This window comes from Paenibacillus nuruki (assembly GCF_963311185.1).
Classification (GTDB): Bacteria; Bacillota; Bacilli; order Paenibacillales; family Paenibacillaceae; genus Saccharibacillus; species Saccharibacillus nuruki.
This window is the reverse complement of record NZ_OY725677.1, coordinates 3271074-3501759: the sequence shown is the minus strand read 5'-3', so window position 1 is coordinate 3501759 and position 230686 is coordinate 3271074. Positions and strand designations below refer to the sequence as shown.

At 39.2% G+C, this 230686-nt stretch carries 193 protein-coding genes, 1 pseudogene and 4 riboswitches (1 of these 198 running past the window's edge); of the genes and pseudogenes, 135 read left to right on the top strand and 59 right to left on the bottom strand.

Annotated elements, in window-relative coordinates:
- The first annotated feature begins 139 nt into the window (after positions 1-139).
- Complete coding sequence (locus tag RCP16_RS15520; protein ID WP_308640744.1) at positions 140-1240, top strand: glycerol dehydrogenase; 1101 nt, start codon at positions 140-142, stop codon at positions 1238-1240.
- A gap of 114 nt (positions 1241-1354) precedes the next feature.
- On the opposite strand, the gene RCP16_RS15515 is transcribed toward RCP16_RS15520, so the two are convergent.
- Positions 1355-2623, bottom strand: coding sequence for an MFS transporter (locus RCP16_RS15515; protein ID WP_371748108.1), 1269 nt, complete (start codon positions 2621-2623; stop codon positions 1355-1357).
- A 164-nt stretch (positions 2624-2787) separates the two neighbouring features.
- Between RCP16_RS15515 and RCP16_RS15510 the strand changes: the two genes are divergently transcribed.
- Positions 2788-3240 (top strand): Lrp/AsnC family transcriptional regulator, encoded by a 453-nt coding sequence (locus tag RCP16_RS15510; protein ID WP_069327505.1) that lies wholly within the window; start codon positions 2788-2790, stop codon positions 3238-3240.
- A gap of 84 nt (positions 3241-3324) precedes the next feature.
- Here the strand turns inward: RCP16_RS15510 and RCP16_RS15505 are convergent, their stop codons facing one another.
- The 3 genes from RCP16_RS15505 to RCP16_RS15495 form a co-directional block, all read right to left on the bottom strand.
- Positions 3325-4338: an ester cyclase gene (locus RCP16_RS15505; RefSeq protein ID WP_308640743.1), complete on the bottom strand. Its 1014-nt coding sequence runs from the start codon at positions 4336-4338 to the stop codon at positions 3325-3327.
- Between the two features lie 227 nt (positions 4339-4565).
- Positions 4566-5579: a hypothetical protein gene (locus RCP16_RS15500; RefSeq protein WP_308640742.1), complete on the bottom strand. Its 1014-nt coding sequence runs from the start codon at positions 5577-5579 to the stop codon at positions 4566-4568.
- A 168-nt stretch (positions 5580-5747) separates the two neighbouring features.
- Positions 5748-6470, bottom strand: a complete 723-nt coding sequence (locus tag RCP16_RS15495) for an MBL fold metallo-hydrolase (RefSeq protein WP_308640741.1) — start codon at positions 6468-6470, stop codon at positions 5748-5750.
- 168 nt (positions 6471-6638) lie between these two features.
- On the opposite strand from RCP16_RS15495, the gene RCP16_RS15490 reads away from it, so the two are divergent.
- From RCP16_RS15490 to RCP16_RS15480, 3 genes are read left to right on the top strand one after another with little or no spacing between them, the layout of a single operon-like run.
- A complete protein-coding gene (locus tag RCP16_RS15490) occupies positions 6639-8582 on the top strand; it encodes an ABC transporter substrate-binding protein (RefSeq protein ID WP_308640740.1) in 1944 nt (647 codons plus the stop codon).
- Complete coding sequence (locus RCP16_RS15485) at positions 8579-9574, top strand: FecCD family ABC transporter permease (RefSeq protein ID WP_308640739.1); 996 nt, start codon at positions 8579-8581, stop codon at positions 9572-9574. The genes RCP16_RS15490 and RCP16_RS15485 overlap by 4 nt, the downstream gene beginning before the upstream one ends.
- Entirely contained in the window at positions 9571-10590 is a 1020-nt protein-coding gene (locus RCP16_RS15480) for a FecCD family ABC transporter permease (protein WP_308640738.1), read from the top strand. Before RCP16_RS15485 ends, RCP16_RS15480 begins: the two co-directional genes overlap by 4 nt.
- A 72-nt stretch (positions 10591-10662) precedes the next feature.
- Here RCP16_RS15480 and RCP16_RS15475 read toward each other — a convergent pair whose 3' ends face one another.
- The 3 genes from RCP16_RS15475 to RCP16_RS15465 all read right to left on the bottom strand — a co-directional run bounded on the left by RCP16_RS15475 (position 10663) and on the right by RCP16_RS15465 (position 13035).
- Positions 10663-11400: an MBL fold metallo-hydrolase gene (locus RCP16_RS15475; RefSeq protein WP_308640737.1), complete on the bottom strand. Its 738-nt coding sequence runs from the start codon at positions 11398-11400 to the stop codon at positions 10663-10665.
- Between the two features lie 233 nt (positions 11401-11633).
- Positions 11634-12200 carry a TetR/AcrR family transcriptional regulator gene (locus RCP16_RS15470; RefSeq protein WP_308640736.1) on the bottom strand — a complete coding sequence of 189 codons (567 nt, stop codon included), beginning with the start codon at positions 12198-12200 and terminating at the stop codon, positions 11634-11636.
- 166 nt (positions 12201-12366) lie between these two features.
- Positions 12367-13035 carry a DUF1129 family protein gene (locus RCP16_RS15465; RefSeq protein ID WP_069327496.1) on the bottom strand — a complete coding sequence of 223 codons (669 nt, stop codon included), beginning with the start codon at positions 13033-13035 and terminating at the stop codon, positions 12367-12369.
- Between the two features lie 148 nt (positions 13036-13183).
- Here RCP16_RS15465 and RCP16_RS15460 point away from each other — a divergent pair, with 148 nt between their 5' ends.
- The 4 genes from RCP16_RS15460 (at position 13184) to thiE (ending at position 16861) form a co-directional block, all read left to right on the top strand.
- Positions 13184-14014, top strand: a complete 831-nt coding sequence (locus tag RCP16_RS15460) for an alpha/beta hydrolase (RefSeq protein WP_308640735.1) — start codon at positions 13184-13186, stop codon at positions 14012-14014.
- A gap of 185 nt (positions 14015-14199) precedes the next feature.
- Positions 14200-14302, top strand: a riboswitch (TPP riboswitch).
- 170 nt (positions 14303-14472) lie between these two features.
- Entirely contained in the window at positions 14473-15291 is an 819-nt protein-coding gene (gene thiM / locus RCP16_RS15455; protein WP_308640734.1) for a hydroxyethylthiazole kinase, read from the top strand.
- 84 nt (positions 15292-15375) lie between these two features.
- Positions 15376-16191 carry a bifunctional hydroxymethylpyrimidine kinase/phosphomethylpyrimidine kinase gene (gene thiD / locus RCP16_RS15450; protein WP_308640733.1) on the top strand — a complete coding sequence of 272 codons (816 nt, stop codon included), beginning with the start codon at positions 15376-15378 and terminating at the stop codon, positions 16189-16191.
- Complete coding sequence (gene thiE, locus RCP16_RS15445; RefSeq protein WP_308640732.1) at positions 16184-16861, top strand: thiamine phosphate synthase; 678 nt, start codon at positions 16184-16186, stop codon at positions 16859-16861. Before thiD ends, thiE begins: the two co-directional genes overlap by 8 nt.
- 229 nt (positions 16862-17090) lie before the next feature.
- Here the strand turns inward: thiE and RCP16_RS15440 are convergent, their stop codons facing one another.
- The gene (locus RCP16_RS15440) at positions 17091-17618 is read right to left on the bottom strand and encodes a DoxX family protein (RefSeq protein WP_069327542.1); all 528 of its coding nucleotides are present in this window, start codon (positions 17616-17618) and stop codon (positions 17091-17093) included.
- Positions 17619-18050: 432 nt separating this feature from the next.
- Between RCP16_RS15440 and RCP16_RS15435 the strand changes: the two genes are divergently transcribed.
- From RCP16_RS15435 to RCP16_RS15375, 13 genes and pseudogenes are all read left to right on the top strand, one after another.
- Positions 18051-19289 carry a DUF3048 domain-containing protein gene (locus RCP16_RS15435; RefSeq protein WP_308640731.1) on the top strand — a complete coding sequence of 413 codons (1239 nt, stop codon included), beginning with the start codon at positions 18051-18053 and terminating at the stop codon, positions 19287-19289.
- Between the two features lie 193 nt (positions 19290-19482).
- On the top strand, positions 19483-20097 hold the full coding sequence (locus RCP16_RS15430; protein ID WP_069327490.1) for a DUF47 domain-containing protein: 615 nt from the start codon (positions 19483-19485) through the stop codon (positions 20095-20097).
- 154 nt (positions 20098-20251) lie between these two features.
- Positions 20252-21253: an inorganic phosphate transporter gene (locus RCP16_RS15425; protein WP_069327541.1), complete on the top strand. Its 1002-nt coding sequence runs from the start codon at positions 20252-20254 to the stop codon at positions 21251-21253.
- A 147-nt stretch (positions 21254-21400) separates the two neighbouring features.
- Positions 21401-22366, top strand: a complete 966-nt coding sequence (corA, locus tag RCP16_RS15420) for a magnesium/cobalt transporter CorA (protein ID WP_308640730.1) — start codon at positions 21401-21403, stop codon at positions 22364-22366.
- A 118-nt stretch (positions 22367-22484) separates the two neighbouring features.
- Positions 22485-22775: a YerC/YecD family TrpR-related protein gene (locus RCP16_RS15415; protein WP_069327488.1), complete on the top strand. Its 291-nt coding sequence runs from the start codon at positions 22485-22487 to the stop codon at positions 22773-22775.
- A gap of 5 nt (positions 22776-22780) precedes the next feature.
- Positions 22781-23548: a sirohydrochlorin chelatase gene (locus RCP16_RS15410; protein WP_069327487.1), complete on the top strand. Its 768-nt coding sequence runs from the start codon at positions 22781-22783 to the stop codon at positions 23546-23548.
- 23 nt (positions 23549-23571) lie between these two features.
- The gene (locus RCP16_RS15405; protein ID WP_069327486.1) at positions 23572-24465 is read left to right on the top strand and encodes a diacylglycerol kinase; all 894 of its coding nucleotides are present in this window, start codon (positions 23572-23574) and stop codon (positions 24463-24465) included.
- Between the two features lie 349 nt (positions 24466-24814).
- Positions 24815-26338, top strand: a complete 1524-nt coding sequence (rlmD, locus tag RCP16_RS15400; protein WP_308640729.1) for a 23S rRNA (uracil(1939)-C(5))-methyltransferase RlmD — start codon at positions 24815-24817, stop codon at positions 26336-26338.
- 221 nt (positions 26339-26559) lie between these two features.
- Positions 26560-28107 carry a type I restriction-modification system subunit M gene (locus tag RCP16_RS15395; RefSeq protein ID WP_308640728.1) on the top strand — a complete coding sequence of 516 codons (1548 nt, stop codon included), beginning with the start codon at positions 26560-26562 and terminating at the stop codon, positions 28105-28107.
- A 14-nt stretch (positions 28108-28121) separates the two neighbouring features.
- A complete protein-coding gene (locus tag RCP16_RS15390; protein WP_308640727.1) occupies positions 28122-29339 on the top strand; it encodes a restriction endonuclease subunit S in 1218 nt (405 codons plus the stop codon).
- A gap of 1 nt (position 29340) precedes the next feature.
- Positions 29341-30537, top strand: coding sequence for an AAA family ATPase (locus tag RCP16_RS15385; RefSeq protein WP_308640726.1), 1197 nt, complete (start codon positions 29341-29343; stop codon positions 30535-30537).
- A gap of 35 nt (positions 30538-30572) precedes the next feature.
- Positions 30573-32002 (top strand): annotated as a pseudogene (locus RCP16_RS15380) (HsdR family type I site-specific deoxyribonuclease); the annotation flags it as partial.
- A gap of 165 nt (positions 32003-32167) precedes the next feature.
- Complete coding sequence (locus tag RCP16_RS15375) at positions 32168-33670, top strand: type I restriction endonuclease subunit R, EcoR124 family (protein ID WP_371748233.1); 1503 nt, start codon at positions 32168-32170, stop codon at positions 33668-33670.
- A gap of 178 nt (positions 33671-33848) precedes the next feature.
- Here the strand turns inward: RCP16_RS15375 and RCP16_RS15370 are convergent, their stop codons facing one another.
- Together RCP16_RS15370 and RCP16_RS15365 are read right to left on the bottom strand one after the other, a co-directional pair.
- The gene (locus RCP16_RS15370) at positions 33849-34115 is read right to left on the bottom strand and encodes a hypothetical protein (RefSeq protein WP_308640724.1); all 267 of its coding nucleotides are present in this window, start codon (positions 34113-34115) and stop codon (positions 33849-33851) included.
- Positions 34115-34759, bottom strand: a complete 645-nt coding sequence (locus tag RCP16_RS15365; RefSeq protein WP_308640723.1) for a hypothetical protein — start codon at positions 34757-34759, stop codon at positions 34115-34117. The genes RCP16_RS15370 and RCP16_RS15365 overlap by 1 nt, the downstream gene beginning before the upstream one ends.
- A gap of 810 nt (positions 34760-35569) precedes the next feature.
- Here RCP16_RS15365 and RCP16_RS15360 point away from each other — a divergent pair.
- Together RCP16_RS15360 and RCP16_RS15355 are read left to right on the top strand one after the other, a co-directional pair.
- Positions 35570-36562, top strand: a complete 993-nt coding sequence (locus RCP16_RS15360) for a tRNA dihydrouridine synthase (protein WP_308640722.1) — start codon at positions 35570-35572, stop codon at positions 36560-36562.
- Positions 36563-36721: 159 nt separating this feature from the next.
- Positions 36722-37282, top strand: a complete 561-nt coding sequence (locus tag RCP16_RS15355; RefSeq protein WP_069327465.1) for an SF0329 family protein — start codon at positions 36722-36724, stop codon at positions 37280-37282.
- A gap of 166 nt (positions 37283-37448) precedes the next feature.
- Here RCP16_RS15355 and RCP16_RS15350 read toward each other — a convergent pair whose 3' ends face one another.
- Entirely contained in the window at positions 37449-38372 is a 924-nt protein-coding gene (locus RCP16_RS15350) for a GNAT family N-acetyltransferase (RefSeq protein WP_308640721.1), read from the bottom strand.
- Positions 38373-38671: 299 nt separating this feature from the next.
- Here RCP16_RS15350 and RCP16_RS15345 point away from each other — a divergent pair, with 299 nt between their 5' ends.
- On the top strand, positions 38672-39652 hold the full coding sequence (locus RCP16_RS15345; protein ID WP_308640720.1) for a YiiG family protein: 981 nt from the start codon (positions 38672-38674) through the stop codon (positions 39650-39652).
- Positions 39653-39775: 123 nt separating this feature from the next.
- Here RCP16_RS15345 and RCP16_RS15340 read toward each other — a convergent pair whose 3' ends face one another.
- Together RCP16_RS15340 and RCP16_RS15335 are read right to left on the bottom strand one after the other, a co-directional pair.
- Positions 39776-40291: a pyridoxamine 5'-phosphate oxidase family protein gene (locus RCP16_RS15340; RefSeq protein ID WP_308640719.1), complete on the bottom strand. Its 516-nt coding sequence runs from the start codon at positions 40289-40291 to the stop codon at positions 39776-39778.
- A 440-nt stretch (positions 40292-40731) separates the two neighbouring features.
- A complete protein-coding gene (locus RCP16_RS15335; RefSeq protein WP_308640718.1) occupies positions 40732-41892 on the bottom strand; it encodes a leucine-rich repeat domain-containing protein in 1161 nt (386 codons plus the stop codon).
- A 336-nt stretch (positions 41893-42228) separates the two neighbouring features.
- On the opposite strand from RCP16_RS15335, the gene RCP16_RS15330 reads away from it, so the two are divergent.
- The 9 genes from RCP16_RS15330 (at position 42229) to RCP16_RS15290 (ending at position 51379) form a co-directional block, all read left to right on the top strand.
- On the top strand, positions 42229-43809 hold the full coding sequence (locus RCP16_RS15330) for a glycosyltransferase family 39 protein (protein ID WP_308640717.1): 1581 nt from the start codon (positions 42229-42231) through the stop codon (positions 43807-43809).
- Position 43810: 1 nt separating this feature from the next.
- The gene (locus RCP16_RS15325; RefSeq protein ID WP_308640716.1) at positions 43811-44395 is read left to right on the top strand and encodes a hypothetical protein; all 585 of its coding nucleotides are present in this window, start codon (positions 43811-43813) and stop codon (positions 44393-44395) included.
- A 181-nt stretch (positions 44396-44576) separates the two neighbouring features.
- The gene (locus tag RCP16_RS15320) at positions 44577-45443 is read left to right on the top strand and encodes an aminoglycoside phosphotransferase family protein (protein ID WP_308640715.1); all 867 of its coding nucleotides are present in this window, start codon (positions 44577-44579) and stop codon (positions 45441-45443) included.
- Positions 45444-45958: 515 nt separating this feature from the next.
- Positions 45959-46705 (top strand): tRNA pseudouridine(38-40) synthase TruA, encoded by a 747-nt coding sequence (gene truA, locus RCP16_RS15315; RefSeq protein WP_069326845.1) that lies wholly within the window; start codon positions 45959-45961, stop codon positions 46703-46705.
- A 316-nt stretch (positions 46706-47021) separates the two neighbouring features.
- On the top strand, positions 47022-48392 hold the full coding sequence (locus RCP16_RS15310; protein WP_069326844.1) for an amino acid permease: 1371 nt from the start codon (positions 47022-47024) through the stop codon (positions 48390-48392).
- Between the two features lie 193 nt (positions 48393-48585).
- Positions 48586-49482: an SDR family oxidoreductase gene (locus tag RCP16_RS15305; RefSeq protein ID WP_069326843.1), complete on the top strand. Its 897-nt coding sequence runs from the start codon at positions 48586-48588 to the stop codon at positions 49480-49482.
- 139 nt (positions 49483-49621) lie between these two features.
- Positions 49622-50281 carry a M48 family metallopeptidase gene (locus RCP16_RS15300; RefSeq protein WP_308640714.1) on the top strand — a complete coding sequence of 220 codons (660 nt, stop codon included), beginning with the start codon at positions 49622-49624 and terminating at the stop codon, positions 50279-50281.
- A 58-nt stretch (positions 50282-50339) separates the two neighbouring features.
- Complete coding sequence (locus RCP16_RS15295; RefSeq protein ID WP_308640713.1) at positions 50340-50888, top strand: GNAT family N-acetyltransferase; 549 nt, start codon at positions 50340-50342, stop codon at positions 50886-50888.
- Positions 50889-51025: 137 nt separating this feature from the next.
- On the top strand, positions 51026-51379 hold the full coding sequence (locus RCP16_RS15290) for a hypothetical protein (protein WP_308640712.1): 354 nt from the start codon (positions 51026-51028) through the stop codon (positions 51377-51379).
- A 61-nt stretch (positions 51380-51440) separates the two neighbouring features.
- Here the strand turns inward: RCP16_RS15290 and RCP16_RS15285 are convergent, their stop codons facing one another.
- The gene (locus RCP16_RS15285) at positions 51441-53162 is read right to left on the bottom strand and encodes a cellulase family glycosylhydrolase (RefSeq protein ID WP_308640711.1); all 1722 of its coding nucleotides are present in this window, start codon (positions 53160-53162) and stop codon (positions 51441-51443) included.
- Positions 53163-53624: 462 nt separating this feature from the next.
- Here RCP16_RS15285 and RCP16_RS15280 point away from each other — a divergent pair, with 462 nt between their 5' ends.
- The 6 genes from RCP16_RS15280 to RCP16_RS15255 all read left to right on the top strand — a co-directional run bounded on the left by RCP16_RS15280 (position 53625) and on the right by RCP16_RS15255 (position 59427).
- The gene (locus tag RCP16_RS15280) at positions 53625-54242 is read left to right on the top strand and encodes a TetR/AcrR family transcriptional regulator (protein WP_069326838.1); all 618 of its coding nucleotides are present in this window, start codon (positions 53625-53627) and stop codon (positions 54240-54242) included.
- Between the two features lie 160 nt (positions 54243-54402).
- The gene (locus RCP16_RS15275) at positions 54403-55056 is read left to right on the top strand and encodes an HlyD family secretion protein (RefSeq protein WP_069326837.1); all 654 of its coding nucleotides are present in this window, start codon (positions 54403-54405) and stop codon (positions 55054-55056) included.
- Between the two features lie 12 nt (positions 55057-55068).
- Positions 55069-56586, top strand: coding sequence for a DHA2 family efflux MFS transporter permease subunit (locus tag RCP16_RS15270; RefSeq protein ID WP_308640710.1), 1518 nt, complete (start codon positions 55069-55071; stop codon positions 56584-56586).
- 69 nt (positions 56587-56655) lie between these two features.
- Positions 56656-58170, top strand: a complete 1515-nt coding sequence (locus RCP16_RS15265; RefSeq protein ID WP_273593232.1) for an efflux RND transporter periplasmic adaptor subunit — start codon at positions 56656-56658, stop codon at positions 58168-58170.
- A 173-nt stretch (positions 58171-58343) separates the two neighbouring features.
- Positions 58344-58874 carry a GrpB family protein gene (locus tag RCP16_RS15260; protein WP_137221376.1) on the top strand — a complete coding sequence of 177 codons (531 nt, stop codon included), beginning with the start codon at positions 58344-58346 and terminating at the stop codon, positions 58872-58874.
- 19 nt (positions 58875-58893) lie between these two features.
- On the top strand, positions 58894-59427 hold the full coding sequence (locus RCP16_RS15255) for a hypothetical protein (protein WP_308640709.1): 534 nt from the start codon (positions 58894-58896) through the stop codon (positions 59425-59427).
- Between the two features lie 92 nt (positions 59428-59519).
- Here the strand turns inward: RCP16_RS15255 and RCP16_RS15250 are convergent, their stop codons facing one another.
- Both RCP16_RS15250 and RCP16_RS15245 read right to left on the bottom strand, forming a co-directional pair.
- Complete coding sequence (locus RCP16_RS15250) at positions 59520-60710, bottom strand: MFS transporter (RefSeq protein ID WP_069326832.1); 1191 nt, start codon at positions 60708-60710, stop codon at positions 59520-59522.
- A 156-nt stretch (positions 60711-60866) separates the two neighbouring features.
- Positions 60867-61469 (bottom strand): TetR/AcrR family transcriptional regulator, encoded by a 603-nt coding sequence (locus tag RCP16_RS15245; RefSeq protein ID WP_308640708.1) that lies wholly within the window; start codon positions 61467-61469, stop codon positions 60867-60869.
- Between the two features lie 297 nt (positions 61470-61766).
- Between RCP16_RS15245 and RCP16_RS15240 the strand changes: the two genes are divergently transcribed.
- Together RCP16_RS15240 and RCP16_RS15235 are read left to right on the top strand one after the other, a co-directional pair.
- Positions 61767-64001: an S-layer homology domain-containing protein gene (locus tag RCP16_RS15240; RefSeq protein ID WP_308640707.1), complete on the top strand. Its 2235-nt coding sequence runs from the start codon at positions 61767-61769 to the stop codon at positions 63999-64001.
- 270 nt (positions 64002-64271) lie between these two features.
- Positions 64272-67262 (top strand): S-layer homology domain-containing protein, encoded by a 2991-nt coding sequence (locus RCP16_RS15235; protein WP_308640706.1) that lies wholly within the window; start codon positions 64272-64274, stop codon positions 67260-67262.
- Positions 67263-67345: 83 nt separating this feature from the next.
- On the opposite strand, the gene RCP16_RS15230 is transcribed toward RCP16_RS15235, so the two are convergent.
- Positions 67346-67801 (bottom strand): MerR family transcriptional regulator, encoded by a 456-nt coding sequence (locus tag RCP16_RS15230; RefSeq protein WP_308640705.1) that lies wholly within the window; start codon positions 67799-67801, stop codon positions 67346-67348.
- A gap of 165 nt (positions 67802-67966) precedes the next feature.
- On the opposite strand from RCP16_RS15230, the gene RCP16_RS15225 reads away from it, so the two are divergent.
- Both RCP16_RS15225 and RCP16_RS15220 read left to right on the top strand, forming a co-directional pair.
- Positions 67967-68821, top strand: a complete 855-nt coding sequence (locus RCP16_RS15225) for an SDR family NAD(P)-dependent oxidoreductase (RefSeq protein ID WP_308640704.1) — start codon at positions 67967-67969, stop codon at positions 68819-68821.
- Positions 68822-68929: 108 nt separating this feature from the next.
- Complete coding sequence (locus RCP16_RS15220) at positions 68930-69805, top strand: aminoglycoside 6-adenylyltransferase (protein WP_308640703.1); 876 nt, start codon at positions 68930-68932, stop codon at positions 69803-69805.
- A gap of 101 nt (positions 69806-69906) precedes the next feature.
- Here RCP16_RS15220 and RCP16_RS15215 read toward each other — a convergent pair whose 3' ends face one another.
- The 4 genes from RCP16_RS15215 to RCP16_RS15200 all read right to left on the bottom strand — a co-directional run bounded on the left by RCP16_RS15215 (position 69907) and on the right by RCP16_RS15200 (position 74347).
- Positions 69907-70626, bottom strand: coding sequence for an HAD family hydrolase (locus RCP16_RS15215; protein WP_308640702.1), 720 nt, complete (start codon positions 70624-70626; stop codon positions 69907-69909).
- Positions 70627-70656: 30 nt separating this feature from the next.
- Positions 70657-71694, bottom strand: a complete 1038-nt coding sequence (locus RCP16_RS15210; protein ID WP_069326825.1) for a zinc-dependent alcohol dehydrogenase — start codon at positions 71692-71694, stop codon at positions 70657-70659.
- A gap of 92 nt (positions 71695-71786) precedes the next feature.
- Entirely contained in the window at positions 71787-73025 is a 1239-nt protein-coding gene (locus tag RCP16_RS15205) for an aspartate aminotransferase family protein (RefSeq protein WP_069326824.1), read from the bottom strand.
- 122 nt (positions 73026-73147) lie between these two features.
- Positions 73148-74347 carry an MFS transporter gene (locus RCP16_RS15200; RefSeq protein ID WP_069326882.1) on the bottom strand — a complete coding sequence of 400 codons (1200 nt, stop codon included), beginning with the start codon at positions 74345-74347 and terminating at the stop codon, positions 73148-73150.
- Positions 74348-74474: 127 nt separating this feature from the next.
- On the opposite strand from RCP16_RS15200, the gene RCP16_RS15195 reads away from it, so the two are divergent.
- The 3 genes from RCP16_RS15195 to RCP16_RS15185 all read left to right on the top strand — a co-directional run bounded on the left by RCP16_RS15195 (position 74475) and on the right by RCP16_RS15185 (position 77495).
- Complete coding sequence (locus RCP16_RS15195; protein WP_069326823.1) at positions 74475-75116, top strand: DUF1349 domain-containing protein; 642 nt, start codon at positions 74475-74477, stop codon at positions 75114-75116.
- Positions 75117-76013: 897 nt separating this feature from the next.
- Positions 76014-77057: a Delta(5) desaturase DesA gene (gene desA / locus RCP16_RS15190; RefSeq protein WP_069326822.1), complete on the top strand. Its 1044-nt coding sequence runs from the start codon at positions 76014-76016 to the stop codon at positions 77055-77057.
- Between the two features lie 57 nt (positions 77058-77114).
- The gene (locus RCP16_RS15185) at positions 77115-77495 is read left to right on the top strand and encodes a response regulator (protein ID WP_069326821.1); all 381 of its coding nucleotides are present in this window, start codon (positions 77115-77117) and stop codon (positions 77493-77495) included.
- 78 nt (positions 77496-77573) lie between these two features.
- Here the strand turns inward: RCP16_RS15185 and RCP16_RS15180 are convergent, their stop codons facing one another.
- Positions 77574-78605, bottom strand: a complete 1032-nt coding sequence (locus RCP16_RS15180; RefSeq protein WP_308640701.1) for a BtrH N-terminal domain-containing protein — start codon at positions 78603-78605, stop codon at positions 77574-77576.
- Between the two features lie 203 nt (positions 78606-78808).
- Between RCP16_RS15180 and htpG the strand changes: the two genes are divergently transcribed.
- The 4 genes from htpG to RCP16_RS15160 all read left to right on the top strand — a co-directional run bounded on the left by htpG (position 78809) and on the right by RCP16_RS15160 (position 83943).
- Positions 78809-80707 (top strand): molecular chaperone HtpG, encoded by a 1899-nt coding sequence (htpG, locus tag RCP16_RS15175; protein WP_069326819.1) that lies wholly within the window; start codon positions 78809-78811, stop codon positions 80705-80707.
- A 359-nt stretch (positions 80708-81066) separates the two neighbouring features.
- Positions 81067-82767 (top strand): methyl-accepting chemotaxis protein, encoded by a 1701-nt coding sequence (locus RCP16_RS15170; RefSeq protein WP_069326818.1) that lies wholly within the window; start codon positions 81067-81069, stop codon positions 82765-82767.
- 184 nt (positions 82768-82951) lie between these two features.
- A complete protein-coding gene (locus RCP16_RS15165) occupies positions 82952-83569 on the top strand; it encodes a DUF6707 family protein (protein ID WP_308640700.1) in 618 nt (205 codons plus the stop codon).
- 86 nt (positions 83570-83655) lie between these two features.
- Positions 83656-83943 (top strand): hypothetical protein, encoded by a 288-nt coding sequence (locus RCP16_RS15160; RefSeq protein ID WP_308640699.1) that lies wholly within the window; start codon positions 83656-83658, stop codon positions 83941-83943.
- Between the two features lie 89 nt (positions 83944-84032).
- Here RCP16_RS15160 and RCP16_RS15155 read toward each other — a convergent pair whose 3' ends face one another.
- A complete protein-coding gene (locus tag RCP16_RS15155; RefSeq protein ID WP_308640698.1) occupies positions 84033-86282 on the bottom strand; it encodes a hypothetical protein in 2250 nt (749 codons plus the stop codon).
- A 190-nt stretch (positions 86283-86472) separates the two neighbouring features.
- Between RCP16_RS15155 and RCP16_RS15150 the strand changes: the two genes are divergently transcribed.
- The 4 genes from RCP16_RS15150 (at position 86473) to RCP16_RS15135 (ending at position 88558) form a co-directional block, all read left to right on the top strand.
- Positions 86473-86649: a DUF3934 family protein gene (locus tag RCP16_RS15150; RefSeq protein WP_069326814.1), complete on the top strand. Its 177-nt coding sequence runs from the start codon at positions 86473-86475 to the stop codon at positions 86647-86649.
- A 93-nt stretch (positions 86650-86742) separates the two neighbouring features.
- Entirely contained in the window at positions 86743-87198 is a 456-nt protein-coding gene (locus RCP16_RS15145; RefSeq protein WP_069326813.1) for a HEAT repeat domain-containing protein, read from the top strand.
- A 59-nt stretch (positions 87199-87257) separates the two neighbouring features.
- On the top strand, positions 87258-87524 hold the full coding sequence (locus RCP16_RS15140; RefSeq protein ID WP_069326812.1) for a NifU N-terminal domain-containing protein: 267 nt from the start codon (positions 87258-87260) through the stop codon (positions 87522-87524).
- 197 nt (positions 87525-87721) lie between these two features.
- The gene (locus RCP16_RS15135) at positions 87722-88558 is read left to right on the top strand and encodes a DUF4261 domain-containing protein (RefSeq protein ID WP_308640697.1); all 837 of its coding nucleotides are present in this window, start codon (positions 87722-87724) and stop codon (positions 88556-88558) included.
- Positions 88559-88718: 160 nt separating this feature from the next.
- Here RCP16_RS15135 and RCP16_RS15130 read toward each other — a convergent pair whose 3' ends face one another.
- Positions 88719-89636: a helix-turn-helix domain-containing protein gene (locus tag RCP16_RS15130; RefSeq protein ID WP_308640696.1), complete on the bottom strand. Its 918-nt coding sequence runs from the start codon at positions 89634-89636 to the stop codon at positions 88719-88721.
- Positions 89637-89764: 128 nt separating this feature from the next.
- Between RCP16_RS15130 and RCP16_RS15125 the strand changes: the two genes are divergently transcribed.
- The 3 genes from RCP16_RS15125 to RCP16_RS15115 all read left to right on the top strand — a co-directional run bounded on the left by RCP16_RS15125 (position 89765) and on the right by RCP16_RS15115 (position 93018).
- Positions 89765-90601 (top strand): sugar phosphate isomerase/epimerase family protein, encoded by an 837-nt coding sequence (locus tag RCP16_RS15125; RefSeq protein ID WP_308640695.1) that lies wholly within the window; start codon positions 89765-89767, stop codon positions 90599-90601.
- A 14-nt stretch (positions 90602-90615) separates the two neighbouring features.
- Positions 90616-91647, top strand: coding sequence for a Gfo/Idh/MocA family protein (locus tag RCP16_RS15120; RefSeq protein ID WP_308640694.1), 1032 nt, complete (start codon positions 90616-90618; stop codon positions 91645-91647).
- A 186-nt stretch (positions 91648-91833) separates the two neighbouring features.
- On the top strand, positions 91834-93018 hold the full coding sequence (locus tag RCP16_RS15115; protein ID WP_139129221.1) for an MFS transporter: 1185 nt from the start codon (positions 91834-91836) through the stop codon (positions 93016-93018).
- 74 nt (positions 93019-93092) lie between these two features.
- Here RCP16_RS15115 and RCP16_RS15110 read toward each other — a convergent pair whose 3' ends face one another.
- Positions 93093-93674, bottom strand: a complete 582-nt coding sequence (locus RCP16_RS15110) for an LOG family protein (RefSeq protein ID WP_069326808.1) — start codon at positions 93672-93674, stop codon at positions 93093-93095.
- Between the two features lie 152 nt (positions 93675-93826).
- A complete protein-coding gene (locus RCP16_RS15105) occupies positions 93827-95038 on the bottom strand; it encodes a stalk domain-containing protein (RefSeq protein WP_371748232.1) in 1212 nt (403 codons plus the stop codon).
- Positions 95039-95495: 457 nt separating this feature from the next.
- Between RCP16_RS15105 and RCP16_RS15100 the strand changes: the two genes are divergently transcribed.
- From RCP16_RS15100 to RCP16_RS15065, 8 genes are all read left to right on the top strand, one after another.
- Complete coding sequence (locus RCP16_RS15100; protein WP_308640693.1) at positions 95496-96266, top strand: SDR family NAD(P)-dependent oxidoreductase; 771 nt, start codon at positions 95496-95498, stop codon at positions 96264-96266.
- Between the two features lie 211 nt (positions 96267-96477).
- On the top strand, positions 96478-97152 hold the full coding sequence (locus tag RCP16_RS15095) for a Na-translocating system protein MpsC family protein (protein WP_308640692.1): 675 nt from the start codon (positions 96478-96480) through the stop codon (positions 97150-97152).
- Positions 97153-97272: 120 nt separating this feature from the next.
- Positions 97273-97680: a response regulator gene (locus tag RCP16_RS15090; RefSeq protein ID WP_308640691.1), complete on the top strand. Its 408-nt coding sequence runs from the start codon at positions 97273-97275 to the stop codon at positions 97678-97680.
- 147 nt (positions 97681-97827) lie between these two features.
- Positions 97828-98508 (top strand): Na-translocating system protein MpsC family protein, encoded by a 681-nt coding sequence (locus RCP16_RS15085; protein ID WP_069326804.1) that lies wholly within the window; start codon positions 97828-97830, stop codon positions 98506-98508.
- A gap of 176 nt (positions 98509-98684) precedes the next feature.
- Positions 98685-99362, top strand: coding sequence for a Na-translocating system protein MpsC family protein (locus RCP16_RS15080; RefSeq protein WP_069326803.1), 678 nt, complete (start codon positions 98685-98687; stop codon positions 99360-99362).
- 125 nt (positions 99363-99487) lie between these two features.
- On the top strand, positions 99488-99880 hold the full coding sequence (locus tag RCP16_RS15075) for a response regulator (protein ID WP_069326802.1): 393 nt from the start codon (positions 99488-99490) through the stop codon (positions 99878-99880).
- A gap of 84 nt (positions 99881-99964) precedes the next feature.
- The gene (locus RCP16_RS15070; protein WP_069326801.1) at positions 99965-100606 is read left to right on the top strand and encodes a deoxynucleoside kinase; all 642 of its coding nucleotides are present in this window, start codon (positions 99965-99967) and stop codon (positions 100604-100606) included.
- Positions 100584-101258 carry a deoxynucleoside kinase gene (locus RCP16_RS15065; protein ID WP_069326800.1) on the top strand — a complete coding sequence of 225 codons (675 nt, stop codon included), beginning with the start codon at positions 100584-100586 and terminating at the stop codon, positions 101256-101258. Before RCP16_RS15070 ends, RCP16_RS15065 begins: the two co-directional genes overlap by 23 nt.
- A gap of 112 nt (positions 101259-101370) precedes the next feature.
- Here RCP16_RS15065 and RCP16_RS15060 read toward each other — a convergent pair whose 3' ends face one another.
- Entirely contained in the window at positions 101371-101793 is a 423-nt protein-coding gene (locus RCP16_RS15060) for a VOC family protein (protein ID WP_308640690.1), read from the bottom strand.
- 93 nt (positions 101794-101886) lie between these two features.
- Positions 101887-102570, bottom strand: coding sequence for a DUF8580 domain-containing lipoprotein (locus tag RCP16_RS15055; protein ID WP_308640689.1), 684 nt, complete (start codon positions 102568-102570; stop codon positions 101887-101889).
- 311 nt (positions 102571-102881) lie between these two features.
- Between RCP16_RS15055 and RCP16_RS15050 the strand changes: the two genes are divergently transcribed.
- The 4 genes from RCP16_RS15050 (at position 102882) to RCP16_RS15035 (ending at position 107250) form a co-directional block, all read left to right on the top strand.
- On the top strand, positions 102882-104006 hold the full coding sequence (locus RCP16_RS15050; protein WP_308640688.1) for an FAD-dependent monooxygenase: 1125 nt from the start codon (positions 102882-102884) through the stop codon (positions 104004-104006).
- Positions 104007-104281: 275 nt separating this feature from the next.
- Positions 104282-104818: a type IV pilus modification PilV family protein gene (locus RCP16_RS15045; RefSeq protein WP_308640687.1), complete on the top strand. Its 537-nt coding sequence runs from the start codon at positions 104282-104284 to the stop codon at positions 104816-104818.
- On the top strand, positions 104802-105380 hold the full coding sequence (locus RCP16_RS15040; protein WP_069326795.1) for a PulJ/GspJ family protein: 579 nt from the start codon (positions 104802-104804) through the stop codon (positions 105378-105380). The genes RCP16_RS15045 and RCP16_RS15040 overlap by 17 nt, the downstream gene beginning before the upstream one ends.
- Positions 105381-105429: 49 nt before the next feature.
- Positions 105430-107250, top strand: coding sequence for a hypothetical protein (locus RCP16_RS15035; RefSeq protein ID WP_308640686.1), 1821 nt, complete (start codon positions 105430-105432; stop codon positions 107248-107250).
- A gap of 134 nt (positions 107251-107384) precedes the next feature.
- Here RCP16_RS15035 and RCP16_RS15030 read toward each other — a convergent pair whose 3' ends face one another.
- Positions 107385-112001, bottom strand: a complete 4617-nt coding sequence (locus tag RCP16_RS15030) for a DUF5057 domain-containing protein (RefSeq protein WP_308640685.1) — start codon at positions 111999-112001, stop codon at positions 107385-107387.
- A gap of 212 nt (positions 112002-112213) precedes the next feature.
- Here RCP16_RS15030 and RCP16_RS15025 point away from each other — a divergent pair, with 212 nt between their 5' ends.
- The 7 genes from RCP16_RS15025 (at position 112214) to RCP16_RS14995 (ending at position 121898) form a co-directional block, all read left to right on the top strand.
- Positions 112214-113878, top strand: coding sequence for a GspE/PulE family protein (locus RCP16_RS15025; protein WP_069326792.1), 1665 nt, complete (start codon positions 112214-112216; stop codon positions 113876-113878).
- Between the two features lie 65 nt (positions 113879-113943).
- Complete coding sequence (locus RCP16_RS15020; protein ID WP_137221335.1) at positions 113944-114993, top strand: type IV pilus twitching motility protein PilT; 1050 nt, start codon at positions 113944-113946, stop codon at positions 114991-114993.
- On the top strand, positions 114993-116198 hold the full coding sequence (locus RCP16_RS15015; protein WP_069326790.1) for a type II secretion system F family protein: 1206 nt from the start codon (positions 114993-114995) through the stop codon (positions 116196-116198). Before RCP16_RS15020 ends, RCP16_RS15015 begins: the two co-directional genes overlap by 1 nt.
- Positions 116199-116248: 50 nt before the next feature.
- A complete protein-coding gene (locus RCP16_RS15010; RefSeq protein WP_069326789.1) occupies positions 116249-116707 on the top strand; it encodes a prepilin-type N-terminal cleavage/methylation domain-containing protein in 459 nt (152 codons plus the stop codon).
- Between the two features lie 89 nt (positions 116708-116796).
- A complete protein-coding gene (locus RCP16_RS15005; protein WP_308640684.1) occupies positions 116797-117588 on the top strand; it encodes a prepilin peptidase in 792 nt (263 codons plus the stop codon).
- Between the two features lie 16 nt (positions 117589-117604).
- Positions 117605-119749, top strand: a complete 2145-nt coding sequence (pilM, locus tag RCP16_RS15000) for a pilus assembly protein PilM (protein ID WP_308640683.1) — start codon at positions 117605-117607, stop codon at positions 119747-119749.
- Positions 119750-120284: 535 nt separating this feature from the next.
- Positions 120285-121898, top strand: a complete 1614-nt coding sequence (locus tag RCP16_RS14995; RefSeq protein WP_308640682.1) for a gamma-glutamyltransferase family protein — start codon at positions 120285-120287, stop codon at positions 121896-121898.
- Between the two features lie 176 nt (positions 121899-122074).
- Here the strand turns inward: RCP16_RS14995 and RCP16_RS14990 are convergent, their stop codons facing one another.
- A complete protein-coding gene (locus RCP16_RS14990) occupies positions 122075-122722 on the bottom strand; it encodes a TVP38/TMEM64 family protein (protein ID WP_273593264.1) in 648 nt (215 codons plus the stop codon).
- A 108-nt stretch (positions 122723-122830) separates the two neighbouring features.
- A complete protein-coding gene (locus RCP16_RS14985; protein WP_069326783.1) occupies positions 122831-123445 on the bottom strand; it encodes a TVP38/TMEM64 family protein in 615 nt (204 codons plus the stop codon).
- Positions 123446-123673: 228 nt separating this feature from the next.
- On the opposite strand from RCP16_RS14985, the gene RCP16_RS14980 reads away from it, so the two are divergent.
- The 12 genes from RCP16_RS14980 (at position 123674) to RCP16_RS14925 (ending at position 137045) form a co-directional block, all read left to right on the top strand.
- Positions 123674-124651: a potassium channel family protein gene (locus RCP16_RS14980; protein ID WP_308640681.1), complete on the top strand. Its 978-nt coding sequence runs from the start codon at positions 123674-123676 to the stop codon at positions 124649-124651.
- 116 nt (positions 124652-124767) lie between these two features.
- A complete protein-coding gene (aroD, locus tag RCP16_RS14975) occupies positions 124768-125547 on the top strand; it encodes a type I 3-dehydroquinate dehydratase (protein WP_308640680.1) in 780 nt (259 codons plus the stop codon).
- 238 nt (positions 125548-125785) lie between these two features.
- Positions 125786-126556, top strand: coding sequence for an SMI1/KNR4 family protein (locus RCP16_RS14970; RefSeq protein ID WP_308640679.1), 771 nt, complete (start codon positions 125786-125788; stop codon positions 126554-126556).
- Positions 126557-126681: 125 nt separating this feature from the next.
- On the top strand, positions 126682-128136 hold the full coding sequence (locus RCP16_RS14965) for an SWIM zinc finger family protein (protein WP_308640678.1): 1455 nt from the start codon (positions 126682-126684) through the stop codon (positions 128134-128136).
- A 53-nt stretch (positions 128137-128189) separates the two neighbouring features.
- Complete coding sequence (locus RCP16_RS14960; protein ID WP_308640677.1) at positions 128190-130091, top strand: HEAT repeat domain-containing protein; 1902 nt, start codon at positions 128190-128192, stop codon at positions 130089-130091.
- On the top strand, positions 130091-131191 hold the full coding sequence (locus RCP16_RS14955; RefSeq protein WP_175425134.1) for an AAA family ATPase: 1101 nt from the start codon (positions 130091-130093) through the stop codon (positions 131189-131191). Before RCP16_RS14960 ends, RCP16_RS14955 begins: the two co-directional genes overlap by 1 nt.
- Positions 131188-133548, top strand: a complete 2361-nt coding sequence (locus tag RCP16_RS14950; RefSeq protein ID WP_308640676.1) for a DUF5682 family protein — start codon at positions 131188-131190, stop codon at positions 133546-133548. The genes RCP16_RS14955 and RCP16_RS14950 overlap by 4 nt, the downstream gene beginning before the upstream one ends.
- Complete coding sequence (locus tag RCP16_RS14945; RefSeq protein ID WP_083243392.1) at positions 133548-134774, top strand: VWA domain-containing protein; 1227 nt, start codon at positions 133548-133550, stop codon at positions 134772-134774. The genes RCP16_RS14950 and RCP16_RS14945 overlap by 1 nt, the downstream gene beginning before the upstream one ends.
- A 62-nt stretch (positions 134775-134836) precedes the next feature.
- Positions 134837-135412, top strand: coding sequence for a histidine phosphatase family protein (locus RCP16_RS14940; protein WP_308640675.1), 576 nt, complete (start codon positions 134837-134839; stop codon positions 135410-135412).
- Positions 135413-135467: 55 nt separating this feature from the next.
- Complete coding sequence (locus RCP16_RS14935) at positions 135468-135683, top strand: hypothetical protein (protein WP_069326775.1); 216 nt, start codon at positions 135468-135470, stop codon at positions 135681-135683.
- Positions 135684-135911: 228 nt separating this feature from the next.
- Positions 135912-136544 carry an SLOG family protein gene (locus RCP16_RS14930; protein WP_069326774.1) on the top strand — a complete coding sequence of 211 codons (633 nt, stop codon included), beginning with the start codon at positions 135912-135914 and terminating at the stop codon, positions 136542-136544.
- A gap of 39 nt (positions 136545-136583) precedes the next feature.
- Positions 136584-137045, top strand: coding sequence for a 2-thiouracil desulfurase family protein (locus RCP16_RS14925; protein WP_308640674.1), 462 nt, complete (start codon positions 136584-136586; stop codon positions 137043-137045).
- 466 nt (positions 137046-137511) lie between these two features.
- Here RCP16_RS14925 and RCP16_RS14920 read toward each other — a convergent pair whose 3' ends face one another.
- Complete coding sequence (locus tag RCP16_RS14920; protein WP_308640673.1) at positions 137512-138546, bottom strand: cupin domain-containing protein; 1035 nt, start codon at positions 138544-138546, stop codon at positions 137512-137514.
- Positions 138547-138882: 336 nt separating this feature from the next.
- Here RCP16_RS14920 and nirB point away from each other — a divergent pair, with 336 nt between their 5' ends.
- The 6 genes from nirB to RCP16_RS14890 all read left to right on the top strand — a co-directional run bounded on the left by nirB (position 138883) and on the right by RCP16_RS14890 (position 146174).
- On the top strand, positions 138883-141303 hold the full coding sequence (gene nirB, locus RCP16_RS14915) for a nitrite reductase large subunit NirB (RefSeq protein ID WP_308640672.1): 2421 nt from the start codon (positions 138883-138885) through the stop codon (positions 141301-141303).
- Between the two features lie 15 nt (positions 141304-141318).
- A complete protein-coding gene (nirD, locus tag RCP16_RS14910) occupies positions 141319-141639 on the top strand; it encodes a nitrite reductase small subunit NirD (protein ID WP_137221303.1) in 321 nt (106 codons plus the stop codon).
- A gap of 228 nt (positions 141640-141867) precedes the next feature.
- Positions 141868-143550 carry an alpha-keto acid decarboxylase family protein gene (locus RCP16_RS14905; RefSeq protein WP_308640671.1) on the top strand — a complete coding sequence of 561 codons (1683 nt, stop codon included), beginning with the start codon at positions 141868-141870 and terminating at the stop codon, positions 143548-143550.
- Between the two features lie 279 nt (positions 143551-143829).
- On the top strand, positions 143830-144585 hold the full coding sequence (locus tag RCP16_RS14900) for a methionine ABC transporter ATP-binding protein (protein ID WP_308640670.1): 756 nt from the start codon (positions 143830-143832) through the stop codon (positions 144583-144585).
- Positions 144585-145265, top strand: coding sequence for a methionine ABC transporter permease (locus tag RCP16_RS14895; protein ID WP_069326767.1), 681 nt, complete (start codon positions 144585-144587; stop codon positions 145263-145265). Before RCP16_RS14900 ends, RCP16_RS14895 begins: the two co-directional genes overlap by 1 nt.
- Positions 145266-145310: 45 nt before the next feature.
- Positions 145311-146174 carry a MetQ/NlpA family ABC transporter substrate-binding protein gene (locus RCP16_RS14890; RefSeq protein ID WP_308640669.1) on the top strand — a complete coding sequence of 288 codons (864 nt, stop codon included), beginning with the start codon at positions 145311-145313 and terminating at the stop codon, positions 146172-146174.
- A 46-nt stretch (positions 146175-146220) separates the two neighbouring features.
- On the opposite strand, the gene RCP16_RS14885 is transcribed toward RCP16_RS14890, so the two are convergent.
- The gene (locus RCP16_RS14885; RefSeq protein WP_069326765.1) at positions 146221-147150 is read right to left on the bottom strand and encodes a DMT family transporter; all 930 of its coding nucleotides are present in this window, start codon (positions 147148-147150) and stop codon (positions 146221-146223) included.
- A 163-nt stretch (positions 147151-147313) separates the two neighbouring features.
- On the opposite strand from RCP16_RS14885, the gene RCP16_RS14880 reads away from it, so the two are divergent.
- The 5 genes from RCP16_RS14880 (at position 147314) to RCP16_RS14860 (ending at position 153774) form a co-directional block, all read left to right on the top strand.
- A complete protein-coding gene (locus RCP16_RS14880; protein WP_308640668.1) occupies positions 147314-148180 on the top strand; it encodes a LysR family transcriptional regulator in 867 nt (288 codons plus the stop codon).
- Positions 148181-148317: 137 nt separating this feature from the next.
- Positions 148318-149724 (top strand): NAD-dependent malic enzyme, encoded by a 1407-nt coding sequence (locus tag RCP16_RS14875; RefSeq protein WP_069326763.1) that lies wholly within the window; start codon positions 148318-148320, stop codon positions 149722-149724.
- Between the two features lie 155 nt (positions 149725-149879).
- Entirely contained in the window at positions 149880-150770 is an 891-nt protein-coding gene (locus RCP16_RS14870) for an AraC family transcriptional regulator (RefSeq protein ID WP_308642494.1), read from the top strand.
- A gap of 169 nt (positions 150771-150939) precedes the next feature.
- Entirely contained in the window at positions 150940-152448 is a 1509-nt protein-coding gene (locus RCP16_RS14865) for an alpha-glucosidase/alpha-galactosidase (protein WP_308640667.1), read from the top strand.
- Between the two features lie 327 nt (positions 152449-152775).
- Positions 152776-153774: a Gfo/Idh/MocA family protein gene (locus tag RCP16_RS14860; protein WP_308640666.1), complete on the top strand. Its 999-nt coding sequence runs from the start codon at positions 152776-152778 to the stop codon at positions 153772-153774.
- Between the two features lie 139 nt (positions 153775-153913).
- On the opposite strand, the gene RCP16_RS14855 is transcribed toward RCP16_RS14860, so the two are convergent.
- Complete coding sequence (locus RCP16_RS14855; RefSeq protein ID WP_273593280.1) at positions 153914-154840, bottom strand: dipeptidase; 927 nt, start codon at positions 154838-154840, stop codon at positions 153914-153916.
- Between the two features lie 161 nt (positions 154841-155001).
- Here RCP16_RS14855 and RCP16_RS14850 point away from each other — a divergent pair, with 161 nt between their 5' ends.
- Positions 155002-155649 carry a hypothetical protein gene (locus RCP16_RS14850; protein WP_308640665.1) on the top strand — a complete coding sequence of 216 codons (648 nt, stop codon included), beginning with the start codon at positions 155002-155004 and terminating at the stop codon, positions 155647-155649.
- Positions 155650-155886: 237 nt separating this feature from the next.
- Here the strand turns inward: RCP16_RS14850 and RCP16_RS14845 are convergent, their stop codons facing one another.
- Positions 155887-157068, bottom strand: coding sequence for an MFS transporter (locus RCP16_RS14845; RefSeq protein ID WP_069326759.1), 1182 nt, complete (start codon positions 157066-157068; stop codon positions 155887-155889).
- Positions 157069-157210: 142 nt separating this feature from the next.
- Between RCP16_RS14845 and RCP16_RS14840 the strand changes: the two genes are divergently transcribed.
- Positions 157211-158104, top strand: coding sequence for a LysR family transcriptional regulator (locus RCP16_RS14840; RefSeq protein WP_308640664.1), 894 nt, complete (start codon positions 157211-157213; stop codon positions 158102-158104).
- Positions 158105-158150: 46 nt separating this feature from the next.
- Here RCP16_RS14840 and RCP16_RS14835 read toward each other — a convergent pair whose 3' ends face one another.
- A complete protein-coding gene (locus RCP16_RS14835; RefSeq protein WP_193555934.1) occupies positions 158151-159152 on the bottom strand; it encodes a cation diffusion facilitator family transporter in 1002 nt (333 codons plus the stop codon).
- A gap of 283 nt (positions 159153-159435) precedes the next feature.
- On the opposite strand from RCP16_RS14835, the gene RCP16_RS14830 reads away from it, so the two are divergent.
- Entirely contained in the window at positions 159436-159876 is a 441-nt protein-coding gene (locus RCP16_RS14830; protein WP_308640663.1) for a hypothetical protein, read from the top strand.
- Positions 159877-159941: 65 nt separating this feature from the next.
- Here RCP16_RS14830 and RCP16_RS14825 read toward each other — a convergent pair whose 3' ends face one another.
- Complete coding sequence (locus RCP16_RS14825; RefSeq protein WP_308640662.1) at positions 159942-162497, bottom strand: diguanylate cyclase domain-containing protein; 2556 nt, start codon at positions 162495-162497, stop codon at positions 159942-159944.
- Positions 162498-162538: 41 nt separating this feature from the next.
- Positions 162539-163141 carry a biliverdin-producing heme oxygenase gene (locus RCP16_RS14820; protein ID WP_308640661.1) on the bottom strand — a complete coding sequence of 201 codons (603 nt, stop codon included), beginning with the start codon at positions 163139-163141 and terminating at the stop codon, positions 162539-162541.
- 951 nt (positions 163142-164092) lie between these two features.
- Here RCP16_RS14820 and RCP16_RS14815 point away from each other — a divergent pair.
- Entirely contained in the window at positions 164093-164374 is a 282-nt protein-coding gene (locus RCP16_RS14815; RefSeq protein WP_308640660.1) for a hypothetical protein, read from the top strand.
- A gap of 83 nt (positions 164375-164457) precedes the next feature.
- On the opposite strand, the gene RCP16_RS14810 is transcribed toward RCP16_RS14815, so the two are convergent.
- Entirely contained in the window at positions 164458-165114 is a 657-nt protein-coding gene (locus RCP16_RS14810) for a GNAT family N-acetyltransferase (protein WP_308640659.1), read from the bottom strand.
- 233 nt (positions 165115-165347) lie between these two features.
- Here RCP16_RS14810 and RCP16_RS14805 point away from each other — a divergent pair, with 233 nt between their 5' ends.
- The 4 genes from RCP16_RS14805 (at position 165348) to RCP16_RS14790 (ending at position 173390) form a co-directional block, all read left to right on the top strand.
- Entirely contained in the window at positions 165348-167606 is a 2259-nt protein-coding gene (locus RCP16_RS14805) for an MrcB family domain-containing protein (RefSeq protein WP_308640658.1), read from the top strand.
- Entirely contained in the window at positions 167572-170025 is a 2454-nt protein-coding gene (locus tag RCP16_RS14800) for a DUF2357 domain-containing protein (protein WP_308640657.1), read from the top strand. The genes RCP16_RS14805 and RCP16_RS14800 overlap by 35 nt, the downstream gene beginning before the upstream one ends.
- Before the next feature lie 239 nt (positions 170026-170264).
- A complete protein-coding gene (locus RCP16_RS14795) occupies positions 170265-171548 on the top strand; it encodes an MFS transporter (RefSeq protein ID WP_308640656.1) in 1284 nt (427 codons plus the stop codon).
- 297 nt (positions 171549-171845) lie between these two features.
- Positions 171846-173390: a cellulase family glycosylhydrolase gene (locus RCP16_RS14790; RefSeq protein ID WP_308640655.1), complete on the top strand. Its 1545-nt coding sequence runs from the start codon at positions 171846-171848 to the stop codon at positions 173388-173390.
- Positions 173391-173480: 90 nt separating this feature from the next.
- Here the strand turns inward: RCP16_RS14790 and RCP16_RS14785 are convergent, their stop codons facing one another.
- The 5 genes from RCP16_RS14785 to RCP16_RS14765 form a co-directional block, all read right to left on the bottom strand.
- Positions 173481-173894, bottom strand: coding sequence for a toxin-antitoxin system TumE family protein (locus tag RCP16_RS14785; RefSeq protein WP_273593299.1), 414 nt, complete (start codon positions 173892-173894; stop codon positions 173481-173483).
- Positions 173891-174571 carry a helix-turn-helix domain-containing protein gene (locus tag RCP16_RS14780; RefSeq protein ID WP_308640654.1) on the bottom strand — a complete coding sequence of 227 codons (681 nt, stop codon included), beginning with the start codon at positions 174569-174571 and terminating at the stop codon, positions 173891-173893. The genes RCP16_RS14785 and RCP16_RS14780 overlap by 4 nt, the downstream gene beginning before the upstream one ends.
- 146 nt (positions 174572-174717) lie before the next feature.
- The gene (locus tag RCP16_RS14775) at positions 174718-175803 is read right to left on the bottom strand and encodes a hypothetical protein (protein WP_308640653.1); all 1086 of its coding nucleotides are present in this window, start codon (positions 175801-175803) and stop codon (positions 174718-174720) included.
- Between the two features lie 114 nt (positions 175804-175917).
- Positions 175918-176703 carry a Cof-type HAD-IIB family hydrolase gene (locus RCP16_RS14770; protein WP_069326745.1) on the bottom strand — a complete coding sequence of 262 codons (786 nt, stop codon included), beginning with the start codon at positions 176701-176703 and terminating at the stop codon, positions 175918-175920.
- A gap of 203 nt (positions 176704-176906) precedes the next feature.
- Entirely contained in the window at positions 176907-178229 is a 1323-nt protein-coding gene (locus RCP16_RS14765; RefSeq protein ID WP_308640652.1) for a nucleobase:cation symporter-2 family protein, read from the bottom strand.
- Positions 178230-178713: 484 nt separating this feature from the next.
- On the opposite strand from RCP16_RS14765, the gene RCP16_RS14760 reads away from it, so the two are divergent.
- From RCP16_RS14760 to RCP16_RS14750, 3 genes are all read left to right on the top strand, one after another.
- Entirely contained in the window at positions 178714-181173 is a 2460-nt protein-coding gene (locus RCP16_RS14760; protein ID WP_308640651.1) for a rhamnogalacturonan lyase, read from the top strand.
- A 186-nt stretch (positions 181174-181359) separates the two neighbouring features.
- Positions 181360-183081 carry a helix-turn-helix domain-containing protein gene (locus tag RCP16_RS14755; protein WP_308640650.1) on the top strand — a complete coding sequence of 574 codons (1722 nt, stop codon included), beginning with the start codon at positions 181360-181362 and terminating at the stop codon, positions 183079-183081.
- A 167-nt stretch (positions 183082-183248) separates the two neighbouring features.
- The gene (locus RCP16_RS14750; RefSeq protein ID WP_308640649.1) at positions 183249-184547 is read left to right on the top strand and encodes a galactokinase; all 1299 of its coding nucleotides are present in this window, start codon (positions 183249-183251) and stop codon (positions 184545-184547) included.
- Between the two features lie 124 nt (positions 184548-184671).
- Here the strand turns inward: RCP16_RS14750 and RCP16_RS14745 are convergent, their stop codons facing one another.
- The gene (locus tag RCP16_RS14745; protein WP_137221235.1) at positions 184672-186048 is read right to left on the bottom strand and encodes a glycoside hydrolase family 64 protein; all 1377 of its coding nucleotides are present in this window, start codon (positions 186046-186048) and stop codon (positions 184672-184674) included.
- 649 nt (positions 186049-186697) lie between these two features.
- Here RCP16_RS14745 and nrdI point away from each other — a divergent pair.
- The 13 genes from nrdI to RCP16_RS14680 all read left to right on the top strand — a co-directional run bounded on the left by nrdI (position 186698) and on the right by RCP16_RS14680 (position 203558).
- Entirely contained in the window at positions 186698-187066 is a 369-nt protein-coding gene (gene nrdI / locus RCP16_RS14740) for a class Ib ribonucleoside-diphosphate reductase assembly flavoprotein NrdI (RefSeq protein WP_069326739.1), read from the top strand.
- On the top strand, positions 187053-189137 hold the full coding sequence (nrdE, locus tag RCP16_RS14735; protein ID WP_069326738.1) for a class 1b ribonucleoside-diphosphate reductase subunit alpha: 2085 nt from the start codon (positions 187053-187055) through the stop codon (positions 189135-189137). The genes nrdI and nrdE overlap by 14 nt, the downstream gene beginning before the upstream one ends.
- Before the next feature lie 114 nt (positions 189138-189251).
- Positions 189252-190220: a class 1b ribonucleoside-diphosphate reductase subunit beta gene (gene nrdF, locus RCP16_RS14730; protein WP_069326737.1), complete on the top strand. Its 969-nt coding sequence runs from the start codon at positions 189252-189254 to the stop codon at positions 190218-190220.
- A gap of 528 nt (positions 190221-190748) precedes the next feature.
- The gene (locus RCP16_RS14725) at positions 190749-191075 is read left to right on the top strand and encodes a thioredoxin family protein (protein WP_137221231.1); all 327 of its coding nucleotides are present in this window, start codon (positions 190749-190751) and stop codon (positions 191073-191075) included.
- 41 nt (positions 191076-191116) lie between these two features.
- Positions 191117-191596: a hypothetical protein gene (locus tag RCP16_RS14720; RefSeq protein WP_308640648.1), complete on the top strand. Its 480-nt coding sequence runs from the start codon at positions 191117-191119 to the stop codon at positions 191594-191596.
- Positions 191597-191796: 200 nt separating this feature from the next.
- Positions 191797-192186 (top strand): GntR family transcriptional regulator, encoded by a 390-nt coding sequence (locus RCP16_RS14715; RefSeq protein WP_308640647.1) that lies wholly within the window; start codon positions 191797-191799, stop codon positions 192184-192186.
- A complete protein-coding gene (locus RCP16_RS14710; protein WP_308640646.1) occupies positions 192179-193084 on the top strand; it encodes an ABC transporter ATP-binding protein in 906 nt (301 codons plus the stop codon). The genes RCP16_RS14715 and RCP16_RS14710 overlap by 8 nt, the downstream gene beginning before the upstream one ends.
- On the top strand, positions 193059-195092 hold the full coding sequence (locus tag RCP16_RS14705) for a hypothetical protein (protein WP_308640645.1): 2034 nt from the start codon (positions 193059-193061) through the stop codon (positions 195090-195092). Before RCP16_RS14710 ends, RCP16_RS14705 begins: the two co-directional genes overlap by 26 nt.
- Positions 195093-195282: 190 nt before the next feature.
- A complete protein-coding gene (locus tag RCP16_RS14700) occupies positions 195283-196005 on the top strand; it encodes a polyphosphate polymerase domain-containing protein (protein ID WP_308640644.1) in 723 nt (240 codons plus the stop codon).
- A 3-nt stretch (positions 196006-196008) separates the two neighbouring features.
- Positions 196009-196740 (top strand): DUF4956 domain-containing protein, encoded by a 732-nt coding sequence (locus RCP16_RS14695; protein WP_137221223.1) that lies wholly within the window; start codon positions 196009-196011, stop codon positions 196738-196740.
- Between the two features lie 126 nt (positions 196741-196866).
- Positions 196867-198630, top strand: a complete 1764-nt coding sequence (locus tag RCP16_RS14690; RefSeq protein WP_308642493.1) for a CotH kinase family protein — start codon at positions 196867-196869, stop codon at positions 198628-198630.
- A 223-nt stretch (positions 198631-198853) separates the two neighbouring features.
- Complete coding sequence (locus tag RCP16_RS14685; RefSeq protein WP_308640643.1) at positions 198854-201553, top strand: rhamnogalacturonan lyase family protein; 2700 nt, start codon at positions 198854-198856, stop codon at positions 201551-201553.
- 253 nt (positions 201554-201806) lie between these two features.
- Positions 201807-203558, top strand: a complete 1752-nt coding sequence (locus RCP16_RS14680; protein ID WP_308640642.1) for a methyl-accepting chemotaxis protein — start codon at positions 201807-201809, stop codon at positions 203556-203558.
- 206 nt (positions 203559-203764) lie between these two features.
- Here RCP16_RS14680 and RCP16_RS14675 read toward each other — a convergent pair whose 3' ends face one another.
- The 3 genes from RCP16_RS14675 to RCP16_RS14665 form a co-directional block, all read right to left on the bottom strand.
- Positions 203765-203929 carry a DUF1540 domain-containing protein gene (locus tag RCP16_RS14675; RefSeq protein WP_083243389.1) on the bottom strand — a complete coding sequence of 55 codons (165 nt, stop codon included), beginning with the start codon at positions 203927-203929 and terminating at the stop codon, positions 203765-203767.
- 280 nt (positions 203930-204209) lie between these two features.
- Entirely contained in the window at positions 204210-205046 is an 837-nt protein-coding gene (locus RCP16_RS14670) for a 1,4-dihydroxy-6-naphtoate synthase (RefSeq protein WP_308640641.1), read from the bottom strand.
- Between the two features lies 1 nt (position 205047).
- Complete coding sequence (locus RCP16_RS14665; RefSeq protein ID WP_069326726.1) at positions 205048-205728, bottom strand: futalosine hydrolase; 681 nt, start codon at positions 205726-205728, stop codon at positions 205048-205050.
- 343 nt (positions 205729-206071) lie between these two features.
- Between RCP16_RS14665 and fdhF the strand changes: the two genes are divergently transcribed.
- Together fdhF and RCP16_RS14655 are read left to right on the top strand one after the other, a co-directional pair.
- Positions 206072-209068, top strand: a complete 2997-nt coding sequence (fdhF, locus tag RCP16_RS14660) for a formate dehydrogenase subunit alpha (RefSeq protein WP_371748105.1) — start codon at positions 206072-206074, stop codon at positions 209066-209068.
- Positions 209052-209618 carry a helical membrane plugin domain-containing protein gene (locus RCP16_RS14655; protein ID WP_308640640.1) on the top strand — a complete coding sequence of 189 codons (567 nt, stop codon included), beginning with the start codon at positions 209052-209054 and terminating at the stop codon, positions 209616-209618. The genes fdhF and RCP16_RS14655 overlap by 17 nt, the downstream gene beginning before the upstream one ends.
- 154 nt (positions 209619-209772) lie before the next feature.
- On the opposite strand, the gene RCP16_RS14650 is transcribed toward RCP16_RS14655, so the two are convergent.
- Together RCP16_RS14650 and RCP16_RS14645 are read right to left on the bottom strand one after the other, a co-directional pair.
- Complete coding sequence (locus RCP16_RS14650; protein ID WP_308640639.1) at positions 209773-210585, bottom strand: transglutaminase-like domain-containing protein; 813 nt, start codon at positions 210583-210585, stop codon at positions 209773-209775.
- Between the two features lie 13 nt (positions 210586-210598).
- Positions 210599-210676: riboswitch (cyclic di-GMP riboswitch) on the bottom strand.
- Positions 210677-210744: 68 nt separating this feature from the next.
- A riboswitch (cyclic di-GMP riboswitch) is annotated at positions 210745-210828 on the bottom strand.
- A gap of 90 nt (positions 210829-210918) precedes the next feature.
- The gene (locus tag RCP16_RS14645) at positions 210919-211563 is read right to left on the bottom strand and encodes a sortase (protein ID WP_083243388.1); all 645 of its coding nucleotides are present in this window, start codon (positions 211561-211563) and stop codon (positions 210919-210921) included.
- A 62-nt stretch (positions 211564-211625) separates the two neighbouring features.
- Positions 211626-211721: riboswitch (cyclic di-GMP riboswitch) on the bottom strand.
- 188 nt (positions 211722-211909) lie between these two features.
- Here RCP16_RS14645 and RCP16_RS14640 point away from each other — a divergent pair.
- Positions 211910-212530, top strand: a complete 621-nt coding sequence (locus RCP16_RS14640) for a LysE/ArgO family amino acid transporter (protein WP_069326721.1) — start codon at positions 211910-211912, stop codon at positions 212528-212530.
- 125 nt (positions 212531-212655) lie between these two features.
- Here RCP16_RS14640 and RCP16_RS14635 read toward each other — a convergent pair whose 3' ends face one another.
- From RCP16_RS14635 to RCP16_RS14620, 4 genes are read right to left on the bottom strand one after another with little or no spacing between them, the layout of a single operon-like run.
- Positions 212656-213684 carry a glycoside hydrolase family 43 protein gene (locus tag RCP16_RS14635; RefSeq protein ID WP_308640638.1) on the bottom strand — a complete coding sequence of 343 codons (1029 nt, stop codon included), beginning with the start codon at positions 213682-213684 and terminating at the stop codon, positions 212656-212658.
- A gap of 51 nt (positions 213685-213735) precedes the next feature.
- Positions 213736-214599 (bottom strand): carbohydrate ABC transporter permease, encoded by an 864-nt coding sequence (locus tag RCP16_RS14630; protein ID WP_083243387.1) that lies wholly within the window; start codon positions 214597-214599, stop codon positions 213736-213738.
- Complete coding sequence (locus RCP16_RS14625; RefSeq protein ID WP_069326719.1) at positions 214596-215453, bottom strand: carbohydrate ABC transporter permease; 858 nt, start codon at positions 215451-215453, stop codon at positions 214596-214598. The genes RCP16_RS14630 and RCP16_RS14625 overlap by 4 nt, the downstream gene beginning before the upstream one ends.
- 39 nt (positions 215454-215492) lie before the next feature.
- Positions 215493-216791 carry an ABC transporter substrate-binding protein gene (locus RCP16_RS14620; protein WP_308640637.1) on the bottom strand — a complete coding sequence of 433 codons (1299 nt, stop codon included), beginning with the start codon at positions 216789-216791 and terminating at the stop codon, positions 215493-215495.
- Between the two features lie 223 nt (positions 216792-217014).
- Between RCP16_RS14620 and RCP16_RS14615 the strand changes: the two genes are divergently transcribed.
- Positions 217015-218121, top strand: a complete 1107-nt coding sequence (locus tag RCP16_RS14615) for a GntR family transcriptional regulator (RefSeq protein ID WP_069326717.1) — start codon at positions 217015-217017, stop codon at positions 218119-218121.
- Positions 218122-218203: 82 nt separating this feature from the next.
- Here RCP16_RS14615 and RCP16_RS14610 read toward each other — a convergent pair whose 3' ends face one another.
- The 3 genes from RCP16_RS14610 to RCP16_RS14600 are packed head-to-tail and all read right to left on the bottom strand — an operon-like array spanning position 218204 to position 220996.
- A complete protein-coding gene (locus RCP16_RS14610; RefSeq protein WP_308640636.1) occupies positions 218204-219076 on the bottom strand; it encodes a sugar phosphate isomerase/epimerase family protein in 873 nt (290 codons plus the stop codon).
- A 4-nt stretch (positions 219077-219080) separates the two neighbouring features.
- Positions 219081-219938: a sugar phosphate isomerase/epimerase family protein gene (locus RCP16_RS14605; protein ID WP_308640635.1), complete on the bottom strand. Its 858-nt coding sequence runs from the start codon at positions 219936-219938 to the stop codon at positions 219081-219083.
- On the bottom strand, positions 219935-220996 hold the full coding sequence (locus RCP16_RS14600) for a Gfo/Idh/MocA family protein (RefSeq protein ID WP_308640634.1): 1062 nt from the start codon (positions 220994-220996) through the stop codon (positions 219935-219937). Before RCP16_RS14600 ends, RCP16_RS14605 begins: the two co-directional genes overlap by 4 nt.
- Positions 220997-221198: 202 nt before the next feature.
- Here RCP16_RS14600 and RCP16_RS14595 point away from each other — a divergent pair, with 202 nt between their 5' ends.
- On the top strand, positions 221199-222080 hold the full coding sequence (locus RCP16_RS14595) for an AraC family transcriptional regulator (protein ID WP_137221204.1): 882 nt from the start codon (positions 221199-221201) through the stop codon (positions 222078-222080).
- Positions 222081-222097: 17 nt separating this feature from the next.
- Here the strand turns inward: RCP16_RS14595 and RCP16_RS14590 are convergent, their stop codons facing one another.
- Together RCP16_RS14590 and RCP16_RS14585 are read right to left on the bottom strand one after the other, a co-directional pair.
- Positions 222098-222298 (bottom strand): hypothetical protein, encoded by a 201-nt coding sequence (locus tag RCP16_RS14590; protein ID WP_069326712.1) that lies wholly within the window; start codon positions 222296-222298, stop codon positions 222098-222100.
- A 1-nt stretch (position 222299) separates the two neighbouring features.
- Entirely contained in the window at positions 222300-222779 is a 480-nt protein-coding gene (locus RCP16_RS14585; RefSeq protein WP_069326711.1) for a hypothetical protein, read from the bottom strand.
- Between the two features lie 145 nt (positions 222780-222924).
- Here RCP16_RS14585 and RCP16_RS14580 point away from each other — a divergent pair, with 145 nt between their 5' ends.
- The 6 genes from RCP16_RS14580 to RCP16_RS14555 all read left to right on the top strand — a co-directional run.
- Entirely contained in the window at positions 222925-224145 is a 1221-nt protein-coding gene (locus tag RCP16_RS14580; protein ID WP_308640633.1) for an acyl-CoA dehydrogenase family protein, read from the top strand.
- 77 nt (positions 224146-224222) lie between these two features.
- Positions 224223-224468, top strand: a complete 246-nt coding sequence (locus RCP16_RS14575; RefSeq protein WP_137221199.1) for a hypothetical protein — start codon at positions 224223-224225, stop codon at positions 224466-224468.
- A gap of 467 nt (positions 224469-224935) precedes the next feature.
- Positions 224936-226396, top strand: coding sequence for a 3' terminal RNA ribose 2'-O-methyltransferase Hen1 (locus tag RCP16_RS14570; protein ID WP_308640632.1), 1461 nt, complete (start codon positions 224936-224938; stop codon positions 226394-226396).
- Positions 226393-229032 carry a polynucleotide kinase-phosphatase gene (locus tag RCP16_RS14565; RefSeq protein ID WP_308640631.1) on the top strand — a complete coding sequence of 880 codons (2640 nt, stop codon included), beginning with the start codon at positions 226393-226395 and terminating at the stop codon, positions 229030-229032. Before RCP16_RS14570 ends, RCP16_RS14565 begins: the two co-directional genes overlap by 4 nt.
- 69 nt (positions 229033-229101) lie before the next feature.
- On the top strand, positions 229102-230331 hold the full coding sequence (locus RCP16_RS14560) for an RtcB family protein (RefSeq protein WP_308640630.1): 1230 nt from the start codon (positions 229102-229104) through the stop codon (positions 230329-230331).
- 326 nt (positions 230332-230657) lie between these two features.
- Positions 230658-230686, top strand: partial view of an MFS transporter gene (locus RCP16_RS14555; protein ID WP_308640629.1) — the 5' end (the start) only. It continues 1282 nt past the right edge of the window; 29 of the gene's 1311 nt are visible here — the first part of the coding sequence; the start codon lies at positions 230658-230660; its stop codon lies beyond the right edge, outside the window.

Here is a 230686-nt window from a genome sequence, read left to right as displayed (position 1 = left end):
TATAGTTGTCTGTAGTGATAAGTATCACATGGCAAAATATCACGTCAAAGGCTTATTGTTGAATCTATCAAGCAAGGTCTCTCTGTCGGTCAGGAATATAGAATCGTAGACTGTAATTATTCCAAAGGATGTGTTCATTATGGCAGATTTCGTCAGATCCGTAACTTCACCTAGAAAATTTATTACAGGTCAGCACTTATTATCCAAACTCAATGATTATACTCGTGGTTATGGTGATCATGCTTATGTCATTTGTGATGAATTTATATTAGAACGTGCGCAAACAGAAGCAGCACCTACATTTACAGCTGCTAATCATAAAGTACATTTTGAGAAATTCGAATATGAATGTACCAAAGAAGAAGTGATGCGTCACCGTGAATTAGTACAGCAATCCGGTGCGAACGTTATTATAGGTATTGGTGGCGGTAAAACGTTAGATACAGCGAAAGCGACTGCTTATTATGAGCAACTTCCTGTAGTCATTTTCCCAACGATTGCGTCTACAGATGCGCCTTGTACCGCACTTGCTGTGATTTATAAAAAAGATGGTTCTTTCGATGAGTACTTATTCTTACCGAATAATCCAGATACCGTGCTTGCAGATATGGGTATTCTTGCAGGTGCACCTGTTCGTTTCTTCGCTGCGGGTGTGGGCGATGCGTTAGCGACTTATTTTGAAGCTCGTGCTTGTTATGCTTCTAATGGAGATAATCTTGCTCTGATGAAACCAACAGCAACCGGACTTGGATTGGCTAAATTATGTTATGAAATGTTGCTTTATAATGCAGTGAGCGCAACCAAAGCCGTCCAACAAAAAGTTGTCACAAAAGCAGTCGAAAATACCATCGAAGCAACGATCTACTTGAGTGGAGTAGGTGCTGAATCTGGTGGACTTGCCGCGGCACATGCGATTCATAACGGGATGACTGCTGTTCCTTCGATCCACCGCGCTCAACATGGTGAGAAAGTCACATTCGGATTGTTAGCTCAATTGGTATTGGAAAACTCTCCGAAAGAAGAGTTCGAAACCGTAGTTAATTTGATCAAAGCAGTCGGTCTACCATTAACACTTGAAGATCTAGGTATGACTGAATTTGTAGAAGCAGAATGGCGCCAAGTGGCTGAATCTGCATGTGCACCGGACGATACAATGGGTCATATGCCTTTCCCAGTAACCGCAGACGATGTCTACAATGCGATTGTAGCTGCTAATGCAATCGCTCAAACGTACAAATAAAGAGTACTTTTAACAATACATGCAACACGTATATCTAAATAAAAAGAAGCCTTACCTTAATACACAGGTAAAGGCTTCTTTTTTGATACGAATAAATAAGTGACTATCATTAGATTAAGTATCATGAACTGAAGAATTTGATACAAAGCTGTAACGACTAGCAGTCCATGAAATGACGAAAGCCACGAGAGCCAGTAGCATTAATACCCAAGGAAGGGCTAGACTTCCTACCGATAAAAGTAGAAGTCCACCGAGTGCTGCACCACCGCTTATCGCAAGATTCCAAGAGGTGACAAGCATAGATTGTGCAACATCGGCTTGTTCACCAGTAGTTTCAGCTAAAGCCGTCTGTAACAAGGTTGCCGCTCCTCCAAAAGTAACACCCCATAATACGACACCCACCATAATAAGGATAGCGGAATGACTGCCTATGCCCAAGATAAAAGCAGCTAAGGTGAAAATAGCAATACTTATAAGCACTAATTTACGTAACCAACGATCAATTAAAGCTCCCGTAATCCAGATTCCAATAATAGAAGTGCCACCAAATACAAACAAAACAACATCTGTACGTTGAGCTAGACTGGTAAAACTTAAATAAGGAGCGATATAGGTATACAATATATTATGTGCCAATACCCAGATAAACACGACACTTAAAATAGGACGCACGCCCGGAAGGCAAAAAATAGTAGCTAACGAATAACGCTGAGAAGTCGTTTGCCCTTTTACATTAGGTAATTTCCAGTAAATCCAAAAGATCAATAGAAAAGAAAGTAGAGACATCATGCCAAATACCCATCGCCAACCTACAAAATTACCTAGAAATGTACCCAGCGGAACACCCAGAGCAAGCGCAATAGGCGTGCCTGACATTGCGATCGCCATCGCCCGTCCTTTTAACCGATCCGAGACGAGCCGTCTTGCATAACCTGCAACCATTCCCCATAGAATCCCTGCGGCAACACCTGCACCAAATCGGGCAATCACGGTGATCAAATAACTAGAAGATACCGCTGTAATTGTATTGAAAAGCAGAAATGCTACAATACAGACAAGTAGCAATGATCGCCTAGGCCAGTTACGCGTCAACGCAGTCAGCGGAATAGCTGCCAATAGTGAGCCTAGAGCATACCATGTAACTAATTGTCCGGCAGAAGCTTCTGAAATCCCTAAGCCGAAGCTAATCTGAGGTAACAAACCCGCAGGAAGTGTTTCGGTAAGAATACCAATAAAGCAGGTCATCGCTAGAGCAAGCAAGCCTGCCCATGGCAACCGATCTAACGGTACAGGCTGTTCTAAAGCATCAGTAGATTTGGTGGTAGAGTGAACCAAAGATTTTATTATTGTTGTATCTTTTGAAATGTTTTGCTTTTGCTCCATTATCGTTCCCCCCTTTAATGTAAACCTTGCTACTTCATAGGTATATATTTAGTATAATGAATAAGAAAATGTGGTTACATATCAAAAACAAGTTATTTAATTGTAGTTACTAATGAATTACAAGTAATTGATATCTAAAAATTTAATTGTATAGGAGACCGTATATGGATCACACAGATCAGCAGATTCTTGCTATTTTGGAACAGGATGCAAGAGTATCGATGACTCAATTAGGCAAATATGTAGGATTAACTCAACCCGCAGTGACGGAAAGAGTCAAACGTTTAGAAGAAAAAGGGGTTATTAAAGAATTTCGAGCGATTATTTCTCCTGAGAAAATTGGAAAAAGTGCAACAGCATATATCTTATTCAAAACAGAAAAATGTACACCTTTTTTAGAGTTTTGCCGTTCTGCTCCAGAAGTGATTGAATGCTATCGTATTAGTGGTGAATACAATTACATGCTCAAAGTAGTCAGTGATTCGACTGCATCTATCGAAGAATTTGGTAATCAATGCGATTTATGGGGACATTATATGATTTTGCTAGTGATGTCTGCTCCGATTGAGTTCAGTGGATTGATTTCTTCTCTACAAACAGAAAATCTTTTAGTATAAATAGGTAGTGTATGTATGAATATAATAAAGTAACAGAAATAACCCCTCTTCTAGTATGCAGAAGAGGGGTGTTTATTGTTGTTTTTAAAACATACCATTTTCATTTACTGTTTTGGCAGGGACATCTTGTGAAAGCATCCACATTTCAGCAATCTCATTGTTTTCAACACGGAAGATTTGGACAACAGATTGACCTGCATCGTCAGCATTCTTTTTCATCTGACTTTGGATCAATACCATATCGCCTTCTGCAACCATATTGACGACTGTTGCTGTGCTATCTGGATTGGCACGGAATTGAGAAAGGTAGTTGTTCACCAATGGCTCAATGCCATCTTTCATTTTCACATTATGCTGCACCAAAGATTCACTCACAACACCTGAAGCTGCATCTGTATTATGCTCTACAAAAAAGCTATTAAAGAAGTTACTTACAAATTGAGCATTCGAAGCAACGACCGCTTTATCTGTTGCAGCTACATCTGCGGTTGTGGATGCACTTGGTAATAAGTTTTGGATCATACTAGAAGCGCCTGTTACCGATTGAACGGTGTTCCAGTGCTCTACAATCTTACCATCGGTTACACGGAAAATATCAACAGCTGCTTGACCAGGATCATCCGGATTAGCCATCGGATAATTCATCACAGCCACTAGATCATTTTGACCGATCATACCTTTGACATTTACTTTGTAGTCAGGATTAGCTTTGATAAATGAAGCGATATATGTTTTGAACGCTTCTTTACCTGTAGCGATCATCGGATCATGTTCTTTGTAATCATCTGCAAGATACATATCTATTTTATCGGCTTGATGTCCATTGAGTACATCTTGATACATACTAGCCACAACTTTTTTGTTAGCTACGATTTTGGCATTTTGAGCAGAAGCCGATTCTGTGCTAGCCGGATCCGTTGAAGTAGCACCTTCTGTTGGTGTAGTCGCTTCAGGGTTCGTTGCTGCCGGATTGCCTGTACCTGTATTTTCAGTAGTAGGTGTAGTGGCTGGTTGTTCTGTCGTACTGGAATTGCTTGTACATGCTGCCAGAGCAGACATTAACAAAATGCTGGTTAGGATCAAACTGATTTTTTTCATCATAAAACTCCTTTGTTATAAATAGTGAAAAAACGTCTGCGAAGCAAACTTCACTTTTGGATTGGGCTTGAAGTGTATCCTTTTTCTATTACCCATAGTTCACTATCATATCCCTAAAATGACAAAATCGACAACTTTCACGAATGATCAAGTACAGTCAAAAACCGTCTCCCTATACTAGCAAAGACGGTCATATGGAATATTAAGTTGCACATTCTAGGCAAGTTTTACGATTCGAGCGGAGCCACTTGTTGCCGATAAGCTTCTAATTTAGCAGTCATTTTATCATTCGATTGTGCTGCCAAATCCATTAATCCATGTAGATCGCTAAGAAGAGTACTAGATGGATAATCTTCTGCGGTATCTTCATCATTAAGCACAGCTAGGTACTGTTTTTTAGCGTCAGGATCGATCTTTTTACTAAGACTGTCGAACAGTTGAGTATTATCTGCACCATAAAATACGCTATACACAGCATACTGATAATTTTGCTTCATATCAGCTATACGATGAGATGTTGGATATTTCATTATAAATTGCTCCAAATCCAAAGTACGTTCTAATAGATCATCCCAACCGATCACAATCCCTGCATCTATCATTGCCGGCTGATCGGATTCTTCCGCCATAATATCAATATAGGCATCTATATCTTTGGTGACATAATCGTCATACGCATCGTACTGATCGTAATCAATAATCGGCATATAATAGCCTTCGATATTGACAATGCGATAACCACTTTTTTGGGTGTTAGACAATAACTTTTTGAGCGCAGGTTCTTGAGCGCGCTTGATCATATCGTCCATATCTTCATCACCATACACTTCAGCTGATGTATACATGTTCATTAGTTTTTTTTGAATCGATTCTGTATATTTATTGGTCCATGCATCCATATATTTGTTCTGTGCATTTTCTAATGCTAGAACCAGCGAAGTACCTGTTTGCGGAGATACTTTTTTGATATTCGTTTTGAGATAAGCTGTTGCTTGAGGAAGCTTTTCACTGCTGGTTAACATTTTTTTGAAACGGGTAACTATAGTTGCAGATGGGGATGTTGTTGTGGACGCCGATGCTAAGACTATATTGTTGCTTGTGCTTGTTACAGGAATAGTACTACTGTCAGATGCAGAAGTTATCGTAGTTAGTGTAGGCGCACTTTGCTGACTACATCCGATTGTTTGCAATACTAGCAGACCAGTCACCGTACACAGACCGACTTGTTTGAATAATCTCATAAGTTATCATTCCCCCTCTATTGAAATCACGCTATATAAAGCCTTATTCCTATCCCTACCCTTGCGAATCTGCACTGAATCTAAAGTAAAAACAATGTCATTTCCAGTGTGTGTTCTCTACATCATTAGTCAGATGGTCTGAAAGCATCGTTATGTACAATAAACGTATCAATTGGACAACGTAAAGCTATATTTCACAGTCATGGCTTCGATTGCCGCACGCATAGGAGCTTCAGGTTGACGAAGGAAAGAACCATGACCGACTGCAAGCAGGGACGGCTGGTAATGTAGTAATTTGCGAGCACTTGCCCATGCAGTGTGTTTATCCCATGTAGCGAATGCAGGAAAAGGAAATGCCCATCGCATATGACCAGCCACAGCCAGTCCACCTTTGATCTGAAAAGCATCGCCTACGATTAAATGACGATTCCGTGTATCCAAATAAGCCATTGATCCTGGCGTATGACCTGGCACAGCAATAGACAGTAATGAGCCAATCTGATCACCGTTATCGACTAACACATCAGGAGAAGTGGTGATTCGCTTAGGAATAGAACCACGAATCGGACGTTGTGCTTCATGAGAATCAAGTGTCCTATCCCCAATGATGATACGAGCATCCCGTCTGGGGATATAGACTTTGGCTTCAGGATAATACTGTTTTAATCGATCTAATGCACCCATATGATCGGTATGAATATGGGTAAGCACGATGCGAGTGAGGGGCTTTTCCAGACTATGGATCGTCTGTACAATCCCTTTATAACTGCTAGAAAGACCGGTATCTATTAATGTTAATGTTTCATTTTCTTCTACAAGATAACAGTTCACCGGAAAAAGATGAGCGAACCATGTCATTTGATGTAATGTGCTCTCGCGTTGTACACGCATGTGTGTAATCACCTCTAATCTTCATTTTACCATTGATGGATCAGTGATAGGGGGAAGTTATAATAATATGTAAAAAAATGAAAACGATTGTAATTGAGAATGAATATCATTAAAATAGAAAGGAGATCATTTACTTCAATACAGTACGTTTGTTAAAAGGGGTTAGCGATGAATATAGATCAATATATAAAACTGTGGAATCAAGCTTCGATCCACGTGTTGGATGTTCAGCATCACTTCATTCCATACGAACAGTATGTGTCACCTTATCCTTTACCTGAAAATGGATTTCTATATACAGTGCGTGGACATGCGCTTATTCATGTCGATCATACCGCTTATCCTACAGAGCGATTTCATATGATACATAGCGGTAAAGGAAGTATTCTTCAGATTGAAGTCTTGGATGAATTATTAGAATACTATCTGGTGCTATACCGACCACAATTGTTGCTTTCCAATTCTAATGTCTATGCGTTAACAGATCATCATTATGTATTAGACACTTCCTATGCACTCAAACCACATCATCCCGTGATCGTACACGATAAAATCAAACAATTACAGCAAGCATGGATGCATATCCATCCATTACAAGAATTTCAAGTGCGATCATCCTTTATGCAAATGGTGTACGACATATTGGAACAATTGCAGACAGATCAAGCTCAGAACACAACAACAGACCTTGTGACTCAAGCGATTCGTTATATTCATGAGCATTACGAACTTCCGCTAACGATCGATTCACTTGCAGCTACATTAGAATGCAGTCCACGTCATCTAGCTCGATTGTTTCGTAACAGTGATATTGGTCAGAGTCCGTCTGATTATCTGATTCGTTTTCGTATACAAAAAGCCAGTGAACTGCTTATTCATACAGAGTTAACGTTGCAAGATATTGCGATGAATGTAGGTTATCAAGATGGGTATTATTTCAGCCGTATGTTCAAAAAGTATAAAGGAGTATCGCCTATTCGTTATCGTCAGGAATGTCGTCAACAGCTATGGAGTCCCAATATGACATCCACGATGTCCGATTTCTCTATTGTTGGCTCAGATGTACACCGCTATAGTGATAATGATTCTCAAAATCATACTTTAAGCGGAGGTACTTTTATGATGCATAATCCAATCAGACGTTCAGCAGTGTTAATGCTGCTTCTTAGCTTCACATTATTGTTAGGGGCTTGTTCTACACCTACATCTTCAACGACTCAGGTAAGTGAAGGCAATTCAAATAAGCAAAGTGCAAGTGGAGACAATGCTACTCAAGGATCTACACGTACGATCACTCATGATCTAGGCAGTACTGAAGTGCCTGCTGAGCCAAAGCGTATTATTGTGTTAGAGCAAGGATTCACTCAGACGGTTACTGAATTGGATGTCAAACCTGTCGGTGTAGCTGATGATGATAAGCCTGAACGTTTTCCACAAGATACACTGGCTTATATAGAAGGATATACATCCGTTGGTGCACGTTCAGAACCCAATCTAGAAGTGATGCGTACACTCAAGCCAGATTTGATTATTGCGGATACGAGTCGTCATAGCAATGTATATGAAGAATTATCAGCTATTGCGCCTACGATTGTTTTCAAAAATGATACTGCTAATTATGAAGATATTATGGCTTCTACACGAGCGATCGGTGAAGCGTTAGGCAAGTCGGAAGAAACAACAGCTATGCTGGAGAACCATCAACAACAATTGGCAAAGCTAAAGCAATCGATTAACAGTAATCAATCCGTGCTGATTATTGCGGCTGATGAAGAAGCAAGCCAATCGTTTCAAGTACGCACAGATCAAGCATTCCATTCATCATTCCTGCAAGCGGTAGGGCTAAATTACGCATTAAGTGATACAGAAGAAGTCAGTCAACTGATGACGACAGAGCAATTGTTAGCGATAGATCCAGATCAACTGCTGATCTTAATTAATGAAGACGATCCATCTGTATTAGCAGGGCAAAAAGATAATCTACTCTGGAATCAACTAAAAGCTGTACAAACAGGCAAAGCTCATGAAGTTGAATTGGCTAAATGGTCGAGACAACGCAGTATTCCGGCACTTACTCATATCATGAGTGAAGCGACTACTTACTTTCAATGATTCCAAAATGGATCTTAGCCGTAACTAGCCTAGCGGTCTTGCTGATTCTATTCATCAGCTCGCTTATGATAGGTTCGTCTTGGATATCGTTAGCCACTGTCATCGATTATCTTCTGCACTATTCTACTACAGTGAAAGAACATATTATTTTGCATATTTTGCGGATGCCGCGAGCGATAGCGATGATGCTGATTGGCGCTAATCTCAGTATTGCAGGCTGTATTATGCAAGCTTTGACCCGTAATCCGTTAGCTTCTCCAAGTATATTTGGAATCAATGCAGGCGCTTCTTTTATGATCGTACTCTGTACTATTATTTTGCCAACAGTAAATGGATTGGTTCTTGCCGGAGCAGGCTTTGCCGGTGGTCTTATCACAGTATTGATTGTGCTGATAATGAGTCTAGCGATTCGTGGGGGCAAAGTAGAAGTACGTATGGCATTAATCGGTGTAGTGATTCAAGCGCTGCTATCCTCTTTTACACAGGGATTATTGATCTTTAATGAAGAATCGGCTAGTAAAATCATATTCTGGCTCGCTGGATCAGCAGCAGGAGTCAAATGGGATGAAATTCAATTACTGCTTCTATTTAGCATCATCGGATTCGTTATGGCTGTCAGTCTTAGTCGATCCTTATCCTTAATAAACTTAGGTGAAGATATTGCACGTGGACTCGGTCAGAAAATCTGGACAGTGCGCATTGTAGGCAGTGTGATCGTTATTGTGCTAGCAGGGATATCCGTTTCTATTGTTGGGCCGATTGGTTTTGTAGGGTTAATCGTACCGCATATGACACGCTATCTGGTAGGAACCGATTACCGTCTTGTGATTCCTTTTGCCGGAGTATTTGGAGCGATATTGTTAACACTAGCAGATATCGGTTCACGCTTTGTGAATTTTCCAGCAGAGACACCTGTAGGGATTATAACAGCTCTTATCGGTGCACCTTATTTTGTCTATTTAGCTAGACGGCAGAGCAGGAGTTCATCATGAATAACCTTATCGGTCAAAAGCGTAATCTAATCATCATCTTGATTCTTAGCGTACTAACCTGCTTATTGATGATGATCAGTATTCAAGTTGGAGCAGTACGTATCAGCTGGTTAGAGATCGGCAAAGCATTTATTCAGCGTGGAGATGCTGATCTTACCTATATTATTCTTCATTATCGATTGCCTCGAATTATACTGGCGATATTAGTAGGAAGTGGGCTTGCGGTGTCGGGTCTGGTGGCGCAACAAATCTTGCGTAATCCGTTGGCGGCACCGGATACATTAGGGATTTCCGCAGGAGCTGCACTAGGAGCAGTCTCTACAGTACTACTTTTACCTGTAGAGATGCAGAGTACATGGCTTACATCGTTGACTGCTTTTGTCGGCGGAGCGATCGGAGCCTCTTGTGTATATGGGTTATCGTACCGCAATGGAGTCGATCCCATTCGACTGGCATTAGTCGGCATAGCGGTAAGCGCTTGTGGAAGCACATTAGTCCAGTTACTTATCATCCAATCATCTACGAATACCAATACCGTTCTGCTCTGGTTAAATGGTTCGCTCTGGGGACGTCATTGGGAGCAGGTTATACAATTAGCACCGATTATTATCATTGTTGTGCCTATCATCTGGCTTTTAGCCAAATCGTTAGATATTTTTGGACTGAGCGAAGAATCTTCTAAAGGGCTAGGATTACGTATCGAGTGGATGCGGGCGATTTTGCTTCTGATGACTGTTATATTAGCCAGCGGTTCAGTAGCTGTTGTGGGAATGGTCGGTTTTGTAGGTCTGGTAAGTCCGCATATTGCTCGGCGCTTAGTATCTGGCGGGCATCGGTATTCTGTTCCTGTAGCAGCATTGGTAGGGGCTATCATGATGTTACTGGCAGATGTGATTGGACGGATACTGGCTCCACCTTTAGAATTTCCAGTAGGATTGGTAACGTCTGTGATTGGAGCACCTTATTTTCTATTTCTATTATGGCGTGAATATAAAAGTAAAAACCGTGCAGGTTAATGCTTGATCTGCATGGTTTTTTGCTGTCTATTTATAGGTGGAGAGATAGTAGCAGGAAGATATAGATGTTGATTATAGAGACTGTTTGATCGATAAAGAAGACTTTTTCAATTGTGATTCTGCTTGTTGAATAGCGGTATGCATAGCTCCATAAGGATGATCGATCATATGACCGTGTCCTACAGCAAGTAGACTGGGTTGTAAAGCTAACAATCGCTTAGCGCTTTGTAAAGAAAGCTCTTTGCTCCATGTAGCTAATGCAGGGAACGGGAAGAACAATCGTACAGAACCAGCGACAGCAACACCGCCTCTTGTCTGAAAAGAATCTCCAGCGATAAGCGACCGATCTCTAGTATCAAGCAGCGTTATAGAGCCAGGTGTGTGACCGGGAGTAGCAATCACTTGCAAAGAGCCGATCAGATCACCTTCATGAAGCAAAACAGAAGGACGAGTTTGTAGTTTTTTGGGAACACTGCCTTTAATTTTGGTCTGCGGTTCATGCGAGTCTAACGTCATATCACCGATCATCAATCGTGCATCTCGCTCCGAAACGTATACAGGAACATCTGGATAACGTTGATGTAATGTATCTAATGACCCTACATGATCATCATGAATATGGGTCAAAATAATAGCACCTAATGGCTTACCAATCTGAGCAATCGCTTGTTGAATCCCTTTGTAACTATTAGGTAATCCTGCATCAATTAACGTCAGACTGGACTCTTCTTCGACTATATAACAATTTACCGGAAAAACACCGGGTAAAAAAATAAGTTGATGTAATTTATTTTTACTAACTATTTTCATATCAATCACCTCTTAATTACACTATAAACTAATAGTATTAGTTTAAGCAATAACTATATTCATAATTTTAAATAAATATATATCTTCTTTAACTTAAAAGTTGTTTTTTTCTACTCATGAGTACACGATAATTTAGACATAACCATAAAAAAATACACCATTCTAAAGATAGATTGGTGTACACAAAGGTACCGAATCTCAATAGAAATGGTGTATGGATAGATTTATGATTGTTATTGCGAAGTATGCAAACCTTGTAAAAAGGTATCAATAATCAGTTCAAAGCTTTGATTCACATCTACCTTCAGACCAAATCCACCTGTTCTTTCTAAAGAACTGAATCCATGAAGAACACTACGTAGTCCACGTATCGCATGAATAAGAGCATCGTCATTTAGATCAAACCCTGCGAGCACTTGAGTAAATAACTCTAATACTTGATTCTTCATCGTATCCAATTCTTCATCATCCGTATCAGAAATATAAAGCGTCGCTTCATATAGTCCGGGATGAGCACGGGTAAATTCAAGATAAGCACGCGACATCTCACGAATCGCTTTATCTTCCGATCTGCCTACAGTAGCGTGCATCAGTACATTTTTGAGCTGATCCAATCCAGTTAATGCCATTTCACGACGTAATCCCGGTAGTCCATTCACATGATTATAAAGAGAAGGCGAACGAATACCTAGCTTTTTAGCTAGTATGGTTAGTGTCACTTCATCTAGCCCGTGTTCATCTGCTAAGACTGTGGCTGCTTTTACAATAGATTGGAGATTAAGACCGGCACGAGGTGGCAATGTATAAACCTCCTTCAACTATAACTATACCTATTCGTCATTAATGAATAGGATTCGTTTATCAGCTATACATATTCATCAATTCTTCGTTATTGTAATTTATAATGATGGAATTAGCAAAATAGAACATTAATCTACTCATCTTATCTACTAGAGATCAGCGATGTTATTTGCGCATAAAAATAAATTTCTGTCCAACTACTCCAATCACAAATAACAGTAAACTCACCCACGGTACAATCGTAATCACAGGCATCACTTGACGTAAAAAGATACCTACACCAAAAATCAAAATCAAAATTACCAAGTACGTCAAAATAGCACGAGCATTGATTTGCATACCCGGTTTGGTAGTGTCACTTTTTTCAACAGGTTGATCGGTAAATCGAGTTAGCATTTCGACTAAAGCAATCGAACCGACAGCGACAATAATCAGTGTGGCTACATTAATCTGCCCGACAATTCCTGAATCGCTAATACTGATTCGAAATAGACCCATGAGTGCTTGAATAAGAAAAACCCATGTGAGCGCTATCCAAGGAATCATCAAGTAATACATCGGCTTGCTCAATTGACGCTTTTCGGGTAAATTACGAATTAACATATTGCCATATTCCATCGAATCTTTAGCAAATAACTGTTTGGCGGTTTTTCCTTTTTTCTGTGCATCTAATAAATGATGACCCATTTCTAAAAGTAATTCTTCACCAGCTTCACGATCAATACGTGCATCCCGTACATGGACAATCACATCATCATAGTAATCTAAATTTTCGGGTTTTAACTGATCTCGTACAACATTAATATCTTTAACCATCTGGCGTATTGTGCTCATTATTTATTCCTCCATTCTCATTGTTCGAATCTATTATTTTGCCATACTTTCCTTGCGTTGACAATGATCTAGCGTTAATGATAATATGATTTCAAGATTAAAGCTCATTAAACTGATCGGAATTGTTTATTTAAAAGGAGGAATCATCATGGAACGTAATATCGTCATTCGACATCACGACTTGGATCTGACAGCTAGTATTCATTATCCAGAACAGGAACCGCAATTAGTCGGACGGGGCAAAAGCCGTACACCGCTGATTGTGATCTGCCATGGTTTTGTAGGCAGCCGCATTGGAGTGGATCGCCTATTTGTTAGTACAGCCCGTGAATTGGCGGCTGACGGTTATATGGTGGTTCGTTTTGATTATGCAGGTTGCGGTGAAAGCAGCGGCGAATATGGCAATGAAGGCTTAGAATCAATGGTTGCTCAGACTCGTACTGTACTTGATTATGCGATGACTTGCAGTGATATTGATCCGACACGGGTCACTTTAATTGGTCATAGCTTGGGCGGAGCTGTAGCGATTCTGACATCGGTACGCGATCAACGTGTCAAAAGTCTGGTGCTCTGGTCAGCAGTAGGGCATCCATTTAACGATATCGTCAAATTAACAGGACGTGACAAATACGATCAAGCAGTGATCGAAGGCAAAGCCGACCATCTAGGGTATTCATTTACGCCAATATACTTTGATTCACTTGGCAATTATCAACCGTTTCAAGAAGCCAAGCAGTTTAATGGCGATGTGCTCGTTATTCATGGAACAGGCGACGATGTGATCCCTGTCGATTATGCCTTTCTATATCAGAAAGTATTCTGGACACGTTCAGAAGGACGCTGTGATAAAGAAATCATTTTTCAAGCAGATCATACGTATTCTAACGGCACACACCGACGTGAATTGCTGGACAAAACCCGTCAATGGCTTACAGGACGTGAAGTGGCTCAGACCGATTGGCAACACTGGATGATATAAGCGTTTGGCAATATAAACACTTATATCGTAAGATATTTTGCTATCGCAAAAATCATGTTCGATTGGACTAGAAGAAGTAGCGCTTATACTGCCAAGCGCTTGTATAGTAAGATATTAACCAATTTCTCACTCTTTACCAGATCATTCACCAGTGGTATGGTAAGAAAGAACAATTGAATAGTTACTGATTTCACTAGGGGAGCCTGTTGGCTGAGACGAAAATGGATTTTCGGACCCTTGGAACCTGATCTGGATTATACTAGCGGAGGGAAGTGGAGGCTGAATTTTCACTCAAGTTATGTCTACCTGAATGAATGTTTGACCCATTTGTCTCTTTAGAGATGGATGGGTCTTTATTGCGTTCAGCTCTTATAAGATAAAGCCTAACCTTTTCTACATATAATCCAAATAGAATAGGGTAATCGCAAAATATCTATTTATTACAGGAGGCTAATTAAATGAGCTTTTTAGCAAAAGTACAAGCACAAAATCCACTTGTTCATAATATTACGAATATGGTCGTGACTAATTTTACAGCCAATGGATTGCTGGCTTTGGGCGCTTCTCCTTTTATGGCATATGCCCATGAAGAAGTAAAAGATGTGGCTGCAATGGCAAGTGCTGTGGTGCTCAATATCGGTACGCTTGATCCTTATACAGTCGAAGCTATTCTCCAAGCAGGACGCTCAGCCAATCAAGCAGGTGTACCTGTTGTATTTGATCCGGTAGGCGCAGGAGCAACACCTTATCGTACTCAGTCGGCGATACAGATTACTGAGCATGTCCAGATTGATGTGTTACGTGGCAATATAGCTGAAGTCGCTAATGTCATCGGCGAACAATGGCATATCAAAGGCGTAGATGCAGGAGCAGGCGAAGGAAATATGGTCGAGATTGCTGAACAAGCGGCTCGCCAATTGAAATGTATCGTAGCAATCACAGGCGAAAAAGATGTGGTCACTGATGGCAATACCACCTATACCATTGCAAATAGTCACAGCATCTTAACACGGGTCACAGGCGGGGGTTGCCTGCTCAGTGCTGTTGTGGGTGCATTTATCGCAGTGGCTGATCCTACAGAGTCACAAGAACGCTTAAACGCTGTAGTTGAAGCACTAGCGTTTTACGGCATCGCAGCAGAGATTGCTTACCAACAGACGGCAGGACAAGGTACAGGTAGCTTTCAGATCGAATTTATCAATCAACTCTCTCTAGTCACACCCGATATCGTATCCACCCATTCAAAAATCGCAAAAGTCCAGCGCTTGGCAAGATAAGCGCGACATCTTCTAATCCAATAAAACGTGATTTTTGTGTAACAAAATATCTTCTAATCAAATCTATCCAAAGGAGTGAAAAAAATGAATGTATATCAAGCTTTAACGATTGCTGGTTCAGATAGTGGAGGAGGCGCAGGGATTCAAGCCGATCTCAAAACATTTCAAGAACTCGGAGTCTATGGTATGTCTGTTCTTACTGCTGTTACGGCTCAAAATACAAAAGGGGTACAAGGAGTCTATCCGGTAGAAATTGAAGGTATTATTCAGCAATTGGATTCAATCGGTACAGATCTACAACCGCATGCTGTCAAAACAGGGATGTTATTTAGCGCTGAGATTATTCGTCATGTCGCTCAAAAAGTAAAACAGTACCATTGGCAACATCTAGTGATTGATCCAGTGATGGTAGCCAAAGGCGGATCTGTGCTTTTGCAACAAGAAGCATTACAAGCGCTCGTCTCGGATCTGATCCCGTTAGCAGAGATCATCACTCCCAATTTACCAGAAGCAGAGCTACTCACAGGGATATCGATCACCAACATGCAACAGCGTGAACAAGCCGCCACACAGTTAATTGATATGGGTGCAACGTATGTAGTGATTAAAGGTGGACATGATGCATCGACTTCAACCGTTGTGGATTTGTTGTATGATGGACAACATTTTGAATATTTTGAAAGCAAGCGTATTGATACAATGCATACGCATGGGACAGGCTGTACTTTTTCAGCGGCATTGACGGCAACATTAGCTCAAGGTAAATCGATCCATGAAGCTGTAGATACCGCCAAGCAATTTATTCAAGCCGCGATTGAAGATGGACTGGGAATTGGTTCCGATCATGGGCCTACTAATCATTTTGCGTATCAACAAAGGAGCCGGGTCTATAATGTCTAAGCCAGATCAACACCAATTGCGCCAGTATTTACGCCTTTATCTAGTGATGGGTAGTGTCAATTGTACACAACCACCAGAAGAAGTATTAACATCTGCCATCGCAGGAGGGATTACTCTTTTTCAATTTCGTGAAAAAGGGGTCGGGGCACTCACAGGGCAAGCGTACTACCAACTGGCTGAATCTCTTCAACAGATCTGTAGAGAGCATAAGATTCCGTTTATAGTGAATGATGATATTGAATTAGCGATTGCATTGGATGCCGATGGAATTCATGTAGGGCAAGAAGATATACCTGCCGATCAGATTCGTGCACGTCTTGGGCAAAATAAGATGATTGGCGTATCTGCTCATTCGGTCGATGAAGCTAGACAAGCTATTCAAGATGGAGCTGATTACTTAGGCATAGGACCGATCTATCCGACCACTTCCAAAGCTGATGCCGAAGCCGTACAAGGAACACGTACGATTACAGCTCTTAAGAACCATCAGATACATATTCCATTAGTGGGTATTGGTGGTATTCATGCAGATAATGCAGAGCCGATCTTGACCGCTGGAGCCGATGGAATAGCAGTAATATCTGCGATTGCAGGACAAGACAACGTCGAGCAAGCTACGGAGCGATTGAATACACTCACCAAGCACTTTATTGCCAATCAAAAGCAGTAATAGACGGCTTGAAGTTGATTCGAATAGAAATTATTCAAAATAAAATACAAAAAAGTCATTCTGTATACCGTAGCTTAAAGTACGGTGTAGCGAATGACTTTTCAAGTGGATTTCTATTTTTTTATCTATTGTACAGTAGGTTTTTCTGTTCTCCTTGTGATGATCTGTATGTTACTGCGAATAACATCGATCATTCTATAGAAGCCAATTGATTTGATTATTTATATCGTTAAGCGATTTTATGCTGATTAGGCAAGGTGTCTTGTTGTTTGTTACGACGGTTGAAGAAGCGAGTGCGTAAGTAAGGAACGATCCAGCGATCTAGACCAATTTTACCAGCATTTGCACCAGCAACGATAATGAAAATTTCAGCAAGTAACAAGTAAGGGTTGGTGCTTACAGTGCCCGAGAACAAGAATGCGAAGTTCATTACCATTCCCATTAGTGCTGCAAGTGTAGTACATGCACCTAAGATTAATCCAAGTCCGACAAGGAATTCACCGATAGGAACAAGAACATTGAATAGTGCTACATTTGGTAAAGCGAAATGTTGTAAAAATGCGCCCCAGCCTGCTTGTACACTTGGATGTTCTCCGCCTGTATTAGCGATAGCACCTGTTAAGAATCCAGTAGCATCGAATCCGCCACCACTTAATTTTTCCCATCCACCAGCGATCCATTTAAAACCGATATATACCCGTAGTATAGTTAATAACCACATTGCCACACTGTTTTCTCTTAGCCATCTGTTCATGATTGCCACTCCCCTGAATAATGTTTTATTTTTGTAAGTCTGTGCTAACTTGTTGAGTTGGTGATGATCATCTCTTCCATGTCTTTATTTTAAATCACAACTAAATTTTAAAATGTGATAAAAATCACAATCTTAGATAAATTTTTAATATTTTATTATTGAACTGTTAAAATATGGTATATATAAATGAAGTAGATGTTTGGATGATGGTATTCGTTAATTACCTCATATGTATTCTATATAGAAGAAGCTTATGTTTTAATAAGAAGTAGACCGTGTTTTACATCTTCTGCTTGTACATAAACAGCCAGCTGATTTTTAATTCATTTGAAGTTCATATGTGTGTTCTATAGTAGGAATGTATCCTACTGTGCAGATGACAACGATCTGCTACATTGCATAATGATGCTAATCACTGAGGGGGATACTATTGTAATGAATCAATCTGGATTATGGAAAGTAAGCAAATGGACGATTCCACTTGTACTCACTGCTAGTCTGATCGGTTGCGGGTCTGCTGAAGTGGCTACACCTGCACCACAGCAACAACCTGAACCTGCCAAAGTAACTGAACCGATCGCACCAGAAAAGCCAGCAGAAGTGGCCTATACCGCTCCACTTACCGGATTACCTGTAAAGCAACCTTCTCTAGCTAGACCGATTGCGGTCATGATTAACAATGCACCTGCGGCACGTCCACAATCAGGATTAGCACAAGCAGATATGGTCTATGAAGTGCTAGCCGAAGGAGGAATCACTCGTCTGATCGCTGTATATCAGAGTTATCATGGGGATGTGACGATCGGCCCTGTGCGGAGTATTCGTCCGTATTTGATCGGCATCGGGGAAAGTGTAGGCGCATTGCTTGTTCATGCCGGAGGTAGCCCGGAAGCGTACAGTATATTGCAACAAGGAAAGAAAGAGCATTTAGATGAAATCACCAATGCAAGTGCTCCATTCTGGCGAGATTCCAGTCGTAAAGCGCCTCATAATTTATATACAAATGAAGAGAAGTTACGTAAAGGTGCACTCCAAAAAAATTACAAACAAGAGATCACGATTCCAACCTATCCTTTTCTACCTTCTACAACTGCTAAATCTTCAACAAGTACAACAGCCGATTCACTAAATACAGATCATTCTTCACTTCCAACCGATACTAATTCACTCAAAGCAGATACCGTTTCTGCCGATAATAAAGATAGTATTAGTGCTAATGACTCAAGCTCAACATCCTCTGCCACGACAGCAACCAAAGCGTCATTGATCGAACTTCAATTTTTGCTAGAAAGTTATAAAGTCGGGTATAAATATAATTCCACCACCGGACTTTACACACGTAGTATGAATAATGAACCGCATATTGATCTAAATAGTGGAAAGCCTTTAACTGCTTCGAATGTTATGGTGTTGGGCGGAGATTACAAAGTATTAGACGATATTGGCAGATTAAGCTTAAATCTTAATGCCGGTGGAGAAGCGATGTTATTTCAACAAGGTCAGCAGATCAAAGGTCAATGGAGCAAGAAAAGTGGAGATGTGATTCGCTTTAGCAGTAATGGTCAAGAAGTGCCTTTTGTACCCGGTGTGACGTATTACAATATTGTTCCTAACAGCCCATCATTCGAAAATCATTTGACAATAGATGGTAAAAAGTTGAACGAAAATGGATGAAAAAGGTAAAAAATGCTGTGATGATCGAATTAAAGTCGATTTTTGTATGATTTTTGTATGATAAATGTAAACAGAATCTTTACAAACCTATGTACAGATTGATAAGATAACAAAGGTTGTTATGAAATCATTTTGTTTTCATAATTCTAATTTACGACATTTTTCGGCAAAATTTCGAAAAGGGGTTATAGAAATGCGTGTTAAGAAAAAGGATATCTTTTTTCAAACGCTGGAGAACATGGCAGATGCAATTGTGCAAGCTGCAGATTACTTTGCGGAACAAGTACCTAACTTGAAGGATATTCCAGAGTTTACGAAGCAAATGAAGATTTACGAGAATCAATGTGATGATTACACGCACACCATTATTACCGAACTGAACAAAACATTTATCACACCCATTGAGCGTGATGATATTATGGATTTGACGACAACGATGGATGATGTATTAGACGGTCTAGAAGCATGTGCTTCTCGTTTTGATATGTATCATATGACTGAGCCAGATAATTATATTGTTCAATTTGCTGAAATTTTGCGTGAATCTGCTTATGAAATTCAAAAAGCTATTCATTTGTTGTCTCATAAAAAGCTGTTGGCTATTCGTGAACATACGATTCGTCTGAACGATCTGGAAAACCAGGGTGATGATGTATTACGTAACTGTATCAAAGATTTGTTTGCCACAGTGAAAGACCCGATTGAACTAATTAAGAAAAAAGAAATATATGAGCGTTTGGAAACAACGACTGATGCTTGCGAAGATGTAGCGAATAGACTCGAATCTATTATTATGCGCAATTCCTAAGATTGCTTACAAGATAAGCATATGATCCATTTTGCTGAGTATAGATGGATGTAATATGCAGAGATGCAATAATCTGTAACAGATAACTAAGGAGGTAGGATTGCGCAGATTCTCTTGATTGGAGTGCAAGAGATCCATCTGGGCGATGAATGATATGGTAGAAACCTCAATATGGATACTGGCTATCGTCGTGTTTTTGGCTTTGGCGTTCGATTTTATCAATGGATTCCATGATACAGCAAATGCTATTGCTACATCGGTTTCTACTCGAGCGTTACCGCCACGTACAGCGATTCTGATGGCGGCAGTAATGAACTTTCTGGGAGCGATCACGTTCACAGGCGTAGCCAAAACGATCGGCGGTAGTGTTGCTGATCCGGCGACTTTGGATAACGGTATAGAAATCGTTATTGCAACACTAATAGCTGCAATTATCTGGAACTTAGCAACATGGTGGTTCGGTATTCCTTCTTCTTCTTCACATGCTTTGATCGGTGCCCTAGCAGGAGCTGTATTTGTTGGAGCAGGTTCAAGTTCTGTGAACTGGAGTGGGTTTATCAAAATTGTTGAAGGATTGATCTTGTCACCGTTGATTGCTTTTGCAATCGGTTATATCGTAATGACGATTCTGAAATGGATTTTTGCTAAACGTAGCCCGCATAGCGTCAATAAAGGGTTCCGCACAATGCAAATTTTGACAGCAGCGATTCAATCATTTACACATGGTACGAATGATGCGCAAAAAGCGATGGGTATTATTACATTTGCTCTAGTCGCAGCTGGTGTTCAGGATAATCTAGATGTACCGCTTTGGGTTAAAATCTCAGCAGCAACAGCGATGGCACTGGGAACATCTGTGGGTGGTTGGAAAATCATCAAAACAATGGGAACCAAAATTTTCAAAATCGAGCCTATTAACGGTTTTGCAGCTGATATCTCAGCCGCATCGGTTATTTTTACAGCAACACTGACTCATTTGCCTGTAAGTACAACGCATGCGATTACATCAGCTATTCTAGGTGTAGGTTCTGCCAAGCGCTTCCGTGAAGTGAAGTGGGGACTTGCTGGACGGATCGTGATTGCATGGATCGTTACGATTCCAATTGCAGCGATCTTATCTGGACTTATTTTCAAAGTACTATTCGATTTGTTCTAAAATAAAATCGGATCATTATAGATCACTACCGCCGTTTCTTGCGAACGGCGGTTTTTTGTGCGATTCTAAGTGGAACAGAGATGCTTATGAAAATAACGACAGACGCTAATCCGTCTATATTTGATATAAAGGAAGTGAACTCGCTTCATGATTCGCATTCTTGGCGTGACGCAAGAACATGAGATTATTCAGGATATTCAATTAGAAGAGATAGAGTCGGGTAACTACTTATGGTATTGGGTCGATTTCAATCAGCCAACCGCTGAAGAATCCAAGAAGTTAAGTACCTTTTTTCATTTTCATCCATTAGCAGTAGAAGATTGTCTGCATGTGCTTCAACGCCCGAAGATCGATTATTATGGCGAGGTGCAGTTTCTAGTTCTTCATGCGATGCATCCAGAGACGTTATTGGTCGAAGAAGTCGATTTATTTGTCAGCGATAAATTTTTGGTTTCCTTTCATCATGGGGAACTGCGAGAGATTGAGACGGCATGGCAACGTATTATTAGCTATGGTCAACAGGGAGCACGTCCCACTTGGGCAAATGGGCCAATAGCCGCTGCTTATATCATTACTGACAAAATTGTAGATGAATATTTCCCTTGTGTGTACGAGATTGAAGATGAATTGAATGAACTTGAAAATACAGGGCCAGATGAACCGGTAGATGATCTGTTAGCGCAAGTATTTGTACTGCGTTCTCGTCTACTGAAACTACGGAGAACGATTATTCCAATGCGTGACTTGATGTACCGGGTTATTAACTCACAACATATTCAGAAGGTCGATCAGCATCATTCATACTTTGGCGATATCTATGATCATTTACTGAAGTTGTCGGATATGATCGAGTCGAATCGTGAAATGACTTCAGATCTGCGGGATAGTTATATTTCGCTTAATTCCAATCGAATGAATACGATTATGAAAACATTGACGGTGATCACAACTATTTTTATGCCGTTGACGCTGATCGCAGGTATCTATGGCATGAATTTTGAAAATATGCCAGAACTGAAATGGAAGTATGGCTATTTTGGCGTGCTATTGCTGATGTTTGCTTTGGGAGCAGGGATGATGACTGCTTTTACAAGACGTGGATGGTTTAAATAATTGTTCTGCTCAAACAAAATCTGGTACTCTGTAATGCTGTACATCGTTAATGCTTGAAAAAATACCCAGTAATATATACAATGTAGGTACAGTAACCGTAGTAGGGGATGATCACATCGTGCAACTTAAAAAACTTGATGATAAAAGTGTTGATCAATTATTCGAAGCGATTTTGACACTAAAAAATTTAGAAGAATGTTACGTCTTTTTTGACGATCTATGCACTGTGAATGAGATTCAGTCTTTATCACAGCGTCTTGAAGTGGCTCGTATGTTAGGCAAAGGTTCAACCTATAACCAGATCGAAGCAGAAACGGGTGCAAGTACAGCTACCATTTCCCGTGTAAAACGTTGCCTGAATTATGGTAATGATGGTTATAAAATGACATTGGAACGTCTAGGGAGGTAATCTCTATGAAGCCCGGTGTATTAATAATTAGTCATGGCTCGCCGGAACCATCTTGGATGGAGCAGATCGATGAAGCAGTATCTCATATCCATCTGCCAAGCGATCTACCTGTCAATGCAGTCTTCCTGGACAATGTTCCGGGAAGATTTATTCAGGATGGAATCAATGAACTGGAAGCGCAAGGAGTTACAGATCTATTAGTCGTTCCGCTATTTGTGTCCTCTGGTAGTACACATATGGACGAAATCGCTTATGCTTTGGGTGTCAAAGAAACGCCTGATCGCGAGACCGATCTGGAACCTTTTACGATTCAAGCGAAAGTTCACTTTGGTTATCCAGCCGATGATGATGAAGATATCGCTCGTATGGTCTGGGATCAAGTGAAAGATTTATCGGTTGCCCCTGAGAATGAAGTGGTGTTGGTTGTGGGTCACGGCAGTATTCATGACGGATTCAGACAACGCTGGGAGAAAGGGATATCTTCTCTAGCTCAGCGAGTAGGACAGGTGAGTGAAGTGGCACATACCGATTATGCATTGCTCAATCCAGATAGTCTGCGTGCCAAAACAGAAGAATGGACAGCACGCGGCTACAAAGTGCTGATTGCTCCTCTATTTCTAAGTAAAGGGATATTCCTGAATCAAGTGATTCCCGGGCGTGTAGAAGGGTTAAGCTATGAATATGCAGGTACAGCATTATTGCCACATCCACTGTTATCTCATTGGATGGAGCGTCAGATTCAGTCACTGTTGAACCAACTGATGACAACATAATTCATATTAGGTGGCATGATGGAATGAAAAAAGCGAGACTGATATATAATCCTTCTTCAGGTCGGGAGGAAATGAAGCGCCGATTGCCGGATATTTTGGATCGGTTAGACAAAGGTGGAATCGAAGCCAGTTGTCATGCGACAACAGGTGAAGGCGATGCGACTTTGTCTGCTTCCAAAGCGATCGAAGATGGATATGATCTGATTATTGCTGCTGGTGGCGATGGCACGATTTACGAAGTGATTAATGGCATGGCAGAATATGATAACCCACCGCCATTGGGCGTATTTCCATTGGGAACAACCAACGATCTGTCACGTGCATTAGGCGTGCCCAAGAATTGGGAAGACTATTGTGACTTAGTAATTCGTCAAAATGCAAGACCAATTGATGTAGGTCGCTTTAACGATCGGTATTTTATCAATATAGCAGGTGGAGGATCACTCACTGAGCTGACATACGAAGTACCCAGTCGACTCAAAACGATGATCGGACAGATGGCGTATTATATGAAAGGCATCGAAAAAGTCGTCAACTTAACGCCTACCGAGCTGAAGATTACAGCGAACGGTCAAGAACCACTGCATGAGGAGTTTATGATTTTTCTTGTTGCCAATACCAATTCAGTAGGTGGTTTTGAAAAGCTTGCTCCTGGAGCCCGAATAGACGATGGACTGTTAGATTTTATTGGTGTCAAAAAGTGTAATATTGCTGAATTTATCCGCCTCATCTCTATTGCAGCCCGCGGTGAGCACCTTAACGATCCGAAGATTATTTATTTCCAGACCGATCGCTTAGAGATTGAAGCGCCTAGTAATAATGTACAAATTAATCTAGACGGTGAACTCGGTGGATCATTACCGGGGATTTTTGAGATTTTGCCACAGAAATTGCAAGTGTTCTCGGATCTCAAGTAGATCGATAGTGATAGGTTGTAAGATATACAGTTGAAAAAGTTACTCTAAAGATGTTGTTCTAAAAGTTGTTGTATTATTCCATATTTTCATTAGCGTGCAGTATGCCTGATGTCAGTAAGGGATGATTATACCACATTTAGAACAATGTCTTTTTGATATGTGTAATAATATATGGAAAAGATAACGATAGTTATTGTAAGTATAGGTATTTTTCTATACAATCTTTAGAGGAATTGTTCTTCGGAATGTCCATTCGTAGTGGACAATGTGTTTGTGGAGTGAGATGTTGGATAGACCTGAATAATTAATGAAATGCAGTCATGTGTATAAAGAAATGGAGCCAAATAAGATGAGTAAAGACCGCAGAGGCGGCAGAAAATATAGCAATAATCGGCAACAACCGAGTCAAGCGACAGCCCTTGCGCTGGCGAACTTACCCGTTGCCAAAAATGACGAGTTGGAATTAGAAATTATCGGCATGAATCACGATGGAGAAGGCGTAGGTCGAGCAGAAGGATATACACTGTTTGTTCAAGGCGCTTTGCCCGGTGAGAAGATTCAAGCCAAAGTACTCAAAACGAAAAAACAATATGGTTATGCCAAAATGACCGCTATCCTAGAATCCAGTCCAGATCGCGTAGAAGCACCTTGCCCGATCTATAATCAATGTGGTGGTTGTCAGGTACAACATATGAGTTATGACGCTCAATTGGAATGGAAACGTCAGCATGTGATAGATAATTTACAACGGATTGGTAAACTGAATGTACGGATAGACGAACAGGTCCATCCTGATTCCAATCACAATGCAGATACACAGAACGAGTCAGTAAATAAAGGAATCAAAGTCTTACCAACACTGGGAATGGCTGAGCCGTGGCGTTATCGGAACAAAGCACAAGTACCAATCAGTGAAATCAATGGTCAATTGGTTGCTGGATTCTACGCGCGTGGCAGTCACCGTATTATTGATATGGATACCTGCCTCATTCAAGATACACGCAACGATGAACTGATTGCCAAAGTAAAACAGATCGGCAAAGAGCTAGGAGTATCTGCATACAATGAAGAATCAGGTACAGGTCTACTGCGTCATGTGGTCGTCAAAGTCGGCTTCCGTACCGGTGAGATGATGGTTGTCCTCGTCACCAATGGAGAACGTCTACCACGCCCAAGCGAATGGATCGACCGTATTCGTCTCGAAATGCCACAGGTGGTCAGTATTTGCCAGAATGTGAATACCAAGACCACCAATGTTATTTTCGGCGATACCACCAAAGTATTATGGGGACGCGAAGTAATCCACGATTATATCGGTGATGTGAAGTTTGCGATATCGGCACGTTCTTTTTATCAGGTGAATCCGGTGCAGACGGATGTGTTATATAGCAAGACCGTTGAATATGCTGGACTGACAGGGAAAGAAACGGTTATTGATGCGTATTGTGGTATAGGAACGATTTCACTCTTTTTGGCGCAACATGCGAAGCAAGTATATGGCGTGGAGATTGTAAAAGAAGCGATAGAAGATGCACGTTCTAATGCGGTATTGAATGGGATGACGAATGTCGAATTTGAAGTCGGTGCATCCGAAGATGTGATTCCACGTTGGAAAGAGAATGGAATTACACCGGACGTGATCGTCGTCGATCCACCGAGAAAAGGATGCGATCCGAGGTTGTTAGAGACGATCTTGGCGATGCAACCGGAGCGTGTGGTGTATGTGTCGTGTAATCCAGCGACGTTGGCGAGAGACTTGCGTGTGTTGGAAGACGGTGGGTATGTGACGGTAGAAGTTCAGCCGGTGGATATGTTCCCGCATACGGTGCATGTGGAGAGTGTGGCGGTGTTGGTGCGGCGGGGTTTCGAGTAGGTGAGTTGGGGACGAATTAAAGATACACTTGGTTTTGCTTTCTTACTAGTTTCTTAAATTAATATTTTGATAAGCTAGAATTAAAATAATAAACAAAATTAGGAAATCTAAAAGGTAATATACGTATAAGGGAAAAAATTAAGATCCATATCTAGAAAAGTAAAAAACAGAGCAAATTCGGAGTTTTGAAAGTGTTCATTGTAAAAATCGGAGGTATACCAATGTCAAGTGAAGCGCAACGTAAAGAATTACAATCTCAAATCTGGAAAATAGCCAATGATGTACGTGGCTCTGTAGATGGATGGGATTTTAAACAATATGTTTTGGGAACGCTGTTTTATCGTTTTATTAGCGAGAACTTTTCTAGCTATATTGAAGCTGGAGATGAAACCGTCAAATATGTAGAACTTCCAGATGATGTTATAACGCAAGAAATTAAAGAAGATGCGATTAAAACAAAAGGGTATTTCATATATCCAAGTCAGCTGTTTGCTAAGATTGCAGAAACTGCTAAAACAAATAAAAATCTGAATACAGAGTTGAAAACTATATTTGAGGCTATTGAAAGTTCAGCAAATGGCTATCCCTCTGAACTAGACATTAAAGGCTTATTTGCTGATTTCGACACCACAAGTAATAGACTGGGGAATACGGTGACAGACAAAAATAGTCGTTTAGCTGCTGTCATTAAAGGTGTTGCAGGGCTTGATTTTGGTAAGTTTGAAGATAATCATATTGATCTTTTTGGTGATGCCTATGAGTTCTTAATCTCTAACTATGCTGCCAATGCTGGAAAATCTGGAGGGGAATTCTTCACACCGCAGAGTGTATCTAAGCTTATTGCTCAATTAGCAGTACACAAGCAAACAACGATTAATAAAATTTATGATCCTGCCGCTGGTTCAGGTTCATTGCTATTACAAGCTAAAAAACATTTTGATGCTCACATTATCGAAGATGGTTTTTATGGACAGGAAATTAACCATACAACGTATAACCTTGCTCGTATGAATATGTTTTTACACAATATAAATTATGATAAATTTAATATTGCTTTGGGAAATACGCTATTAGACCCTCACTTTGGCGACGAAAAGCCTTTTGATGCTATTGTGTCGAATCCACCGTATTCTGTAAATTGGATTGGTAGTGATGACCCGACGCTTATTAATGATGAAAGATTTGCTCCTGCTGGTGTATTAGCCCCAAAATCTAAAGCCGATTTCGCTTTTGTTCTTCATACGCTTAGTTATCTTTCAAGTAAAGGTCGTGCGGCTATCGTTTGCTTCCCTGGCATTTTTTACCGCGGTGGTGCAGAGCAGAAAATTAGAAAGTACCTGATTGATAACAACTTTGTTGAAACGGTTATTTCATTAGCGCCCAACCTTTTTTATGGGACTTCTATAGCTGTTAATATCTTAGTTCTCTCTAAGCATAAAACTGATAATAAAACTCAGTTTATAGATGCAAGTGGAGTAGATTTCTATAAAAGGGGAACCAATAATAATGTACTTCCAGATGAACACATTGAGAAAATTATGAAAATGTTTGACAGTAAAGAAGATGCTGAACATGTTTCAAAATCAGTTGATTATGATGAAATCGTTCAAAATGATTATAATCTATCTGTGAGTTCCTATGTGGAAGCGAGGGATACTAGGGAAGTCATTGATATAAATAAGCTGAATGCAGAGATAAAAACAACTGTAGCAAAGATAGATAGGCTTCGTGCTGAAATTGATGAGATTATTGAGGTGATTGAATCATGATTAAGTCGAACTTTATGGAGAAATTGCTTGATGGGGTTGAGGTTGAGTGGAAAAGTATTAAAGAGATAATTTTTGGTAATTTTTGGATTATGCCTACTACGCCAAAATTTAATGAAGATGGAGAAATCCCATACATTACCTCAAAGAATATACGAGGTGGTAATATTAATTTTGATAAAGTTAAATTTATTTCTTATTCTGATTACTTAGAACTATCTCGTAATAGACCCATACTAGTAGGTGATATTTTAATTAGTATGATTGGTACAATAGGGGAAGTTGCTAGAGTGAAAAAAACCGATTTAGATTTTTATGGTCAAAATATGTATCTAATTCGACTAGATACTAAATTAGTAAACAGTGATTTCTTTTTACATTTCTTTGATTCACCGAAAATGAAAAGTCATTTTAATTTAGTTAAGAACAATTCGGGTCAAGGATATTTAAAAGCAAAAGATATTGAAAATCTCCCAATTCCGATCCCACCGCTTGAAGTGCAAGAAGAAATTGTTCGTATTTTGGAAACCTTAACAGAGGTTACAGCAGAGCTTAAAGCAGAGCTTAAAGCTCGTAAACAGCAATATGAGTATTATCGTGATAAGTTGTTGACCTTTGAAGAGGATGAGGTTGAATGGAGGGAGTTAGGAGATATAGGTCAATTTACACGAGGTAAGAGGTTTGTAAAAACCGATATGCTTTCAGAGGGTTTCCCATGTATTCATTATGGTGAAATGTATACGCATTATAATATCTGGGCAGAAAAGACAAAATCATTTGTTAGTCATGATTTAGCTTCAAAGTTAAGAGTTGCAGATCATGGCGATGTGGTAATTGTTGCTGCTGGAGAAACGATTGAAGATATTGGGAAAGGTACTGCTTGGCTTGGCAATACGGAAGTTGTTATTCATGATGCTTGTTTTTCATATAGAAGCTCTTTGAATCCTAAATATGTTTCTTACTTTTTACGCACCAAGCAATTTCATGACCAAATTAAGAAACATATTTCTTCGGGAAAAATCTCAGCGATAAATGCAAACGGTTTGGCTAAAGCGAAAATCCCGATCCCTTCCCTTGAAAAACAAGAACGTATTGTCTTTGTCCTTGATAAATTCGACACTTTGACATCGTCGATTATCGAGGGTTTACCTCGCGAAATAGAATTGCGTAAAAAGCAATACGAATTTTACCGTAACATGCTTCTCAGTTTTCCAAAAGAGAAGGTAGAGGTGTAATATGGGGGAGTCATTAATTGATATTGCACAAACGCTGAAAGACGCTAAACATAAAACCAACGCTAAAGATGCGAGTGAATCTGATGTAAAAGTTCAGTTGATTTATGCTTTTAATGGGACGGGGAAAACTAGGCTTTCACGGGAGTTCAAATCTTTATTATCAACGAAATTAGATGGGGGCACGGAGTTAGAATTATCGGAAGTAGTGGATAAAAATTATCTTTATTATAATGCTTTTACGGAAGATTTATTTTATTGGGATAATGACTTAGAAAATGATACTCAACCAAAACTTAAAATTCATCCTAATACTTTTACAAACTGGATTTTAGAAGAGCAAGGACAAGATAGGAATATTATTTCTAATTTTCAACACTATACCGATGAAAAATTAACTCCACATTTTAATGAAGAATATTCTATTAAAGATAAGAATGGGAATAATATAACAGTAGAGGCTTTTACAGAAATAAACTTTTCATATGAACGTGGTAATGATGAGATTTCAGATAACATTAAAATCTCAAAAGGTGAAGAGAGTAACTTTGTATGGTGTGTTTTTAATTCTCTACTTGAACAAGTTATTGATGTATTAAATGTAGCTGAACCAAGTGATAGAGAAACAGATCAATTTAATCAGTTGGAATATGTATTTATAGATGATCCAGTAAGTTCATTGGATGATAATCGTTTGATTGAATTAGCAGTAAATTTGGCACAATTGATTAAGTCAAGTAAGTCAAACCTTAAATTTATTATTACCACACATAATCCTTTGTTTTATAATGTGTTACATAATGAGTTTAAGAAAAATACATTTAAAAAATATTTTCTTAAAAAAAACGAAGATGGAGAATTTGAATTAGTTTCTCAAAGCAATGATTCTCCTTTTTCGTATCATCTAGCTTTAAAAACTGAAATAGAGAAAGCTATTGAAACAAATCAATTAAAAAAGTATCATTTCAATTTTCTTAGAAATATTTTGGAGAAAACATCGACATTTTTAGGTTATGACAACTGGGGGGAACTATTAAATAAAATTACAGAGGGAAATCCTGAACCTTATATTACAAGGATCATTAATATTTCAAGTCATTCAAAACAATCAGGAGATGAAGTAGCTGAGTTATCAGATGACGATAAACGTGTTTTGAATTATTTACTAAAAGGACTTAAGGAAAAATATCATTTTAAATAAGATGGAAGAAAAGAAATTGAAGTAGGGGGCAATGAATGAGCGATTACAAATCCATCGCAGAATCCAATCACTATATCGTTCTGGATAAATATAGCAAGATAGCAGAACAAGGGGTAAGCTATCAAACAGAAGCTAATTTAGAGCGAGAACTGATTCAGGATTTGCGTGATCAAGGCTATGAATATCTTCCTAATGTAACTACGCCTGAGCAAATGCTTATAAATGCTCGTATGCAGCTGCAAGATCTTAATAAAGTGCAATTTTCAGATGCCGAATGGATTCGGTTTTGTGAACAGTATTTAGACAAACCTAGTGATAATCATATTGATAAATCCCGTAAAATTCACAATGACTATATTTATGACTTTGTCTTTGATGATGGACATATTCAGAATATTCACCTAGTAGATAAGAACAATATTGCTCATAATAAAGTGCAGGTTATTTCCCAATTTGGACAAAAAGGAACGCAAGCTAATCGATATGATGTCACTATCTTAGTCAATGGCTTACCCTTAGTACAGGTGGAGCTAAAAAAGCGTGGGGTTGCGATTCGAGAAGCCTTCAATCAGGTTCACCGATATAGCAAAGAGAGCTTTAATGCAGAGAATTCTTTGTTTAAGTATGTACAGATTTTTGTGATTTCTAATGGTACAGATAGCCGTTACTTTGCAAATACGACAAAACGTGATAAGAATAGTTTTGATTTTACAATGAATTGGGCTAAAGCAGATAATATCTTAATTAAAGATCTAAAAGATTTCACAGCTACATTCTTTCAAAAAGATACTTTATTGAACGTACTACTGCAATATTCTGTATTTGATGTGAGCGACAACCTGCTGGTTATGCGACCTTATCAAATTGCCGCGGTAGAAAGAATATTATGGAAAATTAAAAGTTCATACCAAGCCAGAAAATGGAGTACACTTGAAGGTGGCGGATATATTTGGCATACAACAGGTTCAGGAAAAACGCTCACGAGTTTTAAAGCGGCTCGTTTGGCTACTGAATTGGATTTCATCGATAAAGTTTTTTTTGTTGTAGATCGGAAGGACTTGGATTTTCAGACGATGAAAGAGTATCAGCGTTTTTCTCCTGATAGTGTTAATGGTTCAGAAAGTACCGCGGGATTAAAGCGTAACATTGAACAAGATGATAATAAAATTATTGTAACGACGATTCAAAAACTGAATAACCTAATGAAAAGTGAACCAGAGTTATCTATATATAATAAACAAGTGGTCTTTATTTTTGATGAAGCTCACCGTTCACAATTTGGTGAAGCTCAAAAAAACATCAAAAAAAATTCAAGGAGTTCTATCAATTTGGTTTTACAGGCACCCCTATTTTTCCGGAGAATGCGTTAGGTTCTGAAACTACTGCTTCTATCTTCGGACGAGAGGTGCATGCTTATGTCATTACAGATGCCATTAGAGATGAAAAGGTTTTAAAGTTTAAAGTAGATTACAATGATGTACGTCCCAAGTTCAAAAAGATCGAAAAAGAACAGGACGAAAAAAAGCTATCGGCAGCAGAAAATAAAGAAGCATTACTACATCCTGAACGCATCAAAGAAATTTCTCAGTATATTCTTAATAATTTCAGAGTAAAAACCCACCGTCTAAACATGAATGGAAAAGGATTTAATGCCATGTTTGCTGTCAGCAGTGTTGATGCAGCCAAACTCTACTATCAATCGTTAAATAAATTACAAAAAGAAAGCAATAAACCCCTGAAAATTGCTACCATCTTCTCCTTTGCTGCTAATGAAGAGCAGACAGTGATAGGTGAGATTCTTGATGAAACTTTTGAGCCTTCAGCAATGGATAGTAGTGCAAAAGAGTTTTTAAGTTCAGCTATCAAAGATTACAATGCAATGTTTAAAACAAATTATGGCGTGGAAAATAAAGAATTTCAAAATTATTATCGTGATCTTGCTAAACGAGTAAAAGACAAAGAGATTGATTTGCTAATTGTTGTTGGAATGTTTTTAACTGGTTTTGATGCGCCTACATTAAATACTTTATTTGTTGATAAAAATCTTAGATATCATGGTTTAATGCAAGCTTATTCAAGAACAAATCGTATTTATGATTCTACCAAAACTTTTGGGAATATTGTTACTTTTAGAGATTTACAACAAGCAACCATAGATGCTATTACTCGTTTTGGAGATAAAAACACTAAAAATGTGGTTTTGGAAAAAAGTTATAAAGAGTATATGGAAGGATTCGCTGATGTGGAAGCGGGTAAAGCCCGTCGTGGTTACACGGATGTAGTTAGAGAGTTAAAGCAACGTTTTCCTAGTGTTGATGAAATTGTTACTGAAAAGGATAAGAAAGAATTCACTAAATTATTTGGTGAATATTTACGTATTGAGAATATCCTCCAGAATTATGATGAATATTCAGCGTTAAAAGCCTTACAAACAGTAGATATGACTGAGCCTGAAGCTTTAGAAGACTTTAAGGATTCTTATTACGTAACGGATAAAGATATAGCTGTTATGCAAGAGACTCAAGTGTTAGAAGAAAGAGCTGTTCAAGATTACCGCTCTTCCTACAATGATATACGTGATTGGTTTCGTCGTGAAAAAGAAGGAAAAGAAAAAGGAAATGACTCTATTGATTGGGATGATGTTGTCTTTGAGGTAGATCTTCTGAAATCGCAAGAAATCAACTTAGATTACATTCTTGAACTTATTTTTGAGAAAAACAAAAACGTAAAAGATAAAGATTCATTGGTTGAAGAGGTACGTCGTTTAATTCGCTCTAGTGTAGGAAACCGTGCAAAAGAAAGCTTAGTAGTTGATTTCATTAACCAAGCTGATTTGGACAGTATTCAAGATAAAGCAAGTATTATTGATGCCTTCTTCTCATTTGCTCAAACTGAGCAAAAACGTGAAGCGGAAGAATTGATTAATAATGAGAAACTTAATGAAGAGTCTGCAAAAAGATATATTTTGAATTCATTAAAAAAAGAATATGCCAGTGAAAATGGAACGGAGCTTAATTCGATTCTTCCTAAAATGAGCCCACTTAACCCTCAATATTTAACAAAAAAACAGAGCGTCTTTCAGAAGATTTCTGCCTTTGTAGATAAATTCAAAGGAGTAGGTGGAAAATTTTAATTAAGTAAAAATCTTATTAAACATAATAAATTCTTTTTTGTTTGTATAATAAAGAAAAGTCATGATAATAGAGATAATCTGTATCAATTGAATCACAACAAAAAAGAGCCAACTAGGCTCTTTTTTGTTGGAAATATAAATCACAATCTCCTAAGTTTAATTCTCAATTTTAAATCTATTAGCTATTAGAAGTTTTGCGATGTTGACGATCAGTCAATATTCTACGTACTATCACAATAGATACAGCCAAGACAAGAAGAAAACTTCCCCATTGGTAAGCCCCACTATTTGAAATAAGTGTCATAAGTGTAAGAATAACAGATACCGCTAAAATACCTAAGCTCAGTCCATCGTATAAGTTACTTTTTTTGTCTTTGCGCTTCACTACATAGAGCACGGCGGCTATGGCTACAAATAGTAAAGCTACAATTAGATAAGTTCCCATTAGTTACTCGTAAAGTTAAAGTAGCCAGCATGTAAATTCAAGGTGACTCCTCTACCTTTATCATTATTTTCAAATAATTGAGCTATGCCATTGACACCTGCTGTACCAAGAGCCGCCGCCACAGTGGCTGGTTGTAAACCAGGAATTGCTGCTGTAATTGCTGCTATTAATCCGCCTGCAACACCTGAAGATCGTAATGCTTTTACCTGAGTTACAGTTTCAGCATGATTAAAGGTGATAGCATATCCCCAAGCATAAGCATTACCAAAAACATTAGGTGTAATAACATTGTCTTTATTTTTTTCTAATTCATATCTAGGTCCAGTAGTAAGATCTCCTGTTTTTGTACTTAGTACTCCTTTATCAATATCCTTATTAATTTTATCAAAAGCTACTTTGTACTTATTAAAAATTTCTTCACTTACTACATTCTTCGCTTTCTCATCAAGTTTGTACAACCCGTTAGACTCTATTGAAATATAGGGTTGTAAATCATCAAGAGCATCAAAAATTTCGTTTGCTTCGACTTGAACGATACTGGATTTTTCAGATGTTACACTAGCGGAAACTGGAGCTACAAATACAGTTGGAGCTAATGCAGAAAAACCTAATAAACTAGATAATATTATTGCTGTTTTCTTCATAATTACGCCTCCCGTTATCTTTGATATGTATATACAAGCTGTAATACATAAAAAACCTTAACATGATTTACAATAAGAAGTCAAATTAGATAATAATTGGATGGGTAATATTTATGAAATTTATATCTTATTTATATATAGAATCTTCTTAATTCTTTAAAAAGAAAATAACTTTAAAATTTGTAGAGATAATTTATAATCTGTCAAATTATTAAGTTTTAGTCTAACATAATAAAAAAAATAAAAGTATAGTTCAATGAAAAATAGTATTATGTAAAAGTTGTTTTTTCTGTTGAAGTTATAGTAGATGCACCGTAGTGGCTTGATGATCTGAAGTTGAAGCTCGCTCATGCAAGAGAAAGCTTGAAAGATGGATTTTAAGAGCAGCTGTAGTAAAGTAAAACAAGATCAACATGACATTATGTTGATCTTGTTTTAATGTGATATTGCCAAAGAAAATAAAGTTATATTATGTGAAGTTATTTACGGATTTGATATCAAAGATAATTAGCTCATAAGTTAAAATTATCGTTAGATTCGTTGCTAGGTTTTTCTATACGTAATTCAATAGAGTTATGAGACTTACTTAAATTTCATTAAAAATCTATTTCGAAAATAGTAAAGAGAGGAATAACCTCTCTTTTTTTGGCGTAATCTAGTATAATAGCTTTTAGATTAACGAATTTTCTCTATGAACTTATTTCATATTGTACTTATTTATATTTAACTATCACATGAAATTTTGAGGTGGAATTCCTAATCAATATAGGATAAAGCTGATTCTTCATATAGAACGAAAGGATTTTTAACATGACAGACAATTTTTGGTATGATTTACCGAAGCCGTTTTTTATACTGGCTCCAATGGAGGATGTGACGGATGTGGTGTTTCGTCATGTGGTGAGTGAGGCGGCTAGACCGGATGTGTTTTTTACGGAGTTTGCGAATTCGGAGAGTTATTGTCATCCTGAAGGGCATCATAGTGTGCGTGGGCGGTTGATGTTTACCGAGGATGAACAGCCGATTGTGGCTCATATTTGGGGAGATAAGCCTGAGTTTTTTCGGCAAATGAGTATTGGTATGGCAGAGCAAGGCTTTAAAGGGATCGACATCAATATGGGTTGTCCTGTACCGAATGTAGCCGAGAATGGCAAAGGGAGCGGGCTAATCTGTCGTCCTGAACTGGCAGGAGAGATTATTCAAGCAGCCAAAGCAGGCGGGCTGCCTGTGAGTGTCAAAACACGCCTTGGTTTTGCAGAAGTGGACGAGTGGCGGGATTGGCTTACCCATATTTTCAAGCAAGATATTGTGAATCTGTCGATTCATTTGCGTACGAGAGATGAAATGAGCAAAGTGCCTGCACACTGGGAACTGATTCCAGAGATCAAAAAGCTACGTGATGAAATCGCACCGAATACGCTACTTACGATCAACGGCGATATTGCTGATCGGGAAGCGGGTTTGAAATTAGTGGAGCAGTACGGTGTAGACGGTGTGATGATCGGACGCGGGATTTTCAGTAACCCGTTTGCGTTTGAACAAGAGTCCAGAGAGCATAGCAGTACAGAATTACTGGATCTACTAAGAATACACATGGATCTGCATGATAAATATTCTGAAGTCGAACCTCGTTCGTTCAAGCCCCTTCCTCGCTTTTTCAAGATTTACGTTCGTGGATTCCGTGGAGCCAGTGAGCTAAGAAATGAACTGATGAGCGCCAAGAATACCAATGAAGTGCGAGCGTTGCTTGATGATTTTGCGGCGAAGCAAGTAGATAGTGTGGAAAGTGCAGTCGAAATGTAATGATACAAGCTATTTCCAGAGCTAAGATCTATAATAATGAGTGATATATTTTCTCAAAATCTATAAGTATACTCTGGCAGGTCAATTATATAAGGAATTACAAATACAGCCTGACAGCCATTCAACTGGTCGTCAGGCTTTCACAACATAGGAGGAAGTATGTCCTGGAGTAAATTGAAGCAAAATTTAGAAGGTTTTCTCGCTCCTGCACTACAAGGAAAAGTGGAATACCGGGCAACCAGTTATAGCTATCTGACTGGCAAATCGGGCAACTGTTATATCACGGTAGATAAGAAGAACATCTTTAATATGAATGACAAAACCAGTCCGATCACTTGGTACCAGAGTGAAATAGAAATTAAAAACGATCCGAATCTTCGCATTCCGATCAGCATGGACGAGATCGAAGCACTTCGCAAAGAAACCAATGGAGCAGTTCCTGAAGACCGTTTGAAAGTAATGGCACGTAATCGCAAAATGAATGGGCTTGCCAAAGAACTGTTATCTGCGCAGACGGCACTTAGCAAATCGAACTTTACAGCGACTGCTACCAAATTTTTAGCAACACCGATTGATGAAAGTTTAGAAGGGCAAGATATCTTACTGAACATCTTGGCTTTGATGGATCGAAGAGTGGGGAAAAAGCGGATTTTGAGCATGTCAGACAGTGTTAAATTAAAGCATCCTATTGTGCAGTATTTTCATGGGTTGCGCCTTTAGACATCACGATCTTCTTTTTTTGATATTACCTGAAAATAAACGATATTAAAAAAGCCACTTTACGCATTTATCGAGAGTGGCTCTTTTATATACATATTCGAATCGTTCCGCTTGAGATGGATAAAACAATATCATACAAAGCAAGAAAGCAGAGAGAGAAGATGTATTAATCAAGTGATACAAAATATCTGACTTCTTCTCCATCCCTACCAAATCCCACCGATTCATACAAAGTTAACGCCGATTGATTAGTCGTTAAAACAGTAAGATCCACAAAAGGAAGTTGATGATCTTGAAGATAGGTCAAAGCTTTGGTTAGTAAAAATCGTGCGATTCCTTTTTTGCGCCAGGGTTCACGTACAAATACATCTTCGATCACACCATGATCTTTTTCTTGCCATACCATCAACCCACCAACGATAGTTGAAGATTGTCTGACAATCATAGATGTCCATAAAGCATTACTTTTATGTTCAGATAGGGATGCTAATCCTAATGGAGCGTCAGGCCAAATTTCAGTATCTATTTCAAGATACTCTTTTTCTTCACTGGATGTATTCATGCTCCAATGGGAGAATTCAAATTCTTCAGATAACGTTAATTCAGGTATGGGTTGAGTCAAATCTCTTGTCATATGATACAAGCTATTTAGAGGACGATATCCTTTTTGAATAAAAAATTGATTGTTCGCTGTTTCTTTGGAATCATTACCTATACAAAGGATCGTTTTATACTCTGGAGGTAATGTTGATTTTAATTCTATCGCTCTTTTGAAAAGAGGGTTATATAGTTCATCTAACAAAATATAATCTTGTTGTCGCTCTGATAGGGTTTTAAGATTTATGTAGATACAATGCTTATTCTTTTCTGTACAGCCTGTAGAGATCACACTGATAATACTGACTTGCCCTTTGGCAACTATTTTTCCATCTTCAAATGCACAATAAACGTTACTCCAATTATCTTCATCTCCGACCCACCAAAACGTTGAACCTTCTATCGTTTGCACTGATTCGTATAATTCTCCGAGCAATGGCAGGTCTTCCTGCTGAAAATGACGTATAACGCGTTCAGATGATTGGCTCAACATAATACCCCTTTCAATCATAAAGAACTTTTGATTTTATAAAGCTAATGATGTAAATAATGTTAATGTCTATACTTGTAGTGACTTTTAAATCACTGTTAGCCCTCCTTCGCTTATAATAATTTAACTTAACATTAAATATATAAAATGTAAAAAAATATATTATTTCTATAGATGTATATAAATTACCCTACTCTAGACTCAAGACCTGATCACCAAAGCATTCTAATATAGAGTAGACCATCATTATACGTATAGACAAACATAAATAGGTCAAATAATCCGTCGGGGGAATCATTATTTTGAGAAAATTATCTTTTGTTATGGTCAGTATCCTGCTTATTACGGTATTGTCTGCTTGTTCGAGTATGAATCAGGCAGGTGTAGGCATGAAAACAGGTGAAAGCCAAAAAATCGAGAAATACAATTCGTATGTCATGCTCAACAATTTGATGACAGGTAGAATCAATGAGGTGTTACTTCATTACTTCGAGAAGTTTGGAACGGAGAAGAAGCCTGTTATTGAGAAGAACCTCAGCTTTATCATGCTTGATGTCCCAGCATCGCAGCGGGAAGTCATCGATCAAGCACAAGGGTATACGAAAAGTAAGCCTGCTTTTGCGAGTGCTGACTCTGCGGTAACCCAACTGACACCAGTGATCAAGGATTTGTTAGCTGTCCTCGATGAAATGAAAGTCTATTATGATAGTAAAGGTTATGTCGATGATGATTTTGCCAAAGGTAAACAGCTACACACTAAGCTGATAAATACTAATCTTGCTTACGAGAAAGCAGCTAAAGCTTACTTTAAAGCTCTACAAAAAATGGATGCGGAGCAACGTTTAGTTGATTTGCAAAATTTCAAAGATTCTGACCAACAGATCCGTTACAATGCTTTGAAATTCATGATTGATGCTGAAGCTACGGCTATCGAAATGAGTGAGCAAGGGATCAATGCCAGTAACGTGTTGGAACTCGATATGAAGAAATTTAAAGCTAAATACGATCTTATGACTGCGGATTTGAATGCACTTGTAACACTTTCTAAAGACCAGAAACAGATACAAAAAGAAGGCATGAACAGCTTCAGTATTGAAAATTATGTTCATTCTGCTACAGAAGCCAAAGCAGCCGCTTCAAAAATTATTGAACGTATCAATAAAAAAGAACCTGTATCCGATTCCGATCTAAGCGGTCAGTTTTTGGATACAACCGATGGGACGCCAGAGAATTTCAATTCTCTGCTTAGTACAGCCATTGAGCGATACAATGAAATAAATTAATACGATTTTGAATTACTTTTAGAAATTAAAATGCTTGCTGACGTATAGGCTGAACATGTAGATTGAAAACAGTAAAAAGAGCCCCTTCGCATATTTTTTGCAAAGTGGCTCTTTTTTTATTCCTTAACTCTTCGGTGCATGACTCAAATCTACTTTCTCATTCAATCCGGGTTCGGATTTTGGATCAGAAGTTTTGCCGACAGCTTTTTTGAGCAAATGAGTGACCATTTTGATAGCACTTCCGCTTTCCCAGTACTCGGCTGTTTCGGTATGGATTTTGATCAATAACAAGTTAGGATCGTCTGGAGATGTATCTAGGATTTTTTCGATGATTTTATTGATCATTTCTTTTTTACGAGCAGGATCATCGACGAATTCAGCAGTTCCGCTAATCGATACATAGGATTTGCCTGCATAAGATACGTTAACACGAGGGTCTTGTAGAATATCTTCGTATTTGGATGTATCTTTTTTCGTTAGGAACCATAGGTCGCCATCAAATTCGATTTCTTGTGTTTTCATTGGACGGGATACTAGACGTCCTCCCGAAATCGTTGTAAGCATAGCTGTATCAATATCTTTAATCAGTTCTCTGACCGTTTCAATCGCTTCTGGATCTGTAGTTAAATGTTCAGACATATCATTTCCCACCTTTCCTAATCGTTGAAATGTGTATAAACAACGTTGCTAACCATTACACATAAGTAGGAGTAGATAAACGGTAGAGTTATAATTAAAATAGAAGAGAACGATCTCAGCACATGATTCACCCACTCTAAGCTATATAGATTGATTAGCACTCAATCGTGATTGGATGATATTTATAGAAATGGATGGATATTTTCAGCAAGCTATAATTTACGGTAAGTACTGTAATCTGAATGAATTAAAACAAATGTATGCTCAAGTTCTACAACAAACAACAACGATGCAAGAGCAAATTGAAGTCTTTTGTACATTACATCAGTTTAGCATTGTTCCGTTTGTGGAAAAGAGAAACGTCCATTATGTGATTGATATGGATATTGAACATATTTATATTCCTAGATATTAAGTAGAATAACTATCTAATTCTTCTATTATTTGAGCACTCCACCTCGCGCCAAAATAGCATTTTTCAATGCGTGATATTCATCCGACGCTACATCTACCTCACTATTTGCTAACCGTACTTTTTTCAAATTCGGAAGTTCCATTAACAAATGAGGATCAGCAAAAGATGTTTTGCATAAATCCAACACTTCTAAACCGGTCAATGTTGCTAAGAAGTCCCACGACTTGGGTTTGAGCATGGTTACATCTAGATTTTGCAAAGTATTCATGTCTGTTAAAGGGCTTAGGTCTTTCACTTTGGTGCCCCAGATCCATAATTGTTGCAGTTGTGGGCATTGCGTACGTATATTTGCGATTGAGTGTAGCTTCGATTTTTCTAAATATAATATTTTGAGCGCAGGGCAAAGGGTAATCGGTTCTAGTTGCTCTACCCATGATCCTCGTAACCGTAGTTCTTCTATCGCTGGATGTTGATCTAGAGCGGTTAGGTCGCTTACAGGAGCGAAGTTAATATCCAATACTTTAAGTCGCTGAAGCTGTGATACATAAGAAAGATCTGTTAATTTTTTGGGAGCATTGATTTTGATTTCTTCCACATTTGGAAAAATAGCAAAAGAATGAAGGGCATCTATCTCACAGCGATTCCCGTGTAGCGATACCTTTTTCACACCGGTTGCAGGAGGAATAGACGGTAACGTAGCTAGACCATCTACAGTGATGCTGATCTCTTCCAGACAAGCAGGGAGGGAAGCTGAACTATTGTAATTGTGCTTGGATAAGCTAACTGATTGTAGAGAAGTCAGCGCAGATAGCAAATGCTCTGGCAACGCCTGTTGTACATTATATAATCCTAATGATTGCAAGTTGGAGAGCTGGGCAATGACTTCGATATTACGCTTAATTTTGGTTTTGCTAACAAAAGCCAATCGTTCCAGATGACTCGCCTGATCTAAGCCGACCAGATTCGGGATCGTCAATGTACTGTTGGTTGTACCGAATTCGAGACTTTTTAGATGGGGGAATTCTTGTAGAGGTGCAAACGTCGTTATGCCTTTGAGATCTAATAATTTCAGTGTTGGCAATTCATAGACAGAACCTGAATGTTGGAACCATGTATAGTGGCGGTGATTCGCAATATATAGATTAGCTTGTTCTACAATATGATATTTAGATTGCTCGTAATTCATATTAGAACCTCCTTAAACGATGAAATACATACAGTACTTATGGTGAAGCATTCAAAAATTGTCTACAGTTGCCTTCTATTTTAATCAATAATTCAGGTTGAGCCTTTATAATGAGATTTCAGAAGCAACAGAGAAAGAATAAGAACGTTATAGATAGTATAAATGAACCGAAAAATAGTAGATCGATATTGCGGATATCTCTATTTTTCAGTGGGAATGAGACTTGCTTGCGATGGGTGAATACGAATGGAACGGGAACAGTTTACATTCAATTTTTAAAATATCGCTGGCATGTTTAGTGTGCCTACTACTATGTTACCGCAAAGGAGTTTTTCGATGTTAAAAGGTATCCAAAAAACGTTGTATGTGATTCTGATTTTCTTTGTCAGTTTGTTTATCGCATCTTCGTTTTTTATTCGAGCAGAGTACAATTATGTGGTATATGGAGACACACCGATGCTACAGCAACAGCATGTAGGTACATTTATACTGCTTATCATCGCATTACTGGTATTCAGTGTAATGTTATATCGTCTGTGCTTGAAGCTGAATGTATATCGCCCTAAGATTGTGATTCCACTGGTTCTTTTAGGTTCATTAGCTATTCAAGTGGCGATTATTTTTCTATTTCCTCGCTTGCCGACAGATGACTCGCAGACTGTGGTGTCTCTGGCAATGAATATGCTGTATAAAGGCGATTATTCTACATTTGGTACGACAGGGTATCTGCATATGTTTCCTTTTAATTACTCGACCGTGTTGTATATTGAAGCACTATTAGCGATGTTTCCAGATAATTATGTCACGATTAAGTTAGCTAATATTGGTTTTGCTCTTATTACGACCTTGATGATCTATCTAATCTACAAACAGCTGAATCCTAACTCCAAAGACAATGATTACGGTGTACTCGTATTTGCAGCAACGTATATTCCGTCTTTGTTTATGAGCAACTTTATCTACAATGATGTGATTGCGACGACATTGCTTACGTCAGCGTTGTATTTTGGTATCCGATTTATGAAAGAAAAGTCGATCAAGTATATTCTATTCGCTGCTATTTTAGTGACAATCGGGAACTATTTTAGAAGTATAGGCATTATTTTCTTACTTGCGATTGTGATCTCATTGTTTTTCCATTTCAAGCAATTAGGCTGGAAAAAAGTAATACTATCTGTATGCTTATTTGCCGTCTTGTTCAATATTCCAAGTTGGACTCAAAATACAATGTTACAGACCACAGGCAAAGTGCAGACTTCTACGACCACCAATGCAGCACCGATCTATATGTGGCTGAATATGGGGATTAATCTGAAAACTATTGGATTCTGGGATAACCGTGAAAGTTATAATATTTACCAGCGAGATGCGGACTACAACAAAGCAGTGAGTACTGAACTATTTAAAGAATCGATTGCTCAAAAATTATCGACAGCTAGCTTTGGCGATCTGGTACACATGTATTATAAAAAGATCATCTGGACATGGACAGAAGGTACGTATCAGATCGAAAGATACGGTATTGGCAATGACGGCTCTTCTGGTGGTCAGCGTGCTAGCTTTATTATGGGTGGTTATAGTTATCCGACAGCAGCTACCGAGCTATTTGCAGGCAATTCACCTTACCGTAGCGGGATACTCTGGGTCTTATATACGATGAATTTCTTAATGTACTGTTTTATTTTGATTCGTCTGATCGGCAGTCTGCGGACGAAGCGATTCGATGAAGTGTCGTTGGTGCTGGTGATTTTAGGATTTGTTGGTTTTTATATTTTATGGGAGATCAAGTCTAGATATATCTATCCTGTCTATCCACTACTCATTATTTTGTCGTATATGGGATTCAAAGATACGTATGAATGTTTGATCCAACAGGACTTTTTACGATTACGATCTTCTGCTAGAAAGGAGTCTTAAAATGCGTGAAAAAAGATATCCTGTCTCGCTACTCCTGTTATTACTGTGCGGAATGATGGTGCTGACATCTTGTAGTGCGATTACAGCTCAACGGATTACGCTAAATACAGGTGGAATGGGTGGCGGGAATAATCGTAATGCTCTGCGCGGAATGATGAATGCTGATCTTATTGGCAAAATAGTCGCTGTGAACGGGAGCAAAATGACAATCGATGTGATGGAGCAAGCACAGCGTCGTTCCCCAGCGGTGGATGATCATAGTGCAGTTCTGTCGAGTCCATCTCAGACGACTACACCTAACTCCAACATTACACCAGATACACATACGCCGAATACAGATCGTACTTTACCAACCGATCGATCAAACGGCAGTACGTCTACTATGAGCAAAACTGGTGTAGAGAAAACGATAACGATCGGCGAAGAGGTATCTATTTCTCAAATCACAGCGATGATGCCACAGAGCAACAAAAATAGCACAGCAACCACACTCAAAGTATCTGATCTCAAAGCAGGGCAGATTCTGATGATCTGGTACAAGGATAATACCAATACAGTAGAGAAAATCAGTGTGATGGATTCATAATAGATGATTGGTAACAACAGAGGGGAGCCATAAGCTCCTCTTTTTTGTGTCTAAAATAATAAATACTTTTATTCTAAATCGAATACTATTACTTCACTTTCATAGATGTATCCTATCTGTAGAAATGATAAGATAAATGTAAAATACGGGTAGTACATATTGCCAGAAAAGAGGAACTTTGTTGCCTACTATCCTTCACAACATACAGTGGAATGAGCAAGATGATCTTTTACATACATTATTACAATCCACAGATGAGATAACTCAGCATCCGCTAGATCAAGGATTTGAAGCACAAGTAATCAAGTTGTCATATGCTGAAGGTGACTTGGTACTGAAAATATGGAATCAACAGGCGAAGCCGGATGTGAGAGCACAATATCAGTTATTACAGTTTCTTTTGGCTAAAGGGATTGCTGTATCTAAGCCGATAGGTTGGGGGATGCTTGATGATCAAGATCCAGTATTGCTAACAACATTTGACGGAACAGCACTTACCAAAATGAACAAAAAGAAAATTGTACAGACAGCTACCTTATTGTCTGCTATCCATCATGTTGAGATTACAGAAAGCGAATATGCTTTACTGCCAAAATACGATTTTGTAGATTACTTTTTTCCAGATATCGCAATGTATACAGATATTAGCGATATTCTATATCAGGTTATGCCCATGATTACGTTAGAGCAGAGTTGTATTATTCATGGTGATTTTCATCTGGGAAATATTTTGAATAAGCAGGATCGGTATACTGTGATTGATTGGACAAATGGACAATTAGGGGATGCCAGATATGATGCGGTCTGGTCGATCACTTTGCAGAAAATCTATATTTCAGAACGATATGCTCAAGTGTTTCGTGATGCTTATCTAGCAGAGCATCCGATAGCTGAAAAAGAATTACAATTATTTGAAGCGCTTGCCTGTCTGCGGTGGATATTGCTTGCTCGTCAGGGCGGGATTACGGTACAGCCACAAGCACAGCAGAATATAAAGCGAGTGATCGCTCACAATCTATTTTTGGCAGAAATGAATTGTGAAGTGTAAAATATTCAGCTACATATGTCGTAATACATAAATATAAGATATTTTGCTTTAGAAAAATTATTTTTATTGAATGAGGTCGTACTTATAGTGCCAAGCACTTATGGAGAGTTATTATATAATGTTAGGGGAATGAAATGTGGAGTATAAATGGGAACGTTGTCCGAGATGTGGATCAGCAAAAGTCAGTACAGGATCAGGAAAATGGCCTGCTTTTTTATTATTTTTTATGAGTACCGTTATATGCATAATTATAGCTAACGGAGTAGATAATCAGTTAATGGAACATCCTATAGCGTTCGGAATTATTATTTTAATAGGGCTATTCACATTGTTTACATGTATCAAAATACTAAAGGGTGGCATGACTTCTAGGTGTGAAACTTGTAATTACGCATGGGAACCTACAAAAATAGAAGACTAAAAATCAATTATTTAAAACCCAAACGAAATACACATAATATGATACAGTAGATATCTTCAAAGTATTTATTTTATCCAACACAAAGGGAGTACACATGAACAATTACAAATTAATCATCCAATACGATGGTGGGCGTTATAAAGGGTGGCAACGGCTTGGAGATAGCGACAATACAGTGCAAGGTAAGATTGAAAAAGCCATCTCTGTACTGGTCGATCAACCGATTGAAATTATAGGTTCTAGCCGTACCGATGCTGGGGTACATGCACTACATCAAGTCGCACATTTTAAAATTAAAGAAGATTTGCCAGAGTCCAAAATTTTTAACTTTTTGAATCATTATTTACCAGCAGATATCAGCATTACAGAAGTATCTAAAGTCGACGATCGGTTTCATGCACGTTATCATGCGACCAACAAAACGTATATTTATAAAATATGGAATGAAGCGTATAGCCATCCTTTTATGCGGAAGTACAGTATGCATGTTCCCAAAAAGCTAGATATCGCGAAAATGAAAGAGGCTTGTGCTCATTTTCTGGGAGAACATGATTTTGCAGTCTATTCTAATGCCAAGTCGAAGAAAAAAGATACATTACGTACCATCTACACATTAGATGTCGAGGTAGTGGATGGATTTGTACAATTCCGTGTGTCTGGAAATGGATTTCTTTATAATATGGTACGCAAAATGGTTGGTACATTGATCGAAGTGGGATTAGGGGAGAAGCAAGCAGCAGATATTCCTACGATTTTGCTATCCAAAGAAAAGCTACAAACAGGTGGTATGGCAGATGCAGAAGGTCTTTATTTAGAACAGATTCAATTTAAATCTGAATAAGGATAGCGTTCTACCGAAAGTTCTTTGTTTATCAAAGGATGTAGAAATCAGATCATATAACAATAAGGAAGCAGACTTGAAAAGGTCTGCTTTTTTTTGTAGTTTAATACGTAGTTTGCAGTGATAATAATAGTTGTATTTCTTGAAATATTCCCTTACAATTTGTTGAAGTAATTCTGTAATGCGTTAATGTATGTCACAGCGAACACATTAATAAGCATATTATAATCGTTGTACATAATGGGTTAGATCTTAGAAAATCATGTGTAGTATTGAAAAATGTAAAGATGAACACAGTTGAAAGGGAGCGTTCTTTTTGGAAACCAAGCAATTGACTAGAGGTCTCAAAACACGTCATATTGAATTGATTGCCCTTGGAGGAACCATCGGGGTCGGTCTATTTATGGGATCAGCAAGTACGATTCAATGGGCAGGGCCTTCGGTTTTACTCGCCTATTTGGCAGCAGGTGTGATTATGTTATTTGTGATGCGAATGATGGGTGAAATGTTAATCGTTGAACCGGTAACAGGTTCGTTTGCTACTTTTGCTCACAAGTATATCAGTCCACTGGCTGGATTTCTAACAGCTTGGAGTTACTGGTTCTTATGGGTGACTGTCGGGATGGCTGAAGTTACAGCGATCGGAATCTATGTAGGGTACTGGTTCCCTGAGATTCCACAGTGGATTCCAGCATTAGCTGGCGTTGGCATTATTGCGGCGGCTAATTTAGCAGCTGTTAAGTTTTATGGTGAATTTGAATTCTGGTTTGCGATGATTAAAGTGGTTGCGATTAGTGCGATGCTTGTGATCGGCACAGGCATGATCTTTTTTGGACTGGGTAATGGCGGTGTACCGATTGGGTTATCTAATCTGTATGTACATGGCGGATTTTTTGCTGGCGGGTTAAAAGGATTCTTATTCGCCTTATGTATTGTAACAGCGGCATATCAGGGAATCGAGATGATCGGGATTACCGCAGGGGAAGCAGAAAATCCTAAAGTAACATTGAAAAAATCAATTAAAAATATTATCTGGCGGATACTGATTTTCTATGTAGGTGCAATCTTCGTTATTGTCACAATCTATCCTTGGAATGAAGTAGGTACAACAGGAAGCCCATTTGTTTTGACATTTGCCAAAGTAGGTATTGTAGCGGCAGCAGGTATTATTAACTTTGTAGTGCTTACCGCAGCGATGTCTGGTTGTAATAGCGGTATCTATAGTGCAGGTCGTATGCTGTATACACTAGCGCAAAATAAACAAGCGCCACCATTTTTTGCTAAAATTTCGAAAAGCGGTGTACCACGTAACAGTATTATGACAACAATCGCTTTACTGTTGGTAGGCGTTCTGTTCAATTACTTATTTCCAGATTCCAAATTATTTTTGTACATTTATAGTGCCAGTATTTTACCCGGCATGGTTCCGTGGTTAGCCATGGCATTCAGCCAGTTCAAGTTCCGCAAAAAATGGAAAAATGATATCCACGAGCATCCATTTAAATCGTTATTTTTCCCAGTCAGTAATTACATCGTGATTATCTTCTTAACATTGGTGCTGATCGGCATGTGGTTTAACCCGGATACACATAATTCATTAATCGTCGGCATTGTATTTATTGGTATTGTGATCGCTAGTTATTATGTGTTTCGAATTGGGAAGAAATCGGATCAGCGGATAGATTAATCCAATATTACTTTTTATATAATAACGCCTATAAAGATACCATAATGCGAAGCATATTCTTTTTTCTAGCATGTTTAGAAAAAAAGGATATGCTTTTTGTTTGAAGATAAGCTATCACGGTTACATAGAAAAAGAGCTCATTAATTTCCAGAACGACCAATATAAACATCATCTCAGAGGAGGAAATTCAATCATGGCTGACCAATATCAAAAGCAAGATCCAACGACTCAACATCCTAAGGCAAATGAAGACTGGCAACAAAAACAACCAGAACCCGGTTTGCAAAAAGATATGACTCCAATTCCAGATTCTGGAGAAACGAGTTACCGTGGTACAGGTCGCTTAACAGGACGCAAAGCTTTGGTTACAGGAGCAGATAGTGGTATCGGACGCGCAGCAGCAATCGCTTTTGCTCGTGAAGGTGCAGACGTTGTAATTTCTTATCTACCTGAAGAAGAAGCAGATGCTCAAGAAGTCGTGAAATTGATCGAAGAGTCAGGTCAAAAAGCATATGCAATGCCTGGCGATCTTAAAGATGAGCAATACTGTGAACAATTGATCGAAGACACGGTAGCTAAATTAGGCGGAATCGATATTCTAGCTAATGTAGCAGGTAAACAGCAGTTTGTAGAATCGATTGCTGATCTAACCACAGAACAATTTGATGCTACATTCAAAACAAACGTATATTCTCTATTCTGGTTGTGCAAAGCAGCGATCAAGCATATGCAACCAGGTAGTTCAATTATTAATACATCATCGATCCAAGCGTACTCTCCTTCACCAGGATTGCTGGATTATGCAACAACTAAAGGTTCAATCAATGTATTCAGTAAAGCACTGGCACAACAAGTCGGTGAAAAAGGTATCCGTGTCAACGTGGTAGCACCAGGTCCAGTATGGACACCGCTACAAGTGGCAGGCGGACAACCAACAGAAGCATTGAAAGAATTCGGTTCTAACACACCACTTGGACGTGCAGGACAGCCGGTAGAAATGGCTCCAGCGTATGTATTCTTAGCTAGCCAAGAATCTAGCTATGTGAGTGGCGAGACGATCAATGCTAACGGTGGTATGGTTAGTCCATAACTCGTTGACTATACTCATAACTACAACCATATTATAGATACGAAGAGGGGCATATAGCCTCTCTTTTTTTGTTTTGGCATCATAGAATGATATGATAAGAAGTAAAATCCTATATTTTATAGTAGAAAAGAGAATGTCTATGAAAATACAATTCGATGAGCGCACAATTGAATTTAATGTGCAATATAGCAAGCGTACGAAGATAGCGATTCAGCTTGAAACGATTGGGCTTATTACAGTCAAAGCTCCTAATGGAACCCCGGAAGAAGATATTTTGCGGGTGATGGAGCGAAATAAGCAATGGCTGTTGGATAATACAAGTAAGCTAGATCAAGCTAAAGCGAATGCGGTTTCTCAAGCCAAAGAATATGAAGAACAAGGGCAGTTTTTGTATTTAGGGAAAAAGTATTTTTTGCATGAGCTTATTGAGGTTGGCGATGCCAGTGAAGAAGAATTACGCCAGAAGCTGAAAAAGTTTTATTTTACTAGTTGTAAAAAAATTATTCTCGAACGTATTGAAGGCTACCAGAAGCAACTACGGGTAAAGCCAAAAAGTATCGATATCGAAGAATCGACCACCAAATGGGGAAGTTGTCATTCGAGCAAAAAAATCACGTTTAATTACCGCCTTGCTATGGCTCCGATAGAAGTGATCGATTATGTAATTGTGCACGAACTTTGTCATTTACTTCATATGAACCATGATCGTTCTTTCTGGAGAAAATTAGGTAGCATTATGCCAGATTACAAAGAAAAAGAAGAGTATCTAGCAAGACATGGACAGCATATGACACTTTAGTTTGTGAAGTTGAAAAGGGCAAAATTAAACAGTACATTTAAATCAAAGGAGCCGGAACATGATATTACATTCAGAACATTTAACGATTAAACCGCTTGTGAAAGAAGATATAGCTTCATTGCTTGCTTTAGAGGTGAACAATAGAGAATTTTTCAAAGCTTTTGCTGGCACACGTAACGAATTCTTCTATACATACGAAGGTCAAGCTGAACGCGTTCACCGCTTTTTAGAGTCAAGTGAACAAGATACAAGCTATTGTTTTCTTATTTTTCTCAAAGACACAGACACTGTGATCGGCGAAGTGATTTTGTCTGAAGTGGTACGAGGTAATCTACAAAGTGGTTGGATCGGGTACTTTCTCGATCAAACTTACAATGGTAAAGGGTATATGAGTGAAGCAGTAAAAGTTATCGTACAACACGCATTTAGTGAGTTGGGACTACATCGTATCGAAGCAGGTGTGATGCCTCACAATATTGGATCGATCAAAGTATTGTTAAAAGCAGGATTTACTAAAGAAGGCATTGCTCGCAAAAATGTGAAAATTGATGGTGTCTGGCAAGATCATATGACGCTCGCTATTATTGAAGAAGATTTACAAAAATGACTTTAAAGAAATGCTAGATATTTCACGAAATTACCTTAATATTAATTTCAATTTAACATCTCATTTGGATAAAATTAGTATATAATAAAGATAACTACTAATACGATGTTTGGGAGATGTTGAATTTGGAAAAGCTGATGGAAACTTACATAGATCAGGTTTCTAATCAATTTCAAGAGTGTGTGTACAACGTATTGAAGCAACTCCATGAAGTCGTAGGGGTGAATATCGATATTTTGAAAGAGCATAACTCGGAGGAATTGTTAGCAGATATGTTTCGTAGAGGATATTATATCGAGACAGTCACCGATCATTGGAAAGATGAACATCAGACGGTGTATTACCATTTAAAGTGTGAACATGAAATTATATTATCCGGACGAATCATCTGGAGAGTGGAAGGGTATCATACTCATTTTTTAGCGGATTTGGGTAAGAAAGTGGATTGTATCTGGATAAGTATCGATGAATTAGAATTGGAAGAATTGTAAACAGAACAAAGGCAAGCTTGCGGATATATTCACCGTAGCTTGCCTTTGTTGTTGTATTATTTTAAGATGTTTTACCGACTACGCTTGATCCACTCTTCGTGATTTTGTAATTAACAACATCACCATTCCAGAAGTAGAATTTGAGTAGAACTTCGCCATCGTTGGTTTCTTTGAAAAAGTCTGGTGTTAATTTGATCACGTTGGCACTATAATCCGGGCTGAAAGCTGTTGCGAATTCTTTATAAGATGTCCAGTTTTGCGGCCCTGCATTTCCACCACTTGTATACGTAGCTTCCATTGTCGCTAACTGATTACCATTGAAAGTCGTAGGGATAGCAAATGAACTGGTTGTGCCTGTTGTAGCACTCACTTTCGGTGTATCATACGAGATCACATTAAAGTTCCAGTTGGCACCTTTGTTAAATTTAGCTGTTAGTGTAGCATTGACTCCTAATTTACCTGAAGCCAGCAACTTGGTCACTAGACTGGATTTGATAACAAGGGTATCTCCACTGATCGTATAATCGGTACCTTTAACCAGTGTAGTACTACCATTGGAAAGGGAACTGAATGTATTACCATTGAGATTCAATTTCACTGTTTTGTCTTGGATTGCTGCTCCTTTTTTGAAGTACAGCAAGTCTGTCTCAGCAGTAGAAGAACGTCCTGTCCAACCTGCTTTCATCACATTATATAGTTCAGGATCTGACCATTTGTAGGCTGTACGGCTAAAGTGCTGTCCGTTATCCCATAGCATCGTGGTCATGTTTTTTTGACGTACATAGTTAGAAAAGAATTCAAAGAATTTCAGTTTTTCGCCTTGTTCGATAACGCCTGTATTTTTGTCGAAGCCGAGCAATCCGAATTCGCCAATAACGACTGGAATGCCTTTAGCAACAAATGAGTTGTAGACACGATCAAAGGTATCAGTGATATCTTTTTGCGTATCTGCTTCAAATTTCGTATAACCAGCAATATTTACACTGAACGGCCAGAAGCCATAATAGTGAACCGTAGCAATAATGTTAGGATCTTTTAATTTAGCAATCGTCTGGGATAGTGCATCCAGATCTGCTTGTGTTGAAGAAGTAGCTAGAGTAGGAAGAACAATTGCACGTGTTGCATTATTTCCACCGGATGCTCTTACGATTTTGTGGAAAGAGGTATTTAGCTCATCTAGCAATTTGTAAGCTGTAGCAGGATCGGTTGTTCCGCCTTCTGTAAAGCGAGGTTCGTTAATACTTTCAAACATCAACTTACTAGAAGAAGCTTTGAAGCGATCTGCAATCTGTGTCCATACCGCATTGTAACGGGCAAGTACAGCATCATGATCTCGTCCCATATAACTTGTCCATAACCAGGAATCATGATGGATATTGATCATGACATATAGATTCGCATCCAATGCCCAATTCACTACTTCTTGTACACGACTCATGTAAGCAGCATCAATTGTATAGTTAGGTGCACTGCCTGTATGTTGATCCCAGGTTACAGGAATACGAATACTTTTATATCCTTGATTCGCAATCTGTTGAATCAATTCTTTAGTGACACGAGGGTTACCCCATGAAGTCTCATCTGCCCCTGTAGCATCCAGTGAATTCCCTAAATTCCAACCCGGTTGCATCGCACTGACATACGATTGAATACTTGTTGTCGCAGCAGCAGATAAAGATTGTTCTTCATCAGAAGCGGCTGAAGCCATTGAAGAAGAAAATAAAGAAAGGATCATAGCCGCAATCACAGTTAAAGAAAGATACGATTTGGATTTACGTTTCATTAATAAAGTCTCCTTTGTGAAAGTTATGGACAATCTGTAAACGTAATGATCTGTACATCTTGAAAACAAATAAACGTTTCCTTTGACAAACAGTCGTTGCAGGAACAGGTTATATAGGTAGAAGAAATGTTGTAAGCGATACCACCTCCCGCTAAATTAGTAATGAAAGCGTTTTCTAAATTGTAATATAGCATTGATTGTAGAAACAAAATACCATAAAAATTGGTAATAAATTCATGCAAAAATTAGTGATTTTACCTATTTTAGAGCGAAAAATAAGATGCTACAATAGCAAAACTAACTTGCGAATAATGTAAATATAAGGATAAGGAAAGAAAATATGAAGATATGGAGCAGAACACTATTGACATGTGACACTGTGTCACATTATAATTGTTTATGTAATTTTTTACACTTAAAATAATATGATATGAACCAAAATGCTCAATTTGGAGTGAATCCATGCCTACTCAGACTTTTTTTAATTTGCCTAAGGAAAAACGGAAAGTGTTAATCGATGCAGCGTTCAAAGAATTTTCTAGAGCTTCGCTAGCAGATGCTTCTATTGCGAACATTATTAAAGAAGCTTGTATTCCTAGAGGAAGTTTTTATCAATATTTTGAGGATAAAGCAGATATTTTCTTTTATATTTTGGAAGAGTATAACAAGCACAATCGAGAGAAAGTGTTGTTGCTACTTAAAGAAAATGACGGTGATATTTTTATTGCTTTTAATGAATTTTTCAAAATGATGCTAGAACGATTTCAGCATCATGAATATCGCTATTTTGCTCAAAATATCTTTCTGAATATGAGTTATAAAGTAGAACATCGATTAGCACTGAATGTGAATGAACCGGCGGCAAAAGAACGTACCAATGAATTTATCCGCTCGATCAATCGAAGTCGTCTCAACGTAGCTGATGAAAAGGAAGTTCTTCATTTGACTAAAATTATTGTAGCGATCACGATTCAGAATTTTATCCGCTTTTTTGCAAAAGAAGTACCGTTGGATGAAATTATTGGCTACTATGAGTTGGAATTAGATTTATTGAAGCGAGGCTTGAGTATCGACAAATAAGGAATAGAGATGGCTTTTCAAATTAGAAATCATCTTATTCCTTGTCTTTGTGTGCTTGGAGAAGAAGGGCATAATGACTGTAAGATTGACGTTCATAACAAGTATGTTTAAGAGTGCTTGTTGTAACAATAAAAAAAGTTGAACTACAGGGGTGGAGTAAGTGAGAAGGAAGATTGTATTGTCAATTCTCATCGTGTTACTAGTTATTAGCGGTGGCACGTTAGGTTATTATTACTGGTATCAAGGAACTCATTTTGTCAAAACAGAAGATGCTCGTATTTCAGCAACACAATACAAAGTAATGCCACAGATTACAGCTGAACTCAATCATATTGATGTTGAAGAAGGCGATGTACTGAAACAAAACGAACCGATTGCAGAGCAAGATGTATCTGGTCTAGATTCTAGCATGATTAGCAAATCGGTATTACGTGCCCCTATTGATGGCACAGTGCTCAAAATTTATTCCAAAGAACATGAGATTGGTACACCTAGTTCTCCTGTAGCGATTATGGCAGATATGAATGATCTATATGTATCAAGCAATATTGAAGAAACAGATATTAATCGTATTAAACCAGGTCAAGTGGTTGATGTCTCGTTAGATGCAGATGGAGACTACACGATTCAAGGTAAAATTCGCAAAATTGGTGAAGCATCTAACTCGGTCTTTGCTAATATTGCGGCAACCAATACAAGTGGTAACTTTAACAAAGTCACACAACGTATTCCTGTAGAGATTGCTCTGAATGTACCGAAAGACATGAAATTGATTCCTGGAACAAATGTGGTTGTGAAAATTCATACATCGTAAGGAGAGGTTTATGTGGCTGACACTGTTGTTGCCGCCGCTCCTCCCGCAGATTCGCCCAGAGAACGCTGGCTTGCTTTTATCGCAATTATATTAGGAGCTTTTGTCGCTATTTTGAATAACAGTCTGATCAATGTAGCGATTCCTCAGTTGACCACAGATTTAGGATCAACAACGTCACGGATTCAATGGGTGATTACCGGCTATACTCTCGCATCAGGAATAATTGTTCCGATCACGGGATTTATGGAGCAGCGCATTGGTTATAAGAAATTTTTGATCGCTGCACTTAGTGTGTTTACATTAGGAACAGCATTTTGTATTTTTGCATGGAGTGACTCGTCGTTAATCGCTGCACGTATTTTGGCAGGATTAGGTGGTGGTGTAATTATGCCGCTAAGTATGACGATCGTATATAAAATTATGCCACGTGAACAGATCGGTATGGCACTTGGGATCTGGGGCGTAGCTGCAATGGCTGCACCTGCTATTGGTCCAACGCTGAGTGGATATTTGATTGAATGGTTTAACTGGCGTTTCCTATTTATCGTCTGTATTCCTGTAGCACTATTCGCTATTTTGATGGTAATCGTATTGATCAAAGAACCGCCTAAAGGCGCTAGAGTTAAGTTCGACTTAGCTGGATTTTTACTAGCAGCTACTTGTGCAGGAACATTGCTTTACGCACTATCTAGCGGTTCAAGCGATGGTTGGAGTTCTTTCAAAATTGTAGGATTATTTTTCGTCGCTTTCTGGTCATTGGCCTTTTTGATTTTTGTCGAAAGTGGCAAAGACAATCCAGTTATCGATATTTCTTTATTTAAAAATTATAAATTTACGATTAGTGTGATCACTTCAAGTTTTGTCATGATGGGGCTGTATGGAGGAACATTCTTATCTCCATTATTTTTACAAAATATTCAGTCCGTCTCGCCTGTGCATACAGGGATTATCTTATTACCGCAAGCGATCGCTATGGCTGTGATGATGCCGATTGCTGGTAAATTATTTGATAAAATTGGGATTGTACCGATTGCATTATTTGGCTTAACACTAACAAGCTTAATGACATATCATCTACACACACTGACTCCGGATACTTCACATCTATGGCTACAAGTGGTATTGATGTTCCGTGGTATGGGAATCGGGATCTGTATGATGCCTTTATCAACAGTAGGGATGAATGCTGTTGCACCGGAAAAAGTAGGTAAAGCATCGACGGCATCTAATCTAGTCCGTACGATAGCAGGTTCAATGGCAATTGCGATTTTGACGTTCTTAATGCAAAGTCGTACTGCTCTACATTCGCAACAAATCTCAGAATCGATCACACTTGATGGTGCACAATCGCTTCAATCGACATTGGGAAGTTCATGGGCGACCATTACCTCAGGGTTGATTACCCTTGATGCCTATTCTAGAGGGATAGCTGATACTTTCTTAGTATCATCGATTCCGCTATTTTGCTCGATTCCATTTATATTTTTATTTATCAGTCGACGTAAAGGTGTCAAAGCGATCAAAGAATAATCGTATCGATAGATGCTTTCAGATCAGAAAGCTTTTCATCCAATATAGATAGAAAGAAAGGGAACACGAATGAAAAGAACAAAATGGGAATTACCATTAGCAGCATTACTGGTTGGAACCGTTGTGTTATCTGGCTGTTCTTCCAATAGTGCAGCGGCAACAACACAAGCGATGAACGTCACCGTCAAAGTTAGTCAGGCACAAAAAGGGTTGATCGGTAAAGGTGAAATTTATACAGGTACCGTGACACCTTCTGAGACCGTTAATATTATTCCGAAAATGGGTGGCAAAGTGGTATCACTGCCTGTCGATATCGGAACAGAAGTTAAAAAAGGGCAAGTACTTCTCAAACTCGAAGACAATGATCTTCGCAACAATCTAGCAAAAGCGCAAGCAGATGTAGCCGCGGCAGGAGCAGCAGTGAAAACGGCTCAAGATTCTCAACAATCAGGTATGGTCTCTGCCAACTCTGGTGTAGTTAGCTCCAAAAATGGGATCATTTCATCGAAAAGTGCAATCGATCAAGCAACAGGTTCGATCAACCAAGCCAATGGAGCAATCAATCAAGCAACCACAGCGGTAGAGCAAGCCAAAACAGCTGTATCGAGTGCAGCGAACAATATTAAGCAAACGACAGAAACATTATCTGCGGCGCAAAAGACATTAACACGTACCCAATCTTTATTTCAGAATGGATTAGCTACTCAAGCTCAATTGGAACAAGCACAGACTGCTCAAGCAACAGCGCAAACGGCAAATGATAATGCTAAAAATGCACAGGTTAATGCGCAAGAACAATTAAATGCAGCGCAAAAAGCATTAGTTATTGCGAAGAAAAATTTGAGTACGGCTCAAAGTGCGTATCAAAATGCAACCAGCAGTTATGAGAATGCTAACAGTGGTTATAGCAATGCACAGAAACAACTAGAAGTGTCACAAAGCACTTCAGGTATTGAAGCCAGTCAGCAAAAGCAAAAACAAGCTGAATTGAATGTAAATATTGCTCAAGATGCTCTAGATGATGCTGTTGTGACTTCACCGATCAACGGTATTATCGGTACTAAAAATGCAGAAGTGGGCGAAATGGCATCTACATCTTCACCGGCACTTGTTATTGCCAATCTAAGTACAGTGAATACATTGATCTATGTTCCAGCAGATCAAATCAATAACGTTAAAATTGGTGATCCTGTACAAGTACGAGTGACTTCATCCAATATTCTCAAAACAGGTAAAGTGAAAAATATCAGTCCATTGGATGATAGTGGTAAAGGATATCCTGTCAAAATCGCTGTATCCAATGCAGATAATAAGCTTAAATCTGGTATGTTAGCAGATATTAGCTTTGTCGATGCAAGTGCCAAAGAAGGAATTATTGTTCCTTCCAAAGCGATCCAAACGATTGATGGCAAATCGTATGTCTATGTGGTACAAAAAAATATAGCCATTCGTAAGCAAGTGACTTTAGGTAAAGCAACAGGGTCACAAGTATTTATCAATAGTGGTCTAAATGATGGAGATACCGTTATCACAAATAATCTTGCTTTATTAGAAGATAAAAATCCGATCACTGTTTCGCAATAATGAGTTTTGAATAAAAAAGGTTAATTCATTAGAGTGCTGAAGTGAATCTATAAAAGTAGTCTAATAGCGCTTTGAACAGGTATAATTCTGTTTGAAGCGCTATTTCTTTATTATCAGATAATAGATCAGTATAGAATGATATACACTTGAACAGTATAAAGGAGGTACGAACAATGATAGACATTCAAGTATACAATCCCAAGTGGGCAGAACAGTTTGAACAGATTAAACACATTTTAACGAAGCAGTTACAAGAATTAATGCTACATATTGAACATGTCGGTAGTACTTCGATTGTAGGGCAAATAGCCAAGCCTATTTTAGATATCGTCGTCGTAATCCCGAGTAGACAGCAATTGCCAGAGGTTATTACAGCATTGAGTCTATTGGGCTATCACTATCGAGGAGATTTAGGGGTAGAAGGCAGAGAAGCTTTTGGACGAATAGATGATTATGTTCCCTGGCAACCCGATCAACAAGTCTGGATGAATCAACATTTATATGTATGTGCTCAAGATAATCTCGAATTACATAGACACCTTACTTTTCGCAATTATCTTCGTCAGCATCCTGATGAAGTTATCGCTTACGGGCAACTGAAGCAACAGATTATTAAGCAAACAGAAGACCGTGAACAATACACAATACTCAAGACTGATTTTGTAGAAGGAATTTTAGCTAAAGCGAATCGATCATCATTTTGAATAGAAGGAGGAGTAGCCAATGTGGAATAGGAAAAAGAAAAGCAAACCTCTTCATACACCTCTATCAGAGCAGCAATTATGGGAACGCTACTTTTTTGAACGTCATTCATTGGATACATTGTTGAAATGGTCTAAACGATTGAAGTATTTTCGATATTGTCGAGCTTATGGAGGACATGTGGGAGATGGCGATTGTCTTTTGATTGCGATTCGGATTCAGTCAGAAGAAGAATTACATGAAGTGTTTGAACAGTTAGATCTACCGATGATAGGGATATCACCGGATTCATCTAGTTCTACTACAGCAAAGTGGACATATCCACAAATGGAACATCCCAAACATGTAATCATTGCAGGCGTAAAAGCTTTTATTTGGATGTATCCTGATCGTATGAAGCTCAGTATTACGAATCTAGAGCACCCTGTAGAAGTAACAGAAACCAGTGTAGTTGCCGCAGAACGATTAGAACCTTATTTAACACCATTGGTACATCTGATGATCGATCCTCCGCAAGATGATCGTTATTGTTTTATAGCAGAAGATTGGCGATAACGAAAGCAAAAAAGAGTATCTACAGCGATCTGCTGAATAGATACTCTTTTGGTATGATTAGATATGGTGGTGATTAAATAGGGTGTTTATATTTATACATCAAGCTTCTTCGTATTACGCGATAGAATAAAGCATAAGAATAATACAATCGCTGCCGCCATATAAGGGAAGCCAATATTGATATCAAATAATAATCCAGCGACAATCGGCCCTGCAATATTACCCAGACTGCTATACGCGGAGTTCAGACCAGCGACATAACCTTGCTGATTATGAGCAATTTTGGATAATTGTGTACTGATCGCAGGTCTTAGAATATCGATCGATAAGAATACAATAAAAGTAACGACTAATATCATCCAGTACTGATTGACAAATAACGTTAACAGTACGAATAGTGATGCGAACACAAGACACCATGAAATGACTTTCTTCTCACCAAATGTATTGACGATCCAGCCAAACGCACTGACCTGTACAACAGCCCCGGCAATCGAACCGAAGGTAATAATAAAGGCGATATCTTTTGGTGTAAATCCAAACTTATGATCGACAAACAATCCGAATACCGTCTCATAATTGGCTAATCCGAAAGACATAACGAACACAATCACCAGACTAAGGAAATACGATTCACGATAGGAATGAATCAATTGTAAAAACATATTTGGTTGCTTGGTAAGAGAGGCTTCAGCGATTGTTGCTTTGCGCTTCTCTGCTGTTAATGATTCAGGCAATACCAATAAGGTGATTACAGCTGCAATCGCTGCGGCTATACCTGCCGCATAGAACGGCACCCGAATACCAAATTCAGCAATATATCCCCCGATACCCGGACCAATAATAAATCCAGTCGTAATCGCCGCATTAATATAACCCATCCCTTTACCACGTTCTTCATCGGATGTGATATCAGCAGTATACGCCATAACCGCAGGCATAATAAAGGCTGCACCAATACCGCCTAACATCCGAGCAGCGAACAATAATGTAGGATCATTTGCAATCCCGAATAACCATTCCGATACAGCGAAAATAATCATCCCGGATACGATCATTTTTTTACGTCCCCATGTATCAGATAATCGTCCAGCAATTGGGGAACAGATTAATTGACTGAATGAAAAAGCAGCCACCAGTAATCCGACCATACTACCATTAATATGAAGTTCATTCATATATGTAGGCATGATTGGAATCACTAAGCCTACGCCTGTAAAAATAAGAAAAATGTTGATCATCAGAAGCAGTATAGCACCTCTGTTACGAAGTAATAACGACATGAGTAAATCCTCCATCTATTCATTTAATCATTTTATAATACTGAACGTTCGGTCTGTAATATGTTAATAATAGAATAAGTTATGATACTGATCATCATAGATGAAGCTACATCAACATACTCTATTTTGGCTTGTTCTTGATTTACTTGTACATCGCTATGAAGTCATAGGGCTGGCTATACCATATAGCATCACAGTAACAGCTAATTCATATACATTCAAAGCTTCTTCAATACTCGCTTGACGAGACATCTGACCTAATCCAATAATCAGACTTTCCATAATAATAGCTAACTTAGCGGCATCGTTCGCTTTGAATTCCCCACTATCGATCCCTTGTTGAATCAATTGCTGATTAAAGCTTAGATGAGAAGCCATCATGGTAGACACGCGTTCTTCAACATCATTATCTTTTTCATCGCTATTAAAAAATTCATCTGCTGCTTTGGTAAGTGGATGACTGAGATCATCACGTACCAGATGTTCAGCAAGCCCATATATTTTTTGGACAGTGGTAGGATACAGATGTTCTTTTTCTTTCCATTTTTCTTCCCAATCCCGATTCCACTCATCCAGTAAATAAAGAAACAGACCTTCTTTACTTTTGAAATGGTAATAGATATTCCCTTTACTACTACCTGTAGCAGCTACGATATCTTCAATCGAAGTGGCTTTGAATCCTTTTTGTACAAATAAGGCACGAGCCGCATCTAACATTCTTTTTTTAGTTTGTTCGGTTTGCAATTGCTTTTTATTCACGAGTTTTCACTCCGATTCATTAAGTGTGCTGGACAACATTATTATAGAAGAAATAATACTGAACGTTTGTTCAGTATGTTAACAGAGAATTTTGAATTTGGCAAGTGGATTGCTTTTTTTATCCAATAAAATATCCATATTTGCATCGTATAATAAGAAAAATCATTTCCCAAAACAAATAAAATGTAGTAATATGAAATTTTAAGTATATAGACCTAATTTTCATAACATAGTAGGTAAAAAGATACAATTTAACAACGTGTTCCAATCAGATACATTTTATTGGAGGAGCTTATATTGAGAGATCATAAGAGAAGAACTAAGCGATGGACAAGTTTACTTTTGGGCATAACGATTGCTTTGCCTGTATGGGGATTAACAACAACGAATTGGGTTCAAGCTAATGAGATTCAGCATCATTGGGCAGCAGAGGCTTTGAGTAAGTGGCAGAGCAAAGGGTATATCAGAGGATTTAAAGACGGCAGTTTGAAGCCGGACGAAAATGTAACAAGAGCCCAGCTTGCAGCCTTAATTAACAAATCATTTGGATTTACAAAGACCGCTGACATTGCTTATAAAGATGTACATCCTTCCAACTGGTTCTATAACGATATTGCTATTGCTAGAGCTGAGGGATATATGAAAGGCTATAATAATTCGACATTTCAACCTAACCAGAAAATAACTCGTCAAGAACTCGCTGTAGTCTTAACTTCGATCAAACAATTAAAAACATCGGATTCGGCTAATCAAATGAAAGATACGATAAATAGTCCAGCTTGGAGCCGATTGGCGATAGGTGCTGTTATAGATAGCCACTTAATGAAAGGCGACAATACCCTATTTCGTCCTTTGGACACAACGACTCGTGCTGAAGCGGTAACTGTATTAGAGCGCTCTTTACAACCTTTGACTATTCCTGCTCTACTTCCTCCTCTTATTACACTATATAATACACCAGGTATCTATGGCCCCGTATCTGGTCAGCAACAAATCACAGGTGATGTACAGATTGATCTTGCAGGTATTACACTTCGCAATATAGTGATCGAAGGCGATCTTATTTTGGGAGAAAGTATTGGTAAAGGTGCTATTACGTTAGATCATGTGACGGTCAAAGGAAAAACGATCATTAATGGTGGACATATTATTTATTTGGATCAAGTTCCATCAGCTATAACAAATACTAGAAAAGACAACTCCAAAAAGAAAAAATCTTCAGCTTCTGTAGTAAATGAGCAACCTGTACAACGTATAGAGGTTAGCAATGGGCAAGTCAGTTTGCATTTGAATCAGCCTACACATGAACTACTTTTAAGTGATATGGATATAAAGGCAACGGTAGATCGTACAGCCTATACATTAACAAATGTTAGATACGATCAGGCTACGGGAGTAGTAAAGTTTGATCCTATTTTAAACCAAGAACATTATGCCAAAGTATTAGAGATCACTATCGCCCCATCAGCTCAATCCCAACGCCTATTAACCACATTACAAGGAAGCCTTCGTATCAACGGAGTGGAAAAGCAGACTACAAATGATATAAATATTGTTCTAACGTGGGGCGAATTCCCTTACGATGAAGATGCACATTTATTAGGCCCTACACCAGAAGGATATACCTTCCACACAAACACATCAGATCGCGAGTACAATTATAAAGGTGAAAATTATGCACGTTTAGACTTGGATGATACACACTCGTATGGGCCTGAAATTATGTCTATTCGCAAACGAGTTAATGGTACGTATACCTTTTATGTAGAGAATTTCAGTCTGTTTCCTGTACCTACGCTAAGACATTCATCTGCAACCGTCCAAGTCTATCAATCCAATTCTAATCTTCCGATCAAAACCTATCATATTCCTGTAGGGGATGGAGAAGAATCGTATTGGTATGTTTTTGATATGAATATTGATGGAGACCAGATCAGTTTTGTCGATCAAAATAAGCTTACAGACACTCCGCCTTCTTCTAAGTATTCAGCTCCTGTAGAAGATATGCTCTATTTGCAAAAAGAACTGGAATCGATCTTAACGTATACCGTTTTACCTTATAACACAGAGATAAAACAAGAAATATCACTACGGAAATCTGCATCTAATCGACAAGAGGTATACAGCTATATTTCAAATATTGAGCTTGTACCACAGCAAGAAAATGGAAACCAAGTCAGTGTTACCAAAGACACGTATCTTGCGACTTATGGCCCTACGGCTAAAGATAGTATTGAAATGATTAAATATAATGGGAGTCCATATAGTGCCCAATATGATGTAACACTTCATTTGGTTTTAGGGGAAGCCAAAGTAGAGACTGTGGTGCGAGTCGAATTACCTAATGTAGATACATGGCTTAATCAAGCGGCAACCCAAGCCCAAAAGGTAATCGAAAACTCGTCTGCACAACAAGACATGACTACATTACAAAATGCTCTAGATCGTAAAAAAGCATTAACCAGTTCTTCAAAAATCGATAAAAAAATCACTATATTAGAAGATTTAAAAAGAGCATTATCTTCATTTTAAAATGTAAACTTATATGCTAACTAACACACCTTCAAGAACATATATCTGATCGCAAAATATATGTGTCTCTTGGAGGTGTCTTTGTATAGAGAAAATAAATGAAGAAGCACTCTTATCTATTGCTTATCCATACAATTCCAATATAGGAAAAATCAATTCCCAAAATAAAAAATATGTAGTAATATGAAAGGATATGTCTATATACCTACGTCTAAAGTTATAAAATCAAATAATGCTTACATTTTATTGGGGGAATTCATGTTGGGGAATATGAAAAAGAGAAGTCACCAGTGGATCACATTATTGCTGAGTGTCGCTATTGTTTTGCCTACTTGGGGATTCACAGCAACACCAACTGCTCAAGCAAGTGATATTCAGAATCACTGGGCTAAGGATGTCATGACACAATGGCAAAGTAAAGGGTACATTAGTGGATTTCAAGATGGAAGTTTAAAACCAGATCAAAGTGTAACCAGATCACAGCTAGCGGCTATGATTAACAAAGCATTTGGATTTACTCAAACAAGTTCGATTGCGTACAAAGATGTACAATCTTCAGACTGGTTCTACCATGATGTTGCGATCGCCAAATCACAAGGATATATGGAAGGATACAAAAATAACACTTTCCATCCAGATCAAAAAGTTACACGTCAAGAATTAGCTGTTATTTTGACTTCTTTGAAAAAATTAAAGTCATCTAACTCTGCTGCTCAAATGAAAGATACCCTCTATAGTCCTTCATGGAGTAAAGGTTCGATTGGCGCAGTGATCGACAGTGGACTGATGAAAGGTGATGAAAAGGGATTCCGTCCTAAAGATACAACGACTCGTGCAGAAGCTGTTACTGTCTTGGAGCGTTCTTTAGAATCGTCGGATACGAATAACTCATCCAAATCATCTTCTCCAACAACGATATACAATACAGCAGGTGTCTATGGGCCTGCATCCGGTCAACAACAAATAGCAGGTGATATGCAGTTAAATAGTGCTGGCAGTACGCTTCGCAATATGGTGATCGAAGGCGATCTTCTTTTAGGTGCAGGAATCGGCGAAGGGGATGCCATATTAGATCATGTGACTGTTAAAGGAACAACGACTATTAATGGTGGTGGCATAAATAGTATCCATCTTCAAGATGCTACACTGCAAACAGCTGTTATCAATAAAAAAGATGGTAATGTACGTGTAGTGACTACAGGTGCAACAACTGTACAGCAGATGATTCTTCAATCTGGAGGTCTACTTGAAGAAAAAGGATTAACAACAGGAGCAGGATTTACAAATGTCGTCTTGTCCAATCAGATTCCATCGGGATCGACCGTTTCATTAAAGGGACGTATAGATAGTATGGACATTTCGTCATCCTCTGTGCTAACTCAATTGCTTACTGGTTCTGTCGATAATCTGGCAGTGGCTTCAGGCACAACAGATAATAAGATTAGCACCACATCTTCATCATCGATCCAATCGTTGACGTTGAATAGTGCGGCTAAAGTCAGTGGTAACGGTACCATAGAAAAAGCATACATTAATGTAGCTGGATCAACGATTACACCACGAGTGAATCAGACGACAACCAGTGCAGGGGTAACCGCACTGATTGAAGGCGGTGTCGTTGGTGGCGAGCAAGCGGTGACCAATATTCGCAAAGAAGATAAAAAACATCAAGACTCTTCGACACCTGTCGTTGTACAACAACCTGTACAAAGTTTGGATGTTAGAAATGGTCAAGCGATCTTACATTTGAACCAACCGACCAATGAATTATTGCTAAGTGATATGGAAGTGACAGCTACATTAAATGGTAAGCCGTATACACTAACGAACATTATTTATGATAGTGTCACAGGTGTAATCCAATTTGATCCGCTTAACTTAAAAGCAGGTTATGCTCAAATATTAAAAATAACAGTCGCTCCTGCAACAGGAACCAATCGCTTAGCAAATACAGTAAGTGGAAGTTTGCGGATTAGCGGATTTTCAGGAAAAGTTACTAACGAAAATAATTTCGGAGTAGCCGGTATGACTATTAATTTTCGTCGTGGAATAGACGTTATTAATGGATCTATTGATGAAGTAGCAATAACAGATATTAATGGAGACTATTCAGTGACTCTTGCACCTGGAGTGTATACTGCTGAACTTAAAAAAGATGGATACATCACAAATTATATGAGCACAAAATCTTCAGTTGAAAAATACAATTATAATGAAAATGCTTATGTCACTAGAAAACCAAACCCTGGTATTATAGCTATAATCTTGACATGGGATGATTTACCTTACGATGAAGATTCACATTTACTAGGACCGACTCCAGATGGATATAGTTTTCATACTTATACAGCGGATATGGATTATGCTTATAATGATGAAAATTATGTAAGTCTATATAGAGATCAAAGAAATTCTAATGGACCAGAAGTTATGGGGATTCTTAAACCTGTACAAGGAACATATACATTTTACGTAGAAAATTACGATAAAACTTCTAAAAATAAAATAACTTCAACTTTAAGACACTCATCTGCTACTGTTAAAGTATATACTGGAAATTATGATGCTCCAATTAAAACTTATCATATTCCAGTAGGTGCAGGAGAAGAGTCTTACTGGTATGTTTTTGATATGAACATAGATGGTGATCAAATCAGTTTCTTTGATCAAAACATACTAACAGATACTCCACCAGTATCAGTTTATCCATCATTACCAGCAAATCAAATTAATTCGAAAATGATAGATATACAAAAAGATGAGAAATTAATCCCAAATAATATTTATCTTCCCTATAATACAAATATTGATAGTGATATAACACTACGAATAGCGGAAACTGTCAATAAGAGTATTAACACATATATTTCGGAGATAAAACTCTTACCTTATCAAGAAAATGAAAATATAATAAGTGTTACAAATGATACGTATCTAAAGAGTTCAGATCTTAAAGATACAATAAAAGTATCTCAATACAATGGTAGTCCTTACGTTGCTGAGTATGCTGTAAGTATAAACTTGTTTATAGGCGGTATAGAGACATCAAAAACAATTCAGGTTCAATTACCTACTATAGATACATGGATCGAACAAGCCTCGATAGAAGCTCAATCCAAGATCAATACGGCTACTGCTGGAAAAGATATCACTGCATTACAAACAGCTTTAGATGGTAAAAATGCATTAACAAGTCATTCGACAACAGACGAAAAAATTGCTGTTTTAGAAAAACTAAATCAGGCTTTAATCTCTTTTTGAAAAGTATATAAATAGGCTGTAAACCAAAAAAGAACAAGTCTAGGCGTAATGCCTTTGACTTGTTCTTTTTTGGTTAAGGATGATTAAGAGACTGAGCTTTTCAAAAGGTTGTGTCTGTTCAAAGGAACACGGTGATCTTGAGATTCGCTTGTGCAAGATGTTGCAGGAGGGCGTAAGGAAGGTGTACGTTCTAACACGATATCAATAAAATGAGATATCTGTTGCAACGATTGAATATGTTCCTGAATAGTATGTTGATGCTGTTGTAGCATATGATAAAGTTCAGGATAATCGGTTAGATCACTATCTAAAGATAACTGGACATACGGTCGCATTTCTTCCAAAGACAAACCTGTTTTTTTCAGACATAGGATTAATTTCATTTTTTCAATATTAGTATGATCGTATACACGGTGACCGTTAGATTTGCGATTCGGTTGTGGAAGTAATTGAATCTTCTCATAATAACGAATCGTATCTTCGGACAGTCCACTTTGATAGGAAGCTTCTTTGATTGAAAATGCTTCGGTTCGATTCATGCTGGATCACTCCTTTAAGATCATATGATTAGTGTACAACTTGGAGTTGACTCCAAGTCAATCTATTTATGTGAAGTTGACTTCGATTCGACTCCAAGTTGTAGAGTGAACTCAACCCTTTGTCATAAAGGGTGAAAATGGTTCATTTTAATAGGAGGAAAACAGATGGATACTAAATCTTTAGCACGGGTTGCTTGTATTACTGGAGCCAATCATGGAATTGGTCTTGCTTTGACTCATCGATTATTAGAGGAACAATGGCAGGTGATTGCGATTATTCGATCTTCCTTTGCTACGGATGATATACAGATTCAACAAGCTATCCAAGATCAGCGCTTACGTATTTATGTGGCTGATGTATCTGATTTTGAACAGTTACGAACAGTACTCACACAGATTCAAGCCCGAGAAACCCATATTGATATATTATATAATAATGCAGGTGGAAGTTATCCTGAATTAAGCTTTTCCCCGCAAGGACGTGAGCTTCACTTTGATACACAGACTGTAGCTCCCTATATTATTTTGAAAGAACTGGAGCAGCTACTTCAGCAGGGAAATCTACGTACGGTGATTAATACATCCAGCGCTGTATTTGCTACACGGTTAACATTTGATCCTGATCAGTTAGAACATCCGACAACATTTAAGCCTCTAATTGGTGCCTATGCAACAGCAAAGTTAGCTTTATCGCTGTGGACTTCTGAACGTGCTTCTGAATTTGAACATCTCAAAGGAATTAAGTTGTTAAGTGTTGATCCAGGTGGCAATAATACGCTACGTTCGGGTAAAAAATCAGGGATTCCGTTTTTTATCCAAATCCTGACGCGATTATTTTTTCCAGCTCCGACGCATGGAGCCTCTTTATTATATGACGCGGCTTTAGGAGAAAATCGTTCGTTATTGGTAGCAGGTGATTATATTGTTAAAGGCAAGACTACACGGTTAAAGTTTAAACAGAGTGCATCTATAATCAGCGAGCGTGTGCATAGAATCTATGAGCAAGAGTATAAAAGATAAATAATCCCATCCTTTGGATATCACATTAAAAGTAGTGGGCACTCAACAGAGTTGCTATATGTGCGAAGACATGTCTCTTTTCCAAAGACAAAGAAAGGATGATCTCATATGCGTAATCAACAGCAGATGATGGATTTAATTATGCAATTTGCGGAGCAGGATGAACGGGTGCGGGTAGTGGCGATGAATGGGTCGCGTGTGAATAGCAAAGTACCGGTCGATATTTTTCAAGATTACGATATCGTGTATCTAGTTACCGATGTGCAATCTTTTATAGGAGACTGTGATTGGACAGATCATTTCGGTGAAAAGATTATAATGCAAATGCCAGATGCTATGGGAGATTCGTTTGAGGATAATGATGGACGATTTGCTTATTTGATGTTACTGGCGGATGGGAACCGAATTGATCTCAGATTATTTCCTCTGTCTCTTCAAGCGACTTATATTCATGAAGATAAGCTTATCGACGTACTGCTAGACAAAGATCAGCGGATGCCGGAACTTTTGCCACCGACAGATGAGGATTATCATATTACATCGCCAACAGCACAACAGTATGCTAATTGTTGTAATGAATTTTGGTGGGTATCGACGTATGCCGCTAAAGGGTTATGGAGACAGGAAATGATATACGTATTGGATCATTTTCATCTTTATATTCGTCCGATGGTATTGCAAATGTTAACATGGCAAGTAGGGATCGATACAGCATTCAAAGTGAGCATCGGGAAAAACCATAAGTATCTACAATCTTTTCTTGAACCATCTGTATGGACACAGTTATTAGCGACTTATCCTACTGCGGATGAAGAGAAGATCTGGCAAGCATTAGATGTAATGATGGATTTATTTCGGCAAACGGCTTGTGATGTCGCCAAGCAAATGAACTTTGAATATGATACTGTCCAAGATCAGAAGGTTCGTACGTATATGCATCATATTCGTTCTCTAAGTCCTGAAGCTCAAGATTTTGATTTATAAAATAGAAAAAATTATACTCGGATCTTATCATTCTGATGTATAGCAAAAAAGCCTTACTCCTAATAGAAGGAATAAGGCTTTTGGATTATCTAATATTTGTCTTATGAACGTACACCGATATGCAGAGAATCACGTAATTCCAATAACTCCGCATAACTATGAATAATGATATCTGCTCTGCTCAAATCTTGATTGCCTGAACCGGGATTCTGATGACCGATACAGCGCATACCTGCATCTTTCGCTGCTTGAACACCATTGCGAGAATCTTCGATCACTACACAATGTTGCGGATCGACCTGTAATAGCTCTGCGGCATGTAAGAAAATATCGGGTGCAGGCTTACCATGAGCTACTTCTTCACCACTGACCATCACGGTGAAGAAAGGACGTAATCCCGTACGTTCCAAAATCAATTCGATTAAAGAACGTGGAGAAGAGGAAGCGACCGCCAGCTTGATTCCTGAGTTAGACAACCATTGAATCCATTGTTCTACATGATCAAAAGCTTGTAGTTCTTCATGACCTTGCATCACCTTCATCACATTTTCTTTATGAAATGCTAGCACTTCAGCTAGGACATGATCCAGCTGATGCTTATTCAGTACCTGTTGGAACATCGATTCTAGCGTCACCCCTACATACGTATGATGTTCTGTTTCTTCAACCGTAGCCCCTAGATGCTGAAAAGAACTTTTTTCAATTTCAAAATAAATAGGTTCACTGTCGATCAACACACCATCCATATCAAAAATGAACGCTTGAATCGGCGGGTCTTGCCACAATGGGGATGAAGGATGATTAAAATGTTCTGATGTCATATTGAATTGACCTCCATTCTTCAGATCCAATTAAGTAGATTGTAAAACGACTTTAATAGCATTTGAAGATGGTGTCAATGTACCACTGCTGATATTACAGCCTAGCGTCTGGAACGCTTCTTCATAATCTTGCAGTGCAAAAGTGTGCGTAATCAGCTTACTTGCTGGAATCAGATTGCGTTCGATCATATAATGAGCAGTCGCAAATGTACCTAAAGAATCGATCGAACCGATAATTTTGAGACTGCGGTCAACAACTTCTTTAGGGTTGAAAGAGCTAACTCCATCACGCAGACCGACAAGCATCAGATATCCACCATGTGCCAGATTAGAAAGGACAGTTGTCCCTACAGCTCCTGTTGTATCCACAATCAGATCCACTTGATGATCGGATGGAGAAATATGCGTTAATGCACTTTCAAAAGAGTTATGAGTATCCCAACGTTCCGGCGCTATCGCACCTGCAATATGCAAGCGATCCTGTGAGATATCGACAATACTACCGGACACCCCTTTGGAAGCCAAAGCATAACTGTATAACATCCCGATCGGACCCGCTCCCAAAATAATCGTGCGGAAGTTAGGAAGTAATTGAATCTGATTAATACCTGTCAGCATACAACTTAAAGGTTCAGTTAGCGTCGCTTCTGCATAACTAACATGATCTGCTAATTTGTAAAGGAACCGATCTTCGGTTACGTAGTAATCGGTAAATGTACCATCACTACTGACTCCTGTCTCCGTGGTGCTTTTATGTAAACAATGGTTCTGCCTTCCTGTACGACACATATTACACTGACCGCAATAGTAGGTAGGGTCAATCACAACGCGATCCCCAACTTGTAGCGTCGTCACCCGATCACCGACTTGTACGACTTCTCCAGCCGATTCATGTCCCAAAATGATAGACGATTTGGCATGGTATTTGCCACTTACGATACCAAGGTCAGTTCCGCATACGCCTGTTGCATGAATGCGTACCAGCACTTGATTTTCCTGCGTAATTTGTGGTTGTGGTCTTTCTTCCAGAGCAACGTCCCAAGCTGATTTGTAGACAAGTGATAACATAATATTCCTCCTCATATTAAAGCTAAGCGTATTCTTTTAAATTCAGATAACAACGTATATACATAATTTTAACGTAATTAAGTAAAAGCGCTTTAATCCAAAGACGACAAAACGAGGTCAAGACGACGGATAATCTCTACAATCTCTTCATCTGTTACAGTAAGAGAAGGACGAACTTTAACAACATTACCGAATCCATAACGAGAACCACGTAGAATTAATTGTTGATCAGCAAAAGCAAAATTGATAATCGCATTCATTTTGTTGGTATCTGGAGCATTATATTCATCTACGATTTCTAGACCCCACATTAGACCTACGCCACGAGCTTCACCAATACAGTTATATTTCTCTTCCAAATTTAAAAGCAAATCGCCCAGTAATTTTCCTTTGCGTTGTACATCTTCCATGAATCCAGGTTCAGACACAACTTCCAATGTTGATTTAGCTGCTGTAACAGAGATCAGATTACTACCTGAAGTAAAGGAATGCTCATGTTTTTCAAGGACATTTAGACGAGACTGCATCAATACCGCAGCAACAGGGACACCGATACCACCAAGCCCTTTAGCCAGCGTAATGATATCAGGTTTAATATCGAATAATGTACTTGCAAACATATAACCAGTACGACCAATACCTGTCTGTACTTCATCTGCGATCAAGATGATATTTTGTTCATCACACAACTGACGAATACCTTTGAAATACTCAGGTGGAGGCATAATATTACCACCGTTACCTAGAATCGGTTCGATAATCATACAAGCTGTAGAACCAGAACCACCATATTCAATCTGATCGGCTAGCGCTTCTACACATTTCATTCCACAATTGGACGGCTTGGCATCGAACGGGCAACGATAGCAATAAGGTGCAGGTACATGCAGAGAATTGGGAACAGAGGAATTCGGAAATCCTTTACGACGGAAAGCATTACCCGAAATACCTGTGGCAAATTGTGTCTGTCCATGATGAGAGTAGAAAAGGCTGACAATATCGGTATCACCAGTATATTTTTGAGCAATTTTAGTTGCGCATTCGTTTGCAGTGGAACCCGTGATGTCACGCATCCAGCCTGTATCAATCCCATTCGGTGCATATTCTAACAAATGAGATAACACTTCATCGACATAAGGTTCTGTAAACGTAGACGACATATGTGTCAGATTGCCAACTTGCTCTTGCACTTTTTGCACTACATACGGGTGATTGTATCCAAGAGAAAGATTAAATGTACCGGATACACCATCTATATATTCTGTACCTGTATCGTCAATTAATTTAATACCTCTACCATAACGAAACCGATTCTCAGTTAAAGTTTGCATGATTTGCCTCCTGATTTTAAGTTCAAATAGACTTGATCTGCTAAAATGCTCTGTCATTGATACCACTCAACTACAATCGTTTCTTGGATCGCTGTTCCTCACCTCCCTTACAGAGTATGGATCTAGGATTGCACTCTTGATGTTAATTTGGCTTGTGAAGTACTCCATTGAGAAGTAAAAGCAATACTAATTAACAGCACCAATGAGAATCCAGCAAATACCCATAACGTAGGTCCGACAGACCAGTTCGCCATACTCCAACCGATCACATACTGCAAGACCGATCCACCGATTCCACCAGCAGCAATCAGAATACTGGTTGTACGTTCCGTCATTCCTGGAATAAGAGAATTAGCGAATACTAAAGCGATAGAGAATAGTCCTGACATAAATAAGCCGATAGCAAAAATCAAAATATACATCGCTACAGGATGAGAAACCAAAGCAAGTCCAATAATCATAAGCATCATGCCAAGCGAACTACCAATCAAGAAAGGAACATAACGAATCGATTCTGCTATACGACCGACAAATAACCGACCAATCGTCATGGCTGCCCAGAAAAAAGTGACACTGAGCGAAGCAGCTGAATCACTAATCGAAATACTTTCGATCAGAATAGAAGGTAGAAAATTCATCACTCCTAATTCAAGACCCATGTATACAAAAAAGAATAAGATGAAAATACTGAGAAATTGTAATTGTTTACCGCTATATTTTCGTTTCACGACAGCTCCGGTATGATCGGCATCATGTTCTTGAATACGCCGAAGTTGCGCAGAACTATCTGCTGGCATGGTGATCCAGAATAACAGTAAGAGAAGAGTAGCTAATGCAACAGTGTAGAAAGACAACTGCCATACATTTAAGAAAATATACAGACTTGCTAAAGCAGGAATTAATAATGAACCTACTCCAAAATAAACATCTAGCTTGGTCATCGCGACTGCTTTTTGCGCTTCAGCGAATTCGATCGTAAAGGCTCCAATCGAAGATTCGATAATACCTGAACCAAAGCCTACAAAAATCGTCATCGTGACCATCCAACCCCATACTGGCAAAGTACCCATCATTGCATAAGCAATCGTAATTGCCCCTAATGCAATCAGTAACATATGTTTGCGTCCGACCCATGCAGATAAAGAAGGAGAAACAACTACCCCCACAAGAAAACCCATGAATTGTAAAAATAACAATGTGCCTCCATCGCTGTAATCTTTACCATAGTGAGGCAAAATGACGGGCAGCAGAGCGCCTAACAAAACACTGGTAATTCCGATTAGAAAGTAAAAGCCACAACTTAATCCAAAAATCCTTTTCAACATCATCACCCTTCCATAAATAATCAAATACACTTGAAATTTCCATCTATGATCAACATAATGAATGAAGGCAGATCTTGTACAGAAACTGCCATCTATGTATTCATCGAATAAGGAGTGATAGGGAATGAGTCAACTATTAGAAAACTTTCAAGGTAAGGCTATGGATGAACGACTGCAATGGCACTGTCCACCTGAAGAATGGGAAGTCTCTTCAGAGAAACAAGTCCTTACTTTCAAACCATTAGCGAAAACTGATTTCTGGCAAAAAACACATTATGGATTTCGAGTAGACAACGGACATTTTCTATTTGCCGAGATGACAGGTGACATGATTATGACAACGAAAGTGCGTACATATCCAGTTCACCAATATGATCAAGCTGGATTGATGATTCGTTTTTCAGAACATTGCTGGCTTAAGACTTCTGTAGAATTTGAAACAGATGGTCATGCCAAGTTAGGTGCCGTTGTTACCAACAATGGATATTCAGATTGGTCTACCCAAAACTTTGTTGCAGGCGAGACCGAACTTTTATTTCGTATTCGCCGTGAAGCGGGTGATTACACGATTGAATATGCCGAACAAGAACAAGATGATGCTTCAGAACTGAAATGGAATCAAATACGGATCGCTCATTTGTTTGATGATCAAAATGATCAAACGCCTTTTCAATGTGGTGTATATGCATGTAGCCCACAAGGAGATGGCTGTCATGTGGAGTTCGAATATTTGCATATTGAACCGCTTCAAAAAGAGAACAAATAGCAGAAAAAATGACTGAGATAAAAATGTAAAAATTATGTATTTAATTACAATAAATAACTATAGAGTCTCAAATTTGAATAGTCAAGTCAATAATATGTAAAGTTCTTCATTTCAAATTAAATAAGGAAAGCGAAGAATGACATAGCATTTTAAAGAATAAAATGAGTAAAATTAAAATCATTTTTATTCTATTTTGTAAATGCTACTTTAGAAACAGAAGGTAGATTCAAAATTGAAATTACGTAAAAAATGGAATAACAAAATAAAAAGACCTGATTTTATGAGGTCTTTTTGTTTTGTCTATTCTTTTTATGGCTCTTTATCACTTTAGCTGGACGATTTATCCCTACAAAAGAACTATATTTATTTTTGAAGATGTAAGGATTAGTTAGCTCTAAAGTTAATTTGTCATGATTAATATGCACAAAGACTTGTAATAAAATGAATAAAGAAATAGGAGTAAGTTATTGAGCTTCCTAATACTTGTATAAGTAGTATAGAAGTAATGGGCAGATCGTATAATGAATTCTATATTTCCCGGGTAATGGTACACAAAATAGCTTCGTGTGTAAGAAGCAATCGACCAAAAGATTATTCAGAGAATCAGCAGAAAATGCGGTTCTTTGAATAATCTTTTTTTGTTATGTATATATGTGAATATGTAAAAGTTTGGTTTTTAGACATATTGTATGGATATCCTGTGAAAAGAGCTAGCTTGGTTTACAAGCACCTATGTAACGTAATACAATAGAGTATATAGGCAGGTACTAATTTTTCGAAAATGTTCAAAAAGCCCTATGTGATAACTTAATCTTTCTCGGGGGTTCCATGAGTGACTACTGTGGAATCATTGTGAAGTAGGTTACGAATCGATCCCAAGAGAGGAAGCACCCAAATATGTCCACTGCGCGTGTGACGAAAGATCAAGACAATTGGCGTAAAAGTTTAGCTCCCTATGAGAAATCAAACACGAAATACAGTGTATGGCAACTGATTAATACACTTGTTCCATTTTTCGGTCTATGGTATCTTGCATACCTTAGTTTATCAGTATCCTACTGGTTGACTATCCCTATTATGGTACTTGCTGGCGGCTTCTTAGTTCGCACCTTTATTATTTTTCATGATTGCTGTCATCGTTCCTTTTTCAAAAACCGTAAAGCAAATACTATTGTAGGTAATATTACAGGTATTATGACTTTATGTTCTTATGATCAATGGCGCTATAGCCACTCTATGCATCACGCAACTAATGGTAATTTAGATAAACGCGGAACAGGCGATATCTGGACATTAACTGTGAACGAATATTTAGCATTATCTCCATTACGTCGTTGGGTGTACCGTATGTATCGTAATCCAATGATTATGTTTACGATCGGTCCTATTTATACATTTTTATTGATCTACCGTTTTAACCGTAAAGGTGCTCCGAAAAAAGAGCGTATGAATACGTATATGGTTAACGTAGCGCTTGTTGTAATTATCGGTTTGCTGTGCTGGGGAATCGGTTGGCAAGCATTTCTAATGATTCAAGGTCCAATCTTCTTTATGTCTGGTGTAGGCGGTATCTGGTTGTTCTATGTACAGCATCAGTTTGAAGAAAGTTACTTTGAAGAAGAAGAAAACTGGAATTATGTTAAAGCGGCTATGCATGGTAGCTCTTTCTACAAACTTCCTAGAGTATTGCACTGGATTACCGGTAACATCGGTTTCCACCATATTCATCATTTAAGCTCACGTGTACCCAATTACTTCTTGGAGTCCGCGCATAATACAAGTCCTGTATTGCAAGATGTACAGACAATTACATTATTGACTAGCTTGCAGTCGTTACGTTTCCGTATTTGGAATGAAGATACGAAGAAATTTATCGGATTCAAAGATATTGATACTTCACTTAAAGTGAAGAACAAAAAACAACATCAAAAAGCAGGTTAACGATCGGATAGATGTATCACCAGGTTTATTAGAGAGGTGGTCTATTCTTCCGAATATATGACAACAAAAAACCTTGAGATCTTGATTGCTGATGACAATGATATTAACCGTTATGTGTTAATGGAAATGTTGAGGAAATTAGGGCATAAAGTCAAAGGTGCAAGGCATGGTAAAGAAGCTGTACAACTGGCTGCGCAACATTCATACGATATGATATTTATGGATTTGCGTATGCCAGAATTGGGTGGGATTGAAGCTGTTCAACAGATTCGATCCGCTATTTCAGAAAATGAGAAACAGCCTTATATTATTGCTTGTTCTACTGATCTTCTGAATGTAGATTTACTTTCAGAATCTAAAATGAACGCCTATATCAGTAAACCTTTACGCAAACGAGTGATTGAAGAAGCACTCAGCGATTGGGAAGATTTACGATAAACGATAATATGTCAAAAAAGAACTGCTCCGCAAAGGGCAGTTCTTTTTTTGTGTTTTTTGACGGGAGAGACAGACCTGCTACCTGATAGAAGTATGAGCTGGGGATAGCTTGAGGTTGAGTACTCGCATCTGTTCCATATGCAAAATAGTATAGGCGATATCTTCTTCCATTGCGGCAATCGCTTTAATCTTTTCAGGCAATGTATTAAAGATATGTTCTTTGTTGGACTTGGGTTCATATAATTTGAGATACATCATACGGACAATCGACCAACTTTTGATAGATTGTTCAAAAGCGGCTCGTATACGTTGTATATTTGCATTTTCAGTATCTGCATAATGTTCTAACCATCTCAAAAACTGCATACGAGCTTGAATAATATACAATAACTCAAGATGTAATTTATTAGCAGCATCTAGATCGAATTGGTTCATTTCTGTCACCGCTAACTGATAACATTCTTCGAATCGATCAGCAAATGTACGCATCGAATCAAAAATAGAATAGCTTTGAGGTTGGAGCCCAAGATTGGTTTTGGCAATATTCAGTAATAATGAATCTATATCTATCTTTTCAGTATGAGCAGTACGAGTAGTAGGTGAGAATGTCATCACTTCATTAAGAAAGCCCTGACTAAAATCAGCTACACTTTGCTTATAGTTATGAGTCATATAGGAGACATCTGTACAAGAGAATACATCCGTCTGTGGATCATAATCAACAATAATAAAAAAATGTGTGTTATGCAGAGTATGATAATTATCAGGAAACCATGGGCAAGAGAACGCATCACATTTAACCAATACAGGTCGACCTGCTTCAAGTTCTTGATGAATTTTGTGGAGCGCATCCGGTAAAGCGATATTACGATGAAGCATAGAATCTACATTGGCATATTTTAAAATCTCTTCATACGTATAGGTTTCTTGACCTAGCGAATGATAAGGAAGATCATGTTGATCGAATCGTGAAAACGTCCATGACTGCTGAAAAGCGTGTAAGTAATCGTTACCAAAATAAGAGATAGCGGTTGCAATATTCCCATTGAAACAAGACCAGTCGAATCCAGATAAAGGTTTCAAATCAAGCAAATTGGAAAAGGAAGACATATATAATTTCGCTCCTTATCTTCATATGTGTATAGTAAGAACATCTTATGTATGTTGTTATCATACTACTGCCAGATATAAGAAACAAATTAAGCGATAAGAATTGACATTCAAAATCAGTATATGGTATATAAAAGGTAGCGATTAGCACTCGTATTGTCAGAGTGCTAAAAAAAGCAGAATCGAAGGGAGACTTACTTTTCATGACTACCAAGCAATTTAAAGCGGAATCCAAACGATTATTAGAAATGATGATTAACTCTATCTATACGCAAAAGGAGATCTTTTTGCGCGAATTAATCTCTAATGCAAGCGATGCGATTGATAAAATTTACTATAAAGCATTAACCGATGATTCTTTGACATTCCACAAAGAAGATTATTATATCAAAGTATCTGCGGATAAAGCGTCTAGAACGTTAACAATTGCTGATACAGGGATTGGTATGACCGAAGAAGACCTTGAGAACAATCTAGGAATTATCGCCAAAAGTGGATCGCTTGCTTTCAAAAAGGAAAATGAAGCAAAAGACGGTCACAATATTATTGGTCAATTCGGTGTAGGCTTCTATGCGGCGTTTATGGTGGCAGATGAAGTAACTGTAACGAGTAAAGCGTTAGGTAGTGATCAAGCGTTCCTGTGGCATTCTGAAGGAACAGAAGGCTATTCAATCACACCAACAGAGAAAGACACTGTAGGAACCGTGATTACGCTCAAAATCAAAGAAAATACAGAAGATGATCAATACGATGAATATTTGGAAGAATATCGTCTAAAAGCGATCATTAAGAAATATTCTGATTTTATCCGCTACCCAATCAAAATGGATATCAGCGGCAGTCGTCCTGTAGAAACAGAAAGCACGGACGAAAATGCTGAACCAGAATATGTAGAATACACCGAAGAACAGACGGTTAACAGTATGATTCCGATCTGGCGCAAAAACAAAAGCGAGCTAACCGACGCAGATTACGAGAACTTTTATAATGAAAAACGTTATGGTTTTGACAAACCACTGAAGCATGTTCATATCAGCGCAGATGGAGCTGTTGTCTATAACGCGATTCTATTTATTCCAGAAAATACACCGTTTGATTATTACACCAAAGAGTATGAAAAAGGCTTAGAACTATACTCTAATGGCGTATTGATTATGGATAAATGTAGCGATCTATTGCCTGATTACTTTAGCTTCGTGAAAGGGATGGTCGATTCGGAAGACTTGTCTCTTAACATTTCACGTGAAATGCTACAACATGATCGTCAATTGAAATTAATCGCTAAAAATATCAAAAACAAAATCAAAGGTCAATTGCAATCGATGCTTAAAGAAGAGCGTGAGAACTATGAGAAGTTCTACCAATCGTTCGGCAGACAATTGAAATTCGGCGTCTATAACGAATATGGTATGCACAAAGAAGATTTGCAAGATATTCTATTGTTTGCGTCTTCCCATGAGAAGAAATTAGTAACACTGGACGAATATGTATCCAGAATGCCAGAAGATCAGAAGTTCATCTACTATGCAGCAGGTGAATCGATTGAACGTATTGAGAAATTACCGCAAACTGAAATGGTATCTGATAAAGGGTATGAAATTCTATACTTTACAGATGATATTGATGAATTTGCTATTAAAATGATCAACACGTACAAAGATAAAGCATTCAAATCTGTATCTAGTGGCGATCTTGGAATCGAACCGGATGAGAAAGATCAAACTACAGAAGCAGAAGAAAACGAAAATAAAGATCTATTCGAAGCGATGAAAGCGACTTTGGCAGGTAAAGTATCCAATGTCAAAGCATCCAAACGTCTAAGATCGCACCCTGTCTGCTTATCTACAGAAGGCGAGCTATCGATTGAAATGGAAAAAATTCTTCAAGCAATGCCAGATGGTGGCGGTGTGAAAGCTGATAAAGTATTGGAAATCAACGTAAACCATGATGTATTCCAATCACTTAAAAATGCGCTTGAAAACGATAAAGACAAGTTGAACCTGTATACGAACTTACTATACAATCAAGCATTGTTGATCGAAGGTCTACCGGTACAAGATCCAGTAGAATTCACCAACGATATTTGTAAAGTGATGGTTTAAATTCAATAGTTAATCTATAAAAAATAAAAGCACAAAAAAACTCCTTATGATTAAGGAGTTTTTTTGTGCTTTTATTCGTCAATAAACGACAAAATAATATTTTTTACAACAAATGGTGGATTTGCTATACATATTTAAATTAGTACTACCGACATATAAATATAGTTAAATTTGAAGCTAATGTATTGCTAAAGTCTTAATTGATCAAAATTTAAGCTGCTAAGTCATTAGTTTGAATAACGATATACTTCAAAATTCTAATTAGATAAACATCATAGATAGAGGTTGGTGATATGAAGTAATACACAATCAGGCATTACTAATAAAAACTAAAAAACTTTCAGAGGGGTTTATTGAATATGAAGAATCTAAGTGTTCGTACCAAAATTGTAATTTTAATTATTATTAATCTACTATTATTGCTTGCTTTAGGCTTTAACGGTACGACTTCAACAAAACAAATGTCTAACATTGCAACAGATATGTACGAGAAAAATATGAAACCTGTGATGGCTATGGATCAGATTATTATTAATTATAGTAACAATGCCAAACGCCTATTAATACTTACGCGTACAACAGATATGACGGAAAGAGAAACATTGATAAAAGAAGTGGCTACAACAGCTTCGGATACAGGTAAACAATACGAATTGCTTAAACAAACGACTCTTAGTCCTGAAAATCAGCAAAATTTAGCTAATCTTACAGAAACAAATATAGCATTTTCAGACGCTCGGCAGAATATTTTAGATGCGGTAGGTGCAGGCGATCTTACGACTGCTCAGTCAAATTACACTGATTTAGAAAATACACGTATTACTTTGAATAAATATTTAGATACTTTGCGTACCAGTATGGTAAATGAAGCCAATCAAAGTAAAGTTACGGCTGATAATACGTATAGTCGGTCTACTATAGTTATGGTTACTTTTATTATTATTGGATTGCTCGTGTCTTTGTTAGTCGGCTTATGGATTGCATTACTTATTTCACGTCCATTACGTAAAGTTCAACAATTGATGAATCAAGCGGCTCAAGGGGATCTTACAACAGCAGCAGATTACCAGGCGAAAGATGAAATTGGTCAGGTTGCTACCGCTTTTAATACGCTTATAGCAAGTATGCGTAAAATTATTAAAAGTGTAGATGAAAGTGCAATGACGCTGTCTGCATCTTCGGAAGAGTTAACCGCTAGTGCAGAGCAAACAGCACAGGCTTCTTCTCATATTGCTACGTCTTCTGGCGAATTAGCAACTGGCTTTACCTCCCAGACCCAAACAGTTATTCAAGTGACAGATTCGGTAAATGGAATGGCACGTCAGATGGATCAAATCTCTCATACGAGCCAACAAGTGGGCGAAATGACCGAAAACATGCAACAAACTGCTGAAAAAGGAATTGATGAAGTACGAGATATTACAAATCGTATTGAACAATTATCAAGCGATATTCATTCTACATTAAATGTGCTTACGAATCTAAATGCGAAATCAGAGCAGATTGGATTTGCTTCTTCCGCTATTCAGCAGATCGCTCAACAAACCAATCTATTAGCACTTAACGCTTCTATTGAAGCCGCGCGTGCAGGTGATGCTGGACGAGGATTTGCCGTAGTTGCTGATGAAATCCGTAAACTGGCTGAAAGTTCAGCGAGCTCTTCCACTACAATTACTAGCTTGATCAAAGATGTACAACAAGAAAGTCAAAGTGCTGTCGATAAAGCAAAAGGTTCTGTACACAGTGTTCAAGCTAGTATTGATGGAGGACAACGGGTCACAGTTGCATTTGAAGCGATTCAGCAATCTATTAATACAACTGTCCAACAAACCAATTCAACAAATACATTAATCAATAATGCCACTCAAGAAACTCAAAAAGTTGCCGAAGCGATGGAACATTTAAGTGCACTATCACAGCAAGGTTCTGCGGGTATTGATGAAATGAATGCGGCTAGTGAAGAACAGTTATCTACGATGGAAGATGTAGCTTCATCTGCTCGTCATCTATCACAGTTAGCAGAAGAATTACAACAATTGATCGCTTTCTGCAAAGTATAATTTTCGACTAGATCAGGTATACTATCTTTATATCGCACAACGATAATTAGCAAATATAACAACCAATAGAGCCACGACCTTCTCACATTGTTTCGAGAAAAGGTTGTGGCTTTATGTTAAGATCATGAAGAAGTGGAAGCAACTAGAATATAATAAAGCTATATTTCAGATGGAGGGGATTACGATGCAATTAAAAGAAGTATTTACCCGTATCGAAAAGAAAGCAGAACTACATTCATACATAGAGCAGATTCCAGCCAAATATAAAAAGATCCAAAAAGCGTATCTGGCGGCATTGGTGAAATTAAGTTATCTCTTATATATCACTCAAAGCGATCAGAAGCCACAGATCAAAGAGTTACTGGATGAACTGTCCCAGATTCCGTTTGCAGAAAATTATGATTATTGGACATGGGTAGAGCATGCATTGATTTTGCAAGCACGAATCGCTCGTGAAGAAGGACAGTCAGCTGTCTACGATCAAGCTATGAAATGGATAGACGATGCACTCCAGACAGGCGAAGAAGATGTAGTGAAAGTGAAGCACAATGTACAAGACCGCTTTGTAAAAGGTGAGACATTAAACACCAAAACGATAGATGCAGCGATCACACAAAAGAAACCCTCTATGGAATGTGAACAGCGTATTTTGTATATCATGAAGCTTTTCAAAATCAAAGAATTAGGTGCTCAACTTCCTTATACAGATGAGAAAATAGATGCAGAGAGTCAACAGTATATAGAGCGAGTTAACGAAATTATCAAGCAAATCGGTATTCAAAAGGTGGAGCCTTTCAAATGAAAAAAGGGAGAAAAAATCAATTATTAGTAATAAATGTATTTAAAAATCGAATATATTTGTAAATAATGAATTGAGGAATAAATATGATGAAATGGTTTAAGTGGTTGTGGGGAGCAGTAGCACTATTTCATTTAGCATCTGTTGTATTTATGTTTATTCAAGTGAGTCATTATTTTGCACACGGATTTCCTTTGACTGGAATTCTATTAGCATTGATAATCGCAAGTCCTGGGATACTTTTACTTGGAACGACAGTAGGCGGATTGTTTTTGAAAAAAGAAGGAGCTAAAGGAGTATCAGGGTATGTCATAGCTAGTCTAGTGATGGTGGCTATGTTGTTTTTATCCAAAGCTTATTTCGCTACGTTTAGTTAAAATGATAGTATAAAAAAATCCTTCTCACTCTGCACATGCAAAGAAGAAGGATTTTTTCTATTTATATTCTTAATTTGTCTAAAATCTATCTACATCGAAGCATACTTCACAATCATTGCTTCTCTTGTTTGTTCATCATAAGCAATCCACAATTCATCGCCTACTTCTACACCATACACAGGTTCAATCGATTGTTCTAACACATACTCTGAACCACCACGCTGTGCCGTGATGCGTGCGATTGGGCGCTCTCCTGTAGTTCCATTAAAGGTTACAGCGATGACTTGAGCACTTCCTTGCTTGCCTTGCATCAAGCGTAGATCACGTTGGAATTCATTTTGCTTTACAGTCACTGGAAGTTGATTACCGACAGACAAAGCTAACTGTGCAGGCACATATTGACTGCTGACCTTCTGAATACGTTGGTTGTCTTGAGTCACTAATACTTCCAACAGCATCAATTGCCGTTGCTGAATATGAACGGGAAAAGACTGAATACCAATAATTTCACCTTGTAATGTAAGCTCGTCTGTTTTGTTCAAATCAGTCAGTACACCATAGCTGAGTAGACGAGTCATACCTCCAATTTGGATCAGATTTGCTTGGTCGCCTAGACGATAGTGGAATCCATTTGGTTGTACTACCGGAACAGAATAAGTCTGACCATCCAATTCAAAATGTAGCAATAATGCTTGACCTCGATTGACTGAATCATAAGTATCAATTTTTTGAAGTACAGCGTTATAAAGGATTTGAGATGGTGGTTGTGCAGGAATATCTTCGGTTGTTAGAAAAATAGCTGTCTGTTTACGGCGATCGTAGCTGATCATCGCAGAATCGCCAATTGATGGCATCTGTAGGTAAGGAACTACTTTTTTGATATCTAATTTACGTAATACACCTTCATCTTCGAATTGGACAGTAAATCGAACTTGCGGTTGATCGTTGATATAGGTTCCTGTTTCCGTACGAGCAATAATCGTTGCTTGCGTTACGATTCCTGTCTGAAGTTGCTTGGCTTTGCGTCTACGTAATACGAAATGGATAATGAGCGGAATGATTAATAAAATCAAAGGAATAAGCAACCATATCAATAGATTAAATATAATCGGACCACCTTCCAAAAGATATGCTAGAAACCCATGCCACGACTTTTGCTTAGCAGGATCATTTCCTTGCCATTGCTCTACTTCAGCTGTTGTCATCTGGGTAACGGTATTGCTTTGTGGATCGAACCAACCTGCCGAAGCATCGGTATCTGAATAATAAAGTGGTGTGGTCGTATTTTCTTTATAGAAGGTGAAATTGACATTGGTTAATTGATTATATGTTTTGTTAGTGAGAAGTGGAGCGATATCTGTAAATTGTTTTGTTTTTTCATTATAAATATAACCTATTAATTTGCCTTCCGCTTCATTTTTGTTTGTTGAACCTGTTATAAGCACTTCCTGATCATTCAGCAAAATGATCTGAGCTTGATACACAGGTTGAGGCGTAGGCAGTAATGCACCTATTTGATCTGTTGCTTGATTGTAAAAACGAACTTGTTTTGGATCATCGCTTTCTACTTGTAATAAACGTGTTGGATTCGCTTGGAAATGTTGCACAAACTGTTGTTGAGCTTGTTTTTCGGCTTCAAAGCTCGTTTGATCAGCTGTAGCAAGATAGATAGCAGGGCGATGCTGATCATCCAAAATACCACTGATATAAGCAGAAGTGCCATCTTTAAGCATAGCTACCAACATCGGAATGGCGACATCACTTTCAAAGCTATTAGAACTAGCATCTATAGAAGTAGGTCTAGCAGGCAACAAAGAAGGATCGCTCAAATCGACAGAATGTAGTTGTCCATTTTGTATTTCGGACATGGAAGCTATTTGATTTTTATTCGTCCAATCATCATTGACCACGATCAGTCGGTTACGCCATGTATATGTACTGTTTTTCAAATAGTCGTTCACTTTCAATGAATTACGATTCAGTTGTTTACTATTTCCATCGGCATCAATCAAATGAACAGACAGAACATCATTACTGTCTTTTGTTGCAACAACCAATTGCTTATTCTGATAAGCGACAGCAGTATCTTTGAATATATCGGAAACGAACGGGATTTCTTTCTCCAATTGATGATTGCTTACATTATAGATCATCCCTCGCAGACCTTTTTCACCATCCGCAATACTTACTATTTTTCGACCTTGATCCAAATAAAAGATATCATGTACAGCAGACGGATTGTTTTGCAATTCTTCGATTCCGCCGGCATAATCATTCCATGCAATCATACTGATCACAATGATGGGAATTAAATAAATAAATAATCCTACTTTGCGCATGCCTATATATCTCCTATTCCATAACCTTTAATATTCGCCTCAACATATCAATATTAAATTTAACATAAGTGATGTTTGTTTTTCCAGTTGGTGGTGATATAGGGCAGGGTTTGATACAATAGAACAAAGAAGCATAGGGATGTCTGTACGTACAGGCAGATTTATGTATTACATCTAACGGAGTGATATTTTGGCTAACGCAAAAAGCAAAGGTGGAACAGGTCGCGGAACGGGCAAAAAAGGTTGGAATCGCTGGCAAGCTAGCGCTAAAAAAACCAAAAGTGCACCTAAACCTTATGCAACAAGAGCAGACAAAGATAAAAAAGGCAATTCCAAGTCTACACCGACCACTAAAAGTACAGATTAACTGTTATTTTCAGCGAAATGTCTTTCAATCGAGATAGAAGCTGAATTATAATAAAGAGTAACGGGATTTGAAAATAGAAGGGGATTGAATGTTTTGACAGAAGAATCACATTTCGAAAGTACGTCATTTGAATTACCAGAAAATTATGAAGAATTAAAAAAAGCGGCTCACCGCAAATCCGATTGGCAGGAGCGTCTAAACGCTGTCAATGAATTAGGACAATACAACCACCAGCCGATTATTGATCTGCTTACGCATATGATGAACAATGATCCAGTATATGCTGTGCAAGATGCAGCGTATAAGCAATTGCGAGGTCTAGGACAAGATGTACAACAACCATCTAAAGCGAAGCCTGAATTGTTTAAAGGATTAACTAAAACATTGATTCGTATCAAAAAGAGCTTGCCTAAAGATCATAGCTTTGAAGATTTCAAAGTGAAATTGCAAAAAATGCGTGCAGATATCTACAACACGTATGAAGGCGAAAAAGGCGAAGAGTTCGACAACTGGTTAAAAGCAAAATGGGAATCTTACGATACCAAGTAAGATGATCTGTTTAGTACCAACATCTACTCCCTAATCCAACTATCAGGAGGAATTACCCTATGGCTATCGAAATGAGTATCCAGAACACACCTAACCCGAACGCGGTCAAAATCAATGCCAATCAACATATCTTTGAAGGTCCAGCTAGCACTTCGCTTAAAGCAGGTGACAGCACAGATCATCCACTAGCAAGCGCATTGATCAGTATCGACGGTGTTGATAATATTTTTGGGATGCGTGATTTTGTAACGATAAGTAAATTACCTGATGCGAGCTGGGATGATATTATTCCACAAGTTGAAGCTGCTTTTGAGAATGCTGAGTAATTGTAGCACAATCATTAGACTTTCATTCGTACGCTAAAAGAAGAGCAGATTGCTCTTCTTTTTTTATATCATTATGAGTGAATCTATATCAAATAAAGGAACACAAGTGAATATTAATCGCATTCCTGCTACAATATGCACAGGTTTATATTTTGTGAAATCGAACCACTATACGATCTGCGAAGGAGTATCACACTATGGGTATTTTTGATAAATTTCGTAAAAATAAAGAAGAAACACCATCATCTTCAGAATATAATAATATCGTTCCAATGCCGACCGCATTGCCAGATCAAGCGGATTCGTGGCAGACACCGATGTTGCTTGGATTTGCTTTACTCAGCAGTGAGACTTGTGATTGGGAATCCTTTATAAGTTATTTACATAAAGATGCAGAAATCGTGATTGAAAATCAGCCGAATGAAGAAAATATCGTTTTTGAAGTGGAAGGGATGCAAGTGGTGGTTGCTCATATGCCAGCGCCGATTCCTAACCGTGAAGTAGAAGAATGCTGTCAGTATAATCTGCTATGGCCAGAAGCAGAGCAAGTGGTAGCGACTCATCGTTCTCATGTGATCGTAAGTGTATCCGGTGCACCGAATCCGATTGCAGGGCATTTACTCTTTACACAAATCGTAAGCAGTCTGATGCAGATGAAAGATGCTTTAGCGTTCTATATGCAACCGATGGTCGTGTCTGCGGAGAGCTATGTCGAAAGTGCTCAAATGTTGAAAGACGAAGAATTACCTGTACAATTATGGGTCTTTATCGGATTATATCAAGATGAGCAAGGTCGCTCTGCATATACAAGAGGTCTGCAAAATTTCGGTAAGTACGAAATCGAAATCATTCATTCCGAGCATCCACTAAGTGATGTTTTTGAATTTACGATGATGATTGTCGATTACATTATTAGTTACGATGTGACTTTAGAGCATGGGGAAACGATTGGCTTCTCAGAAGAACAACGTCTGTCGTTAACGTTATCGCAGGGCGTAGCTGTTGAGAATGAGAGCATTAAGATTGGTTATTAAGTTGTAAGTATCTGTTTAATAGAATTAGTGTGTGAATCTTATATAATCTTTACCTGAGAACGGTTATCTTACAAGGTAGCCGTTTTTGTGCTTGATTTGGATATGTATATGCTCATCATAGTTGTCTTAATCATAGAGTACATTAATATCCGAGAGAACATTACAATATCCGTGACAATTTACGATAAGCACGCGGAGGAATGCCTTCGCTTTTACGAAAAATACGACTGAAATAATGAATATCGTGATAACCGACTTGTCGTCCTATTTCTTCGATAGATCCGTTGGTTTCTCGCAATAATCGCCTTGCTTCACGATGACGTAGCATCTGTACATACTCTCCAGGAGGCATCCCTGCCATTTTTTTAAATACTTTGATCATATGATCCTCATTCATATTAAGTTCATAGGCAAGTCTAGCATTACTCCAATGATCCGCAGGATAAAGTTCGATCTGATTCATGATATCTAAAATACGATCTCCTTGCACAGGTGGATTCATATGATTATACGATTTCTGAGATCGAAGAAGTAGACCGAGAATGTGTAGTAATAAGGCTTTGCAGATCAGTAGATAACCCGGTGGACGCATCGTAAATTCTTGAACCAGTTGTTCGATCAATTGCACACATGAGGGAGAAGGTAGATATAGACGCTGACTGGAAAGAGGCTCGAATCCTTCAGCTATCGCTTCAGTCGCAAATTTGGTATCAATAATCTTATGTTCGTTCACGATTAAATCTTCATCTCGTATAATCTGAAGCTCATGAAAAAAGTCAAAATGAATACCAATAAAATGGGCATTCGGCGTAGACCTGACTTCGTTACGATGAGCAACACCTGCTGGAATCAATAACAAATGCCCTGCTGGAATCACAATACTATCATCTTCAAAATGAGTAACTGCTTCCCCTTTACGTACATATAACAGTTCAAAATCATAAATGATGCGCTGATTCAATATTCCTGTAGGTAACTTCTGATGCTGAGCATAATGAATATTCGGTGACCATTGTTCTATTGGAGCAAGGCGCTGTTTACGATAAAACATCGGATGCGAAAAACCGGAATTGTCCACAAAAACCTCTCCTTCTTCTAAATCTATTTGCTCTTATTGTTGATAGAATAACGTTAATGACTTGATATATCAATGAATATATAGCCTTTCTACTTCGTAATTAACAACTATCTATCGGAGGCGGTATTGTGAAAAAAGGAATTAATATCTGGTCGTTCTCAGATCAATTAAGTATTGCAGAATGCGCACACATCGCAAAAGATGCAGGCTTTGCAGGGATCGAATTGTCACTGAATGCTGAAGGAGAACTAGGGCTAGATGTTACCGATTCACAATTGTCAGCGATTCGTGAAACAGTGACAAGCGAGGGCTTAGAAATTAGTGGATTAGCGACAGGGCTATATTGGGAATATGCGATGACTAGCGATGATCCAGCGACTCGTCAGCAAGCTATCGATATTTGTCGTAAGCAATTGGAAGTAGCCGCTGCACTAGAAGTAGATACGATTCTAGTGATTCCCGGAGGTGTGGGAGTAGACTTTATCCCGGATTATGCTGTTATTGCTTATGATGTCGCCTACGAGCGATCACTTGAAGCAATTAGTACATTGTCCAAAGAAGCGCAAGCTGTCGGTGTACAGATCGGTATTGAAAATGTATGGAATAAGTTTTTGCTTTCACCGCTTGAAATGAAAACATTTTTAGAGGAGATTCATTCTGATTATGTTGGCTCTTATTTCGATGTCGGCAATGTAGTGTATTCAGGTTATCCTGAACACTGGATAGCGATTCTAGGACAATATATCAAAAAGGTACATTTCAAAGACTATCGACGTGAAGTGGGTGGACTTGCAGGGTTTGTGGATTTGTTAGCCGGTGATGTTAATTATCCTGCTGTTGTTGCTGCTCTGCGTAAAATAGGCTATACCAACTATGTGACTGCTGAAATGATCCCTGCCTACAAATACCATTCGAATCAAATCATTTACAATACGTCTTATTCAATGGATGCAATTTTAGCATAAAGGAGGAATCAATTATGGTGAAAGTAGGATTGGTTGGTTTTGGAATGATGGGACATATGCATTTTGAAAATTATGTTCGGCTCGCAGCAGAAGGTGTAGATGTACAGCTTGTAGCCATTTGCGATATACGTATTGAAGAATTAAAGTATGAGAACGTGACAGGTAATATAGCAACAGATACAGATCACGCACAAATAGATCTATCGGCTTACCATTTATATGATGATCTGGAGAAAATGCTGGCTGATGAGTCATTGGATGTGATTGATCTGACTTTACCAACAGACCTGCATGCTCCGATTGCTTGCGATCTTCTTGCCCGTGGATACCATGTATTCTGTGAAAAGCCGATGGCGATTCATACGTCTGCTGGTCAACAAATGGTAGATGCGGCTCATGCTCATCAGAAGCAGTTGATGATCGGGCAATGTCTGCGCTTCTGGCCTGCTTATGAATATTTACAAAAAGTGGTGACCGAGCAATCGTTAGGGCAAGTGATCAGTGCTACATTTTTCCGTGGCGGAGCAACACCTAAAGGATGGTTTGTCGAGAAAGAGCGTAGTGGTGGAGCGATGCTAGATATGCATATTCATGATGTCGATATAATTCAGTGGGTTTTTGGCTTGCCCGAACATGTCTCTTCAATAGCACGAAATGTTGTTCCAGGTAGCGGATATGATGTGGTATCGACCAATTACATCTATGCAGATGGCAAAGTGGTTAACGCTCAAGTCGATTGGACACTACAAGGGGATTATGGATTTGAGATGAGCTATCGGGTCAATTTTGAACAAGGTAATCTTGTCTTTATCAACGATATGGTGCAAGTCAATCCGAATAATAGTACAGGTTATACTGCTGAATTATCATCAGATCGAGGATATTATCGTCAACTTCGTTATTTTATAGAATGTCTCATAGAGGGGCAACCGATGTCACAAGCAACACCTGAAAGTACACTTCGTTCATTACAATTGGTTGAGGCAGAGATGTTGTCAGCAGATCGTGCAGGAGACAAAGTGAGTGTGGCTCAGATTCTAGCCTAATTCTAGATTATTTTCATATTCAAAATTATAGAATCATTAAAACTATATTCAGATAGCGTTTGAGATGGCGCTATGTAGAATATAGTTTTTTGTTTGGACTGTAAAAGGATATACCAAATTTTGAATATCATTAATTGAATTATAAGGTATAATCATAAAGCGAAAATGAATATAAAGGGGTCGCTTATGAATACAGAACAATCACAACCATTTGTGCTCCGCCAAAGTTTATTATGGATTATGGCGATTGCGTCAGGGTTAGCAGTGGCTAACTTATACTATAATCAGCCACTGCTTGCAGATATGGCAACTTCATTCGGTATTAGTCGGGATCGAGCAGGATATATCTCTACGTTTACACAGATTGGATATGCGTTAGGGATGTTGCTATTTGTACCTTTAGGTGATATTCGAGAGCGACGTAAGCTTATTTCAACCTTGTTGATTTTGGTTACGATCTCGCTGTTAGCGGCGGCAGTTTCTACTCATATTGTGTGGATGTATATTGCTAGCTTTGCGATAGGACTGACTACTGTTGTTCCGCAGATTCTAGTTCCTTTCTCAGCTCAACTGGCTACACCAGAACAGCGGGGTAAAGTAATCGGAACCGTGATGAGTGGATTATTATTCGGCATCTTGCTAGCTCGAACAATCTCAGGATTAATCGGTGGCACATGGGGATGGCGCTGGATGTATGGTATAGCAGCAATCTTAATGTTCATCCTGTTTCTCGTTTTACGACGCAAATTACCTCATGTAGAGCCATTGATGAAATCGACATATCGTGAACTGGTCGTATCCATGGGCGGATTGATTCGCCAGTATGCTGTTCTGCGTGAGGGAGCATTAATTGGTGCGCTGAATTTTGCTTCATTTAGTGTGTTCTGGACATCACTTAGCTTTTACCTTGAAGGGGAGCCTTATCATTATAGTAGTCAGATTGCAGGCTTATTCGGACTGGTGGGCGTGGTCGGTGCATTAGGTGCTCCTGTAGTGGGACGTATCGCAGATCGTATACAACCCAAATGGATTATAGGGTGTATGATAACGATCACGCTGATTTCCTTTGCCTTTTTCGGCTGGTGGGGTGGTAGCTTAATCGGTCTTATGATCGGAATCGTCCTACTGGATCTAGGCGTGCAAGGAGCACAAGTTTCTAACCAAGCTCGGATCTATGCTTTAAATGATAGTGCACGTAGCCGTCTGAATACGGTGTTGATGGTGAGTACATTTCTCGGTGGAGCAATCGGCTCGTCCGTAAGTAGTTATATGTGGAAAATTGGCGGATGGAGTGCTGTTAGTCTATCCGGCGGAGTTTTTATGCTGTTATCACTGCTCATCTGGAGTATTGCGAGATGGAGAAAACAATAAGGTACCCAAAAAAGAAGCAGATCATTCCGAATAGGGACGATGCTGCTTCTTTATTTTTATAGATACATCATTATTTATGTACGATCTTCAGTCAGATACGTTTTGACCGATGGATGCTTATAATGAGCAAATTGATCCAGTATGCCTTCAGGAGTGGTATCGACGATTACCATTTCTCGATACTTTTGTTGCATAAATCGTTGATTCGCCATCTGATCGAAAAGGGCAACTAATGGATCATAATAATGCTCTATATTCATCAGTCCACAAGGTTTCTCATGCAATCCTAATTGCGCCCATGTAAAAATCTCGAAGTATTCTTCCATCGTACCAGGACCACCGGGTAACACGATAAATCCATCCGACATTTCTGCCATTTTGGCTTTGCGTTCATGCATAGAATCGACAACGATCAATTCAGTCAGATGTTTATGGGCGATTTCACGAGTCTGGAGAAAATGAGGTAATATTCCGATCACGTTACCTCCTTTTTCTAAAACAGCATCAGCTACTGCACCCATCAATCCTACACTAGCCCCACCATAGATCAGTGTAATGCCACGATTAGCTAGCTCATGTCCTAAAGCGATAGCATGTTCTCGATAAGCGGATAATGCTCCATCATTTGATCCGCAAAATATAGCTATACTTTTCACTGTAACATCTCCTTTTATTTGATCTGAAAATAAGTACGGGTATCAATATAACATATAACAACGTGAGAATGAATGGATGTATTATAATCATTTAAATAAAAAAGCTTTCTCCTAAATATAAGGAAAAAGCTTTTGAATAATAGATATTAAGCTCAATTAAACTCGATAGATTCATGCATAGTATTCCATGCAGCTTGACCTACAATACCTAATCGCCAGATCGAGATGCCTTTGAGATCATAACGTTTGGCTAGACCGATTTTGGAATTGACCGAATCAGCATTTTCGCTACCTAAAGAAATACCTAGAATCAGCTTATTTTTATTGATCTGTTTTAATGCTAATGTGATGGCTTCATCGACTTTGGCAAGGGGTTCAGGGCTTTTTTCATTATCATAAGCATATGCCATAATAATAATATCATCTGCTAACGTACCTAAAGTGCGATAATCATATCCTTGATAAGAGCTATTGAGCGGGTGAAGCACAACGGTTAATTTAAGATTTTTTTGATGAGCTTGAGTAGCTATGTTTTTGATAAATGCATTATAGTCTTTCTGCGCTTGAAGCTTATCTCCGGTTAATCCTAAGCCTTCGAAATCGAGTACAATTCCTTTAAATCCTTTTTGCGTAGCGGTATCGACAATACCTTTGATCGTTTGTTGCTGTAGTGTAAGGTCTTCCAGATTCTTGGTCAATTCGCCATGTCCATCAACAGCATAGACCATCAGATAAGGGGAAGTGCCTTGTGTTGCGGTATTTTGAATAATGGACTCTGGTGTATCAGCACCTGCGGATTGAGGCCAGCGATATTCTTTGCCTGTATCAGCAATCGTGAATTTCCCATTCAGATCAATACGACTCCAACCAAATGCCATCGTATCAAAATCAGGAATCATCGCACGCTCATCATATGAAGATAATGCGTAGAATCCCATCGTATACAGATCTTCTTGAGGAGACGTAATCGAGACAGTCTTCGTAGCTTGGTTCCATTGCACACCTGCTCCGAATTGCTGACTGAAGAAGCTGAGTGGAATCATTGTATTGTTACTAATCGTTTGTGGTACTAACGCTAAAGAAACAGTTTTGCCATCGACTGTAGCTTGTGTACTGCCCATCGTTAAAACGACTTTTTTAGTAGTAGTAGCTTCTTTTTTGGTAGCTGTAATCGTTTTGGAAGCTTGATTCCACTGTACGTTAATCCCTAGCGCTTCTGATATCGCACGGAATGGAACCATCGTTGTCCCTTTAATAGCGACAGGCTGAACAGGAAAAGGCAAAGCATACCCATCCAACATAATGCTCACCCCACCACTTGTAGCAGCTTGAGCTACCGAAGAGGTAAACGGCAATACAGGCATAACAAGACTACCCATCAACAAAGCATGACACAACCCCAATTTAACTATCCTATTCAACTTCATTCCTCCTAAGCGTTTGGCCCCATAAACGCGACCGAGTCAAATAAAAAAGTGATTTTTGCAAAGCAAAATATCTTACCTAAGCGTTTGGCCCCATAAACGCGACCGAGTCAAATAAAAAAGTGATTTTTGCAAAGCAAAATATCTTACCTAAGCGTTTGGCCCCATAAACGCGACCGAGTCAAATAAAAAATGATTTTTGCAAAGCAAAATATGATAATCTTAATCATTTTACCAAATAAAGTAATTCCGTACTATATCGTTTAAGCATCATTTCTATAGGTTTTGGACTTGATCCTATTTTTATACTATAATTTCTAACATCTGTATAAATAATGAATTATGCCACAACGTTAAGACCTATTAAGCTAAAAGTAGAAGTATAGGGAGGCACGTTATGATTGCGATCGATTTGAGTGGTAAAACAGCATTAGTCACAGGAGCAACAGGTCAGTTAGGTCATGTTATGGCACGTACATTGGCTCAAAGTGGTGCTAATCTGATTCTTCATTATTTTCGTAATCAAGAACAAGCTTCGTTGTTACAACAAGAATTGCAGCAGCTAGGACGTTCTGTTTTTATTGTCCAAGCAGATATAGGGAACATGGATGATGTAGTTCAAATGAAGCATACATTATCGACAAATTTCGTTATGCCTGATATTGTTGTAGGTAATGCTGTTTCGCAGTATGAATGGACATCTATTTTAGAACAAAATATGCAGGATTATATAGATCAATTCCAGACAACGGTGTTACAAGCCGTCCATCTAGCTAAAGTATTCGTTCCTCATATGATAGAGCAACGATACGGTAGAATGATCGGGATTAATACCGAATGTGCGATGCAAAATGGACCGACGCAATCAGCATATGTAGCTGGAAAACGTGGTATGGACGGTATCTATCGCATTCTTGCCAAAGAAATAGGCGAGCATCAGATTACAGTCAATCAAGTCGCTCCTGGTTGGACATTAAGCGAGCGTGATCTTGGCATAGACCCTTCTGAAAGGCAAGATAGTGGGTACATTCGTCAGGTACCTTTGCAACGCAGAGGAACCGATCAAGAGATCGCCAATGTTGTAGCTTTTCTCGCTTCTGATCTAGCCAGTTATATTACAGGTGCTTATATTCCTGTCACTGGCGGTAATGTAATGCCTACAATTTAAACTATTCTTTATAAGACCATAGACAGTGATGAGCAAAAGTTGTGGATCATAATATTCATATTATGCGTACAAAAGAACTAATTATTCTAATAAATATATTTTTGATAGAGAAGTTGGTTATAATTGTAAAATAAGTTGTTTGTAAATAAAGGTAGTACCTATATTTATTAATGAAACTGAATAGATATAGGATCAGGTAGGAGCGTGTCTAGTGAATGATCAGCAACTGGTTAGTTTAGCAACTAGCTATACGACCAAGTTATTAAGAAGCCGCTTCGGAAAAGGTCCAGAATCTATATCAGTCTATGTAACAGGCAAATGCGTTATTTTTCATCTCAAAAATTTTATTAGCCCTGTCGAAAAATTTTTGTTAAATCAAGAAGAAGAACAAGCTTTCCGTTACACTCGTGAATTGATCATGAAATCAATGTTGCCTGAATTAAAGAATTTTTTGAATGAGGATTTAAATCTAACGGTAGATGAGTTATATTATGATTGGGGTATTCATAACGCTTCGGGAATTATTGTTGGCTTGGATACGGCTCATTTTGAAGAACCTATAGATTATAATGGCAAACAAGAAGCACATGATCAGATACTTGATGTCACTTCCATCGTTCAAAAAAGAAGCTCTTATATTGATTCATGGTGGGTCAACTCCAAAATTTTAGTTATCTTTCGAAAGGGTATAACCATACTTCTAGAGAAAGAACTGTTTAAATTGGGATATGAACAGCAATTGAGAGTCGCTAAACGAAAGTTAGAAAAAGGATTGCTTAAAAAAAATACGAACTTAGGTCAATTGTTTGACAAAAAATTGGCGGATATTTATATTGATTGGGATTTTGATCTAGATCATAGTACGTTTGTGTATACGTTTAAATAATATAACGATAAAGAATATTGATCGGTAATGATTCAGACATGATTATGCGCTGAAATTAGGCCGAAGAACAGGTGAACCTACCTTTTCTTCGGTCTATTTTTATTTAAAGGAGGCATAACGATGAATATGAACCAAGTACAAAATGAGGTTCTTTATATTGAGGATGATGAAATTAATCTAGCCTTGATGCGTCATATCTTTTTGAAAAAGCTACCTTCGCTCAAATTAATTGAAGCCACGACAGCTAGAAAAGGTATCGAGATTGCTAAAGAGCGTAAATTATCGTTAATTTTATTAGATATAGGATTACCCGATCAAGATGGATTTACAGCTTTGAAAGAAATTAAATCATGTATGGTTCAGGAACCTACTCCGGTCTGGGCAGTTAGCGCAAGTGTTTTTGAATCGGATATCAAAAATGGGTTGAATGCAGGATTTGAAAAGTATATTACGAAGCCATATGATATCCAAAAAATAGTGAAGTTAATTAAAAATACGGTAATGGTTGGAACTATAAATACGAATTAGTAAACTAGGAGTGATGTTTTGCCAAGTCAAATCTTTTACTTTAAATCAGATGTACAAGTATCTGTATAGCCATTGTACAGATACTAAATGATGTAACATACCCAAATCTAGGAATGGAACTGGGATATTATATTGGGAGTGTAATCATTGAATCGGAAAAAATTAATTAATCAAACCACAAGTTATACTACAAAATTATTAAGAAATCGTTTCGGTAAGGGGCCTGAAGCGGTATCTGTGTATTTATGTGAACAATGTATCATTTTACATCTCAAAAACTTTTTAAGTCCAGTTGAAAAGTTTTTGCTAAGTCAGGAAGAAGAACAAGCTTTTCGTTATACGCGTGAATTGATTATGAAATCGATGTTGCCTGAGCTTAGAAATTTTATGACCGAAGAGTTAGAATTAAAAGTCGTTGATCTGTACTATGACTGGGGGATATATAACGCTTCGGGAGTGATTGTAGGATTGCTGGATTATGATTTCAATGCTACTCAAGAAGACTATGAAGGTAAAGAAGAATTACATCGTGAGATTATAAGAGCCACGACTGAATTGCAAAAACCTCCGACATGGATGGACTCCTGGTGGATCAACTCCAAAACATTGTTTATTCTTCGTAAAGGAACCACTATTCTTTTGGAAAAAGAACTGATTGGTCTGGGTTATGAAAATATGTTACGGATGACTAAAGGGAAAATCGAGAAAATGTTATTAGAGCAGGAAATTCAGATCGAACCTATTTTCAACAAAAAAATAGCTGATCTTTATGTGGATTGGAGTTTTGAGAACGATCATAGTATGATTATGTATACGTTTGAAGAATAACGAAATGGGCTAGTGGTTAACATCGTAAAATGCTATAATACTTTAGCAAGGGAATCCTAATTCCTTTTTGAATATCATTATATTGAATATGCACATTTGAGTTTATTGTATTGTGATCTTTACACTCCATGTGAATGATAGAGCAAAATGGAGTATATTCGTATGGAGGTAAAGGTATGCAATACAATGAATTGGTAAGCCAAGCAACCAGTTTTGTTAGTAAAATGCTAAGAAAACGCTTTGGCAAAGGACCAGAATCGGTACATATTGTTCTATCCGATCGCTGCATTTTGATTCATCTACGGAACTTTTTGAGTCCGGTAGAGGAATTTTTATTGAGCCAAGAGGAAGAACAAGCTTTTCGTTATACACGAGAACTGATTATGAAATCTATGTTACCTGAGCTTAAAGTGTTTTTAAATGACCATTTAGATCTGAAAGTGACAGATATGTATTATGATTGGGGTTTGCACAATTCTTCCGGCGTGATCGCTGGCTTGTTCGGTTCTAGCTGGATGGAGACAGAAGATTATCAAGGGAAAAATGAAATCCATGATCAAGTGATGAAAGTAACTGCTGAAGTTCAGAAAACACCTGCTTTTATCGACTCCTGGTGGGTTCATCCTAGATTGTTAATTATCTTTCGAAAGGGTATAACCATATTACTTGAAAAAGAATTAATTGATCTCGGTTATGAAAATATATTGAAGTCAACTAAACGTAAACTAGAAAAGCGGTTGTTAGAACAACACGTCGATCTGGAATGTATTTTACAAAAGAAATTAGTCGACCTGTATGCTGATTGGAACTTTGAACGTGATCAGAGTATGGTTGTATATGTTTTTGAAGAATAAAGAATACTGAACGATATAAATATACGGTAATGATACAGACATTATATATGCGCTGGGATTAAGCCGAAAAAGAGGTGAAGCTACCTCTTTTTCGGCTTTTTCTTTTTTTAGAGAGGAAGGATTACATGCAACCTACCAAAATCCAGATTCTATATATTGAAGATGATGGAGTTAATATGTTACTGATGCGTCATTTGATTAAAAAGAAATTGCCATCTGTTGAGTTGTTAGAAGCATCTACGATTCAAGAAGGTATTGGATTGGCGATACAAACACAACCTTTTTTAATATTATCTGATATTCATTTTCTAGGCATGAACGGATATGAAGGTCTGACTCAATTGAAAGCAGATTCTCGAACATCGACGATACCGGTATGGGCGATCAGTGCTTTTGTACTGGAAGAAGATATTCGCAAAGGGAAAGCTGCTGGATTTGAACAATATATTACCAAGCCGATTCATATCGGACGATTCGCCAAATTATTAGAAGCCTATATTGAGCAAAAAACTTCTTAACATAGACAGCTACAATCGTTCTTCTTGTGATACAATACATAAGTCTGTTTGAAGATTATTGTAACAGGAAGGACATCCACATCTATGAAACAAACCCCGTTTATTGCTGTAGAAGGCGCTATTGGTGCTGGTAAAACAACACTTGCAACGATGTTAGCTCAGGAAATGAATATCTCGATTATCAAAGAAATTGTAGAAGAAAACCCTTTTCTCGGTAAGTTTTATGAGAATATCGACGAATGGAGTTTTCAGCTAGAGATGTTTTTTCTCTGTAATCGTTATAAGCAATTGGAAGATACCGGACTACAATATATAGCCAATCATAAGCCTGTTATTTCCGATTATCATATCTATAAGAATTTGATTTTTTCGGAACGTACACTGAAAGGTGTCCAACGGGATAAATACCGTCAAATCTACCATTTGTTAACCGATGATCTACCTAAGCCTGATATTATTTTGTATATCCGGGCTGATCTAGAAACGTTATTATATCGCATCAAAAAGCGGGAACGTACTTTTGAACAATCGATGGATACAGCGTATTTGGAACAATTGATTCTTGATTATGAAGAAGCGATGGCTTCGATTGCGATTAATGAACCATCGACTCAGATCATTACGATTGATGGTAATTTGATTGATTTTGTGGAAAATAAGGAGCATTTCGCACAGATTGCTTCTGATCTAAAGGAGCTTATACATGAACGAATACAACATACCTGATAATGCACTTATTACTGTCGCTGGTACTGTAGGTGTAGGTAAATCAACATTAACATCTGTGTTAGCAGAACGCTTGAATTTCAAAACATCTTTAGAAAAAGTGGATCACAATCCATATTTGGAAAAGTTTTATCATGATTTCGAACGGTGGAGCTTTCATCTTCAGATCTACTTTTTAGCAGAGCGATTTAAAGAGCAGAAAGCGATTTTTGAAGCAGGTGGCGGTTATGTTCAAGATCGTTCGATCTATGAAGATACCGGTATTTTTGCCAAAATGCATGCAGATAAAGGCACCATGTCTGTAACGGATTATGAGACATATACGAGTCTATTCGAAGCGATGGTGATGACGCCTTATTTCCCGCATCCCGATGTATTAGTGTACTTGGAAGGCAGTCTGCCATCGATTCTAAGCCGAATTGAGCTACGTGGTCGCCAGATGGAGATTGAGACAGAGCGTTCCTATTGGGAGCAGATGCATGGGCGGTATTCGACTTGGATTAATGAATTTACAGGATGTCCGGTATTGCGTCTGAATATTGATCAATATGATGTTCATGATCCAGCTTCGGTTGATTTTATTTTGCATGAAGTAGGTAAAGCGATTCAGTTGTCTCGTAGTAAGAATTTGAGTCAAGTGGAACAAGCGTAGTAGACATAGAGGTAACTCACCTATTAAAGACGAAAGACTCTCATAACGAGAGTCTTTTTTTGATGCCAAATATGCGATTTGAACCCATTTCAGTTTCATAAAAATCTGTTCTTTAAGAGATACGCTTTGCAATAGGATGATCTTTATTTAATTCTAATAAGTCCCATAAGTTGCCGTATAAATCTTTGAAAACAGCGACTATGCCGTAGTCTTGTTCTTTAGGTTCTCTAACAAACTCAATTCCATTGGCTACCATATCATGATAGTCTCTCCAAAAATCATCTGTATTTAGAAAAAGGAATACTCGATTCCCTGTTTGATTCCCGATAAACGGTTCCTGTTCAGACTTGGATGCTCTTGCGAGAAGAATCGTGGTTCCTACTGAACCTGGCGGAGAAATGACGACCCAACGTTTATCTTGTTCAGGTTGATAAATATCTTCGACTACATTGAAATGAAGCTTATTCGTATAAAATGCGATAGCTTCATCATAATCCTTGACGACTAATGCAATATGAACGATAGATTGAATCATAATAGAAATGCCTCCTATACATCATGTCAGTTACATTTAGATGGTACATGAATACATTTTATTATAGTACGATCGATGGCTTTTTTTATAGTATTAATTCTGATGTTCGGTAGACGCAATACTTGATAACGATGTGAGGGCTGGTGTTAAGAAAGTCTCAGATTCTTTGCCTTCTGGAGACTGTACACGGAAAATATAAGCATCTTTGCTCTGTTCATCTTCCCAGACAATATAATCATACAATCCTTTTTCATTAGAAACTTGTAACAGTAAACTTGCCTGTACCATTGGACCTTCAGCTAACTGGTCGCCTTTATATTCTTTTGCTTCGCCATACGATGCCAATTCTTTTATTCCTTTTGTGCGTAACTCGTCTAGGTTGAAATCAGAAGATAATTTTTCGATGTCGGCATAGTATTTAGGGTTATTCGTCAATTGAAGGCGATGGTTTGCAGTATCTAATGTGTATCCATCAAACACATATAATGAATAATCATTGCTCTTGTTAAGCGTAGCTGTTCGTTTATCGCCCATTCCCATATCGAAAGACTTCGTAGATTCACGTTCTACTATTGAAGCTGTTGCTTCGTCTTCGGAAGATTCTGTACTGTCTGCTACCTGATCTTTATCCACCTGTTGATCCTCTGTGGTCGTAGATACTGCTGGCTTGGTTTGCGAATCTGTAGCTGGAGCCGTTGTTTGCTTTTGACAGGCTGTCATAGTGAGGGTAAGCAATAATACAGAAGCTATAGTTAAACTTTGATTTTTTGCATTCATGATGAACACCTCCTCTAGTTAGACGAACTCAATGCTGAATATATTACCTTTTTGATCAATTTCATATATTGAAGGTAGAGGATAAGCACATAAACTTTAATAGAATAGAACCAATTTTGTATAGGCTCTTCTTTTGAAAATAGGAAATAATATCCTTCTTTGTCCACACTTTTGCAAAAATAGCAATCTTACATATTAAAAATTTTACATGTAAAATATGAGATATAGCTTATTTTTAACTATTCTTCTAGATGCAGTTGAAAATGCTGTTCAATCATCAAGTTTTTTTATTACACAGAAGGAGCTGCATTATGTCGAACACTATAGAAAATGTAATTATTATCGGAGCAGGAATCGGAGGATTATCGGCTGCGATTTCTTTGCGGAAAATAGGGCTTCAAGTGACTTTATGCGAAGGCAGTGCTCATGATGCACCTGCCGGTACAGGCATTACACAACCTCAGAACACGTTTAAAGTATTAAAAGATTTGGGTGTCTACGAAGAGTGTCTGGAGCAAGGGGTACAGTTAGATAGTATGCATATTCTGAACAAAGAAGGACGTGTACTGTTAGAGGTAAACCAGAAGTTTTTGAATGAAGATTTACCGGGGCGTAACTCGATCTGGCGCTCCAGTCTAAATGATATTTTGCTCAATAAAGCTTTGTCACTGGGTGTGACGATGCAGTGGAATAAAAAGCTGAAAACATATGAAGAAAATGAACACGGAGTCACCGTTTATTTTGAAGATGATACGATCTTAGAAGCGGATCTGCTTGTAGGCTTTGACGGGATTCGTTCGAAAGTGCGCAATATGATGCTTCAACGCGAGGTTCAGTCGTCTTATCTAGGGATGGGTTCATGGCGTGTACCGATTGAGTTTCCTGCCGGTACATTAACGACAACAAGTTATATGCTATTAAATGAAGACAACAAAGTAGGTATTTTTCCGTTAACTGCAACCGATGGATATATGTTTATTTTGAAGCCTGTTGACGAAGATTATCGTGATCCGAAAGAACAACGTTATGATACGGTACGTAATATGTTGGAACCTTTTCAATGGAAAAAAGATTTCCTAAACAACTGTTTCCAACCGGATAGTCGGATTCTATTCAATATGATTCGTCAGGTTGTATTGAAAGAAAAATGGTATAGCCAACGTGTTGTGATCGGCGGAGATGCGGCTCATGCAAGTGCTCCTAATCTGGCACAAGGTGCAGCTATGGCTATCGAAGATGCGATCGTGTTAGCTGAGGAAATAGATCAACATCACTCGTTATCTGAAGCGTTATCGGCTTATTATGACCGAAGATATCCAAGAGCACGAGAAGTGCAGCGGTTGTCTGAAGAGTTGCTGATTAATGAAATGTCTGGTAAATCGTCGCAACAAGAGATTATTCAGCAGTGTGATGCTTTACTAGAAAGAGCCTATTAAGTACAGATATTATGCTATTTAAATAACCATGATCTATAAAGCACCTATAAGGTGCTTTTTTTCTTTGTCTTTATTTCGGCTAGATAGATGTATACAAAATAGGAAGGTTTGACGATTCATCAGGCATTTTATCGTTTCTGGAAGAGTCTATATTTGAAATTGAAAAAGGATGTATAAAGTTAAGAGCGTTATTGGTCGAAGAAGTAGATAAGAGCATATCTCTAATGAACGGATGCTACATCTATGATGACAGCTAGAGAAAAAGGAGCCTACCGATGAAAAAGTATCGCAAATATGAAGAGGGCTTTACCTTGATCGAAGTAATGGCATCAATCGTTATTCTGGCGATTGTTTCATTAGTATTGATGTCTTACTTTAGCGATTCTTTATCTTATGCCAAAACGAATGCGAATAAAACAGTGATGGTGAATCTGGCGCGTAACGCATTAGTTTATACTGAAAAGCAAGATTTTGATACATGGAAAATGTATTTTCAATCCAATACTACTGTCGATAGCCGAAAGTGTGAGTCGATCAGTAATTGCAGTCTATACGCTACGCTGGTGGAACAACCTCAAGTGTTGGCTGCGGTACTGAATCCGATTGTCAATGGAGTGCAATATCGAGTCGCTATTCAGTATCAGAAGAACTTACTTCCAACAGGGACTGCTAGCAGTACAACAGGCACAGCCAAAGCCCAAGAATCAACATATCTGCTTCCTATCCAGATCAGTGTACATGGACCTGAGGAAAAAGCAGGTCAGGTCGGAACGATTGTGGAGGGATATATTACAGATGAGAAAATTCGTTAATCGATTACGTCGTCAGGACGGATTTACATTAGTCGAAATGATTCCTACACTGCTGTTGGTAGCTATGGTCATGACGATGGTCTATGGAGTGGCTCATTTTGGAATGCGTAGTTACAACCAGATCAAAGTTGAAAATTCTTTGCGTGATGAAGGCGATATTTTGATGTCTTCGATTATTACAGAGCTATACACTTTTTCACCAGACCGAGTTCGTCAGTTAACTGTAAATGGCAAAAATATAGGCATCCGTCTGGAACGTGATCCTGCTATAACGAGTGGAACAGGTACGATAGAAGCTTTGAATATTTATATGCAAGCAGGGTCGCTCTATATCGGTGATTTGCAGAGTATTAGTAGCTCTTCTACAGTAACATCAATTGTACTTCCCAAAGATCAGGTTAGAGCGGTGCAGTCTCAGTTAGGAGATAGTTCGTTTATCCAGATTCAGTCCGATGGTCGAACAGTCTATAATAGCGGCATTATTCAGATCAAATTAGCTTTGGCTCAGACAGTACAAGGTCAGAGTAAAAGTCTAGTGCTTGAAAGTAATTTTGGATTTTGATAATCCATACTCATAGATTAAGGCTAGAGGTTGAAAAAGGAGGTTATCCATGTCTGTATTTCGAAAGTGGACGCACAAGATTCGGCTGTGGCTAGGTCATACCTATACTAACGGTAGATCTGTTCCATATAAGCAAGAACAAGGATCGGCATTGGTAATGGTGATGTTTGTCGTTCTGATCTTGACTGTATTAGGTCTGGCAGTATTAAGTGCAACCGTAGGTGGAGCCAAGCGCACCGAAACACGGGAAAATGATGTACAAAGTCTACATCTAGCGCAGAAGTCATTGGATGAAACGGTAGCTTATATTACGGCTCAATTGGATCAGAAGCAAAATATTGATCCGATTAGTCTAAATACAGATATTCTGAGTATTACGCAACAGATTCAGAATCAGATCAATGCAGGTGTGAAGACGAGTACTGATCTGCAAGTCTCAGGAGCAGGGCAATCACAGTCTAAGCTGATGTCTATTGTTTATAAAGGACCAGAGAAAGGCGCAACTGCCCAGTTAACCCGGTATGCACTTACTTTAACGGCGCAAGCCAATGTAAATGGTGTAGTTCGCACACTGGTACAAGAAGTAAATATTGATACGTTTCCCGAATTTCTAAGTTATGCACTGGGTTCAGAACATAATTTGATTCTAAATGGAGCACCCAATATTATAGGGAATATCTACGCAGGTGATGGTCTGATGACCAGTCATACGGCTCGCTATACGTACAAAGCAGCCAGTCATACCAAAGCAACTCAATACCCACATCTTAATGGAGATGCTTATGTACAATCGTTAGAAGCGATTCAAGAGGAGAAAGTCAGTAACCAGTATACGCCGATTAATATGGACCCTACACTGGCTAATGATAGTCTAGGACGAGTGTTAGGCATTTCATTAGAACAAGTTAATATCAAAAACAAAAAGAAATTCGTACAGGTCAATCTGGATCAGACCTTTATCGACAAAATTGCTGAAGCGGTCTCGGTCAATCGAAATGATATTCAGACGATGTATATCAATACCGGACAGAACCCAGCTCAACTGATGACTGATGTTGCTAAACGGTATGGCATCAAGCAATTAACATTACCCACCAAGCCAGCCACTCCCGTTCGTCCTGCAATAGGCGCTCCATCTACCGAGTGGGATCAATACAATGCGGCGGTTGCCGCTATGCAGTCGTATGAAGAACAGATGACTAAACTTAAAGTCACACTTGCTACTCTAGACCAATCTGTTTTATTTAACGGTGATCTTGAACTGGATGGCGTTACTTTTAATCAATTGAATTATGCACAAAAAGCAGGAAAATGGTTTTTGCTCAATGGGAATTTGACGATTGATAATTACCAGAAAAATTCGATTCAGATTCGTGCCAATATGCTTACCGCAGGTAATGTGAATATTCAAGGAGAAGCTGACTTGGACGCAACTATTTATGTCATGAAGAAACCAAGCAATCCAGCCGATTATACAACTGTTCTTCAAGACGCTACAATCAAAGGGTTAAATGGCAAAGAGGTTGTCTTAATGTCCAAAGGTGGTATTTTACTCAATCGTATCGAAGCATTCAGTAGTACACCGACAACGATTAAAGGATTCTTTTACACCGAAGCCGCGGCAGATTTGTATGGGGTCGGATCGGTATTTTGGTTGGACGGAGGCTTTTTTGCTAAAGGCGATCTGACTGTTAATGCAGTGGTCGGGGATGCTGTCGGAGGCGCAAGCGATATCGAAGTCAATCCTTCTTCCAATGTAGGAAGTCGTTTCCGGGTAACCTATAATGAAGGAGTATATGCAGATCAACAAGCAGGCCTACCACGGATTCAACAAGTGAATGTACGTGTAGGTAAACTAGAACTCAAATAAAGAATAGAGTGGCTGTATAGCGAATCTCAAGCGTACAGTTGCACAATAAAAAGGCACTTATGATCTTTGTTCAGATCGTAAGTGCCTTTTTTGGTATTGTTTATTGTTATTGAATGATCAACTGTGGAAATAAATTAATAGCGATCACCGTTTGTATTTTTGGCGAGTACTTTAATCGTAACTGTTGCCCGAATCGAATTTTGATCGGTGTAGATCACAGTGGCTTCAGCCGTTCCTTTACGGATTCCTTTCACAATACCATCTTTGGTTAACGAGATATTGCCTGTGTTGGTCGTGCTCCATTGAAGCGCATTTTGTAGAGCAGCGGTTAAGTCGACATTCGCAGGAGTGAAGAACAATACCGAGTTCAGATTCATCGAATCGCCTTCCCAAATCTGGATTTCACTTGGTAATCGTAAGCCAGTGAGTACAGGTACAACCTGCACATCCAATTGAGCTTGCTTACCGCCTCCGCTAACGACTACGGTCACTGTTCCTTTTTGGATACCGGTGACGACTGCTGTATTGCCTGTGCCTATAATCGTAGCATAACTACTTTGAGCAGGATCAGCGAAAGACCATTTGAAATCAGGTATATCCGCATCTGCTGGTGTTAAGATCGCTTGTAATTTAATGCTTTCGCTAATATTGACTTTGTTGGCTCCGATAATCGATAGTCCTTGCACAGGTTGAACCACCTGTACTTGTTTTTTTACTTCAATCCCACCTGCATTTACGACTACAGTGACTATTCCTTTTTGCTTTCCTGTAATTGTAGCGGTATCTCCTGTACCGGAAGTGATTCCAGCTATTGTAGAGCTGGTTGGACTTTCAAATGACCAGCTATACTTCGGTACATCTGCATTCGCAGGAGAAATGATCGCTTGCAGATTAATCGTTGAACCTACAGCGACTATATCTGGACCTTGAATAGTAATCTTCTCTACTGGTCTAGTGATCACAATTGGATGTTCGTCTGTATAGGTACGACTTGGCGCCCCATTGGTCGTCACTGTAGCTACCAGTGTTACTGTTCCTGAATCATAGCCACGAACAACGACTTTCCATGGATCGAGAGTGGTTGGAGTCAGTGTCGCTTTGTCTTTGTCTGCTGGATTTTTAAATGTCCATGTGACCGTTGCTTTAGGGTTAGCGGGTACTAGAATCGCTTGTAATGTAGTACTGTCGCCTACTTTAAGTTGATCTGCTCCCACAATAGATACCCCTGGATTCGTCACCACAACGGTGGCTGTTGTAGAAATATTGCTACCATCTGTTGATGTAATCGTAATACGAGCTGTACCCGGTGCAACAGCAGTGATTGTTCCATTTTCACCCGTAGGTGTTACCGTTAGAACAGCCGGATTGTCTGATTTCCATTGCAGTACTTTGTTATTCGCATCTGCTGGTAAAACAATCGGAATTAATGTTTTCTGATCACCCACCCATAAGGTATCGTTAGGCAATTGTAGACTGGTAATTCGTACTACAGATGAGAAGATAATATCTGGGAATACAATATTGACTCGTTCGGTAGGTACAGGTGTAGCGACTTGAATATCGCCTTCAAATGGATAAAGTGAAGCGCTATGCCCTGTCCCTGTTAAGGATCCTCCGATCAATGTTCCTCGAATATCTCCGCCGAAGGTAACCGCTGCTCGTGGAGCAAGTACTGTGCCCGGAATATTGATACTGCCTAGATTAAGCGCAGTGGCTCCGCTAAAGTTGAACAATACTTTCTTAGGATCAACACCACTACTTACGGTTAATCCACCGCTCATATTTACAACTGTTCCATCAATATTAACCAGTACCGTTGAGCCTGCGGGTACATTGATATTAAATGAATTGGTTTTGCTGACGTCTGCACCTGACACATTAAATACATTAGTGGTAGGGTCTGTACCTGTTAATGTGATCGTACCCGACGTTTCCACTTTGGTTGTTCCTGTAGCAGGAACCGTTGCTAATCGGTCTGTCTTTTTGAGTAACTGTGCACCTGCGGCATCGAAGTCGATCGGAGTGCCTTTTACCGTTTTGATATAGAAAGGACTAAATGCAATTCCTCCATAAACAGCATTCCCGTAATTGACCGTCCCACCTGCAAGACTCAAATTCAGATTTTTACCTGCTACCAATACGCCTGTTCCTGTTGCGGCAGAAGTAAGCTTGGTTCCGATATTGAATCCACCGGCTAGCGTCACTGTTCCAGCTCCTGCAACACGACCTTCTGTTGAAAATCCAGAAGCATTCATATTGATATCGCCTAGCATAAAGATATTGTAATCTCCCGGTGTGCCAAGATCGCTTATAGTTTCAAAAGCATTATGAATATCTGCATAATCTAGCTTGGCATTAACCAGATTATACGTACCCTTACTGACGGGCGTTACGGCTACCGAGAAGGTAAGTGCATTTGGATTATCCGGTGTATACGATTGAACATTATTTTTGGTCGTTAGAGTGTACGGAATATCAGTTAACGTCTTTTTCAATGTATAGCCTGTAACTAATGTACCTTCTTTGGTCATGCCTTCAGGTAAATTACCAACAATTTCTAAGTTGGGTGGCAACTTCTCGGTATATTGAATATTGGAAATAAGAAGCTTACTAAACCCTTGTTCTTGTGAATTGACGGTCTGAATAGCAATCGGTTGTGGAGTCACTGAATACAACATTGTAAGTGGTGCATTACGCTGAATTTCTCCATTTTGTACACCGGATACAATTTTGCGATCGGTTAACAAATTGGCACGCGTTTGTTGAATGTTTAATGTTGTGATCTGCTTAGATACAGCCCCTTGTTTATCACGGACTGTAATTTCAATTTGAAGAGTACCGCCTTGTGGTAAAGGATTGGTAAATGTTTCGGTTACATTTTGACCGGATAAGACTGTTTTTTCTGAAATTTCAAGGTCAGGCAGATACACGCCGTTTGATTTGAATTTGACGCTAGTATATACGTTACGATCTTTAAGATCCAAGTCATTCGGCATATAGCTTAGAACAAGGTCTTTCAGATAAGAAGGTTTAGTGCTCTGATCGGTTGGGGCATTGATTGTGATATACGGAGCATGATTCGATCCGATAAATGCTCGATATAACGTATTTACAAATAATTTCTGCTCCCATTGAGGGAATTTATTATTGGTATGACCTGTACCTGAATACGTTACATTTCCTTTGGAATACGTATAGTAATGATTCCAGCTATCAGCGGCATCCCGACTACTACCAATAATGTTGTACCAGGAGACGACATCGGGATCTTCCAAATTCAGCGTATAGTACTGGTCATGCGTAAGATTGATTTGACCTACATAACCACCTGTATTTGTAGGCGCTTGACTGAGGTCAAATGGATATTGTGTTAATAAGCCATCATTGACTACAGCTGTACTTGAAGAAGCAGAGACTGCATTCAGACCAATATTCGTTTTGGGTGCAATCTGACCTGAAGTCGGCTGGAAGTAGCTTAGCCATCGGCTAGAGTTAGTATTACTTTTGTCATAAATCGTATCATGGGTAAACATAACCCCTTGACCGGACGCAATAAATTTCTGCACCGCTGTCGCAGAAGCATCGGTTAACGGAGCGAACTGATTGTATTCATCCCGAAAACCAAACACAAGCATATCGTACGTTCCATTTAACGTGCCATAGACAGCAGGCGTATTAAATTCACTGAACGATTTGACCGTAATATTCAAATTATAATTATCACTATTGAGATAACTTTGTGTCATATTAGCAGTGTTTAACAGACTACTAGCATTTCCATCAGAAGGTAATACTTGAAGGACACGCACGACGGTTTTTTCATCTTGATATCGAATAATCCCTGTGGTGTAGTTTTTGAGCTGTCCGCTACTTTGACGATCTACAATTTCTAATTTCCAATACAGTAGACCTGAATACGCTTTGGGAAGCTTATATTGTAGCGTTCCATTGGATTGAGTGAGCGAAGTCGTCGCTACCAGTTGATCTCTATCCATCGTAATCACTTTATCGATTCCCAGATACAGATTCGCTTCTACCCCTCCACTACTAAAATCAGTAATACGATCCACATTAAAAGCAAAATTGATCGTATCCCCTTGTTTGTAAGCATTGGTCTTATTCACAGAATAATCAATAGGTGCTGAAGTCACTGTAAACTGAGGACGCTGCATCAGTAAGGCACTAATCGTAGAACTTGAATTTTTTATTTGTGTTACGAGTGCAGTTAATCCACTATCATCGACAAAAAATACATTATTCACTTTGGATGCGGTCTGATTGTATTTAGCAAATGTATCATACAAAATACGCTGATCTGCCTGAGCTTTGGACGTGTTAGCCGTCTGACTCAGAATCGAATTGTGCAAAATAACTGGTAATCCTTTATTGATATAACTATTCACAATATCATCCGCTTTGAGATGTGTAATATCGTTCATGACGGGAGTGGTATTGTGATTATTTCCTTGAACGCCTGTAGTGCTATACGTTCCTTTGCCAATGTAGATGGCATCATATTTGCCATCTAATTCTTCACGTTGGGCTACAAATTCTTTCATTCGAATCGAACGGACAGTGAAATTAGACACATTTGCAAGCTGGCTTTTTAGTGACGACGTTCCATCATCACTAATTTCTAAAATACGTACTGGATATGCGGAAGCAGCACCCACCATCATATGGGTAATCGGTATGATTATTAGGCATAAAAGTACGATAACAAGAGGGATCCAGCGCTTTCTGATATTCATGTATCAGTTCTCCTTAATATTTCTAGTTCGTTATATAACAAATATTGTAAAGCTATCCGATAAAAATGGAGTAGATGATATATATATCGGTTGCAAAGGGTATTTCAAAAAGTCATTTCACTCAATTTGTTAGTTGTCATTCTATCTATTGAATAAGTAAGCATATATGGATCCATAAGTACGTCATCATAATGGCTATGGAGTTGAAATGAATGAAAATGTTGAAAAAGAAATTAGGCGATCTTCTATTTGAAAGTGGTCTAATTTCGCAAGAACAATTGCAACAAGCTTTGACCGAACAAAATAAATCCAAACGCAAGCTTGGTGATGTATTAATAGCTCAAGGATTCATCACGGAGCAGCAGTTGATTGAAGTGTTAGAACTTCAATTAGGTATTCCTCATGTGAGTCTTTTTAAATATCAGATTGATCCAGCGATTACGCAGATCATTCCTGAAAGTATGGCGAAGCGATATCAAGTGCTTCCTTTTATGAAAGATGGCAGTAAATTAACGGTAGCGATGGTTGATCCACTGGATTACTTTGCGATCGAAGATTTGCGGATGACCACTGGCTTCCGTATTGAGCCAGCGATCTCTAGTCGGGATGAATTACAACGCGCGATTGCTCATTACTATGGACTGCGCGATTCGATGAGTCTAATGATGGGCGAATTGCCTACGCAAGATGAGATCGAAGAAACCGAGATTACCGATGAAGCTTCACCTATTGTTCGACTGGTCAATCAGATGATACAGCAAGCGGTTCATTTGAAAGCTTCTGATATTCATGTCGATCCCGGTGAAAATGATGTGGTGATTCGTTATCGTATCGACGGTGTGCTACGGACAGAGCGTCATATACCGAAGCAAATGCAAGGATTTATCACGGCTCGTCTTAAAATTATGGCGAAATTAAATATTGCTGAACGTCGTTTACCACAAGATGGACGAATAAAGCTACAGTTTGATCTCAAAATGGTCGATATTAGGGTATCTTCATTACCAACCATGCATGGCGAGAAAATCGTGCTTCGACTTTTGGATTTAAGTACAGGAGTGAAGCCGGTAGAACAACTTGGATTTGATCGTAAAAATGCAGTCTGGTTTCGTGAAATGATTGAACAGCCTTACGGCATTTTGTTAATCACAGGGCCTACAGGTAGCGGTAAAACAACAACATTATATTCAGCACTTAATCTATTGAATACCGAAAGTTCCAATGTGATTACGATTGAAGATCCGGTGGAATATCAATTAGAAGGTGTCAATCAAGTTCAGGTGAATCCTTCGATAGGGTTAACATTTGCTGCCGGATTACGTTCGATTTTGAGACAAGATCCTAATATCGTGATGGTGGGTGAGATACGTGATGATGAGACCGCAGAAATTGCTGTCCGTGCTTCATTAACAGGTCATCTCGTGTTATCGACGATTCATACCAACGATGCGGTCAGTACTGTTATGCGTTTGCGAGATATGGGCATCGAGCCTTATCTGATTGCTTCTTCATTAATCGGGATTGTCGCTCAGCGCTTAGTGCGTCGCATTTGCTCGGATTGTAAAGAATCTTATACACCGACTGACCAAGAGCAGATTGTACTTCAGACTCATGGCTTAGATGTACAAGTACTCCATCGGGGGAAAGGTTGCGGTAACTGTAATAAAACCGGTTATCGTGGACGTGTAGCGATTCAGGAAGTGCTTAAGATCGATCAAAATTTACGCCGAATTATTACCGAAGGTGCAGCGATCGAAGCGATTAGAGAAGCTGCCCAAGCGCAGGATATGGTCACACTGATGGTAGATGGATTGCATAAAGTCACAGAAGGTGTAACCACTATTCAAGAAGTGATGCGTGAAACCGTTGCTTATTAATAACAGCTATCTATCACTCTAGGAATAATGAACATGATCTGAATGTTAAAGGGGGAAAGACAGGAATGGCTCATATCGGTCTGGGTATCAAGGAATTACTTGGTAACATGCGAGATGCAGAAGCTTCTGATTTGCATGTATCGACCGGATCAGCACCTATTATGCGGATTCACGGGATGCTCCATACAGGTAAAGGGGAACTTCTTACAGCTAGTGATACAGAAGAAATGGCGCAAATGCTATTAAGGGAAGATCAATGGGCTACTTTTCAGCAAGCAGGCGAATTGGATTTTGCGTATATGCTTGAAAATGGATCGCGTTATCGGATCAATGTTTTTCGCCAAAAAGGTCATATCAGTATCGCAGCAAGATCGATTTCTGATCGTATTCCTACATTAGAGTCTTTGGGATTACCGCCGATGCTCAAAGGATTAACTGAAAAGCCTCAAGGGTTGGTGCTTGTCACAGGACCTACAGGTAGCGGTAAATCTTCTACACTGGCGGCAATGATTGGATATATCAATACCCATCAACGCAAGCATATTGTGACGTTAGAAGATCCAATTGAATATATACATGAACATGGATATTCATTAGTGAATCAAAGGGAAGTTGGACATGATACAGCAAGCTTTGCCAATGGAATTCGGGCAGCATTACGGCAAGACCCTGATGTATTACTGGTAGGGGAAATGCGAGATTTGGATACGATCTCTGCCGCTGTAACCGCAGCGGAAACAGGGCACCTCGTATTCGCAACCTTGCATACCAGTGATGCACCACAGACAGTAGATCGGATTATTGATGTGTTTCCTGCTCATCAACAAGGACAGATACGCATCCAATTAGCTTCGGTACTCACAGCTATCATTTCACAGCGGTTATTACCATTAGCTGATGGACAAGGTCGAGTATGTGCGACTGAGATTCTGATGCAGACGCCAGCAATCGCCAATCTGATTCGTACTGAAAAAACACATCAAATCAAAAGTCTGATGCAGACGGGACGAATGTTAGGCATGCATACACTGGATATGAATATCCGAGATCTGTTGCAACGTGGACAGATTTTGCCAGCGGTAGGGAAGCCATATCTTGCTGAGGTGAATGCTTAATGGCTCAATTTGAATATCAGGTACGAACCAATAGTGGCAAACAGCTAAAAGGTACGTTAAATGCAACGGACAAAACAGCCGCTATGGAAGAATTGCGTAAGCGTGGATTAACTGTATTTTCACTGAATGAACGACGGATGACCCTTTTTTCCAAAGAAATCTATATTGGTAGTCCGGTCAAAACGATTCATTTCATTATTTTCTGTAGGCAGTTCTCGACGTTGATTCGTGCAGGAGTTACGATTCTGGATGCTACTCGAATCCTTGCCGACCAGACGGAAAGTAAAGTATTACGCAAAACGTTACAAGATGTATATTCCAGTCTGATGCGCGGAATTGCTTTGTCACAATCGATGCAAGAACATCGGAAAGTCTTTCCACCGCTATTTATCAGCATGTTACGAGCGGGTGAAGAATCGGGTGATCTGGAAGGGACGTTAGATCGTCTCGCTGTTTATTTTGAAAAACGTCATGGTACACGCGAAAAGATTAAATCAGCATTGACGTATCCTGTCACTGTGGGTCTTCTAGCAGTAGCAGTAACCGTATATCTACTGGCAGCCATTATTCCGCAATTTGTAAATATGTTTGCTTCAATGAATGCAAAGTTACCTGCAATTACAGTGATTGTATTGTCACTCAGTAATAGTTTACAAAAGCAGTGGTATATCTGGGTATTGGTGCTTCTGCTTCTTATCATTTCCTATATTATTCTTCAACGTTCGGAACGGGGAGCCTATTGGATTGATTATGCCAAGCTCAAAGTCCCTATTTTCGGAAAGTTAAATCAAAAAGGCTCTATTGCTCAATTTGCTCGTACGTTTTCCTCATTATATGCGAGTTCAGTACCTATTCTACAAGCGCTCACTATTGTAGAAGAAGTAGCTGGCAATAAAGTGATCGAAGGGTATTTGCGTCAGGCAGGAGAGTCATTGCGTAAAGGAAATCCATTATCAGAACCACTTAAAAAAGCATGGGTATTCCCACCGATGGTGACTCAAATGATTGCTATTGGTGAAGAGACAGGTGCACTGGATCAGATGCTGAGTAAAGTGGCTGATTTCTACGAGATGGATGTAGACAATACAGTGGATCGACTCAAATCATTGCTTGAACCGTTATTGATTACTTTTTTATCTGCTATTGTCGGGATTATTGTGGCAGCTATTATGCTACCGATGTTCAGTCTGTATAACAATCTGTAAGTATTCACATCAAGAACAACACTACATTTAATTAACTGGAGGAATTCAAAATGATGAGCAAAGTGATGAAACGTATGGGTAAAGAGGAAAAAGGGTTTACATTGATTGAGTTGCTAGCTGTTATCGTTATTATGGCTATCATCGCTGTTATCGCTATTCCAATGATCGGTAATGTTATTAATAAATCCAAAGCAAATGGTGATTTAGCTACAGCTTCGCAAGTATACAATTCAGCTCGTCTGTATGTAATTGGTGAGAAAAATGGCGATTTCACTACTGTTGCAAACAGAACAGTAACATTGGCTAACATGACAAGTACTGGATATTTGAATGCTGATACTAGCTTACCAAGTTCGAAACAAACATTAACAGCTGCAACTGTAGTATTTACAGAAAAAGGTGAGCTGGTGAGTGTTACTCTTGCACCTGTAGGTCAGGGATCAACAAATGGAGCATACACAGCGGCTCAAGTTCTGAGTGCAACTCCCGCAACTCCGGCAGCTAACTAAACAACAATAGCTAAAAGCTAATCATTCAATCATAAACGAATCAAAAACCTACAAAAGATCGGAACCATGTTTCCGGTCTTTTTGAAATCATGAATAAGAAAGTAGATTACATCACAATGGATATGATGTTATGGATAAATATCTATATTGTTGTACTGGGTATGGTATTGGGTTCCTTTTTCCATGTGGTTGCATGGCGTGTACCTGAAGGACAGTCGATTGTTCACCCACCGTCAAGTTGCTCACATTGTCAGCACCGTTTATCTGCGCTAGATATGATTCCTGTGCTTAGTTATATCGGTACAAAAGGGCGGTGCCGGCATTGTAACACACGAATATCGATTCAATATCCAATCGGAGAAGCGATCACAGGTCTACTATTTCTATGGGTATTTCTTCATTTTGGATGGACTGGCGATATACTAATCGGTTGGTTATTGGTGAGCTTGTCAGTGATTATTACTTTATCAGATCTACAAGTGATGAAGATTCCGAATAAAGTGTTACTCTTTTTTGCTCCTATTTTTCTAATCATGGTCGTATGGTTACCTGGCACGATTAGTATCGTTTCACATCTGAGTGGAGCGATTGCAGGTGGGGGTATTTTGTTGCTCATTGCCTTTATCAGTCGTGGTGGGATGGGTATGGGCGATGTAAAGCTTTTTGCTTTGTACGGATGGGTCATCGGATTTTCAAATATTCTGCTTGCTCTTTTTATAGCGTGTTTACTTGGAACACTAGTAGGAATGGGATTAAGACTACTCGGTAAAGTGCAAAAGCAACAACCGATTCCATTTGGGCCTTTTTTAGCAGCAGGCACTTTAATTGCTTTTATGTATGGAGCACAGATAATAGACGCATATCTTTCGCTTATTGGTTAGGAGGAGGTTAGCCCCTATGTTTCAACGAAATTCACCTCACATCGGCTTATCGCTGGAACAGACAGAGATTCGCTATGTTTCTTTAAAAAAGAAAAAGCAGTGGGAACTGGAAAGTAAAAAGTTTTTACCGATTCCTTCAGGCGTTATTGTTGAGAATCAAATCGTAGATACCGAAAAGATGAATCAGCTACTACGCAAATGGGTGACAGATGAAGGGTTAAAAGGGCAATCGGTCACACTATCGATTCCACCTTCTCGTATTCTCGTTCGCGCGATGAGTATTCCAAGTACCAATGCCAAGCAAGTCAGTCAATTGGTGGAATTGGAAGTAGAGACAGGGCTACACTTACCTTTTGAAAATCCTGTATACGATTATATTGTAACGTCTATTGATGAAGAACATACACACTTGCTTGTATTTGCTGCACCTAGTCAGTTGATTAAAGATTATATCAGTCTGTTGGGAGAAGCAGGTATCAAAGTCGTTGCTGTAGAGCTATCTGCAACCGCACTAGCAAGAACAGTGATTACTGAACATGGACGATCATTTGCTAATACGATGCTAATTCATTTAACCGATCATTTATTAGATATCTATATGTTCCGCAGTGGACAGCCTGTCTTTATGCGCAGTATAGAATCGACTAGAGGACTCGACGAGAGTTCAGTGCTCGATGATCTGAATACTTCATTAACTCGTCAGCAGGTTGAAGATATTATTCCTGAAATCTCACGGATGTTGAACTTTTATCAATATAGCTTACATGATGGTTCGATTAAGATCGAAGAGATCTTTGTAACAGGATTGCCTGAAGAACGAGAATTGTTAGCCCATGAATTAAGTCAATCTCTACCTGATATCCAAGTCGAAGCTGTCGAACTTGAAACGACTCAACATGCTTTTCAAGCCGATCCTGATTTGAATAGTTATCGTGTCGCTGTCGGTGCGGCTCTTCGCCGGGAAGATGCACGACCGATTAATCTGTTACCACAAGAAAAGCGAGAAAAAAATCAATTTTCTTATTTGACTGTAGGCTTAAGTGCCCTATGGATACTTGCTATGTGTGGAGCTATTTTCTATATGATTAGTGAGCGTGGAACAGTGACAGAACAAGAGCGTGCGATACAGCAATGGAGCGATCGGAATACATTAGCACAGCTAGAATTGTCCAAATGGAATGGTAGTGGTCCTTCAGCAACGGCTAACCAGACTGTGATTGATGCGGTGATGAATTATCGGTTAGACGTCGTAAGTATACTCGATTCACTGACTCAAAAATTACCGAAAAGCGGAATGATTCGAGATATCTCCTACAATCGCAGTTCGAATCTATTATTGACGACAAGTATGCGTAATTTTAGTGATGCGGCTAATTATCTGGTGCAGTTAAGAAGTATGCCTTTTGTCGAATCAGCTACTGTCAACAAAGCGACTCGGGATAGCTCGGTGGATTCAGCCGTAAAACCGACCAAAGGACAGCCTTCCTTATATCTAGTGATCTACACGATTGATCTTCAAGCACAAAGTGTAACAGGTGATACGTATGCAACGTCTTCTGTCGTTACACCAGCAGAGGGAGGGGGGTACCAAATGGAACAGCTCAATAAATATCGTAATGTGATCTTGCTAGGTATTATTTTATTATTTGTGATTTTATTGGCTTTTTACATGTGGGTACTTCATCCCTTATCTCAAAAATCTCAACAATATGATAATCAATTAACCCAAATGCAACAGGAGTATAATCTGATTCAGACGAAAATTGCCCAGTTGAAAAGCGGTCAGCCGACCGATGCACAGCAAGCGATCCAAGCGGCTATCCCTTCAGCAGTAGCAAGTGAAAAGTTGTTATTGCAGCTGCAACAAGTCAGTCAGAACAGTTATGCTCGTATCACGGATGTCGAATTCGTTAATATTGATAGCAATACTAGCGGTGAGATTGCAGCTGAAAATCTAGGCGTAAATGTAGGACAGATTCGGATGAATGCTGAATTAGAAGGTGGATATACGGAAATTCGGGAATGGATGAATCAATTACAAAAGCTTCCTCGATTGATGACTGTCGATTCTTTTAGTTTCCAACAACCCTATACACCCGGCAAATCAGGTGCGATTTTGACAGCGAATGTTTCATTTACTGCGTATTATACATCGCCTTAAATGTTGTATAAGAAATATCTTCTTTCGCTATTTTTAAGACTCTAAGTGTATGACATGCTTAGAGTTTTTTTGTATATATCTTTCTATTAAACTGTATATCATGTTAGTTCGGAATTTGTATTTTTTAATTTATTTACCTAAAATAGGTTGTATCTTTAAAGGGAGGAGAACAAAATCATTTGAATAGGAATAGATCGGCTATAAAGATAGTAAAGTGGTTTTTTGCTACGGTTATGATTATTAGTTCTATTACCGTTTTCGTAGTCCCGGGAAAACCATTTTTATTAGGATTGGTCTTACTGTTTCTATCACTATATATGTTTTCTCTGTATATTGACTTACGTATAAATCCAAGTCTCAAACTATCCTATTCTTCTAGGAGTAGTCTTATTATTGTAGGAATTATCAATTTCGTTATAGGTTTAATCATTCTATTTACTCATTAGACTCTAAACGTAGTATCTAATGTAATTATGACTCCAAATAGACTATAGTAATACATAACTTATTGATCATTCATCCTATGGAGGTACTTATGATTCCTTTTGATCCGTTATCTCATCCTTATGCTTCAGAACGACAACCGGTCTATGCTCACAATGGTATGGTCGCTACTTCGCAACCGTTAGCAGCGCAAGCGGGATTGGATATTTTGAAAAAAGGGGGTAATGCGATTGATGCTGCCATTGCGACAGCCGCTTGTTTGACTGTTGTTGAACCAACGTCTAATGGCATCGGAGGCGATGCTTTTGCTATCATCTGGACACAAGGCAAGCTCCACGGACTGAATGCTAATGGACCTGCACCTCAAAGTATCTCTATTGAAGCGGTTCAGCAAGCAGGGCATGATAAGATTCCGACCCACGGCTGGATTCCAGTAACCGTACCGGGAGCACCGTCGGCATGGCAAGCACTCTCACAGAAGTTTGGCAAATTGCCTTTGACTGAAGTGCTTCAACCGGCAATCGATTATGCAGAACAAGGATTTCCGATATCGCCAACGTTAGGGTATTACTGGAATCTAGCGTATGAACGGTTCGCTAAAATATTAACGGCAGATCAGTACCAACATTGGTTTACAACATTTGCTCCGCAAGGAAGAGCACCGCGTATCGGTGAAATGTGGCGTTCCCCAGATCATGCCAAGACATTACGTAGTATTGCCGAGACAGGCGCAGAATTCTTTTATCGTGGCGAAATAGCAGACCAGATCGATACATTCTCACGTCAGCACGGCGGATTTTTACGTAAAGAAGACCTTGCGGCATACCATCCTGAATGGGTCGATCCGATTGGAGTCCAGTATAAAGGCTATGATGTGTGGGAAATTCCGCCGTCTGGTCAAGGATTGATTGCATTGATCGCTCTTAATGTACTCAAAGGATATGAATTTGCAGGTCGGGATACGGTAGATACGCACCATAAGCAGATGGAAGCGATGAAGTTAGCATTTAGCGATGGACTCAAATATATTACACAACATGATAAAATGACGATGAAATTAGAGGATTTATTATCCTATCATTACGCTGATGAACGACGTGCATTGATCGGTGAACAGGCGTTACAACCAGAAGCCGGAAAACCTACAACCAGTGGAACGGTATATCTAGCAACCGCAGATCAAGAAGGCAATATGGTATCCTATATCCAAAGTAACTATATGGGCTTTGGCTCAGGAATCGTGATTCCGGGGACAGGAATTGGACTGCAAAATCGGGGACATTCTTTTTCTCTTGATCCCACGCATGATAACCGCTTAGAACCCGGGAAAAAGACGTATCATACGATTATTCCGGGCTTTTTGACCAAAAACGGTCAGCCTATCGGTCCTTTTGGCGTGATGGGTGGATTTATGCAACCTCAAGGTCATGTACAAGTCATCATGAATATGATCGATTTCCATCTGCATCCACAAGCGGCACTGGATGCACCACGCTGGCAATGGGTCGAAGGCAAAACAATAGAAATTGAACCGAATTTCCCTGAACATCTGGCTCAAAGTCTGATCCGCAAAGGGCATCATATCGTACGTGCTAACAGTGTCGGTGGATTTGGTCGGGGACAGATTATTTTACGAGATCCCGAGACAGGTGTATTGATCGGTGGCACAGAGTGGAGAACAGATGGTACGATAGCAGCTTGGTAAATGGAAGGGATATAGAATGGTATACGAGTTAAAATTATAGGTTTCAAATAGTTTTGATCTATAGATGAATCCAAGAGATCGTCTACAGGAATATAGATTAGATATGAACGACATAATTGTAATTAAAAAGGCGTCTATTCCCAACGATAGGTTGAGATTAGACGCTTTTTTTGGATTTAAGATGATTTACAAGCTTGAGGTTCAGGCTCGATATCCAATACTTCTGATTCTTCCCGTTTGCTAAACCAAGCTTCCACTTTGCGGATAAAAATAAATCCAACAATAACAAATGCGGCGACAATAAACAATTTCCACGGCTGTTGGAAATAACTTGCCCAATCGGCTCCGATAAACGAGACGATAAAAATCATTATTCCTCGTCCTAACCCTGCGGCAATCGCAAAAGAACGGAATTTGATTCCGCTTAGTCCAGCCGCTACATGAAGCAACGTAAACAGACCAACCGGCAATAGACTAAACATAAAAATATACATAAACCCATTTTTTTTCATCCAACGTATACTTTTTTGCACACCTTTGTTATGAGAAAAACGATCGATATATTTGTAATGTGAAAGCTTACGCACTAACCAGAATACAAGGATAGCGCCACTCATCACACCGATCCATGAGTACAATATACCTGACCATAACCCAAAAGCCGCTACATTCAGTCCGATCACAACCATCGTAGGCAAAGGCGGGATAAAAGATAGGAGAAAAGCAAGCAATATACTAAGCCACGGACCGATAGCACGGTATTGATCCATCAGATGATCAATATCACCTTCTTGGAGGTAAGACATAAATTGTGCAATATCCATAGCCACGTTCCTTTCGTTCAAATCATTCTATATCTTTCATTACCCAATCAAGCCTTTAAATTCTCGATTCTACGTATCTTTTATGTTATTTTTTACAATAGAAAACAACTATGGTTGTTCAGTAAGTGAATCGCGGCGACTAAACCAAGCCTCAATACTACGGCTACATACAAAGCAAATAATCACAAACAGTAACACTAACAACAGATTCCACGGATTTTCACGATAACGAGACAAGTCTGCACCAATAAAGGAAACCGCAAATACCATAATCCCTCTACCGAAAATAATCGCAATCAGAAACGAACGAAATCGAATCCCGCTCAGTCCAGCCGCTACATTTAATAACGTAAACGGACCTACAGGAAAAAGACTCAACAAAAAAATATAATTAAATCCATTATTCCGAATCCAACGCCGTGTACTGACTACTTTAGGATTACGTACCAAGCGGGATAAATATCGATGTTCAGACAACTTACGTACCAACCAAAAAGCAGTCAGCGAACCTGCCGTAATCCCAATCCATGAATACAAAAATCCAACCCACAATCCATACACCGCCGCATTTACCCCCAAAATCACAATCGTAGGCAAAGGAGGAATAAAGGATTTGAGAAAAGGCAATAACATACTAGCAAGCGGACCCAGTGAACGATATTCACCCATCCAACTTTTCAAATTCTCTTCCGTCAAATAAGATAACCACTGCGAAATATCCATAAAAATATAAATCCTTTCCAGCGCTTGGCTCTATAAGCGCCTGGCATCATAAGCACAACATCTTCTCTATGTAGTATAACGGATGCATCCACAAAAAAGGCAAAATACACGCAGTTGTCGAATTATTTAACATTCAAGTTATTTTCAGCCAATCGATGTCAATAGAATAAAGGAGTACACCCAAGGATTATGCATATGTTTCTTCGACTTTCTCGCAAAATGGTCAGAATGCGCAAATCAGTATTAGCGACAACAACAGTATTATTTGTACTATTGTCAGCTACGATAGCGTATATGATCGAACCGGATACGTTTACCCACTGGTTTAACGCGTTGTACTGGGTACTGACGACCATGGCAACTGTAGGGTATGGCGATTATTTTATGAAAAGTATAGCTGGTAAAATCTTTACAGTATTTTTGTATATTTTCGGCATTGGTCTACTGAGCTTAATTATTAGTAAAATTGTAGATTCGATGGGAGAATATAATCGGAGAAGAGGAGCAGGTAAATTGAAATACGTAGGACAAGATCACATTATTATTATCAATTGGAGCAAAAAAGCACATTATGCGATAGATGAACTATTTGCCAGTCATCCAGAAATTGATGTTGTTATTATTGATCAACTGGAAAAGCATCCATACGATCATCCACAAGTTCATTATGTAAATGGTGATCCGACCAAAGACGAAACATTACTACAGGCAGAAATCAGTACAGCACGCTCTGCTATTATTTTTGCAGATTCACGTATTGATGATGCTTCGTTAGTCGATGGCAAATCACTACTGGTCGCTTCCAGTGTGGAACGGTTAGCTTCTCACGTACATACCACCGTCGAAATCATGTTAGAAAACCATATTAAAAATTTCCATCATGTGCATGTGAATGAATTTGTATTGTCTCATGATGCTATTTCACGCTTGGCTGTACGCTCGGCATTAAATGAAGGCAATAACGATGTGTTGGCTCAATTGCTCAATCGTCAATATGGAGAAGATATCTATCATGTACCTACAGAACCAGGCTGGCGTACGTATGGAGAAGCCTTTCAAGCATTATTAGTAGAAGGTGCAACATTAATCAGTGATCGTAACGATATGACTATTAATCGCAAATTGTCTGAGCCTATGCCAGCAGAAGCCAAGTTGTTTGTGATTTGTGATCCAGAAACTCATATTCGTCTGATAAATAAAGACTAATCGGTTGCTGTTGGATCTCAATGGCGTTCTGTGTCAGCATGCTCTAAATTGGGCTATAATATAATGTAGTTACAGACACGATAATCTATTTTGTATCGCAAAGGAGTTCGAATCAGATGTCTAATACAAATACATTCAAACCGGTACGAGTGAAGCACCTTACAATAGGCGAAGGAAAGCCTAAAATTTGTGTATCTTTAACAGGGCATACAACCGAGCAGATCATAGAAGAAGCGCATACACTCAAATTAGCAGATATTGATATGGTCGAATGGCGTGTTGATTTTTTTGAACAGGTAGAGCAATTGGATCAGGTGACATATACTTTGGAACGTATCCGTGATATTCTTCCATCGACTCCGCTTATTTTTACATTCCGTAGTGCCAAAGAAGGCGGACAATGCGAGCTGAGTAGCAACTACTATGTCGAATTAAATCAAGCAATCGCTACGACAGGCGAAGTCGATCTTATAGATGTCGAACTTTTTAATGAAGAAACAGCTATTCAGCAATTGATAACAACAGCCCACGAACATAATACGTTTGTGATTATTTCCAATCATGATTTTCAGCAAACACCACCCAAAGAAGAACTGATCTCCCGCTTATCGCGTGCTCAACAATTAGGTGCAGATATCACTAAAATCGCTGTTATGCCTCAAAGCAGTAGCGATGTGATTACTTTACTCGATGCGACCAATACGATGAAAGAACAGCATGCCGATCGACCAATGATTACGATGTCGATGGCAGGCAAAGGTATGATTAGCCGTTTAACAGGCGAACTATTCGGATCAGCGATCACATTCGGTGCCATTCAAAAATCGTCTGCTCCCGGACAAGTTCCTGTGTCTGACTTGCGTAGTATTTTGAGTTTATTACATGCTAATTTATAAGTAAATCTTGTAAAGTCCCTCTGAATGGTTAGAGGGACTTTTTTGATATAACGTAAAAGAGTATTGTAGAAAGGTCATTCGCTATGTCCATCTAATTTTATAAGTACATTGGGGATGTGGAACTAATGCATACTATATTTATTTTCAAAAATAAGTATTCTTAAATCTGGAAATGTTTATTCTCATGTTATTTATCTGTACAATAAACCTATAATAACTTCAGAAAGCAGGTGACTTTATGTATCTGGTGAATGAACATATACAGCATGTAGATCACGAGACACTGGTTCAGTTTCAACATACTCATCATATACAACTGCCAGAAGCTTATTGTGAATTTCTAGAGCAATATGGAGTGGGTACTTATTGTGGAGTACTGAATGTACAACTTCCAGACCATCAACAGTTAACAGAATTTGTAGAATATGAGTTATGGGAATATGATAAAGATAGTCCTATCCATAATCAACAGTTGGCTGAATGTGTAGTGATTGCTACAACAATAGATGGGGACTTCCTTGCTCTTCATCCTCAAGTCAAGGATCTATTATGGATACCTAGACATTCTGAACGGATTGAGCTACGTCTTTTAGATCATAAAACTTCTTGGATTGAAACGATGGATCAATGGTTGAAGATATCTTACGGCGATTCTTTTCAAATTATGCAGGAGAATCGGTATTATGAATCATGGAATCAGGATCAACGGTATCGTTCATTAACATTTCATCCACCGACTGAAGGCAACGATTTACTGTCAATCAGTTCAAGTGCAGAGCAGTTAACACAGATCGCTCATCAGATTGATTTACAACTGCCCGCTGATTTGAAGATTGAGACGCCTTACAGTTGTCTATTATTCTGGCGTTCGATTCAAGGCTATGTTCGCTTGAATTATGCTTACGGTTATGAAGTAGTCTTATGTTACGAAGATCATGATAAAGAGGCAAGTGAACAACTACTAGACGTACTGTTACAGCATCATATTTATGAAGATAGTCCTGAATAATTATTCCTCTTTAAAAATAAGAACAAATGTTCTATAATAAAGTATACAATTCTGCTAACAGGATATACTAGATACAATATAGAGACGCATATATCTTATGTTTTGACTATTAAAGGAGGATTTATATGGCAATTCAACTGACAGAAGGATATGTAGACGGACTTGCACCTAATGCAGCAGCAATCAAAAATGCTAAAGGATTAATTCAAAAAAATAAATTAGTACAACTTCATCAAACAGAAGATGGCACCTTATTATTTGGTGAGTGTGCAGGTAGTGGGAAAAGCAATTATGCATGTTCGGTAGATTTTATACAACCAGACAAAGAACCTACGTCGAGATGCAGTTGCCCGAGTCGTCAGTTCCCTTGCAAACATGCATTGGCATTAATGTATGCGTATGTAGCAGGACAGACCTTTACAACAGCTACCATTCCAGAAGATATCGCAGACAAACGAAACAAAATTGAAAAGCGTGAAGAAAAAGCGGCTGCTATAGAAGCTGATCCTACGCTCAAAGCAGTACCAAAAAAGAAAACAGTCAACAAAAATGCGCTGAAAAAGAAAGTCCAAGCTCAGTTAGAGGGACTTGATATTTTGGAAAAGCTCACATTGTCTTTAATCCGTAATGGTCTAAGCACAGTCGATGCAACAGTGATCAAGCGTATTCAAGAACATGTCAAACAAATGGGCAATTATTACCTCACCGGAGCGCAAGTGGAATTGCGTCGTCTGGCAGGATTGTTATCTCCTAAAAATAATCCTGAAGCGAACTATACATATGCAGTAGAACAGTTAACGCTAATTCATGCGTTGATTCGTAAAGGAAGGGCACATTTACAGGCGAAGCTTGAAGATCCAGAACTGGCTTTGGATGCTGAATCGACGATTGAAGAATGGTTAGGGCATGCATGGCAGTTAAGTGAATTAGAGCAACACCAGCGCATGACAGAAGGCGCAGAGTTAATTCAGTTGGCATTTACCAGTTATGACGATCCGGGAAGAATGGAATTTATAGATTTGGGATACTGGTTAGAGCTAGGTACTCACCATATTCGCCGTACATTACAATATCGTCCGTACAAAGCAGCCAAGCATATCCGTGAAGAGGATACGTTTACCGAAATTGCTTGTCCGAAGCCACTGTATGTATATCCGGGTGATCTTAATCCGCGTGTACGTTGGGAAAGTCTAGCGACGCGGGCTGTGACGGAACAAGATGTGCAATCTATTCATTCCCAAGCCTATACTTCTTTTGCAGAAGGGATCAAATTGGTCAAAAATCAATTAAAGAATCCATTAGCTGATCCTTATCCAGCACTTTTACTTCAAGTCAGTCAATTTTATCAGAGTGAAGATGGTCAACTGGTGATGAAGGATAGCGAAGGTCAATCGATTGGACTAACAGATATCTCACTGCCTATTGGAACAAGTACAGGCTTACTTCCTTATTTGCCACAGGAAACGCTGCAAGATGTAACAGTACTGTTGGTATTTGAACATCAGATGGATACAGGGCAATTAATTGCTCAACCGCTTTCGATTATTAATGGAAATGGAATTATGCGTTTGTTGTATTGAACGGAGATAACGCAGAATATAATGAATCATCCGAATAATAGGAGGTTACACGTATGAGTACAGCGTTATTACAAGAATTGTATCAAGAAACAAGACGGCTCTATATTGCAGGTAGTGAATTAGCAGTCGAAGATATACGGCTACGCAAATTATTACCTCGATTTCAGCAGTTAGGGGAAAAAGCACCGATATTCAAGCGTCTTGGAGATAGTATTCAGAATGTATTGGATGAGACCCATGATAGCAGTAGCTCAGAACGTCTACAGAATCTCACGTTACTATTATCTTCTGTCCTGCATACACAGGGAAATGCGACGGTAGCAGGTGATCTTAAGCCTTTAGGAATGGAGCAACAGGAACATTCTATTGTACCCATCACCTCGTATTCTTATCGCAAATTAGCGCCTGTCGTGCAAGCTTTATCAACTACAGGTGGTGGACGTCTTGAAGTGATTGAACAAGCCTTCAAAGAAGGCATTTTCCAAGATTCTCGGTTAATGCCACTAGCTATTGAAGGATTATATGATCCTTATTCTGAAATTGCAGAGTTGATGACGCGTAAGATTGTACCGGCATATGGACTGGCGATTGTTCCTTATTTAAAAGATATTTTTGACCCTCAAGGAGATAAGAAAGAAGTACGTAAGCTAACAGCGATTCATACGATTGCGGAAGAACATCAATTGGATCTACTTGATGTATACAGTGAACTAGCTCGATCGGCTTCAGAGGATATACGTGCGACAGCGATTCGTTTTCTAGTAGGTCATGAAGAATACGTGCCTGAATTGATTCAGTGGACCAAAGATAAAAAGAAAAATGTACGTGCATCTGCTTATTATGCACTGGCGGGTAGTTCGTCGAATCAAGCCATTGCTTGTCTGTTAGAAGCTTCAAACGGCAAAGACTTGGAATACATTGTCGATGCGGTTCGTTATCAAGAAGTATCACAAGCCTTAGAAGATCAGTTAGCTGTCGCTTTTGCCAAAGATGTCGAGCAAGCCATCCAATCAGAACAACAAGAATCTATAGATCACAAAGCACTTGAAAAATTAGCTGAACGATTATTGTTATTTAGCAAAATGTGGACACATAGCCCGAATGAAACGGTTCATCAAAGTTATCAGGATATGCTAAAACATTATACTTATTTGTACAACCTAAGTGCGACGAATCAGATTACAGATTGGCGTAATCTATTATGGGATGCTGCTAGTTATATCGAATATAGAGGAAGTCTAGAAGACTTGGAATTGCTATATGAAGTGTCTGAAAAAGATGCTAATTTTGTGCCATCGGCTTTCCGCTTATCGATCCAGATTTTGTCTCCAGAACAAGTCTACGATCAGTATGTAGGTGGAGTCGTGTCTCAAATGAAAGCCAAAATCAATAAAGATGCCAAAGCACGTCTTGGCAAAGTGATCGCTACGATGCGACCAATGCTAATCGAAAATGGGTATGAAAGTTTCTCATTAGGTCATGAAGAACAACATGCGTATACGCAAAAGATTTTACCATTAGCAGAAATTGAACAAAAATGGGACAAGCGCTGGTTGGAATTTGCAATGAAACAAGATGATGTAGAACTGGTAGCCGGTCTGGCTCGTCCGGGTGTTAAAGGGGTAGACGAATTTTTACGACAAAAATTGAAAGATAATCCAGAATTCCGCAATCGCACAGCTACTCTGATTTTACGTGCTCTTGAAGAACGCCTAGGCATATCCAAAGAAGATAAACGTGAACTGATGTGGCAAGCGATTGATGATCGTCGTAATTCAAATTCATATATGTTTGAACCTTATATTATTCATTCTCTTTTAGAATTCCCTGTTGAAGATATAGAACGCTTAGAAGCCTTATTACCGGAAAATCGGGAAGCTACTATTCCCAAATTCAGAGGATATGCAGCAGAACAATTAGAGTTCGTAATCCACACACTGAAAGGGATGAAATAATGAGTACACCTGAATCTTTACAAGATACGATGAGACAATCGGCAGAATTATTGTATGCGCACGAGTTAGAAGCTTTACGTCAACATGATAGTGGCAAAATTCCTGCGGGCTGGCAAATGTCACCGCAATCGGTATTGACGTTTATTACAGGTGGTCAAGCAGGTAAAGTTCCAATTACACCTAAATATATTGGTAATCGTCGCTTGGTAGAAATGGCAATTGCAACACTGGTTACTGATCGTGCCCTTTTATTAATTGGTGAACCCGGAACAGCGAAGTCTTGGTTATCTGAAAATTTGGCGGCAGCTATCTATGGACACTCTAATCTGGTTGTACAGGGAACAGCAGGAACGAGTGAAGAACATGTTCGCTATTCATGGAATTACGCGATGTTACTGGCTAATGGCCCTACACCAGAAGCTTTGGTACAAAGCCCGATTATGCGTGCGATGGAACTTGGCGGTATCGCTCGTTTTGAAGAGATATCACGCTGTGCTTCGGAAGTGCAAGATGCGTTAATTTCGATTTTGTCCGAAAAAACGATTGCTGTACCGGAATTAGGTAAAGAAATGAATGCTCGTAAAGGATTCTCGATTATTGCTACTGCTAATACACGTGACCGTGGAGTTAATGAAATGTCTGCGGCACTCAAGCGACGGTTTAATATTATTGTGTTACCAGCTCCATCGAGTCTGGAGAATGAAATGGATATCGTACGTAAACGGGTAGGTGAAATTGCTTTTGCCTATGATCTGCAAGCTGCTGTACCGGCAGATGAAGCATTGCTCAAAGTAGTGACGATATTCCGTGAATTACGTAGCGGAATGACATTGGATCGCAAAGATAAATTAAAATCTCCGGCAGGTGTTATTTCGACCGCAGAAGCGATCTCTTTATTAACGAATAGTATGGCGTTAGCCGCAAGCTTTGGTAACGGAGAATTAACCGATGAAGATCTTGCCGCAGGCTTACAAGGGGCTATTGTCAAAGACGATGATAAAGATCGTATTGTCTGGAAAGAGTACTTGGATAATGTCATGAAAAAGCGGGGAGAACAGTGGCGTGGTCTGTATCAAGCATGTAAGGAGATGAACGAGTGAGTAGCCAGCTTGAGCTTGGTATCGGTGTGCATATTTTCGGAGTGCGTCACCTTTCCCCTGGTGGCTCAAAGCATCTACTTGATGATCTGAATCGAATCAAGCCCAAAATTATTTTGATCGAAGGTCCTTCTGATGCCAGTTCAGAGATTAGGCATATTACACAGCGCCAGACGAAGCCGCCGATTGCGATTCTAGCTTTTACCGAAGAATTGCCTGTACGTACTGCATTATGGCCGCTAGCGTCATACTCTCCTGAATATCAGGCGATGAAATGGGCAGCCGATCATAAAGCTCAATCTGTATTTATCGATTTACCTTCATCGGTCATGATTGCTTTACAAGATATGCGTAAGCGTGAACAACAGCAACGAGCAGAATCATCGCCTACACCTGATCCCGAACAATTCACGCCTCAAGCAGAAGTCTTACATGAAACTGTGCATGAATCGCTGTATGATCGGATTGCGCAATTGTCTGGTGAAGATGACTATGATATGTATTGGGAACGCAATTATGAACATAATTTAAATGAACATGCGTATCGACAAGCTATTTTACAGTTTTCAGAGCAGATGCGTGAATTAACAGAAGCAGAAGAACAACATTCTTCCGCTAGCGAGCATGCTTATAATGCGATTCGAGAATCGTATATGCGTCGACAGATTAAGCAAACGATTGAAAGTGGTTATCAACCGGAAGACATTCTCGTAGTCTGTGGAGCTTATCATGCCGCCGCACTTAGTCATGTATCAGATGTCATGACAGATCAAGAATTACAAAGTCTGCCTTCATCTTCAACCAAGCTAACATTGATGCCTTATTCTTACTATAAATTGTCGTCGATGTCTGGCTATGGCGCAGGGAATCATGCTCCTCATTATTATGAAATGATGTGGCAACAGATGAACCGTGAGGCCTTAGATGAATTGCCTCATCTTTATTTATCTTCTGTAGCTCGATTATTGCGTAAAGCAGGTACCCATCGTTCCACAGCAGAAGTGATCGAAGCGGTACGGATGGCACAATCTTTATCTGCTCTACATGGAGGAAGTATTCCTGTGTTGCGTGATCTACAAGATGCGGCACAGACTTTACTCGGACATGGTGATCTATCTGTGATCGCTGAATCGTTAGCTCAGATCAACGTAGGAACAACGATTGGACAGCTTGCTGAGGGGGTCAGTCAGACTCCGATTCAAGATGATCTCAATCGCTTATTACAACAATTGAAATTAACCAAATACAAAACCACAATCGCTCAAGATCTGATGCTAGATTTACGTGAAAATCGGCGTGTGCAATCGAAAGAGTCGGCTTTTTTGGATCTTCATCGCTCTTTTTTATTTCATCGCTTACGTCTGTTAAATATCCATTTTGTCCAACAACAACAGACTCAGCAAGATCAAGCCACATGGGCAGAACGTTGGATTATTCAGTGGTCGCCTGAAGTGGAGATTCAAGTGGTAGAATCGACGTTGCTAGGTGAAACGGTAGAAATTGCCGCCGCTTATGTATTACAGCAAAAGTTAGATCATTGTTTGACGATTGCAGAAGCATCCGACCTGATCTTAATTGCTTGTGAAAGTGGCATGGTTACGCAGTTGGAAAATGGTCGTCAGACGCTACAACGACTGGCTGTCGATAATCAAGATGTTATCCAGATTACATTAGCCGCCAGAAGCTTATCCAAAATTATTCAGTATGGTGATCTTCGCCGCATAGATACGATGCCTTTGATCCCATTATTAGAGCAGTTATTCACGCGTGCTTCTTTATTTCTGGTGACTAGCTGTCAGTGTAATGATGAAGTAGCCCATGAAATGATGAAGTCGATTAGCGAACTGCATACGATAGGACTGGATCATATCGAGCAACTGGATTACCAATTATGGATAGAGCAACTTACTGAAGTGATGGAACGAGACGATTTGAATGCCAAGTTATCTGGGTTCGCTTGTTCATTATTGATTGAGCGTAATCAGGTATCGGCAACACAACTAGCGGCAGAGGTATCGAGACGATTATCGCCAGGTGTACCTGCTGATCTGGGAGCAGGTTGGTTCGAAGGACTATCCAGTCGTAATCGCTATATGTTATTGTCACGTACAAGCTTATGGGAGCAACTTCATCAATATATTGAATCATTAGAAGATGATGATTTTGTACGTGCTCTTGTATTTTTAAGACGTGCATTTAGTACCTTTTCGCCATCTGAGAAAAATATGATTGCTGAACTGCTAGGCGAATTATGGGGTGTGAATACCGAACAAGCTGCTGAAATCCTGACGGAAGAATTGAAGGAGGAAGAAGCCAAAATGATTGATGACCTGAATGATTTTGATTTCGAAGACTTTTGATGATGAATCCTACTGATAATGAACATCAAAGATTGTCCCGTTGGCGGTTGATTCTAGGAGCTGATGCCGAGCAACAATTGGAGCGTCAGACTTCAAGTGCAATCGAAGGAATTACACTTACAGAAGAAGAAAAGATTATGGATCAAGCATTGGCAGCTATTTATGATGATACATCAGGTCAGGGAGGTAATTCCGGAGGCGGTAATACAGGTGGAAAAGGAGCAGGTAAAGGTCCTTCTTCGCCAACATTAACACGCTGGCTGGGAGATGTGCGTACTTTTTTTCCAGAAGATGTGGTATCTATTATCCAGAATGATGCGATGGAACGTAAAGGATGGAAACAGCTTTTATTTGAACCTGAAGTATTATCTCAAGTAAAGCCGGATATTACGCTGGTGGGTACATTAATGGCGTTAAAAGGTAAAATTCCTGAAAAAACAAAAGAAACCGCGCGCATACTGATCCAGTCTGTTGTCGATGATCTGGTCAAACGATTAGAACAAGATATACGTCGTGCTGTAACAGGAGCGCTTAATCGTCGTCAACATTCACCATTGCCTTCGTTAAGTGGAATTGACTGGAAGCGCACGATTCAGCGTAATCTCAAACATTATAATCAAGAACGTCGCCAGATCATTCCTGAGAAATTCTATTATTTCGATCGTGCACGTCGTAGTCACGAATGGAAAGTCATTATTGATATTGATCAGAGTGGCTCCATGGCAGATTCGATTATTTGGGCGTCGGTGACTGCTTCTATTTTTGCGAGTATGCCTGCACTGGATACAAGAGTGGTGGCTTTTGATACCAGTGTTGTCGATCTGACAGAACAATGTAACAACGATCCGGTTGATATGTTATTCGGGATACAGCTAGGTGGAGGAACCAATATTGATAAGTCAGTCGCTTATTGTGAACAATTTATAGAAGAACCGAAAAAAACGCTGTTTATTCTGATCTCTGATCTTTATGAAGGTGGCAGTCAAGCCCGTCTAATTCGTCGAATGCGTGAATTGAAAGAAGCAGGTGTCAAAACATTATGTTTGCTTGCTTTGTCTGATGAAGGTAAGCCTTTTTATGATAAGCAATTAGCTCAAAAGTTCACTCGTGATGGTACGCCTAGCTTTGCTTGTACACCAGCTCTATTACCGGCATTAGTAGAAGGTGCGTTGAAAGGGCAAGATTTGACTGATCTGGTGAAGCGTTTGGGTATTGCTATCGATTAATCTTGCATATATGTATCATCCTTGGATCGCAAAGATGAAACAAGATCAAGGAGACATGACCGATGAAGCATATTTTTCTTATTCGTCATTGTCAGGCAGAAGGACAAGCACCGGATGCACGCTTAACTACACTCGGGCAAGAACAGTCACTCCAGCTAGCTAATTGTTTCAATGATATTCCGATCGATTATATTGTATCTAGTCCTTATGAGAGGGCTTATCGCACGATTGAACCGCTTGCTTTTAAAAAATCATTATCAATTCATACCGATATCAATTTGCAAGAACGAGTCTTATCTCAGGATAATCTACCCGATTGGTTGGAGAAGTTAAAGTTAACATTTGACGATTTGGATCTATGTTATGCCGGTGGAGAATCGAGTCGGCAAGCGATGGATCGAGGGATCGCTGTGCTTGATAAAGCTATACGTACAGATGCGAAGCAGATTGCAGTGGTCTCGCATGGCAATTTAATATCGCTTTTACTCAAATATTATAATGATCAGATTCAATTTGAACACTGGCAAGCTTTGTCTAATCCAGATGTGTATCAATTGGTATTTGATGATGAATATCAGTTGCTTCATATGGAACGTATATGGCAATCCTTTAAAGGTATAAATAGCTTAAGAAGATAAAGTATTCGTGGAGTTGAACCATCCCTTATGCTATGATGAAATTGAGGTGAACACAATGAGTACAGAACAAGAACACAATGAAGTAACAGAAGAATCCAAGCAAGCACAAAAAGTCAGCCAGGCTGAAGCGGCTAAACGTTTGTTAGCAATGAAAAAGCAAGCAAACCAACAAGGTAAAGGCTCTAATAATGGATTTGATGGCGGCGGTAAAAAGATGAAAAGCCAGATGACCAAAAAAGTAAATAACCAACGTAAGAAAATGGGAACCTAAGCACTTCATGATATCAGTGCTACCACATGCAATAAAAGATGATAGTATACAGAAAATAATCGAATCTTATGAAGTAAACCTATTCAGTGTTGATACTGAGTAGGTTTATTTTTTTATCATGTATCAAAATTGACTATTCTACGTATTCCATGCCGGTCGATTTTTGCTTTATTTCGCTTCATGTTATGATGGAATAAGAGCATGAACAGAAGCGGAGGACAGCAAGGCATGAAGAATTTATTGGTGACCGGTTATCGTGCACATGAATTGAATATTTTTGGGCAAAAGCATGAAGGGATTCCCTTTATTCAGCAGGCACTACGAAGCAAATTAATACCACTGATCGAAGAAGGATTAGAGTGGGTGATTACGCCCGGGCAGTATGGCGTTGATCTCTGGGCTTGTGAAGTGGTGATTGCGCTGAAAGAACAATATCCTCAGTTACGACTATCGATTCTTTCTGCTTTTGCGAATCCTGAAGAAAAGTGGAGTGAAGATAAAAAGACATATTATGAAGAGATTTGTAAAGGTGTCGACTATTACGGTCTAGTTAGTAAACAGCCCTATCAAGGAATCTGGCAATTTACAGCTCGGGATGATTTGTTATTTCGTAAAACAGACGGTATTTTACTGGTTTATGATGAAGACGGAGGCGAAGGAAGCCCTCGATTTTTTAAAGAAAAAGCGTTGAAAAAGCAACAAGCAGATGGTTATATCTATATCAGTATTAGCTCAGAAGACATTCAAAGTATTGCCGATGAACAGCAACTCGATCAGCAATTGGAAGAATCGTTTGCAGAATCTTCGACTGAAATGATCGATGGAACCCATCCTAATCACGATCCTTTTGAAGAGATTTGATCGATTTGGAAAAAAGTAGGTAAAAAGGAGGAGTGGAGCATGATTGGCATCAGTGCCTGCCTGACAGGAATAGCCTGTAGGTATGATGGTAGAAGCAATTTAGTGCAACCTTTAGATCAACTGATTCAGCAAGGCAAAGCGATCGCCTTTTGCCCGGAAGTGTTAGGAGGTCTGACTACACCACGCGAACCGGCAGAAATTGTAGGCGGAACAGCCGAAGATGTCTGGTCTGGAACAGCCAAAGTGATGACTGTATCGGGTGAAGATGTCACCGAATCATTCAAAGCAGGAGCTTTGGTCGCTTTGGAACAAGCGCAACAAGCAAACATTACAGTAGCAGTACTAAAAGCTAACAGCCCTTCTTGCGGAAGTCAGATGGTCTATGATGGTACATTTAGCGGAAATAAGATCATTGGCTCTGGCTTAACAGCCGCTCTTTTTCGGCAAAATCATATTCAAGTTGTCGATGAACATACCTGTGATTTTTTGCTAGAACAATAGGAGTCACTGCCTTCTTATTTTAATAGAGTAATACTAGAGAGCGATAATTTTATCAATAACGAACAATCATGTTCCTTTCCATATACAAATCCATATAAAAAAAGATCATGCGATACACTCTACGCCAGGTACCGTACGTACTTGGATATCTTAATGTAGATAATGGTGTATTGGCATGATCTTTTTTATAGAAATAGGATAAGTGCAGTCACTCTTTGGGACAAACTAAAATCATTATTAGCATGATATTCAGGTTCAGCATATATCAATAAATAGTATCAATAATCTTATTTCTACAAACTGTATAAGTATCCACATTCTCAAATAGCATCATGTGTAGATGTAGATGTAGATGTAGATGTAGATGTAGATGTAGATGTAGATGTAGATGTAGATGTAGATGTAGATGTAGATGTAGATGTAGATGTAGATGTAGATGTAGGTATAAAATGCGATATTAAACGGTTTACTGCAAAGCAGCAGGAGCGATAAACCAGTGACGTTGAGGCAATTGACTCACTTGTTCACGGTTGATTTCTAGATTAGTCGCTAGAACATCGTTTGGTGTACTGGAGATCCATTTGGTCAGATCAATCGTCTCATGTTGCCCGTGGTTAAAGCCTACTAAGATACGACACACTTCAGTTCCATTGTTATAAATGTAATGCCCTGCTCCTTCTGGAACATAACCCACGTCTCCAGCTTCAAACTGATCTTCAATCAATTCTCCTTGACCCAAAAAAACAGCCATACGTGCTGTACCACTTATATAATATTGCCATTCGTCTGTATTTGGATGCCAGTGCATTTCTCGTAGTGCGCCCGGCTGAATCTCAATAATCGCTCCTGTCATATTGGTAGAAATCGGGAATAGGCGCGCAGAAGCAACCCGTTCTGTGCCTCCGCCGGGAACACGCTTGGGATCTTGAGCCATTAGTGGATAGCGATGCATACTGGTAAGCCCTGTAGCGCTACGTGTTGTAGCATCCAAAGTAGAATCATCCGGTACCTGCCTGTAAGCAAAATAAGATTCTTTTTTCGGCAAACGTTGTGCATCTTCAATCGAAATACCTAGATTCTGAGCGACTAATTCGATCGGAGTCTGGGCGATAAAGTCGGTAATACTAAAGGTATGTTTTTCGGTAAACGAACCGTTATTCATAATCTGAATAATATGGCATTCATCTGGTCCCATGCCTTGAATCGAATGACCGTAGCCTTTGGGAAAATACCATACATCTCCACTATTAAAGTTATCTATGTACGTTGTTCCATCAGGATGTAGAATCGTTGTGCGACAACTTCCGCTAACGACATAACCCCATTCAGAAGCATTGGTATGCCAGTGTAGTTCTCTTAATGTTCCCGGAGCCAGTCGTAACGATACACCGCTCATCGCTGTGGATACAGGAAAGTCTGCGACAGACACCTCACGCATTTGGCCACCACTATGTTCATAGGCTGTTTGTTGTTCAAGCCTGTATTTAAATGTTTTGGTCATTATAACCCTCCATTGCTTTTATGATTAATCTTCTAAGCTAATTTGTATTTTGTCATAGCTTCTTTTTTTGCACATGGCACTATAAGCCCATCTATCGTGTCGAATAGACGGTTTCCCTTGCAAAATGGATACATTCTAATGACCAATTTGATAAAAAGGGTTATTTTGTGTCTTTATATTTCGAAAAGCTTGTGATTTAGATCACTACATATAGAAAGTAAGATGGATATACTGAATATAAACCAATAAATTTTAGATATTAAAGATTGTTTTATATATAACATACTCATGGAACAAATGGCATATAGATTCACATCAAAAAAGGGGGATTTTGATATGACAGCAACAAGAGAACGACTGGTTCTAATAGGTAATGGTATGGCGGGGGTCGCAACGTTAGAACAAATTATTAAATTAGGTGGACAATACGATATTACGGTATTTGGCAGTGAGCCACATCCGAACTATAACCGGATTATGTTGTCTTATGTTTTGGAAGGTACACAGACGATAGACGATATTATTTTGAATAGTCATGAATGGTATGAGCAAAATCAAATCACACTGCATACAGGTACAACCGTGACACGTATCGATGCCGGGCAACAAATAATTCATACGGATAATGGAATGATGGTTCCATACGACAAAGTGATTATCGCCACAGGATCGCAATCGTTTATTTTACCGATACCGGGTCATGACAAACAAGGAGTTGTTGGTTTCCGTGATATCGCCGATTGCCATCAAATGATCGATGCTGCTGCCCATTATCCACAAGCCGCTGTTATTGGTGGAGGATTGTTAGGACTAGAAGCCGCTAAAGGATTGGTGAGTCTAGGAATGGATGTCACAGTCGTCCACTTAATGGATGATCTGATGGAGCGTCAATTGGATTCTGTAGCCGCATCGATGTTACGTAAAGAATTAGAACGTCAAGGTATCAAATTTTTGATGGGTGCACAGACAGTTGAACTACTAGGTGGAGAACGAGTGGAGCAATTGGTATTCAAAGACGGTACGACATTGCCTGCTCAATTCGTCGTTATGGCGGCAGGAATTAAGCCTAATATTGCAGTCGCCAAAGAAAGCAACATCGAGACCGGTCGAGGCATTATTGTGAATGACTATTTGCAGACTTCTGTAGATAACATCTACGCTGTAGGTGAATGTGTACAACATAGAGAAAGTTGTTATGGATTGGTTGCTCCACTGTTTGAACAAGGAATGATTTTGGCGAAACATATATGCGGGATTGATACTCAGCCGTATGAAGGTTCGGTGGTCTCAACCAAACTCAAAATTTCCGGTGTAGATGTATTTTCAGCAGGCGTATTTATTGAAAATGAACACCAATCAGTGATTACAGCGCGTGATGATTGGAAACGCACGTATAAAAAAATCATTTTAGAAGATCAAACGATTGTCGGTGCTGTTCTTTTTGGAGATATTACGGATGCGGCTCCATTGCAAAAGTTGATTCGTGATGGTGCACCGATGACCGATGAATTATATGCCGAATTGATGGGTACAGGCGGATGCGATCATAGCAAAAAGAAATCATCTGTCGATACGATGGCAGATAGTGAGATTGTGTGTGGTTGTAACGGTGTCACCAAGCTTGATATTGTCAGTGCTATTCAAGAAAAAGGATTAACAACAGTCGATGAGATCAAAGCATGTACCGGAGCAAGCCGTTCATGTGGTGGATGTAAGCCTGTTGTTGAACAAATTTTGCAATATGTACTGGGTGACGGAGCCACGATTGGAGCCAGTCAGGGCATGTGTAGCTGTACACCACTTAGTCGTGATGAAGTAGTTGCTGGAATCAAAGAAAAAGGACTTAAAACCATTAAAGAAGTAATGAATGTACTAGAGTGGAAGCAACCTGAAGGTTGTTCGAAATGCCGTCCAGCGATCAACTATTATCTAGGTATGCTTGATCCAGCACAATACCAAGATGAGAAATCATCTAGATTTGTGAATGAACGGATGAATGCTAATATTCAAAAAGACGGTACGTATACTGTTGTTCCACGGATGTATGGTGGGGTAACTACACCGGAAGAATTAAAACGGATCGCTGATGTATCTGTCAAATATAATGTACAAGCAGTGAAAATGACGGGTGGACAACGGATCGACTTGATCGGTGTAGTGAAAGAAGATTTGCCAAAAGTCTGGGAAGAATTAGATATGCCTTCCGGTTATGCGTATGCCAAATCGTTACGAACAGTCAAAACGTGTGTAGGTGCTCAATATTGCCGTTTTGGTACACAGGATTCGATGGGGATGGGTGCTGATCTGGAACGTCGCTTTGAACGCTTAGATTTCCCTGCCAAATTCAAAATGGCAGTCAATGGTTGTCCTCGTAACTGTGCAGAATCGTGTACTAAAGATATCGGAATCGTTGGTAACGATGGCGGCTGGGAAATCTTTATCGGAGGCAACGGAGGGATCAAAGCCCGTCTAGCCGATTCGTTATGCAAAGTGAAAACCGATCAAGAACTGATTGATCTTTGTGGAGCGATTATTCAATACTACCGCGAAACAGGTAAATACTTGGAAAGAACATCGGAATGGGTAGAACGTATCGGTCTACCAACTATTTATGAAGCAGTGGTGACCAATGTAGAAAATCGTCAACAATTGATCGAACGGGTCAATCTTGCACTGGCACAAGTCGAAGATCCTTGGCAAAAAGTGATTAACGATACACCAACTCGTGAAGCTCTTTTTCATAAAATGGAAGTCTAAAGGAGAAGAAGCATAATGAATGATACTCAAACATTTTATCCGATCGGATCCATCGATCAATTTTTGCCACAGATTGGACGTGTGGTGCAATTGAAAGAGATAGAATTGGCTATTTTCCGTACTTCCAATGAAGAAGTCTTTGCATTAGAAAATAAAAGCCCTCATCCTAAAGGTGGCCCTATTGCAGAAGGGATTGTATCCGGGCATATCTTATATGATCCGCTATATGATTGGCAGATTGATTTGCGAACAGGTCTTGTGCAAGCACCGGATGAAGGACAGGTGACTGTGTTCCCAACCAAACTAGAAGCAGACGTAGTATGGGTACAACTCTAATCTGATTTCCAACAAAATAATCCAACAAAAAGTGGTCTCTATCTATTAGAAGACCGCTTTTTTTGTGTTGATTATACTTACGAAACTAAAGATCAGTTAAAGAAAATATCAAAAAATGGCAATAATTCTTCTGAAATAGGGTAATGTCTTTAAAGCAAGACAGGGACTATGGCAAGAATACAATGATAACAAAGCTTAACCATTAGCAATACACAGGAGGAAAAAATAATGTCTGTAACAAATATTACGTTAGGTCAATATCTACTCGATTGTCTCAAGCGTGAAGGACTGACTGAAGTTTTTGGGATACCTGGTGATTATAATTTCACTTTATTAGATACGTTAGAAGAATACGAAGGTATTGAATTTATAACCGGACGCAATGAGCTGAATGCTGGATATGCGGCAGATAGTTATGCCCGAATCAAAGGGCTATCTGCTTTAATCACGACATTTGGTGTTGGAGAAATGAGCGCATGTAATGCGATTGCAGGCGCTTATAGTGAAAGTGTACCGATTATTCATATTGTAGGTGCTCCTAAGTCTCAAGCACAGCAAGATCATCAGTTGATGCATCATAGCTTACTCGATGGAAATTATGATGTGTTCCGTCAAGCGTATGAGCCTATTACAGCTTATAGTGCAGTCGTAACGCCGGAAAATGCAATGATAGAGATTCCACAGGCGATTCACATTGCCAAATCCACTAAAAAGCCTGTTTATCTAGTGCTTGCTCTGGATCAGGTGTTAGAATCGATTACGACTCATATTGAACCGTCGTTACAAGTATCTACTCATTCCAATTCGTTGCAAGCGGCAGTGAAGCATGCGGATCAGTTAATTCAATCCTCGAATAACGGGGCTCTTTTATCAGATAATCCTGTTCTTCGTTACGATCTACAAATGCCTGTTCAACAAGTGGCTGAGAATCTGAATATTCCAGCGGCTTCGATGATGATGGGTAAAAGTGGATTTGATGAACGTCATCCGCATTATATCGGAATGTACGGAGGGACTTTTGGTAGTGAGGAAGTACGTCATACAGTCGAAAATGCAGACTTTGTGATTGCGGCAGGCTTGATCTGGTCTGACCTGAACACAGCCAATTTTACAGCTGAATTAGATTTTCAAAAAGTGATTAATATCCAACCGGATCATGTCAAAATTGGTGAATCTGTTTATCCTAATATTCTTGCCAAAGACATGTTAGAAGCGCTAGCTCAATTGGATTGGAGAAGTCAGGCAGAGATTGTAGTGACTGAATTCCCATATGATACGGAGAAGCTATTATCTGCTGAAAAAGACCAACCGTTACACGCAGGCAATTACTATCCACGTTTTCAACAATTATTAGCAGCAAATGATATTGTGATTGCAGAGACGGGTACATTCACATATGGTATTTCTCAGCTTCAATTGCCTGAAGGTGCAACATATATCGGGCAAGCGGGCTGGCAAAGTATTGGATATGCCACACCGGCTGCTTTTGGTGCATGTATAGCGGCTCCTGATCGTCGTGTGCTGTTATTTACAGGAGATGGATCTTTACAATTAACTGTGCAAGAGATCAGCTCTATGTTAGAACAAGGATGCAAACCGATTATTTTTGTTCTCAATAATAAAGGTTATACGATTGAAAAGTATCTGAATGTAAAAGTGGATATTGATAAGCAAGTGTATAACGATATTCCGAGATGGCAGTATACCAAATTAATCGAAGCCTTCGGTGGAGATGCGTATACAATGCAAGTGCATACCAATCAAGAATTAGATCAAGCGATTCAAGAAGCTGAACAACAGCAAAATCAAAAACTATGCTTGATCGAAATGATGATTGATGATCCGATGGATGCACCGAAGTATCTACGCAAAACACGTGAGTTTTTGCAAAAACAAGAACAGCAACAATAACATCCAAACTCATAAAAGATAGTTTAAGTGATACAATCAGATGAATCGATATATGAACATCTTCTCTGCGTATAGAGAAGATGTTTTTTTGTCTACATAAAGCAGAACAGCATAACAAATGAATATTTAGTGATGATATAAATAAAAGTAGTGACACAGCATACAACATTCCTTATAATATAGCAGAAGTATAGAGTATAACAGCTTCACTAGATTTGTATTACACATTGAATAAAAAGTTTCTCATCAGACCGGCTATGAGATGAGGAGGGAACTGGAATGATTTCGCTGGAAAGCGTGAGCAAATATTTTGGCAAGATGGGGAATACGAATGCAGCTGTGCAAGATGTCAGTCTGCATATTGAGCGGGGTATGATTCATGGCATTATTGGCAGTAGTGGAGCAGGTAAATCTACATTACTACGGATGATGAATATTCTAGAACGTCCCGATCAAGGTGTAGTCATTGTAAATGGTAAGCGTTTAACCGGATTATCAGATCATCAACTTCGCTTAGCCAGACAACAGATTGGAATGGTGTTTCAGCAATTCAATCTGGTTCATAATCGCACAGTTCGCAAAAATATTGAAATCCCGCTTGAATTGGCTGGAGTACCCAAGTCTGAGCGGCAACAACGAGTGCTAGAATGTCTTGAACTTGTAGGCTTATTGGATAAAGGCAATGCTTATCCAGCACAGCTCAGCGGTGGACAGAAACAGCGTGTCGGTATTGCTAGAGCAATCGCTAACCATCCTCAAGTGTTATTATGTGATGAACCTACCTCTGCGCTTGATCCTAAGACCACTGCCGGTATTCTAGATGTATTGCGTCAGATTAATCAACAATTAGGAGTTACCATTGTGATTGTCACGCATGAGATGGATGTGGTGCGTAGTCTATGCGATACCGTATCTGTGATGGAACAAGGAAAGATCACCGAAAGCTTTTCACGAGCGCAAGATGGATTTACAGCATCGCCTGCATATACCTTGTCTTATCGCGAGCAATTGCTTGGCTATAAGGAGGGTGAATAATGGATCAAGATCGTACGTTTAGCGAAATGCTTGATCTGTATCAGTCGCAGATTTGGTCAGCCATAGGTGAAACGTTCTCGATGGTCGGTATTTCACTATTAGCAGCTATTATAGTGGGATTGCCTCTTGGAACCATGCTTTATTTATGCAAAAAAGGTCAATTATACGAGAATACGTATGTGGCAGCTGTGCTTAATACACTGGTTAATGTGATTCGCTCTTTTCCATTTTTGTTACTGGTTGTATTTCTGATTCCATTTACACGTCTAGTGGTTGGCACAGCGATAGGAACCGAAGCGGCTTCGGTACCGTTATCGATTATCGCAATTGCTTATTATTCACGGTTAGTCGAACAATCATTATTGGATGTGCCCCGGGGTGTGGTTGAATCTGCGCAAGCGATGGGAGCATCCAAATGGCAGATTATTTTCAAATTTTTATATGTCGAAGCTCGATCTGGATTGGTACTTGGATTAACCACATCAACGATTAGCTTTATTTCGTATTCAACCGTTGTTGGCATCGTAGGTGGTGGTGGAATTGGCGATTTTGCAATTCGATACGGTTATCAGCGATTTGAGACCGATGTAATGGTGTATATGATCATTTTGATGATTATTTTGGTACAAGCGGTACAATTGATCGGTAGTACGGTCGCTAGAGTGCTTGATAAACGCTAGGTAATGGTTTGAAATATTATATTTTAATGGAGGCTAACTTTAACAATGAACAACATTTTAACAACTCGCAAATCTATTATGATCTTGATGTTCGCTATGATGCTTTTATTAGTAGCATGTGGTCAGAAGCAAGATACAACAACAACAACATCTAATGATCCTGCTATAGCAACAGAAGGTGCATCTACAGAAACTACACTCAAAATTGCTACATTGATTCCACCAATGACTGAAATTTTGGATGTGGTTAAACCTTTACTCAAAGAAGATGGTATTAATCTAGATGTAATCGTGTTGTCTGATAATATTCAGCCTAATGATGCATTAGCAAATAAAGAAGTAGATGCGAACTTTTTCCAACATGCCCCTTATATGAAGCAATACAATGAAAGTAAAGGTGCAAATCTAGTCGCTATTCAACCGATCTACAATGCTATCTATGGTGCTTACTCTAAAAAGTATAAAGATATCAATGCTTTACCTGAAGGAGCAACGATTGCAATTGCAAATGATCCTTCCAATATCGGTCGTTCCTTACAAATGTTTGCACAAGCAGGAATGATTACACTGAAAGACGGTGTAGGTATGAATGCGATTCAAGCCGATATTACATCCAATCCCAAAAACTTCGAATTTAAAGAAGTCGATCTATTGATGTTAGCACGTATGTATGATGAAGCTGATCTTGTCGCAATGACGCCTGCGTATGCGAAACCATTGAATCTGACACCTGTCAAAGATGCACTGGTTACAGAAAAAGAAGATTCTACATTTGCGATTAATCTAGTCGCTCGTGAAGATAACAAAGATTCAGAAGCGATCCAGAAGTTAAAAGCACGGATGGCAGGCCCTGAAGTGAAGCAATTTTTACAAGATAAATATGCAGATATCGCTGTACCTGCTTTTTAAATGAAATACAATAAAATAGCATAAAAAAAGAACCTGATACAACCTTTTATGGGAGGTGTGCAGGTTCTTTTTGTTGGATATCTAGCGGTTGAACTTTTTGATGTTGCTGATTGCGAGTCCAGCGCGGTTTCCATTTCCATTCAGATACGACAACACCCAGCAGAACTATCCCTGCACCGATATAACCTTGAAGCGATAGAACTTCATGTTCAAATAGAAACGCGAACAAAGCGGCGAATACAGGCTCCATACAGAAGATCAATCCTGTACGTGTTGGTGTAGTATACTTTTGCGCAACAGGCTGAATAATAAATCCAAAAGCACTACATACCACACTCAAAGCCAACACAGCGATCCAACCATTAAGGGTATACGGAAGATGTGGCGACTCGAATATAAAGGAGAAGATCAATCCATACAATCCAGCAAATCCAAGCTGACATATCCCTAGATTCAGTGTACTACGAACAATCTTGGCTGCCGCACTGGTGAGTAAAATATACACGGCATAACAGATTGATGCCAAAATGCACAACAGATCACCAGAGTGAATACCCAGCGGGCCACTTAATGTCAGAAGCCCGATACCTACGATAGCTAACAATACTCCTAGTGTTTGAGTCATACGCAGCTTCTTTTTAAATACGACAAAATGAATAAGCGGTACAAAAATAACGGTTAGGCTGACAAGAAATCCAGCATTTGAAGTGGTGGTTGTTTTGAGTCCGAACATAATAAACACAAACACAGCGAATAACGCGAGTCCGATCAGTGCACTATAACCAAGTGTTATCCAATCGATCCGGCGTAAATGATTAAAAAATAAAATACCTGTCAATATAAATGCCAACCCGAAGCGAAGCGCAATCAGATTATATTCAGATAGCGATCCTAGCCCCATTTTCATAAATAAATACGAGGATCCCCAGCATAACGTCACCAGTAAAATTAACAAGTCTGCTCTAGACTGCTTCACGATGTCCCACCTTCAAAATAACGTATTAACAAAATGTTCCAAATTCAGTATAGTAATATTATATTCTCAAGTACACTGAATGTTTGTCATGGATCACATGAGTAAAACTAATGTTTATTTGAGATCATCGAGAGAGCGGATCATAAAGGAAGAAGGCGCACGCATGAGTATTCACAAATTCGAAGTGCTGTTAAAAGTCGTGGAGCTAGGCAGTCTAACCAAAGCGGCTGAAGCACTGGGATTTACTCAATCAGGAGTAAGCCATATTATACATAGTTTGGAGACTGAATTTGGCTTTCCTTTATTATTACGAGATCGTTCAGGTGTACGATTAACGGTAAATGGAGAACAGGTAGTTCAGCCCATCACAGAGATTATGAACTGGAATGAACAGTTGAAGCAGACGATAACATCGATTCATGGATTGGAATCAGGAACGATCCGAATCGGCACATTTACAAGTGTATCGGTACACTGGCTACCTGGAATGATTAAGTATTTTCAGCAAGAATACCCGAATATCCATTTCAAATTAGTCGAAGGCGATTATCAGGAGATTGAAGATTGGATCTCAAATGGACAGATCGATTGTGGATTTATTACGATTCCTAGCCAAGCTTCATTCGAAGTGATTCCTTTGAAAAAAGATCGGATGTTAGCGATAGTGCCGCTGGATCATCCGCTCAGTCATCTAGATCGCTTTCCGTTAGAACGTATTGCCACTGAATCATTTATTATGCCACGCGAAGGATCAGATTATGATGTGAGACGATTGTTGTCACGATTTGCGATTACACCAGATATCAAATTTTCAGTCGGAGATGATTATGCGATTATCGCGATGGTCGAAAATAGTCTGGGTATCAGCATTTTACCAGAGCTTGTATTGCAAGGAAGAGATCATAACGTCAAAATGCTCGAACTGGAATATCCAAGCTATCGTTCATTAGGATTAGCTGTGCATTCACTGAAAAAAGCATCACCGGCAACCAAACGATTTTTGGAGTATATACGCACTTCTCATAGCTAAATAAGGGGCTATAGAAGCTGGAAGTTTTTTACCTGTAAACTATGCTATAATAAGTCCGAACTTTATAATGTAAGCGTTATCTAAAAAAGAATGAATAGTGCAAAATCATCTTACCCACATTATTAGGAGGTATCCTTATGGCGCTCGGAACAAGTATGATCATTCGTCTGGAAATGGATAAAAAACAAGTTACATTTGGTGAAGTGGCTGCTGCGATTAGTGATGCCGGTGGAGACGTTGTTGCGATTGACGTTATTCATGCTAGCCCTGAAAGTACAACTCGAGATTTAACAGTGAATCTACCCGAGACAGTAAGGGAAAGTATTCTCAAATCAGTTGGAGAACTGAGCGGGGTCAAAGTAGTTAACGTCTCTGACCGTACATTCCTTGCCCATCTAGGCGGTAAGATAGAAGTACAACCGAAATTCCCTGTTAAAAACCGTGAAGATTTATCCCATGTCTATACACCGGGTGTTGCCAAAGTATGTATGGCAATCCATGAAGATAAGCAAAAAGCATTCTCACTAACGATCAAACGGAATATGATTGCAGTGGTATCTGATGGTACAGCTGTATTGGGTCTTGGCGATATTGGGCCAGAAGCGGCAATGCCTGTGATGGAAGGTAAAGCGATGTTGTTCAAACAGTTGGGCGGAGTCGATGCTTTTCCGATCTGCTTGGATACCAAAGATACCGAAGAAATTATTAATGCGATTAAATGGATGGCTCCTTCATTTGGAGGAATCAACTTGGAAGATATTGCTTCACCTCGTTGTTTTGAAATCGAACGCCGTTTAACAGAAGAACTGGATATTCCTGTTTTCCATGATGATCAACATGGTACAGCTGTGGTGGTGCTTGCAGGGTTATTAAATGCTCTACGGATCGTCGGCAAACCGCTTGAAAGTGCCAAAATCGTACTACTAGGTGTAGGCGCAGCAGGATCAGCTTGTATCAAAATGCTACTATCAGCAGGAGCACATAATGTGATTGCAGTCGATCAATGTGGTGCTTTGGTCAAAGGCGAAGAATATCCGCATGATATGTGGAACTGGATCGCAGAACATACGAATCCTCATCAAGAACGTGGAGGACTGACTGAAGTTATTCAAGGAGCAGATGTATTTATCGGTGTATCTCGCCCGGGTCTACTAACAGTTGAACATATTAAAACGATGGCAGAAGATCGGATTGTGTTTGCGATGGCGAATCCGAATCCTGAGATTGAACCTGAACTGGCTGAACCTCATGTTCGTGTGCTAGCAACAGGACGAAGCGATTATCCGAACCAGATCAATAATGTATTATGTTTCCCGGGTATTTTCCGTGGGGCACTGGATTGTCGTGCACGAGTCATTAATGAAGAAATGAAAGTAGCGGCGGCTAAAGCCATCGCTTCAGTAGTTAAAGAAGATGAGCTGAATGAACTCTACATTATTCCGGGTGTATTTAATGAAAAAGTAGTCGAGTACGTTCGTCGCGGTGTTGTAGAAGCGGCTATACGTACCGGTGTAGCACGCCGTACACCACCAGAATTCCGTTAAAATATCTCTGCTTAGGGTAGGAGGGAAGAATGATGCAACCGATGGAGCACAAGTCAGAACGAGCTTTTGCAAGTGCTGTAGTTCAGCCGATTCAATCTTATCGTGATGCAGGCTCTTCTGCACAAGGAACAGGAAGTTTGTTCGGTCAACAGTTGATGGCAGAGCAGTATCGTCCTGAATTTTATGCCTATTATTATAAGCAATGGCAGGATTATAGTATGGCTTACCACCAACATCCATCGACTGAGATTATGTATATGATCTCTGGACATTGTCTGATCGAACTACAGATTGAGCAAGATGCTCAAGCATCTAATGGGTCTGCTCCTGTTCAAGTGCAGTTGAAAAAAGGTCAGTTTATTATGATCGATGCGAATGTCCCTCATCGCTTGATTGTTGAAGGATCATCGCCTTGCCGTATGCTGAATGTTGAATTTGGCTTTGCTCCATCATCATTGCAACTTCCTTCATTATTTCAAATGGCAAGCGAAGAAGAAGCATTAGCTGAACTGTTATCTCAACCGCAGCATTATTTTGTGCTTTCTGATCCTGAAGAAGTCTACTATGTATTGAAATCGTTGGTGTTAGAGCTGGATCAACAGCACCGCACAGGTACGATGGCTGATTTGCTATTTATTCAGTTACTGGTGCGGATCGCAAGACTCTGGCAAGATACCCAGATTCATAGTACTTCTCAGACGGAATGGTATGTGAAGCGTAGTATTCAGTATATTCATCAGAATTATGATCGTCCGATTCGGGTGGAACATATCGCATCAGCTGTCAATGTACACCCCGGCTACCTCCATCGGATTTTCAAAAAACATATGAATACGACACCTACTGATTATTTAACTCGTTTACGGATGGAAAAGGCAGTCATGCTTCTAGGACAGACCGATATTCCGATTCAAGAAATTGCTGATTATATCGGTGTGAGTAGTCGGCAATACTTCCATTTGTTATTTAAAAAGCATACTGGACAGACCCCTGCGGAATACCGTGGAAATGTGGTTCGTTATGATCGGCAGTATGTAGAAGAGTAAGATCGCGCTTTAACTGCCAAGCGCTTAGGTTAGGATATTAGACAACTAATCATCAAAGTAGTCATGATCTTGGTAACGCTTCCTTGTCTAACCACGCTACAATAAAAGCATATAAAACCTTTTGAGCACCAGACGCAAATAGAGCGTATTTTAGAATGGAGGATATGATATGTCTTTTAAAGTAGCTTTTGTTGGAGCAGGAAGTATTGGATTCACCCGTGGATTGTTGCGTGATCTGTTGACGGTGCCCGAGTTCCGTAATATTGAGATTGCGTTTACCGATATCAGTCAACATAATCTCAATATGGTGACTCAGTTATGTCAGCGGGATATTACAGAAAATGGACTGTCGATTCAGATTCAAGCCACAACTGATCGACGAGCTGCCTTGCAAGATGCCAAGTATGTATTGTGTACGATTCGTGTAGGTGGACTCGAAGCTTTTGCAACCGATGTCGATATTCCTTTGAAATACGGAGTCGATCAATGTGTAGGCGACACGTTATGTGCAGGTGGCATTATGTATGGACAACGTGGAATTGCTGAAATGTTAAACATTTGCAAAGATATTCGTGAAGTATCTTCTCCAGATGTATTATTGCTCAATTACTCGAATCCAATGGCGATGATGACATGGGCTTGCAATGTCTACGGTGGCGTGAATACGATCGGTCTATGTCATGGTGTACAGCATGGACATCACCAGATTGCAGAAGTCTATGGTCTGGAAAAGAAAGATGTCGATATCGTGTGCGCAGGTATCAATCATCAGACATGGTATATCCAAGCGTCTCATGAAGGCAAAGACTTAACAGCAGGTTTATTAGACGCTTTTGAAAATCACGAAGAATACAGTCGTACTGAAAAAGTACGGATCGATATGATGCGCCGCTTCGGTTATTACAGTACAGAGTCGAATGGTCATCTGAGTGAATATGTGCCATGGTATCGCAAGCGTCCACAAGAAATCGGCGAATGGATCGATCTTAACAACTGGATCAATGGTGAGACCGGTGGATATCTACGGGTATGTACAGAAGGACGCAATTGGTTTGAAACAGATTTTCCGAATTGGATGAAAGACGAGCCTATGCGATTTGTACCTGAAAAGCGTGGGGAAGAGCACGGTTCCTACATTATCGAAGGGTTGGAGACAGGACGTGTCTATCGGGGGCATTTTAATGTGGTGAATAATGGGGTAATCTCTAATCTACCGAATGATGCGATTATTGAAGCACCGGGTTATGTCGACCGTAACGGGATCTCAATGCCACATGTAGGTGATCTACCGCTCGGTCCTGCTGCTGTATGTAATGTGAGTATTTCGGTGCAACGTTTAGCTGTAGAAGCGGCGATCACGGGCGATGATTTCCTTCTTCGTCAAGCCTTTATGATGGACCCGTTGGTCGGGGCTGTCTGTAATCCCAAAGAAATCTGGCAAATGGTCGATGAAATGCTAGTTGCTGGCGAAGAATGGTTACCTCAATATACAGATGCGATTGTCGCTGCTAAAGAACGTCTTGCTTCGGGCAACCTTATTCCGACTCAGGAGTATGCAGGAGCTGCCCGTCTAAAAGTGAAAAGTGTAGCTGAGATGCAAGAAGATCGGGATGCGGCTAACAAAAATGCAGGCGAGTCTGATAAAGGTAAAGATCGAGAAAAGGTTCAGCAAGAATAGGTAAAAAAACAGCAAAATTGACTATCTATATAAGAATAAATCTCATCCTTATTCTATTGCGGAAATAGATCATATACCCTTCAAAGGTGAAAAAGCAGGCTGTTGCTGTCTTTTCACCTTTTCTTTTATCCGTGCTATGGGGATGTACTTTCTAAGTTTTGATAGGTGAATGATCTATGTGACAACAAATATCTGTTATAAAAGATCAGAATACTGCTATACTTCGCAAATATGAACTTGTACGCTTAATCTAACCCATTATTGGGGAAGTATTAGAATAACGAAATACTGCACTATGCAACATCAACTGATAGGAGGAATAAACGCATGTCTATATCGAACGAAGGTAAGTTGAAGTGGGGAATTATTGGTACAGGAATGATTTCTAACAAATTTGTCGCTGATCTGGGACACACATCCAATGGTATCGCTTATGCTGTGGGTTCACGTAATCAAGAAAGCGCTGACGAATTTGCAGGTAAATATAATATTCCCAAAGTGTATGATAGTTATGACAAATTATTGCAAGATCCTGACGTAGATGTGATCTATGTAGGGACTCCGCATCCTTTACATAAAATTAATGTTATTGATGCTTTGAATGCAGGGAAACATGTATTATGCGAAAAACCATTTACCATGAATGCGGCTGAACTAGAAGCGATGATCGCTGTCGCTCGTGAGAAAAAATTATTCCTGATGGAAGCCATGTGGACACGCTTTTTACCACCGATTCGTCGTGTGCGTGAATGGATTCGCGATGGCAAGATCGGTGAAGTTCGCTTGGTCAAAGCTGAATTTGGTTTCCGTATGGGTTGGGACCCTGAACACCGCCTGTTAAATCCAGAATTAGGTGGAGGCGCATTGCTAGATGCAGGGATCTATCCGGTATCTTTCGCTTCGATGATCTTTGGTGCGAAGCCTGAGAAGGTGTACAGTACAGCAAGTATCGGTGAGACAGGAGTCGATGAGCAATTCTCGATCTTGCTTGCTTATGAAGGCGGACGCTCAGCAACACTGAATGGTGCGATTCGTGTAGATTTACCGAATGAAGCCTATATCCATGGAACTGAAGGTTATATTCATATTCCACAATTCTTATTCAGCCGCGAAGCTTCTCTACATGTGAGCGATCAAGAAGTCGAGAAATTCGAAGATGATCGTCCAAGTGAAGGATATGCGTTTGAAGCCGAAGAAGTCGGTCGCCTGATTCAAGCAGGAGAACTGGAAAGTGAAGTCATTTCACTGGAAGAATCACTAGATATCATGCGTCTACTGGATCAAGTCCGTGGACAATGGGGATTAAAGTATTCTTTCGAAGATTAATAACGTATTGAATATCCACACGAGTACTTTTTGAATGACATGATCTAATATAGTAATTAAATAGCTAGACAAAAAACTCACCATTGCGATCATAGCAATCTGGTGAGTTTTTTTAGTATATAAAGTATTTATTGGTTCTTTATCTCAATACATAATTCATGAAATTTTGATAAGCAAATCCGTGTACTTGCTCTTCACTATAATGCTTCAACAGCTCGTTAATTAGATTCTGACTTTGTCCGGCATGCTCTAATCCTTGAATATGATACATAATCCCGTCAAAGTCCGAACCCAGTCCGATCAACTTCTCCCCGCCTAATGAGCAGAAGTGGTCGATATGCTTGATCAGTTCAGGGATCGTTACCGTTTCATGGTCACTGACAAAGTAAGGACAATACACCACATGAACCATTGCATTTTTAGCAAATAAAGCTTGAGCTTGATCGTTTTTAAGATTACGTGGATTTTGAAAAATCTGACTGGCATTCGAGTGACTAGCGATTGGGTAATCGGCAATCTCGATCACATCCCAGAAAGCACGTTCACAGAGATGACTGACATCTGAGAGAATCTTATATTTATTATTAAAATAGATTAGCTCTCTTCCGAAAGCAGTTAATCCCGCTCCTCGTTCTTCTAAAGCACCGTCCGCCGCTAGATTTGCGTAATTCCATGTTAACCCTACCGATAGAATACCCAGTCGATACAAAATATTCATTTTGTGCAGATCATTACCGATAGGATCGACACCTTCTAACGTAAGAAAAGCACCGATCTGGTGTGCTTGCAACTGCTCAATCTGTGACCACTTCGTAATATGTACCATCTGTGGATTTTTTTCCAGCACTTCGGTATAGAAGTAATGAATCTGGTCGAGGCAAGATTGGAATTTCTCAGGGTCTTTCAGATCAGGTTCTACAAATACAGCGAATCCCTGTACTTTCACTTTACCTGTTAGAAGGCGTTCTAGATTGGTATCCAGCTCAGGCGAATCGGCAAAATTCAATTTCCCTTTAGCTTCTCCAAATTTATATAACACATCACAATGTAAATCAATAATATTCATTATTAACATCCTTTGGTGGTTAAATTTTACTTTCGTGGCCTTTCAAGCATATAGTAGATTGAAGAATTTGCAAAATAGATTCATGTGATACCAAATGCCAAATCATACGTATATACAATAGATAGTGATGACTGCAACTTTGAGATAAAGGTGGGAATCTTTTGATTAATTTACATGCTAAATTACAGCTTAACAAAATAAATACAGCTTCCAAATCGTGGTTCCAAAAAATCCAGTGGGCACAAGTATATCTGGCGGTTGTAGGAGCGATCCATCGTGTGATCGTAGAACAACCGCGCAAATGGACAGCTACCCGTCAACAACAAGCCGATCTACCTGTTTCCCAAATTAAACAATTGCCACTACAAGCAGGCGATATTTTGTATACACCGAGTTCTGAATCCACTTACTATGCCGGGCATATGGGCATACTGGGCGAAGACGGCAAAGTGTATCATGTGCATCCGTATGGACCGGTATTTTCAGATTCAGTCGAATGGTATGTAAAGCGATTTTATGATCAAGATCGATTTATTGTGTTTCGTCCTCAATCAGCAGAAGCAGGACAAGCAGCCGCATTATGGGCGCAAGAGCATTATCAGCAAGTGCAAGCTTATCGCCTCAATACGAATCTCGATCAGATCGAACGGAGCTACTGTTCCAAATTTATTTATCAAGCGTATCTGTTTACATCCGGTATCAATGTCTGGCCACGTCCATTAAAGTTAGGTAATCACGGTTATATTTATCCTTTTCGCATTATGCGCTCGAAGCACTTGAAGATTGTAGGAAGTTTCTATAGAGGATAAATCTTCAGCCACTTTCTGTACAGCAGTAATCTACACGATAATTGTTACATTCAAATCATACCTAAAAGGCTTCCTTGTATCATCATATAACTGATGAGCAGGAAGCCTTTATGTGTAGATCCATAAGAAATGAGTTCATTATAAAACGTGCAAATGATTCTGATATAAAGTAAAGTATGCTATTCCTAGCATAAAGCTACTGTTCGACAATCATAGGACAGCAATGATAAAGATGGGTTAAGAACTTTGTTCAGTCGCAGGGATGAGAGGTTTCTGCTGAGTGACAGCTTTGGCGCCATTCCCAATCCAACATTGTACAATGACCATTAGCACGATCATAACACCCAGTCCCCATTGCGCAGTGACAAAGTTTCCAGAATAATCGAATAATAACCCAACAATCAATGGACCAATCGCTCCTAATGTATAACCGCCACTTTGTGTCATCGCTGACCATGCGTTGGCTTCACCTGCATTGTTCGCTTCTTGAATTGGTAGCATTAGAGCTAGTGGGAATAATCCACCTGCACCTATACCTAGAATCGCAATCGCTAACCATGGAGATACAGGTAAATGCAACGTGAGTAGCCCGATCATTTCCATAACACTACATCCAACAAGCCACCATGCCCGTTTGCCGAACTTGCTCACCCCAATCGGAATTAAGAAACTTATCGGAATCTGGATCAGTGTAAATAAAGTCATCATATAACCGGCTTCGATTTTACTGTATCCTGCATGTGCCATCATAGGCGATAACCATGTGGTTAACGAATAGAAGATCGCCGCCATCAATCCGAAAAAGACGGTTAATAGCCATGCTTTTTTCTGACGTAAAGGTAAAGAGACCGCAGTTGTCGTGGTTACAGTCTGAGGAGATCGAGCCAATCGTAACCAGCTAAATCCGGCAACCAGTGCCAATAACGCCCAGAATGCTAACGAATACTGCCATGATCCTAAACCTTGTTGCAAAGGTACAGCTAGACCGGCTGCTAATGCCGCTCCGATCACGAGAGCAACGGAATACACACTGACCATCGCCGCTGGCTTGGGAAAATACTGCTTGATGAATCCAGATAACAACGGGCCAATCAATCCGATTCCTATGCCTGCAAGTAAAGCACTACTCATTAAGATGAGTGTCGAATCAGCGAATACACGTAGTAAAGTTGCACCACCGATTAATAGAAGAGAGAACGTAATTACTTTTTCTAATCCCCAACGTTGACTCCATGATAACGCTAGTGGAGCAAACAGTCCCATACATAATACCGGCAGTGTTACCAATAGACTAGCAGTCACACCTTGAATATGAAGGTCAGCCCGTATATTTTCCAATACAGGAGAAATCGACGTAATAGCAGGACGTAAGTTCAGTGCCGCTAATAGTAAAAGCATCGTTAAATATCGTATACGCATATTAAGGCTCCTTTTCTATAGATCATTTGATGAATTATGTATAGTATAAGAAAAGAATAACAATTGTACCATACTATTGTTTCTATTATTATGATAGTACAAGGCTATGATTAGCAAAGAGTAGGATAAGAGGAGGACGAAGATGGAATTACGTCAATTGCAGTATTTTATAACCGTATGCGAAGAGTTACATTTTACCAAAGCAGCAGACCGATTAGGGATTTCTCAACCCACACTCAGTCAGCAGATTAAAGTGTTAGAAGATGAACTGAGCACGCCTTTATTTGATCGTATCGGCAAAAAAATAAGAATTACTGAAGCTGGCAAATTACTTCAACAATACAGCACACAAATGTTACGTGATCTACAAAATGCCAAAATGTCGATTGCTGAGTTACAGGTCAATCAACGGGGAACACTACGAATCGCTGTTTTGCCTTCGGATCTGGATTATCGGATGGGAGCGATCTGGATTGCTTTTCATCAGTTATTTCCTAATGTACGCTTAGAAATTGTTCCTACGATTGAAATTCATGACATGGTTATTGAAGATAAAGTGGATATTGGAATAGGATTGTCTGGTGTACTGGATCGACGTATGGTTCAGGTTCCGTTGAGTACCGAAACGTATAGTTTATTTGTTCCTTCAGGTCATGCATTAACTCAACGTGCGGAGATTGAATTAGAAGAATTGTTACAGTTACCGTTAATCTTGTATCCTGTTGGTTTTGTTGGACGTAAGTTAATAGATGATTGCTTTCAATCGAAAGGTTGGAAAGTACAGACATTGATGGACAACGGATCAGCCGCTTCACAGTTACAACTGGTCAAAGCAGGTATCGGGTTCAGTATTCATCCTCATGCGTTGCTCGAAGATCTACCCGATGATCAATTAACAGCAATCCCGATTGTGAATGATGCTCCTGTACGCAGTATCGAATTATTGCATCGTACCGATCGCTATATGAGTGTTGCTGCTCAGATGTTTATAGAGTTGATCCAAAAGCATTTCGCTCACAATACAAAAAGCCTCTAGTTCACTGGAAGATGACCAGTGGACTAGAGGCTCGATAGCACATGGATTATTTCAATACATCTGCTTGTTTTTTGTCCCAACTATGAATACCATCGTCTTCAATAATTGAAATCGAAGCGTCAGCAATATCAGGATTGGTCATCAAGTTCTGCTGAATACGGAACTTGATATCATCTGCATCAGCAAGAGTTAATCCTTTGTGTAGTTCAATCAGACCTTCTACATGATAGTAGCGTCCTTCTTGAATAATACGCATCATTTGAATATCAGCAACTTGTTCATCAGCAAGAATCGTTTGTGATACTTTGTCTTCGATATCTTGCGGAGCCGCAACACCGATCAGTCCGATCATATTGTCATAACCGACACGGAAAGCGACAGCGATCATCAGTAGCCCGATTAATGTAGTGACGATACCATCGAGAAGTGCAAAGTTAGTCAAAGCAATCACAACGACAGAAATCAAAGCAAACAGAGCACCAAGTACAGCTACAATATCTTCATAAAATACAAGGCGTGTAGGTGGAGCCGCACGTCCTACATTTTTGAAAGCCGCAGGCATCAGTGCAAAGCCTTTGGCTTCAGGAGCACGTGCTTCTTTCAAAATCTCTTTCATCGCTTTGATTAAAATGGCTCCGTCGATCAAAATATTAAGCACAAGCACTGCAATATTTATCCATACCCCACCAGAATGAGCGACTGGATGTTGCAACAAGTGAATACCTTCATGAATCGTCTCATACGCCATAATCGTAACGACAATAACAGCAATCATACAGAAAATATTAATGACTCGTCCGAACCCTGTAGGGAAACGAGGGGTTGGCTTTTTCTCAGATAATACACTACCGACAAAAACAAATCCTTGATTGACTGCATCTGCTAGTGAATGCATCGCAGAAGCGAACATGGCTCCACTACCACTGACCAGAAAGGCTCCGCCTTTACAAATTGCCAGTACCGCATTACCTGTCATCGCTACAGCCGAAGATTTGTTTCCTTTTTTGACTAAAGACATGAAACTTTCTTTTTTTGGTTGTTCAGCCACTTCGATATAGCCCCCTAATCTGTTCTATGTATGTTGTTTGGACAAGCCTTTCAACCTGTATTAATACACGTTTTAGCAAAAGTCGAAACGCTTTTCTTTTTGTAATATAACGTCTGCAAACATAGGATACAAGAAATTTTATAATCAATATGATACTGTAAACATAATCAATAAGTAGGTAATAACATATAGAGTGGAGATGGCAAATGTAGCAATGCTACAATAGATAGGAGTAGATGTAAAAGGTAGCAGAACAGAGTGAGCAGACGAAAGGAGTATACATATGAACCGGGAACGAGCGGTACAACTTATAGGAACGATAGTCACAAGTCTGGTATTATTGTTGATTCCACTCATCACTAAGATTGATTATCCGATCTGGTACTATATCGGATTGATGATCCTTATCGGTATCGCAATATACAGAGAAGTGACATACAAACGGTATGAGAAGAAGTTTTATCAGAAATGGCATGAAGCAAGAAAACGAGGCTTTGCTTTTAATATGATCTGGCAAAGTATACGCGCAACATTGGTATTATTGGCGATTATTGCAATCTTTCAATTATTTAGTTATGGATCGACATGGAGTGAATGGCTCACTTTATTTACGCCAACAACGTTGATCGCAATCGTTATTGTTGTAGTAACCGTGGGAATCATCGCAGGCATCTATTCATGGACTGAAAATGAGAAAAGATACAATGATATGAAGCAAGACTAAAAACCCCTTTATCTACGATCCTATAAATAAGGAAAGAGATAAAGGGGTTGGTCTATACATAATAATTAATATTGAGCTTCACAACAGAAAATCTGATTTTTACCTTTGTTTTTGGCTCTCATTAACGATCTTTCGACTTGATCAATCAAGTCTGTAGGTTGTAGGGAAGCGTTCGGGATCATAGATACGCCACCAATCGTTACGGTCATAAATTCACCTGAATTGGATGAGTCACGTGGAATCTGTAGAGCAAGCACACTTTGACTGATTTCTTCAGCTAGACTTCCTGCCTGTTCTTGATCTGCTCCAACTAACATTACTGTAAATGCACCACCGCTAAATCGAGCAATCGTCGCTTCATGGATACTTCCAATCATCGTGAGTACATCAGCTACCCATTGTAAGCATAGATCGCCACCATTGAGTCCATGTACCGCATTGTAAGCACGTAGACCGTCCAGATCTACCAATAGTAAAGCAAGAGGTTTTTGCTCGGTTATTGCATTTGCCCAGTTTAATTCTAAGGCTTTTTCAAAAGCAGGTCGATTAGGGATATCCGTTAATGGATCGGTTGCGAGATAGCTATGCAGTTGATCAGATAGTGTAGTATAGGCTTCTGTCTGCTCAACATTGGAAGCCATCAACCGTGCAATCATCATGACGGAAGGTTGACCACCATACGTGATCGAAGTTAATGTTACTTCCAGTTGCATTACATTCTGATCGACATCGGTAAAGAATCCATTGGTTGAGATAAGCTGTACTACATTTTCCTGCAATTCTTCCAAACTTTTTTGCATATCTGTTTGAGATGATTTACTGATATATTGAGCGAAATCTTTGCCAATCAGACCTTGTGTACTTTTAGCTCCGAATAACTCGACAGCTTCACTGTTCGAATAGATAATTTGCCCATTGGTAATCGTCAGAAAAGCAACAGGAGACAGCTCCATTAATTGCAAATAGCGTTGCTCATTTTGACGTAAAATACGTGCATTTTGCAGTGCTAATTCTTCTACTTGTTGCAATTGATTCTCTGTTTGCCGATGAACAATCGTTTTGAGTTCAGGCAAGATGTTGATTTCTTTTGTTTTCCACGGGAATGAAGTCGACTGAACCACTTGTCTCCATTTCTCAAAAGATTTACGTGGAGAAAGGCGCATACCATCATTATCTTGAATCACAGCTTTGACTGGATCTCCTGCCCATTCTACAATTTGAAGCACTTCAGGGCGGAACCAGATAATATAATTTTGTTGCCCTGGAGAAAGAGCAAGATAGAGCGCTCCAGATGCTTTTTCTTTATAGGCTTTGGCAGGTTCATAATCTAGACTAAGACGCGAATTAGCATAGACGTAATTTTTGGCTTTGCCACCTAACCAACCGGCAAGTTCGCGGACTTGTCCAGCAGTAGGGGTCTGTCCATATAACAATAATTTATCCTGATAGCTAATGGCTGCGCCAGAAGCACTCATCAGATCAAGCAATGTTTTTTCCTCTTCTTGTAATTGCTCAATCACACGTACAAAGCTGGTATTACGTATAAATACATCTGCAATTCGAGCAGCCTGACGGCGCATTGCTATTTCAGATTCATAATCATCAATCTGTTGTCGTTGATACAATTCGCTAGAGAAGAACGAACCTAGAAAATTACACAGGTTACGAACACGGTGAGGAATATATTTAGGTGAATAATGGTGACAGGTAATTAATCCCCATAGCTGATTATCATGAATAAGCGAGATCGTTACCGTTGCGCCAACGCCCATATTATGCAGATATTCAATATGCAAAGGAGAGACACTACGCAAAATAGACAGACTTAAGTTGAGCGGCTTACCCGTTATCGGTTGCACTGTAGGGATAATCTCTACTGGCGTATAATGGACATCTACAATGGTACGTAACCAATTGCGTAGATATAACTGACGAGCTTGTTTGGGAATATCAGAAGCCGGATAGTTGTGTCCTAGAAAAGGTTCTAACTCCGCTTCTTTTGCTTCAGCAATGACTTTACCATTCCAGTTCTCATCGAATTCATAGATCATCACACGGTCATATCCAAGCATTTGTTTAATTTGCTCTGCGGCAACCTGACTGGCTTCATTACGACTCTTAGTCTGCTTGACCCGTCCAAAAAAGGTACGAATCCATTCAAAATCATTCGCTACCGTATGTTCGTCAATCGTATCTAATTCGAACTCTAAAATAAGCAGCCCTTCACTTTCATGCAAAATCACAAAAAATTCAGTAATTGTATCCTGAACATTAATATTCAAACGTGTATATTGTAGATCAGAAGTAGATTGTGTACTGAGATCATATTGGAGTAGAGCGATAAGTTGTTCTTCACCGATCAGTGTAGCGAGAGGTTGACCTAATAACTCTTCTGCTTCTACACCGAATAAAGTCATCGTATTGCGACTGGCTTGTACAATGGTATGCTCATCATCTTTGGTGATGGCTAGTAAGACACCATGAGGTTGAATTTGCCCGGGAATATGAATCGGTTCTTTATCACAATTGGTCAGATCGATCGGTTCCTGAGTTGTAAATTTACCTTCGGTGAGAAGTGTACGATTCAGCAAATCAGATTCATTATTATTTGTACCAGCCATGGATTGGTTAGCCTCCTGTAGATCATGATGTTATTCTTTTGCTAGTTAGGATGGGTACTTAACCATAGATCAAGTAATCGGAAAGTTTCTTTAGCGGTAGATATGATGTTTTCTTTATCTTCTTCGGTGACGCCTGTCTGCAACAATAGATCACGGAAAGCTGACCATTGGGCACGAGTCTCTGCACCATACGCATTAAAGTAATGCAGACCACCTTCAGGATCAACAGGCAAGAACTTCATTAACTGCTTCGTAATAATCTGTCCACCCAGTGTAGACCCTTCGATCACATAAAAAGCTCCATACATTCGTGCAGGCGTTGAAATATCCGGTAAGTCTGTGCACAAAGGCAATTGGTGTATCTCTTCTACAGTCATACCTAAGTGAATCAAATCTTGTTCCAACAAAGGAGATTTGGCACGTACGTTCATATCAAAACCAGCATTAGACCCAAGCTTACCCATATGCTGAACAGCTTGTTGTTCTAAAGGTTTTAAAAAGCCATAGAACTTCGCAAGATAAGTGCGATATTCATCCAAAGTGAGTGATTTCGCCATAATACCTTTGGCATAGAAATTACCCTCTATCTGTTCATGATATACAGCCGTATCTTTGCGTAAGCGATCAAGTAATTCAATTGTCATTTATCATCTCACCTTAATATTGATTAATAAGTTACTTAATAATAAGTTATAGAATTACAAGATATGTCTATATTTACGATTAGCATTATCCAGAAAATACGGACTATCGTACATCGATCGAATAGAAAAAATTGGATCGCTGGGGAGTTAAAGTATAGTACAAGCATGTGATGAATACAACAAAATGAGGATAACGAAATTAGGTTTCTTCTATAGAAGCAACACCTTTGCGTACTCATTTTCATTCTATCTATTTTATCATGTGTATCGTACTGGATGAAAGTGCTGTTTAAGTGAAATTAGCCCAATCTATTCATTCAAAAGTGTCTAAAATTTGAAATACAAGTAGCCGTATCTAAAAACAATGAATATTACTCAAACATCTCTTTCGGTCTTTGAGAGCATATGTCCAAATATACTAAGCCAGAAGAACCTTTTATAGAATGAAATTGGAAAAAATAATCACAATATAGTAGGGTATCAGTATATTATCTATAAGTGTCTAATCTGTAGAACTGAAAAAATACCGTAAGTAAGGATGTGAAATGTATTGCTATTTTTATTGTCGGTGTGATCGTCCTCGCTTTTTATACAACAGTACAAAGTTTTAAAATGAAAAAGCCTACTTCGATTGTCTGGTGAAGGAGACAAGGAGCAGGCTTTTGAAGTGGCTATTATGTTGTGCTAAAAGAATAAGTACATGAATATCATTGTGTATGAATTTACTGTTTCCGTTTCAAATAAGAAATAAACACGATAAACCCGTATAAGAACAGTCCAAATAATGCAAGCATGACTATCCATAACACAAACGGCAAAATCGCTCCCCAAGCCATAAGTACCCTCCTCTATAGATCAATTATTTATATTTTATTCCATTTTATAGTAAAATAAGTAAAAGGAACAATCAAAAGAGCAATAGAAATAGCAATAGCAATAGGAGGTGATATAATGTCAGATCTATACGGTTTGGCTCTCGTTATACTTGTTAATGTCATCATTTATGGATTGGTGATCTGGGGAATTGTACATATGATTTATAAACGTTCCAAGCATCCTGCGCATACAATTGTATTTCTTGCGATGATAGTTTGTTTTGTTATTTTTACAGCCAGTGTCGTACAGCAAATTATGTATCGCGATTGGACGATCAACGTAGCTACTTTGGCGCCATTGACATGTCTATTTTCGATTTATGTTTTGAGTCGTAGGGAGATGCGTTTGCAAGCTTAGTCATAATATTATTTTTTTTAAAAAATCTATTTAAAATAAAAAGGAGTCTCTATTTCAAATAGAGGCTCTTTTTGTTATCATATTTATTCATCATAGTATTGTTTTATCAAATCCTGATCATACAGATCCATAAACATTGTTACAAAGGAACTCCCATTAATAAAATCTACTTCGAATAAACTTTCAAATTTAAAATGATCTCGATACCATGTCCATTTTTCTTTTAGGGCATCTAAAACAATATATCGTTCATTTAACTGTATTGCCATATGTAAAATATGATTAACTATTTTTATACCGATTCCTTTATTTTGAAAATTCTTGTGTACAGCTAATCTAGCAATATCAAGTACAAGTTGTTCTTTTGAAATATCAGGGTCATTAATCAAAGAGGATAGAGGAGTATGTTGAAGGGTGTAGTAACCAATAATTTGATTTTGATAGAAAACTAAAGTCGTGCTAGAATCTCGAACAATATGAGAGGGATAAGCTTCTGCTTGTAGAAAAAAATCCATAGAATGATTACCGCAAGAAAAATTTCTTAAATGAGGTAAATCCTCTATGGATATGATTCTATGTTCTAATGGTCTATTATTAGGAATTAGATAATCGTTCATTGTACTCCTTAATTTTTTTTCGGCATATTTTTTCATCAGTTCTTCATTTTTTTTGTTTTTTTCTAAAAAACGTTTGGCTTCTTTTCCTGTAAGTACAGGTCTTTCTCTCAATCTAACAGCCATATAAAATGCTCCTTCCTAAAGGTATTTATACTATTATTTTATCATGTAATAACCTTCAATGATAGATTATACATACTATATGATGAATACTTTATAAAAAATTATGTGTTTGATATTAGAAAAAAGTGATCTCCATTAGTTGGTAGATCACTTTCTTTTTTCGTTCTATCCAGTTTTAGTTTAATATATTAAGAAAGAACTTATTTTTCTAATCCGTTTACAGGAGAGCACCTATGACATTGCCATTAGAATTACAATCCATTTATAATCACAAGCAAAAATCATATAAAATGATACTGATCTTATCTTTACTAGACGAAATGAAAGAGTCTAATCTTCATGAAGTATCGATGCTCAAAGTACGAGAACGTTTCTTATCTTATTTACAACAACGAGAAGCACAGAGCCTGCGCGTAGATGAACCACCTTCTCAAGTGAGAGCAACACGATGGGCTGATGTGCAATTAAGTCGGATTCAGTATGTCATGAACACGCCAATCAAAGCATTATCTTCCATCTTACATGTACCTAGTGAGCAATATACAATTGGTTTTAAAAAAGACCTGTACGACCAATGGGATCAGTCTGTTTTAGATGAATTATACCAATTTACAATAGATGAACTGGAATTATACTATGCACAACCGCCTTCCGATTTCTCGATTCGAGATGATCTGATGCGGATTATGATGGAATATCCAGAAGCACGTCGAGAACCGTTTAAGCGTAATCCTTTAGCTCAATATATGCGAAATGTAATCCCTGAACATATTCGTTCGTTGCAGTTCATCCATACTTATTTTCGAGTACAAGGTTCTTTGGGACAAGGAAATTGGGCATATATTCCTTGGATTGCGATTATGCATCGTCAGATTACGGATACTACCCAACGTGGATTATATGTTGCCTATTTGTTTGCAGAAGATATGCAGTCCGTTTACCTTGTATTGCAATACGGTGTAACCGATATGAAGAACCGTCTGGGTACTAAGAAAGCTTATGAACAATTTGAACAAAAAGCACAAGAAATCAGAGCAATGTTACCGCCAACACGATTGAACTTAGAAGGAACCATTGATTTGGGCGAAAGTACGTATGCTAAAGACTATCAGGCATCTACGATTGCTTATACTCGTTATGATTTAAATGATATGCCTAATAATGAGCAATTGGTAGACGATCTATGGGATGCGGTAGAGACTTATCTTTCTTATGTGCAAAGTATAGATGCGACACCGAATACAGAATGGGCAAGTCAGTTGAATGATGAAGAAGAGGAAGAAGTCGAAGAAGTCGAAGAAGAATCGGTTGTACTTATCCATGATGCTGAGATCAAAGAAGTATTGGATCATGTACGCGATTACATCACTCAACGTGGATTCTACTTCCCTTCCCACTTGATCGACAACTTCTACCTGTCTCTCAAAACACGCCCGTTCGTTATTCTCGCCGGTATCTCTGGCACAGGGAAAACACGTCTTATTCGTCTGTTCGCTGAAGCAGTCGGCGCTACAGCGCTCAATGGACAATTTCGCTTAATTCCTGTGCGTCCAGATTGGAGCGATCCGACCGATCTGATCGGGTACAAAGATCTATCTGGCACATTTAAGCCAGGGCCACTTACGTTAGTGATTGCAGAAGCATCTCAACCGGAGAACCGCCATAAGCCTTATTTTATCTGTCTGGATGAGATGAATTTGGCGCGAGTGGAACATTATTTCAGCGATATTTTAAGTCTATTGGAGACTCAATCGTGGCAGGGTCGACATATTGTGACTGATCCGGTGATTCCAGCAGCTACGTTAGAATTGGAAAGCGATTTAGAACGATATGGAAATCTGGCAATACCGGAAAATGTCTACCTGATCGGAACCGTAAATATGGATGAGACAACGTATCCATTTAGCAAAAAAGTACTGGATCGGGCGAATACGCTTGAATTCAACACTATTGATCTGATGCAGTTGCCCAAGTTACGTGAAGAAAGTCAGCAGATCGTAGAAGCAGTACCGGTAGAACAGTCTTTTTTACGAGCCGATTATTTGCAGTTGATTGACGCTTATGACCATTATGCAGAGCTGATTACGCGTACTACAGAGCGACTGGTGACAGTCAATGAAATACTGGAAGATATTCATGCCCATGTGGGTTTTCGGATACGGGATGCAGTGTGCTTTTATGTGATCTATAATGAACGTTTTGGATTGATGAGTGAAGAAGAAGCGTTTGATCTACAGGTGATGCAGAAGATTTTGCCACGTATTCAAGGAAGCCAGTCTGGTGTACGACGTGTACTGGTGAAATTATTGAGCTTTTGCTTACAAGACAGTGTCCGTATTCCTTCACCGATGGAAGATGATGATGCGTTCTGGAGACAATGGGATCGCGGGAATACGCCACCACAAGCAAACTATCCACAGACAGCACATAAGCTGGTAGATATGATTGTGAGGTTAGATGAAGATGGATTCACATCCTACTGGATTTCTTAACCATAGTACTGATCTATTAGAAGTGACATGTAATATTGGTACGATTTATATTAAAGGCAAGCCGTATCATCCGGTGGTCGAAACGTTACAATTGCACCGCCAAGAAGGAGAATGGGTCGATGCGCATCTGATCTGTCGTTCTCTTTCACCGGATGTAGTTATTGAAAAGATCTCTGTGTTCTCACCAACTGAAAATAAATTGATACTATGGGACGGAACAACACCGTCTTTTCCTTGTTTTTATGAGCAACAGAACTATGAATTTTTGTTGATTAAGTCAGATAATGATATGCATTTACCTCTAACTTTTCACCATGATAGCTTAGCTCTTCGTGAGGCTGTCACGTCTAAAGGAGAAAAGGTATTGTCGGGTCTGTTGAATTTTAAAAATGAAGTCGGTTTTACTGAATTGGAATTACGCAGTGGAGGACAGCGATTGTTGTCGATCGAACTGGAAATTTTTCCTTCGAAGCTGGATTATAAGCAAGATTATATCCAGTTACTTCGTGAAGTGAATGAGCAAGTCTATAATCTGTCGTTCGACTTTCTCAAACGAACATACCAATCTGTGCGTATTCGAGAGACCGAGCACCAGAGTTTGAGTGAGTTTTTTGCATTGATTACTCATCTCTTTCACCAGATGGAGACGGCTATGGAGCGAATCAATCGACAACCTCATCATAAGCTGGATCAATCGCTAGAACGTAGACCAGCAGCAAGGGTCAAGCGGGGCAGTAATCGCAACAATGCTTATTTAGCCAGACATCCGCAGTATGTAGAGCAAGATGCTGTACATGGATGGTTACCGATTGGGGCCGAGCGTTACCAGCCGACTCATTTACTGGATACGGTCAAGCACATCTCTTATGATACCGCAGAAAATCGGTTTTTGCGTTGGATGTTAGAGCGCATTTCAAGCAAGTTACAACAGTTGCGAGATCAGTATAACCAGCTAACAAAACCACAGAATTTCCGTAGTCGAGCGTATGATCCTGTGTTTGTACAGCGGGTAGACCAAATGATCTCCCGATTAGAACAGTTGTTATCTCTAGAATGGTTACAAGCGATCTCACCCATGCGACAAATGAGTAGCAGTCTGGTTCTCCAGATGGCACCGGGGTATCGGGAAATGTATCGGTATTACCTTTTGCTACTAAAAGGTTTGTCGATCCAAAGCGATCTATTGCGTCTATCCATGAAAGATATTGCAGAAATCTATGAATACTGGTGTTTTTTGAAGTTAAATGAATTGCTTAGCCGTAAATATCCATTGATTAAGCAAAATCTGATCCGGCTCAACCATAGCGGATTATTTGTGACGTTAGGCAGAGGACAGCAATCTCGTATGGAATATCTGAATCCACGTAATAATGAAACGTTTGTGCTCTATTACAACAGTCTACCGAGCAAAGAGGTCACCCCTACATTGCCACAGCGACCGGATAATGTGCTGTCTTTAATGAAGGTAGATGCAGGGCAGAAGAAAGAATACAGTTTTATTTTTGATGCCAAATACAAGTTAAATGCCGCAGTAGAAGGCTCGCCGTATGCTTCTACTTATCTCAAGCCGGGACCGCAAGAAGAAGATATTAATACGATGCACCGTTACCGTGATGCGATTGTCCATGCGTCTACAGCAGAGAAGTACGAGCGTAGCATGTTTGGAGCGTATGTATTATTTCCCTATGGTGATGAAGAACAATTCCGTGAACATCACTTTTACCGCAGTATACGTAAGCTGAATGTAGGAGCTTTTCCTTTTTTGCCTAATGCGACAAGTCTGGTCGAACAATTCTTAGATGAGCTAATTCAAGATAGCCCTGAAAAAGCCTATGAACGTTCTCCTTCACCACGGGGAACTCAAGCCTATTACCAAAACAAATTAGTCGACAAAAATATGCTGATTGGATCGGTGCGAGGACCGGAGCAGATACAGGTGGCTCTTGCCCATCGCTTTTATCATGTTCCGTTAGCTAACTTTGTAGATACACAGGTTATTACACAGATTGAGTATGTAGCGATGTGTGAATCCAGACGAAAGTTTGAAGCCTTAGGTAGAACGGGTATAAGCTATTATGGCAAAGTAGACAGATGGGATATCGTCAAGCGATCCAATATTACCGAAATTCCTGCCGAACCGCAGAAAGCTCATTTATTATATGTAAAATTCACAGTTACCGAGTGGCAAGAACGAACAGAACCTATTGCATTGGCAGGGCAAGGTATTTATACATTGCTGTACACCAGTAAATACATGTTTGATCGTGCCGAAGAATTAGCTGAATTGCGATTAGACTCTGAAGCTGATCTAGCCAAGTGGCGTGAAAAGCGCAGATTAGGCAAAGTGAAAGTGAAGCTAGACAACACGTATGTGGATCTAGCGAAGCATGTGTTAGATGTGAGTGTAGAAGAAGAGTGAACCGTTTTTTAACTTGGAACATAGATCAAAGTCATTTGCATACTCTATGAATGAGAGTGTGCAGGTGACTTTTGTATTGTCTATATATGTAAGCAGAATAGGGCATAACAGCATTTTTCATGAAAATTTAAAAAATGATGAAAATTGAATGCATCTGCACTATAGAAGAAGTATAATTCTTGCAGTTAGCAGTGCGCTTGATGGAGTAGGAGCAGACTGATGAAGGAGGGAAGGCAGTTTTGAAACGTTTGATTTGGATGGGAAGTTTATTTTATTTATTAATGGGTGCCATTAAAGTCACCGTGGCAGCGATTGTCACCGTATTATTGCCGCTCTATGATCGGGATTATACCGATGCAGGGGCACTGATATTTATTGAATTTGGAGCATCGATTATTGGGATGTTGATTCAGCCATGGTTAGCCAATCGGATATCGAAAAAAACGATGTTACATATAGGCGCAATCGGTGTAGCAGCTTGTTATATTTTGATTGCTTTCTTACCTCCATGGTCGATCTTAATTGTAGGTATTGCGATAGCAGGATTCCTTGGAGGCATTATTGAATCGGTGATTGCCGCAGTTATTTTGGAAGGGTTACAGTCTAATGCGGCGATTGCCATGAGTCGTTTGGAAATTGCTTTTGGTGTAGGTTCATTATTATTTCCATTAGCGATTGGAATGTTAGTTCGTTCTGGGTTATGGAATTATGCGCTATTAGGAATAGCAGTGTATTGTATCTTTTTATCTTTGTTTGTGCGATTCAGTCGTTTTGAAGGGGTGGAATCGTTATTTTTACCACGTCATCTAACCGATCTTCCTCATGTGGTTCCAGCAACAGCCGCTTCTTCAGGGCCTGTCGGTGCTGTAGTTGCAGCAGCGGCAACAAATCATCCTTCTGCTCGACTTAAACGATTGTGGGTAGGTGGAAGTCTGTTATTACCATCGTTTGTATTTCTCTTTTTCTTATATGGAGCGACTGATATTGGGCTGGTCAATTATTTGCCATCTTTGATGTTAGAAACAGGTATGGCAGATGCAGGAACAGCACCGATCAGTGTCACAGTGTTCTGGGCGGCGATGATTGTAGGACGGATGTTTGCCGGTTATGAAGCAGAACGGATCGGCTACCGTCGATATTTATTTATTCATTGGAGCAGTATGATCGTGTTACTGTCTTTATTTGCTCTTAATCGCAATCCTGTACTGAGCTATATATTGATCGTATTGTTAGGGTTAATGTTATCCGGTCTTTATGTGGTTACACTGGTCTATATGAAAAAGTTAATGCCCAAAAATATAGCCCGCAATACCAGTATCGTCATGGCAGGTTGTGCGATTGGCGGAGGATTGTTCTCTGTTGTGGCAGGGCGTATGCTGGATACAGTCTCTCCTTCGTATGTGCAATGGATGATGGCAATTGTCGCATTATTGAGTCTGATCACTTATGTACTATATGCTAAAGAATCCAATATGCAGATCGAACAGAATGAATTCGCACATGCAGAAGGGTCTATCAAATAACAAATCATTTTTTTAACAGCTTTCAGCCAACTTATGTTCAGAGCATTTTTCTGAAGTGAGTTGGCTTTTTGTATTGCTTTTATATATTCAAAAAGTAACAGTATAACAATAAGGAAAATGGTGTTAAAACAGATTCAGATCACCTGCATAAGGTAATACATACTATCACCTATATTATGGTATTAATTAGTCTCTTTTACACAAAAAACTATATTTATGACTAAAGTTACTCTATAATAGGTGAATATCTAAAAATAACATAATTTTACATTAATTAAGAAGGTGAGCTGATAATTAATGAAAAAGACGATGTTTAAGAAGTGGAGCGCTTCGGTATTAACTGCTGTATTGACGTTATCGCTAACCACTTCCGTCTGGGTACCACAAGTAAGTGCAGCGACAACGCCAGTGCAGAAGTATGGTCAATTATCGATTGCTAACGGACAATTGGTCGATAAAAATGGCGTGCCTGTACAATTAAAAGGAATGAGTTCTCATGGTATTCAATGGTATGGCAACTATGTGAATAAAGATACGATGAAATGGTTACGAGATGACTGGGGAATTACGGTATTCCGTGTAGCGATGTATACCGCAGAAAATGGATACATTTCAAATCCATCACTTAAAAATAAAGTGAAAGAAGCGGTTGCAGCAGCGCAGGATCTTGGCGTCTATGTGATTATCGATTGGCATATTCTTTCAGATAATGATCCGAATATTTACAAAACGCAATCCAAAGCCTTTTTCAGTGAAATGGCAGGTCTATACAAAGATTCACCGAACGTGATCTATGAGTTAGCTAATGAACCAAACGGTGGAGTGACATGGAATGGGCAGATTCGTCCATATGCGCAAGAAGTAACGCAGGTCATTCGTGCCAAAGATCCAGATAATATTATTATTGTAGGTACAGGTACATGGAGTCAGGATGTACACGATGCGGCAGACAACCAGTTGCCTGATAAAAATACGATGTATGCAGTCCATTTTTATGCAGGGACCCACGGACAATTTTTACGAGATCGGATCGATTATGCACTTAGCAAAAAAGCCCCTGTGTTTATCACCGAGTGGGGAACTAGCGACGCTTCAGGGAATGGTGGACCTTTCTTAAGCGAATCGAAAGTATGGACTAATTTCTTAGCCAATCGTAAGATTAGTTGGGCAAACTGGTCACTCGCAGATAAAAATGAAGCTTCAGCAGCACTTGTAGCCGGAGCCAATTCTAGCGGTGGATGGACAGCGAATAATCTGACGACTTCAGGCAAATTTGTACGTGATGAGATTCGTCTAGGAGCAACCACAACAGAACCAGATACAGACACTCCAACGCCTCCAACAACAGGTGGAGATACCGGTACAACAACACCAACAGATACTAAAAGCAAACTGGTATTGCAATATCGTAATGGTGATAGTAATCCGACCGATAATGCCATTCGACCTATTTTCAATATTAAAAACAATGGCAGTACAGCTGTAGATCTAAGTGATCTCAAAATTCGTTACTATTACAGTGATGAAAGTCAGCAAAAGCAACAATTTTTTATCGACTGGGCGAGTGTAGGTGGAACTCATATTAGCGGTGCGTTTGGTACACCGACAGTATCCAAAACGACAGCTAATCGCTATGTCGAGTTCAGTTTTGGGAGTGGAGCGGGTTCTATTCCAGCTGGAGGACAAAGCGGAGATATCCAAGCTCGTATTCATCCAGTCGATTGGAGTAATTATAATGAAGCTAACGATTACTCTTATGGAGCTAATCAGACTACGCTAACCGATTGGAACAAAGCAAGTATTTACAATAAAGGTACGTTAGTATGGGGCACAACTCCATAATGAAGAAGTCATTATTATAATGATATTAAAAAAGGAGAGCTATCCTATAGATAGCTCTCCTTTTTGTTGTATGTACATACTTCGATAGAATTACAATGTTTCTTTACTCATCATATGAATAAAAATAAGTTCGAGAATAGCAGGAAGTTCTTGATGATAAAAGTTAGAATAACGTGTTAGATTATGCAATTTTGCTTCATCAGGTGGATGAATATGATGGGGCTCAGTCAACGTCTGATATTTGGGGTCATCAGGATGCGGTTCAGAATGAAATTTAATAATTCTACCTTCTGATTGTTCCCAATCATAATAGGAATAGTCAATAATACCTTTACTGATTCGTTCTGTTATTCTAAGCTTACCACCATCTATAAAAACAATAGTATATCGTTGAAAAGATAAGCTACTCATAAGCCCCGAACCGTCTCCATCACGCAGATCTGTAATGATGTGACGAAATTCTTTTTCTATAAGTGTAATATTAGAAGGATAACGTACAGTCATCGTTTAAAATCCTGTAATGTTCGCAACAATTGTTGCCATTCTGTAAAATCGCGTTGTTGTTGTGATGTCATTATAGTAGATGTAACTGTCACTTCTTCATAAGTACCCTTGTACTTTTGTTCATAATGATAAATCGCATCAATCAGTTCTTTCATTTCTTCAATAGCTGTTGTAGGACGAAGAGATGTTCGTTCTACTTCAGTTTGGTATAACTCAGAAGCTTCTTTAATCGTGATATTTTCTCCAGTAGTGGACAGATAAATAGCATCTTCTGGAATACGTGCTTGTTTGAAACGTTCCCCTTTTTCTACACCTACAATTCGACCTTTATGGATCCAATTATTGATTGTAGCTACACTGACTCCAAAAAAGCGTGCAATATCTCCAGTGGTATATTTTTTGTTCGAAATCGTAGGGTCAGTCGCTATATTGATTTGATGAACAAGAATTAATTGAAAATATTGTTGTAATTGTTGCACAGTTAAATCATCTTCTAAATGAATTTGTTGCACAAGGTGTTCAGCAGATACAGGAGACGTCTTTTCGATATATTTAAGTAATACTTTGAGAAAAGTAGATAATTGAACCTGATCTTGTTGATCCAATTGTTGGGCAATTAAAGATGGAATTATAATGGCTTCTGCCAAAGCAATTTCTCGTTCTGTTAATGTACTCATAATTTTCACCTCTATCTTTATCATACAATGTCCATTCTTAAACTTCAACTAAACTTAAAATAAACATCAATAAAAGTGCTTATTTCATTCAAACAAAAAACCAGCTCATTCTTGTGGAAGAAGTAGCTGGTTTCATATATTTTGACTTAACGACTTTGTGCTGAACTGAGGCGACCGTTCCAGAAATACAGATAGGCTCCAGAATAGATCCATTGCTCATACGTTAAAGAAGATGATTGATACGTATTTTTATCAGAAGGTTCGCCCCAGGATAATGTGACCTGTTCGCGGGTCATATTGCTTAATAATTTATTTTTACTAATAGCTGTCCAGACACTATTGCTCCAATTGTACACAGTGCGTGGATTTTTGGCCCATAAGATATCACTTAGCATCATACCTGTATCATATTGTCGATTGAGTTTGATCCGGACTTGCTTGCCATTGGATTTTTGCAACGTAACAAAAGCATCATTTTGATCATTTACTCGCACAGCGATAAATGTTAACTTTTCCAAATGGTTAAGATCGCTTCCGTTATATGCGCGATTGTCGAACCAGACAAATTTGCCGTGCCAGTTCTGGTTAAATGATGTCAGTTCGCTATCTAACAGAAAGTCCAAATCAGATACTGGACTATTGAACTCATACGTATCGCCTGATTTATTTTGAATCGTTAGAGACAAGCTGGAAGAAGCATAGCGTATATTGGTGATCCAGTAGGCTCCCGGATAATAGAATGGATATATTTTTTGACCGATAAAATAACCGTACTTCGCAGGAAGCTGACTAATGTTAGTCAAAATCTCACTGGATGCACGCTTGCCTTCATCATCACTCCAAATAAATAAGGATTGAGCACTAGACGCATATTTTCCATCCAAATCGGTAATCGCTAACAACGATTTGTACATCACATAAGTTACACCTGCATAAGCAAATGAATTGGATTCATTGACCGTAATACTACCTTTATTACCAGTAATCGTAAGCGGACTTCCATATTGAATTGTGATACCTGGAATCCGATCCATGATCTTAATCGGAATATACAGTTTGTTGTTGTTCACGAACTGGGTGTATTGCTGGGTGATCTGAAATGTACCATTTACAAATAAAAATACGCTTTGATATGTACTTCCTTTTACATTGACAGCATGAGTGGTATGGCTAGGCATAATGACGACAAATACCATAATCCAACTCAACAGACATAACAATCCTTTTTTCATTGTGAAAAATCCCCTTTTTCTCTATAGATCTGACAAAGATGTAAAATTACATCCTTTTCAAATATCGGAGAAAAAGGGGAATAAATGAAGATAGTTGCTATAAAAGTTAAATGATTAGTCTAACAACCCGACCATTTGTAGTCCATGTAAAATTCCATTTTCATCTACAGATTTGGTAATATGGCGAGCAACCGCTTTGGCTTCAGGTTCAGCATTGCCCATCGCTACACTGTTATAGATTTGTTTGAGCATTTCCACATCGTTAAGTCCATCACCGAACGCATATTGTCTTTCTTCAGGGAAGCCTAACTTTTCGGTGATTTTGGCGATGCCATGTGCTTTGGAACCACCTTTGGGTAGAACATCGACAGACATCGGATGCCAGCGGATAAAATCAAATGATTTGAATTCTTGCTCATATTTCTTCTCAGCATCACCAATACAGAACAGCAGACATTGATACATTTCTCTACCTTGATGATATAAAGGATCATATGTTGGGAACTTATTGACTTTGAGCGTATGAATACTGGTTGTGATCATTTCATCTTCTTCCGGTACACTTGCTCTCATATCATCAGCATCCATGTAGACGAGTGGATTATTCTGTTCTAATGCCGTCTGCGTCAATTGAAGTAAAGCGTCTTTGTCCAGCGGATTGGTATAGATCACTTCTCCACGTAACACTACATATTGACCGTTATAACTGACATACGTATCAATCTCAAGTTCCTCACGAATATCGTCAAACATAAAAGGCGCACGACCTGTAGCAATCGCAACTTCGTGACCCCGTGCTTTGAGATCGAATATCGCTTTTTTAGTGCTTTCGGGTAACTTTTTATCAAAATCTAATAATGTTCCATCAATATCGAAAAAGATAATACTTTGATTAGACATGAGCAGCTCCTATCGTGTTCATCTATTTTTGGTATATACAGTATGACTCTATTATAACCGTGAAACTAGATCTATGTCTTGCCTTTCAGGAGAATGACTAGCAAAATAAGCAAAAAGAAGCTACTTTTTAGGATAGATTGAATCCATGAAAAGTAGCTTTTTTATAGTACATATTACATTCTTCTATAGATAGTCATACGGTATTAATGTTGCTCAATCGTTTCGACTTTGGCAGGTAAGGTGGAAGGACGTTTGAATCGGATAGGTAAATGGAAAAATAGATTCAATAGAATAGCAGATAGGCTACCTGTGATCGTACCATCACTTACAATAATACGTAGTGCTGAAGGAAGCCCTGCAAACAACTCCGGTACGACAGTTGCTCCAATTCCGAGCGAGATCGAGCAAGCGACGACTAGCAGATTGCGTTGATCTTTGAAGTTCACTTCGGTTAGCATTCGAATACCTGAAGCGACAACCATTCCGAATAATACGACTGTAGCTCCACCTAGAACGGCAGCAGGAATAATAGTAGCCAGTGCAGCAATTTTGGGAACCAAGCCAAGTACAATAAGAATACTTGCCGCAGCAACGATTACATTACGTGTTTTGACACGGGATAATTCTACAAGCCCTACATTTTGAGCGAAAGTGTTGTATGGAAAAGCATTGAACATTCCTCCCAGTACAATCGCTAGTCCTTCGGTACGATAACCACGCGTCATATCTTGCGGGGTTAATTTCTGATCACATACTTTACCTAAAGCTAGAAAAACACCTGTGGATTCAACAACGATGACCATACATACAATAATCATCGTTAAGATCGGCGCAATCTTGAATTCCGGAGTGCCGAACATGAAGAATTGTGGTAAATGAAACCAAGAAGCTTCGCCTACACTGGCAAAATTGACTTTGCCCATCATAAAAGCAACAACGGTACCTGCAACAATGCCTATCAATACCGATAACGAACGCATAAATCCGGTGAAAAAGCGATTGATGATTAAAATGAGTAATAGTACGCCGAATGAAAGAAGAAAGTTGGTGAGGCTACCGAATTCAGGGCTATTAGCTCCACCCGCCATATTGCGAATACCTGTGGGAATTAAGGAAAGACCAATCACAGTTACAACCGTTCCAGTCACAACCGGAGGGAATAAGCGAATAATTTTGCCGAAAAAGCCAGCGAATAAAAAGAAGAATAATCCAGCAGCAATAATCGCACCATAGATCGCATTAAGTCCATACTGATTGCCGATCCCGATCATAGGTGTGATCGCTACAAAAGAACTTCCTAACATCACAGGCAGTCCGATACCTAGATATTTGTTTTTCCACGCTTGTAACAGGGTAGCTATCCCGCATGTTAATAGATCAATAGCGACCAGATAAGACAATTGTTCTGCTGTCAGATTCAATGCTCGTCCAACTAACAAAGGTACCAAGATAGCGCCTGCGTACATAGCCAGTACATGCTGTAATCCTAAAGATAAAATTTTACCACCACTTGGTTTACTGTCCATATTATTCGCCCCTTTTGAATATAGTTTGACATACCACGTTAACAAAACAATGAATTAACGTAATAATATCGCTTGTATCTCTATTTTGACGATAGATATTATATGTATTTGTGCAGAAATATAATTTGAAGACTTTAATTTATGCACATTTATAAATTATATGTAAGTTAATATAACATTAAAGAAGATATATAGCTGATCAGTACAACAAAACATACCAATAGAACCGATTATACAAAAAAATAAGCGTATACAACGGCACTGTTATTTAAACAGATGTCTCTGATTTGTGTACACCTTTGAGAACATCACAAATTTATAATAAAAGAGCTACCTGTAATAAATAATAGAACAAGATCATGGAGCGAATGTTATAGAAAAGGAGGAGTGTAGCGTACGGTTCAAGCAGGGCATAACCTGCATAGTAATATTCACTTATTCACATTTGTAAGCGTTACCAAAATGATAAGGATGGTGAAGGGGTATGAAAGACAAGCAATATTCGTTAACAACTAAAATCGTAGCCGCCGCTTTAGGCATCGTACTGATATTACCAACAAGTGGATTATTCGCAGCTGATTCTACAGATATGTCTATTGCATCTTCTAAAAGTAAAGCCAATAAAGGTGTTCAATTGGAATATCTGGATCGAGGATTGGTGGCAGCCAAAACAGCAGAAGGTATTTTTCTAAGCTGGCGCTTACTTGGAGATGAAGCCAACGGTTATTCAGAGACAGGGCTTACAGGCACTGATTTTGCTTTGTATCGCAATGGTACATTTCTAACAGTGGTGACAGATAGCACGAATTATCTGGATCGTCAGGGAACAACAACTGCTAAATACACGGTAGCCCCAATCAAACCGAAAAAGCCTCGTACCGATCATTCAGTAGCGACAGTGACAGAATCTGCGTATAACGAATCGTCTACACAGACGACCGACATAGAAGAATCCAATCTAACTACGTATAGCACTAACTACGATCTTAAAGATTTACGCAAGCCTGACAAAAAGAAATTAAGTGCTCCTGCAACAGTCTGGAACGACACCTATTATGATCTGCCTTTGCAAAAACCGGCGGATGGGGTGACGCCTGCGGGTGAAGCCTATACGTATACTGCGAATGATATGAGCGTAGGAGATGTCGATGGAGATGGAGCTTACGAATATTTTGTGAAATGGAGCCCTTCCAATGCGAAAGATGTCTCGCAGAAAGGATACACAGGCAATACGTATATCGATGCTTATCAGTTAGATGGTCGACTGTTGTATCGGATTGATCTAGGTGTGAATATTCGTTCGGGCGCACATTATACACAATTTATGGTGTATGACTTTGACGGAGATGGCAAAGCCGAAATGATGTTCAAAACAGCGCCAGGCACTAAGATTATTCGTTATAATTCACGTGGTAAAGTCTCTTCTGAGAAATACATTACATTACCCAAAGCCGATAAAAAAGCAGGGTATGCGAATACCGATGATTATCGTTTAAGCAGTAGTGGCTACTATGATCATGTGGTGGATATGTTTATGGGATGGCGTGATCAAGAAGAAGTGAAGAACGGTCACTGGCCACAGACGCTTGAAGAATGTTTTGGGATTGCGCCTAAATACAATTATCCATTATCTCGTGTTGATGCAGAAGCGTTGACCGACTACTTTATGGATGTGTATGCTCCTTCACGTAGTGCACGGAATGATCTGCGGACGTTTGAAGGATTTATTTTAGACGGACCAGAATACTTGTCTGTTTTTGAAGGCGAATCAGGGAAAGAACTTGAAACGATAGCTTATGAACCCGATCGACATGATGATGGATTGATGTGGGGCGATTATGCGATGTCACGAATCGAACCGGGCAACCGTGTAGATCGCTTTCTAGCAGGTGTAGCTTATCTCAATGGTAAAACACCTTCAGCTGTATTTGCACGTGGATATTATACACGCTCTGTGCTTGTATCCTACAATTGGGATGGACGTCATTTGCAAAAAGTGTGGAATGCAGATAGTGGATGGACGCCGATGAGCAATCCATTTAACGATGGCCCTCATGGTGTTAATGGAACCGATCCTGAATTGGGTACACTGACTACACAAGGTGCTCATTCATTGACGATGGCAGATGTAGATGGAGATGGCAAAGATGAGATTGTATACGGCTCTGCTACAGTAGATGATGATGGTAGCTTACTTTATAGTTCAATGGATATGATGCCTGCTAACAGCGCAACACCGGGAGTGATAGCAAGGCTTGGACATGGAGATGCGATGCATGTCACTGATATTGATCCGAACCGTCCGGGAATGGAAATCTATATGGTGCATGAAGGTGGAACGTATGCGCCTTATGGATATAGTATGCGTGATGCTCAAACAGGCAAAGTGATTTTTGGAGCCTATAGTGGTAAAGATACAGGACGTGGCATGATTGGCGATATTGATCCTTCTCGTCCGGGTCTTGAAGCATGGTCAATAGATATGCGTACAGCTGATGGTCAGCAGATCGGAACCAAGATCCCCGGAACCAATATGAATATTAAATGGGGCGCTGATCTAACTACTCAGATTATTGATGGTGCTCGTGAAGTGACACCTACCATTCAAGATTGGCGCAAAGGAACAGTGCTTACAGCAACAGGCACGCTAACCAATAATGATACGAAAGGCACACCTTCACTGGTAGCGGATATCTTTGGCGATTGGCGTGAAGAAATGCTGGTACGTACAACCGATAGTTCAGCGATTCGTATCTATCTGAGTACAGAAGTCACCAACCACAAATTGTATACATTATTGCATAATACACAGTATCGTACAGGAGTGGCTCGTCAGAATACAACGTATAATCAACCGACATATACTGATTTTTATTTTGGTTCTGATATTGACTGGTCGACCGTACCTTTACCGAACTTTTATACTGCTGGAAAAAGAAAGTAAAGTCCAAATAGTTAAATAATTGTTAACTGCCTGTTGCTTTTATGGATTAGAATTTAGATAATCCCTAAAAAGTAGCAGGCTTTTTAGCATAGATATGATGACTACATTATACAAACAGTTCTCTCACATTATATAATGCTAACAGATAAATGATAAAAGGTATCATTTACAGAGGAGGTTTGCAGTATGGATATTTACCAGAGTAGCCAGCGTGATCATTCGTTTATGATTCAGCCAGCCATGCATCCGATATTAGATCTATGCAAATCGATCTACTCTTGTCATCTTACTCCTACGCATTCTGTTATGAATAACCGTGCTGCTTGTATGACTCCTTTACGCTCAGAGCATCTTCTAATTTTGGCTTTAGAAAAAGGAACCGTAACCGTTAGACCTGAGTCTAATGCAACTATAGAAATACAGGATCAACCTGAAGCATGGTATTTGCAAGCAGGGGAGCTATTATTTGTACACCCGGACACAGAGCTACAGCTCTCTTATGGTGAAGAAGGATGTCTACATATCATCACTTGTGAGCGTTATAATCTAGTACAAGATTGCATGAATCAGATGAGCTACCAGTTATGTTATCAAAGCTTGCCTAAGCATGGAACGATCGTGAGTCGTAATACCGCCTATTCGTTTGAGCTAATTCAACAAATGTTATTATACGTCGATCAAGACACAGAGCAGATTCATGTCTTATTGCACAAATTATTGCAACGGATCGATTGTTCATCGGATGGGTCTAATGATAAATATGTAACCCGTTCTATGCATCAGATCGCCAGTTATATTCGTTATGCTTCAGAGCAGATGTTAACACGTGAAAGTGTAGCAGCACAGACCAATCTGCATCCACATTACTTTTCCGAAGTGTTTAAAAAAGAAATAGGGTATACCTTTTCCGATTATCTTGCGATCTGGCGGATTAACAAAGCGAAAGAACATTTGTTATGCACAGACAATACCTTACATCATATTGCAGAAGAAATAGGATATAGTGATGGTATTTATTTAAGTAAAAAATTCCGTTCATTTACCGGCATGACTCCCGGAGCTTTTCGAGCACGCAAAGGAACACAACGTATTGCTGCTTTTCCATTTGCAGGTACATTATTGGCACTAGGTATTACTCCACTTGCGACTGTGTTTGAGATCAATCAACACTCCAAGTTATTAGAAGAAGAATTATCTTCGGTTCCGATATGGAATCTGGATAAAGGAGCTCATCAATTACCAACAGAATGGCAACTACAGTTACCTGAATGTACAGTTGACGATGTGCAACCGGATCTGATTATTATTGCTGATTGTATCTTAGATCATCCCAAATTATTTGAACAATTAAAATCGATTGCGCCGCTATTTATCATCGAACGGGGTGTACGCAGTCCTATTGATGAATTGTTGTATGTGGGGCAAATTCTTAATCGTCAGCATCAAGCAGAAGAGTGGGTCATACAGTATCAATATCAGATCGAAGTCGCTAGACAACAATTAGAACTAGAACAGGTCACTCAGCAGACTGTGGGTTTGTATGAGATGTGTGGTGATCATCAGATTGCGATCTGGGGAGAAACGACCCGAGCAGGTTATAACTTGTATCGAGCCCTCAAATTAAATCCACCTTGTCCTATTCGTCACGATATATTGGAAGCAGGAGGGTTTAAATTGATTGCAGAACATCTTTTGCCACAGTATGCAGCAGATCATATGTTTATTGTTGCTCCGGCATACTGGTTGGAAGGTATGGAATCGATGATGCAACAACATCCTATTTGGAGCCAACTCCCTGCTGTACAAAATGGACAAATCTACGGATTAAAATTAGAAGAATTCGGTTATGATGACGGCTTAGCTTTAGAAAGACAGCTGCGTATTCAAGTTAATTATTTAACAAATTAAGTTAAGATGATTCTATAAATGGAAATCAAAAACGATTCTATTCCAAAAAGTGCAGAATCATTGCAACAATACCCTGACAATTCCGCAAAATTTCAGTACAATCAATATAGGAACAGATATAAGCAACATGGGAGAAACTATTTTTAATATTAAAGGGGATATTTAACATGCAATTGAGAACGGTTACAGAAAACTTGCAACAATACAATACAGACAAGATGCAACAATTACTTGTAGATATGTACGGACAAGAACAAGTACAGCACCAATTGGATCGTTACCAACAACTCATGAACAGTTATCACCAACAATTTGGAGATGGTAATATTCAATTATTCAGTTCTCCAGGTCGAAGTGAAATTGGTGGTAATCATACCGACCATAACTACGGTAAAGTGCTTGCAACCAGTATCAACCTAGATACAATCAGTGCAGCAGTACCTGTAGATAAACCTTATATTACAATTGTGTCTGAAGGCTATAGTGATGTATACAAAATCCATACGTCTGAATTAGAACCTGTTGAAGGCGAAGGCGGTACACTCGCGTTGATCCGTGGTATCGTTGCGGGCTTTGTGAAATGGGGACTACATGTAGGCGGATTCAATGCTTATGTCTCTACAAATGTACTGGCAGCTTCTGGATTGAGCTCTTCTGCTTCGTTCGAAATGTTGATCACAAGCATCTTAAATACGTTCTACAATGACAGCAAAGTCGATATCGTCAATATGGCTCGAATTGGACAATATGCTGAAAATAAATTCTGGAATAAACCTTCTGGACTATTGGATCAAATGGCTTGTGCGCATGGTGGATTAATTGCAATCGATTTCATTAATCCCAAAGAACCTGCGATTCAACACGTTCCTTATGATTTTGATGCACAAGGATATGAAATGGTTATCGTAAACACAGGAGGCAACCATGCCGATCTAACTGCTGATTATGCGGCTGTACCGGAAGAAATGAAGGCGGTTGCGGAAGCATTAGGTCATGAAGTGTGTCGTCAGATTAGTCTGGAAGAAGTGTATAGCAATTTGGCACGTCTTCGCGAACAGACAGGAGATCGTGCAGTATTACGTGCACTTCATTTCTTAGAAGAAAATGATCGTGTCGATGAGCAGGTCAAAGCGCTACAAGCCAACGAATGGGATCATTTCCTAGAGTTAATAACTGGTTCTGGTAATTCATCATGGAAATGGCTCCAAAACGTATATCAAGATTCCCATACCCGTGAGCAAAGTATTTCGATTGCTTTGGCGATTACTGAGATCTTCTTGAAGCAAAAACAAGCAGGCGCATGTCGTGTACATGGTGGCGGATTTGCAGGTGTTATTTTGACGATTTTACCTAAAGAATTAGTCAGCGAATACACAGCACTTATTCAAAAAACATTGAATACATCTACGTATATCATCAATGTACGTCAACATGGATCGATCTGCTTGAATAACTACTTAAATTAAAGAATACATTTTTGTAACATATACAAGGCATCATGATTGAACAGAAAAAAGCCTGCTTCTACACTGTCAAAATGACTTTGACCGTAGAAGCAGGCTTTTTTGTATATGATTATCGTATATCGTTTTACCAGCCGACCCGAATAATCAATCCTTTAGGATCACCGACTTCGAGATACGAAGCTTGTTGATTGTAATCATCATAAGCGAATCCGTACGCTAAGCGATTGATACTATGATCATGCCAGAACTTCGCATAGTAATTAGCAGGTGCAGCTTTGTAATATTGAGCAGGATTACTCCAGTTCGCTTGATTGTCATAGACATGACGATTGATCGCTGAACATGTACCTGAATCCTCTGCAAGTCTACCATTACATAACAAGATCTCCTGCGTGCTGTAATTGCTGTATCCAGCAAAATAATTCGCTTGTGTACCATTTACCCCGAATGCTCCATGAATGGGTGCTACGATCCGGTAAGGCGCTTGTACGTCGGCAAGAGATTGGAATGCTGAAGGTACTTCACTGCGATACTTACTAAATAGACCTGATCGTGTTTCTGATTCCAATTCGCCTACCGTCTGATCGTAGTTACCTGCACGATTCACAAGGCGATGCTGTAAAGGAAAACCAAAACCATCTACACGTGTCGTATTTCCATGATATCCAGTACCATCAACAGTGAATTCTACAAAATCAAAATAGATATTACGGTTAGGGTCAGCAGGGTTATTGATGTCCGGGCCTGCAAATCCATCATCATATGTTTTGATATAACAAGGTGAACCTACACAGATAAACATTCGACCGGAATCGATTTTCGGCATATTCACCCAATTGATCTGATCCAGCGTACTGTAGATATTGGCGTAATTGACTCCATTTTTGGTGAGATGCCCTGTAGCATTGTTGAGTGCGGTAGAGATAGGTTTGAGCTGACCGCTATTATCGAGATAACTCCATTGTTTAGTAGCAGGATTGATTCCGAGAATGCCCCAGTAAATCTGATTATTTGCATACGCACCTTTGGTACCATTAAGTACTTTGAACGATAGTACGCCATTACCTGTAGCTGTAGGAATAGAAGCCGCAGGTATACTGTAGATTGAATCAGAACCTGTTCCGGGATTAGTGGGTGTAGTTGAACCGGATGTGACGGTATAGCTAAAGCTAGGGGTATCATAAGCAGAAGTTCCATTATTGTACGTAAATGAATATTTGATCACTTGACCGGTTGCTACATTGGATACATTTTGAATATACCGCTTAGATCCACTATCATACGTCATACGCAGATTTTGCAAATTACCCGAGTTCACCGAGTAATGGATATCTACCCATGATGTATTTACACTCGAAGAGAACCAGATTGTTGCTGTTGTGCCTGAAGTGGTGGCTCCTTGGGTGTAATCAGCCGCAGATACAGATGATGAAGCAGGGGAGAAGAGATTGCTTGTCAGAACAAGTACAGATAAAAGCAAGAAGTAAACCATTTTCTTCATACGTATATCCTCCTATTCAAATTGTATGCGATTGCAATTTCGCTTTTAATTATTTCAATATATGGTAATAAATACAAGAAAAAAACCATGTGTAATCCTCATGTGTATTTCTATGCCAAACTTTCTTAATTTAAAGAAACTTTTATTTGCTTTTTTGTTCAAGAACAGCTAAAGTTTTATACTTGAGCGTCTAAATAGACCGGAATTTATGTTCATTTTAAAGTGAATTTATGTTCATTGCATAATCTGGAAATGTTCGGGAAAAAGAAAAACAGAATGCACTATATCTAGTATGTCAAGAAAATTATTTTTTTATAAATGATTATCGAGATGTATGTAAAATACGTGTTCGAATAAGTCCCCGTTGTACTTGGATTTTTGAAAAATTAGACCGTTTTTAAGGCATGTTTGGACGGCGGTGTAGACCTTCAGTTCCTATTGACAACACTATATATAGCGTATATCTTTGATAAAGTCTTCTATATATTGCGGTTGCGATGTTTGAGCAGAGAATATATAGGTTATAGCTAATTATACGCACTAGAGCAGATAACACTGAGATGATATTAGAGCATTGTTATCTGTATTTATATAGTGATTGAACGGACGAAGGGTACTACATATTGAACCGAGAAGGAGATGTCACACCATGCTAATTGCTTATGATTCCAAAACAGGCAATGTGAAACGATTTATCAACAAATTGAAATTACCTGCTGTACAAGCTGTACAGATTGATGAGGCGCTGACGTTGAATGAACCTTTTGTACTGGTTACGTACACAACTGGATTTGGTCAGATTCCTGATAAGGTAGTTCACTTTTTGGAGAGAAATCACAATCGCTTGATTGGAGTTGCAGCAAGTGGCAATCGTAATTGGGGTGACAAATTCGCTCGCAGTGCTGATCTGATCTCTGAACGTTATAATGTACCGGTGGTGTACAAGTTCGAATTAGCAGGTACAACAGGAGACGCACAACGATTTCAACAGGAGGTAGATAAAATTGCGGCATATTGAATTGAACAACTTACTGATGCAACGGGATGAGAGTGGATTTTTCCGTTTGGATAAAGATAAAGAAGCAGTTGTAGAATATATGGAAGAGGTAGCTCGTAAAAGTATCAACTTCCCGGATACAGCAACCAAAGTACGTTATATGATTGATAACGACTACTATGAAGATATGTACAAAAATTATACTTCGCAAGATGTGGAAGAAGTCTATGCGATTACACATAGCTATGATTTCCAATTTCCATCTTACATGGCGGCATCCAAGTTCTATACGGATTACGCAGTAAAAACAAATGACCGTAGTCAATATTTAGAGCATTATGCAGATCGTGTTGCAGTTGTAGCTCTTCATTTGGGACGCGGAGATGCAGTGAATGCCAAGACGCTTGCTAAGTCGATGATGGAACAACGTCTACAACCAGCAACACCTACATTCCTGAATGCAGGTAAAAGTCGTCGTGGTGAGATGGTATCTTGTTTCTTACTTGAAATGGATGATTCACTGAACTCGATCAACCATGTATTGAACACTTGTATGCAATTATCCAAAATCGGTGGCGGTGTAGCGGTCAACTTGTCCAAACTTCGTGGACGTGGTGAACCGATCAAAGGTGTTGAAGGTGCAGCTAAAGGAATTATGCCTGTATTGAAACTGATGGAAGATGCTTTCTCCTATGCAGATCAAATGGGGCAACGTAAAGGTTCTGGCGCAGCATATTACAATATTTTTGGCTGGGACGTTATGGAATTCTTGGATAGCAAAAAAATCAATGCCGATGAGCGTACACGTCTCAAAACATTGTCAATCGGTCTTGTTGTACCGAATCGCTTCTATAAATTAGCAGCAGATAACGAACTATTGCATGTATTTGCTCCTTACAGTGTATACAAAGCATATGGTAAATATCTGGATGATCTAGATATCGATGAAATGTACGATACATTGCTTGCAGATGATCGTATCAAAAAGAAAGCCATTATGAGCGCTCGTGATATGTTAACCAAAATCGCAAGTGTACAGTTGGAATCTGGCTATCCGTACATTATGAACAAAAGTAATGCGAATAACGGTCATGCACTAAAAGATATCGGTTCTATTCGTATGTCTAACTTGTGTACAGAAATTTTCCAATTGCAAGAAACTTCTGAGATTACTGATTATGGTCAAGACGATATCATTCGTCGTGATATTAGCTGTAACTTGGGTTCACTGAATATGGTTAACGTGATGGAACTTGGCAAAATTCGTGAATCGGTTCATGAAGGTATTATGGGTCTAACTTCTGTAAGTGATATGACAGATATCGCAAATGCACCAGGTGTAGCTAAAGCAAACCGTGAAATGCATTCAGTCGGTCTAGGCGTAATGAACTTGCACGGATATCTTGCGAAGAACAAAATTGCTTATGAGAGCGATGAAGCAAGAGACTTTGTACGTACATTCTTTATGATGATGAACTTCTATTCATTAGAGAAAAGTATGGAGATTGCTCGTGAGCGTCAAACGACTTTTGCTGATTTTGAGAAATCAGAATATGCAAAAGGAACATACTTTGATCGTTATTTAGAAACCGATTATCGCCCAGCAACGACGCGCGCAAGCGACTTGTTCGGTGATATGTATATCCCAACACCAGCAGACTGGCAAAACCTGAAAGCTGATGTGATGAAACACGGTCTTTATCATGCTTACCGTTTGGCAATCGCGCCAACAGCAAGTATTTCATATATCCAAAATGCAACATCCAGTGTAATGCCGATTGTAGAACAAATTGAGACACGTACGTATGCGAACTCAACGACTTACTATCCTATGCCATATATGCAACAGGATAACTATTTCTACTACAAATCAGCTTACCAAATGAATCAATTTAAAGTATTGGATCTGATTGCTGAAATTCAAAATCATGTCGATCAAGGAATTTCAACAGTTCTTCATGTAGGTAGCGATGTAACGACTCGTCAATTGGCTCGTTATTACCTCTATGCGGCTCAAAAAGGTCTAAAATCACTTTACTATACACGTACCAAATTGCTTAGCGTAGAAGAATGTATTACTTGCTCGGTGTAATCTTTTTTTAATCTAATGCTATAGCAATATAACTGTAATGGACTGTACAAGAAAGCCTGTTTTTTTAGGCTTTTTTGTATGCCTTAAACGTTTACCAAGGAGGAATTTTGATTTATGAGTGGACCTATCAAAGCTGTCAACTGGAACCGTCCTGATGATGATTTCACAATGATGTTCTGGAACCAAAATATTATGCAATTCTGGACGGATGATGAGATTCCGTTGTCTGATGATAAAATGTCATGGATTCAATTAAGTGATATTGAACGTGACACCTATATGAAAGTGCTTGGAGGATTGACGCTACTTGATACGATTCAAGGTGGCGTAGGGATGCCTAAAGTATTGGAGCACGTCGAAGGCATGCAACGTAAAGCGGTACTTGGCTTTATGGCGATGATGGAGCAGATTCATGCGAAATCATACAGCAGTATCTTCACAACACTATCTTCCACTGAAGAAATCGATAAGATTTTCCAATGGGTTGAAGATAATCCACGTCTACAGACCAAAGCAGAAACGATCCGTCAGTACTACTTGAATATTAATTCGCCAAAAGAGCTATTTTTAGCGATGGCGGCTTCTGTATTGCTAGAAAGTTATTTGTTCTACAGTGGGTTCTTCTATCCGCTTTATTTAGCAGGACAAGGTAAAATGACATGTAGCGGTGAGATTATTGATTTGATTTTACGTGATGAAAGTATTCACGGTGTGTATGTAGGGGTACTTGCACAAGAAATCTACAATGATCTGGAAGAAGATGAGCAAAAAGACGTGTATGAAATCTTAGAAGGTCTACTGACATACCTTCATGCAAATGAAGAGAAGTATACCGAAGAGATTTATGATCCGATTGGTCTGACTGAAGATGTTAAAGTCTTCCTTCGTTACAATGCAAATAAAGCATTTATGAACTTGGGATTTGATCCTGTTTTTGCAGAAGAAGAAGTGAATCCAATCGTATTCAACGGTATCAGTACACATACGAAACAACATGACTTTTTCTCGAAAAAAGGTAATGGTTATGTGCGTGCGATGAACGTTGAGCGTTTGACTGATGATGATTTTAAATTTGATTTTTAAAATGGTTTTGTGAGAGACCGCTATGGGAAAGAAATCATTCTGTCGGCCGCTGGTAAGATCGGATTTTTTTGAACGACTGCGTTGCAGTCAAAATCCGAGTCTTACAAGGCGAACGCTTCGCTCCTTTCGAATTGATTTCTTTCCCTTCGCTCAGGCGGGGGAGTGACAAAACAAGGATTTTAAAAGATTAGATATAGTGTGGTAGTAGGTTGGGATTGTGAAGGAAATATAGTATGTAAGGGATAATAGAGAGAGAATAGAGATAATTAGAGAGATAAAGATAACGTATATATGTGTTCAAAAGGGTGAAGTAAAGGTTGTTTTTCTGCGGAGTTTAGCAGAAAGGCAGCCTTTTTTCGGTTGGGAATGATGTGCGTTGAGTACATATAAGGAGTTATAGACTCTGCAATAACGATCTAATTTTGTTTAAGTGTCATCCGTAATGCAGTAGAGGTTAGGTATAATGGTGGAAGTGAGTAGAAGGATAGAAATATATACTATAAATAGTGTGGGAAAGAAGGGATAGAAATGGAAAGACTTTTTGAGAAAGCGCAGGTAGATGATTTTGTTCGTCAGCATCCATTAACGTTATTAATGCTCAAAACGCAGAATTGCAGTGTTTGTGAAGCTGTTCAGCCGAAAGTAACTACGTTGTTAGAAGGATATGAGCATATTGCAGGTGCATTTGTGTATATGGAAGATGTGCCTGAATTGGCAGGAGAGTATATGATTTTTACTTCGCCGGTATTGTTGTTAATGATGGAAGGGAAAGAAGTGTATCGGGCGGCTCGTTTTATTTTATTTGAAGAATTAGCAGCTCAATTGGATCGGTATCAAGCGTTTTTGCAATCGTAAGTCTTATAATCGGGTAATGCTTGTTAAAGGAGATGTTGGATATGGGTATTACGGGTGTGTATTATCAAGAACATGGTAATTTGGAAGACATCTTGGCTGGTCATGTAGAAGAGCCAGCGTTAGATATTGATAAGACGTGGAGTCTGATTGTAGATATGTTTCCAGATATTCCGTTAGTTCCAGTAGGGGAGCAGTATAAGGTAGACAGTCAGGCGACTGAATACGGTTCTTTTTATTTATCTGCTGAGAAAGTAGCTGAGATTGCCGAACAGATTCCTGAATTGAAGCAGACTGATAACCTCACGAAGCGCATCGATTTTGAAAAGTGGAAAAACATTCCCGAGATGGACATCGAGCAATTGGATGAACGAGCAATGATTATGCTTGCTTTTCCAATGCAAAGCGATGAGACCTATGAAGAATTGGTCGATGGTTACTTACTTCCTCATTTGGAATCCGTATTTGAACTTTTTGAAAAAGCTTTTGCTCAGCAGGATGGTTTAGTCTTTATGATTGTTTAACGATATGAATTTGAGATGGTCTATATGCTACAAAATATATAGTGTATTGAAATACAAAAGAAGCTGGTATTCCTTTGATAGACTTGGGGAATAACAGCTTTTTTTATATTTTTACCAATATTCACCATAAAAAACAATTGACAATCTGTATTAACTGTACTAATAATAGTAATACAGTTAATACAGAAAGGAGGCTCTTTATGTTCGAATTAGATGTACGTAGTCGCAAGCCAATCTATGAGCAGTTGATGGACAAAATTAAAGAAATGATTATGTATGGCATACTGAAGCCGGAAGAACAGTTGCCTTCGGTGCGTTCACTTTCTACTCAATTAACCGTCAATCCGAATACGATTCAGAAAGCATATCGAGAATTAGAACGAGAAGGCTATATTTATTCTCAGCCGGGTAAAGGAAGTTTTGTCTCGCCTGAACAACAGCAACCGACTCAAGCACAACAGATAGATATGCGTGAGCGATTGCTCAAATTGTTTGCTGAAGCGATCTATCTAGGATTTACCAAAGAAGATTTGCAGAAGTTGTATGAACAAGCGATCCAAGAACAAGAAAGGGGGCATCATCATGATTGAAGTCAAAGGACTTACCAAATACTTTGATGTTGAGAAAGCAGTCGACAATCTATCATTACACGTACATAAAGGTTCTATTTTCGGATTACTAGGCTCTAACGGAGCAGGCAAAACAACATTGCTCAAAACGATAGCAGGCATTTACCGTGCGGATCAGGGAGAGATTACTTTAGAAGGGCAAGGGGTGTATGAGCAACCAGAAGTGAAAAATCGGATGATCTTTTTAGCCGATCAACCGTACTTTTTTCCACAAACGTCTATCAAGCAAATGGCTTCCTTTTATCGTGCGATCTATCCGCAATGGAGTGAAGAACGATTTCAACAGTTAGCTCCAGCATTCGCAAGTATTGATATGAAACGTAAATTACATCGCCTCTCCAAAGGGATGCAACGACAGGCTTCGATGTGGTTAGCATTGAGTTGCAAACCGGATGTATTGATTTTGGATGAGCCGATTGATGGATTAGATCCAGTGATGAGACGACAAGTGAAAAACCTTCTTTTTCAAGAGACTGCTGAACGTGAAATGACGGTTATCATTTCTTCGCATAACTTACGTGAAATCGAAGATTTGTGTGATCATGTAGGCATCATGCACAAAGGCAAATTGTTAGTTGAAAAAGAACTGGACGATCTCAAAGCCGATACACATAAAATACAAGTCGCTTTCCGTGATGAGCGCCATGAACATGCTATTTCTAGTCTACTGGACGTAGTGTATAAGGAAGAACGAGGCAGTGTAGGTATTTATATTATCAAAGGTGAGATTGAGCGAATCAAAGAAGTATTTAGCGTCTATACACCCTATGTATTTGATATTTTACCCATGACGCTCGAAGAAATCTTTATTTATGAAATGGGGGACGCCGGTTATGATGTTCAACCGATTCTTCTTTAATCGAGGGTTATGGATACAAGCATTTAGGCAAAGCGCATGGCTGAGTGTACTGTATCTAATTGGCTTATTAATAGCTTTACCTTTAATGATCATTACGCAAGATAATGAATATGAATTAAGTTTTCGCAGATTTGAACCTGTTTGGAACTTGGATGATTTATTTTATTTTGGACAACAGATACAACCTTTTTGCATGATGATTTTCCCAGCATTTATCGCTATCTTTTTGACTAGATATATGCAAAATAAAAAATCTGCTGATTTATTTCATAGCTTGCCATTTCGCCGCGAACAATTATTATCTATTCACTTATTGGTGGGGATACTATTAAATGTTATTCCTATTGGGATAACAATGATCCTATTAGCTATAATGAAAAATAGGTTGATGTATTTAGAATATACAGGCACACAGATATGGCAATGGGGTATCACTGTTTTTGTGATTAGTTTGTTCATATTTGCTTTTACTTTCTTTGTTGGCGTATGTATTGGACAATCGGTTTTGCAAATGATTGTTACAGGGATTTTACTCTTGTTACCAGTAGTCGTTATTATGTTTTTCCAACAGCATTTTATTGCTTATCTATACGGTTATATGCAAGAGAGTTCAATGGTAACAAATTACGATTATTCTTCTCCACTTGTTCGGATTGGAGCATTATCTGGAGAAGCATTGTCTTTACAAGAAGGATGGATATATGCGATTCTAGCAGTTGTGTTCATAATACTAACGTATATTCTTTATAAATTACGTCCTTCTGAAGCAGCAAGTCAAGCGATCGTTTTTCGCTATTTTAATCCGATTTTCCGAATCGGTGTTATGTTCTGTGCATCAATGACACTAGGAACGTATTGGAGACTGGTTCCTTCATTTGATAATGTAGTATTAACAATAAGTATTTATATTCTAGGTATTATCGTAGGCTACTTTATCGCTGAGATGCTCATTCGCAAAACATGGTACATTTTTAATTGGAAAATGATGTTGCGTATGTTAGGTTACAGTATTATTGTCGGCTTTATTATTTATCTTCCGATTACTAACCTGACAGGTTATGAGAAAAGAGTGCCTGAGTTAGCTGAGGTTCAAAGTGTATATATAGGCAATAATGCGCAAGGACAACTGTTTGAATATGATTATATGAGTAGTCAGTATGGTATAAAAAAAGAAAAGTTATCTTCCAATCAAGAATATATTCAATCCATTCTTGCATTACAAGCTAAAGTTGTAGAAGATCAACCTGAAGTTGATTATAAAAACACAGAGATTATTAATTATCCTTTTCAAATAGCGTATCAATTAAAAAATGGTGAATTGATGTATAGATCATATGTGTTACCAGATAAAATGTATGCTTCTGATCTAGAAAAAATTACTAATACAGAAGAATATAAAACAGTCTATTATAGGTTAGATGATCTCAAAAAATATCAAGGTAAGATTCGTATTTACAATACGGATGTGAGTCAAAAGTCTAAAGTAGTTACGAATCCGGCTAAAGTAAAAGAATTAAAGAATTTAATTCTACAAGAGCATTTAGCTATTCAAAATCCATTAAACCGTTCTATAGTAGGGAGCAGGGCTTCATTTGTTATTCAATTTCCACTTAACGAAGAAGGAACGAATACAGATGAGCGTTACTATGATTGGGATACTTCTTATCAACCTATAGCAACATGGCTCAAAGCGAATGGGTATTGGGATACACTAGTTACACAACCAAAAGATATTACGTCTATTGTTATCGCTAAAGAAAGTACAGATTCGAATACTCATTACCAAGAACTGAGTTATAGATTTAGCCAACAATTAACAAATTCTAAATTAGTCACTGTCAATCGGCCACAAGTCATTGCAGAATTATTAGATCATAGTCAACAAGAAGTGAATTTTCAAAATACAAATTATATCCTAAAGTTAAAATTCAAAGATAAGTCTATTGCTTATCGTGTATTATCTAGCTCAGAGATTAATCCAGAAATATACAAAGTGTTACCTGAATAATAGATTCGCTCAAAGCATCGACGCGATCAGATTCAACAGAAATGTTGTCTCCGATCATGTTGATGCTTTTTTTATCTGTTCATATAAAGTTCAAAATACGTAGATATAATCAAAAATGTAAACGGGATGTTAGCGGAGTGTAAAACATGAACCCGATAGATAGCAGATTAAGTAGAAAGGGGATAAACCGATGTATTATCCAAATCTGGATTTGAAATACCGGCATGAACTGAAGCATTATGTGAATTATCATCAATATTTTACGATTCGGCAACGGCTACGTCCATTGATGACCCAGGATGCCAACGCCAATGAAGCAGGAGAGTATCTGATTCGCAGTCTGTATTTCGATGATATCAATAATACCGCTCTACATGAGAAATTAGGCGGTGTACGAGATCGAGTGAAATACCGGATTCGTATTTACAATGGCGAAGACAGCATCATTCATTTTGAAAAGAAAATAAAAATGAATGATGTTATTGCCAAAGTCAAAGAACCGATCACGCGTGAAATGTATGATGAAATCTTAAAAGGCAATTATGAAGTGTTGAACTTACCTCATCAACCGTTATTGTATGAGATTTATCATGCGGCTAACAATGTTTTACTACGTCCACAGGTGATTGTAGATTATGTTCGTGAAGCCTATACGTCCAAGTTAGGCAATGTACGGATTACATTTGATAAATATATGAAAACAGGTCTGAACAACCACGATATATTTGATCCGCATCTAGCGATGGTCGATGCGATTGATCATAAATTTTTTGTGCTTGAAGTGAAATATGATGAGTATTTGCCAGATTATATTAAGACTGCGCTACAACTCGAAGGGCTCGTTCGTCAATCCAATTCAAAATACGTTATCTGCCGTAAACTCGGTAAAGAAAATTCCTGGGAGGATCAATAACACATGGCAACCACAACAGCAGTCGCAGCGGCGGCAAATGCAACCACGACAGACGCAACAACGAACTTTTCAGATATCGTCAAAAATTCAGTACTAGAAAGCTTCACATCGGATATTAGTATTACACATATTTTGCTGAGTATGGGAATCGCTTTTCTCGTTGGATTGTTTATCTATTTCCTGTACAAACGTGTATTCAGTGGTGTCTTGTATTCCAAAAGCTTCAATATTTCACTGATCGGCATGACTCTGGTAACTTCTATGGTCATTATTGCGATTAACTCGAACTTGATCTTGTCTCTAGGGATGGTGGGTGCACTCAGTATTGTTCGTTTTAGAACACCGATCAAAGACCCGACTGATTTGATTTTCTTATTCTGGGCAGCAGCGGCAGGGATTGTAACTGGTGCAGGTTTTTATACATTAGCGATTACAGGTTCTGTAATTGTAGGTCTGGTCATGTTTTTATTTATCAAAGGATCTTCTTTTGAAACGCCATATCTATTGGTGGTTAATGCTCAAGGGGATGATGCTGAGAAACAGGTGAACAGCAAGCTTAATGCATTGGTCAAACGTCATACAGTCAGACAAAAAACAATCACAGCAGATAATATCGAATTAACACTTGAAGTGCGTCTCAAAAACAATGAACCTACATTTGTAAATGAAATCTCTAAAATCGCAGGTGTGAAAAATGCAGTTCTCATCAGCTATAACGGTGATTACGTTTCATAATAGAAACTAATATATATGGCTGAAGTTTATCGAAATTAAAGCGCATAGAGAGCCTTTGCACAAGTCAATATACCGATATATGCAAAGGTTTTTTATTTCAAAATTGGTGGTGATGAAGTGAAGTGGATGTTAAAAGCAATCTTCGCAGGTATACTATGTCTTGTTGCTATACCATGGGTATCAACGCAAGAAGTTCATGCAGGAACAGTGACAGAACAAAGTGCACAAGATGCAAATGTATTTGTAGAAGATAAAGTAGTCGATGTCAAAATAACGATTCCTGATTCAGATTTTCAAGATATGTTAGATAATGCGTCTGATGAAAAATATCATTCAGCCAGTGTAGATTATAATGGCAAAACCATTACAAATATAGGGATTCGTACCAAAGGTAATCTGTCTTTGCGTAGTGTAGTACAGATGGATGATTCGGATCGGTATAGCTTCAAGTTAAGCTTTGACGAATACATTTCTGGACAGAATCTATATGGCTTAGACAAAATCAATCTAAATAATAACTACAGCGATGCTTCGTATATGCGTGAATTTTTGACCTATGAAATGTCTGAAATGCTAGGGTTGCCTACACCTAAGCATTCATTTGTCCGTATCTATGTTAATGGTGAATACAAAGGGTTGTATCTTGCTGTAGAGCAAGTGGATGATTCATTTATAGAGAGTCATTATGAAGATACAACAGGTACATTGTATAAAGGGCTGATGACCGGTAGTGGTAGTGATCTACGATGGATTGATAATGATGCAGACTCGTATACAGGTCTTGAAGTGAAGTCAGAAACTCAGGACAAAGATGCATTAATCAATATGCTGGATAAGCTCAATCATGATAGCACCACACCTTACACCGCTTATCTTGATGTCGATAGTATTCTAGAATATCTAACGTTAAATGTGGTCACTAACAATACAGACAGCTACATTGGTGGGAATAAGCAGAATTATTATCTGTATGAACATGATGGTGTATTTTCAATGATTCCATGGGATTACAACATGGCATTTGGCGGAATGGGTGGTATGGGAAGGGGCATGGGTGGCGGCGGCTTCAGCGGGCGTGGCGGTGAGAATACAGATACCAACACAACAGAGACAACAACCAACCAGACCCCGTCCAATACAGCCCATGCGAAAGATCCACAAACAGCAACAGATCAAACCAATGGTAATACCAACAATGCAACTGGTAATACTAATAACGCAACTGGAAATAGTACAACTCCAAAAACAGCAAATGCAAATGTAAAAAACACTGTTAGTTCTACTTCTTTGATGATCGATGAGCCTACATCTGGAGCTTTAGCAGAGCGCCCGTTAGTTGCCAAATTATTAGCAGTTGATGAATATAAGGAAAAATATCATGCCATGATCCAAAAGGTGCTTACTCAATTTTTAGCCAATGATCTTTTCACAGCTAAAGTCAATGCACTCAATGATATGATCGCAGTGGATGTTCAAAGTGATCCTACTGCTTTCTACACGTATGAAGAATATCAAGCAGGTGTAACCTCATTGATCGCTTGGAATCAGACCAATGTTATCAATATACAAGGGCAACTCGATGGAACAATTGCTTCGTCAGGCGATGGTTCTGGAAATGGTGGTATGGGCAGTGGCATGGGTGGAGGTGGCGGAGATCGTGGTCAACGTCCTGAAGGTGCTCTAACAGATCAAGGTAGAGATAATGGTGGAATGATGGCTCCTCCAGATGGAGCTGGGGGTATGGGTGAAGGCCCGGGAGGTGGAGGTTTCGGAGAACCAATGACACCGACACTTGATACAGCGACTCAAGCTAAATACACAGCGATTAGTGTAGGCATTTTGGTGCTAGCGATAGGTATTGTATTAGGATTCCGTCGCAAGCGAGTCTAAGCAAAAGAGTCCCATATAGACATAAAATATATGCATTCAAAGGATAGAGCCATTAGACTCTGTCCTTTTTGTATTACCTTACATAAACATATCGAAATCAACTCTAGAGGAGGTCGGAATATTACACAAACACCACTGTATATTGAATATTCACACCTAAATATTCCATGTACGATAATAATGTAAGCGCTTTATAAATTTGAAGGAGAAAGAAGGGGTACGTTTGAATCGTTCGCTTGAGTATCGTCGATGGGTATCGCTTGTGCTTATTATGGTTATGGTGTGTACGTTATTACCTTTGAACAGATCAATAGCAGCAGAGGATCAAGCAGAGCAGAATCATACTTCTTTTCCAAGTACGACAGAGCAAGTAGAACAAGTACAAAGTGTCATCAATAACACGTATGAACAGGAGTCTGTGGTGGTCTCGAATCCCACCGTATATCTGGCAGGAGATTCAACTGTACAGACCTATGCAACATCCAAACAACCACAAGCAGGATGGGGGCAAATGATAGACCGTTACTTGGATGAAAAGGTGAAGATCAGCAATCAAGCGATTGGTGGACGCAGTTCACGTTCTTTTATCGAACAAGGCCGATTAGATACGATCTTAAATCAGATTCAACCCGGTGATTATCTGATGATTCAATTTGGTCATAATGATGCCGATACGAAGCCCGAACGATACACACCTGTACCGGATTATAAAGTATACCTCAAGCAGTATATCGATGGGGCTCGTGCGCATGGAGCCACTCCTATTCTAGTCACTCCGGTCGGTAGACGTGATTTCAATACGACTACAGGGCAATTCAATATCAGTTTCCCTAATTATGTGACAGCGATGAAAGAAGTCGCCACTCAGACTAACACCAAGCTTATTGATCTCAGCGCTCGTAGTGTAGCTTATTACAATTCGATTGGTGCAGAAGAATCTAAAAAAGTATTTTTGCATGTACCAGCAGGTGTATATCCCAATTTTCCTGATGGAGTTGTAGACAATACTCATTTTCAGGAATATGGAGCGATCCAGATCGCAAGACTGGTAGCCCAAGGGATAGCAGATATACAGATTCCTTTGTCTGAACATGTGCAAAATCTAACAGTCACTGAAAATACAGTGGTTGCTTCCGGGCAACGTGCAATGGAAAAATTAAATCGTGGACTGGTAGCCGTCAAAAGCAAAAATGGTATTTATGTAGGTTGGAGAATGCTTGGACTGGATGCCAATAATATCGAATTTAATCTATATCGCGACGGTGTACTGGTGAACAGTCAGCCGATAACAGGAGCTACCAATGTATTAGATGCTAAAGGAACAGTGACTTCTGTTTATACCTTATTTACTGTGCAGAATGGTAAAGAAACATCGGTATCGACACCTGTATCCGTATGGCAACAGCATTACAAATCGGTTCCTTTGAAAAAGCCTGCTGATGGTGTAACCAAAGACGGAGTAGCTTACACCTATAGTGCAAATGATGCGAGTGTAGGTGATCTGGATGGGGATGGAGAGTATGAAATTGTGCTGTTATGGTCGCCTTCCAATGCCAAAGATAATTCTCAATCTGGATATACAGGGATTGTGTATCTGGATGCATACAAACTAAATGGCACTCGCTTATGGCGCATTAATATGGGACCTAATATCCGTGCAGGTGCTCATTATTCTCCATTTGTCGTCTATGATCTAGATGGAGATGGGAAGTCTGAAGTGGCTTTGCGTACAGCAGATGGTACGATTGATGGTCAAGGTAAAGTGATCGGAGATGCCAAAGCAGACTATCGCAATAGTGCTGGATATGTGCTGACAGGGCCTGAATTTTTGACGGTATTTAAAGGAACAACAGGAGCTGCCTTAGACACTGTTAATTATGATCCACCCCGCGGAACAGTTGCTTCATGGGGCGATAATTACGGGAATCGAGTTGATCGCTTTTTAGCAGGAGTCGCTTATTTAGACGGACAACGTCCTAGCTTTGTTATGACCAGAGGATATTATACACGTACTGTACTTGTCGCTTATGATTTCTGTGATGGCAAAATCACCAAGCGTTGGACGTACGATACCAATGTAGGTAATCAGACGACCTACACTGCGCAAGGTAATCATGCTCTCAATGTAGCAGATGTCGATGGAGACGGCAAAGATGAGATTAATTTCGGTTCTATTTCTATTGATGACAATGGCACCCCACGTTATACCACAGGACTGGGACATGGAGATGCTCAACATCTAGGCGATCTGAATCCGAACCGAGCAGGACTAGAAGTATTCGGCGTACATGAACATAAAGATTCTCCGTATGGTATGGAAGTGCATGATGCGAATACAGGGCAAGTCTTGTGGGGCGTATACACAGGGCTAGATACAGGACGTGGAATGTCTGCAGATATCGATCCACGTTTCCCCGGAGAAGAAGTATGGGCAGCGACGATTACGAATGCTCAACATGTTCCAATTACCGGATTATACAGTATTACAGGTGAAGTCATTAGCAAAAACATCCCTTCGTCTACGAACTTTGGAATCTGGTGGGATGGTGATCTATTGCGCGAGTTGTTAGATGATAATCGTATTGATAAATGGGATTATATGAACAATACGACGACTAACTTGTTAACGGCTACAGGAAGTAGTTCGAATAATGGAACCAAAGCTACACCGAATCTACAAGCAGATCTATATGGAGACTGGCGTGAAGAAGTGGTATTACGTTCAAGCGATAATAATGAATTGCGTATTTATACCACAACAGATATGACCGATTATCGCTTACGTACACTGATGCATGATCCTGTCTATCGTCTATCTGTCGCTTGGCAAAATGCTGGTTACAATCAACCACCACATCCAGGATTTCATCTGGGTGCAGATATGAAGCAACCTCCAGTACCTGATATTTATTATGTACAATAAATAAGATTGATATCATTTGTAGAAAGTCTAATCATAGATTCATAATACCCATTTCCCAAAGGCTGTTGACGCTTATACGTCAGCAGCCTTTTTTTGTGCCATATCAGATTGTAGAAATGATACACAAAGTCGATTTTTATACTATTACAAAGAGTGTTCAAATCCGATATAAATATTATGTAAATAATAGGTAATAGTAGCCTTTCTATATTCCCTTTATTCGAATAATACAATGTAGCAGGGAGACCATTTTATGAAAACCATCTTTAATATTAACAACTGGAATCTACGTCTGAAAATGTTTTTGCCTATGGCACTCGTAATGATCGCTTTGATCGGAATCGCTATCTTCTCATTGAGCCATACCAAGTCTATTGCTCAAACATTAACGACTAAAATTTATGATCAATCGTATATGACAAATTATTGGTTATTAAATGCAGATCGTGATTATTATCAAGCGTTAGTCGCTCAGATGACATTGACCAGTTCGAATGATCCTGCCATTTTAGAAGCAGCCAAAACTGATTACACTGAAAATGCACAACAAGCCTATGATCGTGTGCACAAAGCCGAAGCTATTTTCACTGCACATCAAGCCGAATTTGCTCAATATCAACACGCTGATTCGAATAAAACAGTCTTTGAATTGATTGCTGATTTTGATACTAATTTCGCTGCATGGCAACAAGGATTTGATATCAATACCAATACAGTAGCCAATCTTGCAGATAGCACAGCTCGATTTGATGCCGCACGCGATGATATCAATCAGGCCGAAGAGATTCTAGACGATTATAATCAAGCCGTCTTACTAGAAAGTCAACAGTTACAAGATCAATTAGCCCAAACGTTGATTATCGCAACGATTGTCATCTTACTGGTTTCTTTACTGATCTGTATACTATTCGCTCGTAATGTGAGTCGCCGTACTAAAGTCACATTAGAAATTATTAACAAAACCGCAGCGCTTGATCTGAAATATAGCAAAGGTTATGAAAAATATTTAACAGAAAAAGATGAATTTGCGCTGATTATAGCAGCGATGGGTGGAGCACGTAAGCAGTTCAGAGAAGTGTTTGAACAAGTTATCGCTCAAAGTTCTAATTTGCAAAATCATATTCAGACGGTTCATCATCATATGTCTCATTTAGAAGATAGTGTTCAAGATATTTCTGCAACAACCGAACAACTGTCTGCAAGTACAGAAGAGACGGCTTCTTCTACAGAGCAAATGAATGTAACTTCTCGTGAACTAGAACATGCAGTACAATCTGTGGCTACAAAAGCGCAAGATAGTGCTACATCAGCCGATGAACTGACTCGTCGTGCACAAGAATTAAGTCAAGAATTCCGAATTTCGTATCATAAGAGCCTGAAAATTTATACTCATGTCAAAGAACGTCTACAGAAAGCATTAGTTGAATCGCAATCTGTATCCAAAATCAATGGGCTAGTATCTACCATTATTACGATTGCAGCCCAGACCAATTTATTGTCTTTAAATGCAAGTATTGAAGCAGCAAGAGCAGGAGAAGCAGGTAAAGGATTTGCTGTCGTAGCTAGTGAAATCAGTAAGCTTGCAGCAGATTCCAAACAAGCGGCAGATCAGATTGATCAAATTACGCGCACAGTGATCGAATCGGTGAGTAATCTATCCACAAATTCAAATGATCTTTTACAACTATTTGTTAATGAAATCAAGCAAGATTACGATATGATGTTATCTTCAGCAGATCAATATGCAGAGAGTGCGAAAGGAATCGATGATATTGCTACAGATTTAAGCAGCACATCTGAAGAATTGTTATCTTCGATTGAGAATCAAGTGAAATCAATTCATGAAATTGCAGTAGCTTCTAATGAAAGTGCAGAAGGAACTTCGACGATTGCAGAGAAAACGGAGACGATCGTAGAGCAGACGCATGAAGTAATCGAAAGTATGAATCTATCCAAACAAGGGATTGATGAATTACTAACATCTGTAGCCAGATTCAAAATATAATAAATAAATGATGGATTAGTACCTATACCATAACATTATACTGATTGTATTGAGAATGAGAAATGCGATCAGTGTAATGACAGGTAAAATGAGCTTTTATATAATTTTTTTTGAAATCTACTTGATAATAATAATCATTGTTGGTAGAATATAAAAAGAAAGAAGGAACTCGGCAAAGTCCCTTCTCAGTTGTAAAACATTTTAAATTAGTTTACAGCATCTTTTTTATCAAACGTTTGGCAATCTGTTTCTTGAGATTCAGTAGCTTTTTGATGAGCGTGGTTGATAATGAAAATAGATTCAGCAGTACATTTGTTTTCTTGAGCCCAATGTGTGCAAGAATTTACTTCGCAAAGTACGTTTTGTACCATGGTGATTCACCTCCTATTGTATATAATTAGGAATTAGAAATAAGCAGCTCCTTCTGTGAAAAGGGGCTATTTGTGTTATCACTATAAATCTTATAGTGATAATGCCAGTGTACCAGATAAGCAATCGAATTGGCAAACATTTTGCTCACAAATATCTGCAATATCTATAAAAAAATCAAAAAGACTAATATATCCATACCAAAAAGCACAAATTCACTATGAAATCTTAGTGAGTTTGTGCTTTTTTAATATCCCTATGTTGAAAACCAATCATTATTCTTTATTTACGTAACAATGAAAGATCGAATTCAGGTACAAGCCCTTCCTTGGCAGCACGTCCTAATAAAGCTTCGATCGCTCCATAACCATCTTCACCTAGATTACGGGTAAATTCATTTACATATAGATTAATATGAGAATCAGCAACACTCGGGTCCATTTCTTGAGCATGCTCCAGTACATATTGACGTGAAGTTTCAGGATGTTCCCACGCATATTCGACAGAAGAACGTACCCAATCGGCAATCTGATTAGCATCTAATGAACGCTTAGCAATGATAGCCCCCAAAGGAATCGGCAATCCCGTATCTTCTTCCCACCAGCTACCCATATCTTCCATAAGAGTAAGCCCGTAATTAGGATACGTAAAGCGTGCTTCATGAATAACCAGACCAGCATCAATCTTGCCGTCTCTTACCGCAGGCATAATCTCATCAAATGGCATCACCACAATTTCGCCTACACCACCGGGAACATTTTGAGCTGCCCATAGACGGAAAAGCATATAAGCCGTAGACCGTTCACTTGGAACAGCTACTCTTTTACCAGATAGACTAGCAGGATCGGTATCGGTAGGATCAGCTGTAAGCACCAATGGACCACAACCACGACCAAGCGCACCACCACAAGGGATTAATGCGTACTCTTCCAACAACCACGGTAAAGCGGCATAAGATACTTTTAAGACTTCCGGGCCTTCGCCTGTAGCTGCCCAGTTATTTGTAATATCAATATCAGCATAAGTCACTTCAAGCTTAGGAGCATTTGGCACAAGACCGTGTACCCAAGCATGAAAAACAAATGTGTCATTAGGACATGGGGAAAAAGCAATTTTCATTTTATAGCACCTCCGGTAATATGGAGCTTGCTTTGGTTAAAGCTTGCAAAGCATCAGGAATACGCCAACTGCTTCGATCACGTGGCCCGACCCGATTAGAGATCGCCCGAATTTCGAGTACAGGTAAGTGGAAATAATGAGCAGCCAAAGCAACCCCGTATCCTTCCATACCTTCTGCTGAAGCACCAGGAATACGTCCTGCAAGCATAGCTGTAGATTCAGCTGAGCCTGTAGTTGTAGATACCGTAACAACAGGGCCAATATGCACAGCAAGTCCAATCTGTTGAATAGCTGAAGCAAGACTTCCATTATAGACGGTATCGGCTTGGATCATTGAAGAGCCGAATCCCAATTCATCTACAGAAATAAATCCATGCTCCGGTGTCTCTGAACCCAAGTCTGCTGCAATCATCTGGCTCGCAAGAACAATAGATCCAATATCAGCATATCCTGCGAATCCACCGCCAATACCTGCACTGATCACCATATCAAACGATTCTTTTGCTAGAATCGCTGTTGTTCGTGCTGCTGCAGAAGCAGGACCTACACCAGCTAATTGTACACTAAAGCGATCTTCACTAAGCGCGGGCAATCCTCGAAGAATCGCTTCACGTTCAGCTTCAACGGCTGTCATAATCAATATTCGTCGAGAAGACGAATGAGAATGAATCGAAGTATTCATACATTGAGTCTCCTTACTTGTTTACAAGCATATCATTACAAGCTACTTCCTAACGTTACTCTCATTAAACCATAATGTAAAGTCAGCTCAAATGGATACATTTAACGTTTATATCTATATGTCATTACATAAATATTAATTATGTCTAAATAGAAATAATAGATAACCATATAAAGGAAAAAGATGCTTACTTTAAAAACGGATTGGGTAAATATGATTCATCAATTTTATAATACATGATTTTGTGATATATCACTCAAGCAACAATAAGTAAAAGTAAGCAGTCGGTGGAATCAGAAGGATAAGAGAATGAGTTATTAATTTTGAGGTAGAGGTGAACAACATGATGAAGACAGACCATACAGAACATATCGTGATTGAAGTTAACGGACAATCGGTCGTTACAGAGCCGGGCATAACTATTGTACAAGCCGCCAAAGGACAAGATGAATTTTACATTCCGCAAATTTGTTATAACGAACAACTAGGTGCTATCGAAACATGTGATACATGTATGGTCGAAGTGAATGGAGAGTTGGTTCGTGGTTGTAGTACTGTAGTCAGTTCGGGCATGCAGATTTCTACTGAATCTTCACTGGTCAAAGCAGCTCAGCAAGAATCGATGTCTCGTATTCTTAAAAATCATGAATTGTATTGTACGGTCTGTGATAACAATAACGGCAATTGTGTTGTTCATAATACTACTGAAAAATTAGGAATTGAACATCAAGATTATCCTTTCCAACCGAAACCTTACCAAATCGATAATACCAATCCTTTTTATAGATATGATCCTGATCAATGTATCTTATGCGGACGTTGTGTAGAAGCTTGTCAGGATCTTCAGGTCAATGAAACGTTAACCATCGATTGGAGTCGTGATCAACCCCGTGTGATCTGGGATGATGATGTTCCTGTCGATCAATCGTCTTGCGTATCTTGTGGTCATTGTGTCACTGTATGTCCTTGTAATGCGTTGATGGAGACCACGATGGTCGGTGAAGCGGGATTCCTAACAGGCATCGATAATCAAGTAATGGAGCCAATGATTGAATTAACCAAAGAAATCGAACCGGGCTACCGAGAGATTTTCAAAGTGTCTGAGATCGAAGCTTCTATGCGTCACTCTCGAATTCAACGCACCAAAACGGTCTGTACGTATTGCGGAGTTGGGTGTAGCTTTGAAGTGTGGACCAAAGGACGTGATATTCTCAAAATCGAACCGTCTATCGATGCTCCAGTGAACGGTATTTCGACATGTATCAAAGGTAAATGGGGTTGGGATTTCGTCAATAGCGAAGAACGTCTAACCAAGCCTTTGATTCGTAAAGGTGATCGATTTGTAGAATCAAGCTGGGAAGAAGCATTGAACCTAATCGCTGGCAAATTAGGCAGTATTCGTGAAGAATATGGTGCAGACTCGATCGGTTATATCGCTTCATCCAAATGTTCTAATGAAGAAAATTATATTTTTCAAAAATTCGTTCGTTCGATTATGGGAACGAACAATGTAGATAATTGTTCACGTTATTGTCAGTCTCCAGCGACTTCGGGATTGATGCGTACTGTCGGTATGGGTGGAGATAGCGGCACAATCGAAGATATTCAGCAAGCCGATCTAGTCATGATTGTCGGTGCTAATCCTGCGGAATCGCATCCTGTATTAGCCACACGAGTGAAACGAGCACATAAACTTCACGGGCAGAAATTAATCGTATCTGATCTACGTAAAAATGAAATGGCTGAACGTGCGGATATTCATTTGCATCCAAGTCCGGGTTCTGATCTGGTCTGGGTATCGGCAGTGACCAAATATATTATTGATCAAGGTTGGGAAGCCCATGGATTCTTAACAGCACGTGTAGATGGATATGAAGAGTTCCGTCAATCGCTAGATCAATATACGCTAGAGTACGCAGAACAAGTATCTGGCATCTCTCAAGCTGAATTGATTGCAACCGCTGAAATGATTCATCAAGCCAAATCAGTATGTGTGTTGTGGGCGATGGGTGTGACTCAACATCGCGGCGGAACCGATACGTCAACCGCTCTATGTAATCTATTGTTGACGACAGGGAATTTTGGTCGTGCGGGTACAGGCGCTTATCCTTTGCGTGGTCATAACAATGTGCAGGGAGCTTGTGATTTTGGAACAATGCCGAATTTCTTCCCCGGGTATGAAAAAGTATCGGATGATGATGTTCGTCATCGTTATGAGCAAGCTTGGGGAGTAGAACTTCCATCAGAACCCGGATACGATAATCATCAGATGGTTGATGCAATTGAAGAAGGTAAACTGAAAGCGATGTATCTATTTGGCGAAGATATGGCATTGGTCGATTCTAATTCCAACTTTGTAGCGGATATGTTAGGCAAATTAGACTTTTTCGTAGTCCAAGATATTTTCTTCTCCAATACAGCTCAATATGCAGATGTGATCTTGCCAGCTTCTCCAAGTCTTGAAAAAGACGGCACATTTACCAATACAGAACGCCGTATTCAGCGATTCTATGAAGTACTCGCACCTTTGGGTGATTCCAAGCCAGACTGGCGTATTATTCAAGATGTAGCGAATGCTCTGGGTGCAAATTGGAACTACACTCATCCAAGTGAAATTATGGCAGAAGCCGCAAGTCTAGCACCTTTATTTGCAGGTGTTCATTATGATCTATTGGAAGGTTGGAATAGTCAATTGTGGCCTGTACATCCTAATGGAACAAGCACACATTTATTGTATGAAGAGTCTTTTCATTTTCCTAATGGCAAAGCAAAATTGTATCCGGTAGAATGGACACAGCCGTATGAGCCGGAAGCGATGTATGATCTTCATTTGAATAATGGACGATTATTAGAACATTTCCATGAAGGAAATATGACGTACAAATCAGAAGGGATTCGCCATAAAGTATCTGGAACTTGGCTTGAAGTGTCACCAGAACTAGCTGCCGAAAGAGGCATACAAGATGGCAGTAAAGTTCGCTTGATTTCTCCATTTGGTAAAGTGAAATTGTCAGTACTGGTTACAGATCGTGTCAAAGGGAAAGAATTGTATTTGCCTATGAACACTTCGAATGAAGAGGAAGCGATCAACCGCTTAACCAGTAGCTATACAGATAAAGTCACCCATACACCAAGTTATAAAGAAATTAATGTGATGATGGAAGTGCTGACAGATCAAGTGGAACATCAGGTGTCGCCTTTACCACAGGTGAATCCACGCTTCGCTACACGGCGCCCACAGATTAGTGTACGCGTGGAAGATAAGTGGAATCGATCAGACTACGAACCGATTGCTACAACGATCCAGAAGGAGCGTGAGTCCCATGGCGAGACCTATTAAGCAGATCGAACGTCATATTCCAACAGAAGCCGAAATTCAAGCCCAATCACTAGGTCTACTGATCAAAGCATTAACTGAAAATACAGAATCAATCTTGAAAATGTTAGAGATTGTCAAAGAACTCGATCGAGCAGGTGTATTGGATATTGCAGATGCTGCACTCAAAAATAGAGTCCCTATTGGAGCTATAGGTATCGATATGATTGAAGGTATGAATTTACCCCCACTGATCAAAAATGCATTTACACTGGTTCAAGTATTAGGAAAGCTTGATCCAAAAGAACTAGAGAAGCTGATCAAAGCTTTAGGGGCTGGATTAGATCACCTTGGAGACCTACAAGCTGATCCTTCGCAAAAAATCTATGAGACTGATAAACCTTCTAAAGTGGGCAAAAAGAACAGTCATTTAGATGATCATCCACCAGGGATGCTAGGATTACTCGGAATGATGCGTGATCCTGATGTTCGATCATCATTATCAGTGGGATTACAGTTTCTTAAAGCGATGGGTGGAGAACTCAGTAAAAAAGAACCGCCTCAAAGCTCATAATAGATAAATTTTCATCCATCAATAATCGTTAAATAAATGCAAATAAACCTGTAAATAACACAAGAAAAAAAGAGGAACTGATCATTGTTGAGATCAGTTCCTCTTTTTTATACTGTATGAATATTCATTTAGGATGAATATTGTATTTGTAGGATTAGTACGTTTTAACTGCTTTGTATTGAGAAGCAGGTTTAGTCAAAGTAGTTGTTTTACCGTTTTGTTTAAGTGTTGCATCGATAGTTGTATCTACTGTTACCCATTGACCATTCAAGAAAACTTCGTTCCAAGCATGATATTCTTTAACGTTAGTAGAGTTACCCATAACCAATTTAGTAGGAACGCCTACGCTACGAAGCATTGCTGCATTTAGAGAAGCATAATCATAGCAGATGCCTGTGTTAGATACTAATGTGTTTGCTGCATCAGGTACATATACAGCAGGTAATGCACTAGCAAATTTATAATCATATTTTACGTTAGTTGTAATGTAGTTGTAGATGGCTTGAGCTTTTTGCTCGTCTGTTGTAGCGTTTTTAGTCAATTGTTGTGCTTTGCTGATTAAAGTAGGAGCATTTTTCCAATCTACATTTTGAGTGGAAGCAAGATAGACAGCATTTGAGTCGTCAAGGTTCATTTCAAGAGAATCACCTTGGATTTTTTTGTAGCTGTTACCTGATGTGTTCTCAAGGATCGTTACATTGTATGTTCCATTACCTAGTTGTAAAGGGAAAGAAGAATCGGATTGAGAAGCATTAAGATCGTAAGTGTAGTTCACATCGTTTTTGCTGATCATTAATTTAGTACGAGTGTGAGAAGGTGCATTATAGTGAACGGCGATAAAGCCTTCGCTTACTGTTGAAGTGTCTAACCAAGAGTCAGTAGTAGTTGTTGTAGATGCATAAGTATGCGCCGGAGCGAAAGATATAAGAGTGAATGCTGTCAAGCAAGTTAGCAAAAGTTTTTTCATAAGAATTATTCCTTTCGGTAGCTGGCTGCCATGTATACAAGGCCCTTTAGCTTTGCGTCCCAGTCTTTCGACAGGTTTGCCGTTATCGTTTGAATTTTAGTTTAAATTTGCATATATTACATAAAAAGGATATTGAGAGTATAAGAAAAAGCTTCTTCATTCGGTGGCTGGCTGCCAACCTCTAAGAGGTAAGGCCCTTTAGCTTTGCGTCCCAGTCTTTCGACAGGTTTGCCATTATCGTGCTGAAGCTTTTATGGTTAGTGTTAAAAAATCCTAAACCTTAAAAGTTACTTGTGGTTCACATTTACTATAATATCATTAAATCAAGAAAAATCAACTAGAAATATTTGTCGATATGCGCTCGGCATGGATAATAAGTCTATGAGTCGGATTGACTAGAGGATCACAAGTGACCAGCGTGATTTCTTCACGATTCGGATTACTTTCTAATACTGATACGTCAGTAGGTTCCACTATACTTATATTATCGGTTTTATATTCGAAAAGTGTACCCCTAGACTCAATTTTTATAATATCGCCTACTTTTATTTCATTTAAACGGTTAAATAATCGTCCATATTTGTGAGCACGATGAGCTGCAATGGCGAAGTTTCCTTTTTCACCTAATTGATCGGTTTCGGAAATGTGTACAGCTGCACTACGCATATTCTCACGAGTTGCTCCTTCTACTATCGGTAATTTCACATCAATCTTATCGATAGTAATAATACCGAGGATCTCTCCTTGTACCGGTGGAGGAGCGGTAGTTGAAGATTCGCTTTCTTCATTAAGCAGATGATTGACTTTGGCGTATCCACTTTGTAAATTAGTAGGTTGAGCAGTCGATTGTGCCATAGCTTCATTTTCAGCTTCATCTAATAAGCGACTTTGTTGCCAATCCGAATACCATTCATTCACTTGTGGATAAGCAAGTATTATAATCCCTAGCAAAATGAATACATAAGACCACTTTTTCATTATCATCACTCCGTATCTCTAGTTGTATATAATAAAACGCAGAAAAAGCCCCGATATATGTTCGGGGCGGTAGGACAATCATAGAAGTATAGTGATCTATACTCGTTAGACTCCACACTTTGCGTCCCATTCTTTCGAATGGTTTGCTTTTTTCCATAGATATCATTAAAAATTGAAGTTACTGCTAATAGTATCATTGATAGTAGGCACAGTAAATAAGTAAGTGAGATAATAACAGGGTTAATCCAATAAAATATTTTAGACCAATCATTGTGTTATCGATTAGGCTGTACCTTTATTCGTTATCCAAGGTATACTTCAGTTTGCAAGCGAAAGGAGATTAAATATGGTTGGGATTATCATGCATGCTTTGTTATTAGCATTGGGGCTTATTTTGCCTTTAGGTGTACAAAATATTTTTATTTTTCAACAAGGAATGGTGCAACGTCGATTCTGGCGGGCTTTGCCAGCGGTTATTACAGCAGGGGTATGTGACACATTGCTGATCAGTCTGGCTGTAGGTGGAGTCTCTTTATTAGTGCTTGGTCTGCCGTGGATTAAGCATGTATTAATGATCGGTGGAATCGTGTTTCTTCTATATATGGGGTATATCACATGGAGGAGTAGTATTCAGGCTGAACAAGGGAATCGTAATGCCTTATCTATCCGCAAACAGATTGTTTTTGCTTTATCAGTGTCTTTACTCAATCCACATGCGTTGTTAGATACCATTGGTGTGATTGGTATTAGCTCGCTACCTTATGAAGGAAGCGATAAATTTGTTTTTACAATCACATGTATTATCGTGTCATGGGTATGGTTTGTAGGTTTAGCAGTTAGTGGGCATTGGGTAGGTCGACTGGATCAATCAGGGAAGTGGTTGCCTTTGTTGAATAAATGTTCAGCAGTAATGATCTGGGGGATTGCTTTGTTTCTTTTGTATCGTTATGTATTCGGAGCATTTTAGATCAGAGATACTACTATCGAAGATTCAAGGCGTGCCAATAAATCACCAAAAACCTCTATATCACTGCATACTCTCAGTAATATAGAGGAGACTGGTTTTACTTAGAATACAAGAATGATATTTATTTAGCTTTCTTTAGCGTGATCTACAGATGCTGTTTGATCTGTAGAGATGTGATCGGCTACAGGTACACCAAAATTCGGGGTATGGTCTGCATTCCAATGAATGATCTGAGCACGCATATGACGGTTCGGATCGTATAATGGATTACCTGAAATTTCTTTGTAATTACGAGCATGATAGATCATGACATCCTGTTGTCCATCTTCTGATACTGTGAAGCAATTATGTCCGGGGCCATACTGAGAATGGGCTTCGGCTGTACCAAAAACGGGTTGATCACTTTTGATCCATGATGCTGCATTTAGAATATCGCTATGAATATCAGCAGTAAGTAGTCCCATACAATAATGATGATCAGTAGCGCTGGCAGAATAACTGATAAATAATTGATCTTGTTTGCGTAAAAAAGCAGGGCCTTCATTGACTTTGAATCCGATACATTCCCATGATAGTTCGGGAATACTGAGTCTGGTCGGCGTACCTTTTAACGTCCAAGGATTATCCATTACAGATAGATAGAGATTAGAGTTACCATCGATTTCAGGTTCTTTTTGCGCCCATAGTAGATATTGTTGATCTTGATGTATAAATGTAGTCGCATCTAGAGCAAATGTATCCCAAGGCGTAATGATTTGTCCTTTTTCTACCCAAGTACCTTCTAATGGATTGGGATGATCATTTTCCAGTACAAACATACGATGCTGGAAAAGCCCATCGACAATCTCGTCTGTAGCGGCTGCGGCAAAATAGATATACCATTTCTGATGAATATAATGAATTTCAGGAGCCCAGATTAAATGGCTCATCGGCCCTGTATCCGGCTTACGCCATACGATAACAGGTTCTGCATCTGCAAGACCTTGAATATGGGTAGCCCGCCGAAGCTCTATATAATCAAAAGAAGGCACAGAGCCGGTAAAATAATAATAATCATCGGTATGTCGATACACCCACGGATCAGCACGTTGTTCAATAATCGGATTGCGGTAAGTGGTTGTGGATGAAGAAGTAGGTGAAGATTGAGTATCCATCTCAAGACTCCTTTATATAATCTATAGTGTGTTGGGACTGATATGCACTGATTATCCTTTGACTGCACCAGCGGTGACGCCACCGATAATGTATTTCTGTGCGAAAAGATAGAACACCATAATCGGGATCATAGATAAAATAATGGCTGCAAATGCCATATTAATCTCTGATGTGTATTCTCCGAAAAATTGGAACTGAACTAATGGTAAAGTGGAAGCTTCTTTTTTCTGCACAATAATCATCGAGACGACAAAATCATTCCAAGCTCCAAGCGCGCTTAATACCAGAATCGTTGAATTAATTGGCTTCAGTAGCGGGAAAATAATACTGAAAAATGTCCGATATCTGGATGCGCCATCTAACATTGCTGATTCTTCTAATTCGCGTGGAACCGTCTTAATAAAACCTACATATAAGAAAGCGAAATATCCTATCTGTACACCGGTTAATGCAATAATTAGACCGGGAATCGTGTTCAATAAATGCAGTTCTGTCCACGTTTTGTACAGAGGAAACATTAATACTTGAAAAGGCAACATAATACTAGACATAAACAGATAGTAGAAAAAGTTATAAAAGCGATTGTTGTTACGTGCGATCATATAAGCCGCCATCGAACAGACGGTGATCGTTAATAATACGGTGCCAATAGTCGTCAGCACACTGTTTCGTAAAGCAAGAAAAAAGTTAGAAGCGGCTATCGCATCGCTGTAATTGGACCATGCAATATGTGTTGGAAAAGCTAGTGGACTTTGAGCCGTTTCGATGGGTGTCTTAATCGAATACACGATAGCGATATAAAACGGAAATAAAAACAAAATCGCGATAATATACAACATAATAATTCGGATTAACTTGGGAAAGCGACGTTTTGACGTTTCTTTGACTCGTACAATCGGAACCGAAGTATTCAATATTCCACCTCTCTTCTCCGGAAATAGTTAGTGACAAACACAGTCACGATCAAAATAAAGAAGAATAACATAAGGGCTGCCATCTGCCCGTAACCGGCTTTGAAATAAGGAAACTCATAATTATACACATACATAGCCAGTGTTTCGGATGATGTACCCGGGCCGCCTTTCGTAGCGACCATCGGATAATCAAATTGCCGTAATCCTGTACCGATCCAGAGCGGAATACAATACGTGAAAGCAGGCATTAACAAAGGAACTGTAATTTTGGAAAATTGAATCCAACTGCCAGCTCCATCAATATGCGCTGATTCGTACATATCTTTGGGAATCGTCTGTAGTCCTGCATAATAGATCACCATCGCCAGACCGACTTCTTTCCAGACGCTAATAATCGAAATGCCTAGCATAACGGTAGTCGGATTTCCCAATAATCCTCCATCGGTATGGAAAATCGTTGGGAAAATATCGCTGTAAATATAACGCCAGATAATAGCAGCTAGCACCAGACTGATCACCATCGGCATAAATATAAAGCTTTTGAGCAAATTAACGCCCGGGAACTTGGTATTTAGCGCAACTGCCAGACCAAGTCCGATCACATTGATAAATACGGTCGTAAAGATCGCAAAAAACAGTGTGTTTTTAATCGGATTCAATAGCTCTGTATCGGTAAATAATAATTTGAGATTGTGCAAACCTACATAATCGTAAGACATATCAATCCCGTTCCAGTTAGTAAAAGCAATATTGACTCCACGAAAGAAAGGGAACACAACAACAAGGCAAAAGAAAAGTAAAGCAGGAACGATAAAGGTGAACTTGAGCAGTTCGTCTTTGTACTTACGGGTCACGAGATCACCACCAGATTAGTTAGAATAGGATACTTACGATTAATTCATTTTGTTGATTCGAGCGAAATCAGCATCTAATTTTTGTAGCAATTCATCGACGCTACGTGTTGCAGGATCAGAGACAAGGAAGAATGTTAAATCTTTTTGCCATGTATCATCATATTGTCCGTACCAGAGAGGTTTAACCTGATTGTTAACAACTTTGCCTGTTTTGAAGATGGTTTGAAATTCTTCAGAGATTGGATCTTGTTTGGCTGGTTTGATATCTGCTGAGATTGCGCTTAGTGTCTGTACGCCATCTGCCCAGATTTGAGCACCTTCATCAGATGCCATAAATTCTAAGAATTTTTTAGCGGCATCTAGATTTTTGGATTGAGCACCGATCATCCATGTATCATCTGTAGAGTAAGTCATGACATTGTTCTCAGGCGTATCTGTTGCTGGATACATAAAGACACCGAAATTGCCTTCAGGGTTATAGCTACGAATCGTTCCAATAGCAAAGCTACCCATAATATCCATTGCCGCTTTACCTTGAGCAAAATACTGAAGCGAACGATCATAATCAATATCAGCAGCATCTTTGTTAGCAAAAGAACTAAGTGTATTTACACGAGTCAAGAAATCTTTGTAACCCGGAATCGCTGCAAAAGTAGTCTCGCCTGCCATCATTTTGCCTGCATAATCAGGATTGTCTTTAAGCAAATTACCCCACATATCAGGCCACATAAAGCTCATATATGAAGCGCCATCTTTCCATGAAGCGGCAAAAGGAGTGATATCTTTGGATTGTAACGTTTGTGCTACTTTCACTAATTCAGAGTATGTTTTAGGAACTTCTACGCCTGCTTTTTTGAATAAATCTTTGTTGTAGATGACAGCGTTGGTCATTAGGTCAGTAGGTAATCCGTATACTTTGCCGTCGTAGGAAACGTTAGGGAGATAATCTTTATTTACTTTTTGAATAAAAGGTTCATTGGTAAGGTCTAGAAAAGAACCTGCTTTGGTAATATCGACCATACCTTGCGGACGACCAAAAATGATATCAGGTACATCGCTTGCAGCCACTTTCATTTTGATATTGTCATTGTATTTATCTACAGGCATGACTTGCACATCGAACGTAATATTAGGATTCAATTCCGTAAAGCGGTCGGTTAATTTTTTAAATGTATCGACTTTGGGCTTCTCCACCATATAGTGGGTAACTGTTAACGTTACTTTGTCATTGGCTCCACTTCCACCTGAAGCAGAAGAAGAATCGGTAGAGTTACCACAAGCAGATAAAAGGGTCGTCACCAGTAGCAAAGAAGAAAGTAAGATACCTGATTTTTTCATAATTGACCTCCAAATTTAAAATGTAAACGCTTTATTTATGTAGTATACGGCTCAAATTTTAGAATTTATATACTCAATTGGTTATAAATTTAATAAAAATATGTTTTATATAAAAAGTATATTTATGTGCTATAATCAGCTCCAAATAAAAATGTATACGTTTACAATAAAAGTGCTATGCTATAAAAAATGTAAACATTTGATGACGGAGGTGAGAATAGACATGAAGAAAATGCCACTGTATAAGCAGATCAAACAGCAGATCAAAGATAAGATTATTTCAGGGGAATTACGATACAAAGATCGTGTGCCTTCCGAGCAAGAGATTATGGATGAATATCAAGTGAGTAAGATTACAGTGAAAAATGCGTTGATTGGATTAGCTGAAGAAGGATGGGTTACTCGTATTCAAGGGAAGGGGACATTTGTATGTTGGAATGAGCAAGAGGAGAGTAATCATACGCAATCAGAATATCTTTCCGGGCATCATCAACAGGGATCATCCAGTGTACCTACTGCCCATTTACCATTGATTGGTCTGATTATTCCTACAATGAAGACCAGTGTCATCCAGAAAATGATTGATTATACAGAATATTATGCAGGGCAATTGGGTTATCAATTGATCCTCCATATTACACGTGAATCGTCGAGCAATGAGACAGAAGCTATCGTTCGGCTGTTGTCGATCGGAGCGCAAGGGATGATTGTGTTTCCAACAGAGGATGAGAAATACAATGAGTCGTTATTGCGATTATCACTGGATAAATTTCCATTTGTGTTTATGGATCGCTATTTACGCAATATTGAGACGTTCCGAATCACTTCAGATAATTTGAGTGCGGCTTATGAAGCGATTGTCTATTTATTGAGCAAAAAGCATCGTCATATCGCGTTAATTTCACCGGATCGAACCAATACCGTCATTGAAGATCGTACATCGGGTTTTGAAAAAGCATATATCGATCATCATATCTCAATCGACAAAAATCTATGGTGTCATATTCCGTTGGATATTTTGCGTAATGAGCAGGGAAAAGAATATATTACCCATTTCATGAATCACCATTCACAGGTGACTGCTGTACTGGCTTTAAGTGCAGAAGCAGCCAAATTAACATATGCTTCACTAGTAGAACTGGGAAAGACAGAGGATGTAGAATTGATTTCTTTTGATAATCCAGAATTGCCAGGTATCGGTTACTTGAAGCAAGATGAACGAACGATAGCGAGATTAGCTGTAGAGTTAGTGCATGCACAGATCAAAGGCAATCATGAACCACAGCATAAAGTGGTACAAGTGAGTCTGAATTTGCAACAATTGATCTAAACGTCTAAAAGGTGAAAAAAGCCTTCAAAAGATCATTAATCGATCATTTAAAGGCTTTCATATTTATCCTAATCAAGCTTAATTATTGAGTTGATTTGTATTGTTGAATAAACGAAACGGCTTGCCGAATATCTTGCTCGGGTTGGTCACCGACTTCACGTTCGATCGTCAGATAACCGGTATACCCGATATCTTGTAAAGCGGCAAAATACGCTTGGAAATCAACGCTTCCTTCACCCAGTGGAACCTCGCTAAATCCAATACTTCCATTATTCATCGCAGCGATCTGTTCATGACTCAGGTCACCATACACATCATGCGGATTGACCTCACGTGTACGAACGCCATCTTTGACATGAGTATGCACGATATAGTCACGTAATGTATATACACCTTGCACCGGATCATCGCCTGTAACCATCACCATATTTGCTGGATCGTAGTTGACTGCAACGCCTTTACTTTCTAAAGAATCGAGAAAAGATTTGAGACGTGATGCAGGTTCAGGGCCAGTCTCTATCGCAAAATAACCGCCTAAATCAGAAGCAAAAGCAGCCAGTTCATTACACGCCGATTGCATCACTTTATACATAGGATCGTTCTCATCTTCAGGCACAATACCGATATGAGTGGTTACGATCGGACTGCCTAGCTCAAGTGCCAGCGTCATGACTTTTTTGGATTTTTCGATTTTCCAGACATTATCTGCTTCATTACGAAATCCGTGGCCTCCATAATCTGCACATAAAGCAGACACTTCCAGTCCAAGTTCAGCCAAATATTGTTTGAGTTCAGCACGAGCTTGTGCATCTAAGTGATCAGGGTCCATTTCACCCTGTGTTGCCCAAATCTGTACACCGTCTGCGCCGACTTCTTTTGCTTTTTGCAAATCGGCTTTGAGTCCTAGACCAAAGCTATCAGAGATAACACCAATCTTGCCTAATGTTGTGACCATGTCATTACACCTCTTCCCATATTCTTTGTACATTCTCAAGTCCGATTCGAGCGCCAAGCAAGTCATTTTCTAATCCTTCAAATTCCACAGAAACATATCCATTATATCCAGACTGCTTTACAATCCGCAGTACTTCCCACATATCAATATCACCCTGACCAATGATCGCTCCACGTAGATATTGTCCAGCTGTACTGGTAAACCAACCTTCACCTGGATGACGATAAGCAGGACGAATATAGAAATCCTTCACATGCACCATCGAAGCATATGGCAAATTTTGAGGAACAGCTGCGATTGGATTTTCATCGGCACATAAAAAGTTGCCGATATCGAGTGTTGTTTTGTAATTGGGGCGATCAACAGCTTGGATAAGTGCTTGTACACGATCAGCTTGTTGAATAAAGAAACCATGATTTTCGACACTGGTCGTGATTCCATACTGCTGTGCATGATCTGCGATACGTCGACAAGCTGAAGCGAGGCGATCTAATTGTTGGTTGAAATGTTGAATCGATACGTCTGTAGATGAAGCTACATCATGACGCATTAATTTGACCCCTAATTGATGGGCGATATTGACTTCATCCATCACACGCTGTATTTCTTTCTCATAGGCTTCATCGCTATCGGTTAGAAAGTTAGCTCCAATAGCATAATTAGAAATTTCGATATCTCGCTCTTTGGCTCGCTGAACAATGTGTTCGATCAGTTCAGGCTGTTCGGTCAAATTATAGCTTAGCGGTACAATCTCCACATGAACAGCTCCATGATCTGCGGCAAAATCGATCACATCCACTACATTCATTGCACCCGAACTTAATTGCCCGTGTAGACTATAAGTGCTCAGTCCAAGTTTCATAATTGTACCTCCTTGCCAAGCTTGGCAGATTCGTAGATAGCTGTAAGCATACGCATCATCTGTACACCATCTTCAACAGGGCTTAGTGGTTGCTTACCTGTCTGAATACAGTCGATAAAATGCTTGATTTCATTATCAAAAGCTTGTTCAAATTGAAAATCTTTATGATCGGTCTGAGGTTCTATATTGAGAACTGTATTGTATTTTTCAGTAGTGATATGAACCGCAGGATCGACTTCAAAACCACCTTTAGTGCCATACAATTTGATCATGCCTTCATTTTGCTTGGCATGCAGGCTAAAGCTTACATCTACTATTAATGAAGCGCCATTGGTAAAGCGGATCATTGCATTTGCCATATCTTCAACATTGTTCTGAGTAGCATCATAATCCGCAGCTTGATAACGGGATAGATGTTCTACATTGGCTCGATTACCGAGTTCGTAATACGTATTCCCACTCACCGATAACGGTTCAGGTCGCCCCATGAGATACCAGCAGAGATCGATGGCATGTACACCAATATCGATTAAAGGCCCTCCACCGGAACGTTCAATATCACTAAACCAACCACCTGGATTCCCAAGACGACGAATATAAGAAGCTTTGGCATAATAAATAGTACCGAAGTCTCCTTGTTGACTAAATTGCTTCAACATCTGTGCATTAGCATCATAGCGACGTACAAATCCGACTTGTAGTAATTTGCCTGATGCCTTTACCGCAGCTTGTACTTGTTCTGCTTCTTCGACCGTACGACAAAGAGGCTTTTCGACCAGTACATGTTTGCCTGCTTGTAGAGCAGCGATACTAATTTCGGCATGACTGTTATTCCATGTACAAATACTGACAGCATCTATAGCCGGGTTATCCAGCAGATCCTGATAGTTTGTATAAGCGGTAGCGCCTTCATATTGTCTAGCGACTGTCTCTGCACGTTCTGCATTGAGATCACAGACACCGATAATCTGTACATCTGAATGCTTGTGATAAGGCTTCAAATGAAATTCTGAGATACTGCCTACACCGATTACACCGATTCCAATTTTGGCTGTCATAGATAGTCTCCTTTAGGTTGAAATAGTATGAAATATGTATTTCTCTGGTAAAAGCTATTGCTTTGTTGAAATTATATAATGGATCGTCATGGTGGTCATGAAGCGGTGTGCGGTTTGTTTGTACTATTGTGCGATTTGAAATGATACAATAAAGAAAGAAAAGCAATGTGAATGTGCATTTTGCTGGTAAAGGAGTAGGGAAATGAACTGGCCTGTAGATTTGCAAGAACCGATGAATATGCCTGATCCTTATTTTCCAATCAAAATGAATTTTTGCCATTCTTCAGAGTACGGGCAGATTCTTTTCCCGCATCACTGGCATCCTCATATGGAGTTTCTTTATTTTGAAGAAGGCGAAGCGATTATAGAATGTAATTCGGTACCCATTCATGTACACGCAGGAGATATAATTGTGCTGAATAGTAACGATCTGCATCATGGAATGAGTCTATGTAATCATCTGGTTTATTATGCGCTTATTGCGGATCTGTCTTCATTACAAAGTCTTTCTCAAGATGCGGTCGAGACCAAATTTATTACACCGATGACGCAGAATCGTTTACTTTTTCAAAGTTATATTACAGAAGATCCTGCACTTGATCAGTGTATGACCGAGATTATACATGAATTCAAAACACGTCATTTGGGGTATGAGTTATCGATCAAATCTAATATGTATCGCTTGCTTGCGATGCTTGTACGTCAATATGTAATTGAAGATTCGAACTGGCAAAATCATCACAGTCGAATCAAGAATTTAGAACGATTTACACCGATTTTGCAACATATCGAACAGCATTATGCAGAGGAGATTCCTGTAGAACTATTGGCTCAAATGGCAGGGTTAAGTCGTTTTCATTTTAGTCGTCTTTTTCACGAATTAACGAATCGGACAGTGACTGAATATATCAATCGTGTACGTATTAATCGAGCCGAATATTTATTGCTCAATAGCAGTATGACGGTAGCCGAGATCGCGATGGCTTCAGGATATAACGATATTTCTTATTTCAGTCGTACGTTTAAAAAATATCGCAACGGTTCACCTACTGAAATACGTGCATCATTTGCAAATGTGGAATAATACAAAAAAAGTCCGCCTCATGGGCGAACTTTGATCGATGATTGATTTGAATTTTTCCAATTAGCAATAGCATCACTTACTTCTTTATCTCTTAATTGATCATTTGATCCAGGAATTGTTGGGGAAACTTCATAGTTAGAAAAACGATTTTTTGTTAATGATGTAATAGAGGAAATATTTTTTTTAGATAGGTTGGTTTGGGTAGTTTGCTTTTTCATTTCATCCACCACCTTTGCTTAAGTATACATCAATTAAATGTTGTCCAGCAAGACAAGGTATCATCATTCGAGTTGAACCGATACGTTCTGCACCATATTCTTTTATATAATGTGTAATCAATCCTGTTTTGGAATCGAAAGCAACAAAGCCGTCTCCACCTTGCTCTAAATGTCTTTTTGTAGCAAATGCAAATAAATGATGTGCTATATATTTATATTTTTCCTGTGAGCCACGATTGCGGGGAGCTTTTTCAATTAAATGTATCCATACATGATCTCCTCTGTTTTCTAAAGCAATAGCACCTTCAACATAAGTAGAATGCTTAGTAGTTAATATGTAAACTTCAACGTTCGGGTACTCGAAATATAATGTCCAATCAAATGTAAGTGTCCAGTCTGATTTTGTATGCTGAATATCAATTAATTTTATTGGAGTTATACACATGTGGATCATTTTACCTGTACTATTTTCTACTAACATGTGAACACCTCAAACTATAATTTATGTAAATGAATAATAGTTATAGTTTAATAAATACCATTTATAAAGCACAGACAAACTGCAAAAGTAAAATTGACTATAGAAGTTAAATAGTTATTTGAATCTAATAAACGGGGTGCATAGGATGATGAATATACAGAATTATTTTGCTGTGACTGCGGAGCAACAGGAATTGGTTCAATGGATCGGAGATATAGCAGATCAGTATGCAGATGGAGCAGTAGAAGCGGATGAACATAATCAGTTAAATACAGAATTGATCCAAGCGCTCAAAGATGCAGGCTATCATACATTTTCTGTTCCTACAGAGTATGGTGGGAAAAGCATTTCACTGACTGACTTTTTGCTCTGTCAGGAACGGATCGCACAAGTGGATGCACCGACAGCGATTGCGATAGGTTGGCATCATATTTCGATGTTTAATTTATCACAAAGTCGGGCTTGGGATGAAGAGGTTTTTGCTGATCTATGTCGTGATGTGGTTGAGCATGGTGCTTTAATCAATCGAGCGGATTCTGAAGCGGCAACAGGCAGTCCTTCACGTGGAGGTAAGCCCCAGACCCAAGCGACTCGTTCAGGAGAGAATTATGTATTGAATGGCAGAAAATCATTTACAACGATGTCACCGATGCTTGATTATTTTCTGATCTCAGCCACGCTTGAACCGGATGGGAATGTAGCTGATTTTCTGATTCCACGTACTGTAGAAGGTGTATCGATAGATCCTGTCTGGGATATGGTAGGGATGCGCGGAACGGCTAGTCACAATCTAGTATTAGAAAATGTTATATTACCTGCTAAAGCTTGCGTGGGTATACGTCCGAATGTGAATCCCAATCAACCGCGTAAATGGGAATTAAGTGCATATATGATGAATATTCCAGCCAGTTATCTAGGAATAGCGATAGCGGCAAGACAACATGCGCTCGATTTTGCATCGACGTATCAACCGAATAGTGTCAATGAGCCGATTATTCATTTACCTCATATCCAGCAGAAATTAGGGCAGTTAGAGCTTGAACTCACCACGGCACGTCACTTTATGTATGCTGTAGCGAATCGTTGGGATAGAGAACAAGAGCATTCGGCATCAACTGGAAAAGAATCATTTTCGGATTACCAGAATTGGATTAGCCCTGATCTTGCAGCAGTCAAAACAGTAGCGATTCAAGCCGCTATCTCTGTAACCGATCAAGCAATGCGTATTGTCGGCGCTCATAGTCTAGCGATGAGTCATCCATTGCAAAGATTATATCGCGATGTACGCTTTGGACTGCATAACCCGCCGATGGATGATGTAACGATCACTCAACTGGCACAACGAGCGATTCGAACACAACTTTAAAAAAATGGTTACCAAGTGAATAGTATCTACGTATGTTAAACAGGGAATTGAAATAATGTATACCAAATAAAGCGTAATTGCGAAAAGGACGAGATATTTTGTTAATTAACACACTGGCATGGATTGGCACATTGTTTATGGTATTGTCTGTTATATTAAGCAGTCGAGGATTTGGAGAAATTGGTGTTAGAAGGCGTAATGATGATGCTGAAATACAAGCATATATGGAGCGCAAAAGGAAAAGAATTCAGTGGGCGATTCGAAGTTTTGGCGTAGCTGTTGTGTTTTATATTTTGGTTTTTATTATTTACGCTGTAGGATGACGTAATAAAGATCATGTTGACATTGTCTGGAAAAACGTTATATGATGGTCACAATTCAGGCAGAAAGACCTGAATGTATTCTATACACCACAAAAATAAGGTAATACCCATACATCAAAAGGAGGTCGCGAGAAGATGAGTTATAATCCCAATTTGACGCTATTGGATCTATATACAGACGAACCACGTTATCAGAGTCAGCATTATTGGATACGTATTATAACGACTTATCATTCTGATCGGACCTCGCAAGATTTGTTTTCTTGCTGAATACATATGCTTATAGATTACCGCTTGTACCTTTTGCCAGCTCATACACGGCAGATGGATCAAGTTGTGTCTTACCGTATAATGATTCCAGTGTAAATAGCACTGTCGAGACCGTAGACGAATAAGTCTGCGGTCTTTTTTTATGTAGAAATCGTAGCCAGACAACCACAAAGCTGAATTTGAAGGAGGGGATACATATGTATTTAACAATCAAAGCTACTGGAACACATGCAAGTATGATCTCGCATTTATTAGCCAAAAATCCAAACAATCTTTATGACCGTACCGAAAAAGGTGCAAGAATACGACTGGTGTATACGTCTTTCCAGCCGGAAGAAACCGAAGTGTTGTTATTTGTGACCCCTGATCCGATTGATTTGGTCAAAGGAAGCCCCGATCATTATGATATTACTCAATATATTAACGATCGTGAATTGGTAGTGAGTAGCTTATTTTGTAGTTATATACGTCCGGCATTAGGTACAGCACTTAACGGTAAGCCCAAAGCGGATTATATAGATTGGGTGGAACATCCTTTTACTTTACACATGAGTCTGGGTCCAGTCGCTTCCGATTTGCCTGATCATGTGATTGAATCGTTATTTCAACCGCTTGGTTATGAAGTGCAGATGGAGCGTGGTGAGATCGATTATTCATTTGATCTCAAAAATCGAAGTACTGTACGTCATATTCAGATTAGCGGGCAACAGACATTACAGCACATGCTACGCCAATTATATATTTTGATTCCAGTTCTTGATAATTATAAACATTATTATATTAGCGACGATGAGATTGAGCGATTGCAACGTTACGGTGAAGGCTGGTTATCCACACATCCACAGCATAATCTTATTATCAAACGCAGTCTACGATTTGCTCCGTTAATTAAAGAATATGAGCAAAAAGTAGCGAAAAATGAAGATATAACCAATGTATCAGCAGAATTATTCACAAATCAAGCAGAAGCAAGTGAAATGAAGTCAGAACTATCTGAAGATCAGGGCAAACAATATGATCCAAATCAGACAGAACCTCCTGTGATCCGGTTGAATGAATTACGTTATCGGGCAATCGTCGAACAAGTTAGCCAATTACCACAGCATGAGCAAATTGTTGATTTTGGTGCAGGTGAAGGGAAGTTGTCTGTTCGTCTTGGAGAGATCGAAGGCGTAGAGCAAATCTGGGCGGTAGAGCCTTCGATGCAGTCTCAATTACGAGCGATTGACCGATTTGCCAAATTAGAAGGACGTACTGATTATGTTATTCCGGTGGTAACTACAGGGTCTTTATTTTATCGTGATGAACGTTGGGTCGATCAAGATGTGATCATTTTATGTGAAGTGATCGAGCATATCAATGAAGTCCGATTACCACAAGTCATCCACACGTTATTCACAGATTACCATCCACAGACCTTAATCATGACGACACCGAATCGGGAATATAATGAAGTCTATCAGATGGGCAACGATGAGATTCGTCATACCGATCACCGATTTGAATGGACACGAGCAGAATTGGAGCAATATTGTACACAGTGGATTCAAGATAGACCGTATACATTTACCCTTTCAGGTATTGGGGAAAAACATGAACAGTATGGACAACCTACCCAAATGGTTGTATTTCATAGAATAGGAGGACAGCACCTATGAACAGGCAAATGACAGAAGAACGTAGTGATTCATCTTCCAGCACGATTACGATTCCTCATGCTGGGATTGTGCTCTTAATGGGTGCATCCAACAGTGGAAAAAGTACATTAATTGAGCAACTCAAGCAACAACAATATATTGGAGAGCATGAAAGTCTGTCCTCTGATCAATTTAGGCAAATGGTTGGCGATACAGATTATATTGATTGGCGGCGACCTTCTCGTGAAGAAGGAGAAGTGATGTATCAGCAGTATAAACGCATTTCCGATCAAGCTTTTAAAGTCATGCAAGATCTATTAATCGCGCGCTGTCGCTTAAATAAATTAACGATTGTTGATGCTACACATTTGCAACCTGAAGATCGAGCAGTCTATATTACGCTGGGCAAGCGATATCATGTGCCTGTGATACTGATTGCACTGGATATTTCTGAACAGACATTGATGGAACGGGATCAACATCGTGAACATCCACGAGGACGACAACGGGTCAAGCAACAAGCTCATCAATTCCGAAAAAGTATCAAAGGATTGCGAAGTGAAGGATTCAGCTCTGTATATATTATCAAAGAGCATAAATATGCAGATTTACAATGGAAACGGTCTGCTAACCATATGCTGATCGAACTGACAACAGGGATTGATATCATAGGCGATATTCATGGTTGTTATGATGAAATGATCGAATTGATCGAGCGCTTAGGATATATTGCCGATTCAGCAGGATTATATCGTCATCCGGAAGGACGCAAGTTAGTATCTGTTGGCGATATTATGAGCCGTGGACCGAAGTCGCTAGAGACAATGATATTTTGGCACAATCATTTGACCGCAAAGTTAGCATGGATGGTCGATAGTAATCATGGTTGGAAAATCGCTCGTTATTTGGAAGGTAGACAGGTAACAATGAGTCATGGAGATGAGCAGATTATTGAAGCATTCCAACAATATGAAGTGATTCATGGTATAGAGGATACAAAGATATTAAAAGAACAATTGAAAGACATGTTGTTATCCACACCTTCGCATCTAGTCTTTACACAACATGGAGTCCAACGATTAGTCGTTGCTCATGCCGGGATTCGAGATGATTTCATCGGTAAAGATTCCAAACGTATTGATGATTATTGCCGTTATGGTGATATCGATGGAACAGATGAAGCTGGCAAGCCGATTCGTAAAGACTGGTTTGCCGATCATACATCAGGGGAATGGATTGTATGGGGACATGATCCTCGTCCACAGCCTACAACCGTCAATCAGACGATCAATATTGATCAAGGTGCTGTATTTGGTGGCATGCTGACAGGATATCGTTATCCTGAGCAGACTTTTATGAGTGTCAAAGCGTATGCTGATTATGCACAAGATCCGAACAGCCCGCTAGTTCGCTGGGAAGAAGGACGATTTGCTCCACCTTCGTTATCACGTCTAATTGACGGATATACGGTTCAGACTAAGGTTTATGGAGAAGTGAAAGTACGCAGTGAATTTGTCAAAACAGCTTTAGATACGATTTCACATTATACGATTCCGTTAGAAGAATTAATCTATATTCCACCAACGATGACACCACCTCCATTGGCGGCAGTCGCAGAGAATTATCTGGAACATCCAGCCGAAGCGATCGCTTATTATCGTGCGCAAGAAGTGAGTACGATGATCGCTGAGAAAAAGCATATGGGCAGTCGTGCGATTGTATTACTATTCCGTGATGAACAAGCGGCTATTCCTTATATAGGTAGACCTCTGCATGGAACGATTTATACACGGACAGGCAGAGCATTTTTCCAGATGGAGTTAGAACGTGAAGTGTTATTAACTTTGCAACAGCAACTACAAGAAGCCGATTATTTTGAAAAGTATCAGACCGATTTCGTTCTTATGGATACAGAGATTGTGCCATGGAATCTGAAAGCTCGTGAGTTGATTGCTTCTCAATATGGACATGTCTCTGAAGCGGCTACAATGGATCGAGATTATATCGTTAATCAATTACGCAAAGCTCAAAGTACTGGTGCTACAGTGAGTGACTGGATTGCTGAATGGACGGTCAAACAGCAAAATGCCACTATTTTCCGAGAAACATTCCAGCAGTATTGTTGGGATACCGACGGCATGGAAGGGATACGGATCGCTCCTTTTCATATTTTGGCACATAGTACAGGAGCTTTTATGGATCAGACACATGAGTGGCATATGAAGCATGCTGAAGAATTAGCTCAATATAGTAACTGGTTTATGGCGACAGAGTATAAAATGATCACCGATGAGAATAGTGAACAAGACGTTATACAATGGTGGCAAGAATTAACAGAAGACGGACATGAAGGTATTGTGATCAAGCCAGAGAAGATGATAATGCATCATCGCAAACAGTTAATTCAACCAGCGATCAAAGTGCGAGGACAGAAATATCTGCATATGATCTATGGCATCGATTATTTGCACCCGAATAACTTAAGTCGTCTCAAACAACGTAAAACGCGTAAAAAAGAACGTCATGCTTTGATGGAATTTGCGCTAAGTATAGAATCGGTAGAGCGTTTTGTAAGGCGTGATCGTCTGGAGCAGATCCATGAATGTGTATTAGCTGCATTATCGTTAGAATCGGATGCGGTTGATCCACGATTATAGATGATTTTTGTAGGCATAAATTATAGATTGAAATCATCTCAAATGAACTATTTAAGGAGAGTGAATACAATGGCTTTTCAAGTGATAGAGGGTGTACGAGTCTGGGGTGAACCCGATGCAGGTGCACTGAGTCAGGCGGTAACCTGTGCGCAAACTGGTCAAGTTGTTCAAGCATTATTAATGGCGGATCATCATAAAGGATACAGTCAACCGATTGGTGGAGTCGTTGCTTATGATGGGCAAATCTCTCCATCGGGTGTAGGTTATGATATCGCCTGTGGCAATAAAGCTGTCCGTACCAATCTCATGGCGGCAGATGTCTTACCGAATATTAGCAACATTATGGATCACATCGCAAACACGATTTCTTTCGGAGTCGGACGTAACAATAAGAACAAAGTCGATCATGAACTGTTCGATGATCCCAATTGGGATGTGTACAAAACAGCAGGTGATCTTAAAACCCATAATCTATTAAAAGAATTAGCTCGTAATCAATTAGGTACGGTAGGCAGTGGTAATCATTATGTCGATCTATTTGTTGAACCGGTAACGGGAAAATTATGGATTGGGAATCACTTTGGAAGTCGTGGATTCGGTCACAAAACGGCTAGTGGATTTCTTAATTTAGCGGCAGGACGAGAATTTCTAGCCAAAGCACCAGGTGAACATATGGATCAACCACCTGTACTGCTGAATATGAATGATGAATTAGGAGATATGTATTACCGCACGATGAAGCTTGCCGGGCGTTATGCGTATGCAGGTCGTGATTATGTGATTCAAGAAGTGCTGAATGTGTTGGGTGCAGAAGCTGATTTTGAAGTGCATAATCATCATAATTTTGCATGGAAAGAAGTGCATAACGATCAAGAAACGATTGTGATTCGTAAAGGTGCTACGCCTTCAGCGCCAGGTCAATTAGGATTTATCGGTGGAAGTATGGCAGATATCTCGGTGATTGTGCGTGGTAAAGATAGTCTTGAAAATAAAGATTCCTTCTATAGTACAGTTCATGGAGCTGGACGAGTCATGAGTCGTACACAAGCCGCAGGGAAAATGAATTGGAAAACACGTACACGTTCAGGTGGACAAATTAGCCGTGAACAGATGAAAGCCGCTGTCGATGATTTTGGCGTCGAATTGCGTGGAGCTGATACAGATGAAAGTCCGTTTGCTTACCGTCAATTGCAAACTGTACTGGATGCTCATCATGAGACATTAGATATTCTGCATGTACTTCGACCGATCGGTGTCTGTATGGCAGGTGCGAATGAATTTGATCCGTATAAAGATTGATTCCTAGCTTAACCATCATTAAGATATACCAAAAAGGATTTTTACTGCCATCAGAGCAGTAAAAGTCTTTTTTATTTCTTTATATTACTTAATTACGTTATTTTTATATAGAAAATAAGTGTAAAATAGTCTAATATGTTCTTGTAAGTCGTTTATGAATGTAGCATAATATAACACATGGTTGTGATACTTAAAATTGACAAATTAAAAAAGAAAATCATATACTAAATAATGGACATTTTTACAATTAGTTAAATTTATTTTATACATTATTTATAATGAAAATTGAATATACATACAATATGATATGAAAGGAAGCGAAGTTGTTGATAAGAAAATCATTTTATATGTTATG

Excerpts from the sequence above, each read along its gene's own strand:
- RCP16_RS15105 (WP_371748232.1), bottom strand. The coding sequence starts at position 95,038 with ATGCCTGTATTGCCGTTTACCTCTTCGGTAGCTCAAGCTGCTACAAGT.
- RCP16_RS15180 (WP_308640701.1), bottom strand. The coding sequence starts at position 78,605 with ATGTCTTCCTTTTCCAATTTGCTTGATTTGAAACCTTTATCTGGATTC.
- RCP16_RS14605 (WP_308640635.1), bottom strand. The coding sequence starts at position 219,938 with ATGAAACTTGGACTGAGCACTTATAGTCTACACGGGCAATTAAGTTCG.
- RCP16_RS14705 (WP_308640645.1), top strand. The coding sequence starts at position 193,059 with ATGATGTTCAACCGATTCTTCTTTAATCGAGGGTTATGGATACAAGCA.
- htpG (WP_069326819.1), top strand. The coding sequence starts at position 78,809 with ATGACTACCAAGCAATTTAAAGCGGAATCCAAACGATTATTAGAAATG.
- RCP16_RS14935 (WP_069326775.1), top strand. The coding sequence starts at position 135,468 with ATGAGTACAGAACAAGAACACAATGAAGTAACAGAAGAATCCAAGCAA.
- RCP16_RS14560 (WP_308640630.1), top strand. The coding sequence starts at position 229,102 with ATGGCTTTTCAAGTGATAGAGGGTGTACGAGTCTGGGGTGAACCCGAT.
- RCP16_RS15300 (WP_308640714.1), top strand. The coding sequence starts at position 49,622 with ATGAAAATACAATTCGATGAGCGCACAATTGAATTTAATGTGCAATAT.
- RCP16_RS14810 (WP_308640659.1), bottom strand. The coding sequence starts at position 165,114 with ATGGCTGTTAGATTGAGAGAAAGACCTGTACTTACAGGAAAAGAAGCC.
- RCP16_RS15405 (WP_069327486.1), top strand. The coding sequence starts at position 23,572 with ATGAAAAAAGCGAGACTGATATATAATCCTTCTTCAGGTCGGGAGGAA.
- RCP16_RS15120 (WP_308640694.1), top strand. The coding sequence starts at position 90,616 with ATGGTGAAAGTAGGATTGGTTGGTTTTGGAATGATGGGACATATGCAT.
- RCP16_RS15255 (WP_308640709.1), top strand. The coding sequence starts at position 58,894 with ATGTGGAATAGGAAAAAGAAAAGCAAACCTCTTCATACACCTCTATCA.
- RCP16_RS15070 (WP_069326801.1), top strand. The coding sequence starts at position 99,965 with ATGAAACAAACCCCGTTTATTGCTGTAGAAGGCGCTATTGGTGCTGGT.
- RCP16_RS14695 (WP_137221223.1), top strand. The coding sequence starts at position 196,009 with ATGGCAACCACAACAGCAGTCGCAGCGGCGGCAAATGCAACCACGACA.
- RCP16_RS14965 (WP_308640678.1), top strand. The coding sequence starts at position 126,682 with ATGGCAATTCAACTGACAGAAGGATATGTAGACGGACTTGCACCTAAT.
- rlmD (WP_308640729.1), top strand. The coding sequence starts at position 24,815 with ATGAGTAAAGACCGCAGAGGCGGCAGAAAATATAGCAATAATCGGCAA.
- RCP16_RS14585 (WP_069326711.1), bottom strand. The coding sequence starts at position 222,779 with ATGTTAGTAGAAAATAGTACAGGTAAAATGATCCACATGTGTATAACT.
- RCP16_RS14955 (WP_175425134.1), top strand. The coding sequence starts at position 130,091 with ATGAGTACACCTGAATCTTTACAAGATACGATGAGACAATCGGCAGAA.
- RCP16_RS14920 (WP_308640673.1), bottom strand. The coding sequence starts at position 138,546 with ATGACCAAAACATTTAAATACAGGCTTGAACAACAAACAGCCTATGAA.
- RCP16_RS14855 (WP_273593280.1), bottom strand. The coding sequence starts at position 154,840 with ATGAATATTATTGATTTACATTGTGATGTGTTATATAAATTTGGAGAA.
- RCP16_RS15360 (WP_308640722.1), top strand. The coding sequence starts at position 35,570 with ATGACAGACAATTTTTGGTATGATTTACCGAAGCCGTTTTTTATACTG.
- RCP16_RS14980 (WP_308640681.1), top strand. The coding sequence starts at position 123,674 with ATGCGCAAATCAGTATTAGCGACAACAACAGTATTATTTGTACTATTG.
- RCP16_RS15340 (WP_308640719.1), bottom strand. The coding sequence starts at position 40,291 with ATGTCTGAACATTTAACTACAGATCCAGAAGCGATTGAAACGGTCAGA.
- RCP16_RS14565 (WP_308640631.1), top strand. The coding sequence starts at position 226,393 with ATGAACAGGCAAATGACAGAAGAACGTAGTGATTCATCTTCCAGCACG.
- RCP16_RS15485 (WP_308640739.1), top strand. The coding sequence starts at position 8,579 with ATGATTCCAAAATGGATCTTAGCCGTAACTAGCCTAGCGGTCTTGCTG.
- RCP16_RS15080 (WP_069326803.1), top strand. The coding sequence starts at position 98,685 with ATGCAATACAATGAATTGGTAAGCCAAGCAACCAGTTTTGTTAGTAAA.
- RCP16_RS14770 (WP_069326745.1), bottom strand. The coding sequence starts at position 176,703 with ATGTCTAATCAAAGTATTATCTTTTTCGATATTGATGGAACATTATTA.
- RCP16_RS15195 (WP_069326823.1), top strand. The coding sequence starts at position 74,475 with ATGAGTCAACTATTAGAAAACTTTCAAGGTAAGGCTATGGATGAACGA.
- RCP16_RS15020 (WP_137221335.1), top strand. The coding sequence starts at position 113,944 with ATGGCTCATATCGGTCTGGGTATCAAGGAATTACTTGGTAACATGCGA.
- RCP16_RS15135 (WP_308640697.1), top strand. The coding sequence starts at position 87,722 with ATGGGTATTTTTGATAAATTTCGTAAAAATAAAGAAGAAACACCATCA.
- RCP16_RS15140 (WP_069326812.1), top strand. The coding sequence starts at position 87,258 with ATGGCTATCGAAATGAGTATCCAGAACACACCTAACCCGAACGCGGTC.
- RCP16_RS15025 (WP_069326792.1), top strand. The coding sequence starts at position 112,214 with ATGAAAATGTTGAAAAAGAAATTAGGCGATCTTCTATTTGAAAGTGGT.
- RCP16_RS15330 (WP_308640717.1), top strand. The coding sequence starts at position 42,229 with ATGTTAAAAGGTATCCAAAAAACGTTGTATGTGATTCTGATTTTCTTT.
- RCP16_RS14815 (WP_308640660.1), top strand. The coding sequence starts at position 164,093 with ATGTCAGATCTATACGGTTTGGCTCTCGTTATACTTGTTAATGTCATC.
- RCP16_RS14880 (WP_308640668.1), top strand. The coding sequence starts at position 147,314 with ATGAGTATTCACAAATTCGAAGTGCTGTTAAAAGTCGTGGAGCTAGGC.
- RCP16_RS15010 (WP_069326789.1), top strand. The coding sequence starts at position 116,249 with ATGATGAGCAAAGTGATGAAACGTATGGGTAAAGAGGAAAAAGGGTTT.
- RCP16_RS15040 (WP_069326795.1), top strand. The coding sequence starts at position 104,802 with ATGAGAAAATTCGTTAATCGATTACGTCGTCAGGACGGATTTACATTA.
- RCP16_RS15430 (WP_069327490.1), top strand. The coding sequence starts at position 19,483 with ATGCGTGTTAAGAAAAAGGATATCTTTTTTCAAACGCTGGAGAACATG.
- RCP16_RS15185 (WP_069326821.1), top strand. The coding sequence starts at position 77,115 with ATGACAACAAAAAACCTTGAGATCTTGATTGCTGATGACAATGATATT.
- RCP16_RS15265 (WP_273593232.1), top strand. The coding sequence starts at position 56,656 with ATGAAAAGAACAAAATGGGAATTACCATTAGCAGCATTACTGGTTGGA.
- RCP16_RS15090 (WP_308640691.1), top strand. The coding sequence starts at position 97,273 with ATGAATATGAACCAAGTACAAAATGAGGTTCTTTATATTGAGGATGAT.
- corA (WP_308640730.1), top strand. The coding sequence starts at position 21,401 with ATGATTCGCATTCTTGGCGTGACGCAAGAACATGAGATTATTCAGGAT.
- thiD (WP_308640733.1), top strand. The coding sequence starts at position 15,376 with ATGAATGTATATCAAGCTTTAACGATTGCTGGTTCAGATAGTGGAGGA.
- RCP16_RS15045 (WP_308640687.1), top strand. The coding sequence starts at position 104,282 with ATGAAAAAGTATCGCAAATATGAAGAGGGCTTTACCTTGATCGAAGTA.
- RCP16_RS14570 (WP_308640632.1), top strand. The coding sequence starts at position 224,936 with ATGTATTTAACAATCAAAGCTACTGGAACACATGCAAGTATGATCTCG.
- RCP16_RS15475 (WP_308640737.1), bottom strand. The coding sequence starts at position 11,400 with ATGAAAATAGTTAGTAAAAATAAATTACATCAACTTATTTTTTTACCC.
- RCP16_RS15165 (WP_308640700.1), top strand. The coding sequence starts at position 82,952 with ATGCAATTAAAAGAAGTATTTACCCGTATCGAAAAGAAAGCAGAACTA.
- RCP16_RS14655 (WP_308640640.1), top strand. The coding sequence starts at position 209,052 with ATGGCGAGACCTATTAAGCAGATCGAACGTCATATTCCAACAGAAGCC.
- RCP16_RS14645 (WP_083243388.1), bottom strand. The coding sequence starts at position 211,563 with ATGAAAAAGTGGTCTTATGTATTCATTTTGCTAGGGATTATAATACTT.
- RCP16_RS14840 (WP_308640664.1), top strand. The coding sequence starts at position 157,211 with ATGGAATTACGTCAATTGCAGTATTTTATAACCGTATGCGAAGAGTTA.
- RCP16_RS15425 (WP_069327541.1), top strand. The coding sequence starts at position 20,252 with ATGGTAGAAACCTCAATATGGATACTGGCTATCGTCGTGTTTTTGGCT.
- RCP16_RS15335 (WP_308640718.1), bottom strand. The coding sequence starts at position 41,892 with ATGAATTACGAGCAATCTAAATATCATATTGTAGAACAAGCTAATCTA.
- RCP16_RS14940 (WP_308640675.1), top strand. The coding sequence starts at position 134,837 with ATGAAGCATATTTTTCTTATTCGTCATTGTCAGGCAGAAGGACAAGCA.
- RCP16_RS14590 (WP_069326712.1), bottom strand. The coding sequence starts at position 222,298 with ATGAAAAAGCAAACTACCCAAACCAACCTATCTAAAAAAAATATTTCC.
- RCP16_RS14865 (WP_308640667.1), top strand. The coding sequence starts at position 150,940 with ATGTCTTTTAAAGTAGCTTTTGTTGGAGCAGGAAGTATTGGATTCACC.
- RCP16_RS14680 (WP_308640642.1), top strand. The coding sequence starts at position 201,807 with ATGAAAACCATCTTTAATATTAACAACTGGAATCTACGTCTGAAAATG.
- RCP16_RS15225 (WP_308640704.1), top strand. The coding sequence starts at position 67,967 with ATGGATACTAAATCTTTAGCACGGGTTGCTTGTATTACTGGAGCCAAT.
- thiM (WP_308640734.1), top strand. The coding sequence starts at position 14,473 with ATGAGCTTTTTAGCAAAAGTACAAGCACAAAATCCACTTGTTCATAAT.
- RCP16_RS14960 (WP_308640677.1), top strand. The coding sequence starts at position 128,190 with ATGAGTACAGCGTTATTACAAGAATTGTATCAAGAAACAAGACGGCTC.
- RCP16_RS14715 (WP_308640647.1), top strand. The coding sequence starts at position 191,797 with ATGTTCGAATTAGATGTACGTAGTCGCAAGCCAATCTATGAGCAGTTG.
- RCP16_RS14805 (WP_308640658.1), top strand. The coding sequence starts at position 165,348 with ATGACATTGCCATTAGAATTACAATCCATTTATAATCACAAGCAAAAA.
- RCP16_RS15505 (WP_308640743.1), bottom strand. The coding sequence starts at position 4,338 with ATGAAAAAAATCAGTTTGATCCTAACCAGCATTTTGTTAATGTCTGCT.
- truA (WP_069326845.1), top strand. The coding sequence starts at position 45,959 with ATGAACAATTACAAATTAATCATCCAATACGATGGTGGGCGTTATAAA.
- RCP16_RS15075 (WP_069326802.1), top strand. The coding sequence starts at position 99,488 with ATGCAACCTACCAAAATCCAGATTCTATATATTGAAGATGATGGAGTT.
- RCP16_RS15395 (WP_308640728.1), top strand. The coding sequence starts at position 26,560 with ATGTCAAGTGAAGCGCAACGTAAAGAATTACAATCTCAAATCTGGAAA.
- RCP16_RS14615 (WP_069326717.1), top strand. The coding sequence starts at position 217,015 with ATGAAGAAAATGCCACTGTATAAGCAGATCAAACAGCAGATCAAAGAT.
- RCP16_RS14690 (WP_308642493.1), top strand. The coding sequence starts at position 196,867 with ATGTTAAAAGCAATCTTCGCAGGTATACTATGTCTTGTTGCTATACCA.
- desA (WP_069326822.1), top strand. The coding sequence starts at position 76,014 with ATGTCCACTGCGCGTGTGACGAAAGATCAAGACAATTGGCGTAAAAGT.
- RCP16_RS14830 (WP_308640663.1), top strand. The coding sequence starts at position 159,436 with ATGAACCGGGAACGAGCGGTACAACTTATAGGAACGATAGTCACAAGT.
- RCP16_RS14610 (WP_308640636.1), bottom strand. The coding sequence starts at position 219,076 with ATGGTCACAACATTAGGCAAGATTGGTGTTATCTCTGATAGCTTTGGT.
- RCP16_RS14635 (WP_308640638.1), bottom strand. The coding sequence starts at position 213,684 with ATGGATACTCAATCTTCACCTACTTCTTCATCCACAACCACTTACCGC.
- RCP16_RS15215 (WP_308640702.1), bottom strand. The coding sequence starts at position 70,626 with ATGACATCAGAACATTTTAATCATCCTTCATCCCCATTGTGGCAAGAC.
- RCP16_RS15385 (WP_308640726.1), top strand. The coding sequence starts at position 29,341 with ATGGGGGAGTCATTAATTGATATTGCACAAACGCTGAAAGACGCTAAA.
- RCP16_RS15350 (WP_308640721.1), bottom strand. The coding sequence starts at position 38,372 with ATGTTGAGCCAATCATCTGAACGCGTTATACGTCATTTTCAGCAGGAA.
- RCP16_RS14580 (WP_308640633.1), top strand. The coding sequence starts at position 222,925 with ATGATGAATATACAGAATTATTTTGCTGTGACTGCGGAGCAACAGGAA.
- RCP16_RS14755 (WP_308640650.1), top strand. The coding sequence starts at position 181,360 with ATGGATATTTACCAGAGTAGCCAGCGTGATCATTCGTTTATGATTCAG.
- RCP16_RS14875 (WP_069326763.1), top strand. The coding sequence starts at position 148,318 with ATGGCGCTCGGAACAAGTATGATCATTCGTCTGGAAATGGATAAAAAA.
- RCP16_RS15365 (WP_308640723.1), bottom strand. The coding sequence starts at position 34,759 with ATGAAGAAAACAGCAATAATATTATCTAGTTTATTAGGTTTTTCTGCA.
- RCP16_RS15375 (WP_371748233.1), top strand. The coding sequence starts at position 32,168 with ATGAATGGAAAAGGATTTAATGCCATGTTTGCTGTCAGCAGTGTTGAT.
- RCP16_RS15495 (WP_308640741.1), bottom strand. The coding sequence starts at position 6,470 with ATGCGTGTACAACGCGAGAGCACATTACATCAAATGACATGGTTCGCT.
- RCP16_RS15060 (WP_308640690.1), bottom strand. The coding sequence starts at position 101,793 with ATGATTCAATCTATCGTTCATATTGCATTAGTCGTCAAGGATTATGAT.
- RCP16_RS15250 (WP_069326832.1), bottom strand. The coding sequence starts at position 60,710 with ATGTCGTTATTACTTCGTAACAGAGGTGCTATACTGCTTCTGATGATC.
- RCP16_RS14790 (WP_308640655.1), top strand. The coding sequence starts at position 171,846 with ATGAAAAAGACGATGTTTAAGAAGTGGAGCGCTTCGGTATTAACTGCT.
- RCP16_RS14665 (WP_069326726.1), bottom strand. The coding sequence starts at position 205,728 with ATGAATACTTCGATTCATTCTCATTCGTCTTCTCGACGAATATTGATT.
- RCP16_RS14620 (WP_308640637.1), bottom strand. The coding sequence starts at position 216,791 with ATGAAAAAATCAGGTATCTTACTTTCTTCTTTGCTACTGGTGACGACC.
- RCP16_RS14725 (WP_137221231.1), top strand. The coding sequence starts at position 190,749 with ATGGAAAGACTTTTTGAGAAAGCGCAGGTAGATGATTTTGTTCGTCAG.
- RCP16_RS14595 (WP_137221204.1), top strand. The coding sequence starts at position 221,199 with ATGAACTGGCCTGTAGATTTGCAAGAACCGATGAATATGCCTGATCCT.
- RCP16_RS15285 (WP_308640711.1), bottom strand. The coding sequence starts at position 53,162 with ATGAAACGTAAATCCAAATCGTATCTTTCTTTAACTGTGATTGCGGCT.
- RCP16_RS15115 (WP_139129221.1), top strand. The coding sequence starts at position 91,834 with ATGAATACAGAACAATCACAACCATTTGTGCTCCGCCAAAGTTTATTA.
- RCP16_RS14925 (WP_308640674.1), top strand. The coding sequence starts at position 136,584 with ATGATTGGCATCAGTGCCTGCCTGACAGGAATAGCCTGTAGGTATGAT.
- RCP16_RS15230 (WP_308640705.1), bottom strand. The coding sequence starts at position 67,801 with ATGAATCGAACCGAAGCATTTTCAATCAAAGAAGCTTCCTATCAAAGT.
- RCP16_RS14780 (WP_308640654.1), bottom strand. The coding sequence starts at position 174,571 with ATGAGTACATTAACAGAACGAGAAATTGCTTTGGCAGAAGCCATTATA.
- thiE (WP_308640732.1), top strand. The coding sequence starts at position 16,184 with ATGTCTAAGCCAGATCAACACCAATTGCGCCAGTATTTACGCCTTTAT.
- RCP16_RS15015 (WP_069326790.1), top strand. The coding sequence starts at position 114,993 with ATGGCTCAATTTGAATATCAGGTACGAACCAATAGTGGCAAACAGCTA.
- RCP16_RS15210 (WP_069326825.1), bottom strand. The coding sequence starts at position 71,694 with ATGTTATCACTTGTCTACAAATCAGCTTGGGACGTTGCTCTGGAAGAA.
- RCP16_RS14970 (WP_308640679.1), top strand. The coding sequence starts at position 125,786 with ATGTATCTGGTGAATGAACATATACAGCATGTAGATCACGAGACACTG.
- aroD (WP_308640680.1), top strand. The coding sequence starts at position 124,768 with ATGTCTAATACAAATACATTCAAACCGGTACGAGTGAAGCACCTTACA.
- RCP16_RS15155 (WP_308640698.1), bottom strand. The coding sequence starts at position 86,282 with ATGCGCAAAGTAGGATTATTTATTTATTTAATTCCCATCATTGTGATC.
- RCP16_RS15305 (WP_069326843.1), top strand. The coding sequence starts at position 48,586 with ATGGCTGACCAATATCAAAAGCAAGATCCAACGACTCAACATCCTAAG.
- nirD (WP_137221303.1), top strand. The coding sequence starts at position 141,319 with ATGAATGATACTCAAACATTTTATCCGATCGGATCCATCGATCAATTT.
- RCP16_RS15030 (WP_308640685.1), bottom strand. The coding sequence starts at position 112,001 with ATGAATATCAGAAAGCGCTGGATCCCTCTTGTTATCGTACTTTTATGC.
- RCP16_RS14930 (WP_069326774.1), top strand. The coding sequence starts at position 135,912 with ATGAAGAATTTATTGGTGACCGGTTATCGTGCACATGAATTGAATATT.
- RCP16_RS14990 (WP_273593264.1), bottom strand. The coding sequence starts at position 122,722 with ATGGATATTGCACAATTTATGTCTTACCTCCAAGAAGGTGATATTGAT.
- RCP16_RS14985 (WP_069326783.1), bottom strand. The coding sequence starts at position 123,445 with ATGGATATTTCGCAGTGGTTATCTTATTTGACGGAAGAGAATTTGAAA.
- RCP16_RS15325 (WP_308640716.1), top strand. The coding sequence starts at position 43,811 with ATGCGTGAAAAAAGATATCCTGTCTCGCTACTCCTGTTATTACTGTGC.
- RCP16_RS15480 (WP_308640738.1), top strand. The coding sequence starts at position 9,571 with ATGAATAACCTTATCGGTCAAAAGCGTAATCTAATCATCATCTTGATT.
- RCP16_RS15295 (WP_308640713.1), top strand. The coding sequence starts at position 50,340 with ATGATATTACATTCAGAACATTTAACGATTAAACCGCTTGTGAAAGAA.
- RCP16_RS15370 (WP_308640724.1), bottom strand. The coding sequence starts at position 34,115 with ATGGGAACTTATCTAATTGTAGCTTTACTATTTGTAGCCATAGCCGCC.
- RCP16_RS14890 (WP_308640669.1), top strand. The coding sequence starts at position 145,311 with ATGAACAACATTTTAACAACTCGCAAATCTATTATGATCTTGATGTTC.
- RCP16_RS14650 (WP_308640639.1), bottom strand. The coding sequence starts at position 210,585 with ATGAAAAAACTTTTGCTAACTTGCTTGACAGCATTCACTCTTATATCT.
- RCP16_RS15055 (WP_308640689.1), bottom strand. The coding sequence starts at position 102,570 with ATGAATGCAAAAAATCAAAGTTTAACTATAGCTTCTGTATTATTGCTT.
- RCP16_RS15005 (WP_308640684.1), top strand. The coding sequence starts at position 116,797 with ATGAATAAGAAAGTAGATTACATCACAATGGATATGATGTTATGGATA.
- RCP16_RS14825 (WP_308640662.1), bottom strand. The coding sequence starts at position 162,497 with ATGGCTGGTACAAATAATAATGAATCTGATTTGCTGAATCGTACACTT.
- RCP16_RS15160 (WP_308640699.1), top strand. The coding sequence starts at position 83,656 with ATGAAATGGTTTAAGTGGTTGTGGGGAGCAGTAGCACTATTTCATTTA.
- RCP16_RS14820 (WP_308640661.1), bottom strand. The coding sequence starts at position 163,141 with ATGACAATTGAATTACTTGATCGCTTACGCAAAGATACGGCTGTATAT.
- RCP16_RS15390 (WP_308640727.1), top strand. The coding sequence starts at position 28,122 with ATGGAGAAATTGCTTGATGGGGTTGAGGTTGAGTGGAAAAGTATTAAA.
- RCP16_RS15280 (WP_069326838.1), top strand. The coding sequence starts at position 53,625 with ATGCCTACTCAGACTTTTTTTAATTTGCCTAAGGAAAAACGGAAAGTG.
- RCP16_RS15050 (WP_308640688.1), top strand. The coding sequence starts at position 102,882 with ATGTCGAACACTATAGAAAATGTAATTATTATCGGAGCAGGAATCGGA.
- RCP16_RS14745 (WP_137221235.1), bottom strand. The coding sequence starts at position 186,048 with ATGAAGAAAATGGTTTACTTCTTGCTTTTATCTGTACTTGTTCTGACA.
- RCP16_RS15435 (WP_308640731.1), top strand. The coding sequence starts at position 18,051 with ATGAATCAATCTGGATTATGGAAAGTAAGCAAATGGACGATTCCACTT.
- RCP16_RS15205 (WP_069326824.1), bottom strand. The coding sequence starts at position 73,025 with ATGCAAACTTTAACTGAGAATCGGTTTCGTTATGGTAGAGGTATTAAA.
- RCP16_RS14895 (WP_069326767.1), top strand. The coding sequence starts at position 144,585 with ATGGATCAAGATCGTACGTTTAGCGAAATGCTTGATCTGTATCAGTCG.
- RCP16_RS14670 (WP_308640641.1), bottom strand. The coding sequence starts at position 205,046 with ATGAAAATTGCTTTTTCCCCATGTCCTAATGACACATTTGTTTTTCAT.
- RCP16_RS15510 (WP_069327505.1), top strand. The coding sequence starts at position 2,788 with ATGGATCACACAGATCAGCAGATTCTTGCTATTTTGGAACAGGATGCA.
- RCP16_RS14675 (WP_083243389.1), bottom strand. The coding sequence starts at position 203,929 with ATGGTACAAAACGTACTTTGCGAAGTAAATTCTTGCACACATTGGGCT.
- RCP16_RS14750 (WP_308640649.1), top strand. The coding sequence starts at position 183,249 with ATGCAATTGAGAACGGTTACAGAAAACTTGCAACAATACAATACAGAC.
- RCP16_RS14870 (WP_308642494.1), top strand. The coding sequence starts at position 149,880 with ATGGCAGAGCAGTATCGTCCTGAATTTTATGCCTATTATTATAAGCAA.
- RCP16_RS15035 (WP_308640686.1), top strand. The coding sequence starts at position 105,430 with ATGTCTGTATTTCGAAAGTGGACGCACAAGATTCGGCTGTGGCTAGGT.
- RCP16_RS14760 (WP_308640651.1), top strand. The coding sequence starts at position 178,714 with ATGAAAGACAAGCAATATTCGTTAACAACTAAAATCGTAGCCGCCGCT.
- RCP16_RS14640 (WP_069326721.1), top strand. The coding sequence starts at position 211,910 with ATGGTTGGGATTATCATGCATGCTTTGTTATTAGCATTGGGGCTTATT.
- RCP16_RS14720 (WP_308640648.1), top strand. The coding sequence starts at position 191,117 with ATGGGTATTACGGGTGTGTATTATCAAGAACATGGTAATTTGGAAGAC.
- RCP16_RS15490 (WP_308640740.1), top strand. The coding sequence starts at position 6,639 with ATGAATATAGATCAATATATAAAACTGTGGAATCAAGCTTCGATCCAC.
- RCP16_RS15465 (WP_069327496.1), bottom strand. The coding sequence starts at position 13,035 with ATGAGCACAATACGCCAGATGGTTAAAGATATTAATGTTGTACGAGAT.
- RCP16_RS14945 (WP_083243392.1), top strand. The coding sequence starts at position 133,548 with ATGATGAATCCTACTGATAATGAACATCAAAGATTGTCCCGTTGGCGG.
- RCP16_RS15290 (WP_308640712.1), top strand. The coding sequence starts at position 51,026 with ATGGAAACTTACATAGATCAGGTTTCTAATCAATTTCAAGAGTGTGTG.
- RCP16_RS14765 (WP_308640652.1), bottom strand. The coding sequence starts at position 178,229 with ATGGACAGTAAACCAAGTGGTGGTAAAATTTTATCTTTAGGATTACAG.
- nrdF (WP_069326737.1), top strand. The coding sequence starts at position 189,252 with ATGAGTGGACCTATCAAAGCTGTCAACTGGAACCGTCCTGATGATGAT.
- RCP16_RS15170 (WP_069326818.1), top strand. The coding sequence starts at position 81,067 with ATGAAGAATCTAAGTGTTCGTACCAAAATTGTAATTTTAATTATTATT.
- RCP16_RS14700 (WP_308640644.1), top strand. The coding sequence starts at position 195,283 with ATGTATTATCCAAATCTGGATTTGAAATACCGGCATGAACTGAAGCAT.
- RCP16_RS14710 (WP_308640646.1), top strand. The coding sequence starts at position 192,179 with ATGATTGAAGTCAAAGGACTTACCAAATACTTTGATGTTGAGAAAGCA.
- nrdI (WP_069326739.1), top strand. The coding sequence starts at position 186,698 with ATGCTAATTGCTTATGATTCCAAAACAGGCAATGTGAAACGATTTATC.
- RCP16_RS14905 (WP_308640671.1), top strand. The coding sequence starts at position 141,868 with ATGTCTGTAACAAATATTACGTTAGGTCAATATCTACTCGATTGTCTC.
- RCP16_RS14900 (WP_308640670.1), top strand. The coding sequence starts at position 143,830 with ATGATTTCGCTGGAAAGCGTGAGCAAATATTTTGGCAAGATGGGGAAT.
- RCP16_RS14785 (WP_273593299.1), bottom strand. The coding sequence starts at position 173,894 with ATGACTGTACGTTATCCTTCTAATATTACACTTATAGAAAAAGAATTT.
- pilM (WP_308640683.1), top strand. The coding sequence starts at position 117,605 with ATGTTTCAACGAAATTCACCTCACATCGGCTTATCGCTGGAACAGACA.
- RCP16_RS14800 (WP_308640657.1), top strand. The coding sequence starts at position 167,572 with ATGAAGATGGATTCACATCCTACTGGATTTCTTAACCATAGTACTGAT.
- RCP16_RS14995 (WP_308640682.1), top strand. The coding sequence starts at position 120,285 with ATGATTCCTTTTGATCCGTTATCTCATCCTTATGCTTCAGAACGACAA.
- RCP16_RS15235 (WP_308640706.1), top strand. The coding sequence starts at position 64,272 with ATGAAAAAGAGAAGTCACCAGTGGATCACATTATTGCTGAGTGTCGCT.
- RCP16_RS15355 (WP_069327465.1), top strand. The coding sequence starts at position 36,722 with ATGTCCTGGAGTAAATTGAAGCAAAATTTAGAAGGTTTTCTCGCTCCT.
- RCP16_RS15520 (WP_308640744.1), top strand. The coding sequence starts at position 140 with ATGGCAGATTTCGTCAGATCCGTAACTTCACCTAGAAAATTTATTACA.
- fdhF (WP_371748105.1), top strand. The coding sequence starts at position 206,072 with ATGATGAAGACAGACCATACAGAACATATCGTGATTGAAGTTAACGGA.
- RCP16_RS15065 (WP_069326800.1), top strand. The coding sequence starts at position 100,584 with ATGAACGAATACAACATACCTGATAATGCACTTATTACTGTCGCTGGT.
- RCP16_RS15410 (WP_069327487.1), top strand. The coding sequence starts at position 22,781 with ATGAAGCCCGGTGTATTAATAATTAGTCATGGCTCGCCGGAACCATCT.
- RCP16_RS14860 (WP_308640666.1), top strand. The coding sequence starts at position 152,776 with ATGTCTATATCGAACGAAGGTAAGTTGAAGTGGGGAATTATTGGTACA.
- RCP16_RS14600 (WP_308640634.1), bottom strand. The coding sequence starts at position 220,996 with ATGACAGCCAAAATTGGAATCGGTGTAATCGGTGTAGGCAGTATCTCA.
- RCP16_RS15100 (WP_308640693.1), top strand. The coding sequence starts at position 95,496 with ATGATTGCGATCGATTTGAGTGGTAAAACAGCATTAGTCACAGGAGCA.
- RCP16_RS14775 (WP_308640653.1), bottom strand. The coding sequence starts at position 175,803 with ATGAAAAAAGGATTGTTATGTCTGTTGAGTTGGATTATGGTATTTGTC.
- RCP16_RS14845 (WP_069326759.1), bottom strand. The coding sequence starts at position 157,068 with ATGCGTATACGATATTTAACGATGCTTTTACTATTAGCGGCACTGAAC.
- RCP16_RS15220 (WP_308640703.1), top strand. The coding sequence starts at position 68,930 with ATGCGTAATCAACAGCAGATGATGGATTTAATTATGCAATTTGCGGAG.
- RCP16_RS15460 (WP_308640735.1), top strand. The coding sequence starts at position 13,184 with ATGGAACGTAATATCGTCATTCGACATCACGACTTGGATCTGACAGCT.
- RCP16_RS15260 (WP_137221376.1), top strand. The coding sequence starts at position 58,344 with ATGATAGACATTCAAGTATACAATCCCAAGTGGGCAGAACAGTTTGAA.
- RCP16_RS15515 (WP_371748108.1), bottom strand. The coding sequence starts at position 2,623 with ATGGAGCAAAAGCAAAACATTTCAAAAGATACAACAATAATAAAATCT.
- RCP16_RS15500 (WP_308640742.1), bottom strand. The coding sequence starts at position 5,579 with ATGAGATTATTCAAACAAGTCGGTCTGTGTACGGTGACTGGTCTGCTA.
- nirB (WP_308640672.1), top strand. The coding sequence starts at position 138,883 with ATGACAGCAACAAGAGAACGACTGGTTCTAATAGGTAATGGTATGGCG.